At 40.0% G+C, this 230,686-nt stretch carries 207 protein-coding genes, 5 tRNA genes and 4 pseudogenes (2 of these 216 running past the window's edge); 97 read left to right on the top strand and 119 right to left on the bottom strand.

Features of this window, described 5'->3' with window-relative positions; all coding sequences use genetic code 11:
• The 6 genes from rodA to MST16_RS06940 all read right to left on the bottom strand — a co-directional run.
• Window positions 1-298 carry the start of a rod shape-determining protein RodA gene (rodA, locus tag MST16_RS06965; protein WP_111884954.1) on the bottom strand. 839 nt of this gene lie to the left of the window's left edge, so 298 of the gene's 1,137 nt are visible here — the first part of the coding sequence; it begins with the start codon at window positions 296-298; the stop codon falls past the left edge of the window.
• Window positions 299-383: 85 nt separating this feature from the next.
• Entirely contained in the window at window positions 384-1,109 is a 726-nt protein-coding gene (ispD, locus tag MST16_RS06960; protein ID WP_180011260.1) for a 2-C-methyl-D-erythritol 4-phosphate cytidylyltransferase, read from the bottom strand.
• The gene (locus tag MST16_RS06955) at window positions 1,072-1,464 is read right to left on the bottom strand and encodes a septum formation initiator family protein (protein ID WP_078188520.1); all 393 of its coding nucleotides are present in this window, start codon (window positions 1,462-1,464) and stop codon (window positions 1,072-1,074) included. Before MST16_RS06955 ends, ispD begins: the two co-directional genes overlap by 38 nt.
• A 16-nt stretch (window positions 1,465-1,480) precedes the next feature.
• On the bottom strand, window positions 1,481-2,770 hold the full coding sequence (gene eno, locus MST16_RS06950) for a phosphopyruvate hydratase (RefSeq protein WP_078188521.1): 1,290 nt from the start codon (window positions 2,768-2,770) through the stop codon (window positions 1,481-1,483).
• A 64-nt stretch (window positions 2,771-2,834) separates the two neighbouring features.
• Window positions 2,835-3,692 (bottom strand): 3-deoxy-8-phosphooctulonate synthase, encoded by an 858-nt coding sequence (kdsA, locus tag MST16_RS06945; RefSeq protein WP_168378626.1) that lies wholly within the window; start codon window positions 3,690-3,692, stop codon window positions 2,835-2,837.
• Window positions 3,693-3,723: 31 nt separating this feature from the next.
• On the bottom strand, window positions 3,724-5,364 hold the full coding sequence (locus MST16_RS06940) for a CTP synthase (RefSeq protein ID WP_180011262.1): 1,641 nt from the start codon (window positions 5,362-5,364) through the stop codon (window positions 3,724-3,726).
• A 229-nt stretch (window positions 5,365-5,593) separates the two neighbouring features.
• Between MST16_RS06940 and MST16_RS06935 the strand changes: the two genes are divergently transcribed.
• On the top strand, window positions 5,594-6,007 hold the full coding sequence (locus MST16_RS06935; protein ID WP_180011264.1) for an internalin: 414 nt from the start codon (window positions 5,594-5,596) through the stop codon (window positions 6,005-6,007).
• Between the two features lie 100 nt (window positions 6,008-6,107).
• Here the strand turns inward: MST16_RS06935 and MST16_RS06930 are convergent, their stop codons facing one another.
• Window positions 6,108-6,998, bottom strand: coding sequence for a LysR family transcriptional regulator (locus tag MST16_RS06930; protein ID WP_180011298.1), 891 nt, complete (start codon window positions 6,996-6,998; stop codon window positions 6,108-6,110).
• Window positions 6,999-7,108: 110 nt separating this feature from the next.
• Between MST16_RS06930 and dkgB the strand changes: the two genes are divergently transcribed.
• Together dkgB and MST16_RS06920 are read left to right on the top strand one after the other, a co-directional pair.
• Complete coding sequence (gene dkgB, locus MST16_RS06925) at window positions 7,109-7,915, top strand: 2,5-didehydrogluconate reductase DkgB (protein ID WP_218945807.1); 807 nt, start codon at window positions 7,109-7,111, stop codon at window positions 7,913-7,915.
• Window position 7,916: 1 nt separating this feature from the next.
• Window positions 7,917-9,092 (top strand): MFS transporter, encoded by a 1,176-nt coding sequence (locus tag MST16_RS06920; protein WP_180011266.1) that lies wholly within the window; start codon window positions 7,917-7,919, stop codon window positions 9,090-9,092.
• Window positions 9,093-9,130: 38 nt separating this feature from the next.
• Here the strand turns inward: MST16_RS06920 and MST16_RS06915 are convergent, their stop codons facing one another.
• From MST16_RS06915 to MST16_RS06905, 3 genes are all read right to left on the bottom strand, one after another.
• The gene (locus MST16_RS06915; protein ID WP_180011268.1) at window positions 9,131-10,222 is read right to left on the bottom strand and encodes a YheT family hydrolase; all 1,092 of its coding nucleotides are present in this window, start codon (window positions 10,220-10,222) and stop codon (window positions 9,131-9,133) included.
• 203 nt (window positions 10,223-10,425) lie between these two features.
• On the bottom strand, window positions 10,426-10,830 hold the full coding sequence (locus tag MST16_RS06910; RefSeq protein ID WP_078193923.1) for a nuclear transport factor 2 family protein: 405 nt from the start codon (window positions 10,828-10,830) through the stop codon (window positions 10,426-10,428).
• A gap of 121 nt (window positions 10,831-10,951) precedes the next feature.
• Window positions 10,952-12,976: an NADPH-dependent 2,4-dienoyl-CoA reductase gene (locus MST16_RS06905; RefSeq protein WP_180011270.1), complete on the bottom strand. Its 2,025-nt coding sequence runs from the start codon at window positions 12,974-12,976 to the stop codon at window positions 10,952-10,954.
• 181 nt (window positions 12,977-13,157) lie between these two features.
• Here MST16_RS06905 and MST16_RS06900 point away from each other — a divergent pair, with 181 nt between their 5' ends.
• A complete protein-coding gene (locus MST16_RS06900; RefSeq protein WP_180011272.1) occupies window positions 13,158-13,697 on the top strand; it encodes a PadR family transcriptional regulator in 540 nt (179 codons plus the stop codon).
• 25 nt (window positions 13,698-13,722) lie between these two features.
• Window positions 13,723-14,631 (top strand): alpha/beta fold hydrolase, encoded by a 909-nt coding sequence (locus MST16_RS06895; RefSeq protein WP_180011274.1) that lies wholly within the window; start codon window positions 13,723-13,725, stop codon window positions 14,629-14,631.
• A gap of 134 nt (window positions 14,632-14,765) precedes the next feature.
• Here MST16_RS06895 and MST16_RS06890 read toward each other — a convergent pair whose 3' ends face one another.
• The gene (locus tag MST16_RS06890; RefSeq protein WP_078188530.1) at window positions 14,766-15,677 is read right to left on the bottom strand and encodes a LysR family transcriptional regulator; all 912 of its coding nucleotides are present in this window, start codon (window positions 15,675-15,677) and stop codon (window positions 14,766-14,768) included.
• A 279-nt stretch (window positions 15,678-15,956) separates the two neighbouring features.
• Between MST16_RS06890 and MST16_RS06885 the strand changes: the two genes are divergently transcribed.
• The gene (locus MST16_RS06885) at window positions 15,957-16,871 is read left to right on the top strand and encodes a LysR substrate-binding domain-containing protein (RefSeq protein WP_180011275.1); all 915 of its coding nucleotides are present in this window, start codon (window positions 15,957-15,959) and stop codon (window positions 16,869-16,871) included.
• Between the two features lie 320 nt (window positions 16,872-17,191).
• On the opposite strand, the gene map is transcribed toward MST16_RS06885, so the two are convergent.
• On the bottom strand, window positions 17,192-17,986 hold the full coding sequence (gene map, locus MST16_RS06880) for a type I methionyl aminopeptidase (RefSeq protein WP_180011277.1): 795 nt from the start codon (window positions 17,984-17,986) through the stop codon (window positions 17,192-17,194).
• A 349-nt stretch (window positions 17,987-18,335) separates the two neighbouring features.
• Here map and brnQ point away from each other — a divergent pair, with 349 nt between their 5' ends.
• Together brnQ and MST16_RS06870 are read left to right on the top strand one after the other, a co-directional pair.
• Window positions 18,336-19,628 carry a branched-chain amino acid transport system II carrier protein gene (gene brnQ, locus MST16_RS06875; protein ID WP_180011279.1) on the top strand — a complete coding sequence of 431 codons (1,293 nt, stop codon included), beginning with the start codon at window positions 18,336-18,338 and terminating at the stop codon, window positions 19,626-19,628.
• Between the two features lie 558 nt (window positions 19,629-20,186).
• Window positions 20,187-20,423 carry a hypothetical protein gene (locus tag MST16_RS06870; protein ID WP_078188534.1) on the top strand — a complete coding sequence of 79 codons (237 nt, stop codon included), beginning with the start codon at window positions 20,187-20,189 and terminating at the stop codon, window positions 20,421-20,423.
• 274 nt (window positions 20,424-20,697) lie between these two features.
• Here the strand turns inward: MST16_RS06870 and MST16_RS06865 are convergent, their stop codons facing one another.
• Window positions 20,698-21,159, bottom strand: a complete 462-nt coding sequence (locus MST16_RS06865; protein ID WP_180004966.1) for a hypothetical protein — start codon at window positions 21,157-21,159, stop codon at window positions 20,698-20,700.
• A 173-nt stretch (window positions 21,160-21,332) separates the two neighbouring features.
• Between MST16_RS06865 and MST16_RS06860 the strand changes: the two genes are divergently transcribed.
• Entirely contained in the window at window positions 21,333-22,193 is an 861-nt protein-coding gene (locus MST16_RS06860) for an alpha/beta fold hydrolase (protein ID WP_180011281.1), read from the top strand.
• A gap of 216 nt (window positions 22,194-22,409) precedes the next feature.
• The gene (locus tag MST16_RS06855) at window positions 22,410-22,895 is read left to right on the top strand and encodes an Lrp/AsnC family transcriptional regulator (RefSeq protein WP_078188537.1); all 486 of its coding nucleotides are present in this window, start codon (window positions 22,410-22,412) and stop codon (window positions 22,893-22,895) included.
• 85 nt (window positions 22,896-22,980) lie between these two features.
• Here the strand turns inward: MST16_RS06855 and MST16_RS06850 are convergent, their stop codons facing one another.
• From MST16_RS06850 to MST16_RS06805, 10 genes are all read right to left on the bottom strand, one after another.
• On the bottom strand, window positions 22,981-23,193 hold the full coding sequence (locus MST16_RS06850; RefSeq protein WP_180011282.1) for a hypothetical protein: 213 nt from the start codon (window positions 23,191-23,193) through the stop codon (window positions 22,981-22,983).
• Window positions 23,190-23,402, bottom strand: a complete 213-nt coding sequence (locus MST16_RS06845) for a DUF4177 domain-containing protein (RefSeq protein ID WP_078193931.1) — start codon at window positions 23,400-23,402, stop codon at window positions 23,190-23,192. The genes MST16_RS06850 and MST16_RS06845 overlap by 4 nt, the downstream gene beginning before the upstream one ends.
• 203 nt (window positions 23,403-23,605) lie before the next feature.
• Complete coding sequence (locus MST16_RS06840; RefSeq protein ID WP_180011284.1) at window positions 23,606-24,463, bottom strand: tetratricopeptide repeat protein; 858 nt, start codon at window positions 24,461-24,463, stop codon at window positions 23,606-23,608.
• 95 nt (window positions 24,464-24,558) lie between these two features.
• Window positions 24,559-25,782: a sodium/glutamate symporter gene (gltS, locus tag MST16_RS06835; RefSeq protein WP_180011287.1), complete on the bottom strand. Its 1,224-nt coding sequence runs from the start codon at window positions 25,780-25,782 to the stop codon at window positions 24,559-24,561.
• Between the two features lie 204 nt (window positions 25,783-25,986).
• On the bottom strand, window positions 25,987-26,202 hold the full coding sequence (locus MST16_RS06830; RefSeq protein WP_078193934.1) for a hypothetical protein: 216 nt from the start codon (window positions 26,200-26,202) through the stop codon (window positions 25,987-25,989).
• A 106-nt stretch (window positions 26,203-26,308) separates the two neighbouring features.
• Window positions 26,309-27,319 (bottom strand): DUF4034 domain-containing protein, encoded by a 1,011-nt coding sequence (locus MST16_RS06825; RefSeq protein WP_078193935.1) that lies wholly within the window; start codon window positions 27,317-27,319, stop codon window positions 26,309-26,311.
• Window positions 27,320-27,418: 99 nt separating this feature from the next.
• Window positions 27,419-30,058 carry a bifunctional aconitate hydratase 2/2-methylisocitrate dehydratase gene (locus tag MST16_RS06820; RefSeq protein ID WP_180011288.1) on the bottom strand — a complete coding sequence of 880 codons (2,640 nt, stop codon included), beginning with the start codon at window positions 30,056-30,058 and terminating at the stop codon, window positions 27,419-27,421.
• Between the two features lie 296 nt (window positions 30,059-30,354).
• Complete coding sequence (locus MST16_RS06815; RefSeq protein WP_078189189.1) at window positions 30,355-30,624, bottom strand: hypothetical protein; 270 nt, start codon at window positions 30,622-30,624, stop codon at window positions 30,355-30,357.
• Window positions 30,625-30,920: 296 nt separating this feature from the next.
• Window positions 30,921-31,280 (bottom strand): hypothetical protein, encoded by a 360-nt coding sequence (locus tag MST16_RS06810; RefSeq protein WP_078193938.1) that lies wholly within the window; start codon window positions 31,278-31,280, stop codon window positions 30,921-30,923.
• 112 nt (window positions 31,281-31,392) lie between these two features.
• On the bottom strand, window positions 31,393-31,827 hold the full coding sequence (locus tag MST16_RS06805; protein WP_180004959.1) for an I78 family peptidase inhibitor: 435 nt from the start codon (window positions 31,825-31,827) through the stop codon (window positions 31,393-31,395).
• Between the two features lie 299 nt (window positions 31,828-32,126).
• On the opposite strand from MST16_RS06805, the gene MST16_RS06800 reads away from it, so the two are divergent.
• The 6 genes from MST16_RS06800 (at window position 32,127) to xseB (ending at window position 36,565) form a co-directional block, all read left to right on the top strand.
• Window positions 32,127-32,774 carry a LexA family transcriptional regulator gene (locus tag MST16_RS06800; RefSeq protein ID WP_111884977.1) on the top strand — a complete coding sequence of 216 codons (648 nt, stop codon included), beginning with the start codon at window positions 32,127-32,129 and terminating at the stop codon, window positions 32,772-32,774.
• A gap of 15 nt (window positions 32,775-32,789) precedes the next feature.
• Window positions 32,790-34,085: a Y-family DNA polymerase gene (locus MST16_RS06795; RefSeq protein WP_180011290.1), complete on the top strand. Its 1,296-nt coding sequence runs from the start codon at window positions 32,790-32,792 to the stop codon at window positions 34,083-34,085.
• 136 nt (window positions 34,086-34,221) lie between these two features.
• The gene (gene xseA / locus MST16_RS06790; protein WP_180011292.1) at window positions 34,222-35,502 is read left to right on the top strand and encodes an exodeoxyribonuclease VII large subunit; all 1,281 of its coding nucleotides are present in this window, start codon (window positions 34,222-34,224) and stop codon (window positions 35,500-35,502) included.
• A 42-nt stretch (window positions 35,503-35,544) separates the two neighbouring features.
• Window positions 35,545-35,850 carry an IS630 transposase-related protein gene (locus MST16_RS06785; protein ID WP_180136461.1) on the top strand — a complete coding sequence of 102 codons (306 nt, stop codon included), beginning with the start codon at window positions 35,545-35,547 and terminating at the stop codon, window positions 35,848-35,850.
• Window positions 35,851-35,897: 47 nt separating this feature from the next.
• Window positions 35,898-36,383 (top strand): transposase, encoded by a 486-nt coding sequence (locus MST16_RS06780; RefSeq protein WP_227554803.1) that lies wholly within the window; start codon window positions 35,898-35,900, stop codon window positions 36,381-36,383.
• Window positions 36,371-36,565, top strand: a complete 195-nt coding sequence (gene xseB / locus MST16_RS06775) for an exodeoxyribonuclease VII small subunit (RefSeq protein WP_180010408.1) — start codon at window positions 36,371-36,373, stop codon at window positions 36,563-36,565. The genes MST16_RS06780 and xseB overlap by 13 nt, the downstream gene beginning before the upstream one ends.
• Window positions 36,566-36,636: 71 nt before the next feature.
• On the opposite strand, the gene MST16_RS06770 is transcribed toward xseB, so the two are convergent.
• Window positions 36,637-41,157: a translocation/assembly module TamB domain-containing protein gene (locus tag MST16_RS06770; protein WP_180010352.1), complete on the bottom strand. Its 4,521-nt coding sequence runs from the start codon at window positions 41,155-41,157 to the stop codon at window positions 36,637-36,639.
• A gap of 21 nt (window positions 41,158-41,178) precedes the next feature.
• A complete protein-coding gene (locus MST16_RS06765) occupies window positions 41,179-43,920 on the bottom strand; it encodes an autotransporter assembly complex family protein (RefSeq protein WP_180010353.1) in 2,742 nt (913 codons plus the stop codon).
• Window positions 43,921-44,097: 177 nt separating this feature from the next.
• Between MST16_RS06765 and MST16_RS06760 the strand changes: the two genes are divergently transcribed.
• Together MST16_RS06760 and coq7 are read left to right on the top strand one after the other, a co-directional pair.
• On the top strand, window positions 44,098-45,417 hold the full coding sequence (locus tag MST16_RS06760) for an MFS transporter (protein WP_180010354.1): 1,320 nt from the start codon (window positions 44,098-44,100) through the stop codon (window positions 45,415-45,417).
• A 3-nt stretch (window positions 45,418-45,420) separates the two neighbouring features.
• Window positions 45,421-46,056: a 2-polyprenyl-3-methyl-6-methoxy-1,4-benzoquinone monooxygenase gene (gene coq7 / locus MST16_RS06755; RefSeq protein ID WP_180004953.1), complete on the top strand. Its 636-nt coding sequence runs from the start codon at window positions 45,421-45,423 to the stop codon at window positions 46,054-46,056.
• A gap of 69 nt (window positions 46,057-46,125) precedes the next feature.
• On the opposite strand, the gene MST16_RS06750 is transcribed toward coq7, so the two are convergent.
• The 6 genes from MST16_RS06750 to MST16_RS06725 all read right to left on the bottom strand — a co-directional run bounded on the left by MST16_RS06750 (window position 46,126) and on the right by MST16_RS06725 (window position 50,580).
• Window positions 46,126-46,806: a hypothetical protein gene (locus tag MST16_RS06750; RefSeq protein ID WP_180010355.1), complete on the bottom strand. Its 681-nt coding sequence runs from the start codon at window positions 46,804-46,806 to the stop codon at window positions 46,126-46,128.
• Window positions 46,807-46,883: 77 nt separating this feature from the next.
• Window positions 46,884-47,462: a DedA family protein gene (locus tag MST16_RS06745; protein ID WP_257220684.1), complete on the bottom strand. Its 579-nt coding sequence runs from the start codon at window positions 47,460-47,462 to the stop codon at window positions 46,884-46,886.
• A 162-nt stretch (window positions 47,463-47,624) separates the two neighbouring features.
• On the bottom strand, window positions 47,625-48,074 hold the full coding sequence (locus MST16_RS06740; protein WP_111884984.1) for a 2-amino-4-hydroxy-6-hydroxymethyldihydropteridine diphosphokinase: 450 nt from the start codon (window positions 48,072-48,074) through the stop codon (window positions 47,625-47,627).
• Window positions 48,031-48,411, bottom strand: coding sequence for a dihydroneopterin aldolase (folB, locus tag MST16_RS06735; RefSeq protein WP_111884985.1), 381 nt, complete (start codon window positions 48,409-48,411; stop codon window positions 48,031-48,033). The genes MST16_RS06740 and folB overlap by 44 nt, the downstream gene beginning before the upstream one ends.
• A gap of 83 nt (window positions 48,412-48,494) precedes the next feature.
• Window positions 48,495-49,793, bottom strand: a complete 1,299-nt coding sequence (locus MST16_RS06730; protein ID WP_078193949.1) for an AarF/ABC1/UbiB kinase family protein — start codon at window positions 49,791-49,793, stop codon at window positions 48,495-48,497.
• A gap of 58 nt (window positions 49,794-49,851) precedes the next feature.
• On the bottom strand, window positions 49,852-50,580 hold the full coding sequence (locus tag MST16_RS06725) for a HesA/MoeB/ThiF family protein (RefSeq protein ID WP_180092079.1): 729 nt from the start codon (window positions 50,578-50,580) through the stop codon (window positions 49,852-49,854).
• Window positions 50,581-51,239: 659 nt separating this feature from the next.
• On the opposite strand from MST16_RS06725, the gene MST16_RS06720 reads away from it, so the two are divergent.
• Window positions 51,240-51,755, top strand: coding sequence for a pyridoxamine 5'-phosphate oxidase family protein (locus tag MST16_RS06720; protein ID WP_180010356.1), 516 nt, complete (start codon window positions 51,240-51,242; stop codon window positions 51,753-51,755).
• A gap of 162 nt (window positions 51,756-51,917) precedes the next feature.
• On the opposite strand, the gene MST16_RS06715 is transcribed toward MST16_RS06720, so the two are convergent.
• The 3 genes from MST16_RS06715 to MST16_RS06705 form a co-directional block, all read right to left on the bottom strand.
• Window positions 51,918-53,561, bottom strand: a complete 1,644-nt coding sequence (locus MST16_RS06715) for an AMP-binding protein (RefSeq protein WP_180010357.1) — start codon at window positions 53,559-53,561, stop codon at window positions 51,918-51,920.
• A gap of 310 nt (window positions 53,562-53,871) precedes the next feature.
• Window positions 53,872-55,008, bottom strand: coding sequence for an acyl-CoA dehydrogenase family protein (locus MST16_RS06710; RefSeq protein WP_180010358.1), 1,137 nt, complete (start codon window positions 55,006-55,008; stop codon window positions 53,872-53,874).
• A gap of 318 nt (window positions 55,009-55,326) precedes the next feature.
• Window positions 55,327-56,097 (bottom strand): 3-hydroxyacyl-CoA dehydrogenase, encoded by a 771-nt coding sequence (locus tag MST16_RS06705; protein WP_078188564.1) that lies wholly within the window; start codon window positions 56,095-56,097, stop codon window positions 55,327-55,329.
• Between the two features lie 141 nt (window positions 56,098-56,238).
• On the opposite strand from MST16_RS06705, the gene MST16_RS06700 reads away from it, so the two are divergent.
• Together MST16_RS06700 and MST16_RS06695 are read left to right on the top strand one after the other, a co-directional pair.
• Window positions 56,239-57,273 carry an AraC family transcriptional regulator gene (locus MST16_RS06700; protein ID WP_180010359.1) on the top strand — a complete coding sequence of 345 codons (1,035 nt, stop codon included), beginning with the start codon at window positions 56,239-56,241 and terminating at the stop codon, window positions 57,271-57,273.
• Window positions 57,274-57,473: 200 nt separating this feature from the next.
• The gene (locus tag MST16_RS06695; RefSeq protein WP_078188566.1) at window positions 57,474-57,827 is read left to right on the top strand and encodes a hypothetical protein; all 354 of its coding nucleotides are present in this window, start codon (window positions 57,474-57,476) and stop codon (window positions 57,825-57,827) included.
• A gap of 76 nt (window positions 57,828-57,903) precedes the next feature.
• Here the strand turns inward: MST16_RS06695 and prmC are convergent, their stop codons facing one another.
• Both prmC and prfA read right to left on the bottom strand, forming a co-directional pair.
• Window positions 57,904-58,722: a peptide chain release factor N(5)-glutamine methyltransferase gene (prmC, locus tag MST16_RS06690; RefSeq protein WP_180010360.1), complete on the bottom strand. Its 819-nt coding sequence runs from the start codon at window positions 58,720-58,722 to the stop codon at window positions 57,904-57,906.
• Window positions 58,722-59,810, bottom strand: a complete 1,089-nt coding sequence (prfA, locus tag MST16_RS06685) for a peptide chain release factor 1 (protein ID WP_078188570.1) — start codon at window positions 59,808-59,810, stop codon at window positions 58,722-58,724. Before prfA ends, prmC begins: the two co-directional genes overlap by 1 nt.
• A gap of 368 nt (window positions 59,811-60,178) precedes the next feature.
• On the opposite strand from prfA, the gene MST16_RS06680 reads away from it, so the two are divergent.
• From MST16_RS06680 to MST16_RS06660, 5 genes are all read left to right on the top strand, one after another.
• Window positions 60,179-60,607 carry a glycine zipper domain-containing protein gene (locus MST16_RS06680; RefSeq protein WP_078193959.1) on the top strand — a complete coding sequence of 143 codons (429 nt, stop codon included), beginning with the start codon at window positions 60,179-60,181 and terminating at the stop codon, window positions 60,605-60,607.
• A 287-nt stretch (window positions 60,608-60,894) separates the two neighbouring features.
• The gene (locus MST16_RS06675) at window positions 60,895-61,422 is read left to right on the top strand and encodes a hypothetical protein (protein WP_168377731.1); all 528 of its coding nucleotides are present in this window, start codon (window positions 60,895-60,897) and stop codon (window positions 61,420-61,422) included.
• A gap of 178 nt (window positions 61,423-61,600) precedes the next feature.
• The gene (locus MST16_RS06670; protein ID WP_180010361.1) at window positions 61,601-62,608 is read left to right on the top strand and encodes an LLM class flavin-dependent oxidoreductase; all 1,008 of its coding nucleotides are present in this window, start codon (window positions 61,601-61,603) and stop codon (window positions 62,606-62,608) included.
• Between the two features lie 233 nt (window positions 62,609-62,841).
• Window positions 62,842-63,318 (top strand): inner membrane protein YiaA, encoded by a 477-nt coding sequence (yiaA, locus tag MST16_RS06665; RefSeq protein ID WP_180010362.1) that lies wholly within the window; start codon window positions 62,842-62,844, stop codon window positions 63,316-63,318.
• 260 nt (window positions 63,319-63,578) lie between these two features.
• Window positions 63,579-64,151 carry a flavoprotein gene (locus tag MST16_RS06660; protein ID WP_180004943.1) on the top strand — a complete coding sequence of 191 codons (573 nt, stop codon included), beginning with the start codon at window positions 63,579-63,581 and terminating at the stop codon, window positions 64,149-64,151.
• Window positions 64,152-65,152: 1,001 nt separating this feature from the next.
• On the opposite strand, the gene MST16_RS06655 is transcribed toward MST16_RS06660, so the two are convergent.
• Window positions 65,153-65,989 (bottom strand): pyruvate, water dikinase regulatory protein, encoded by an 837-nt coding sequence (locus tag MST16_RS06655; RefSeq protein WP_168377735.1) that lies wholly within the window; start codon window positions 65,987-65,989, stop codon window positions 65,153-65,155.
• 153 nt (window positions 65,990-66,142) lie between these two features.
• On the opposite strand from MST16_RS06655, the gene ppsA reads away from it, so the two are divergent.
• The 12 genes from ppsA to alr all read left to right on the top strand — a co-directional run bounded on the left by ppsA (window position 66,143) and on the right by alr (window position 78,987).
• Window positions 66,143-68,521, top strand: a complete 2,379-nt coding sequence (gene ppsA / locus MST16_RS06650) for a phosphoenolpyruvate synthase (RefSeq protein ID WP_180010363.1) — start codon at window positions 66,143-66,145, stop codon at window positions 68,519-68,521.
• An 82-nt stretch (window positions 68,522-68,603) separates the two neighbouring features.
• A complete protein-coding gene (locus MST16_RS06645) occupies window positions 68,604-69,386 on the top strand; it encodes an RDD family protein (RefSeq protein ID WP_180010364.1) in 783 nt (260 codons plus the stop codon).
• 302 nt (window positions 69,387-69,688) lie between these two features.
• The gene (gene cyoA, locus MST16_RS06640) at window positions 69,689-70,756 is read left to right on the top strand and encodes a ubiquinol oxidase subunit II (RefSeq protein ID WP_078193967.1); all 1,068 of its coding nucleotides are present in this window, start codon (window positions 69,689-69,691) and stop codon (window positions 70,754-70,756) included.
• A gap of 3 nt (window positions 70,757-70,759) precedes the next feature.
• Entirely contained in the window at window positions 70,760-72,748 is a 1,989-nt protein-coding gene (cyoB, locus tag MST16_RS06635) for a cytochrome o ubiquinol oxidase subunit I (protein ID WP_078193968.1), read from the top strand.
• 4 nt (window positions 72,749-72,752) lie between these two features.
• A complete protein-coding gene (cyoC, locus tag MST16_RS06630; RefSeq protein WP_078188581.1) occupies window positions 72,753-73,373 on the top strand; it encodes a cytochrome o ubiquinol oxidase subunit III in 621 nt (206 codons plus the stop codon).
• Complete coding sequence (locus tag MST16_RS06625; protein ID WP_078188582.1) at window positions 73,373-73,699, top strand: cytochrome o ubiquinol oxidase subunit IV; 327 nt, start codon at window positions 73,373-73,375, stop codon at window positions 73,697-73,699. The genes cyoC and MST16_RS06625 overlap by 1 nt, the downstream gene beginning before the upstream one ends.
• A gap of 10 nt (window positions 73,700-73,709) precedes the next feature.
• Window positions 73,710-74,588, top strand: a complete 879-nt coding sequence (gene cyoE, locus MST16_RS06620; RefSeq protein WP_180010365.1) for a heme o synthase — start codon at window positions 73,710-73,712, stop codon at window positions 74,586-74,588.
• Window positions 74,589-75,107: 519 nt separating this feature from the next.
• Window positions 75,108-75,494 carry a 30S ribosomal protein S6 gene (gene rpsF / locus MST16_RS06615; protein WP_004696436.1) on the top strand — a complete coding sequence of 129 codons (387 nt, stop codon included), beginning with the start codon at window positions 75,108-75,110 and terminating at the stop codon, window positions 75,492-75,494.
• Between the two features lie 12 nt (window positions 75,495-75,506).
• Window positions 75,507-75,734: a 30S ribosomal protein S18 gene (gene rpsR / locus MST16_RS06610; RefSeq protein WP_004278792.1), complete on the top strand. Its 228-nt coding sequence runs from the start codon at window positions 75,507-75,509 to the stop codon at window positions 75,732-75,734.
• 9 nt (window positions 75,735-75,743) lie between these two features.
• Window positions 75,744-76,190 (top strand): 50S ribosomal protein L9, encoded by a 447-nt coding sequence (gene rplI, locus MST16_RS06605; protein ID WP_078188585.1) that lies wholly within the window; start codon window positions 75,744-75,746, stop codon window positions 76,188-76,190.
• A 238-nt stretch (window positions 76,191-76,428) separates the two neighbouring features.
• A complete protein-coding gene (dnaB, locus tag MST16_RS06600) occupies window positions 76,429-77,868 on the top strand; it encodes a replicative DNA helicase (RefSeq protein WP_078188586.1) in 1,440 nt (479 codons plus the stop codon).
• 48 nt (window positions 77,869-77,916) lie between these two features.
• Complete coding sequence (alr, locus tag MST16_RS06595; protein WP_180010366.1) at window positions 77,917-78,987, top strand: alanine racemase; 1,071 nt, start codon at window positions 77,917-77,919, stop codon at window positions 78,985-78,987.
• Between the two features lie 94 nt (window positions 78,988-79,081).
• Here the strand turns inward: alr and MST16_RS06590 are convergent, their stop codons facing one another.
• The 4 genes and pseudogenes from MST16_RS06590 to MST16_RS06575 form a co-directional block, all read right to left on the bottom strand.
• Window positions 79,082-79,816: a proteasome-type protease gene (locus MST16_RS06590; protein ID WP_180010367.1), complete on the bottom strand. Its 735-nt coding sequence runs from the start codon at window positions 79,814-79,816 to the stop codon at window positions 79,082-79,084.
• Between the two features lie 17 nt (window positions 79,817-79,833).
• The gene (locus MST16_RS06585) at window positions 79,834-80,613 is read right to left on the bottom strand and encodes a transglutaminase family protein (RefSeq protein ID WP_168377742.1); all 780 of its coding nucleotides are present in this window, start codon (window positions 80,611-80,613) and stop codon (window positions 79,834-79,836) included.
• Window positions 80,610-81,212: an alpha-E domain-containing protein gene (locus tag MST16_RS06580; protein ID WP_168377743.1), complete on the bottom strand. Its 603-nt coding sequence runs from the start codon at window positions 81,210-81,212 to the stop codon at window positions 80,610-80,612. The genes MST16_RS06585 and MST16_RS06580 overlap by 4 nt, the downstream gene beginning before the upstream one ends.
• A gap of 22 nt (window positions 81,213-81,234) precedes the next feature.
• Window positions 81,235-82,668, bottom strand: a pseudogene (locus tag MST16_RS06575) (circularly permuted type 2 ATP-grasp protein); the annotation flags it as partial.
• A gap of 374 nt (window positions 82,669-83,042) precedes the next feature.
• Here MST16_RS06575 and MST16_RS06570 point away from each other — a divergent pair.
• Together MST16_RS06570 and MST16_RS06565 are read left to right on the top strand one after the other, a co-directional pair.
• On the top strand, window positions 83,043-84,041 hold the full coding sequence (locus tag MST16_RS06570) for a YafY family protein (protein WP_168377745.1): 999 nt from the start codon (window positions 83,043-83,045) through the stop codon (window positions 84,039-84,041).
• Between the two features lie 838 nt (window positions 84,042-84,879).
• Entirely contained in the window at window positions 84,880-86,550 is a 1,671-nt protein-coding gene (locus tag MST16_RS06565) for an FMN-binding glutamate synthase family protein (RefSeq protein ID WP_078188593.1), read from the top strand.
• A gap of 451 nt (window positions 86,551-87,001) precedes the next feature.
• On the opposite strand, the gene MST16_RS06560 is transcribed toward MST16_RS06565, so the two are convergent.
• Genes MST16_RS06560 through MST16_RS06545 form a run of 4 tightly spaced genes read right to left on the bottom strand, consistent with a single transcriptional unit; the run spans window position 87,002 to window position 90,766 of the window.
• Window positions 87,002-88,045 carry an alpha/beta hydrolase gene (locus MST16_RS06560; protein WP_180010369.1) on the bottom strand — a complete coding sequence of 348 codons (1,044 nt, stop codon included), beginning with the start codon at window positions 88,043-88,045 and terminating at the stop codon, window positions 87,002-87,004.
• Window positions 88,045-89,184, bottom strand: a complete 1,140-nt coding sequence (locus MST16_RS06555; RefSeq protein ID WP_180010370.1) for a YdcF family protein — start codon at window positions 89,182-89,184, stop codon at window positions 88,045-88,047. The genes MST16_RS06560 and MST16_RS06555 overlap by 1 nt, the downstream gene beginning before the upstream one ends.
• A gap of 22 nt (window positions 89,185-89,206) precedes the next feature.
• Window positions 89,207-90,241: a UDP-N-acetylmuramate dehydrogenase gene (murB, locus tag MST16_RS06550; protein ID WP_180005226.1), complete on the bottom strand. Its 1,035-nt coding sequence runs from the start codon at window positions 90,239-90,241 to the stop codon at window positions 89,207-89,209.
• Between the two features lie 9 nt (window positions 90,242-90,250).
• Window positions 90,251-90,766, bottom strand: a complete 516-nt coding sequence (locus MST16_RS06545) for a low molecular weight protein-tyrosine-phosphatase (RefSeq protein ID WP_111884272.1) — start codon at window positions 90,764-90,766, stop codon at window positions 90,251-90,253.
• Window positions 90,767-90,884: 118 nt separating this feature from the next.
• Here MST16_RS06545 and MST16_RS06540 point away from each other — a divergent pair, with 118 nt between their 5' ends.
• Window positions 90,885-92,045, top strand: a complete 1,161-nt coding sequence (locus tag MST16_RS06540; RefSeq protein WP_180010371.1) for an iron-containing alcohol dehydrogenase — start codon at window positions 90,885-90,887, stop codon at window positions 92,043-92,045.
• 35 nt (window positions 92,046-92,080) lie between these two features.
• A complete protein-coding gene (locus MST16_RS06535) occupies window positions 92,081-92,512 on the top strand; it encodes a thioesterase family protein (protein ID WP_180010372.1) in 432 nt (143 codons plus the stop codon).
• Between the two features lie 21 nt (window positions 92,513-92,533).
• Here the strand turns inward: MST16_RS06535 and dnaX are convergent, their stop codons facing one another.
• From dnaX to MST16_RS06505, 6 genes are all read right to left on the bottom strand, one after another.
• Window positions 92,534-94,753: a DNA polymerase III subunit gamma/tau gene (gene dnaX / locus MST16_RS06530; RefSeq protein ID WP_180010373.1), complete on the bottom strand. Its 2,220-nt coding sequence runs from the start codon at window positions 94,751-94,753 to the stop codon at window positions 92,534-92,536.
• Between the two features lie 60 nt (window positions 94,754-94,813).
• Entirely contained in the window at window positions 94,814-95,545 is a 732-nt protein-coding gene (locus MST16_RS06525; protein ID WP_180010374.1) for a hypothetical protein, read from the bottom strand.
• Between the two features lie 79 nt (window positions 95,546-95,624).
• On the bottom strand, window positions 95,625-96,077 hold the full coding sequence (locus tag MST16_RS06520) for a copper resistance protein NlpE N-terminal domain-containing protein (protein WP_180010375.1): 453 nt from the start codon (window positions 96,075-96,077) through the stop codon (window positions 95,625-95,627).
• Between the two features lie 84 nt (window positions 96,078-96,161).
• Window positions 96,162-97,448, bottom strand: a complete 1,287-nt coding sequence (locus MST16_RS06515) for a serine hydrolase (protein WP_180010376.1) — start codon at window positions 97,446-97,448, stop codon at window positions 96,162-96,164.
• Window positions 97,449-97,523: 75 nt separating this feature from the next.
• Entirely contained in the window at window positions 97,524-98,378 is an 855-nt protein-coding gene (locus MST16_RS06510) for a MaoC/PaaZ C-terminal domain-containing protein (RefSeq protein ID WP_180010377.1), read from the bottom strand.
• A gap of 133 nt (window positions 98,379-98,511) precedes the next feature.
• Window positions 98,512-99,903: a 3-oxoacyl-ACP reductase gene (locus MST16_RS06505; RefSeq protein ID WP_180010378.1), complete on the bottom strand. Its 1,392-nt coding sequence runs from the start codon at window positions 99,901-99,903 to the stop codon at window positions 98,512-98,514.
• Between the two features lie 241 nt (window positions 99,904-100,144).
• Between MST16_RS06505 and MST16_RS06500 the strand changes: the two genes are divergently transcribed.
• Entirely contained in the window at window positions 100,145-101,665 is a 1,521-nt protein-coding gene (locus MST16_RS06500; RefSeq protein ID WP_180010379.1) for an acetyl-CoA C-acetyltransferase, read from the top strand.
• A gap of 68 nt (window positions 101,666-101,733) precedes the next feature.
• On the opposite strand, the pseudogene MST16_RS06495 reads toward MST16_RS06500, so the two are convergent.
• Together MST16_RS06495 and aceI are read right to left on the bottom strand one after the other, a co-directional pair.
• Window positions 101,734-102,836 (bottom strand): annotated as a pseudogene (locus tag MST16_RS06495) (OmpW family protein).
• A 204-nt stretch (window positions 102,837-103,040) separates the two neighbouring features.
• Complete coding sequence (aceI, locus tag MST16_RS06490) at window positions 103,041-103,466, bottom strand: chlorhexidine efflux PACE transporter AceI (RefSeq protein WP_180010380.1); 426 nt, start codon at window positions 103,464-103,466, stop codon at window positions 103,041-103,043.
• 116 nt (window positions 103,467-103,582) lie between these two features.
• On the opposite strand from aceI, the gene MST16_RS06485 reads away from it, so the two are divergent.
• The 4 genes from MST16_RS06485 (at window position 103,583) to MST16_RS06470 (ending at window position 107,700) form a co-directional block, all read left to right on the top strand.
• Window positions 103,583-104,473 (top strand): LysR family transcriptional regulator, encoded by an 891-nt coding sequence (locus MST16_RS06485; protein ID WP_180010381.1) that lies wholly within the window; start codon window positions 103,583-103,585, stop codon window positions 104,471-104,473.
• Between the two features lie 89 nt (window positions 104,474-104,562).
• Window positions 104,563-105,552 carry a transaldolase gene (gene tal / locus MST16_RS06480; RefSeq protein WP_078191801.1) on the top strand — a complete coding sequence of 330 codons (990 nt, stop codon included), beginning with the start codon at window positions 104,563-104,565 and terminating at the stop codon, window positions 105,550-105,552.
• A 73-nt stretch (window positions 105,553-105,625) separates the two neighbouring features.
• Window positions 105,626-106,276 carry a leucine efflux protein LeuE gene (gene leuE, locus MST16_RS06475; protein WP_180010382.1) on the top strand — a complete coding sequence of 217 codons (651 nt, stop codon included), beginning with the start codon at window positions 105,626-105,628 and terminating at the stop codon, window positions 106,274-106,276.
• A gap of 254 nt (window positions 106,277-106,530) precedes the next feature.
• A complete protein-coding gene (locus tag MST16_RS06470; protein ID WP_180010383.1) occupies window positions 106,531-107,700 on the top strand; it encodes a benzoate/H(+) symporter BenE family transporter in 1,170 nt (389 codons plus the stop codon).
• 346 nt (window positions 107,701-108,046) lie between these two features.
• On the opposite strand, the gene MST16_RS06465 is transcribed toward MST16_RS06470, so the two are convergent.
• The 3 genes from MST16_RS06465 to MST16_RS06455 all read right to left on the bottom strand — a co-directional run bounded on the left by MST16_RS06465 (window position 108,047) and on the right by MST16_RS06455 (window position 110,042).
• Window positions 108,047-108,607 carry a TetR/AcrR family transcriptional regulator gene (locus tag MST16_RS06465; protein WP_180010384.1) on the bottom strand — a complete coding sequence of 187 codons (561 nt, stop codon included), beginning with the start codon at window positions 108,605-108,607 and terminating at the stop codon, window positions 108,047-108,049.
• 1 nt (window position 108,608) lies between these two features.
• Entirely contained in the window at window positions 108,609-108,953 is a 345-nt protein-coding gene (locus MST16_RS06460) for an SMR family transporter (RefSeq protein WP_078188613.1), read from the bottom strand.
• Between the two features lie 81 nt (window positions 108,954-109,034).
• Entirely contained in the window at window positions 109,035-110,042 is a 1,008-nt protein-coding gene (locus MST16_RS06455) for an alpha/beta hydrolase (RefSeq protein WP_180010385.1), read from the bottom strand.
• A gap of 312 nt (window positions 110,043-110,354) precedes the next feature.
• On the opposite strand from MST16_RS06455, the gene MST16_RS06450 reads away from it, so the two are divergent.
• A complete protein-coding gene (locus tag MST16_RS06450; protein WP_078191806.1) occupies window positions 110,355-110,798 on the top strand; it encodes a universal stress protein in 444 nt (147 codons plus the stop codon).
• A gap of 141 nt (window positions 110,799-110,939) precedes the next feature.
• Window positions 110,940-111,386: a universal stress protein gene (locus tag MST16_RS06445; protein ID WP_078188616.1), complete on the top strand. Its 447-nt coding sequence runs from the start codon at window positions 110,940-110,942 to the stop codon at window positions 111,384-111,386.
• A gap of 49 nt (window positions 111,387-111,435) precedes the next feature.
• Here the strand turns inward: MST16_RS06445 and MST16_RS06440 are convergent, their stop codons facing one another.
• The 5 genes from MST16_RS06440 to MST16_RS06420 form a co-directional block, all read right to left on the bottom strand.
• Window positions 111,436-112,464 carry a DUF1311 domain-containing protein gene (locus MST16_RS06440; protein WP_180007886.1) on the bottom strand — a complete coding sequence of 343 codons (1,029 nt, stop codon included), beginning with the start codon at window positions 112,462-112,464 and terminating at the stop codon, window positions 111,436-111,438.
• A 121-nt stretch (window positions 112,465-112,585) separates the two neighbouring features.
• Complete coding sequence (locus MST16_RS06435) at window positions 112,586-114,061, bottom strand: OmpA family protein (RefSeq protein ID WP_180010386.1); 1,476 nt, start codon at window positions 114,059-114,061, stop codon at window positions 112,586-112,588.
• 222 nt (window positions 114,062-114,283) lie between these two features.
• Entirely contained in the window at window positions 114,284-115,519 is a 1,236-nt protein-coding gene (locus MST16_RS06430) for a dihydroorotase (RefSeq protein WP_180010387.1), read from the bottom strand.
• Window positions 115,520-115,528: 9 nt separating this feature from the next.
• On the bottom strand, window positions 115,529-116,545 hold the full coding sequence (locus tag MST16_RS06425; RefSeq protein ID WP_180010388.1) for an aspartate carbamoyltransferase catalytic subunit: 1,017 nt from the start codon (window positions 116,543-116,545) through the stop codon (window positions 115,529-115,531).
• 369 nt (window positions 116,546-116,914) lie between these two features.
• Entirely contained in the window at window positions 116,915-117,271 is a 357-nt protein-coding gene (locus MST16_RS06420; RefSeq protein WP_180010389.1) for a hypothetical protein, read from the bottom strand.
• A 221-nt stretch (window positions 117,272-117,492) separates the two neighbouring features.
• Here MST16_RS06420 and rlmKL point away from each other — a divergent pair, with 221 nt between their 5' ends.
• Window positions 117,493-119,697: a bifunctional 23S rRNA (guanine(2069)-N(7))-methyltransferase RlmK/23S rRNA (guanine(2445)-N(2))-methyltransferase RlmL gene (rlmKL, locus tag MST16_RS06415; RefSeq protein ID WP_180092078.1), complete on the top strand. Its 2,205-nt coding sequence runs from the start codon at window positions 117,493-117,495 to the stop codon at window positions 119,695-119,697.
• A 41-nt stretch (window positions 119,698-119,738) separates the two neighbouring features.
• Here rlmKL and MST16_RS06410 read toward each other — a convergent pair whose 3' ends face one another.
• The 8 genes from MST16_RS06410 to crp all read right to left on the bottom strand — a co-directional run bounded on the left by MST16_RS06410 (window position 119,739) and on the right by crp (window position 130,494).
• On the bottom strand, window positions 119,739-119,897 hold the full coding sequence (locus MST16_RS06410; RefSeq protein WP_162689727.1) for a hypothetical protein: 159 nt from the start codon (window positions 119,895-119,897) through the stop codon (window positions 119,739-119,741).
• A 497-nt stretch (window positions 119,898-120,394) separates the two neighbouring features.
• A complete protein-coding gene (locus tag MST16_RS06405) occupies window positions 120,395-121,696 on the bottom strand; it encodes a DUF945 family protein (protein WP_180010391.1) in 1,302 nt (433 codons plus the stop codon).
• 128 nt (window positions 121,697-121,824) lie between these two features.
• Window positions 121,825-122,991 (bottom strand): GNAT family N-acetyltransferase, encoded by a 1,167-nt coding sequence (locus MST16_RS06400; protein ID WP_180010392.1) that lies wholly within the window; start codon window positions 122,989-122,991, stop codon window positions 121,825-121,827.
• A gap of 1 nt (window position 122,992) precedes the next feature.
• A complete protein-coding gene (locus MST16_RS06395) occupies window positions 122,993-124,543 on the bottom strand; it encodes a GH3 auxin-responsive promoter family protein (RefSeq protein ID WP_180010393.1) in 1,551 nt (516 codons plus the stop codon).
• Window positions 124,543-125,379, bottom strand: coding sequence for a hypothetical protein (locus MST16_RS06390; protein ID WP_306669391.1), 837 nt, complete (start codon window positions 125,377-125,379; stop codon window positions 124,543-124,545). Before MST16_RS06390 ends, MST16_RS06395 begins: the two co-directional genes overlap by 1 nt.
• A 225-nt stretch (window positions 125,380-125,604) precedes the next feature.
• On the bottom strand, window positions 125,605-128,184 hold the full coding sequence (gene clpB / locus MST16_RS06385) for an ATP-dependent chaperone ClpB (RefSeq protein ID WP_180010394.1): 2,580 nt from the start codon (window positions 128,182-128,184) through the stop codon (window positions 125,605-125,607).
• Window positions 128,185-128,531: 347 nt separating this feature from the next.
• The gene (locus MST16_RS06380) at window positions 128,532-129,581 is read right to left on the bottom strand and encodes an NADP(H)-dependent aldo-keto reductase (protein ID WP_180010395.1); all 1,050 of its coding nucleotides are present in this window, start codon (window positions 129,579-129,581) and stop codon (window positions 128,532-128,534) included.
• Window positions 129,582-129,783: 202 nt separating this feature from the next.
• Window positions 129,784-130,494, bottom strand: coding sequence for a cAMP-activated global transcriptional regulator CRP (crp, locus tag MST16_RS06375; protein WP_180004890.1), 711 nt, complete (start codon window positions 130,492-130,494; stop codon window positions 129,784-129,786).
• A gap of 148 nt (window positions 130,495-130,642) precedes the next feature.
• On the opposite strand from crp, the gene MST16_RS06370 reads away from it, so the two are divergent.
• Both MST16_RS06370 and MST16_RS06365 read left to right on the top strand, forming a co-directional pair.
• A complete protein-coding gene (locus MST16_RS06370; RefSeq protein ID WP_078191820.1) occupies window positions 130,643-131,071 on the top strand; it encodes an OsmC family protein in 429 nt (142 codons plus the stop codon).
• A 403-nt stretch (window positions 131,072-131,474) separates the two neighbouring features.
• Entirely contained in the window at window positions 131,475-132,221 is a 747-nt protein-coding gene (locus MST16_RS06365; protein WP_180010396.1) for an IS5 family transposase, read from the top strand.
• 86 nt (window positions 132,222-132,307) lie between these two features.
• Here the strand turns inward: MST16_RS06365 and MST16_RS06360 are convergent.
• The 7 genes from MST16_RS06360 to efp form a co-directional block, all read right to left on the bottom strand.
• Window positions 132,308-132,384: transfer RNA gene (locus MST16_RS06360), tRNA-Val, on the bottom strand.
• Between the two features lie 32 nt (window positions 132,385-132,416).
• Window positions 132,417-134,429: a DUF3488 and transglutaminase-like domain-containing protein gene (locus tag MST16_RS06355; protein WP_180010397.1), complete on the bottom strand. Its 2,013-nt coding sequence runs from the start codon at window positions 134,427-134,429 to the stop codon at window positions 132,417-132,419.
• A gap of 3 nt (window positions 134,430-134,432) precedes the next feature.
• Window positions 134,433-135,338: a DUF58 domain-containing protein gene (locus MST16_RS06350; RefSeq protein WP_180010398.1), complete on the bottom strand. Its 906-nt coding sequence runs from the start codon at window positions 135,336-135,338 to the stop codon at window positions 134,433-134,435.
• A gap of 12 nt (window positions 135,339-135,350) precedes the next feature.
• Window positions 135,351-136,307: a MoxR family ATPase gene (locus tag MST16_RS06345; protein ID WP_180004888.1), complete on the bottom strand. Its 957-nt coding sequence runs from the start codon at window positions 136,305-136,307 to the stop codon at window positions 135,351-135,353.
• 230 nt (window positions 136,308-136,537) lie between these two features.
• Window positions 136,538-136,840 carry a YbdD/YjiX family protein gene (locus tag MST16_RS06340; protein WP_078190160.1) on the bottom strand — a complete coding sequence of 101 codons (303 nt, stop codon included), beginning with the start codon at window positions 136,838-136,840 and terminating at the stop codon, window positions 136,538-136,540.
• A gap of 13 nt (window positions 136,841-136,853) precedes the next feature.
• On the bottom strand, window positions 136,854-138,956 hold the full coding sequence (locus MST16_RS06335; RefSeq protein WP_078190161.1) for a carbon starvation CstA family protein: 2,103 nt from the start codon (window positions 138,954-138,956) through the stop codon (window positions 136,854-136,856).
• Between the two features lie 194 nt (window positions 138,957-139,150).
• Window positions 139,151-139,720, bottom strand: coding sequence for an elongation factor P (gene efp, locus MST16_RS06330; protein ID WP_067762759.1), 570 nt, complete (start codon window positions 139,718-139,720; stop codon window positions 139,151-139,153).
• A 388-nt stretch (window positions 139,721-140,108) separates the two neighbouring features.
• Between efp and epmB the strand changes: the two genes are divergently transcribed.
• The 3 genes from epmB to MST16_RS06315 are packed head-to-tail and all read left to right on the top strand — an operon-like array spanning window position 140,109 to window position 144,996.
• On the top strand, window positions 140,109-141,125 hold the full coding sequence (gene epmB / locus MST16_RS06325; RefSeq protein ID WP_180010399.1) for an EF-P beta-lysylation protein EpmB: 1,017 nt from the start codon (window positions 140,109-140,111) through the stop codon (window positions 141,123-141,125).
• A gap of 14 nt (window positions 141,126-141,139) precedes the next feature.
• Window positions 141,140-142,885, top strand: coding sequence for a GTPase (locus MST16_RS06320; RefSeq protein ID WP_180010400.1), 1,746 nt, complete (start codon window positions 141,140-141,142; stop codon window positions 142,883-142,885).
• Window positions 142,867-144,996 (top strand): EAL domain-containing protein, encoded by a 2,130-nt coding sequence (locus MST16_RS06315; RefSeq protein WP_180010401.1) that lies wholly within the window; start codon window positions 142,867-142,869, stop codon window positions 144,994-144,996. The genes MST16_RS06320 and MST16_RS06315 overlap by 19 nt, the downstream gene beginning before the upstream one ends.
• An 83-nt stretch (window positions 144,997-145,079) precedes the next feature.
• Here the strand turns inward: MST16_RS06315 and rpmE are convergent, their stop codons facing one another.
• The 5 genes from rpmE to MST16_RS06290 form a co-directional block, all read right to left on the bottom strand.
• A complete protein-coding gene (gene rpmE, locus MST16_RS06310) occupies window positions 145,080-145,304 on the bottom strand; it encodes a 50S ribosomal protein L31 (RefSeq protein ID WP_078190165.1) in 225 nt (74 codons plus the stop codon).
• A 217-nt stretch (window positions 145,305-145,521) separates the two neighbouring features.
• The gene (locus MST16_RS06305) at window positions 145,522-145,992 is read right to left on the bottom strand and encodes a hypothetical protein (RefSeq protein WP_180010402.1); all 471 of its coding nucleotides are present in this window, start codon (window positions 145,990-145,992) and stop codon (window positions 145,522-145,524) included.
• A gap of 57 nt (window positions 145,993-146,049) precedes the next feature.
• Entirely contained in the window at window positions 146,050-147,024 is a 975-nt protein-coding gene (locus MST16_RS06300) for a bile acid:sodium symporter family protein (RefSeq protein ID WP_078190167.1), read from the bottom strand.
• 221 nt (window positions 147,025-147,245) lie between these two features.
• Window positions 147,246-147,647 carry a lactoylglutathione lyase gene (gloA, locus tag MST16_RS06295; protein WP_078190168.1) on the bottom strand — a complete coding sequence of 134 codons (402 nt, stop codon included), beginning with the start codon at window positions 147,645-147,647 and terminating at the stop codon, window positions 147,246-147,248.
• Window positions 147,648-147,845: 198 nt separating this feature from the next.
• The gene (locus MST16_RS06290; RefSeq protein WP_180010403.1) at window positions 147,846-149,990 is read right to left on the bottom strand and encodes an MFS transporter; all 2,145 of its coding nucleotides are present in this window, start codon (window positions 149,988-149,990) and stop codon (window positions 147,846-147,848) included.
• Between the two features lie 205 nt (window positions 149,991-150,195).
• Here MST16_RS06290 and MST16_RS06285 point away from each other — a divergent pair, with 205 nt between their 5' ends.
• Window positions 150,196-152,844, top strand: coding sequence for a Lon protease family protein (locus MST16_RS06285; protein ID WP_373683929.1), 2,649 nt, complete (start codon window positions 150,196-150,198; stop codon window positions 152,842-152,844).
• Between the two features lie 183 nt (window positions 152,845-153,027).
• Here the strand turns inward: MST16_RS06285 and grxD are convergent, their stop codons facing one another.
• Entirely contained in the window at window positions 153,028-153,369 is a 342-nt protein-coding gene (gene grxD, locus MST16_RS06280) for a Grx4 family monothiol glutaredoxin (RefSeq protein ID WP_067762767.1), read from the bottom strand.
• Between the two features lie 198 nt (window positions 153,370-153,567).
• On the opposite strand from grxD, the gene MST16_RS06275 reads away from it, so the two are divergent.
• The gene (locus MST16_RS06275; protein WP_180010405.1) at window positions 153,568-154,779 is read left to right on the top strand and encodes an aspartate aminotransferase family protein; all 1,212 of its coding nucleotides are present in this window, start codon (window positions 153,568-153,570) and stop codon (window positions 154,777-154,779) included.
• Between the two features lie 67 nt (window positions 154,780-154,846).
• On the opposite strand, the gene MST16_RS06270 is transcribed toward MST16_RS06275, so the two are convergent.
• The 3 genes from MST16_RS06270 to surE all read right to left on the bottom strand — a co-directional run bounded on the left by MST16_RS06270 (window position 154,847) and on the right by surE (window position 157,587).
• On the bottom strand, window positions 154,847-155,776 hold the full coding sequence (locus tag MST16_RS06270; RefSeq protein WP_180004878.1) for a LysR family transcriptional regulator: 930 nt from the start codon (window positions 155,774-155,776) through the stop codon (window positions 154,847-154,849).
• A 92-nt stretch (window positions 155,777-155,868) separates the two neighbouring features.
• Window positions 155,869-156,699 (bottom strand): peptidoglycan DD-metalloendopeptidase family protein, encoded by an 831-nt coding sequence (locus MST16_RS06265; protein ID WP_180010411.1) that lies wholly within the window; start codon window positions 156,697-156,699, stop codon window positions 155,869-155,871.
• Between the two features lie 114 nt (window positions 156,700-156,813).
• On the bottom strand, window positions 156,814-157,587 hold the full coding sequence (surE, locus tag MST16_RS06260) for a 5'/3'-nucleotidase SurE (protein ID WP_078190173.1): 774 nt from the start codon (window positions 157,585-157,587) through the stop codon (window positions 156,814-156,816).
• A 116-nt stretch (window positions 157,588-157,703) separates the two neighbouring features.
• Here surE and MST16_RS06255 point away from each other — a divergent pair, with 116 nt between their 5' ends.
• The 7 genes from MST16_RS06255 (at window position 157,704) to MST16_RS06225 (ending at window position 162,154) form a co-directional block, all read left to right on the top strand.
• Window positions 157,704-158,078, top strand: a complete 375-nt coding sequence (locus MST16_RS06255) for an MCR_0457 family protein (RefSeq protein ID WP_168377836.1) — start codon at window positions 157,704-157,706, stop codon at window positions 158,076-158,078.
• A gap of 226 nt (window positions 158,079-158,304) precedes the next feature.
• Entirely contained in the window at window positions 158,305-158,691 is a 387-nt protein-coding gene (locus tag MST16_RS06250) for an MCR_0457 family protein (RefSeq protein ID WP_180010406.1), read from the top strand.
• Window positions 158,692-158,809: 118 nt separating this feature from the next.
• On the top strand, window positions 158,810-159,958 hold the full coding sequence (gene dacC / locus MST16_RS06245) for a D-alanyl-D-alanine carboxypeptidase PBP5/6 (protein ID WP_078191838.1): 1,149 nt from the start codon (window positions 158,810-158,812) through the stop codon (window positions 159,956-159,958).
• 103 nt (window positions 159,959-160,061) lie between these two features.
• The gene (locus MST16_RS06240) at window positions 160,062-160,604 is read left to right on the top strand and encodes a gamma carbonic anhydrase family protein (protein WP_180010407.1); all 543 of its coding nucleotides are present in this window, start codon (window positions 160,062-160,064) and stop codon (window positions 160,602-160,604) included.
• Between the two features lie 200 nt (window positions 160,605-160,804).
• Window positions 160,805-161,200: a transposase family protein gene (locus tag MST16_RS06235; protein WP_257245633.1), complete on the top strand. Its 396-nt coding sequence runs from the start codon at window positions 160,805-160,807 to the stop codon at window positions 161,198-161,200.
• Window positions 161,148-161,618 carry an IS5/IS1182 family transposase gene (locus MST16_RS06230; RefSeq protein WP_039254797.1) on the top strand — a complete coding sequence of 157 codons (471 nt, stop codon included), beginning with the start codon at window positions 161,148-161,150 and terminating at the stop codon, window positions 161,616-161,618. Before MST16_RS06235 ends, MST16_RS06230 begins: the two co-directional genes overlap by 53 nt.
• Window positions 161,615-162,154 carry a hypothetical protein gene (locus MST16_RS06225; protein ID WP_257245700.1) on the top strand — a complete coding sequence of 180 codons (540 nt, stop codon included), beginning with the start codon at window positions 161,615-161,617 and terminating at the stop codon, window positions 162,152-162,154. The genes MST16_RS06230 and MST16_RS06225 overlap by 4 nt, the downstream gene beginning before the upstream one ends.
• A 35-nt stretch (window positions 162,155-162,189) precedes the next feature.
• Here the strand turns inward: MST16_RS06225 and MST16_RS06220 are convergent, their stop codons facing one another.
• On the bottom strand, window positions 162,190-162,660 hold the full coding sequence (locus MST16_RS06220; protein WP_039254797.1) for an IS5/IS1182 family transposase: 471 nt from the start codon (window positions 162,658-162,660) through the stop codon (window positions 162,190-162,192).
• Window positions 162,608-163,003 (bottom strand): transposase family protein, encoded by a 396-nt coding sequence (locus MST16_RS06215; protein ID WP_071851480.1) that lies wholly within the window; start codon window positions 163,001-163,003, stop codon window positions 162,608-162,610. Before MST16_RS06215 ends, MST16_RS06220 begins: the two co-directional genes overlap by 53 nt.
• A 571-nt stretch (window positions 163,004-163,574) precedes the next feature.
• On the opposite strand from MST16_RS06215, the gene MST16_RS06210 reads away from it, so the two are divergent.
• From MST16_RS06210 to purB, 5 genes are all read left to right on the top strand, one after another.
• Window positions 163,575-164,740 (top strand): IS3 family transposase gene (locus tag MST16_RS06210; RefSeq protein WP_180006168.1). Its coding sequence is split into 2 segments (ribosomal slippage): window positions 163,575-163,833 and window positions 163,833-164,740, totalling 1,167 coding nucleotides; the frame shifts between segments, so codons are not numbered across the junction.
• Between the two features lie 315 nt (window positions 164,741-165,055).
• The gene (locus MST16_RS06205) at window positions 165,056-165,541 is read left to right on the top strand and encodes an NUDIX hydrolase (RefSeq protein ID WP_180010414.1); all 486 of its coding nucleotides are present in this window, start codon (window positions 165,056-165,058) and stop codon (window positions 165,539-165,541) included.
• 4 nt (window positions 165,542-165,545) lie between these two features.
• Window positions 165,546-166,682 carry a tRNA 2-thiouridine(34) synthase MnmA gene (gene mnmA, locus MST16_RS06200; RefSeq protein WP_168379207.1) on the top strand — a complete coding sequence of 379 codons (1,137 nt, stop codon included), beginning with the start codon at window positions 165,546-165,548 and terminating at the stop codon, window positions 166,680-166,682.
• A gap of 12 nt (window positions 166,683-166,694) precedes the next feature.
• The gene (hflD, locus tag MST16_RS06195) at window positions 166,695-167,426 is read left to right on the top strand and encodes a high frequency lysogenization protein HflD (RefSeq protein WP_078190181.1); all 732 of its coding nucleotides are present in this window, start codon (window positions 166,695-166,697) and stop codon (window positions 167,424-167,426) included.
• A gap of 56 nt (window positions 167,427-167,482) precedes the next feature.
• Entirely contained in the window at window positions 167,483-168,871 is a 1,389-nt protein-coding gene (gene purB, locus MST16_RS06190; protein WP_180010415.1) for an adenylosuccinate lyase, read from the top strand.
• Window positions 168,872-169,164: 293 nt separating this feature from the next.
• On the opposite strand, the gene MST16_RS06185 is transcribed toward purB, so the two are convergent.
• Window positions 169,165-169,824, bottom strand: coding sequence for an IS1595 family transposase (locus MST16_RS06185; protein WP_180010416.1), 660 nt, complete (start codon window positions 169,822-169,824; stop codon window positions 169,165-169,167).
• Window positions 169,825-170,230: 406 nt separating this feature from the next.
• Here MST16_RS06185 and MST16_RS06180 point away from each other — a divergent pair, with 406 nt between their 5' ends.
• Window positions 170,231-170,896: a DUF2238 domain-containing protein gene (locus MST16_RS06180; RefSeq protein WP_180004911.1), complete on the top strand. Its 666-nt coding sequence runs from the start codon at window positions 170,231-170,233 to the stop codon at window positions 170,894-170,896.
• Window positions 170,897-171,260: 364 nt separating this feature from the next.
• Here the strand turns inward: MST16_RS06180 and MST16_RS06175 are convergent, their stop codons facing one another.
• From MST16_RS06175 to MST16_RS06150, 6 genes are all read right to left on the bottom strand, one after another.
• Window positions 171,261-171,686: a hypothetical protein gene (locus MST16_RS06175; RefSeq protein ID WP_257222996.1), complete on the bottom strand. Its 426-nt coding sequence runs from the start codon at window positions 171,684-171,686 to the stop codon at window positions 171,261-171,263.
• A gap of 105 nt (window positions 171,687-171,791) precedes the next feature.
• Entirely contained in the window at window positions 171,792-172,754 is a 963-nt protein-coding gene (sohB, locus tag MST16_RS06170) for a protease SohB (RefSeq protein WP_078190186.1), read from the bottom strand.
• Window positions 172,755-172,945: 191 nt separating this feature from the next.
• Complete coding sequence (pstB, locus tag MST16_RS06165) at window positions 172,946-173,869, bottom strand: phosphate ABC transporter ATP-binding protein PstB (protein ID WP_218946147.1); 924 nt, start codon at window positions 173,867-173,869, stop codon at window positions 172,946-172,948.
• A gap of 13 nt (window positions 173,870-173,882) precedes the next feature.
• A complete protein-coding gene (gene pstA, locus MST16_RS06160; protein WP_180010417.1) occupies window positions 173,883-175,274 on the bottom strand; it encodes a phosphate ABC transporter permease PstA in 1,392 nt (463 codons plus the stop codon).
• Window positions 175,271-176,650: a phosphate ABC transporter permease subunit PstC gene (gene pstC / locus MST16_RS06155; RefSeq protein WP_180010418.1), complete on the bottom strand. Its 1,380-nt coding sequence runs from the start codon at window positions 176,648-176,650 to the stop codon at window positions 175,271-175,273. The genes pstA and pstC overlap by 4 nt, the downstream gene beginning before the upstream one ends.
• A 98-nt stretch (window positions 176,651-176,748) precedes the next feature.
• A complete protein-coding gene (locus MST16_RS06150) occupies window positions 176,749-177,777 on the bottom strand; it encodes a substrate-binding domain-containing protein (protein ID WP_180009604.1) in 1,029 nt (342 codons plus the stop codon).
• Between the two features lie 408 nt (window positions 177,778-178,185).
• Here MST16_RS06150 and MST16_RS06145 point away from each other — a divergent pair, with 408 nt between their 5' ends.
• Complete coding sequence (locus tag MST16_RS06145; protein WP_180010419.1) at window positions 178,186-179,238, top strand: Rieske 2Fe-2S domain-containing protein; 1,053 nt, start codon at window positions 178,186-178,188, stop codon at window positions 179,236-179,238.
• Window positions 179,239-179,600: 362 nt separating this feature from the next.
• Here MST16_RS06145 and MST16_RS06140 read toward each other — a convergent pair whose 3' ends face one another.
• Window positions 179,601-181,133 (bottom strand): aspartate aminotransferase family protein, encoded by a 1,533-nt coding sequence (locus MST16_RS06140; protein WP_180007695.1) that lies wholly within the window; start codon window positions 181,131-181,133, stop codon window positions 179,601-179,603.
• 2 nt (window positions 181,134-181,135) lie between these two features.
• A complete protein-coding gene (locus MST16_RS06135; protein ID WP_180004919.1) occupies window positions 181,136-182,509 on the bottom strand; it encodes a diaminobutyrate--2-oxoglutarate transaminase in 1,374 nt (457 codons plus the stop codon).
• A gap of 492 nt (window positions 182,510-183,001) precedes the next feature.
• On the opposite strand from MST16_RS06135, the gene MST16_RS06130 reads away from it, so the two are divergent.
• From MST16_RS06130 to arsH, 6 genes and pseudogenes are all read left to right on the top strand, one after another.
• Complete coding sequence (locus MST16_RS06130) at window positions 183,002-183,703, top strand: SIMPL domain-containing protein (protein ID WP_180004920.1); 702 nt, start codon at window positions 183,002-183,004, stop codon at window positions 183,701-183,703.
• A 75-nt stretch (window positions 183,704-183,778) separates the two neighbouring features.
• Window positions 183,779-183,871, top strand: a pseudogene (locus MST16_RS17510) (hypothetical protein); the annotation flags it as partial.
• A 113-nt stretch (window positions 183,872-183,984) separates the two neighbouring features.
• On the top strand, window positions 183,985-184,314 hold the full coding sequence (locus tag MST16_RS06125; protein WP_168379193.1) for a metalloregulator ArsR/SmtB family transcription factor: 330 nt from the start codon (window positions 183,985-183,987) through the stop codon (window positions 184,312-184,314).
• Window positions 184,311-184,784: an arsenate reductase ArsC gene (locus MST16_RS06120; RefSeq protein ID WP_180010420.1), complete on the top strand. Its 474-nt coding sequence runs from the start codon at window positions 184,311-184,313 to the stop codon at window positions 184,782-184,784. The genes MST16_RS06125 and MST16_RS06120 overlap by 4 nt, the downstream gene beginning before the upstream one ends.
• Window positions 184,784-185,824 (top strand): ACR3 family arsenite efflux transporter, encoded by a 1,041-nt coding sequence (gene arsB, locus MST16_RS06115; RefSeq protein ID WP_180010421.1) that lies wholly within the window; start codon window positions 184,784-184,786, stop codon window positions 185,822-185,824. The genes MST16_RS06120 and arsB overlap by 1 nt, the downstream gene beginning before the upstream one ends.
• A gap of 1 nt (window position 185,825) precedes the next feature.
• On the top strand, window positions 185,826-186,530 hold the full coding sequence (gene arsH, locus MST16_RS06110; RefSeq protein WP_180010422.1) for an arsenical resistance protein ArsH: 705 nt from the start codon (window positions 185,826-185,828) through the stop codon (window positions 186,528-186,530).
• A 57-nt stretch (window positions 186,531-186,587) separates the two neighbouring features.
• On the opposite strand, the gene MST16_RS06105 is transcribed toward arsH, so the two are convergent.
• The 9 genes from MST16_RS06105 to uvrB form a co-directional block, all read right to left on the bottom strand.
• Entirely contained in the window at window positions 186,588-187,106 is a 519-nt protein-coding gene (locus MST16_RS06105; RefSeq protein WP_180010423.1) for a GNAT family N-acetyltransferase, read from the bottom strand.
• Between the two features lie 96 nt (window positions 187,107-187,202).
• The gene (proB, locus tag MST16_RS06100; protein WP_078190202.1) at window positions 187,203-188,336 is read right to left on the bottom strand and encodes a glutamate 5-kinase; all 1,134 of its coding nucleotides are present in this window, start codon (window positions 188,334-188,336) and stop codon (window positions 187,203-187,205) included.
• 40 nt (window positions 188,337-188,376) lie between these two features.
• The gene (cgtA, locus tag MST16_RS06095) at window positions 188,377-189,591 is read right to left on the bottom strand and encodes an Obg family GTPase CgtA (protein ID WP_078190204.1); all 1,215 of its coding nucleotides are present in this window, start codon (window positions 189,589-189,591) and stop codon (window positions 188,377-188,379) included.
• Window positions 189,592-189,804: 213 nt separating this feature from the next.
• The gene (locus tag MST16_RS06090; protein ID WP_180010424.1) at window positions 189,805-190,179 is read right to left on the bottom strand and encodes a helix-turn-helix domain-containing protein; all 375 of its coding nucleotides are present in this window, start codon (window positions 190,177-190,179) and stop codon (window positions 189,805-189,807) included.
• A 207-nt stretch (window positions 190,180-190,386) separates the two neighbouring features.
• Window positions 190,387-191,844, bottom strand: coding sequence for a glyceraldehyde-3-phosphate dehydrogenase (locus MST16_RS06085; protein ID WP_168379186.1), 1,458 nt, complete (start codon window positions 191,842-191,844; stop codon window positions 190,387-190,389).
• Window positions 191,845-192,555: 711 nt separating this feature from the next.
• Window positions 192,556-194,235: a hypothetical protein gene (locus MST16_RS06080; RefSeq protein ID WP_180010425.1), complete on the bottom strand. Its 1,680-nt coding sequence runs from the start codon at window positions 194,233-194,235 to the stop codon at window positions 192,556-192,558.
• Between the two features lie 218 nt (window positions 194,236-194,453).
• Complete coding sequence (gene rarD, locus MST16_RS06075) at window positions 194,454-195,386, bottom strand: EamA family transporter RarD (RefSeq protein WP_078191878.1); 933 nt, start codon at window positions 195,384-195,386, stop codon at window positions 194,454-194,456.
• 127 nt (window positions 195,387-195,513) lie between these two features.
• Entirely contained in the window at window positions 195,514-196,110 is a 597-nt protein-coding gene (locus tag MST16_RS06070; protein ID WP_180010426.1) for a lipocalin family protein, read from the bottom strand.
• A gap of 155 nt (window positions 196,111-196,265) precedes the next feature.
• A complete protein-coding gene (gene uvrB, locus MST16_RS06065; protein ID WP_168379183.1) occupies window positions 196,266-198,287 on the bottom strand; it encodes an excinuclease ABC subunit UvrB in 2,022 nt (673 codons plus the stop codon).
• A 300-nt stretch (window positions 198,288-198,587) separates the two neighbouring features.
• On the opposite strand from uvrB, the gene MST16_RS06060 reads away from it, so the two are divergent.
• Both MST16_RS06060 and MST16_RS06055 read left to right on the top strand, forming a co-directional pair.
• The gene (locus MST16_RS06060) at window positions 198,588-199,376 is read left to right on the top strand and encodes a hypothetical protein (RefSeq protein ID WP_180004931.1); all 789 of its coding nucleotides are present in this window, start codon (window positions 198,588-198,590) and stop codon (window positions 199,374-199,376) included.
• Between the two features lie 199 nt (window positions 199,377-199,575).
• Complete coding sequence (locus MST16_RS06055) at window positions 199,576-201,033, top strand: sensor domain-containing diguanylate cyclase (RefSeq protein WP_180010478.1); 1,458 nt, start codon at window positions 199,576-199,578, stop codon at window positions 201,031-201,033.
• A 60-nt stretch (window positions 201,034-201,093) separates the two neighbouring features.
• Here the strand turns inward: MST16_RS06055 and MST16_RS06050 are convergent, their stop codons facing one another.
• Entirely contained in the window at window positions 201,094-201,273 is a 180-nt protein-coding gene (locus MST16_RS06050; protein WP_078190224.1) for a hypothetical protein, read from the bottom strand.
• Between the two features lie 444 nt (window positions 201,274-201,717).
• Between MST16_RS06050 and MST16_RS06045 the strand changes: the two genes are divergently transcribed.
• The 4 genes from MST16_RS06045 to MST16_RS06030 all read left to right on the top strand — a co-directional run bounded on the left by MST16_RS06045 (window position 201,718) and on the right by MST16_RS06030 (window position 205,453).
• Window positions 201,718-202,782, top strand: coding sequence for an OmpW family protein (locus MST16_RS06045; protein ID WP_180010427.1), 1,065 nt, complete (start codon window positions 201,718-201,720; stop codon window positions 202,780-202,782).
• 154 nt (window positions 202,783-202,936) lie between these two features.
• Window positions 202,937-204,148 carry an MFS transporter gene (locus tag MST16_RS06040; RefSeq protein ID WP_218946149.1) on the top strand — a complete coding sequence of 404 codons (1,212 nt, stop codon included), beginning with the start codon at window positions 202,937-202,939 and terminating at the stop codon, window positions 204,146-204,148.
• Window positions 204,141-204,275, top strand: a complete 135-nt coding sequence (locus MST16_RS06035) for a hypothetical protein (protein ID WP_257220694.1) — start codon at window positions 204,141-204,143, stop codon at window positions 204,273-204,275. Before MST16_RS06040 ends, MST16_RS06035 begins: the two co-directional genes overlap by 8 nt.
• Before the next feature lie 221 nt (window positions 204,276-204,496).
• A complete protein-coding gene (locus MST16_RS06030) occupies window positions 204,497-205,453 on the top strand; it encodes a TauD/TfdA family dioxygenase (RefSeq protein WP_180010428.1) in 957 nt (318 codons plus the stop codon).
• Window positions 205,454-205,560: 107 nt separating this feature from the next.
• On the opposite strand, the gene MST16_RS06025 is transcribed toward MST16_RS06030, so the two are convergent.
• Complete coding sequence (locus MST16_RS06025; protein WP_257245699.1) at window positions 205,561-206,226, bottom strand: LysR substrate-binding domain-containing protein; 666 nt, start codon at window positions 206,224-206,226, stop codon at window positions 205,561-205,563.
• Window positions 206,186-206,473: a LysR family transcriptional regulator gene (locus MST16_RS06020; protein ID WP_257224599.1), complete on the bottom strand. Its 288-nt coding sequence runs from the start codon at window positions 206,471-206,473 to the stop codon at window positions 206,186-206,188. The genes MST16_RS06025 and MST16_RS06020 overlap by 41 nt, the downstream gene beginning before the upstream one ends.
• Window positions 206,474-206,575: 102 nt before the next feature.
• On the opposite strand from MST16_RS06020, the gene MST16_RS06015 reads away from it, so the two are divergent.
• Window positions 206,576-207,427 (top strand): pirin family protein, encoded by an 852-nt coding sequence (locus MST16_RS06015; protein WP_180010429.1) that lies wholly within the window; start codon window positions 206,576-206,578, stop codon window positions 207,425-207,427.
• A 95-nt stretch (window positions 207,428-207,522) separates the two neighbouring features.
• On the opposite strand, the gene MST16_RS06010 is transcribed toward MST16_RS06015, so the two are convergent.
• Entirely contained in the window at window positions 207,523-208,506 is a 984-nt protein-coding gene (locus tag MST16_RS06010) for an alpha/beta hydrolase (protein WP_257224603.1), read from the bottom strand.
• Window positions 208,507-208,841: 335 nt separating this feature from the next.
• Here MST16_RS06010 and chrA point away from each other — a divergent pair, with 335 nt between their 5' ends.
• On the top strand, window positions 208,842-210,080 hold the full coding sequence (gene chrA / locus MST16_RS06005) for a chromate efflux transporter (protein ID WP_180010431.1): 1,239 nt from the start codon (window positions 208,842-208,844) through the stop codon (window positions 210,078-210,080).
• Window positions 210,081-210,114: 34 nt separating this feature from the next.
• Here the strand turns inward: chrA and MST16_RS06000 are convergent, their stop codons facing one another.
• Together MST16_RS06000 and sthA are read right to left on the bottom strand one after the other, a co-directional pair.
• On the bottom strand, window positions 210,115-211,227 hold the full coding sequence (locus MST16_RS06000; protein ID WP_180010432.1) for an AAA family ATPase: 1,113 nt from the start codon (window positions 211,225-211,227) through the stop codon (window positions 210,115-210,117).
• A 142-nt stretch (window positions 211,228-211,369) separates the two neighbouring features.
• The gene (gene sthA, locus MST16_RS05995; protein WP_078190237.1) at window positions 211,370-212,785 is read right to left on the bottom strand and encodes a Si-specific NAD(P)(+) transhydrogenase; all 1,416 of its coding nucleotides are present in this window, start codon (window positions 212,783-212,785) and stop codon (window positions 211,370-211,372) included.
• A 206-nt stretch (window positions 212,786-212,991) separates the two neighbouring features.
• Here sthA and lipA point away from each other — a divergent pair, with 206 nt between their 5' ends.
• From lipA to MST16_RS05980, 3 genes are all read left to right on the top strand, one after another.
• The gene (gene lipA, locus MST16_RS05990; RefSeq protein WP_180010433.1) at window positions 212,992-214,005 is read left to right on the top strand and encodes a lipoyl synthase; all 1,014 of its coding nucleotides are present in this window, start codon (window positions 212,992-212,994) and stop codon (window positions 214,003-214,005) included.
• Between the two features lie 421 nt (window positions 214,006-214,426).
• Window positions 214,427-216,940: an acyl-CoA dehydrogenase gene (locus MST16_RS05985; RefSeq protein WP_180010434.1), complete on the top strand. Its 2,514-nt coding sequence runs from the start codon at window positions 214,427-214,429 to the stop codon at window positions 216,938-216,940.
• Window positions 216,941-217,099: 159 nt separating this feature from the next.
• Entirely contained in the window at window positions 217,100-217,486 is a 387-nt protein-coding gene (locus tag MST16_RS05980) for a carboxymuconolactone decarboxylase family protein (protein WP_180010435.1), read from the top strand.
• Window positions 217,487-217,590: 104 nt separating this feature from the next.
• Here MST16_RS05980 and MST16_RS05975 read toward each other — a convergent pair whose 3' ends face one another.
• The gene (locus tag MST16_RS05975; protein ID WP_078190243.1) at window positions 217,591-217,848 is read right to left on the bottom strand and encodes a hypothetical protein; all 258 of its coding nucleotides are present in this window, start codon (window positions 217,846-217,848) and stop codon (window positions 217,591-217,593) included.
• A 185-nt stretch (window positions 217,849-218,033) separates the two neighbouring features.
• Entirely contained in the window at window positions 218,034-219,212 is a 1,179-nt protein-coding gene (locus MST16_RS05970; protein ID WP_180010436.1) for a S1C family serine protease, read from the bottom strand.
• Window positions 219,213-219,381: 169 nt separating this feature from the next.
• On the opposite strand from MST16_RS05970, the gene MST16_RS05965 reads away from it, so the two are divergent.
• The 7 genes from MST16_RS05965 (at window position 219,382) to MST16_RS05935 (ending at window position 223,020) form a co-directional block, all read left to right on the top strand.
• Window positions 219,382-220,140 carry a Nif3-like dinuclear metal center hexameric protein gene (locus tag MST16_RS05965; protein ID WP_180010437.1) on the top strand — a complete coding sequence of 253 codons (759 nt, stop codon included), beginning with the start codon at window positions 219,382-219,384 and terminating at the stop codon, window positions 220,138-220,140.
• 156 nt (window positions 220,141-220,296) lie between these two features.
• Complete coding sequence (locus tag MST16_RS05960; protein ID WP_078192384.1) at window positions 220,297-220,923, top strand: superoxide dismutase; 627 nt, start codon at window positions 220,297-220,299, stop codon at window positions 220,921-220,923.
• An 810-nt stretch (window positions 220,924-221,733) separates the two neighbouring features.
• Window positions 221,734-221,809, top strand: a tRNA-Asn gene (locus MST16_RS05955).
• Between the two features lie 5 nt (window positions 221,810-221,814).
• Window positions 221,815-221,890 (top strand) — tRNA-Asn (locus tag MST16_RS05950).
• Between the two features lie 216 nt (window positions 221,891-222,106).
• Window positions 222,107-222,182: transfer RNA gene (locus MST16_RS05945), tRNA-Asn, on the top strand.
• 257 nt (window positions 222,183-222,439) lie between these two features.
• Window positions 222,440-222,515, top strand: a tRNA-Asn gene (locus MST16_RS05940).
• A gap of 22 nt (window positions 222,516-222,537) precedes the next feature.
• Complete coding sequence (locus tag MST16_RS05935) at window positions 222,538-223,020, top strand: DUF2726 domain-containing protein (protein ID WP_218946150.1); 483 nt, start codon at window positions 222,538-222,540, stop codon at window positions 223,018-223,020.
• Between the two features lie 75 nt (window positions 223,021-223,095).
• On the opposite strand, the gene MST16_RS05930 is transcribed toward MST16_RS05935, so the two are convergent.
• The 4 genes from MST16_RS05930 to MST16_RS05915 all read right to left on the bottom strand — a co-directional run bounded on the left by MST16_RS05930 (window position 223,096) and on the right by MST16_RS05915 (window position 226,512).
• Window positions 223,096-223,356 carry a hypothetical protein gene (locus MST16_RS05930; RefSeq protein WP_180010439.1) on the bottom strand — a complete coding sequence of 87 codons (261 nt, stop codon included), beginning with the start codon at window positions 223,354-223,356 and terminating at the stop codon, window positions 223,096-223,098.
• 183 nt (window positions 223,357-223,539) lie between these two features.
• Window positions 223,540-225,000, bottom strand: a complete 1,461-nt coding sequence (locus MST16_RS05925) for a S9 family peptidase (protein WP_180010440.1) — start codon at window positions 224,998-225,000, stop codon at window positions 223,540-223,542.
• A 122-nt stretch (window positions 225,001-225,122) separates the two neighbouring features.
• Window positions 225,123-226,004 carry a 4-hydroxybenzoate octaprenyltransferase gene (gene ubiA, locus MST16_RS05920; RefSeq protein ID WP_180010441.1) on the bottom strand — a complete coding sequence of 294 codons (882 nt, stop codon included), beginning with the start codon at window positions 226,002-226,004 and terminating at the stop codon, window positions 225,123-225,125.
• Between the two features lie 22 nt (window positions 226,005-226,026).
• Window positions 226,027-226,512 carry a chorismate lyase gene (locus MST16_RS05915; protein WP_111884531.1) on the bottom strand — a complete coding sequence of 162 codons (486 nt, stop codon included), beginning with the start codon at window positions 226,510-226,512 and terminating at the stop codon, window positions 226,027-226,029.
• A gap of 202 nt (window positions 226,513-226,714) precedes the next feature.
• Here MST16_RS05915 and MST16_RS05910 point away from each other — a divergent pair.
• Window positions 226,715-227,629, top strand: a pseudogene (locus MST16_RS05910) (polysaccharide deacetylase family protein).
• Between the two features lie 84 nt (window positions 227,630-227,713).
• Here MST16_RS05910 and MST16_RS05905 read toward each other — a convergent pair.
• Together MST16_RS05905 and glnA are read right to left on the bottom strand one after the other, a co-directional pair.
• The gene (locus tag MST16_RS05905) at window positions 227,714-227,992 is read right to left on the bottom strand and encodes a hypothetical protein (protein ID WP_111884533.1); all 279 of its coding nucleotides are present in this window, start codon (window positions 227,990-227,992) and stop codon (window positions 227,714-227,716) included.
• A 96-nt stretch (window positions 227,993-228,088) separates the two neighbouring features.
• Window positions 228,089-229,504: a type I glutamate--ammonia ligase gene (glnA, locus tag MST16_RS05900; RefSeq protein WP_171319222.1), complete on the bottom strand. Its 1,416-nt coding sequence runs from the start codon at window positions 229,502-229,504 to the stop codon at window positions 228,089-228,091.
• An 888-nt stretch (window positions 229,505-230,392) separates the two neighbouring features.
• Here glnA and MST16_RS05895 point away from each other — a divergent pair.
• Window positions 230,393-230,686, top strand: the 5' portion of a protein-coding gene (locus MST16_RS05895) for an aminodeoxychorismate/anthranilate synthase component II (RefSeq protein ID WP_078190263.1). It continues 291 nt past the right edge of the window; only the first 294 of its 585 coding nucleotides appear in the window; it begins with the start codon at window positions 230,393-230,395; the stop codon falls past the right edge of the window.

Genomic DNA, 230,686 nt, shown 5'->3' with positions numbered 1-230,686 from the left:
ATATACCGATGGCGTATAAGTACGGACTCATAGATTGGTAAACTTTGGGTGGAATTTGCGCGCAGATCAGCATCACAATAAAGCCCACACCAAAACTTGTGGCTTGGCGTAGTACCATTCCCGAATCTTCCGCGGTCGCACTATAGACAACCATCAGCCCCAATATTGCATTGAGTACCAAGAAGCAAAGTAACCACGGGTCTAAATGAAGTTTAGCCCATCGAGAAGAATCGTGTTTTATACTGCGGCCATCACGTAATGACTGACGTAAAAAACGATACTGTTGAGAAGGGATCATTGCGAAACAGATCTAAAAAGGATGCGGGAATTATAGATTAAAGCGACAGTAAAAATCACTGTCCCTTAAATATTCCTTGAAATAATCATCTATTCACTTGAGACGCTAAAATTAAACGTGCCAATTCCAAGTCATCTGGATAGGTAATTTTAATATTGTCCGAACGACCCTGCACGACATTGACATGCTCACCGACAAATTCTAAGGCACTTGCTTCATCTGTGATGGTCGCACCAGCGGCAAGCGCTTGTTCAATGGCATTTTTAAGCACACCCAATTTGGCAATTTGTGGCGTCTGCGCTTGCCATAAAGTTGAACGATCTACCGTTGTTGATATAAGTGGTGCCGTTTCAACACGTTTTAAGGTATCGCGTACAGGGATGGCGAGAATCGCACTTTGCTCAGAATCGACTGCCGATTGAACTAAATTTTCTAAACTCGACTGCGAGACACATGGTCTTGCTGCATCATGAACAAATACCCAATCATCATCATTGGCAATCCTAGATAGATATTGCAATGCATTGAGTACAGAATGCACACGCTCTGCACCGCCTAAACAAAAATGTGCCTTCTCTTGATTAGTGAGTGCCAATGTCTGAGCAACATTATCTTGCTCACCTATAGCCAACACATAGCCCGTCAACGGCAATTGGTTGAGACGTGCAACTGTGTGTTCAAGCACAGTTAGACCCGCAATGTTTTGATATTGTTTTAGTTCAGTTTTAGAAAATCGACTTCCTGAACCAGCAGCAGGAATAATAGCCCACAATTTAAGGTTCTGGTGGAAGTTCGGCTGGTTCTGACTCATTGGTACGTAGGTCTACTTTTGCGTTTGGATCAATATAAATTGGTTTGTACTGAGTACTGATCGTACTCATCTGCACGAAAGTCTCATGCGGTTTAATTAAACCTAAATCTAGACGAGCATGCTCTTCAATAGCTTCAACGCCATTTTTTAAATCGTATACTTCAGCTGCAAGTACGCGATTTCGTTCTTTTAATTCGTCATTGAGTTCGACTTGTTGTTGTATTTTCTGACTCAGTTGTTGATGTTGATGGTAACCACCTTCACCGAACCAGTATAAATATTGAAACCCTGCGATCAAAAAGATCGCAAGGCCCAACAATGCTTTACTCGCTTTGGAGTCAAATACATTTAACATAGATAGCATGATCTGCTTAGTTCAAACCTTTGAACTCAGCTTTACCGCGATATGCAGCATTAGTCAATTCTTCAATACGAAGTAATTGGTTATATTTCGCTACACGGTCAGAACGGCAAAGTGAACCAGTTTTGATTTGACCCGCTGCTGTACCCACTGCAAGATCCGCAATAGTTGAATCTTCAGTTTCACCAGAACGGTGTGAAATTACTGTAGTGTAACCATTTGCTTTCGCAAGGTAGATTGCATCTAGAGTTTCAGTCAATGTACCGATTTGGTTGTACTTGATCAGAATAGAGTTACCCACTTTTTCGTTGATACCACGTTGAAGAATCTTAGGATTCGTAACGAATAGGTCATCACCAACCAATTGGATTTTGTCGCCAAGGATTGAAGTAAGGTAAGACCAACCTTCCCAATCAGACTCGTCTAAACCATCTTCAATTGAGATGATTGGGTATTGTTTTGCAAAACCAGCAAGGTAGTCAGCAAATTGGTTGCTTGTGAATGCTTTATTGCCTTCACCTGCAAGGATGTATTGACCATCTTTGTAGAATTCTGAAGATGCACAGTCAAGCGCAAGCATAATGTCAGAACCCGCTTTGTAGCCAGTTTTTTCAATTGCTTCAAGAATTACTGTAATTGCTTCTTCGTTAGAACGAAGGTTCGGTGCAAAACCACCTTCATCACCAACTGCAGTATTTAAACCTTGTTTCTTTAAAACTGATTTTAAAGAGTGGAAAATTTCAGCACCAGCGCGTAAAGCTTCAGAGAATGAAGTAAAGCCAACTGGCTCAATCATAAATTCTTGAATGTCTACGTTGTTGTCTGCATGTGAACCACCATTTAGGATGTTCATCATTGGAACAGGCATAGTCAAAATGCTGTTATTACGAAGGTCTGCGATGTATTGGAAAAGTGGAATTTTCTTTTCATCAGCAGCAGCGCGTGCAGCAGCTAGCGATACCGCTAAAGTTGCGTTAGCACCTAATTTTTCTTTGTTTTCAGTACCGTCAAGCGCGATCATTGTGTTATCAATGTCTTTTTGTTCGAATACTGATTTACCCAACAATGCATCACGAATTACTGTGTTAACGTTGTTAACCGCAGTTTTAACGCCTTTACCTAAGTAACGAGCTTTGTCGCCGTCACGAAGTTCTAAAGCTTCACGAGAACCAGTTGAAGCACCAGATGGTGCACATGCACGGCCTACAACGCCAGAGGCTAAGATTACGTCTGCTTCGATGGTAGGGTTACCACGAGAGTCCAAAATTTCACGTGCACGAATGTCAACGATTTGGCTCATGAACAATTCCTCAGTTGATTAATAAAAATGATGCGTCAAAAGTGACGCATCAATGTGTATCGAATTAGTGTGTATCTAACTTTGCGAAACCTTTGACCAAGGTATCGAGTTCTTTTAACTGTGCCAAGAAAGGCTCCAACTGTGACATGCGTAGCGCACATGGACCATCACATTTGGCATTTTCTGGATCTGGATGAGCTTCTAAGAACAAACCTGCTAAACCAGTCGCCATACCTGCACGTGCCAATGTCGTGATTTGTGCACGACGACCACCTGCAGAATCCGCACGACCACCCGGCGTTTGAAGCGCATGTGTCACATCAAAGAACACAGGGACATTCATTTCTTTCATGATGTCAAAGCCCAACATGTCTACAACTAAATTGTTGTAACCAAATGCTGAACCACGTTCACAAAGAATCAGTTTGTCATTTCCTGCTTCCAAACACTTATGCAAAATATGACGCATTTCGTGTGGTGCGAGGAACTGTGCTTTTTTAATGTTGATGATGGCATCAGTTTTCGCCATCGCTTCAACAAGGTCTGTCTGACGGCTTAAAAATGCAGGAAGCTGGATAATATCCGCAACTTCAGCAACAGGCGCAGCTTGATATGGTTCATGTACGTCAGTAATAATCGGCACATTAAAGTGTTTTTTAATGTCAGCTAACCACTCGATTCCTTTTTCCAGGCCTGGGCCACGGAAAGAGTTCAAGCTTGAACGATTGGCTTTATCAAAACTTGCTTTAAACACATAAGGAATATCCAAGCGTTTGCAGATATCCACATAGGTTTCAGCAATTTCAAAAGCAAGGTCTTTTGACTCAAGTACGTTCATGCCGCCGAATAGTACAAATGGCAAATGATTTGCCATTTGTATATCGCCTAAACGTACAATTTCCTTTGGTTTTAATTGTGACATTTAAACTCTTCCTGGTTTAGTCAAAAACACATTATTTCGCTTTTTGGTACTGCTTTTTAGCAGCATCAATAAAGCCTGCGAATAATGGGTGTCCATCACGTGGTGAACTTGTAAATTCCGGATGGAATTGTACAGCAATAAACCAAGGATGTTCAGGAACTTCAACAGTTTCAACAAGACGCTGTACTGGAGAATAACCTGAAATCTTCATGCCTTTTTCTTCAAGCACTGGGATATAACGGTTGTTCATTTCATAACGGTGACGATGACGTTCAATGATCTCTTCAGAACCGTAAACTTGTGCAGTTTTTGTTCCCGCAACCAATTCAGATTTTTGAGCACCCAGACGCATTGTACCGCCTAAGTCAGAATCTGCATTACGTTGTTGGACTTCGCCACGCTCATCTAACCATTCAGTGATTAGACCAATCAATGGTGATTTAGTAGAACGGTTAAATTCAGTTGAAGTTGCATCGCTAATACCCGCAACGTTGCGCGCATATTCGATCACAGCCAACTGCATACCTAAACAGATACCAAGGAATGGCACACCGTTTTCACGTGCAAAACGAATCGCTTTCATTTTGCCTTCTGTACCACGTTCACCGAAACCACCCGGAACTAAGATTGCATCTGCGTCTTTTAATACGTCGTTAACATCTTGGGTTTCAAGCTCTTCAGCATTGACGTAGTCGATTTGAACTTTCACACGGTTTTGAATACCCGCATGTAAAAGTGCTTCGTTTACAGATTTGTATGCATCTGGAAGTTCAACGTATTTACCAACCATCGCTACACGAACTGTGTATTCAGGGTTCAGTAATGCATCTACAACGTTATCCCAGTCTGTAAGATCAGCTTCTGGAAGATCGTTATAACCAAAACGTTCACAGATTAAATCATCAACGTTTTGTTCATAGAAAGTACGTGGAATTTGGTAAATTGAACGCGCATCTTTACACACCACAACTGCACGAGCTTCAACATTCGTAAATAACGCGATTTTACGTGTAGTGTCAGCATCAACATCATGCTCTGTACGGCAGATCAGGATGTCTGGTTGAATACCAATCGACAAAAGCTCTTTTACAGAGTGTTGAGTTGGTTTAGTTTTTAATTCAGCAGCTGACTTAATATATGGGAGTAAAGTTAAGTGCATTAACATTGTGCGCTTATGACCTAGTTCGACCATAAGTTGACGTACAGATTCCATGAATGGGAGAGATTCAATGTCACCTACTGTACCGCCGATCTCAACGATCGCAACGTCATAGCCTTCACCTGCGCGAAGAACACGTTCTTTAATATTGTCAGTAATATGTGGAATAACTTGAACTGTACCACCGAGGTAGTCACCACGACGTTCTTTATTCAAGACATCTTGGTACACTCGTCCTGAAGTAAAGTTGTTCAGTTTGGTCATTTTCGCACGACGCAAGAAACGTTCGTAATAACCCAAGTCTAAGTCAGTTTCAGCACCATCCTCTGTGACAAAAACTTCACCGTGTTGGAATGGACTCATAGTCCCTGGATCGACATTAATGTATGGATCCATTTTTACCATGGTTACTTTTAAACCACGGGCTTCTAAAAGCGCAGCCACTGATGCAGCTGAAATACCTTTACCTAGTGATGATACAACACCACCAGTAACGAAAATAAAATGGGTCATTAAGTTTCTCGTACAATGGAGCCTAAATTGGCCTACAATGTTGTGCGATTTTACTTTACTCTGTACCAAGAAAGCAAAGTCATTCCGCATCAATTCATAGAACAATTAACAATTGGCTATTGTAACAGCAATTATCATAAAAATTTAGAGTAAGTTCTTATCATTTCTATATTCTTATTTGCTGTTATAATGCATTTATCCAATCCACACTTTTTTGTTTTGTGTAATTATGAATAAGAAACTTTTAATCTGCGGTGCAATCGCAACAGGTCTACTTCTTACAGCATGTGTAAAAAAAGAAGCACCAAAAGAAGAAGAACAGGAACAGGTTGAAGTTGTAGCATCTGAACCAACAGCATCTGTACCTACACAATTAGAACCAGTTGAAGAACAACCATTTGTTGAAGAACCAACTCAGCAGCAAGTTGAAGTGATTCGTGAAGAAACACCGAATACAACAACTGAAATTCGTCGTGAACCTACCACACCTGCAGAAGCTCCTGCTCCAAAAGCAGAAGCACCTAAAGCGGCAGAAAAACCTGCACAAGTTGCTCAACCTAAACAAAACTCAGGTTCTGCACAATCTGAAGATGATGCTGTCGCTGCTGCAATTGCCGCTGCAACTCCAGCTTTAGACAACTAATTGTTTATTCTCTAAACAATTCAATAAAAAGCCCAGTTTTGACTGGGCTTTTTATTGCTTGTACATAAATATATATCTGTAGCAAATGACTTAATTTTGCTCACAATCGCTCTTGTAGTTTTTCAGCTAAATACTCAATAAATAAACGAACACGTTTGGGTAAATGCTCTTGTTGATAATATACGGCATGAATCAGCTGTTCATGCGGTTCGATTTGATCATCTAAAAGTTGTACCAAGCGCCCTTCCGCAATATCTTTTTCTAACATAAAAATCGAAAGACAGGCGATACCCATGCCATGAATTGCAAGCTCGCGTATCGTTTCACCGTTTGATGCCTTAATGTTTGGTCGAATCGTTAGTGGTTTTCCACCGACTTGGATCGGCCACGTATTCATGTGTGTAATTTGACTAAAACCAAGCAAAGCATGTGCTGAAAGCTCTTCCGCATTTTTCGGATGCCCATGCTGCTGAAGATAGTCAGGACTCGCCACCAAACACAATCGACTCTTATATATAAATTTTGCATGTAAACTTGAGTCGTTTAATTTTCCAAAGCGAATCGCGACATCCGCTTTATGCTCTAATAAGTCAATCACTTGATCATGATTCACCAATTCAATCTGTATATGCGGATAACGTGCATTAAATTCAGGAATTAAAGGCACAATGACATGCAGTATAAAAGAAATTGCAGAATCGACTCGTACAAGACCAGAAGTGTCGGCATCTAATTTCAGCAGAGAATCTTCCGCTTCGCTCAAATCATTCAATATCCGCCGTGTTTTTGCTAAAAACAATTGCCCCTCTTGCGTGAGCTTAATTTTGCGGGTAGTTCGTTCCAACAAGGTTACATTTAATTTAGATTCCAGACGCTGTAATGCGCGGCTGACACCAGATGCTGTTTGATCTAATCTTTCTGCTGCTTTGATAATAGAGCCACTATCTACAATAACAGTAAAAGCCTGCAGCTCCTCAATGGTCGATTTCATTGCATATTCGAATTCGTGATTTTTAATCAATAATATATTCCAAACTCATGCATTTTTCTTCAATAAAATTAGCAGCACAATAGCATCAACTCAAAAAAAGAGAATTCCTGATGATTGTTCCTCAATTTGGTGTCGGCACCTTCCGTTTGACAGGTGACACTGTCATTCATTCTGTTAAAACTGCCTTAGAAGTTGGATATCGTGCTGTAGACACCGCACAAATCTACGGTAATGAAGCAGAAGTAGGCCAAGCAATCGATGAAAGTCAGGTCAATCGAGCTGATATTTTCTTAACCACGAAAATTTGGACTGAAAATTATGCTGCCGACAAACTGATACCCAGTCTAAAAGACAGCTTAATTAAATTAAGGACAGATGCAGTTAACCTCACACTTATTCATTGGCCTGCACCTGCACTTGGAGTCAATATTCCAGAATTAATGGGACATTTACTTGAGGCAAAAAAACAAGGTTTGACTGAATATATTGGTGTATCTAATTTTAATATTGAGCTTACTCAACAAGCTATTGACAGTATAGGTGCTGAGCAGATTGCAACCAATCAAATTGAACTGAGTCCTTATCTTCAAAATGAACGACTTGCGACTTACTTAAAACAGCAAAATATTGATGTCACCTCTTATATGACCTTGGCTTATGGCAAAGTGCTAAATGACCCAATACTTTCTGATATTGCAGCACAACACCAAGCTTCAGTTGCACAAGTGACACTCGCTTGGGCGCTGCAAAAGGGTTATGCCGTAATTCCATCGTCAACCCAACGTGAACATTTAACCAGTAACTTAAAAGCTCAAGACATTCATTTAACATCAGAACAGATGCAGGCCATTGCCACACTAGACAGAAATGCACGTGAAGTGAACCCACCTGAACTTGCTCCAGTGTGGGATATTTAATATGAAATTCAATTTTCCATTAATTGCATTAGCCGTAGGTGCTTTTGCAATTGGCACAACAGAATTTTCACCGATGGGTTTTTTGCCTGAAATCGCAGCAGATTTATCGGTTTCCATTCCTCAAGCGGGCTTACTGATTAGTGCCTATGCCGTTGGCGTCATGATTGGTGCCCCATTAATGACCTTATGGTTAGCACGTTTTCCTAAACGTACTGCCCTTATTTTACTAATGGCAATCTTTACCATCGGTAATATTTTGGCAACGATTGCACCCAATTATCTCGGTTTAATGGCGGCACGTTTGGTGACTAGCTTAAATCATGGGGCATTTTTTGGCTTAGGTTCTGTCGTTGCAGCGAGTGTTGTGCCGAAAGATAAACAAGCCAGTGCCGTTGCTATGATGTTTATGGGCTTGACCATTGCCAATATTGGCGGCGTGCCACTCGCAACGTGGGTGGGGCAAAATATCGGTTGGCGTATGTCTTTTGCCGCTATTACCTTACTGGGCATCATCACCATGTTGGCATTATGGAAAGCACTACCTCATCAGCAACAGACCGAAAAACCTGATGTACGAGCAGAGTTAAAAGTATTAACACGCATGCCTGTTGTTTTAGCACTGCTCACCACGGTAATGAGTGCTGGAGCTATGTTCGCGCTCTATACCTATATCGCACCGAGCTTAAAAGTCTTTACCCATGCAAGCCCTGAGCTTATCACTTTCATGTTGGTCTTAATCGGGATCGGATTTTCAATTGGTAACCATTTCGGTGGTAAGTTTGCAGATCAGTCTCTAGATAAAACCTTGATTGGCTTTTTAGTCTTACTCATGCTGATGATGCTGTTATTTCCAATTTTAGCAACAACCACCATTGGCGCGGCGATTGCATTAATCATCTGGGGAGCAGCAGCCTTTGCCGTTGTACCACCTTTACAAATGCGTGTTATGACAGTCGCTCACGATGCACCAGGCCTCGCTTCTTCAGTGAATATTGGTGCATTTAATCTTGGAAATGCTTTGGGCGCTGTTGCAGGTGCCGCAGTGCTAAATCTCAACCTAAGCTATGCTGCAGTATCTTATACAGGAGCGACATTGAGTGCTATAGCGTTGATTTTAGTATTGATACAGATGAAGCTTAAACCTCAAACAACTGCATGTTGCGCACAAGCCGAGTAACACACACTTAAAATAGCCTATCCAAAGTAGGCTATTTTTTAGTTCGCATATAACTTTAAAAAATCTGCCATCAATTTGGTTGCCCATGAATGGGTTTCCACTAAACCTTCATAATAACCACAGTGACTGCCTTTTTTGGTGGTTACCACCACAACATTCGGCAAAGAACGGATTAATTCTTTATAGGGTTCAAAGTTTTGAATGTGGCAAACAGGGTCATCTTCGGCATTTAAAATCATCAATGGAATTTTAAGATTTTCAAATACATAAATTGGATTGGTAGATTTTGCATAACTTTCATAATCGGCAAAACCAGCCATTTGGAAATAAGCACGCTCAAACTGCGCCAAATTTTTACTTTTTAGTACTTCTATTAAAGATGGTGTTGTTGACCATGTTGCAGAATAGGGTTCTACAAATTTCTGAAAGAGCTTCTTGGTCATCATTTTACTGTAAAAAGGATGGACATTTTTAAAGCCAAGCTCGGTGTCATAGCCCGGACATAAAGCAAAAGCCGCTTTAAGTGGTGTTTCCTCACCTTGCTCGCCTAAATAGCGGACCAATAGCCCCGTTCCTGCAGATGAACCGACGCCATACAAACTCGATGCGGGAAATTTCTGCTGAATAAAGGCAATCTGTTCACGTAAGTCATCGGTTGAACCAAATAAATTTATTTTGGCAACTGGCATAGGCAAATTGGCATGACCGCGTCTTAAACACAGTGCAATGCGCCAACCTGTATATAGATGAAGATCCCGAACCACTTCTCGCATACTTTCAGGCGTTCCCGTAATCGTATGCATGAGCACCACAGTTGGCACATCCGCAGGTAAATCTAAGCCCAACCATGCAATGGCTGTAATCCCTCCATCAGCCATGGTCAGTTGCTCTATAGCGTCGTATTTAAGCTTCACTTGGCGCTTTTTAATGACATCAAAATACAGTAAATGTGCATGAGTATTCGACAGCCAAGGCGTAGGACGATATTTTTCATGTAGTTGCTTTAACTTCGGCAGCACATCTTTCATTTGCCCTTCAGGATGATAATAAAGCTGTGATAATTCTGCACCAATTGCATGATCTACAAAGTTTAAAAGAGCCTGACGCCCTTTATGCATCACATTATTCATTGACCTTACCTTCACCTCGCTTCGCACCACAGCAAATCATTTCAATCTTTTCACTTTGACTAACAATGCCCATTAAAAAAATGTATCTACAAAACCGTATCTCGCTAGCAATATTTGTTTGCTTAAGCCTCATAAGCAAAAAGCATGACAATATTCATCATGCTTTTTATCATTCTGTGATGAGCATTTAAAAATCAGCAGAGTTAAGGCTGATATTGCATAATGCGCTCACCCATTTTCGCCGCCAATGCTTCCAAGCCACTTTTTGGACGAAGCATGACTTCAAAATCAATCATCTGACCTTGTTCATTAAACTGAATCATGTCGATCCCTTTTAACTTTTTCTCGCCAACATTGGCAGAAAACTCAAGTACAACATTGAGGCCATCCTCACTATAAAACTCACGGTGGTAAGTAAAATTTTCAAAAATTTGAATCACATTGGTCAAAATAAAAGTTACTACAGGCTTACCTGGATATGGGTTAAACGCGACAGGTGAACGAAACACCACATCCTCTGCCAAGAGTTCATTTAAAATATTCATATCCCGTGTGTTAAGCATTTCGTGCCAACGTGCAACAGATTTTTTTGTTGTTTCAATAGTCATGTTTATGTCTTTTTTTTGATGAATCATTTCCCTTTCCTCAAACTCCTCTCCCAAATGGAGAGGAAGCACGACAACTGCATATTAAATTGAATGAAGTTGTCGTGGTTTAGTATGAGGCTGATTAAATCACCGCAGCCAAATCTGCACCTTGACGAATGGCACGTTTAGCATCTAACTCACCTGCTTCTTTCGCACCACCAATCAAATGCACATTTTTCCCATCTGCTTGTAGCTGTTCATACATCGCGGTATAGGATTCCTGACCTGCACAAATCACCACATGATCAACATCTAAAATACGTGATTGACCATCAACGGTAATATGCAAACCTTGATCATCAATTTTGTCGTAGCTTGCACCCGCAATCATTTTCACATCGCGGTGTTTCAAACCTGTACGGTGAATCCAACCCGTGGTTTTACCTAAGCCAGCACCAACCGATTTAGCCTTACGTTGCAATAAATACACTTCACGCGGCGATTCTTCGACGTCTGGATGTTTCAAGCCACCGACTTGCGCATAAGTGGTATCAATTCCCCATTCATCATAAAATTTCTCAGGATTGAGGCTACCGCTCTCACCTTCATGCGTTAAATATTCAGCCGTATCGAAACCAATACCGCCTGCACCAATGATCGCTACACGTTTGCCCACAGGTTGACGTTCACGTAAAACCTGTAAATAACTCAATACTTTTGGATGATCAATACCATCTATATCTAACTGACGCGGTGTTACACCCGTCGCCACCACGATGTCATCAAAATCAGACTGAGCTAATTCTTCATAGGTTGCCGTATGGTTCAGTACCAATTTAATCTGAGGCAATAGTTCTATTTTGCGTTTGAAATAGCGCAGCGTTTCATAAAACTCTTCTTTACCAGGAATCGTTTTCGCAATATTAAACTGCCCACCAATTTGGCTTGAAGCTTCAAAAACCGTTACGTTGTGACCACGTTCTGCTGCATAAGTTGCAAAGCTTAAACCCGCAGGTCCCGCACCAATCACAGCGATATTTTTCACTTGTGCAGATTCTTTAAATATCAGCTCAGTTTCATAGCAAGCTTGAGGGTTAACCAAACATGTTGCAATTTTCATTGAGAAAATATGATCTAGGCAGGCTTGGTTACAACCGATACAGGTATTAATTTCATCACTACGACCTTGTTCTGCTTTTTCCACAAAACGTGGGTCAGCCAGCATTGGACGTGCCATGGACACCATATCTGCATCACCCGAAGCAAGTACGTGCTCAGCCATTTCAGGAGTATTGATACGGTTTGAGGTGATTAAAGGAACATTCACAAGACCTTTTAATTTCTTGGTTACCCATGTAAATGCAGCACGTGGCACTTTGGTTGCAATGGTCGGAATACGTGCTTCGTGCCAGCCAATACCGGTATTGATAATAGTTGCACCGGCTTTTTCAATGGCTTTTGCAAGTTGCACAACTTCTTCAAAAGTCGACCCACCCTCAACCAAATCCAACATAGAAAGACGATAAATAATAATAAAATTTTCACCAACTAATTCACGCGTACGACGCACGATCTCAATTGGAAAACGAATACGGTTTTCATAACTGCCGCCCCATTCGTCATCACGGTGGTTGGTACGTGCAGCAATAAACTCATTAATTAAATAACCTTCTGACCCCATGACTTCTACACCGTCATAACCCGCTGTCTGTGCTAACTGAGCACATCGAGCAAAGTCATTGATCGTGCGTTCGACGTCTGCTGTGCTTAAAGCTTGTGGTTTTACTGGGTTAATTGGTGCTTGAATTGAAGAAGGTGCAACATTATTGGCCTGATACGAATAACGACCTGTATGCAAAATCTGCATCGCAATTTTACCGCCAGCATCATGTACCGCCTGCGTAATCACTTTATGCTTTTCTGCTTCTTCTAAAGAGTCTAATTTTGAACCACCAGCAAATGTCACACCATCATCATTGGGAGAAATACCACCGGTTACAATCAAACCTACACCGCCTTTCGCACGCTCTGCATAAAAAGCTGCCATGCGTTCATAGCCACCCGGTGCTTCTTCCAGACCGATATGCATAGAACCCATCAATACACGGTTCTTTAGCGTTGTAAAACCTAAATCTAGTGGTGCCAATAAATTTGGATAATTTGACATTTTTTCTCCTTAGCGTGCTGAAAAGCTGGCTATTTTTATCTTCGCTTGTATACGAGCTTTCTCTTTCCATCTACGCATACAAGATTTTTGCAACTTGTTGCACTAATTTATATGCGAGATTTGATTTTTATGCAACATGTTGCATAATAAAAAGTACAAAACTATTTTGACTGAGCCATATATGTCTTTAGCCCATGTTTTACTCACGAGCTTACTTGAGAAACCGAGTACAGGGATTGACCTTGCGCGCCGTTTTGACCGCTCTATGGGCTTTTTTTGGAATGCAACACATCAGCAAATCTACCGTGAACTCAGTGGTATGCAGCAAAAAGGCTGGATCAGCACCATTGAAGATGAGCACAGTACGACTCGTAAAAAAACCTACCAAGTTGAACAACTTGGAAGCATAGAGCTGGCAAATTGGATGGTTGAGCAAAGCCCTCCGGCTCAATTACGTGAAGAGTTGATGGTTCGTTTACGTGCAGAAGCTCAGCTGGGTACAAATGGCGTATTACCCGAATTAGAGCGCCATCTAGACATTCACAAAGAAAAACTAAAAGTGTACCAGTCTATTTTTGCAAAAGACTTTGCACATGCGCATGATGAAGACCGTACTTTGTACATTCATAAAATGATTTTACAGCTTGGGATAGATTTGGAAATCGGTTGGATCAAATGGCTCGAAACCATCATTCCACAGTTGCATAAATTTAATCGCTAAAACAAAAAAATAAATAGGAAGCCGCATGCCACACTATACAATGCCCGATCAGCAACAACTGTATGTTCGTGAATATGGTCAAGGAGAACCCATTCTGGTTTTATCGGGGCTGGGCATGCAAAGTTGGCAATGGCATCCTTTTCTATATCAACACCGAAAGCATTTTAAATTTATCATTCCAGACTGGCGTGGATTTGGCGGCTCTAAACTTTGTCAAATTCCAAATATGGACATCATTTCAAGCCATTGGCGAGATATTGACAGCTTAGTTTCCCAGCTCGGTTACGATAAAATCACGGTGATTGCCTACTCCATGGGGGCAACGACCACCATGCACGGTTTAAAATACGGTCAGTTTGCTGAAAAAATTAAACGTTATTTACACATCGATCAAACCCCTAAAATACGAGTAGATGCAGATTGGCAATATGGTTTATATGGCAAACGTCACACTGAGTTTTTAAGTATTTTAGAAGACATCTCGAAGGTACTTGCAATCAACCTCTCTGTGCCATTTGCACAGCAGATGAATAAACATGACCGTCAAGGTCTGGTCGACGCTTGGTTAAGGTTCATAGACTTACAAAATAGCAATCCTTATGCATTATCCGCTTTCCGTATTGCATACCAACAACCAACTTTACAGAAGCTGATGTTACCCTCACAAAGTGTGGCGTATTTATATTGGTATATTCAAAATTATTTGAACCATACTGAAGATTATCGTGAAGCCATTGCAGCACTCACCGCGCCAACAACTTTTTTCACAGGGGCAAAATCGATCCTCTATCCTGCCCAAGGTCAAAAAATTATTGCTGACAGCCTAGTCAATGCTGAGCAGATTATTTTTAAAAAATCGGGACACACTCCATTAATCAGTGAACCGGTCAAATTTAGCCGTGAAATCACCAAGTTTTTAAAACAAGCGATCTAATAAGACTGAATAAAAAAATAGGCTCATTACTTTTCAAGATTGAGCCTATGTTTTATGCAGAAAGGTGTTACTTAAACGTTTGCTTCAAAATTGAATTTCAAATTTAATGTTATTATTACTTTTTAAAATAAGCACTAGAAAACCCGACGATCGTATTCAATTGCTTCCAAATCATATACTTGGTAAACGCAGTCAAATAAAGGACGCGCCAATTCCCCTTCATCATCATTCCGCACAATCAAATAAATTTGGCTAATGGCAGCACTATCCGATAATTTCACATAATTCACATGCCTAAACTGCATAATTTGTACAGATTCAGGAACAATACAAATGCCTTCGCCTGCGGCAACCATGCCTAGTGATTGTTGCAAATCTGCTTGAGTATTAAAGCGTTTCGGCTCCATACCATATTCTAAAAACAACGACTTGATCAGCGTTGCATAACTTTGACCATCCGTTGCTGGATAGATAAAAATCTGCTCATCTTTGAGATTATTCAATGCAATCTGTTGTTGTGAAGATAAAGGATGGCTTGAATGCACCGCAACAATCAGAGGCTCTTCACGCAATAGCACACGTTTAACCGCCTGATCCGACACACGAACTCGGCTAAAACATGCATCAACCCGACCTTCTTTTAATGCCTGAATCTGATCGACTGCACTCAGTTCAATTAAATTTACATTTAAGTGTGGATATTGCTGACGGAACAAATAAACAATTCGAGGTAATAAACCACAGAGTAACGAACCGCCATAACCGATATTAATCGTGCGTTCAGTGGCACTGGCCCGCTGCGTAATGAGCTTAATTTCTTCTGCATTGGAAAGTAATTTCACAGCTTGCTGATAAAAGAAACGGCCAATGGTGGTGGTTCTTAAAGGACGGCTGCCACGCTCAAAAAGCTGCGCACCCAACTCTTCTTCTAAATTTTGAATTTGACGACTTAAAGGAGGTTGAGCAATAAATAGCTTTTCAGCAGCCTTCGTAAAACTCTGTTCTTCTACAACGGCGACAAAGTAACGTAAATGTCTTAATTCCATGACATTGTCCTTTAATGTCGAATTTCTTTCATAATGGTCTTTTATTTGAATATATCAGGACGACACTCAAATCACATCCTTCAAATTCGGTTATTTAAAAGATGTATACACCACATTTATTGTTTGGTCATGCTAATGTGAAACGATTACAAGGTTAACCCGACTTTAGTCTTGGCAATTTTGCTCAAACTTCTCACATGAAAAACTACAAAACGTGATTGACTTCATGAAACAATTCAAGTTAATTAGCAAAATCGTTGCAAATATGGAATAAGAACAGTGCTGAGTGATCTAGATGATTTTTATTGTTTTGCCCAAGTGGTCGAACATGGTGGTTTTAGTGCAGCAGAACGTGCAACAGATATTCCAAAATCAAAACTGAGTCGTCGGGTCTATAACTTAGAAGAACGTTTAGGTGTCCGCCTGATTCAACGTAGCTCACGACATTTTGCTGTGACAGATATTGGTATGAACATCTATCGTCATGCACAAGTCATGATGAATGCCGCTCAAGCCGCACACGATTTGGTTGATCATCTCAGTACACAGCCGCGCGGCTTAATTAAAGTCAGCTTACCTGTTTCCATCGCGCAAAATGAAATGACTAAAATTTTGCCTGAATTTTTAAAGCAATACCCAGAAATTAAAGTGCAAATGATGGTGACCAATCGCCGCGTAGATATCATTAATGAAGGCTTCGATCTTGCGCTGCGTGTACGTTCAAATCTAGACGATGACCCTAATTTAGTTATTCGTAAATTTGAAACGATTGAGCAGCACTTATTTGCCAGTCAGGCCTATCTGAATAAATTTGGTGAACTCAAACAGCCCGAAGATTTATCACAACATCAAATTTTAAGTATGGCGGATGAGCATCTCGATCAACATATTATTGTGACCGATGCACAGCATCATCAGAAAAAAATCAAAGTTAACCCAACGGTAATGGGCTCTGACCTATCGATGTTAGCTGCACTAGCCTGCCAAGATTGTGGCGTGGTGTTATTACCCGACAGTATTGTGTCCGATCATGTGAAATCAGGTGCTTTGGTTCATGTATTACCTGAATGGAAAGCTGCACATGGTATTTTCCATGCTGTATATCCATCTCGTCGTGGCTTATTACCGGCTGTACGTGTTTTCATTGATTATTTAGTTGAAAAACTCAGCCAACATGAACACGCTAAATTTTAGGCAAAAAAAAGCTTACCCATGTGATGGGTAAGCGAAAACTTAAAAACCAAGTAAAATCAGAAACTACAGCAGAATCTGTAATCATATTATATAAATAAAATACATCTTTATTAAATCGTTAATAGCTCTAACTGATTTTCAGAGTTATAAGCAAAACCTTATAAATTAAGCTATAGAGAAAACCTCTTAGTCTTAAAACCTATAACGCTCATACACACTACAACTTATTAGACTAAAGTCAAAAAATATACACTTGTACAATTTAATTTAACTTCAATCCTTTAGATACAGCAGATTCAGGATTAAATTCGCGATTTAGCTTAGATTGCAGGATATGCACCTGTACCTTCTGGCCATGGAGATAGCAACTCAAAACCACTATCGGTCACAACAACCATATGTTCCCACTGTGCCGATAAAGAACGGTCTGCAGTAATTACTGTCCAGCCATCTTTTAACTCTTTAGTTCGCGCTTTACCGCTGTTAATCATCGGCTCAATGGTAAAGACCATGCCTTTTTTTAGAATTACACCTTGACCCGGTTGACCATAGTGTAAAACGCTCGGTTGCTCATGATAAACCTTACCAATCCCATGACCACAGTATTCACGTACAATGCTGTAGCCTTCACGATGAGCAACTTGTTGAATGGCATAACCTACATCTCCCAATGTTGCTCCCGGTTTAACTGCATGAATCCCAGCAACCATGGCCTCGTAGGTAGTTTCGACTAACTTTTTAGCCGCAGGCGAAACCTCACCCACATAGTACATACGACTGGTATCACCAAAATAACCATCTTTAATGATGGCAACATCAATATTGATAATGTCGCCATCTTTCAATACGGTTTCTTTCGAAGGAATACCATGACAAACCACTTCATTCGGTGAAATACAGGTGGTTTTGGTATAGCCATAGTAGCCAACATTGGCAGGAATCACTTTAAGTGTGTTGATGATAAAATCATTGCAGATATCGTCCAAATATTCAGTCGTCACGCCCGGCTTGACATACTCCCCGATCATCTCTAAAACCTGAGCAGCTAAACGACCTGAAATGCGTAATTTTTCAATATCTTGCTCGGTTTTAATCGTGATTTTGGAAGCTTTCATCTGAATATCCTCAAATTTGAATACACCGAATTATAGACCTTTTAGATTTTTTTTGTTTTATTCAGCCAATATTTCTGCATTTATTCGGCTTATAGCATCCTATTTAGTGCTGAAAATTAGAACAATTGATTTATATCTGATAAATCTTAATCGCTAAACATATTTCTATAAAAAATTTATATACAATAAATTTCTTTTATTTATCATAAATATAAATAAAACATTATTTTATCTGTCAATATATTCATGATTCGTATTATAAAAACTATCTATACGATTTATAAATTTTGCTCCAAAAACGAGCTTAATTGCACTAAAATTGCCTTTTTTCACAGTTCATCTCCCCTTTATGACAAGTCTTCGTACACGGGATATTGTTGCCTTAGGTTTTATGACCTTTGCACTGTTTATTGGTGCAGGTAACATTATTTTCCCACCAATTGTCGCACAGCAAGCGGGTGAACATGTTTGGTTAGCTGCATTTGGTTTCTTAATCACCGCAGTTGGTCTACCTGTCATCACGATTATTGCTTTGTCGCGTGTTGAAGGTTCTATTCAAGTCTTAAGTTCACCTTTGGGTAAAGTAGCCAGCATTATCCTTACTGTCGCGTGTTACTTAGCTGTTGGACCTTTATTTGCAACACCTCGTACAGCTACCGTTTCTTATGAAATTGGTTTCTCTTCTTATTTTGGTAACAGCGCAAACAGTCTGCTGATTTATAGCGTGATTTATTTTGCATTAGTGACCATTGTTTCACTTTACCCAAATAAAATTTTAGATACCGTAGGTTATTTCCTTTCACCACTCAAGATTTTAGGCCTCGTTATACTGGGTATCTCTGCGTTCTTTATCCCTGCCGGTGTGATTCCACCTGCAATTGATAACTACGTAACTGCACCAGTTTCTGAAGGTGTAGTAAATGGTTATTTAACCATGGATACATTAGGCGCTTTAGTTTTTGGTATTGTGATCGTCAAAGCCATTACTTCACGCGGCGTAACGGATAGTAAGCTCGTCACCAAATATGCTGTCATTGCCAGTATTATTTCTGGTATTGGACTTACACTGGTATATATCAGCTTATTCAAACTCGGTATGGGCAGCCATGATATTGCTCCAAATGCAACAAATGGTGCAGTGATCCTGCATGCATATGTACAACATGCTTTTGGTGATATGGGCGCTTATTTCCTATCTGCAATGATTTTTGTTGCATGTATGGTTACCGCGATAGGCTTAACCTGCGCATGTGCTGAATATTTCTCAGAATTGACTAAAATTCCATACAAAGTTTTTGTGTTCATTTTAGTTGGTTTCTCACTACTGATTTCAAACTTAGGTTTAACCAAACTCATTGCAGTTTCAGTGCCTGTTTTAAGTGCGATTTATCCACCTGCGATTGTAGTTATCCTACTGAGCTTCTGCTCTAAATGGTTTATTTCACCATCAAGAGTTATTGCGCCTGTTACCGCATGTGCGTTTATTTTCGGTATTTTTGATGGTTTAAAAGTGGCTGGTTTCGAAGATGCACTTCCAAGCTTTATTGCCAATCTACCTCTTGCTCAACAAAATTTAGCATGGCTGATCCCTTCTGTGATTGTGCTGATTATTGCTGCTGTAATTGACAAAGTTAAAAAATAACCTTTTTTGACCTGTCTAAAATCGGAGTTTTACCCGAATGACGATTTTACCTGTGACCAATAATTGTCGAGTTTTACCCAAACTGACATTTATTTGTCCTACTACAGCGCAATAATCCTAAGTCATTGAACTTTTAAATAAAGTTTTATTTTCATGATGAGAAAAAAAGCCAGCCCTTTGGCTACAAAATATAATAATAGTTAAAATACAAATACTTTCTGCAAAATACACCGTACACAAACTCCATGATTAAGCTCGATTCAGACTGTAAGCTAGGCGGTTTCGTGTCATAAAGCCGATATACCCGTGTTGGTATATATATTGCTTATTCATACATAGATATTATGCATCGACCATTTTACTCACCAGTCAACACCTTTAGATTCATAATATTTAGTATATGAATAAAATGATTATTCTTATACGATGATCTAACATAGTTTTATGACAAAATAATGACATTTACTATTGAAATACTTCTAGTTTCGAAGTACAACAGTAGTTCAAACCTGACCAAAATCATGGGTTTTGGCTAAACAACAACAAGGAGGGGTGGAGATGTTATCAGTACATTTCAAAAAGCAATTCTTCATTAACGCTCTGAAGGCAAATAAGAACATGGTGACCTATACAAGCACCACTATTGCTCTCATGCTGACACTACTTATTCAAGGCTTAATACAAGGAAATTTAAGACCTGAATATTTTGCTTATGCGCTTATTGTCTCTGTAGCCTTTTATTTATGGGCAGTCATTGACCACAAATATCGAAAGCAAAAATCAACAGAATTTTAAGTTAGAAGATGGATGAGGCATCATCCATCTTGAAAAAAGAAAAGATGCCACCCCTACCTTCTCGATCATTCAATCCATTTTAAATAACAATAAAAATAATCCCTAAAATAACCAGAAAATCATCAGCCTTTTCTCATAAATTTTCAATTCTGCAGAACTTAAAATTTTGTTTATATAAATTCTTCTACCGAACAATCGCCTGCACTTTAAAAGCTTTTATCTCCTGATTAGCCTCCAATCTAATTGGTACTATTTATGATTGATACTACTTTGCTTAAAACCAAAATTTAACGATGACTCCAAAGAGCAATCCGAGTGTTGCAATTAACTCACCAATCACCAATCCAAGCATTGCCATACTCATCATCCATTTAGGCAAATGCCATTTGCCTAAGACGTGTGGCACTTTAAATTGATTGGTGGTATCGGCTAAATAGCCATGCAGTACATAACTTAAAATCGAAAAGCTAAAAAAGAACAGATTGATGATTACAAACAGTAAATTGAGTGTATGTGGAAGTGCTGAAAAATAGGCCAATACCGCCAAAATGAGTGTCGCTGGGGCGTATAACAAACTGCTCCGATGTGCGATATCTACATAATAATGCGCACGTGCCAGTTCTGACTGCCTTATTTGTGCATATTTCCACACACCTGTGAGCATACCTACCCATAAATAAATCCCACTAAAAACTATCGCAATTTTTACTGCACCCGAAAGTTGAAGCATGTCCATTTTAATTTACATCCATTATTCAATTACACTCATTATTTTTATCTGTATTTCTACTGCAATAGTACTTGCTTCAAACCTGTTATGACATGACTTTAGAGTCATACTCTTTTCAGGTTTCTTTTTGGAACTTGTGTAAATTAGAGTCATCGGAACACACCCATGAAGTTTGAATCATGTCATCATCTGAAAAACTCACGATTCATTGCCAAGACGGTTATTCACTGAGTGCGCGCTTTTATCCGCACCAGACAGAGCTCAAACAGGTTTTACCTGTGTTGATTTGTCCAGCCACAGGCATTACCAAGCAATTTTATAATAGTTATGCAACATGGTTGAGCCAACAAGGCTATGACGTTTTAGTTTTTGATTTTCGTGGTATTGGTGAGTCGCTACACAGCCCTTTAAAACAATCGACAGCAAGTATTGTGCAATGGGGGCAGCTTGATATCCCTGCGGCAATCGACGCTTTGATCAGTAAAACGCAAGCGCCTAAAGTCATATTACTCGGTCATAGCGCAGGCGGACAATTATTAGGTATCGTGCCAAATTATGACAAAGTTGCCAAAGTGGTAGCTGTTTCTGGCTCTACGGGGCATGTCAAAGATCTTAAAGGTCGTACCAAGCTTTTAGCCCCAGTGATGTTTAATGTGATCTTCCCGATTGCACGCTATACCATTGGCTATGGGCCGACCAATGCGATTGGCATGGGGGAAAATTTGCCAAAAGATGTAGCTCGTGAATGGGCTGAATTTTGTAGCAAACCTGGTTATGTCATCAATGCCTTAGGCAAAACTGTTCAGCATGATTTTCATCAAAAAGTGAGCTGCCCGATCACCGCCGTATGGAGCTCCGATGACGAAATTGCCACGGAAGCCAATGTCAAAGACTTGCTGCGCTTATACCCGAATGCTTCGACTCAAATGATTGAGTTAAAACCGAAAGAAACAGGTCATAAAGCCATCGGACATATGTTGATGTTTAAATCGTCACATCAAAACCTATGGCCGATCATTGAACAACAGTTACACGCTTAAGTTTTTGCCACTCAGTCAGTAATCCGGCTGAGTGGTCTTTTTATGGTCTGCACAAGATTTTCTACTTTTAGATTCAATCACACTACCTAACACCTTACATATTTTATTTTTCTATCTTTAAAATCTGCACTGAACGTCCAAGTGTGCTTATTTTCTTCAGCCGACCATTGCAAAAAATGATATAACTATTTTTTCTCAATTATATTCTATTTTGGCATGAGTGAAGCACGACACAACCTCGACAGAATTGATCGCTTAATATTATCCGCATTAAGAGAAGATGGACGACTCACCATAGCCCAGCTTTCTGAACGTGTTGGTCTCTCCTCTTCGCCATGTTGGACACGCTTAAAACGTCTAGAAAATTTAAAAATTATCGATGGTTATACAGCCAACATCAATCCAAAATCGATTGGGATCAATGAATTATTCTTTATTGAAATCACATTAGAACGTCACGATGATGAAATTTTAGATCAATTTAGTGAAACTTTAGCCAATATGCCAGAAGTGGTAGAGGCACATTTAGTCACTGGCGATTACGATTATTTAGTGAAAGTTGCGGTTAAAAATGCTGAACACTATGAGCGTTTTTTGCGTAAAAACTTATATTCTATGAAAGGTATACGCCATACACGCTCTATTTTTGCGCTACGACAATTAAAATCTGCCAGCAGTGCTGACCTTATGATGATTGAGTAATGAGCCAATATAGATTTAATCTATAAGATGACTTTAAAATTTAAGGGCAATTGAGTTCAGCACTCAATTGCCCTATTTATGTGTTCTAATCTATATAGCCATCTTTTTTCAATTTTTTATCTGTCAAATACTCACGTATGACCAATGTTGCAATAATAATGATGGCTTCTAAGATCACTACTGTGACGGTTAGTTTGGTAAATACTTCGATACTGAGCAACTCAAACCATAATTGAGCGATGGCTAATAAACCCCATAAAACTGAAATAATAAGTGCACTAAAGACACCGTATTTCATTTTTCTCTCTCCAAAACAACTACATAAGCTTCGCGCTTCCAAAAAAGCAGCATACGACGGATATCCTTTTCCATCGTAATCACCGCCCAACCTTGCTGTGCATTTTGATTTAAAAAATTAGTGAATTTAACAGGATCAACTTTTGAAGAGCCAAGCAGCAAAGATCCCAGCATACCTTCTTGATAGATAACAACTTTATATTCTTTCATCAATATAGTTCTTTATGGTTATAGTGAATTGAACAAATGTTCATGGCAAAGTATAGCGATCGCTTTTTCCTAAAACAACAAAGTTTTAACTGTCAATTTACTCAGCATTTTTTCAATTTTATGCTTTAATATACACAGTATGAGATGAGCCTTATATGAGTATCACGCGAGTGATACGACTAGCCCCTAACCATGGGGGCTTTTTAATGTTTTCTACTCAACTCACATTGTTGTGTTTCATTGTTCAATTCTGACAGAACGAGACTGTGAATTTCACATGTTTTCACAGGGTCCTGCTCATAAGCCGAATTAAACCATGCAACAGCTTTTTCAAAATCTCGCTGTACGCCTAGCCCACCTAAATAAAAACTTGCTACGCTAATTTTTCCGTTCAAATCATTTGCTTCCGCAGCCTTTAAAAACCACGGATAAGCCTTTTTATAATCAGGCTTTGCGTCAATACCTTGATAATAAATCATACCCAAACGGGACTGATATTGAGCCAAGCCTTGTTCAGCCAACAACATCGTTGGCTTTTCAGCAAGCTGCATATTTTGCTTCGTATAGTAATAATAGTCGGCCAATTGTTCGATATCTTCTTGCTTGCCTTTATTTGCAAATTCAATTAAAAGACTTTCCAATTTTTTCTCATTCCTTGGAATGAGTTCATATTTATTCATAATCAAAAGCATACGCTTTGAATCATCTAAGTTTCTTTCAGCACCGATCTCAAACCATTTTGCGGCTTCTACATAATCTACTTTTACTCCTACACCTTTGTAATACATCAATCCCAAATTTTGATTTGCAGAGCGGTGCCCTAAGGCAGAAGCACGCTTATACAGCGCTATGGCTTCAGGCAGATTAATCTCCACACCTTCTAGCCCCATATGTTTCAGTACAGCCAAATCATAAAGCGCCTGTTTATCGTTATTTTTTGCTTGAACGATGGTCTTTCGGACATCAATTTCGGCTGAAAAGGTTATAGAAAATGGAAATGCTGTTAATACAAATAGCATGAACAATTTGATGTAAGGCAAATGATATTTTAAAACTTTCATTGTTTATTATTCTTGATCAATAAGATGGTGAAAAATGAAATGCTAAAGCACTCTATCTAGATGCTTTAGCATTTTTTAAAGCTGTATATATAGTATTAACCAAAGAAGCCTATCGTTGCCTGAATGACCACAGCATTGACAATATCTACAAAGAATGCCCCTGTCAAAGGAATAATCAAAAAGGCTTTATGTGATGGCCCATAGGTATTGGTCACTGCCTGAATATTGGCAATCGCTGTCGGTGTTGCACCCAAATTTATACCACATTGCCCTGCACAAAGTACGGCTGCGTCATAGCTTTTTCCCATGATCTTAAAAGTTACAAAGTACAGATACAGTGCTAAAACGAGGGTTTGTACCAGTAAAATAATCACCAGCGGGCCTGCAAGATCTGCCAATAACCAGAGCTGCAATGACATCAGCGCCATGGATAAAAATAATGCCAAGGATGCGTTACCAAATACATCGATACAGCGATCAAACATTTCAATTTTAAAGCCAAGTTCAAGGGTGTTTCTTAAAAATACACCACACGCTAAAGCCCAAACGAAGGTAGGTAATTCAAACCACTGTCCACGAGCAAACTCTGTCATGAAATAAGCAAAGCTGATACAGATGGCAAACATCCCCATCGTTTTGACGGCATCATCTGCGGTAATTAAACGAGTTTTTTCAGGATATTCGAAAGGCGCCGTTTCAGATGCAGGCGGTGCTTCATTACGTCCTGTTGTCGGTACAAGTTCTTCTGCCAACTGAAAACGGCGGATGAGGAATTTCGCCACTGGCCCGCCCATCATGCCACCAATGACTAAGCCGAATGTTGCACTTGCCATACCGAGTACGACTGCGCCTTGTATACCATGATCTTGTTCAAAGACTGTGCCCCATGCACCTGCTGTACCGTGACCGCCAGTTAATGTGACTGAACCTGTAATTAAACCGATGAGCGGATCTAATCCTAAAATTTTGGCTAAACTGATACCAACGATGTTTTGCAGCATGACAAATACAATCACACAACCTAAAAACAGCACCAGCGCCTTTCCGCCTTCTTTGAGTTTTCCAAGACTTGCGCTCAAGCCTACCGATGTAAAGAACATCAGCATGAATATTTGCTGGATTTTGGCATCAAAATTTACGGTGATATTAAAGTTTTTAAATAATATAAATGTGATAATCGCAGCGACCAAACCGCCTGCTACAGGTTCAGGAATGTTGTATTTTTTCAGGATGGAAATTTTGTGTACGAAGAAATAACCGATAAATAAAACCAAAACCGCCACGACAATTGTCAAAAAAGCATCTAGCTCATAATTCATAATTTAATCTTAAGTGCTCAATTTTATTTATCTTTTTACATAATTATTTGATTTTTTCAGCTAGAAAAATGTAAATAAGTTATTTAGCCCCTTCTTCTACTACACATTTCTGAAGCCTAATAAATGAAATAAATAAAAATGCTCAGCGTATGTGATGTGCTGAGCATTTGCTGTTTATGACTGAAAAGCAGGAATTTTGAGAGATTATTTGATATCGAATACCCAGTTATGCGCCTCTTTATCACTGGTGGTTTCACAGACATAGTAATCTTGATCCCAAGCATCTTGGTTAAAGATTTCTTTTTTGTGGTAAGTCATCTGTTTGCCATTTTCGACACAGACAAAGCTTTCGCCTTGGTCTTTGACTTGGGTTCCGTTGAGGAAGCCACCAATACAGAGGAATCGGGATTGTTTGGGCACTGATCTATGCTACTGTAAAATAATATTAGTTGTGATTAAACGTTGTATTCTTAGAACTGTAAATAACATTTATAAATAAAAGCCTCCAATTAAGAGGCGATTATTTCTATTTTTGACAGTTATTCAAACTATTTTCTATATAGCTTTTTTCTAATTGTCCTTGTTTAAAGGATTTTAATAACCGTTCCAACCTCACTCTATTCCCAGGATAAGAGCAATACAATTTTTGCACATCATTTATTTTACTCAAAGAAGTAAGTTTACTTAAAGAATCTACGGCACCTTGCTCAACCCTAGCCCAATTTACATTTAGTTTTTTCAAATCATACTTATTGTTATGTACTGTATATAGAATATGATAATAATGAAAATCTTTTTCTGCAGGATTCATTTCCTGTATATCATTAATAATCATTTGAATAGCATCATAATTTTCTCCAAACCACTTTGGCTCAAAACTCTCCATAAATGTATTATAAATAACTCGCTGTTTTGGATATTTTACAATTCCATCTTGATAAGCTTTTAAGTAGTTTTCTTCAGCCCCCAGATCACGTAGGGTCATTAACAGTATGTAGTAATAAAAAGGATCTTTAGATGCAACATCATAATTTTCTAATAAAAAATTTAAATTTTTAATTGATTGATCACCAAAATATTGCATATTTTTTTTCGATACTTGTGAAGTATAACTTCCCCCTCTAATGCTCCAAGCATGTTTTCTAACCCAAAGCGTATAGTAAATATAACCTAATGGTGACTCTGGTTCAGCCTTAATCCATTTCTGTGCGATTGCTATATTTTCTTTATAATAATTTGGAGAAGTTACTCGATGTTTATTTACAATCCCAAGAAAAGAATCTAAATAACTAGTATGTTTAAACTTACCATCAAAATTATATTCTTCACTATTTAAAAGCTGTTGTGCTTTGTTTGAAATATCTTTGAACTTTTTCTCTCTAATCAAATTTTCCACTTCAGACTGAATGTCATATCCTGTGGGATATATACTTTCATCAACCAATTTTATGTTTGCTAACTTCGTATACGACACTTCTGCAAAAATTTGTGTAGAACAAAATGTTAATAATATAAAAGATAAATTCTTTAGTTTCATAAGGCCAATTTCTAAATTACAGTTTTATTATTAGTAAGATTCTATTAAATAAAGAAAATCCCACATGACGTGGGATTTTCTTATTAACTACTTAATCAATTAAGACAATTGAGCAGCAGCAATTTTCTTAGTATCAACGTCTTTAGCAGCGTCAGTATAGTCGCCCATTTTGTCGAAGCTTAAGTATTGGTAGATGTCTGCAGACATGCTATCAATTTGAGCTGCGTATTCTTGGTACTCAGCTGGAGTTGGTAATTTACCAAGTACAGCAGCAACAGAAGCAAGCTCAGCAGAAGCTAAGTAAACGTTTGCGCCTTGACCTAAACGGTTCGGGAAGTTACGAGTAGAAGTCGATACACAAGTAGTGTTCGGAGCTACACGTGCTTGGTTACCCATACATAATGAACAACCTGGCATTTCTGTACGAGCGCCAGCTTTACCATAGATGTTGTAGAAACCTTCTTCCATCAATTGACGTTCGTCCATACGAGTTGGAGGAGCCAACCATAGACGAGTAGATAAAGAACCACCAGGAACTTTGTCTAGAAGTTTACCAGCCGCACGGAAGTGACCAATGTTAGTCATACATGAACCAACGAATACTTCGTCAATTTTTGTACCAGCAACGTCAGAAAGCAATTTAGCGTCATCTGGGTCGTTCGGGCAGCAAAGAACTGGTTCAGTAATTGTAGAAAGGTCAATTTCATACACTTTAGTGTATTCAGCATCTGGATCTGCTTTGATTAGGCTTGGGTTCGCTAACCATTTCTCCATGTTTTCTACACGGCGCGCCATAGTACGAGCATCGCCATAACCTTCAGAAATCATCCATTTCAACATAGTAATGTTTGATTTAAGGTATTCAGCAACTTTCTCTTCAGAAAGCGTGATAGAACAACCAGCAGCAGAACGTTCAGCAGATGCGTCAGAAAGTTCGAACGCTTGCTCAACAGTAAGGTCAGTTTCCATTTCTGTAAGGTCGATCTCAAGGATACGGCCAGAGAAGATGTTTTTCTTACCTTTCTTCTCTACAGTTAAGTCACCTTCTTTAATTGCGTAGTAAGGAATCGCATGTACAAGGTCACGTAAAGTGATACCAGGCTGCATTTTACCTTTGAACTTCACAAGTACAGACTCAGGCATGTCAAGTGGCATAACACCAGTTGCTGCAGCGAAGGCTACAAGACCAGAACCCGCTGGGAAAGAAATACCAATTGGGAAACGAGTATGCGAGTCACCACCAGTACCTACTGTATCTGGAAGAAGCATACGGTTTAACCAAGAGTGGATAATACCGTCACCTGGACGTAAAGAAACACCACCACGGTTCATGATGAAGTCAGGAAGCGTGTGTTGCATTTGAACGTCAACTGGTTTTGGATACGCAGCTGTGTGACAGAAAGATTGCATTACTAAGTCTGCAGAGAAACCTAAGCAAGCTAAATCTTTTAATTCGTCACGTGTCATTGGACCTGTTGTATCTTGAGAACCAACAGTAGTCATCTTAGGTTCGCAGTAAGTACCTGGACGAACACCTTGACCTTCTGGAAGACCACAAGCGCGACCTACCATTTTTTGAGCTTGAGTGAAGCCTTTGCCTGTGTTTTCAGGTTGTACTGGAGTACGGAACAAAGTAGATGGTGCAAGACCTAAAGCTTCACGCGCTTTAGCTGTCAAACCACGACCAACGATCAAGTTAATACGACCGCCTGCACGTACTTCGTCTAGAAGCACTGGAGTTTTAAGTTCAGATTCAGCGATTTGTGCGCCGTCTTTGAACGCTGTTACTTTAGCAGCAGCATGGTCGATTTTAAGAGTGATTTCATCACCCATGTTCATATTAGAAACGTCGATTTCTACTGGTAAAGCACCCGCATCTTCCATTGTGTTAAAGAAGATTGGCGCAATTTTACCACCTAAGCAGTAGCCGCCATCTTTTTTGTTTGGAATGTGCGCGATTTCATCACCGAAGAACCAAAGTACAGAGTTAGTTGCAGACTTACGAGAAGAACCTGTACCAACAACGTCACCCACGTAAGCAACTTGGTTGCCTTTCGCGATAAGGTCTTTGATTTGGTTTAATGGACCAACTTCACCAGGAACTTCTGGGTTGATGCCATCACGTACGTTTTTCAACATTGCATTTGCGTGCAATGGAATGTCTGGACGACTCCATGCGTCTTGTGCAGGTGACAAGTCGTCAGTGTTGGTTTCGCCAGTAACTTTAAACACTGTAAGTTTGATTTCTTCAGGTACATCTTTACGGCTAGTGAACCATTCAGCGTCAGCCCAAGATTGCATAACTGCTTGTGCATTCGCATTGCCCGCTTTTGCTTTATCAGCAACGTCGTGGAACGCATCAAATACAAGAAGAGTTTTCTTAAGTGCGTCAGCAGCTAATTCAGCAAGCTCTGCATCATCAAGAAGTGCAACTAAAGGAGCAACGTTATAACCACCAAGCATAGTACCTAGTAGGTAAACCGCACGTTCTTTAGTTACTAGTGGAGAAGTCGCTTCGCCTTTTGCCAAAGCAGCTAAGAAAGCAGCTTTAACGTATGCAGCTTGGTCAACACCCGCTGGAACACGGTTTTCTAGTAAATCAACTAAAAATGCTTCTTCGCCAGCTGGTGGGTTTTTTAATAATTCAACTAATGCAGCTGTTTGAGCATCGTCAAGTGGCTTCGGTGGGACTCCGAGTGCGGCACGTTCTTCAACGTGTTGGCGGTAAGCTTCTAGCACGGTGTTATTCCTCTTTTTTAAAAAATTATTTACGCATTCCTGCTTTAAATAAAGCTACGCAAATAATATGGACTGCTAAATTTTACTAAAATTCCAGTTAAAAGTTAATGCACTACAAGTGTTTCTTCGTGATGCCCGTTATTTTATAAATAAATGATCCTCATATCGTTTATACATTAAGCAAAATCAATACTTAGAACACGCTTTTCTTGCGCATATTAACTTTTGACTAAAATTAACCATCAAAAAAAGGCAACTAAATGTTGCCTGTTTTTATCAGTATTGGATATTCCACCTTAGTGTACAGTGGTTGCAGTGATATATTGCTGAAGTTCTGCTCGATCGCCTGTAAATCTGAGGCACCATTCGTCCTGACATGTGGTTTGATGTTGATTACTTGCAAAGCTGATATCGACCAAATAGCGTTGAGAAAATTCATCTACTTTTTGGCGTAATGTGACTTTATCTCCAATGCTGAGCACGTAGTTCCCACCACCGATAATTGCTACGCCTTGTTCATCTTCTAGGAGTAGATCTGAGTGATGCATATAACCTATAACGTCCATATTCTGCTCCTCTACTGTTTTTTATTCTCCATTTCATTATTCATTAAAAAGATTTGCTTTTCTATATTTATGATTTAGCAAGTTGTCACAATTTGTATTTCGCTCTGCTTAGGCTATTTAAAAATCTTTAAGCATCTCATATTCAAAGTAACCCGAAGATAAATATGCATTCGCAAAATAAGCATGAACTCCATCATATGGCTAAACAACGGATAGTTGCCCCGTTGTAACTACTCACTGCTGAATAGAGCCTTTAGGTTTTGCTTTACGCGCTTTCTCGCATAAAAAACCGTTCCTTAGAACGGTTTATAATCTGGCATTTCGGTATGCGGTGTTGCGATACATTTTTCAGTAAACTCAGCACGAATTTTTTCACGTGCTTTTTCAACATCAGTATTAATCTCAGCTTGCGGCAAGGCATAAACTTCATCAATGATGTTCAGGATAAATCCTTTGGTGGTTTCATCCTCAATTTTGTTGGCATGCTCAACTGCTTTGTCTTTTTCAATTGCATTTTGACGATCTAACATAATCGTACGTGCAGCATTACCTACACTGCGGCAGTAACCCTGCCACTGCTCTTCAGGGGTTAATGGTTTTTTTTCAGCACAGCCGACCAAAGCCACCATAACGGATAAAGCAAATAACTTTTTCATGAACTTCTCCTTACGAGGGGCAATATAAAAGATCGTAATGGATTTGTCATTTAAATTAGTCGTAGCCGAACAAACAAAAAAAGCCCTTTCGGGCCTTTTTTATGCGTTTGAATTAACCACAAGTTGCTTGAATAATCTTTTTATTGATTGGATTTACAGTGACGGTGACGCGCTCTACACGATAATCCATTGTTACTGGCTGCCCAGGTTTTACTAAACGGACAATTTGAGCTTGGCTAATCGCCTTGATCTGATCTTCAGTCAATTTTGCTTGGCCAATCAGCGTCTTAGCCTTATCAGCTACACATTCAGTTTGGCTACTACGGAATAATGCCCACTCTTCAACCACTTGTCCGTTTGGCAGATGGCAATACCCGACCTGAGCATTTGCTTCATCACGAATTTCAAGTTTACCTTTTTGTTCTACACAATACTGGCTGGCTGGATTTGCCATACCAATTTTTTCTGGTGTCGTTTCAGTTTGCTGTGTTGTGCTACAACCCGCCATAAATGCTGTCAGTGCAGCTAAAATCCATATATTTTTCATCAAGTCTATTTCTGAATATAAAAATTTAACTTACCAAGTTTGTGCCAAATAAACGAGTTGTTTATTGAAATTTTTAGTTGTCATTCCACTTTCTGTAATTAGGCAGCAATGTGCCCTATGTTCAAAATACAGAACGTCATTTTCTTTGAACTGATGATGATTTTTGCAATATTTAAAACGACTAAACTTGTCGCAGCTTTGATTTTAAAGGTTTTATAAATTTGAAAAATGACCTGCTCAACGCGTATGCTAAAAAAAGTACTTTTCTTCAAACACGCCACGTTGCGTAGGAGCAAAATATGTCAAAAAAACTGCCGATTTATTTTTCGGACGAAGCTTGGTCGTCTTTGCAACAGCTCATGGGCGCAGATGGCAAACCCAGTCCCACCATCAATGCCCTGCTTGAAAGGCAATCTCAAGAACTATCTATGGATCCATTTTTGGATTCTTCGCTCAATGTTCAGCCTGTTCAGAAAAATACCCGTATTGAACTTCCCGTTGCCTTGGAACGTATTCCTGCTGGCCCAGCTTTCGCCAATAAAGATGTTTTTGAAAAAGCCTTAGACCTAAATGATTATTTGGTAATTAACCCGCTCGCTACATTTATTGCGCATGTCGATAGCGAGTCTTTACTCAACGCCGGCTTTGAAATTAATGATACTTTTTTAGTCGATCGTAGCTTAGAAGCCAAACATGGCGATATCGTGGTTGCACTGATTGATAATCGTGAAATCACCTTAAAGCGATTGATGATCACCGCAAAAATGTCAAAAGAAGAAATTGCCGACATTTTTGGTGATCCCAATAAAGTCTTACCCAAAATTTGGCTAAAAGCAGAAAATCCAGCCTATGCGCATATTATCCCTTCAGATAGCGAATCTATCGTTGTTCAGGGTGTTGTGACCTTTAATTTAAAGCAATTTTATAAGCGCTCATCACACACCTAAACACAAGAATTCACCATGAAAGCTGCAAATAAAATATTTGCGTTAGTTGACCTTAACAACTGCTACGTCAGTTGTGAGCGTGTCTTTAACCCAAAGCTCAATAATGTCCCTGTCGTCGTACTGTCCAATAACGATGGCTGTGTTGTATCTCGAAGTCAGGAAGCCAAAGACCTCGGGATTAAAATGGCTGTGCCGGTCTATCAAATTCAGGATTTAATCCAACAGCATCATGTTCAGGTGTTGTCGAGTAACTATGCTCTCTACACTGAAATGTCTAATCGATTTATGAATATTTTAGGCATGTATGTCGGCCCCGAAGACCGTGAAGTTTACTCGATCGATGAATGTTTTTTAGATTTCACTGCCTATCAAGAACTGTTTGATTTGAACCTATATGCCAAAGAAATACGAGATACGATCCTAAAATGGCTAGGTTTAACCTGCTGTGTCGGGATTGGTCGCTCTAAAACGGAAGCCAAAATGGCCAACCATTTTGCCAAAAAAAATGCTTATTTGAACGGTGTGTGCAATTTAGTTGAAATGGACCCTTGTTCCTCAGAACAACTCCTTGCGCAGACACCAGTCAATGAAGTTTGGGGCGTCGGTCGGAATCATACAAAAGCCCTGAATCAGCTTGGTATTCATTATGTTTTAGATCTAATCAATGCACAGCCTAAAGATATTCGAAAAAAATTTAGTGTGGTGATGGAAAAAACCGTCTTGGAACTGCAAGGTCTATCTTGTCTGTCTATTGAAGAAGAAGCGCCGAGCAAACAGCAAATTATCAGTAGTCGTTCCTATGGTCAGCCTGTCTACGAACTGGAAGATATTAAGGCCTCTATTCGTGTATATATCGCGCGAGCCGTCACACGTTTAAGAGCAGATCATTCTCTATGTCGTATGGTGGGAGTTTTTATTCAAACGAGTCGCTTTAATTCTGCTGAAAAATACGCACCTTATCTGGCCATTACACTGAATGAGTATACCGATGACTTAATTAGTATCACCCAAGCAGCAACGCGTGCCGCCGAAAAAATCTTTAGAGCCGGATTTAAATATAAAAAAGCCGGTGTAGTGTTATTAGAAATCATTCCAAAACAAAATTTTACGCCAGATTTGTTTTGCGATATGGCGTTAAGACAAAGCCGTTTGAAACTGTCCGACACCATCGACGGTATTCAAAAAAAATTTGGACATCATTTTGTCTCGATCGGCTTAGCACAGGACGATGCTGCAACATGGCGGATGAAAAAAAATCTGTGTTCCCCCGCTTACCTGAGTAATTGGAACGAACTGCTCCGTGTGAAATGAAACGTTTGATTGAAACGCTACGCTGTAGTGGCGTTGATAATGTCTGCTGTTTTAACCGAAATGATCATTTGCAATTGCTGAATATTTATTTAGTATTTAAATGAATATTCATTTTTATATTCTCCTATTTTAAATTATGTCTGATGTTCAATTAACGCTGAGCGAATATCTATCTGCGGTCAAAGAAGTCATTCAATTGGCTTTTGATGATGCCGTGTGGGTCAAAGCCGAGATTCGAAATTTAAACATCAAAGGTGGACATTACTATTTAGAATTGGCTGAAAAAGAACAAGAAAGTGATAGAGTCATTGCCAGTTGTAAGGCCACAATTTGGAAATTTACTGCAAATAAAGTTGTCGGAAAATTTGAACGTGAAAGCGGCATTGAGCTCAGTCGCGACTTAAATGTCTTGGTTAAAGTGCGTGCCAAATTTGACCCGCAGTACGGCTTTTCAGTCAATATCGAAGAAATTGATTCGAGTTTTACTTTGGGTGATCTGGCTCGATGTTATCAACAAATTTTAGAAAAACTCACCGGCGAAGGTCTGATTCATAAAAATCGAAACTTGCCTGCGCCATTTGATATTCAGCATGTCTTGGTTATCGCGCCTGAAAATGCGGCAGGCTTGGGTGACTTTAAAAAAGATGCAGATGCACTAGAACATGCTGGCGTGTGTGAATTTGTCTATCATGCTGCCACCTTTCAAGGAAATACCGCAGCACAAAGTATCCGAGATGCTTTAGCACTGGGTTTAAGACAATGGGCCAATGACTTTCAAACTGCGCCAGATTTGATCGTGATTATTCGTGGTGGCGGTGCTGTTAACGATCTTGCTTATCTGAATGATTATGATTTGGCTGTACTTCTATCTAAGCGTAGCGTGCCAATTTGGGTCGGTATCGGCCATGAAAAAGACCGTACGATCTTAGACGAAATTGCACATCGCTCTTTCGACACCCCGAGTAAAGTGATTGGGGGGATTCGTAATCATATTGTTGAGCGAACTCAGGAAGTTTTAGAGGCATTACAAAGCATTCAACTGCGCTCACAACATCAAATTGCCCTGTATCAAAATCAAAATGATCAGTTGCTACATGCCATTAAGACCTTGGCTCAGAGTCAAATCAATGACTCAACTCGGCTATTACAACAATACCAAGATAACACTGCTTATTTTGCTCAGTTACAACTTAAAACAGCTGCACAGAATATTGAAATACTCATGCGTGAGACTTTGCTGCAAAACCCTGCACATGTGCTCTCCAAAGGTTATGCCATCGTCCGGCAGCAAGGTCACGCCATTCGTGCAACGAAAAATCTTCAGCCTTCAACGCATTCACCGATTGAAATTGAAATGCAAGACGGTGTCATTACGGCTGACATTCAACATATACAGGTAAAAAATCATGACGACTGATACTCTATAGCCAAATCCTAAAAACTATAGAACAATAGAGATATGGGATATTCAAAAGATTTTAAAGACAAAGTCATAGAAATTATGATTCGAGATGAAATGTCTGTGCGAAAAGCAGCACAGCATTTTAACATCTGTATACAAACGATTCAGAACTGGAAAAAGTCCACTACAAACAAACCTATTCCTGGCCGTCCAGTTAAAATTAGCAGAGAGCAAATATTGAAGGATGTTGAACAATATCCTGATGATTATCAGTATGAGCGAGCTGAACGTTTAGGAGTAAGCACTCATGCGGTATTTAATGCATTACATGCCGCAGGAATATCGCGTAAAAAAAGACGTTAAAGCATCCTAAAGCAGATCAAAATCAACGTCAGCAATTTCAAAATCTCATAGAGTGTTTAGAAGGGAAATTGCCTCTGATTTACATAGATGAAAGTGGTTTTCAAAGTGAAAGTACCAGAACTCATAGTTATAGCCTTCAAGGAACACGTGCTGAAGGTGAATTTAACTGGCAGTTGAAGAATTGCAGTAATGCGATCGGTGCAATTATCGAAAATAGATTGTTGACAGTTGGTGTGTTTAATTGTTCTGTGAATACAGAAGTATTTGAATGTTGGATTGAACAGGATTTATTACCTAAGTTGAAAGAAAGCAGTGTTTTGATTATGGACAATGCGACCTTTCACAAAGGGAAAAGACTTCAGGAGTTGATACGTTGTGCAGGCCATTACATTGTGTGGCTTCCTAAATATAGTCCAGATTTAAATCCAATAGAAAATATGTGGTCACGAGTCAAGGCGATTCGAACTAAGTTTAGAGTTAAAGATATTGATAAATTATTTAAAGATTACTGTAATGATTTATTTGGTATTTAGCTATAAGTTTTAAAGAAGGCTATGAAGTTTTAAAACGTAATGCTGAATTACTCGAATCTCAGCAAGAACCCGACATTGATAATCTTATGAAAATCGTTGAAGAGTCGATGCAAGCCTATAAAGCCTGTAAGTCTCGTGTTGAAGCGGTACAACAGGCACTGAATGATACGTTTAAAGATTGATTTCTCAGCTCATCATTTGTATAAAATACGCAGCCTAAGCTGCGTTTTTTATACTCAAATTTTGACTTCTCTTAGAAGCGCCAATTATAGAACAAGTCGATTGCTCGTTCTAAAGACTGACTCGCTTCCAAGTACAAACGTTGATTCATTTGATAACGTAAGGTCAGTTTATTCACTGGAGTAAATACCCCGACACCATAACGAATGAATAAGTCAGGTGTGATATAACCCGTCACAGAAACCTGAGTATCATCTCCTGTTCCTTGAGCATCTAATGCCAAACCACTCAGACCAAATGTACGACCAATTTGATTGGTCAATGCACGTGTACCACCCAAGCCCATACTAATACCGGCTGCAGCAATCGTATTGTTCACATCTGAACGGAAACCTTCCGCCTGACTTAAACCTGAACTTCCTTCATTGATACGACCTGTAATTAAGGCATTTAAGGCTTCTTGTTCAGACAGACCTGCATCGTTATACACCTGAATTGCTGGACTTGATGCTGTACCCGTCACACGAACACCAACGGTACTGCCTTGAACGGCTTTATTGGCATCAATATCTAAAGTTGGGTTCGCCAATGGTCCATTAAAACGGGCAATCGCACGGTTCAAGTCCAGACTTTGACCATAAGCTTCGATTTTCACACGCTGAGAAACACCGATTGCACCATTGGCACGCATTGCTGTTTCTAAACCACGTTGTGTCAAATTCAAACGACCAATCAACGGAATTCGGCTATCAAAACCTTGGAAAATCACTTGATTACCAATATTCACCTGTACGTCAGCGCGAATATCCCAAGGACGTGCCGATTTTAAGATCTCAAGTTGGTTATCACCTTCATGTACCACACGTACATCTGAAGATACCCCAACCACTGTTGCAGACGATTCTGGCATCGAAATCAATGCATGCGGCACATCAATTTTACCTTTTAAGGTTAATTTCTTACTGAAAGGCAGCACATCTAAAGATAAATCAGGCGTTACAACAGCGGTGATCAATGGCGCTTGACGGACTAACATTTCATTACCCGTTAAATTCAACTGGATACGTGGATCATTTTTCCAGTCAATATTTCCGGTTAATTTGCCCACACCACGCCCACTGTTAAATGCACCATCAATCGTCGCATGGTTTTGACGTACAGCAGAATACAACTGAATATTGGTCAAGTTCACAGGCAATGAAATCATGCTAATCGAGCCATTTTTCACTCGAATCTCACCATCCATTAAAGGCTGTGACAATGTTCCGCTAATTTTTGCCGCATAAGACAACGTACCGCCCATTGAACGGACATCTTGTATAAATGGTTTTAAGATTTTCAATTGAACTTGGTTAAAGGCCACTTCACCACGGATCGGTTTATTGGCTTTATACGGATCAATAATAATATTGGCATAACCTGTACCAATATCTGGGGCTTTGGTATCGAGTCGAATTTGTAGCCCTTCAGCGACACTTTTCGCCATCAAGCCAACTTCATCATATTTTAAAGTGGATGCTAAATACTGTGGATCTTCAGCTGCTAAACCAAGTAAACCGTCACGAGTCACTAAACGTGCATCAATTTTAGGTTTTGCACCTTTCGCCCAAGACGCTTTTGCATAACCATTCACTTTACCCGTAATCGCCAGGCCTTCAGGCATAAATGCTGCAAAATCATTTAAGTCTAGGTTCTTTGTCACAAAGGATACATTGCCGCGGTTTTTATTCACACGAATCGGCTGATCAAAACATAATTCACTTTGCTGGCTCATCCAACAATGTGCGCCAACAAATAAGTCAGACTGTGCAGTGTTGTAAATAATCGATGCATTTTGACGCTGCACAAGACGGGTACGTAAGGAGTCAAAATCGCCTTTTTGAATCTGACCAAGCCAATTATTTTGTGCGTTAAAACCACCAGCTAACTGCACATAAAATTTTGATAATTTATTTTCAGCACTGACTTTTAATAAATGCGCATTACGTGTTCCTGCTAGTGAAATTTGACCTTTCACAATCTCACGGTTGTTACTGCGTAAATTATCCATCGTTGCCGTTAATAAACTTGGTGAAGTCGCAGAAGTTGGCAACTCGCCTTGCACCCGTATTTTTTTCACACTGAATAAATTATTAAAAGCAAAATCATCTATTGCGATATTGGCAGATGCTTGCAGTCGTGGTTGTGCTTGAACATTTAAGTAGCCATAAGCACGTCCACGTAGGCCTGCATAAATTTCATATAATGCCGGTGCATTAATTTTCAATTGTAAATTTTGTGCATTACCAGTGGCTTGAATTTGGTTATTGGCATAAGCCAACAGTAAATTATTCGCTTCAAACTGTTTTGGCATAAAACCAGATTGATTTGAATTAATCACCATCGCCAAGTTACCTTGACCACGGACAGGTTTGTTATTGATCATACCTGCCAAATTCAGACGTTCAATTTGAATACGTTTTAGCGTATCTGACCACACACCACTGGTTTTTAAATTTCCAGATAATTCACCCCGTACATTTGAGGCAAAGTAATGCGGCTTAAAATGCACCAGTGATGCATTGATATCCCAACCAATGGCTTTTTGTAGTAAAACTTGTCCATTGGCAGAAATTTTACCTGCCACGCCATCATGACGTAGCTCGGCTATTTTAATTAATTCAGGTGTACCCGATACTTTGAAAATCAAACTGCCTTTACTTGCGGCAACTTGGCTTGCATTGAGGCCACCATTATAATTCACAGCAAAAGCTTTAAAGCCTCCACCTTGTTTCTCATCATGGAAAGTCAGCGCAGCAGTAGATTTACCTGTTAAATGAACCGTTTCATTTTGCTGTGCTAGTCGGCCTAACAAATCAATATTATTCAGCTGAATAATCTGTTGATTTGGTTTTGCATAACCATTGGCTTTTAATGACCCTGTAATTTGATCGACAGGCGCAGCAGCTACGATGGTTTGCGGATTGAACTGCTGTGCTTGTACATTGGCTTGCCATTTCAGCATACGTTTTTGATCAGGCAATTCTACAACTGCATTACCTTTGAGCTGACCTTTGTCGGCCACATAACTAAAGGCAGGGACATTGAGATTGTTATTTTTCAGATTCAGTTTGGCTTGATATTGTCCAGCAGGCAGAGCACCTTTTTCATGTCTTGACACGGTGGTCGCCACGTTAATGTTCTGCTGACCTTCTGTAAGCGCCAATTGCACATTGCCCGAATCACTACTCAACCATCCAACATATGGCACTGCACGGTCTATATTTTTCCAAGACACATCCATCAGCATCGGCTGAGCTTTATTATTTTTGGCCGGCGCTTGATCGAGTTTTAAATTCCAAGTTTCATATTGGTCAAAATCCACCAACGCCGTCAGGTGCATGCCTTTTTCAAGGGTACCTTTGGACGCAATATTACTATTTAAACTCACAGGTAGAAAATCTTGAACCACCTGCGGGATCAGCTTATGTTTTGGATTAATTTTATCTAAACGACCGCTTACATCCCAAGTGACCTGATCTTTCCAACTCACCACGCCACCCAAGTTGACAGAGCCGCCCATCACTTGACCATTTAGGTTAGTAATATCAAGTTGGTTGACCAAGTCCGTACTCATGAGCGCGGTATATTTACCTTCAGGGATATTGGCACCGCTCAGGTCCGTGTCTAAATCTAAATTGAGACGCTGAATATCCCCTTTGAATTTTGCCAGCCCATTTTTAGCAAAGAGCTTTTGCTCAGTCAGTAAAGGTAAATGATAGTTTTTAAATTTAAGCGCACCAAACATCGGGACATGTGGACGCATTGGATGGACCACTGCCCATCCTGTTAAAAGATCAGGCGTATGAGTTGCCACACCGGCTTGAATCGTATCAAGAGATCCTTTAGCCACCACTTGAATATCATGAATTTTCAGGCTTTCACGTAATGAAGGTAAATTAACAATCCCCACAGCATTTAGCGGATACTTGCCTTCAAATTTCATATTCCCCGAGGCTTGGCGCACGGACAAATACCCCATATCCATACGGGTATCTTCAAATTTTAATTCCGTCCCTGACCAAAGCGCTTCATTTAATTCAATGTCATAAAAATCCACACCTGAACTATGGGTTTTAATCAACATATGATCTAAATCTGCATGATCGACACGAAGTACGAACGGCAAACGGATTTCACTAAATACAAAAGGTTTATCGCTAGGTGGGGTCTTGGTAATAATTTGCAGATTTTTAACATCTGCCTTATTTAAATGAATTTCTTTATTAATAATGGCGCGCCAACCGAGTGTAATATCGGCACGGTCAATTTTTACATCGACAGGTTTTAGCGTAACGAGGACATTTCGTAGAATAATGCCCCGCCACAGGTTACCACCTTCATATTCATAGTGAATGATTTGCTGACGTTCCAGAACACGGTCAAGTAAAAACTTACTACCTTTGTCTGTAGAGAACATGACCGCCAATGCAGCCACCAAAAAGATAAGCACGAACACGAAGGTCAAAATGACACTTCGAAGAATACGACGCTTCTTCGGCAGTTGCTCTACCGGCGTTTCGTTTTCTGGTTCTTGCTGTTCTTGTTCAGTCATAAAAAACACATCACCTAAAAATTATAATTGTGAACCAATAAAGAAATGTAAACGAATTGGTTTGCTGTCGTCAGAAAGTCCGGTAGCGACATCTAAACGAATTGGGCCAATTGGCGATGCCCAACGTATCCCCACACCTGCGCTATATGCAGTCGGTGTATTAAAGTCTTTATCGTACGCATTACCAAAGTCACTAAAGACCGCAGCACGCCAGCCTTCTTTAAATTGGTAGTTGTATTCTAATGAACCCGTTGCCAAGACTTGACCACCAATTTTATAGCCATTTTCTTCGGCCGCTAAACTCTTATAGTCAAAGCCGCGAATGGTTTGGTCACCACCGGTAAAGTAGCGTAAGTTATAAGGAACTTTATCAAAGTTCTCTGTCAGAATATAACCTAAATCACTGCGCCCAACGACTTGGTGATTATCATTTTCACCCAACGAATAAATAAAGCGCCAGCCCGCATTCAAGATCGCCATATCAGCATCTGAAAGTAAGCTTTCACTTCCGACTTCAACTTTATAGGTTTGCTTGATCCCTTTACTCGGATTCACACGTTTATCAGAGTCGGTTCGAGAAATTTCATAGCCAAACATCAAGGACTGTTGTTCATTGTTGGTATTCACCAAGAATGCATCTGGAATGTCATCACTAGGATTAAGTCCGTCATCAGTAATACGGTCCAAACGATAACGTAAACCAAAGGTATGCTGCCAACTACCACGGGGGTTTTTAATAATCCGGTCCACACCCGCTACAGCAGATTCAATGGAAAGATTAACACCTTGACCGACATCATCACGTTCTTCACGTTCATAACCACCGACTAAGCTGACATAGTCATTTAATGGGTGGTTATATGGAATGTTATAGCGTCCATCAATCGATTGACGGATTTTGGATACTTCCATGTTGGCGTCAAAAGAATGACCACGTTTATTCACGATGGCACGGCGATACTGGCCACGAACACGCGTGCCTGTATCAGTACCAAAACCTGCACCAATTTCTGCACTATTCAGCTTGTCTGCATTCAGTGTCACGATCACAGGGACTTTTTTATCTTCGCGTGCTTGCGCTTTTAAGCGATCTTGTTCTGCTTGTTTAGCATCTTGCGTATCTTGCAAACTGCGTAATTTAGAGGATTGCTCTGCATCATTCACCCCCGCAAATTGGTCTTCATCAACCACTTTTTGCGTGACTTCTTTATTCGACATCACTTCAGTTTTATCTTTCACCACTTGTGAACTTTCTGACAACTGATTTTGATCGACCAAGGTTTGAATATCCAGGGGCAGTTCAAGTGGCTTTTCAATCGGGTCTGGTCGAATCGCATCAACCAAGGTGTAGTTAAAATAGCGCGAGTTCGTCAGGTTATTGGCCAAACCATTCACACGCCAGAAAGTATAGTCAGCACCGTCTTTCCACGTCACCAAGCTTTCTAAAATATCGCGATCCAATGGAAACTCTGCATTCGGATCACTCATTCTAAATTCGACTTCGCCCAGCTTATAACGCTCGCCCGTTTCAAAGCGCAAATTGATATCGGCTGTATTTTGTGGTTGAGCCACTCTTACATCGTGCAAACGCCAGTACGAGTCGAAATAACCGTTATTAGTTGCTGCATCATTAATTCGGCCTTTCGTCGTTTCGTATTTACCATGATTAAGAATGTCACCTTCTTCCTGATCTGGTAATACACCAATCACCTGAAACTGAGCTTGGTTCGCCCCAGCCCCAGAAAATTCAACATTCTGTTTTTCAATTTGCACAGGCGTATTTGGTGTAACCAATACACGAACTTTGCTGTCAGACACTTTTTCAAATTTGAATTCAGATTGATAGAAACCCACGGCTTGCGCGGCTTGATTGGACAAGCTACGTAATTGAGGCAAAGCTGATGGAAAATCACTAAAGGATTCTTGAGTAAAACTTGAAAGCTTGCCTTTAATATTGGCTTTGAGATCTTCCAGTGCCGCACCGTAGGCTTTACTCGACGTTTGACTGGTATTATGTGCTGATGTAATTTCAACATCCGCACTAATTCGTGGCACTTTTGCCGTGTTCATCTGACGTGGCGGACGTACTTTATATAATAAGCGCTTGAAAATACCCGGCTCTGCATCATCCTCAACTGTTGGGTTATGCAGCTCTTGCAGAGTATTGGCATTTTCATTTCGTGTCGCGGTAATTTCATTATCCGAACGAATTTCACCCATGAGCTGATCAATATTGACTGGCGCTTGGTTAATTTCCGTTAACTCTTTTTGGGTAATGTCCGCAACAGCAACTTCTGTTTGCTGTGTTGCACGGTACTCCTGCGCTTGACGTTTGGCTTCTTCAGCAACTTGGAAGATTTCATTCGCCATGTTTTGATCAACAGGTGTCACGGGTAAGTTTTCTAAATCTTCAAACTCAATGGGTTTAAATTCTTGTAGTTGAGTTCCTGCTTGCTGCTGTTCTTGCAGCATTTTCATGCTACCAACAGATTCTTCTGGTTCATTTATATTTTCAATTTTTTCAATTGCTTCAGGCGTCGATAGCCCTTGCTTTACAGCCTCATCCTTGATTTCAGCAACAATCTCTGCTTTTGTATCGGTAGATGTTGGAACCGTTTCTGCGGGAGTTTGGGCGAAACTATGCTGAGCACACAAGGTCAAAAAGATGCTCATATATAGACTTTTATTGCTATGATGCTGTCGTATGCAGTGAGCCATACTGTGATGAAGCATTGTTTTTTTAAACTTGATTTTTGCAGGCATAGCAAACTCTAACAAATTTCATTATGTAATGGACTTAATCAACCAGATGTAGAGCTAAAGATCTTATATCTATTGGTTTTTCGCCATCTCCAAACTCAAAAACATATTACATGATTTTTTTAGAGATTTTACCAATCACTCACATTTCTTAATAAAACTTAATGTAGCAAGACGCTTATGAATAACAACGAACATCTGCTAGGTACACGCCGTTTCCTGCCTATGTTTTTGACCCAATTTTTTGGGGCGCTCAATGACAATGTCTATAAACAGGCTTTATTGTTGGTCATCACCTATGGATTAATCCAACAACAGGCATTACCCATCAGCACGCTAAACAATCTGGCTGCATTATTGTTTATTTTACCCTACTTTATTTTTTCAGCGACAGCGGGACAGATCGCAGATAAGTTTGAACGTTCACAACTTGTCCGTGGCATCAAAATTTTAGAAATTATCATCATGATCATCGGCAGTATTGGCTTTCTGACCGGTCATTTATGGTTATTATTGCTGGCTTTATTTTTGATGGGGATCCATTCGACATTTTTTGGTCCAATCAAATATGCGATTTTGCCTGAAATTTTAAAGCCCAATGAGCTGATGTCAGGCAATGCGCTCTTCCAATCTGCAACATCTATGGCGATTTTATTCGGGATGATTTTGGGCGGTGCAGTGATTGCTTCATCTCAAGGCAATTTAATGTGGATCAGCCTGACGGTAATGACCATCGCCATTTTAGGTTATATCACCAGTCGTTTTATTCTTAAGCAAAATGTCACAACACCTGATTTAAAAATCGATTGGAACTTTTTTCGTACCAGTTACCAAACGATGAAATATGCCAAAAGTTTGCCGCTAATTTTTACTATTTTATTGGGGAACTCGTGGTATTGGTTTTATGGTGCTACCTACCTCACTCAAATTCCACAAATGACCCAGCAAAACCTACATGCCTCTGAAAATGTCGTTAGCTTGCTATTGACTTTTTTCTCTGTCGGTGTAGGCGTGGGTTCATTACTTTGTCGTAAATTGGGCGGCACTCAAGTCAATATTAAGATGGTTCCCATCGGTGCTGTAGGTTTAACGGTATTTGCACTGTATTTAGCCTTTAGTTTGACCCTCGTCCCTACTCAAACTGGCCCACTTATTACCCTTTCAGAAGTTTTTCATCAAGGTTGGGGCTATTACCATGTCATGATTGCCGTGACTTTATTGGGCATTAGTGGCGGATTTTACATCGTTCCACTCTATGCAATGATGCAAGCTTACTCCCCACGCTCACATCGTGCGCGAGTCGTTGCCGCAAACAACATTTTAAATGCGGTATTTATGGTATCTTCTGCTATATTTTCAATTATCATTCTGAGTGTTTTAAAGATTGATATTAAAATACTTTTTTGTATAACCGCAGTGCTCAGTGCAATTTTTTGTATTTGGCTGCTATTACGCATCAAACCTTTGCTTCAAACTACGCAAGTCTCTCTGGAGGATTAATCCATGCGTCAATTTACAGGTGTCGACAAACTTATTCACTCATTTGATCAGGCCTTACGTAGTTTAGTTCCCGGAGCAACGGCTGCACATCGTGAAAATCCGTCTGTTGCTGAAAAGACTCAACTTGCAGTCAGTGAAGCACGTCATGTGGCGGGTCTAATGCGTGTCAACCATAGTGGTGAAGTTTGTGCCCAAGCGCTTTATCATGGCCAAGCACTCACCGCTAAACTGCCAAATGTCCGCCGTGAAATGGAACACGCTGCGATTGAAGAACAAGATCATTTGGCTTGGTGTGAAGACCGCTTAAAAGAATTAGACAGCCATACTAGTCTGCTCAACCCTGTTTGGTACGGCCTTTCTTTTGGGATGGGTGCATTGGCAGGTATTGCCGGTGATAAATACAGCTTAGGTTTTGTCGCTGAAACTGAGCGCCAAGTGAGCCTGCATTTAGAAGATCACATCCGCCAACTTCCTGAACAAGACGAACGTTCACGTAAAATTTTAGTGCAAATGAATGAAGATGAGCTGCATCACCGTGATACAGCACTCAATGCAGGTGGTGTAGACCTTCCTGTTCCAGTTCGTATTGCCATGACTGGTATTTCAAAGCTGATGACCAAAACCAGTTATTACATTTAATGCTTTTCTAATGATTGTCGCTAAGTTCTATAAATAGTGAAAAAAAAGCCTGCAATGATGCAGGCTTTTTTATGAGAAATCTTTTGACTTTAATACAATAATTCCTTCGCCATCAAAACAGTTTATAGGCTGCCATCGACTTGGTGTAAACCAATCAAAATTCAAACTATAACGTTGTGCAGTGGACGGATAACCTGCTCCACCTAACTCAAGCAGCCATCCTGCCGGACAAATTTCCTTTTGGTTATTCATCATAACGGTTTGATCATGTGCCAACTCAAGCAATAAATGACGATGCAGCTCAAATGCAATAACATCAAATCCAGCTATTTGAATCGGCTGTGGAAAACGAGCCGATGTCAAACCTTGACGAATATCAGTCATCTGTTCCAGAGTATAATCGGTTTCAAATGATCGGTTAATCCACGTGCCTTCAGGCAGTACAACCTCTCCAAAGTTTAAAGGTTCCTGCAACTGTATATGAATTTTCTTTTGATGCTGCAACTCTGCATAGTCAGAAATAAGATCTGAAATCACGAACAATCCAAGCGTTACTGCAACAAATAAAGGGAAAAACAATACGCCAGATAAGCCAATTTTAAGTGCCGCATTTACTTTATATGGTCGATTTTTTTGCTTTTTATACCAATTATTCCAACTCAACCAAATCGCAATGACAATAAATAGCACCAAAATCGCAAAGCAAATAATAAGGAAACCTCCCGCACCCGCACCATAACCTAAGCCCATATTGCTCTCACTAAATATCCCTTTAAATCTTTTAATTATGTTTTGACGACTTTATCAGATCAAACACTTGCACTTTATCAATGTTGATGATGCTTACGCCACCACTTCAACACCGTATAGAGCACACGGAAGAATACGATACATAAAATAACGGCAATAACGATGTAAATATCTTGATGATAAGGCAGCATTTTCGCCCAAAATAGATGTAAATAATGACTGATTTGGAAGCCAATCGTTGCGACTAACATCGCCCAAATAAAACAGGCAACTAGATTAATCAGCACATATTTCCAAACAGGATAAGCACGCACACCGACTGCAATAGGTAAAATAGTTCTAAAACCCCAAGCAAAGCGCATAAATAAAATGGTCAAAATAGGATAACGTTCAATAAACTGGCTCGCACGATCGAATTTTTGTGCAAATTCTGCATTCGACTGGATAAGTTTTTGCCCATAGCGAGCGCCCATTTGATAATAAAACTGATCGCCAATAAAACTGCCCAACATCGCCACTGCAATCAACATTGGAAAATGAAGTATGTGTTGATGGACGGCATAGGCGCCAATCATCAGCACTGTTTCTCCCTCAAACAATGTGCCAATAAAAATCGCAATATAGCCATAATGCTGAATCAGATCAGTCCAGTTCATATCATTATTTTGAAGCTAAAAAAGATAATGTAATCCTGCGACAGCCTATACGCTAGCGCATACCATGACAGGATTTGAATATTTTTGTTATTGTTTATCTAGCATAGTTAGGTCAGTTTGAAATACCACTCATGTGCATTGAAAACATTGCGTTTCATTCGCTCAATCCACTAAAACTTTTTGACAACTCACCATAGGAAATTGATGTGCTGGATGTTCAAACATCTCATTTTTCCAAATATCGAACATTGGAATTTTAACATCGAGTGCTAATGGCAGTTTTTTCGGATTAAATTGCATGTGCGCTAAGCCTTCGCCCCACGCGATCAGATCTAGATCCAAAGCGATATTATGAGACGGACGAACACGACCTGAGTCTGCTTCCATTTTTTTCAGTAAGGTGCTGATTTCATCTACAGATAAACTGCTTTTCACCAAACAAGCTGCATTCCAATAATCCGCCCCAATGCCATCACGACAAGGAATCACATAAATTTTGGAAAATTCAGCATGACCCAAAGCCTGAATTTGACGTAAAGCCAGTTGAAAATGCGGTTTGGGATTGAAATTACTCGCCAGAGCTAGGGCGAAAATCGTTTCGGTGGCGTTCAAGACGAATTCCTACAGAATTGGCTTGCGCGATAATGGCAGGCTTCCGGATGGTAATCATAATAGATTCAATACTGTCATAGGTAGCGAAAAGTGCATCAATCACCAGTTTTGCTGCATGTTCGATCAATTTAGGTTGAGCAGTTTGAATGACTTTGGCTGATATTTCGCAAATTTCAGCATAATTCAAGGTATCTTCAAGCTCATCTGACTGAGCCGCCTGCGCTAAACTGGTTTGAATATTGAGGTCGAGCATCAAAGGCTGAATAATTTGACGCTCCCAATTGAAACAGCCGACTACAGTTTCAACTTTCAAACCTTCAATGATAATTGCGTCCATTCTTACACTCAAAATAAAATCTTAAACATCGATAAAATCCTCCTGTTTAAGCAAGAGGATTTTATTTATATCTTGCGGCTAAATTATTGCTTCAACAATAAATTAGGATCCATAGTCTGCACCATCTGAATACGCTGGTCTGCATAAATATCGGTATATGGCGCAAGGATGCGCATAAAGCGATCGAAGTACAACATTTGTTTGAATAATAAAGCGAAGTCACGTGGGAAGCGAATACCATGACGCTCTCCGACTTGTACCATATCCATCATGATGTCATTCAAATCGGCAGGATTCGAGGTTAATAACTCTTGCGGATCGGCCAAAAGCACACCGCTAAATAAGCGCTCTAAGTCGGCAGCTAAGACTTGTGTGTCAATTTTGACAGCCGTCATGCCCATTTTCAGCATATTTTCAGCCATCAAGTTGTAGTCAGTTTTTTGTAGGGCATCCATAAACGCAATACATGCTGTCCACACTTCAGGTTTCAACTGGCCCACGATACCAAAATCGATGAAGCCTACTCGACCATCTTCTAGCAGCATCAGGTTGCCTGCATGTAAGTCTGCATGGAAACTGTTACATAACATCAAGCTGCCAAACCATGTATTCATCGCTGTCACCAAAACTTGCGATGGATCTTTAGCGACTTTCTTGACCACGTCAAAATCGGTCAATGGCACGCCGTATAAACGTTCCATGGTTAAGACACGACGTGTTGAATATTGGTGATAAACCTTTGGTGCTGTTGCGGCTTTGTTTTGAGTTACGTTCAGATAATTCACAAAGTCGTCAAGATTTTGAGCTTCTTCAATAAAGTCCACCTCACGTACCATGCGAACTTTAATTTCTTCAACGATATCTGCAAGTGAAGCAAATTTGACTTTGGGTACAGCTTTTTCGACCAGTTTAGTAGCCCAATGTAAGACGTTTAAATCTGTATAGAGAATCGTCTCGACACCCGGTTTTTGCACCTTAATAACAACATTTTCACCACTGACCAATTTAGCGGCATGCACCTGTGCAATCGATGCAGAAGCTAAAGGCTTTTCATCAATTGAAGCAAATATTTCATCTAAATTACGCCCAGCAAATTCTGAAGCCAATACCTGCTGCACATAACTAAACGGCAATGAAGGTGTCTGATCTAAACAGCCTTGGAACTCTTCGACATATTCACGTGGAAATAAAGAAGGTGTACTGGCAATAAATTGACCCAATTTAATATAGGTTGAACCCAGTGATTCAAAAGTTTCACGCATGAGTTTTGCGTTACTTGGTTTTTCAGTTGCATATTTAAAACCGGCTTTAGCCGCGACCACTGCTGTTTCACCCATTCGGGCAACCGAGCGAATTCCATCTAACCAGATATTGTTTTTCATAATGTCTTAGAAAAAAATAATTAACGTGAGTGTAGCAAAAAAATAAGGGCTTGCTGCTTTATCTTGCCTGACAGATTGGACAATCGGGATCTTTTTCAAAAGCGAGAATTTTTTGTTTCATTGACCGACCATCCCACAACAAAAGCTTTTGTTTCAGTGCTGTCGTCCCCAAACCCAAATAGAGCAAGGCATGATGTGCTTGCAAACTTGCCATAACATTTGGTGTAGTTGCAAGTACACCCGAGTCTGCACAGCGTAAACTTTCACTGGTATGATGTTCTTTTGGAAATAAACATTCATAACAGGCAGCATCGGCTTCAACCATAAATAACTGCCCTTGAAAGCCAATTGCAGAAGCACTAATCAGCGCCACATTATTTTCTACGCAGCTCACATTGACCAAATAACGCGTGCTGAAATTATCACAACCATCGAGAACCAAATCTTGCTGTGAAATCAATGTCTTTGCGTTGCTTTCATCTAATTTTGTGGTATAGCTTTGCACTCGGATATACGGGTTAATTACTTTTAAGCGTTTAGCCAAAATTTCTGATTTATAAAAACCTACGTCATTTTTGGTATACGCGATTTGTCGTTGCAAATTACTGATTTCAATTCGATCTGCATCGATTAAAGTAATTTGTCCGACGCCTGCACGTGCCAATAATTCGGCTGTGGTACACCCAATTCCACCACACCCTACGATGAGTACATTGGCAAGTTTTAGCTTCTCTTGTGCATCGATGTCCCATCCATCAAGCAATATTTGACGGCTGTATAAATGCATTTCATCATCACTTAATTCAAATTCAGAAGTTGATTCATTCGATTTAAACGTAGACAAAGTATTCCTTATTAAAATTCGTCAAGCATGAAAAATGGGCGAGTTTATATCGCACGCAAAAGATAAAAACACCGATATCCATCAAATGTTGTTCGAGTACAAACCCGAAACAGTGTAAAAACACCCTGCTATTTGAGCAAGACAATATACAGCTTAAAGTTAAAATAAATGCTCTGTAGACATGGTATTTTTCTTAGTTAGCGTATCTTCAATTACACTATTTAAAATACAGTATCTCAGACACCTTAGTATGTAGAAACATCATAGAGGTATAGCGTATACATGTTTTAAAAATAATAAATAAAAAATATAGTATATTTTTAAACATATTTAGTTGCACTAGAGCTGCTTACATTAGGTTCATTTTAATGATTCTTTTCTACCTTAGCCTCAAAAAATAAAACTTAATTCAAGACATTTTAAGCGTTTATGTATGCAAAGAGATTTAATCCGTAGGTATATGTATGAATTCAGTGAGAATTAAATTGCTGACACAATATGTTAGATAAACTTATGAGCTAACACACATTATTCAAATACTTTGTGCTCAGTCATATTTACCCCTTTACCCCAAAGTGATTACTTAAAAGTGGAGAATAAAAATGTCACAAGAATACGTTGAACAAGATCAGCGACAAAAATTATGGAAACTCATTAAAGACGTGCGTTTCACCATGATTAGCCATGTCACTGACAAGCAAGAAATTCATTCTCAACCTATGACCATGCTTAATTCTGATAAGATGAATGAGCATGAAAATATCTATTTTCTTATGAAAGAAAACAATGACCTTGTAGAGGCAGTCAATGCAGGTCGTAATCATCTTGGATTAGCATTCGCTAAACCTTCAGACGATATTTATGTATCAATTAGTGCTCATGGAGAAATCAGTACAGATGCGGCCCTAATCGATAAATTATGGAATCCTTGGGCTGAAAACTGGTTCGATGGCAAGACTGATCCTACTGTTCGCGTTTTGATAGCTAATCCTATTAGTGCAGAATTCTGGAATGTCAAAGACAATAAAGTCACCCATTTATTCAAAGTTTTGAAGGGCAATTTAACGGGTAAAACTCAAGAACTTGATACTGAACATAATACCCTGAACTTAAAATAAATGATTTTATAGATTTGAATGAATGCTTTAATTTTAGGTTAATTTGGATTGTCCCATAGTTAGTCAAGTGCATATATGATCTCGAATGAATGGTTTTACCAGCTCAAACATCAATTTAAAAAAGGCTGCATCAAGCAGCCTTTTTTGCGTATATAAATTGACTCAACTGACCTTTTGAATTAATTGCGCTTTGGCCACTTCTTGTTGCTTCAACAAGTTACGTTGGATTTTTCCACTCGATGTTTTAGGCAACCCATCCACAAATTCAATTTCTTTTGGATAAGCATGCTTGGATAAACGAGATCGTACATAGGCTTGTAGTTTATCCATGAGTTCTGAACTTGCTTGATATTGTGGTTTCAATACCACAAAAGCTTTAACCAATTCAGTTCGCTCAGGATCAGGCTTACCAACAACTGCCGACTCTAAAACCTCTTCACATTCTAATAATGTGCTTTCCACATCGAAAGGCCCAACACGATAGCCTGACGTTGTAATGACATCGTCTGCACGACCTACAAAATCAATGCCGCCTTCTTCGTTTAAACGAACGGTATCACCGGTTAAATAGTAGTTCCCGACAAAGGCTTTACGGTTATTGCCACCATAGCCTGTGAACCACATGAGTGGAGATTGCGACCAGTCTAATGCCAATGTTCCAATGCCACCACGTTCAATTTCTTGATAGTCTTTATTAAGCACCGCGAAACGATGGCCCGGTATAGCAAAACCGGCTGAACCCACTTTTTTGTAGTGTTCTAAAGCATGATGATTTGCAATCACCATGCCGAGTTCCGTTTGTCCATATTGGTCATAAATATTGACGTTTAAGTCGTGATTAAACCATTGAATCACTTCAGGCGTTAGCGGCTCACCTGCGCTACTCACAACCCGTAAATGTGATTTTATGGATGCGTCAAATTTTTCTTTGAAGCCAAAGAACATACGAAAAGCCGTTGGAGAACCGGTCAAATTACTGACTTTATATTTTTTGATGACTTGAAGTGCATGATCAACACTAAAAGCCCGTTCATCCATAATAATGCTGTGTCCTAAACTTAATGGCCCTGCAATTCCATAGTACAAACCATAAGCCCAACCCGGATCTGCCAAATTCCAAAATGAATCTTCTTCACGCAAATCAACTGCATGTGTCATATACCCTTTAAATGCCAACAACGCTTTGTGTGGCACAGGGACAGACTTGGCTAAACCGGTCGTCCCTGAGGTAAACATCATTAAAAATTCATCATCAAATGAACGCGGTACTGAGTTAAATGTGGTGTCATGAAGTTGCAGCTCTGACCAAAAGTCAGGATCTGTCTGAATTGCTTGATCGGCATGTACAGTTAAAATATGCGGTAAATCAATATGATTGAGTTTTGAGCGTTGCTCGGTGTTGGTTACAATCAGCTTTGTTCCCGCTGTTTGCACCCGATGTTCAATCGCTTTGGACTCAAATGCCGTAAACAAAGGCTGATAAATTGCCCCTATACGCCATGTTGCCAATACGGTGATCAACAACTCTGCTGTGCGAGGTAAAAGACCTGCAATGCAATCACCTGCTTTCAGTCCAATGCGTTGATAATAATTTGCCAATTGTGCAGATGCTAAATCTAATTGCTCAAAAGTCCATTGCTCAGATTCACCATTTTTACCTTCCCAGATCAGTGCAGTTCGATTTTGCCCAACATAGCGCCCACAACATTCATCATAAGCATTGATTGATTTTGGCGTACCGACCAATTGTTCTGTAACCATCTTTTCAAAATTAAAATCACGATATGCTTGTTCTAGTGTCTTCATGACGACAATTCCTATCCTGTTCTCTATGATTCAAAGTGCAATACTTTGAGGTTTATTAATCTTGTTGTTGTACCGCTGCGTAACCGTGACGAATCCTTTGCCACATCCGCTTTTACTGCTTTTCTATACACCGATTGCAATGTCGGTTTTTTAGTTTTGAAACTTATACTCTTCGACAATCTATTCGTAAATTACCTATTCTTAGACTGTCTATACCTAGATAACCATGTTTGGATGTGCCCTGCAATTTCCATAACCATCAACGCCATTGCAGGGTTTGAACATCGACTAAAGTCTATTTTTTAACCTTTCACCCTTTGGTGACTTCACGTGCAATCACCAGCCGCTGAATGTCCGATGCACCTTCATAGATTTGACTGACACGCACATCACGATAAATTCGTTCTACTGGGAAATCAGATACATAACCATAGCCCCCATGGATCTGAATCGCATCTGAACACACCCGTTCAGCCATCGTCGATGCAAAAAGTTTCGCCATCGAGGCTTCTTTTAAACATGGAAAACCTGCATCTTTTAACGTCGCTGCATGGAAAATCAATTGGCGAGCCGCCTCAATTTGGGTAGCCATATCCGCGAGGCGAAATGCCACGGCCTGATGCTGTACAATCTCTACGCCGAATGCCTTGCGTTCATTGGCATATTCAACGGCTGCATCTAATGCCGCACGGGCCATACCCACAGACTGTGCTGCAATACCAATTCGACCTGACTCTAAGTTCGATAAGGCAATTTTATAGCCTTCACCCTCTTGACCTAAAAGACTGTCTGTAGGAATACGACAGTCATCTAAAACAATCGTTGCTGTATCGGAACAATGCTGACCCATTTTGTCTTCTAAACGCGTTACGATATAACCCGGCGCATCCGTTGGTACTAAAAAGCACGAAATCCCTTTTTTACCTGCAGACTTATCCGTTACCGCAAAAACCAAGGCTACTTGGGCATGTTTTCCTGTGGTAATAAATTGCTTGGTGCCATTTAACACCCACTCGTCACCATCACGCTCCGCTTTACATTCCAACGCACTCGCATCTGAACCCACTTGTGGTTCTGTTAAGCAAAAACATCCCAACCATTCGCCTGTGGCTAATTTTTTTAAGTATTTTTCTTTTTGTGCTTCTGTACCATAACGCTGCGTGATGCCACATGGCAGTGAGTTTTGTACGCTAACAATTGTGGAAATCGCACCATCGCCAGCAGCAATTTCTTCTAAGGCAACAACCAAAGACACATAGTCTAAACCTGCACCACCCCATTCATCCGAAACCGTCATGCCTAAAGCACCTAGCTCACCAAGTTCCTTTAGCTCTTGTGCAGGAAATGCTGCCGTTTTGTCACGCTCTGCTGCCGTTGGTTTCAGTTTTTCTTGCGAATAGCTTCGCATCATGTCCTGAACCATTTTTTGTTCATCATTTAAAATCATGAGACTTCCTTTTCTAAATCTTTTATAGCGCGTATAGCTTTAAATTTTGGATAACTGCGGAATTAAAAATACTTTGGCTGTATAAAGCAAAGTTGGATACACGACGACGTCATTTGCAACTGTCTGAGGCAGGACGCCATTAATCTCTAATGTTTGTGTAATCTGTAAATCAATAAATACTTGATGACGAGTTTTACAAATGACTATGGTTTTGGTTACTTTTGCCGAAACAAAAGTAACGAGATGAGCTACTGTCAACGAAGTTATTCTCGATCAGACTCCGTCGTAGAAGCCAGAATAAGCAGTTTTAATAAATAACTATTTAGGCTGCATACGAATCGCGCCATCAAGACGAATCACTTCGCCATTGAGATAGGCATTTTCAAAAATATGCGTCACTAATTTTGCAAACTCTTGTGGTTTTGCTAAACGTGGTGGGAAAGGCACCATTTGCCCCAAAGCATCTTGTACATTTTGTGCTAAGCCTTTGAGCATCGGCGTTTCCATAATACCCGGAGCAATGGTCATCACACGGATTGATTCACGTGCAAGCTCACGTGCAAGAGGTAATGTCATTGCAACCACTGCCCCTTTAGATGCTGCATAAGCCGACTGACCAATTTGACCATCGAAAGCCGCAACCGACGCCGTATTCACAATCACGCCACGCTCTTCTTCACCCGCTTTTAATTCATATTTAGCAATCAGTTGTGCCGCATAGCGCAGCATATTGAATGTGCCTGAAACATTAATATTTAATACTTTTTGGAACATCGCCAAATCATGTAATCCGTCACGACCTAAAACTTTTGCAGAGGGTGCGATACCTGCGCAGTTCACTAAGCCATTAAGTTGACCAAATTCCGCTTCAACTTGTGCAAAGAAAGCGCCGACCGCTTGTTCATCGGTAACATCCAATTGAACAAATTTGGCATGATCACCCAGTTGACGTTGCATCGCTTCGCCATGCTCATGATTCATATCCACAATAATCACTTTTGCACCCAGGCCAATCAGATGTGTTGCTGTCGCAGCGCCTAGTCCTGATGCACCACCTGTCACAACAAAAACTTTTCCTTTAATGTCCATAGCATTTCCCTATTTACGATGTCTTGTTTTAAATTCGACTTAAGATGCAGAGTAAACAGAGAATTTATTCAGTACAATTTCCAAATGTTGCATCTTTTCTGATGTATTTGGACAATTCTGAACAAGGACCTATCTGCACAAATGCCGAAGCATGGACTCGAATACAGTAAAGGGACGATTTCTATCGACTTGGTGCATGAAGCATTACACGATGCGCAACAAAAGCACTTTGATATTTCTGCTATTTTACAAAAGGCGGGTATTCCCTCTGAGTTACTGCTATCGCGTAAAACCAGAGTTTCTGTTTCTCAATATGCGGCTTTATGGACTCATCTTGCAGATGTGATGGATGATGAATTTTTTGGCATGGATCGGCATGCCATGCGACGTGGTAGTTTTAAACTACTTTCGAAAATGGTCATGCACAACAGCACCTTGGGGGATGCACTTAAGCAAATCCTACAATTTTTAAATCTGGTTTTAGATGACTTGCATAGTGATTTAACCATTGAAGATCACTTTGCTTATATCGTGATCTATGACCAACAAGCGCTTAAACGCATGTTCAGCTATGCAACATATTTGATGCTCATCCACACGCTACTGTGCTGGCTAAGTGGACAACGGATTTTATTAAACCAAATCCAATTTAAATGTGATGCACCTATTGATGATCACGACTACAAAGTTCGCTTCTGTGAAAATATTCATTACCAAGCCAGTCAAAACTACATACAGCTCGATGCCAGTTATTTAAGTCTACCAATCAAGCAAAACACACGTTCGTGGTATCAATTCTTACAACAAACACCTGAAAACCTTTTGGTACGCTTTAAAAACCCGTATGCGCTCAGCAGCCAAATTCGTAAACAACTGTTAGACGTTCCTCCTGCTGAATGGTTAGAGTTTTATGAGTTGGCGGTCAAAATGAATATGTCGGAAGCCACGATGCATCGCCGTCTTAAAAGTGAAGGTGTGAGTTATCAACAACTCAAAAATGATATCCGACGAGATACCGCCATCGATTTTTTAACCCATACCGATAAAAGCTTACAAGATATCAGTGAAGAACTAAATTTTCATGATCCGAGTGCTTTTCATCGGGCTTTTAAAAAATGGACAGGTGTCAGTCCTGGTGCATATCGACAAAATAATGCGCCTGAATTCAAGGCCTAAAATTTGATATTCGCTATTTATAAATTGAATATTCATCTAATTAATAGAAAATCAATAACTTAAAAATATTCAATAAATAGACTGACCATTCATCCTTGAACGATTGCTACTTTAGTCTAATTAGGTTATTTTTCACTCAATTTAAAGCACTTTGCTTATTTATTTTCCAATTCTCCTGCATCTCCTTGAAAGGCTTTCCTATGCTTAAGATGATTGATGTTCTTGAACAACAACTTGTTCAAAACTTTTCAGATTCTCTTTTCACTCAGATTGACGCAATTGATGAACTGTTTCATGAACAGCTTAAAACTGTCGCAGATATCGATTTGCAAAATTTGATCTCACAATTTTTTAGCACTGAAAATGCAGTTGAAGTTGCTCATGCACTGGATATCCAAGCGGATGACATTGAAGCAATTCAAGCAGGTGCAAATCTAAAAGATGAAAATTTAGTGAATGCAACTGCAAAAATTATTGCTTACTGTCTTGCAGTAGAAACAGCAGCTTTAGAACAAGTTGAAGTTTTCGATAGCTTACAAGACTACCCAATGTAAGTATTGATCGAATATCAAAAACAAAAAAATAAAGCGCATTCAATGCGCTTTATTTTTGACTATCTCTAATACCAAATCAATGTTGCCACTGACCTAAACTGACACGGTCATTACCACCATAATCTTTTACAGTCCGAACATTTCGATATCCAGCCTGTAAGAACAAATGTCTGACTGCTTCCCCTTGGTCATAACCATGTTCGAGCACCACCCAACCATTCACGGTTAAATGTTTTTTGGCTTGAAGAATGATTTGTTCAAGATCTGCAAGTCCATGATTGTCTGCAACCAAAGCACGTTCAGGCTCTGTCGCCAAATCCTTCATGTGTACATCATCAACATCGATATACGGCGGATTTGACACAATTACATCAAAGAAAGCACGTCCAAAAGGTTTCAACCAAGAACCTAAGACAAACTGCACATGTTCAAGATCATGCTTTTTGGCATTAAACTCAGCAACTTCCAAGGTAGGTTCGTAAATATCCGAAGCTACAATTGACCACTCTGGACGCTCACTGGCTAATGACAAGGCTACAGCGCCAGTTCCTGTTCCTAAATCCACCACACGAGCATCTTCAGGAAGTTCTAAACGGAGTACAGTTTCAACGAGCACTTCGGTATCAGGACGTGGCACCAAAGTGTCTTTAGTCACTTTTAAATCTAGCGTCCAAAATGGCTGAGAACCTGTGACATAAGCCAAAGGCTCACCCGCAGCAATACGAGCAAGACTTTCAACATAGAGTTGTTCTTGCTCAGCTGTTAATTCTTGATCCTTTTTCAGGATTAAATCAAAAGAATCAATCTTGGTGATGTGCTCTAACAACCACGCATTTTCCTGACGTTCATAACTTTCAGGTTCACCACGATAGGCCAAAGCCTGTGCAATATTCATCAGCCACCATTCTGCTGTGCTAATAATGCCAACTGATCGGCTTGATATTCACGATGCAAACTATCTAGCAATTCAGTCAAATCACCTTCCATCACAGCATCTAACTTATACAGTGTTAGGTTAATACGATGATCAGTCATACGACCTTGTGGATAGTTATAGGTACGAATACGCTCAGAACGGTCACCAGAACCCACCAGGTCACGACGCATTTCAGATGTCGCTGCATCTGCTGCTGCGCGTTTGGCATTTTCTAAACGAGAAACCAATAGCGCCATCGCTTTGGCTTTGTTTTTATGTTGTGAACGTTCATCCTGACATTCTACAACTGTACCCGTTGGTATATGGGTAATACGCACAGCAGAGTCAGTTTTGTTAATGTGCTGACCACCCGCACCAGATGCACGATAGGTATCAATCCGTAGTTCTGAAGGATTAATTTCAACACTAGTGTCTACATCAATTTCCGGCAAAATCGCAACAGTACATGCCGAAGTATGAACACGACCTTGTGACTCTGTTGCAGGAACACGCTGTACACGATGTGCACCACTTTCAAATTTCAAACGACCATATACGCCTTCACCATTGATGAGGCAAATCACTTCTTTATAACCGCCGTGTTCGCCGTCATTTTCAGACAACACTTCAATACGCCAACCTTGTGATTCAGCATATTTACTGTACATGCGATACAAGTCACCCGAGAAAATTGCAGCTTCGTCACCACCTGTTCCGGCACGGATTTCTAAATAAGCAGAGTTCGCATCATTCGGATCTTTTGGAATCATCAGAATGTTTAAGTCTGCTTCAAGCTGACCAATCAAAGCTTTATTTTCTTTAATTTCTTCAACAGCCATCTCTTTAAAATCTGGATCCGTCATCATTACTTCAGCAGTCTCAATATCTTCTTCTGCTTGACGGTATTTTTTCCAAACTTCAGTGATTTCAGATAAATCACTATGCTCACGTGACAACTGACGGAAACGTTTATTGTCTGAAATGACTTCTACATCTGCGAGTAATGCATTTAATTCTTCGTGACGGTCAGAGAGCTGATCTAATCGTAAACGTAACGATTCTTTCATTTTTCAAAAAATCTCAATACACAGGCTCTACCGCTAAACTTTCACGGATATGCCAAAATTCAAAATAATGGGGCTAGTGTACCGATAATGGGTCTGAAATGACATATATATTGTTTTTTGGCCTATCAATGACCCTAAATATCAAAGTGTGAACTTCATCACTCCTACCTTTCTCCATAAAGTCGTACAGATTTTCAGCATTCGACCTTTTTTTTCACAATATTAATAAAACTTATACAAACTAGACACTCAAATCACCAAATAAAGAGAAAGCTCTCCATATTTATAGCGAATAGTTTTGTTACATTTACTGCCATCGAAATGATTATCAAAAAGTCCTCGCGTTTATGAAGGACATGGAGTGAACTATGAAACTGAATACTCTTTTAATGACAGCCACTCTAGCAACTGCTTCTATGTTCACTGTGTCTGCAAATGCAGATAGTACAACACGCGTTGCTGCAGCTAGTGCATTAGGTAGTGTTGCAGGTACTGCAATTGGTAAAAACATGGGCGGTAATACCGGCGCTACAATTGGTGCTGCTCTTGGTGGTGCTGGTGGTGCTGCGGTAGCAAGTAATAAACGTAACCGTACAGAATCTGCAATCGGTGGTGCTTTAGGTGGCGGTACAGGTTATACCGTTGGTAAAAGCATGGGCGGTACAAACGGTGGTTACATTGGTTCTGCACTAGGTGCTGCTGGTGGTGCTGCTCTAGGTAATAAAATCTCTAAAGATAAAGCTTACGACAAACACCAAGAACGTAAATACAAAAAACGTTACCGTCGTCGTCACTAATTCAAAATTAGTGAGTCCTTATTGAATAGTGAAAATAGCACCTTCGGGTGCTTTTTTTATGTATCGCCTTTTTTCAAATGATAAATACAACTTTATTTATTGCACCTCAAATATGTAGATTTGCCTTCTCTCCAACCATGTCATCAATCATGTAGAAATAAAGTGCAAAATTTACATTGCAGCAACGGAATACGTATTTTATTTCACATCACGCTCCAAATATTCGCTATGTGTTTTCATATATTGATATCAACAGATAAACATCATGCTTCGTAAGGAGTTTAAAAATGAAAATTAATAAAATTCTATTCAGTGCAGCAATTGCCGCTTCAGCACTTACTATGACTGCAACACATGCAGGTAATAGCACCAATACTGCATTAACATCTGCTTTAGGTGGTGTTGTTGGTGCAGCAATCGGTAACCAAGTTGGCGGCCAAACTGGCGCAATGATTGGTTCAGCAATTGGTGGCGGTGCAGGTGCAGCAGCATCGGCAAACAAACGTGACCGTAATGGTGCCATCATCGGTGGTGCACTTGGTGGCGCAGGTGGTTATACCGTAGGTAAAAACATGGGCGGCACAAACGGTGGTTATATCGGTGCTGCACTTGGTTCAGCTGGTGGTTCTGCACTAGGTAAAAAAGTGTCTGAAGACCGTCGCTATGATGACCGTTATAATGGTCGTTATGATGATCGCTATGACCGTCGTTATAACAACCGTGGCTATCGTACCAATAATTATAGCTACAACGACCGAGGCTACCGTGGAGACAATGGTCGTCACTTAGGTTGGTACAAAAACGGTAAACGTTAATCGATATATTTCAATGGAAAAAAATCAGCACCTTCGGGTGCTTTTTTTGTATAAAAAAAAGTTTAGATATATCTAAAGTTGTCTTTTTACACCGTCCCACGACCATATCGAGTTTATTCGATATACATTCAGCTTTTTATATCGTATTATTTCGATATAAAGATCTCTGAGAGAAAACATGCGTACTCTAGCCGATACAAAATTTTCAATACTTGAACTCGCACCTGTTCGAAATGATAAAACCATCGAATTTTCACTCAAACATGCACTCCAGTTAGCACAGAAAGCAGAACAACTTGGCTATGACCGTCTATGGTTAGCCGAACACCACAATATGGACGGCATCGCAAGTTCTGCAACTGCGGTTTTACTTGGTTATCTCTTAGCAAATACACAATCTATCAAGCTCGGTTCAGGCGGGATTATGTTGCCCAACCATGCGCCTTTAGTTGTCGCTGAACAATTTGGCACACTTGAAACGTTATATCCTGGCCGCATTGAACTCGGCTTAGGTCGGGCACCAGGTACCGACCAAACCACCATGCGCGCTTTACGCCGTGGCCGTCAGGAAACCGAAGATCAATTTCCACAAGATGTCCTTGAGATATTGCAATACTTTAAAGCACCTGAGCCACAGCAGCGCATCATTGCTACACCGGGACAAAATACACATGTTCCTGTATGGCTTTTAGGTTCAAGTCTGTTCAGTGCACAACTCGCTGCACGTTTAGGTTTACCCTATTCTTTTGCTTCACATTTCGCACCACGCATGCTTGGACAAGCAATTCAGCTCTATCGTGAAAATTTCCAAGCATCCGAATATTTAGATCAACCTTATGTGTCTATGGGCGTACCAACGGTTGTCGCCGAAACAAATGAAGAAGCAGAATATCTGGCAACGAGTGCTTATCAACGCGTTTTAGGTTTAATGCGTGGTCAAAGTTTAAAACTCAAAGCTCCAGTCGACAGTATGCAAGGCTTATGGTCTGCTACAGAGAAGATGTCTGTTGATAATTTCTACGCTATGGGACAAGTCGGTTCAAATGCAACCGTTCGAGCAGGTTTAGAAAACCTACTCACCAAATATGACGTTGATGAATTTATTTTCACCTGCGACATTTACGATACCGATAAGCGCATTGAAAACTTCGAACGTTTAATGCAAATCAAAAATGATCTGGCTTAAGACTCTCAACTTAATGATCTAATCCAAGCGTTTAATCCGTCTAAAGGTAGAATTGTGACTACATTTTTTGTGGCTCTTTAGACGGATAGCAGTCAACAGATAATATGGTTTCGGCTAACAACGACCAAACCTGTACTTAAAAACCATCATTGCCTCAAAGAAATAATTGCTTTACTCATTTTCATTCCTGTATAAATATTAAACACAAGCAAAACAATGAGAAAAATAAGCAGATGAGCCAATATATTAATAAACCCACACCCGCATTTATCGCAGCAAGTTGGTGTGCCCTCATTTTAGGCGCTGTAGTGTTTTGCATAGGTTTATTCAATGCAAATATGATGCTGAATGAAAAAGGCTTTTATCTCATTTTATTGCTCTATGGATTATTTTCATCGGTTTCATTACAAAAAATCATTCGTGACCGTTTAGAAGGAATGCATGTCACTGCAATTTACTTTGGACTGTGCTGGGCATCCGTCATTATTTGCCTCGTACTTCTTGCCATTGGCCTATGGAATGCTGAACTAGCATTAAGTGAAAAAGGTTTTTACATGATGGCTTACTTAATGAGTTTGTTTGGCGCAGTTGCAGTACAAAAGAATATTCGTGATATGGACTATTTACGTACCCATACCGACCAACCCGAACTTAAGCATTCAACCCCGAGTCAGCTTGACTATAGCTCACAAGATGATGAACCACTTTAAAACTCACAAAATTTATAGATCTCAAAAGCCGTTCATGCAGGTCGCTCATTATTTCGACCTGCTTGAGCGAAAGATGAACTTCAACGCATAAAAAAATCAGTTCACTCCTAGAAATCTATAAATGACAAGGGCCAAGCAAATCAATTCTAGACAAATTGCATGACTCATCAGACTGAAAAAACGCTTTACCCCAACTGGCCCATCACAGAATATATTCCTATCTAAGACTCAACTAAAAAAACAAAAGATAAGGAATAAATATGGCCAACAAGCAGGATGCAACCCACCATATTTTTAATAATCATCTAGAAGATTTTGAACACTTTCGTGGAACGATCATCAGTTCAGAACAGATCAAAGATTATGATTTTAAGAATCAAAAAATCGCAATTATTGGGATAGATCAGCATGTGGTCTCTGAACTACATCATCTATGTCAGGTTGCAGATAACATCATGGTCTATCAAATCAAACCGCAATTTGTCTTACCACGCACCGAACGTCTACTGAATAAATTAATCCAGCACCCACTGATTGCAAAAAATCGACGTTTATTTAGCAATCGTATTAAGAGTATTTTGGCGATTCGCTTTTTAGAAGATCAAGTGCCGAACCATTGGTTAAGACATTTACTCAGTCCAAATACCGCAATTCAGAACAAAACCTTCCTAAAATCGGATCATTATTATGCAGCATTACAGCAGCCCAACTGCATCTTAAACACTTGGCCTATTGCAAAAATTCAGAGTAATTCAATCACGGCTTTAGATGAGCATACGTTTGAGTGTGATGTCATTGTGCGCAGCGAATCTAACCAGCCTAAAGAAAAGTAATTACATTGCAATTATTTTCACATGACAATTACTAGAATTTATCCGATTGATCAAAACTCACAACACCAATAGCCATCTCTGGTGGCTTTTGCTAGATCCCCTACGTTATTGAATACTTCTATTCGGTAAGGCTAAGGATTCTTAAAAATCCATAAATGAAAATAGCTTTAATCGTGCTACATGCTTTTTCAGCGCTCAGACTTAAATCATGCCTCCGACCTGCATCATCAGCTACAGTTCATTTATAGAAGTGCGATTTTTGAATAGTTATGATCAATTCTTCATGAAAATTTTATTTCAAACCAATAAATTTTCAGTCTCTTAATTTTGTCTTACACAACTCTTTTAATGACTAATTATAAGTAGGAAAATTTATACCGATGCTCATATTCAGCCGACATTTACTTATGTTCTAATCTATATTCAATAAGAAAATAACTGCTAAAAATCCAATTTTAATATCACTTCATATCTGCTTTTAAAGCCTAAATAGTCTCAATTCGAGCATTCCCCACCCACATCAATTAAATAAATGATGCCATTTCTTGAGATTTAACACCTAAAAGCGACTGTTTGATTATTTTTTATTCTATTTTCTGCCTATTTTTTTAGCATTTAAATCAGTATTTTTTAAAATTATGATCAAATATTAAACTATATGTGCTAAATCTAGTATATACACTACTCTTATCAAGTAGATTATTCAGGCTTAATTCATAGATAAAAACACAGCAATACACGGATTATTTTAAAAGATTGAAGCTGTCAATTAGGCCATATTTTATAAATTTTCAGCCAAAAAAATTCATCAAATTGGTACACATTTGAATACAGAATTTGCTTAAATTTTAAGTCTAAATGTTGAGAAAAATTTTCATCAATATTTTAAATATTTATCATTCATTAAAAGTATGACAAGTCAAAAATTAATACTATTTTTATATAATTTATACAGTAATTTATTATCATTAAAAGAGCCACCAAAGTGGCTCAATTTACACTTAACCAATGCGACGCTTCAGTCCGGTCATTTGTAAAACACGTGTTGAAATTTCTTCAATCGACATTTCTGACACGTTTAAGTATTTGATTCCTTCAGAAATATAAATACCTTCAATCGCACGTAGTTCCATTTGGCACTGACTAAAACTTGCATAACGACTATTGGCCTTACGCTCTGAACGAATTGCTACAAGGCGCTCTGCATCAATCATCAAGCCAAATAACTTATGTTTATGCTCACGTAAAACTGCAGGTAAACGGTTGTCATCCAAGTCTTCTTCTGTCAACGGATAGTTCGCTACACGAATACCAAATTGCAAAGAGAGATAGATGGAAGTCGGTGTTTTACCCGAACGTGACACGCCGATTAAAATCAAATCAGCTTTATCATAATGACGAGTACGTGCCCCATCATCGTTATCTAAAGCAAAATGCACCGCATCAATACGTGCTTTATAAGACTCAGAATCTGTTACTGCATGGGTTTGACCGACTAAAGTTGTAGGAGCTGTACCCAACTCGTCCGACAATTTACTAATAAGCCCCTCAAAAACATCAAGATTTACTGCATCTGCCGTATTAATAATGTCACGTACATACGGGTCAACAAGGGTGTCAAACACCAAAGGCTTTTGACCGTCTTGCTGCGCTCTAAGATTGATCTCTGCAACCACATTTGTAGCTGCTTCTTCAGAGGTAATATAAGGAATAATATGAATGTCAAAATCTACATGAGGGAACTGGGCTAACAGTGAATGACCAAGCGTTTCTGCGGTAATCGCTGTCCCATCCGAAACAAAGAAAACACTACGCTGAATCTGTTTACCTTCTGACATTAAAATTCTCCTCCAAAATTTGTCTTAGTGCTATATAATCATTATAGTAAACCATCTTACATGACTGTCACTTAGTAAATTTAGAATGCTAAGTAATTTGTTATAATTTCATGCCAAGATAGTGATTAATACTGCAAAAGTGGAGTAACAACTTTGGAAGCGCGCGTAATTGGTCTAGAAAAATTAGGGAAACACGACGTAGAACTCGTGGGTGGTAAAAACTCATCATTAGGTGAAATGATCAGCCATCTAGCAAATGCTGGTGTATCTGTTCCTGGTGGTTTTGCTACTACAGCTCAAGCATATCGTGAATTCCTCGAGCAAAGTGGCCTAAACGCTAAAATTAACGCTGAACTTGCTGCACTCAATGTTGACGATGTAAATGCACTTGCTGAAACTGGTGCAAAAATCCGTCAATGGATTGTAGACACTCCGCTTACAGCTGAACTTGAAACAGAAATTCGTGAGGCTTTCACAGCTCTTTCAAACGGCAACCCTGATATCGCGGTTGCCGTTCGCTCATCTGCAACAGCAGAAGACTTACCAGATGCTTCATTTGCTGGCCAACAAGAAACTTTCTTGAACATCCGTGGTATCGACAACGTCCTTATTGCGATTAAAGAAGTATTTGCTTCACTTTATAACGACCGCGCAATTTCTTACCGTGTACACCAAAACTTCGCACATGACGTCGTTGCGTTATCTGCAGGTGTTCAACGCATGGTTCGCTCTGAAACAGGCGCAGCTGGTGTAATGTTTACACTAGATACAGAATCTGGTTTCCGTGACGCAGTTTTCATCACAGCATCTTATGGCTTGGGTGAAATGGTTGTACAAGGTGCAGTTAACCCTGACGAATTCTATGTATCTAAACCACTTCTAAATGCAGGCAAACACGCTGTATTACGTCGTAACCTTGGTTCTAAACACCAAAAAATGATTTATGGTGAAGAAGGCGCTGCTGGTAAATCAGTGGTTGTTGTAGACGTTGAAAAAGCAGATCGTCAACAATTCGCTTTAAATGACCACGAACTTCAAGAACTTGCAAAACAAGCATTGATCATTGAAAACCATTACGGTTCTGCAATGGACATCGAATGGGCGAAAGATGGTGATGACGGTCAAATCTATATCGTTCAAGCACGTCCTGAAACTGTGAAAAGTCGCCAAAGCGTAGGTACAATGGAGCGCTACCTTTTAAAACAAAAAGGTACAGTGATTTGTGAAGGCCGTTCAATCGGTCAACGTATCGGTTCTGGTCGTGTACGTATTGTGACTTCAATCAAAGAAATGGACAAAGTGCAAGACGGCGACGTACTTGTATCTGACATGACTGACCCAGACTGGGAACCAGTAATGAAACGTGCTGCTGCGATTGTCACTAACCGTGGTGGTCGTACTTGTCACGCTGCAATTATTGCACGTGAACTTGGTGTCCCTGCAATCGTAGGTTGTGGTAATGCAACTGAAGTATTAACTGATGGTCAAGAAGTGACTGTTTCTTGTGCTGAAGGTGACACAGGCTTTATTTACGAAGGTGCTTTGGACTTTGAAATCCAACGCAACTCTATCGAATCTATGCCTAAACTTCCGTTCAAAATCATGATGAACGTAGGTAACCCTGACCGCGCATTTGACTTTGCTCAAATTCCTAACGAAGGTGTTGGTCTTGCTCGTCTTGAGTTCATCATCAACCGTATGATCGGTGTACATCCTAAAGCATTGCTTAACATTGACAGCCTACCACGTGAAACTCGTGCTGCTGTAATGTCACGTACTGCGGGTTATGCATCTCCTATCGAATTCTATGTTGAAAAACTAGTTGAAGGCATTTCTACACTTGCTGCAGCGTTTGCTGACAAACCAGTGATTGTTCGTATGTCTGACTTTAAGTCAAACGAATATGCAAACTTAATCGGTGGTAAGTTATACGAACCTGAAGAAGAAAACCCAATGCTTGGCTTCCGTGGTGCAAGCCGTTATGTGTCTGACAACTTCCGTGACTGCTTCGAACTTGAATGCCGCGCACTGAAAAAAGCACGTGACGAAATGGGCTTAACCAACATTCAAATCATGATTCCTTTCGTACGTACTGTTGCTGAAGCGAAACGTGTTATTGAATTGTTAGCGCTTAACGGTCTTAAACGTGGTGAAAATGGTCTTAAAGTGATCATGATGTGTGAACTTCCAACTAACGCTTTGTTGGCTGAACAGTTCCTTGAACACTTCGACGGTTTCTCTATCGGTTCTAACGACTTAACTCAGTTAACACTCGGTCTAGACCGTGACTCTGGTATCGTTTCTCACCTATTTGATGAACGTGATCCAGCCGTTAAAGCACTTCTTTCTATGGCAATCCATGCTTGTCGTAAAGCTGGCAAATACGTAGGTATTTGTGGTCAAGGCCCTTCAGATCACCCTGACCTAGCTAAATGGTTAATGGAACAAGGCATTGAGTCTGTTTCGCTTAACCCAGACTCAGTATTAGACACTTGGTTCTTCCTTTCTGAAGAAAAAGCTCAACAAGCTTAATAAACTGTGTTAAAAAAAGACCCACATGTGGGTCTTTTTTTTTATTTATACTTTTACAGACGTTTTTTGAGATTTTAGTTTTATGCAGATTTACTTGGCACGAAATAACCAACAAGCTGGTCCCTACACCTTAGAACAACTTAACCAAATGCTCGCGAGCCAACAAGTGTTACTCACGGACTTGGTTTGGCACCAAGGTATGACCGAATGGAAAGCTTTGGGTGAACTCACTCAAGGTCAGTTGGTTTATATGCCTGCAGGATATACTGCACCAACAGCATTCGAATCAAATCAAACTGCAACTACACCATCAAATACCTACGCACAGTCTCAAGCGGTAAAAGAGCAAACTAGCCTAGCAAGTATTCCTAAACGTGTCCTGGCTAAAATCGTCGATTTACTCCTTTGGATACCGGCAACTTTTATCTTAACGGCATTTTTTAATCCAAGTGAAAAGACACAATTTGCCAATCTAAATGAACAGTTTATGCAAGCTGTGATGACCCCAAATGCTGACCCCAATGTTTTACAAGCACTACAAACACAAATGGTTGAAATGTTTCCCAACCAAGCTTGGATTGCAATGTTTGCGTATCTCTTCATTATGCTTTTCATTCAAGCATATTTGATTGCTAAATCAGGTCAAAGCATTGGTAAAAAAATCACCAAGATTAAAATTGTAGATGCCGAAACCAGTCAACCTGTAAACCTCATGCGTGGCTTCACTTTACGCAGTGTTTTATTTATTTTCCTGAACTTTTTATCGATGCCTTTAAGCGCAATCATTGATTCCGTTTTTATTTTCGGCAAAAAGCGTCAAACCTTGCATGACAAATTGGCAAAAACCAAGGTAATAAACCAATAATTTTCACTTTTATTCAGGGATGATTTTCTCATCCCTTTTTTGTGCATTATATTGAAATTAAAATAAAATTTAGATAAAAAAAATACAATCCCGACTAGCAAAATAGGGTTTTAATACAGTCATTTAAAGCATCTTTATGTATAGCTTAGTTTGCCGATATCAGGCATAATGCCCTACAACGTAGCGGTGTCACATGATTGTGACTGTTTTTTCATGTCTGAAAAAATCACAATCATGCGACACTTTATTCGCTATCCCAAATTTTAAATTTAGGGAATGGGACTCTTCACCGAGGTTGTAAAATGAGACAAACAATTTTAGCTGTATTGTCTTTATCTGCGATCGCTGCACTCTTAACTGGGTGTGGTGGTGATATGGTACTTCTAAACTCAAAAGGTCCAGTTGCTGAAGGTCAGTCAAACCTCATGCTTACTGCGATCTACCTAATGTTGTTGGTAGTTATTCCATCAGCACTTATGGCTCTTTGGTTTGGTTGGAAATATCGCGCGTCAAATAAAGATGCAGACTATGCACCTACTTGGGCACACTCGACTGCAATTGAAGTTGTAGTTTGGGGTATTCCCGTAATTATTATCGCTATTTTAGCTTGGTTAACTTGGTGGGGTTCCCACAAGTATGACCCTTACCGTCCACTCGAGTCAGATAAAGCTCCTTTAACTGTTCAAGTTATTGCTGAACAATTTAAATGGATCTTCATCTACCCTGAACAAGGCATCGCGACTGTAAACGAGATCCGCTTCCCTGAGAAAACTCCTGTAAGCCTTCGTTTAACATCTAACTTCACAATGAACTCATTTTTCATTCCGGCGTTAGGTGGTCAGATTTATGCTATGGCAGGTATGCAAACTCACTTGAACTTATTAGCTGATGAAACTAGTCCTGCTGAAGGCTTCCGTGGTTTCTCTTCTAACTATTCAGGTTATGGCTTCTCACAAATGCGCTTCCGTGCACATGCTGTGACTGATGCTCAGTTTGCTGAATGGGTTTCTGCTGTTAAAGCTGGTAATGGTTCTTCAGTTAATCCTGAAGCGGTTCAAAAAACTGTTTTAGACCAAGCTGAATTTGCAACCTTACGTGACGGCAACCGTTCTAAACACCAGATCGAAGTTTTAGTTGCCAAAGCAACTACTCCTGAAGAGAAGGCTCTAGCTGAAGCAATGAAGCCTTACCCTACTAAGCCACACCCAGTGACTTACTATTCTTCAGTTGAACCTAAATTGTTCGAATCAGTGATTAACAAATACATGAGCAACTACCACGGTGCTGATCATACAGCTACTGTTGGACACGAAGCTGCTGCTTCTGAAGCTCATGCAGGCGTTGAACATGCGACTGTTGCAGGGGAATAAGACATGAGCTTATTAGGTAAGTTAGGACCAGATGCAATTCCACACGACCCAATCGTGTTGGTTACTGTTGCAATGATGATCCTTGGCGGTATCGCAATTGTTGCTGGTATCACCTACTTTAAAAAATGGGGCTACTTGTGGAACGAATGGTTCACATCTGTAGACCATAAAAAAATTGGTATCATGTATATCCTCGTGTCAATTGTCATGCTTGTGCGTGGTTTTGCCGATGCGATTATGATGCGTCTTCAACTGTTCCTTGCAAAAGGTGGCGGTGAAGGTTACTTACACCCAGAACACTATGACCAGATCTTTACTGCCCATGGCGTAATCATGATCTTCTTCGTAGCAATGGGTCTAGTTGTTGGTTTAATGAACGTTGCTGTACCACTTCAAATTGGCGCACGTGACGTAGCATTCCCATTATTAAACTCTCTTAGCTTCTGGTTATTCGCCGGCGCTGCGGGCTTAATGATGGCTTCTCTTGCAATTGGTGAATTCGCTGCAACAGGTTGGATGGCTTACCCTCCACTTTCTGGCATCGAATACTCTCCAGGTGTAGGTGTAGACTACTATATCTGGGCACTTCAGGTTTCTGGTCTAGGTACGCTTCTTACTGGTGTTAACTTCTTCGTTACCATCATCAAAATGCGTGCGCCTGGCATGAAACTTATGGACATGCCTATTTTCACTTGGACTGCATTAGTTACTGTAGTGCTTATCGTTGCAACATTCCCAGTTTTGACTGCGACTATTGCAATGCTTTCACTTGACCGTTACTTCGGCTTCCATTTCTTTACAAATGACATGGGTGGTAGCCCAATGTTGTATGTAAACTTGATTTGGACTTGGGGTCACCCGGAAGTTTACATCTTGGTATTACCAGCTTTTGGTATTTACTCAGAAGTTACTGCTGTGTTCTCACGCAAAGCGTTGTTCGGCTACAAATCTATGGTGTACGCAACTGTAGCAATTGGTGTTCTTTCACTAGTTGTATGGGTTCACCACTTCTTTACAATGGGTGCTGGTGCCAACGTTAACGCGTTCTTCGGTATCATGACCATGATCATTGCGATCCCTACTGGTGTGAAAATCTTCTCTTGGTTATTCACCATGTACAAGGGCCGCATCACCTATACAACTCCAATGCTTTGGACACTTGGCTTCCTTGTGACTTTCGGTATTGGTGGTTTAACAGGCGTATTAATGGCAGTTCCACCAGCGGACTTCTTAGTACACAACTCTTTATTCCTTATCGCTCACTTCCATAACGTAATTATTGGTGGTGTAGTGTTCGCGATGTTCGCGGGTATCATTTTCTACTGGCCAAAAATGTTTGGTTGGAAATTGAATGAAACTTGGGGTAAAGCAGCGTTCTGGTTCTGGTTCTTCGGTTTCTACTTTGCATTCATGCCACTTTATATCCTTGGTTTCATGGGTATGACTCGTCGTTTGAATACATATGACAACCCTGAATGGGATCCGTACTTAGCGATCGCTTTATTTGGTTCTGTATTGGTTGCTATCGGTATCTTCTGTTTTGTTATGCAAATCGTTGTTGGTTTCCTTCAACGCAAAGACAACATGGACGTTACTGGCGATATCTGGGATGGTCGTACTCTTGAGTGGGCTACTTCATCTCCTTCACCATTCTATAACTTTGCTTATCTTCCAAAGATCAATGGTATTGATACTTTCTGGACTGACAAAGAAAATGGTGTAGCTTACGCTAAGCCAACTACATACGAAGACATCCATATGCCTACAAACCGTGCGGCAGGTTTCGTAATTGCAATGTTTATTACAGTTATGGGCTTCGCATTAATCTGGCATATCTGGTGGTTAGTCGTTGTAACTTTCATTGCTTCAATTATCAGCTTCATCGTTTCTTCTTTCACTAAGAAAGTTGACTACTATGTTCCAGCTGCAGAAGTTGAACGTATTGAAAATGAACGCTACGCGCTTCTTGAAAAACATTTGAAGAAGGACTAAGACAATGGCTGAAGTACTTCATCACGACAACCACGGACATGACGAACATCATCATCACGATGATACTGACATCACTGTCTTTGGTTTCTGGACTTACTTGATGAGTGACTTGGTTCTTTTCGGGACACTCTTCATCGCGTTCGCTGTATTAAGTAGCCACGTTCCAGTGGGTACGCCAAGTGCACAAGAGCTGTTTGGTGAATCTTTAGGTTTCGTTTTAACTGAAACTTTCGCCCTTCTTATCTCTTCTGTAACTTTTGGTTTTGCTGTTCTTGCAGCATACAAGAAAAATGTTGGTCAAGTTTTAACTTGGTTAGCAGTTACTTGGGTATTTGGTGCAGCCTTCATTGGCATGGAACTTTATGAGTTCAATCATTTAGTTCATGCTGGTCATGGCCCAAGCACAAGTGCGTTCTTATCTGCGTTCTTTACTTTAGTTGGTACGCACGGTATTCACGTAACTTCTGGTTTGGTATGGATGCTTGTGTTGATGTTCCAAATCAAGAAATATGGTTTGACACTTCCAAACACTCGTCGTCTTGCTTGCCTAAGCTTGTTCTGGCACTTCCTTGACATCGTTTGGATCTGCGTATTCAGCGTTGTTTACTTGATGGGAGTTATCTAATGAGTCACGATCATAACTCTGCTGGTGCAGCTCACGGTAACGTTAAACAATATACAATCGGTTTTATCCTTTCTGTTCTACTTACCGTAATTCCATTCGGTATGGTAATGGCAGGTGGTTTTAGCCGTGGTCTATTGGTTGCCGTAATCGCGATTACTGCGGTTGCTCAGGTTCTTATTCAGTTAGTTTACTTCCTGCATATGAACTCTTCTTCAGAGCAACGCTGGAACGTGATTGCATTTGTTTATACAATCCTCACAATTGCTATCCTTTTAGTAGGTTCTGTGTGGATTATGAACTACCTTCACTTCAACATGATGATCTAAACTGGTCGTCATGCTGAAAAAGTATTTATTCCTGACTAAACCAGGAATTCTCTTTGGTAACTTTGTTACCGCTTTGGGTGGCTACTTTGTAGCTGCCCAAGGTTCTGTAGATTTCCTTCTGTTGCTTCTTACCCTCTTAGGCACCCTCTTTGTGGTCGCTTCTGGATGTGTAATCAATAACGTTATTGATCAAGACATCGACTCAAAAATGCAACGCACACAAAATCGTGCGATGGTAAAAAAATCAATCTCGATTCCTGTTGCTTTAGTTTTTGCTTTAGTTTTAGGTGTATTTGGTTTTAGCATTTTATGGTTCTGGGTAAATGCTTACGCTTTTCTTTTTGCTGTTATTGGTTTTGTCGTATACGTTGGTTTTTACAGCTTATGGACAAAACGAACAACAATTCATCAAACCATTATCGGCAGTCTTTCTGGCGCAGCGCCACCTGTAATCGGGTATACGGCTGTTGCAAACCAGTTTGATTTAGGTGCATTACTGATTTTTATTGGTTATGCATTTTGGCAAATGCCTCATTCTTGGGGAATTGCAGTTTACCGATTTGATGACTACAAAAATGCAGGAATTCCAATTTTACCTGTAGCACGTTCAATTCACCGTACCAAAGTTGAGTCTTTGGTTTATGTGTTTTTGTTCTGCATGACCATGAATGGTTTATTCTTTTTTGGTTATGCAAATTGGATTTATATGATTGTCCTGAATGCCTTAAGTCTTTATTGGATTTATCTGACCATTCAAGGATTCAAAGCTGAAGATGATCAAGTTTGGGCAAAACAATATTTCATGTTTTCGGTCAAATTGATCACAGTGATTAGTTTAATTTTTTGTTTTACTTCCACTGCCCCTCTAAAGCCAATTGTATTTTTTTAAAAAAGATAGAGTTTTACTCTATCTTTTTTTATTTCTAGGCATCTTCAATGCAAAGCAAAAATTTAAATCGAAATACTACTATACACACTAAAACTGTTTTAACGCTGATTCTCCCAATATCTACCCATGTACAATAGATTTCAGACAAGTACAAAAATATTTCATATTTGTATTAGGATTCAAATCGATATCTACAATCAAATATGACAAAAGATCTTTAATTTAAATCAAATTTATATCATTACAACGTCTATATGATCGTAACTCATCAAATACAAGATAAGCTCCCCGCAATTAAAAACATATCTCCTATTTTACAATCTGCATCCGATTCTAGTTGTGTCCTAAAGATAGTCATTAAACCACAAAATAATTAAGCCTTTTTAGGTGTATGCCTTGTATTTCAAACCTAAACGCTCTAAAATTCACGCTTCGCAAACTTTGCGACACAACTTTAGTTGTGACTCCTTGCTTCAATCAATTAATGATTGGGGCTGCCTAAACCGTAAGGAGCTGACAATGCGTCACTACGAAATCGTACTATTGGTACATCCAGACCAAAGCGATCAAGTTGTGGGTATGGTAGAACGTTACCTAACTCACATCAAAGAAGCTGAAGGTCAAATCCACCGTCTTGAAGACTGGGGCCGTCGTCAATTGGCTTACCCAATCAACAAGATCCACAAAGCTCACTACATTCTTATGAATGTTGAGTGTGGTCAAACTACTCTTGATGAGCTAGAAGAATTGTTCCGTTATAACGATGCAATCATTCGTAGCCTTATCATCCGTCGTGAAAACGCTATCACTGAAGAGTCACTATTGGCTAAGAGTGCTGAAGAAAAACGTGCGCGTAAAGCTCAACGTGAAGAAGCACAACAAGCTCAAGACTCTGCTGAAGCATAAGGAGAACATAACATGGCACGTTTTTACCGTCGTCGCAAGTTCTGCCGCTTTACAGCTGAGAACGTTACGTACATCGACTACAAAGATATCGACACTTTAAAACAGTACATCACTGAAAACGGCAAGATTGTTCCTAGCCGTATTACAGGTACTAAAGCTCGTTACCAACGTCAATTAGCGCTTGCTATCAAACAAGCTCGCTACTTGTCTTTGATCCCTTACACTGACAATCATAAGTGAGGTTGAGCTGTGGATATTATCTTATTACAACGCATTAAAAACCTTGGTAAATTAGGCGATAAAGTTTCAGTTAAAGCTGGTTACGGCCGTAACTTCCTTATCCCTCAAGGTAAAGCAGTTGCTGCTACTGAAGCTAACACTGCTGCATTTGAAGCTCGTCGTGCTGAACTTGAGAAACAAGAAGCTGAAGTATTAGCTGCTGCTCAAGCACGTGCTGACCAATTGAACGAAGTTAACATCGTGATCACTGCTAAAGCTGGTGACGAAGGTAAACTATTCGGTTCTATCGGTACTCGTGACATCGCTGACGCGTTAACTAATGCTGGTCTTGTTGTAGACCGCGCAGAAGTTCGTTTACCAAATGGTGCGCTTCGCAACACTGGTGAATTCAACATCGCAATCCAATTGCATCATGATGTTGTTGCAGAAGTTCTCGTTACTATCGTAGCTGAGTAATTTCTTGCAAAGAAAAGAGCATGCTTACGCATGCTCTTTTTTTATCTGTAAAAAATAGTGCTCCAACTTTTTTATATTTTTAACTCTTCATTCAATTCAATGTATGACGAATTAATCGGAAATACTTGTTCGCATTTCTGTAGAAAACGCCTATCATTTCAGTTCAATGAAGAGTTGAAAAAACTGTAATTAGCACCCATTTCCATCACATTAAATGGTTTCAGCATCAGGGATTTTTATGTCACAGGCGAATGCCAGCAAGCCAAACTCTACGCCAACAGCAAAAACCACAGAACAAAGTTCGTTGAAAGAGTTTCGTACCCCACCCCATAACCTAGCGATTGAACAAGCTGTGCTTGCCGCACTGATGACCGTTGCAGAATCTTTTGAGCAAGTGGGTGATGTACTGACTGAAGCTGATTTTTATGCGACCCGTCATAAATATATTTTCCGTGCAATCGATCAACTGTCAAAAGATAGCTCACCTTATGATGCGGTCTTAGTCAATGACTGGCTGATTAAACAAAACTTGCTCGATGCTGCTGGTGGCGAAGAATATCTGATGCAACTCATGTCAGATTCACCTTCAAGTTTCTATAACCTTGAAACGTATGCTGCAAAAATTAAAGAGTTTTCCACTTTACGCAGCATGATTAAAGTCAGCTCAGAAATTTTACAAAATGCCTATGACACCAAAGGTCGTACGGTCAGTGAAATTTTAGATCTAGCAGAAACCAATATTTTCTCTATTGCCGAGCAACACAACAACAACGCCAAAGCACAAGGCCCTAAAGCTATTAACTCTGTCGTTGCTAGTGTTTTTGATAAATTGAATGAACTTTCACAAACTGAAGGCAGTATCACGGGTTTAACCACTGGATTTGTAGAACTTGATAATAAAACCTCAGGTATGCAAGCAGGCGATTTAATTATTGTAGCGGCCCGTCCATCGATGGGTAAAACTACTTTTGCCATGAACTTGGTTGAAAGCGTGCTGTTTAATAACAACCTGCCCGCTCTGGTTTATTCCATGGAGATGCCTGCAGACTCAATTGCCATGCGTTTGATATCCTCATTCGGTCGTGTACACCAAGGGCATTTACGTGCAGGTAAAATGGATGCTGATGAATGGTCGAAAGTAACCAGTACCATTGTGCATCTCCAAGAAAAGAATTTGTATATCGATGACTCGTCTGCACTACCTCCAACGGAAGTACGTGCCCGCGCGCGCCGAATTGCCAAAATGCACGGCGGTAAACTTGGCTGCATTATGGTCGATTACTTGCAGCTTATGAAAGTACCCGGTATGGGCGATAACCGTGTTGGCGAGATCTCGGAAATTTCCCGAAGCTTAAAAGCACTGGCTAAAGAAATGCACTGCCCAGTAATTGCACTGTCACAGTTGAACCGATCACTGGAAAACCGTCCTAATAAACGCCCAGTGATGTCCGACTTACGTGAATCAGGTGCAATCGAGCAGGATGCCGATTTGATCATGTTTATTTACCGCGACGAGGTTTATAACAAAGAGTCTAAAGAAGCAGGTACTGCAGAAATTATTATTGGTAAACAGCGTAACGGTCCAATTGGTACTGTGCGTCTTGCCTTCGAAGGTCAATACACCAAATTTAGTAACCTCTCCCCTGAGTTTTATGCTCAGTATGATGATGAAGAGTAAAGACTCTTTATCATCCATTAATTCATCGACCCTGTAGGAGTATTTAGGGTGCGCCAAGCTACAGTTTATATTGATCAACAAGCACTTCAATATAATTTAAACCGTGTCAAACAACTTGCCCCAACCGCTAAAATTGTAAGCATGGTGAAAGCCAATGCTTATGGACATGGAGTTAAAGACTGCTTAGCAGCCTTAAAAGACAGTGATGCCTTCGGTGTTGCCTGTCTGGAAGAAGCGCTGGAAATTCGTGAACTCGGCTACCAGCAACCCATTACGCTGATCGAAGGCATTTTCTCTGCAGATGAAATGCAGGTTGTGATCGATCAGAATATTGAAGTCATTGTGCATCATCAGCCACAACTGGATTGGTTACTGGCAAATAAAGAAGCCTATATTGCGAAAGGCTTAAAAGTTTGGGTAAAACTCAACAGCGGTATGAACCGTCTTGGTTTTAAAATTGATGTGATTAAAGATGTGATCAATCAACTAAAAGCAGAAGGTTTTACCTGCGTGCTGGCGATGCACTTTGCCAATGCTGATGCGGAACATCCACTCAATGAACAGCAAATCCAGCAGTTCCTTGAAGTGAAAAATGACTGCGCACCTTTAATGGGTTCTTGCTGTAATTCAGCTGCGATCTATAAATATCCAGAATTGCATTTTGACTTTGTGCGTCCAGGTATCATGCTTTACGGCGCGACTCCATTTGCAGACAAAACTGTACATGATCTGGATCTAAAACCAGTGATGACTTTCACAGCTGAAGTCATTGCACTAAACAACATCAAAGCGGGTGAACATGTCGGCTATGGTTCTACTTTCACTGCTGATCAAGATATGACTTTAGCCATTGTTTCTATCGGTTATGGTGATGGTTATCCACGTGCTTTCCCGAAACAGAACTATGTAGCGATTAATGGTCAGCAAACCCGTGTGATTGGCCGTGTGGCAATGGACATGATTGCCATTGATGCAACTGGTCTCAATCTGGAATTAGGTACTGAAGTCGAACTATGGGGCAAATCCCGTCTGGTTGATGATGTAGCTGAAGCCAATGGTACGATTGGTTATGAATTATTATGCCGTATGAGCGCACGCCCTGTACGTAAATTAGCTTAATTAGCCAAATCAAAAAGCCCAGATCAAATCTGGGCTTTTTTTATCTCGCTTTTTTTATTCGCTTTTTAAATTGATCTATTCGTTGATCAAATCGTTATTGAAAATAGTCAGCTGTTGGTTTTGCCAATTCTATTAAGCCCTGACGTAATGCCTCTGACCAGCCTTTACTGATCATGGTGAAGTATGGGTCCTCTTCATAAATGCGCTTACCATTTGGTATTTCTAAACTGTCCTTTTTATAAACCAAAGCATCTAAAGGCATACCTACAGATACATTTGAGCGTATCGTTGAATCAAAAGAAATTAAGCTACAACGCATTGCTTCATCGAGTGGCATATCGTAACGCAAAGTTCGGTCGAGTATCGGCTTGCCATATTTGCTTTCGCCAATTTGAAAATATGGGGTATCAGGTGTTGCACAAATAAAGTTGCCTTGTGGATAGATGTTATATAACTGCATATCCGCACTGCCAATTTGACCGCCTACCAATAAACTACAGTAATAATTACTTTGTTCTAAAGTATCTGATGTGACATCTGAGATGACTTTTTTTAAGGTATGCCCGACCAATTCAGCCACTTCGAACATCGTATTTACACTATATAAATTCGGCTCTTGTTTGACCTCTAGCTGATTTTGTAAATGCCCAATGACCGCTTGTGTTGTGGCTAAATTTCCAGAGGTTTGGATGGTAATAAATCGCTCACCCACAATACCAAAGGAATAAAGTTTGCGAAAAACTGAAATATGGTCAACACCTGCATTTGTCCGTGTATCACTGATAAATACCATGCCATCTTTTAACCGTAATGCACAACAATAGGTCATTTTTATCCCTCAAATGATTAACAACTCAGCACTTGTACAATTGAGCTCATAGACTCAATACCACCTTTATCACGAACGCCTCGAACTGGAGCTACATCCCAGTAGTCCCGCCCAATCGCAACATAAATATGTGATTGTGGTGTAAATAGCTGATTACTGACATCAAAACAATACCATTTATTTTCGATATAGACTTCTACCCAAGCGTGACTGGCAAGGTGGCTACTATTCGGCACAAATAAATACCCAGAAATATAACGTGCAGGAATACCCAAATAGCGACACATTGCGATCATGACATGGCTATGATCCTGACATACCCCTTGCTTATGATGAAAAGCATCAATCGCTGAAGTATGTACCGATGTTTGATTCGATACATAGGGAATATGCGCCAATATCGCTTCAGCCAAACGAATCAGATTGGCACGATTGATACGAGGGACATAGCAATCGGCAAAACTTTTCATGTGAATATCGTACTGCGTACTCGGCGTTGGCTGTAAAAACAATTTCGGGTTTAAATCATCCGCATTTGAATCATTTGAACTCAAATTCATCTCTACGATGCCCTGCGCCATAATGGTCATTTGCAGATAAGGTTCGCGCTGCGTTGTGGTCAACCACACATTACCAAAAGTATCCAATTGCATATCACGCTGCCCCGGCACACTCACATCCCAATTTTGCACCTGTTGGTGTGCATTGGTGGACGGGGTCATTTTGATATATTGAATGCTTCTGTTTACCACATCAGTGTAAACATAATGGGTCTGATGGTTGATCATGAGCCTCATACAGCCACCTCAAACATATTTTGGATATGATCACTGAAATGGTAGAAGTTTTGGCTATTCGGCTGCTGTTTAAGTGCCAACCATGCCTCTTGCACGCTTTCCCATCCAAACTGAACCAAAGCCATGACAATATGTTCAATCTTCGCTAGGGTGTGTTGAATGTCCTGCTGCATGCGTAACTGGCGATCAAGCTGCTCTATGGCTTGTCCTAAACTAAAAAATAAAAATACATCTTCAGATTCGGACTCTAAAACATCTTGGCAATCTGTTACCACGTCACAGATATAACCTGGGTTATCACTCGCATTACGAATTAAACGGCTGAGTTCTGCATAACTTTTTGCTGAAAGTACACCCCTTAAGTCCTGAATATTACTTTGCGCATATTGAAATTGGCTGGAAAATGACGCCGGCTGCTCCGCATTTAAAACTAACTCATTCATTGAGTCGGCATCAAATGCTGGCAAACAAAAAGCATGTGCATAGTTCAATGCCGTATCAACATCTTGAAAAGGGAAAATACTGCATAAATATTGAGTACGTGCTAAATAACGCCCCAACCAAAAAATATGTTCTGCATTACTGTTTAATAAAATCATGTTTTGCTCCTTCACTGGAGTGCTATGAGCGTAAATCATCTACTACCCACGTATCTTTAATGCCGCCGCCTTGAGAAGAATTCACTACCAATGAACCTGCTTGCATCGCGACACGAGTTAAGCCACCCGGCACAATTTCAGTTCGATATGGAGAGCTCAGTACAAATGGACGCAAATCGATATGGCGTTCCGAAACACCGGCCTCACTTAGGGTTGGGCTGACAGATAAATTTAAAGTCGGCTGTGCAATATATAAATGTGGTGCTGCGGCCACCTTATCTTTAAAGCTATTTAATTCTTGTAAAGAGGCTTGTGGACCGATCAGCATGCCGTATCCACCTGAACCCTGTGCTTCTTTGACCACCAATTTTTCGATATTCGACAGCACATAATCCAATTCGTTCTGCTCACGACATTGATAGGTCGGCACATTTTTCAGGATCGCTTGTTCGCCTAAATAGAAATGAATCATTTTATCCACATATGGATAAATCGATTTATCATCTGCTACGCCTGTTCCCGGTGTATTTGCAATGACCACATTATGTTGCATATACGCTGACATGAGCCCTGCTACGCCCAAAGTACTGTAAGGTTTGAAACATAATGGATCGAGAAAAGCATCATCCACACGACGATAAATTACATCAACCTGTTGTCGGCCTTTAATGGTTTTCACATAAACCTTATCGTTTTCTACATAAAGGTCACGCGATGTCACTAAGGGTACATCCATCTCCCTTGCCAAAAAAGCATGTTCATAATAAGCACTGTTAAAACGCCCTGGGGTTAAAACCACGATAAACGGGTTATCGACGTAGGCATTTTCTGCAAGAATTTCACGTAAAAGCTGCGGATACTGCTCAATCCCCATGATGTTGCTTTGCTGGCAAAGTTCAGGCATCAGTTTTTGACTGATCTTACGGCTTTCTAGCATATACGACACACCAGACGGTGTTCTAAGATTATCCTCAAGGACGTAAAATTCGCCTGATTGATCTCGGATGATATCAATGCCACTGATTTGGCTATAAATTTTACCTTTTAGCCCATGCATATACATTTGTGGCAAATAGGCTTCATGGGTTAAGACTTGCAGTTCAGGAATAATTCCTGCTTTTAAAATATCTTGTTGATGATAGACATCATGTAAAAACAGATTGAGTGCTTTCACGCGCTGTGCGCAGCCTAGAGATAAATTATTCCATTCCTTTCGTGCAATCACACGCGGAATAAGATCATAAGGTATGGTGCGTTCAATGCCCTCATCTTCGCCATACACTGTAAAAGTAATGCCTTCATAGAGAAAATGTTGTTTTGCAACCTGATTTAGTTGCTTCAATTCATCAAGCGTATGCTGTGATAACCACTGCTCTATCCGTTGGCATGATTCTTTAGCTACCGTTTTGCTGTCGCGCATTTCATTAAAAAAATCCGAATTGAATTGATTAAACAGCGCATATCCTCGAGCAAGTGGTAAAGTTTTTAATGTAGAGACAGAAGTATTAACCAACTTTGCCTCATAACCCTCAATTCCATTTGAAGTTGTATTACGATTTTCTTTCAGCATAGCAACTCCATGTTTTTGTCATGTTTTGTAAATCAGATAAAGCAATATATATGCCATCAATACATATGCTGCTTCTCTTTGATTATTTACGCATCATTTTTGCAAAGTGGTACAGCATGTAACTGCTCAAGTTGTGTCAAATTGCGTTATTAAAATCATCTTAGTTTTTTTAGATGAAGACTTGCTTAACGCAGGAAGATTTCTTATTGTGTCCCACAGCATCATTTTATTCATTTAAGTCCAAGTTCAAGCACTAGATTATGTCTTCACAAGAAAAAGAAACGTCGAACAGCCTCTATCGTCAGTGGCAAATTCTTTCACGACTGTCCACAGGTAAGTGGATGGGTACCCGTGAATTACAAGAAATACTGAACCGTGAAGGCATTGATATCAGCCTACGCACCATTCAGCGTGACTTAAATCAAATTTCTCTACGTTTCCCAATTGAGAGCAGTAAAACAACGCCGCAAGGCTGGCGTTGGCGTTCTGATGCACCGATTCAAAGCCTGCCTCATATGACCAGCTCACAAGCGGTCACCTTTATGATGGTTGAGGAACATCTAAAGCATTTGCTTCCGCCAAGCTTAATTGAAGAAATGAATCCTTGGTTTGACCTCGCACGTCGAAGTCTGTCGTCGCAAAATAATGTCCGTCAGTGGATTAACCGCGTGCGGATCGTGCCAGCTACTCAGCCATTGATTCCTCCTGTGGTTGAAAAAGTCGCACAGCAATCGATTTATGAAGGCTTACTACAAGACAAACAACTGGAATGTCTATATCAAGGTCGTGGACAACAAAGCGAAGAAAAGACCTATATTTTAAATCCACTGGCGTTGGTCCAAAAAGGTGCAATTATTTATTTGGTGTGCACACGTCATGACAAAACAGACATCCAAACCTTTGCTTTACATCGTTTTAAATCAGCTACAGTCTTAAATTCACGTGCATTACACCCTGTCGATTTTGATATTGATGCCTATATTGACTCTGGAGCGCTTGGCTTCCGTGTGGACTTCAATAAGCCGACTGAAATGATTCAGCTCAAATTAACCATGTCGGAATCAGAAGCAGTTTATTTTGAAGAAAGTCAGCTAAGTAAAGATCAAGTGATTCAAAAAACCGAAGATGGCTGGGTTGAAGTTAGTGCAACAGTACCTTTTACCTCTCAATTAACATGGTGGCTGCGTAGTTTTGGTAAAAAGATTCAAAAAATTGAACCTGAAGAAGTCGCTATTGTTGTACAACAACGCAATGATTAAACCGATCTAAGGTTTTCTGCTACCTTAAATACTAACTAATGTTACGCACATAAAAGTAATTTCGCATTTTAAAAATGATTTTTAAGTCTATTCGACGGAGTCTTACATCTAGGGTTTAAATAAAGGAATTAGCCTTCGGCTGGAGGTACTTTTGTTTCGGCAAAAGTACCCAAAACCATTGTCATCCGCAAAACTCGTTCACTAACGTCTACTTATTCAAAGTATCGCAAAAACATTTTTAAATAAATGTAGTCCTGTCTCAAACACTTGCGGATGACCTTACCGCGTATCATTCTTTTATTTGAGGTGACAACTTCTAACGCATAATGAATATCTAGTACATTATTTATGCTTAGATTTTCCCTTAAAATATCAACACATAAAAAAGTCCCAACGCTGGGACTGGATAATTTCTTAGAATATTTTTGTAATTTTAGTCGTTTAGGTCAAAGGAACTACAGCATAAGTATCTGCTGAATACCTTATGCCGTAGCGCTAATTTCTCATGGCTATAATCAATTACTGACATAGGCAGGCTAGGTCGGCATTATTATAACGAATAGATTTCATAGTCATATTCAGCACCTCGTGTTTAGAAAGTAAAATCACTTTAACCTCCATTTTGTACACTGTGAAATAACAAGAACCGCGCTACTTTTCATAAATTTTCTTAAAGAACATTTCTGCTTTTCTTATCTGATTTGGCTTTAAATGAAAATTTAAAAATTCTTATGTACTATTTTTATAAAGCTACACTGAATCAACAAATTAACGCTTGAGCATTGTGCATAAACTCGGCAAATTATGAGCAAATGAGCAGAATAAGATTTTTCAAAATATGGCCAGTCCAGCGCAAACTATTCGCCACAAGCTACTGAATACTTTTTTTTCTCGGCATTCCATTTGGTTTGCTTGTATTTTTATCTTCCTACTCATTTCGAGTTTTCATTTAGGTTATTCCCCTCGTTATATTCAATATTTTATTCCACAAACCTTATTGAATAGTATCTGGGTCATTACTGGGCTTTTGAGTTTATTGGGTTTGTATGACGTCATACAAAACAAACATTCGATCTTAAAAAATTACCCCATCATGGGGCACTTTCGTTTTCTATTTGAAGAATTTCGACCTGAAATTCGCCAATATTTTATTGAATCTGATCAAGATGCACTGCCCTTTTCTCGTATGCAACGTAGCTTGGTCTATCAACGTGCAAAAAACCAAAATGCAGATAAACCATTTGGTTCAATTGTTGATGTTTACCAAAATGATTACCGCTTTATCAATCACTCCTTATCACCTTGCATTCCTGCCATTCCTGAAACATTTCGTATTAACATCGGCAATGAGCAATGTAAACAACCGTATAGCGCATCGATATTAAACATCTCTGCGATGAGCTTTGGTAGCTTAAGTGCTAATGCCATTCGTGCCTTGAACTTAGGCGCAAAAATGGGTAATTTCTACCATGACACTGGTGAAGGCAGTATTAGTCCGTATCATTTGGAAAATGGTGGCGATATTGTTTGGGAACTCGGTAGTGGTTATTTCGGTTGCCGTACGATTGATGGTCAATTCGACCCTGTACGTTTTGCTGAACAAGCCAAGCACCCTCAAGTCAAAATGATTGAGATCAAATTATCTCAAGGTGCAAAACCAGGCCATGGCGGTATTTTACCTAAAGACAAAATTTCCGAAGAGATTGCTCAAATCCGTGGTGTCAGCCGTGAACATGACTGTATCTCTCCATCTAGCCATCCTGCCTTTAGCACCCCTATTGAAATGATGCAATTTATTCAGCAATTGCGTGAACTGTCAGAAGGCAAACCTGTGGGTTTTAAACTATGTATCGGGCAACCATGGCAATTTATGAGTATCGTAAAAGCCATGTTACATACAGGGATTACACCCGATTTTATCGTAGTGGATGGTTCTGAAGGTGGGACTGGCGCTGCGCCGATTGAATTGATCGATAATATGGGTACGCCACTGCGTGAAGGCCTACTCTTTGTTAATAACACCCTGATTGGTGCAGGCTTACGTTCAAAAATTAAAGTCGGTGCCAGTGGTAAAATTATTAGTGCTTTTGATATTGCCAGTACCATGGCAATTGGCGCAGATTGGGTGAACTCAGCTCGTGGCTTTATGTTTGCAGTTGGGTGTATTCAAGCTCAAAGCTGTCATACCAACCAATGTCCAGTTGGCGTTGCGACACAAGACAAAGACCGTCAAAAAGCCATCCATGTGCCGACCAAAGCAGAACGTGTTTTTAATTTCCACAAAAATACCTTGCATGGCTTATCTGAACTTATTGCCTCAGCAGGTTTACAACATCCATCCGATATCCGTGCGCACCATCTAGCGCAGCGGATTAATAACCGTGAAATTAAAAACTATGCACAGCTACATTTTTGGTTAAAAGATGGGGAGTTACTCAGCTGTGAAAATAAAGATGAGGAAAACTTCTATTTCCGTATGTGGAATATGGCTCATCTAGAAAAGTTCTGATTCCTCCACCCAAAAAAAAGAGGCGACTACGCCTCTTTTTTTTCGTCTAGATCCATCACACTGATTAAGGTAAGCTGTGCTCAATCGTCAATTAGTAACTGATGTTACGCGCGTAAAAGTAAATACGCATTTTTAAAATAATTTTTAAGCCTATTCGACGGAGTCTTACATCTAGGGCTTAAATAACGGGATTAGCCTTCGGCTGGAGGTACTCTTACGAAACGTTGTTTCTCATTTGGTAAAATGAGAAGCGTGCTTCGCAAGGAAACCATATTGCGGTGCAATGCACCTCACCAACAAAACTCGTTCACTAGCGTCAAATTATTCAAAGTATTGCAAAAACATTTTTGATTAGGAGTAGTCCAGTCTCAAACACTTGCGGATGACCTTCCCGCGTATCGTACTTTTATTTGAATCAAATTACGCTCCTGATGTTAGTGCGTAACATCAGTTAGTAATAAGACTTACTATTCGATTGAGCATGCAAGAATGCAGGGATCAAACCTGTTAATGCAGCACGAATATCGGCACGTTCATTAATCAGCTGATGCGAACCTTCTTCAAGCATGAGAAGCGTCTGTAAACGAAATTTACGACGTATAAACTCAATGTTATAACGCCAATCTACAGTTTGATCCTGTGCGCCTTGCGCTAACCACACTGGAATACGGCACGCTGGGCGTTCTTCCATCTCCTGCATCCATTTTGACATGGCCAAAATCCAATCCATCCCCATCATTCGAGGTTGTAGTGGATCTTTTAAGCGGACAAAACGTAAAAACTCAGGGTTATGATTATTCCGTCTAAAATGACGTGGCACTTCACGTTTAATACGACGAATAATGCCTAATCCAACCGAGTTATGCCACCATGCCGTTTTTGCAGGACGAATCAGCGGAGATAATAATAAAACCCGTTCGACATAAGGGTTTTTGCGATGTTCAGCAAAATCTAACAGATGATGCAGCCAAATCGCTCCACCCGTGCTCTGCCCAATCCCTAACCATGGGGTTGGTAGTTGAGCCGCATGTTTCACATAACGATATACTGCTTCCAAAACTTGTTGGTAATGATCAAAGTTTTGAATACTGGCTGGCGATCCATTACTTAGACCATGCCCCGGTAAATCATAGGTTAAAACACTAAAACCTTGATCTAAGAGTTCACGAATAATCGGCTGATATATTCCACTATGCTCTAAATAACCATGCAATAAAAATACAGTGCCTTTAATGACATCCGTTTCAGTTTTCAGTTTCGGTTGAAATACTTGTACATGTAATTTGAACAAAGGCATTTCTACATAGCCTTGCCAATGTTCACATTTCAAGGCATCTAAACCATAAAGTCGTCGATATGACTGTATTTCAACACTAGGCTCAAACGGTCGATTTAAATTCAGCGGTTCTAATACTTGTGGGGTTAATTCTCGACTTGGAACTGGAAGATCTAATTGTTTAAGAATCGAAGGATTAAGAAATGGGATATCTGACATTATGGGACCTCCCGACAGTCACTTGAGCCAAACCAAACGTCACGTAAGGTGGCTAATAATTCATAATTAGCACGACGACTATGGTCATAATTTTTTTCACTTGGTCGCCATGTGGTTAGTGTCGTTGGCATAGGTGCCACAACAGGAATGGTTTCGATACCATTTAATGCAAATAAACGACGTGTTCGAGGCATATGATATTGGTCAGTGATTAAAATAACCGTCGGTGCCCCACCTTTTTTCTGTAAAAGCAACGAACTAAAACGCGAATTTTCGCAAGTATTCATACTGCGGTCTTCAAGCAATTTCGCATCGACATCATATTGCTTCAACCATGCTTGCATATACGGTGCTTCTACACCACTCAGTACAATCGGTAACTTATTGGCTCGTTCAACATCGAGTGTTTTTTCCAGTCGAAGTCGTGTGTAGTCATTCACTACGATATCTTTATCATTTTTATCTAAGGTTAAACCACCACCTAACACCACGATCGCATACGGCTCTGCGGTTGGCTGCTTCAGGGTTTTATCTTTCATTTTGGCAAGATCAAGATATGTTTCATCATCGATCGGTTCCGCTTCTGAAGCCGCTTGCTCAATTTCATGGGTTTTTAAGAACTCGGTATATTGAGTCATCAGTCCTTTATTTTCCGCACTATTGAGTTCGAGCAGCTCTTTCATTTTTTGAGCAGGATTTTCCGCCATTGCTTCAGAGGATGCCGCCTCGGATGCAGAAGGATTCAGCAAAGGAACTTTCGGTATGTCCTTTTGATTATCACTTATTTCTTTTTCATGTTCTTCTTCAATGAGCTGCTGTAAAGCCTTATAACGCGCTTGTATAAGGGTCAAGTCTTGAGGCTCATCGGACTGTATGGTTTGCTCCATGAGTTGTAAATACGCTTGGCGTGCAATCCATAAATCTGAGCCCGGCTCATAGTTATCATCATCACTCAAAGCACCGAGTTTTTGACTTTGCGCTGCGAGCTGATTGACTTCTACAGGAACGAAATAATTTAAACTTTTAACAATTAATTTAGAATAAAACGGCGTATAGATAAAAATCATCAGACAGCCCAAAAGTACAAATAGCACTGCGGCAATTTGTACTAAGCGAACCATCCAATGTGTTTTATGCATAAATCTAAAACCTATGTTTTTATTAATCTGCGTGAGATCGAATCAAGCCATTTGTATCAAATAATACAGGCTCTGGATGTAGTTCAATATTAAATTTTTCAAAAACATCATGTTGTACAGCTTTGTAAGTTGTACGCACATCTTGCAGCGTGGCGTCTTGGTAATTGACCAATACCAAAGCTTGCTTATGAAACATTCCCACTGAACCCACAGATTTCCCTTTCCAACCCGCTTGGTCAATCAACCAGCCCGCTGCCAGTTTTACCGCATTATTCGGTTGTGGGTAATGGGGTAAATTTGGAAATTGCAGCGCAATTTGGTCAAAGGCTTGCTGGCTAATCACAGGATTTTTAAAGAAACTTCCGACATTTGGAAATTCTTTGGGATCTGGAAGTTTAGTTTGGCGGATATGAATGACTTGCTGTTGTAGGTTTTCTGCACTTAAGTCTTCGCTTACAGCCTGCTTTAAATCACCATAATTTAATTTTAAATCGGCGTGTTTTAAAAGTTTAAAAGTGACATGCGTAATAATAAAACGCTCTGGCTCATCTTTAAAAATACTATGGCGATATGAAAAATGACAATCGGCAGCGCTAATACTACTTTGCTGTTTTTTTACACGATCATAGACCTGTACAGATTCAATAAATTCACCCGCTTCAACACCATAAGCCCCGATATTTTGGACAGGTGAAGCCCCTACTAAACCGGGTATCAATGCTAGATTTTGTAAGCCATAAAACTGGTGTGCCGTCGTCCAAAGTACAAAGTCATGCCACACTTGCCCTGCACCCACTTTTAAAGTTTGGGTTGCGGCATCGTCTTGTACATATTCAATACCTTGAATATCCATATGCATCACTAAAGCATGTATTTGCTCAGGCAACAGCATATTACTGCCTCCTGAAAGTACCAATACATTTAATTGCTCAGCTTTGGCAAAGTCGAGCGCTGCTTGAATATCTTCTACCGATTGAACGCGTACATAATGCGATGCAACAGCATCGAGGCTTAATGTATTAAATGGCTTAAGCTGAACCTGTGTTTGAATTTGCATTCTTAAACCTTAATTTTTTTGCTGTGCTTGTAACTGAGTTTTTAAATAATTGACCCAAGCCTGACTGCTAGATTCGCATTGATCTAATACATGTTCAAACCCTGCATCACCACCATAGTACGGATCTGGTACTTCTTGTTGTGGATATTGGTGATCATGTTGACTCATCAAAGACACTTGTGCACGTAGTTGACCGAATTGTTGCTGCGCCTTTTGCATGAGGTTTTGAATATTGTCTAAATTTTCGTAGTCCATGGCCAAAATCAAATCAAATTCAATAAAATCATGAACCGTTAACTGACGTGCGCGTAATGCAGATAAGTTATAGCCTCGTAATTTTGCATGCTGTTGGCTACGAAGATCAGGCGCTTTGCCCGGATGATAATTGCTCGTACCCGCAGAGTCGACGTGAATATTGAGTTGCGCTTCATCACAAAAATGTCTGAGAACCACTTCAGCCGTAGGTGAACGGCAAATATTTCCTAAACAAACACACAACACCTTATATGGCGTGCTGGATGACATAACAACCTCAAGACTACTTTTATTTCAAGCGTCTTATGTTAAGTTATTTATAGGATGAATCCTATATCAACACTCAAGAATAATGTTTATTTGGATATAAAAAATTAGGGATAAGCCAATGAGTCAATTTCAGTTTCAAACCGTCAGCAATATTATTTCAGGCTTAGGCTCTATTTCCCAACTGAGAGAGGTCCTAGGCGACTTTCAAGCCAAGCGTGTTATGCTTGTGACCGACCCCGGTATGTTGCAACAACAATTACATTTACCCATTTTGGATATTTTAGAAAGTATCCATCAAGATTATGTGATTTATTCCAGTATTCAAGCTGACCCTGCAGAACATATAGTTTTGGATGCAGTTCAATTTGCCAAAAATGAAAAAGTAGATTTGATTATTGGTTTTGGCGGTGGCAGTTCAATGGATGTGGCTAAAATTATTGCGATCTTGGCTCATCCTAAGCAAACACAGCAGATCAGTGATTTATATGGTGTTGGTAATGCAAAACGACCACGCTTACCGCTCATTTTGATCCCGACAACAGCAGGGACCGGCTCTGAAGTCACACCAATCTCTATCGTCACTACAGGTGAAACCACCAAAACTGGTATCGTCTCCCCTGTACTGTATGCCGATGTCTGTATCCTCGATGCGAACTTTACTTTAAATCTTCCCGCACATATTACCGCAGCGACAGGTATCGATGCCATGGTGCATGCCATTGAAGCCTATACGTCAAAAATTAAAAAAAATCCGTATGCGGATATGCTCGCCAAACAAGCTTTGCGTTTACTCAATAAAAACTTAGCACTGGTTTTACAAGATGGACATAACCTCGAAGCGCGTCAGCACATGCTAGTTGGTTCAATGCTTGCAGGTCAGGCCTTTGCTAATGCACCAGTTGCAGCGGTGCATGCACTCGCCTATCCACTCGGTGGACACTTTCATCTCTCGCATGGTCATACCAATGCACTGGTTCTCGCTGAAGTGTTAAAGTTTAATGCACCTCAGGCCAAGCAGCATTATGCAGAACTTATGAGTTGGCTAGACCCATACAGTACGGGCTGTACCGATGGTTTATGTGATTTATTTATTGATCATATGCAAAATCATTTAGATCAGAGCGGTTTGGTGCTTAAACTCAGTCAACTGAATGTGCCTGAAAATATGCTCGATCGTTTAGCAGAAGATGCGCTATTACAAACGCGACTATTACAAAATAATCCGCGAGAACTGCAGTTTGAAGACGCTCGCCAGATTTACCAATCGATCTATGCCTAAAGTTCACTCATTTTGAAATAAAGAAAATACCAACGATGAAACCTGAAACTAAACGCCGCCAAAACTATCGATTTTTATTTCCAATCCAAACACGTTGGGCAGACAACGATATGTATGGTCATGTCAATAATGTCACCTATTACAGCTATTTTGATACTGCTGCAAATGCACTCTTGATTCAACATGCCGGTTTTGATTTGCGAAAAACCCCGATCATTGGTTTAGTGGTCGATTCAGCCTGCAGCTTTTTACAAGAGCTGTCCTATCCAGAAATCATTGAAGTTGGGGTTGCGATTGAAAAAATTGGTAATTCTTCACTGCGCTATGACTTGGCTATTTTTAAACAAGGACAAAATGAGGCTGCAGCCCAAGGACATTTCGTACATGTGTTTGTCGACCGCCAAACACGAAAAAGCACCTCGATACCCGATGATATGCGAGATGCTTTAACTCAATTTTTACTTTAATTTTTATATCTAGCTTAAAACTTATTTGAGCTGGATATTTTGCAACTCACCATCAAAGCTTTTGAGTAAGTCTTTCACAACAGGCTCTGCATGTAATAACTCATTTGCACGTGCAAAGGCCTTTTCCTTGCGGACATGTTGTAAAGCATACGGTGTGGTTTCTTCGACATCTTCAAAGTTGATATGGAAACGACATTTTGACCATTGCGCATGAATGGCTTGTTCCAATACATGCTGCAATTGAGTCACTAAAGCTTCGTATCGCTTTGGAATATGGAAAGTCGATTCACCGTCAATCGTACCGCGCATGATGCCATGCTGAGCCAACTCTTGTACCGCAGGTGAAAGTTGACTATTTCGGAACCAATACTCCCACTTTTCGACCGTCCACTCACCTTCAAGGGTTTGAGGCTGTAAAGTCAAAATATCTTGTGGCATCAAGGTAGAAGATGAACCCGTTTGAACAGCATCCGAAGAAACAGAACTTTGCGTAACTTGTGCTGATGCTAGATCAAAACCATTGTCGCCTTGAGCACCCGAAACTGATTCATTCACCACATGTTGTGGTTCAATGGCATTTATCAAATGTGGCTGAGCTGTTTCAGGCTCTACACTTTTTGACTCTAAAGCTGTTGGTTCTAAAGGTGCAATATCTTCAAAATTTATAGCGCTCACATCAACTTCTTCAGTTTCAGTACTCGGCGTCGGATCTAAATCAAATAATGTATCTTCTGCCACGGCATCCATAACAAGCGTGTCATTTTGCTGTGTCGATACAGACTCAACCGGTGCAACCTCTTGCGTATCTAGAGCGCCATTTGCTGTAGATGCTGTAGAAGTTTGGCTTATTGCGTCTTCTTCAGGATCATCTAAAAAATCATCAGATGAAGGTTCATCAACTGCAGGTGCAGAAGCATAGCCATCATCGTCATCATAATGTGAATCATCAAAATCATCGAAAGCTGGCGATGTGTCTACAGCGGGTACAGCTTCAGGCTGTTCAACAGTGGCAACCTGCGCAGCAGACTCAACAACGGTATTGGGTTGCTGCAAAGACTGTGTTTGAGTCGGCTGAACTGTTTCGGCCTGATTTTGAGCAAGCTGTGGCTGTGCGGCTGACTCTTGCTGTACGGCAGAGACCAACATTTCGTTTGGCTGTAATGGTCGGAATGCTAATAGACGCAGCACACACATCTCAAAACCTTGCTCTTGCGTGACTGCCAACTGCAAGTCTGCCCGACCTTTGCATGCGACTTGATAATACAACTGCAAATCTTGAGCTGAAATCAACTGCGACAATTGCATAATTTTTTGATTGATCTCAGCGCTATATTTCAACGCTAAGTCTGGCAAGTATTGTAATAATGCCAGTTCATGTAACGTTGAAATCAACTGATCTAATACCAGCGAAACATCCAGCGCTTGTTGACGGAATTGCATGAGTAAAGCACTCACGCGTTCACGCTGATTTTGATGAATGGCTAAAATCAAATCATAAATGATCGTACGGTCAATTAGGCCCAACATGTCTTTAACATCTTGGTGCTGAATTGAACCCTGTCCATAGGCAATTGCTTGATCAGTTAGTGACAATGCATCACGCAGTGAACCTTGAGCCGATTCAGCAATTTGCCAAATCGCATCTTGCTCCGCTTGAATTTGTTCTTTTTGTAAGATATCTGTCAAATGCGATGTGATTTCATCCACCGCTAAAGGACGCAAAGTAAATTGCAAGCAACGTGAAATTACAGTAATCGGTAATTTTTGTGGATCTGTAGTTGCAAATAAGAATTTCACATGCTCTGGCGGTTCTTCTAGAGTCTTTAATAACGCGTTAAATGAATGCGTAGAGAGCATATGCACTTCATCGATCAGATAAACCTTGAAGCGACCTTGGGTTGGTGCATAAGGAACGTTGTCGAGAAGTTCTCGGGTATCTTCAACTTTGGTCCGTGATGCCGCATCGATTTCAATTAAATCAATAAAACGACCTTCATTTACTGCTTTACACGTTGGGCAGACTTCACAAGGCGTTGAGGTTACACCTGTTTCACAGTTCAGACATTTTGCCAAAATACGGGCAATGGTGGTTTTACCCACGCCACGAGTACCTGTAAATAAATACGCATGATGTAACCGACCACGTTCTAAGGCACTGGTAAGTGCGCGTGACACATGGTTTTGCCCCACGAGTTCAATGAAATTTCGTGGACGGTATTTTCGTGCAAGTACTTGATACATGTATGCTCCTTTTTACAGGTGTAAGCATACTGTTTTTTTGTCTAAGAGTGAATGAAGTTCTTAGTCAGTGGAACTAATTCGATCAATATCTTCGAATTTAACGACTTTAATATTTGATTTATTTTCTGAATCATTAAACAAGATTACATTACCTTGAAAACTGTCCAGAACATACCATTTATTTACGTCTTTGATTTTCAATGTAGCTACAGGCGACTTCTTTATATCATTTAATTTTAACTGTGCAGAAAAACAGGTAGCAAATATGGCAAGAATGGTTAACACCAAAAATTTAAGTGGTTTATCTCTGCGCACTTCATCATCGGTAAAAATATTGAGAGTTATACCAATTAGAACAGCACCCCATAGCATTGAAGTTTGACCAATAAAGTTATTTACATAGAGCGTAATTAGCCCACTAACACATACAATAATGACAAATATAGCTTGTAGCAGCTTATGCTTTTTTAAAAACTGTTCGATTTTTTCTTTCAGCTCTGCTTCCGTAATATGATTAGAAACTAAAATTTTCTTTTTAGGCTTACTTTTGCAATATTGTTTAAATAAAAATTTATAGAAATCTAATAGAACACCAACTACGGCTATGACTGAACAACTTAAGACTAATACCTTAATAATTTCAAAAATATAAAATGATGGAGATAAAACAGACATTATCCATATAGCATCTAAAGAGTAATAGAAAAATGCATTCGAAATAACAGAAATTGTGAGGGCTGCTATGGATAAAATTCCAAATAACTCCGTAATTGATAATTCTTTTTTTATCATTATTTATAAAAATTAGACTATAAAGTGGTTTTTTATCATGACTGACAAACTACGTAAAGAAAGAACGATTTAATTATAATTAAGTCTCTGCCCGCTTAAGCAAAAAATCACTCTGCATTTGATAGCGTTTCGCCGTCTGGTCTTCCCGAATTTCTAGCAATTGCTGATCCAAATCAACATACAAAAGATTACGCGTTTGCACATTCATAAGTTCTAGCTGCTGCTTTGATTCATCTTTAAAACGAATTACACCTTTTAGCACTTCTACTTCGTTATGACCACTTAGACTTTCACGAGTGAGTGTATAGGTTTGGTCTTCATGTAGCTCTATAGCCACAGCCATGCCAGGACAATCTTCACAACGAGAAAGACAGCCCATACACGGCGTGGTACCTTTAAAATCACCGACCCATGCAGCTTGCTGTTTTTCGGCAGTAATCGCTTCTATCTCTTTTGCTTTCGTTTGAGTTGAATCCTGACAACCCAACATTGCCGACGTTGCTACTAAGGGAATCAAAACAACTTTTTTCATAGGGATATCACAGCAATCTAAAACTGCGTGGGAAAATAGCATATTTTTCACATTTCCCCAATTTCTGTTCTATCCCGAAGTATCTTAAAGCCAGCCCTTACGTCCTTTAAGTGCTTTGTCTGCACAGCGAAGCGTTTCTTGAGTTAAGCCCCATAAGCGATAATCGCCGGTGATTGAACCCGTCGCAAAGTTATGTGTATATGCAAAACTTAAATAACGCTGCGGATCGCACCAGGCCCCAGAACCATTAAAACCAATATGTCCAAAACCTTGACTAGATTTGCCTAAAGTTAAAATTCGATGATATCCCAAACGCCAATTCATCGGTAAAGGCATAATACGATCACGTTTTTTATATTGAATTTTACTTAAAGATTCAAAAACTTGTGGCGTGATTAAGGTCTGTCCCTGCCACTGCCCTTGGTTAGCCAGCATTGCATAGATTTTCGCTAAACTATTGGCACTAAATACACCAGTAGCCGCAGGTATAATGGCTTGTAAACCATCATCACTAAAAAATGAAAACTTGCGCATTCCTTTAGGAATCATACCATCTTGAAAGTCTTGCAAATTTTGTCCAGAAAGTTGCAGAAGCTGATCAAAGATTGACGGTTTTCGTGTCTCTGTCTTTTTTTTCGTTGTCTGCGCTTGGGTATTTTCTTGTGCAGATGTATCTACAGCACGTTCTACTTGTTTCTTTTTCGGAATCAAGCGAGCAACCTCACTAAGTTGATGCTCTGGTACGCCAAAAAATGCATGATCCAATGCCAAAGGCTCAACCAAATAGTGTTGCATCAATTCAGCAAGCGGTCGACCTGTGGCCTTTTCAAGTATACCACCCACTTGCCAACCGAAGGTTAAAGGTTGATATGCCGCATCAGTCGTCGGCTCAAAACGTGGCTTAGCTTGTTCGATGACATTAAGCATATGTGGCCAATCTGCCATTTCAGATGCCGTTTCAATGATATTACGGATATCGTATAAACCACTTTGGTGACTCAGCATGTGCCTTAATGTGATATCCGACTTGCCATTTTGAGCAAACTCCGGCCAATATGCTGCAACGGGAGTATCGTAATCAAGAAAGCCTTCGCTCACTAAAATATGTGCAAGCGTTGCAAGTACACCTTTACCCGTGGAATAACAGACCGAGGGTGTATTGGCCTGCCAAGCTTCTTCGGCTGACTTTTTACCAGTCCAAATATCTACGACTTTTTGACCTTTAAAATATACCACTAAGGCTGCTCCGCCTAAGTGGCTTCGAGCATCCTGCATCCGGCTAAATTGCGCCGCCAAATCTTGAAACGCCTCGTCGACTGTACCTTGATAATTATTCTTCTGTGCAAATAGATATTCTTTGAGCGCCTGCATCATCATTCCTTTGAATATGAATCGCTTGAGATTAAAACAAAAAAGCCTAAACCGATATCGATTTAGGCTTAAGTCTTAAAGTGCCTTCACATTTCCCGCGACATGCGGTTTTTTGTTCTTACTATTTCGAATGGCAAACTCTGTATCTTTACCCGTTTGTGCAGTAAGGAACTCAACTTGAGAAGGCAAATACATTGGTAATTTAAACCATACATCTGCTTCATAGGCATCTGGCAAAGTTAAGCTCGACAAAGCTTTGGCTTTACTCCACATACCATGTGCAATGGCTTGTTTAAAACCAAACGCTTTTGCTGTTACAGCATGAATATGAATTAAGTTAAAGTCACCAGAAGTCAACGCATAACGGCGACCGGTATTTTCAGAAACATTCCATTCAGCTTGAACTTGCAACTCTGCTGGCTTTGTTTCGGTAGATTTTGCCGCAGCTTTGTTCTCTGTTTTTTGACGTGCTAAATACGTGGTTAATGATTCTACAACCACTTCATCGCCCACTTTTGCAGTGGTAATAAAGTCAAATTGCACGCCTTTATCATGTGGCTGTAATTCACCAAATTTGCATGACAATGACAGTGTTTCATTCACACCGACTTTGCGATATTGCTTCACTTGGTTACGAATATGTACCAAACCTAAGATCGCAAAAGGAAAAGCTTCCGTGGTCATCATATGCATTTGCAAACTTTGAGAAAGCACAGCCAAATAAATCGCTGGGATATAACCATTGTTTTTAAAGCCACACACTTCGTTATAGGCTTTTAAATGCTTTTGATCAACCTTAAATGAATCCACCACATATTCAACTTGCGGCAGCACTTTTTCAGCTTTAGGCTTTTTAAAAATCAAGCCTTGAATCACTTTTGGATAGGCTAAATAAGGTTTTGGAAGTTGACTAAAATGGCGAGTATTCATACTAAACCTTTGGAAGTTTTATCTTTATAAAGTTCCCTTCCTTTTAAAGAAGGATATTTTAAATCCCCCTCATCCCCCTTTGATAAAGGGGGACTTCTCCTCTCTTTTTCAAAGGGAGGTCGGGAGGGATTAATTAAGCCCCTAACAAGCTTTGACCACACACACGTACCACATTACCGTTCAAGCCTGTCGACGCAGTTGAAGCAAACATCGCAATCGTTTCTGCAACATCTACAGGTAAACCGCCTTGACTCATCGAGTTCATGCGACGACCTGCTTCACGGATTGCAAATGGAATCGCAGCAGTCATTTGCGTTTCAATGAAGCCTGGAGCAACCGCATTAATGGTTACACCATTTTTCAATAATGGAGCAGTAAATTTAACCACACCAATTACACCTGCTTTAGAAGCAGCATAGTTGGTTTGACCTAAGTTACCTGCAATACCTGAAATAGAAGATACGCAAACAATACGACCATTTGTATTGAAGCCATCATTTTCAAGAAGGTAATCATTTACACGCTCAATCGCAGACAAGTTAATGTTAATCACCAAATCCCAAAGCTCAGGCTTCATATTGGCCAAAGTTTTGTCACGGGTAATCCCTGCATTGTGCACGATGATATCCAAACCACCTTGAGCAGCTGCAGCCGCTTTGATTTTTTCACCGGCATCGTTTGCAGTAATATCAATCGCGAGCGTAGAACCGCCAATTTCACCTGCAACACGGTCAAGATCTGCTTGCTGCTGTGGAACGTCTAAACAAATCACATGCGCGCCATCACGTGACAATACATGTGCGATTGCTTCACCAATACCACGGCTTGCACCTGTTACAACAGCTGTTTTGCCTGCAAGCGGCTTATTCCAATCAACATCCACAACATCTGCTTTAGATACACGAATCACCTGACCCGATACATAAGCTGAACGTGGTGAAATTACAAAACGTAATGCAGATTCTAAGTTTGCTTCAGCACCTTCGTCCACATAGACTAACTGTGCAGCAATCCCTTTCTTAAACTCTTTACCGACTGATTTTACAAAACCTTCTAATGCACGTTGTGCAATGGCTTGTTTCACAGTTTTCGCAGTTTCTGGTGTTGTACCAACAACGACAACGCGACCAGACGCCTGAATTTGACGCGCGATTGGGTTAAAAAATGCATATAAGACATGCAGTTGTTCTGAGTTTTGAATACCTGAAGCATCAAATACCACAACTTTAAACTTAGACTCTTTATCGCCTTCGTTAAATGCGCTTAAGTTCAGACCTGATTTTGCCGCAGCTTGTTGTAATTCAGCATTATTACCTGCATAGCTATTAGCATGAATATTTGCCAAGACTTGTGCAATTGCACCAGACAATGTTGAAGCAGGCGCTGCACCGAATAAAACCGCACCTTTAACTACAGGTGTTGCAGACTCAAAACGCTCTAAAAAAGTCGGTGATGGTAAACCTAAATTTTTGATGACAAATTTACCAATAGGAGATTTTGCAAATGTTTGGTATTGATCAGTCATGTTTATTATCTCTCATACAGATTAATTTTTGATGGATCTGAAGATATCCCTTTAACTTCAAGATGATGTCAGATACTTATATTTCAATAGTTCCATCAGTTTCCATGGAATCATACTTGAGTTAAACCGCAGATGGCTTGACCTGAATGCTTTAGCGAATGTCATTTTAGTCAATTTACCCCTTTGGTGAATATGCTAATGTAGCCGTCAAGAAGATCATCAACATGCTTGGAAAAGCCTTATGAGCAAAACAACTCAAGAAAATCCAGCAGTCGAAAGTCCGACTACGGAAACTGTGTCAAATACATCAAAGAGTACGCCACGTACCGCTAAAAGTATGGGCACAGCAACCAAGTCTACAAGTGATGCCGCTAAAACGAGCCTTCCTCGTCGTGCATCTACACGTACTAAGACACCCGCTTCAACCCCTAAAACAGCTTCAAAATCAACAACTCAAACGTCTGTTCAACAGGATAATACCATGAGTCAAAACACAGTTCGCCGCGTTGCTATTATCGGTGGTAATCGTATTCCTTTCGCTCGTTCTAACGGCGCTTACTTCACTGCATCGAACAGCGATATGTTCACAGCTGCATTAAATGGTCTTGTTGAACGCTTCAACCTTCAAGGTCAACGCCTTGGTGAAGTTGTTGCTGGCGCTGTGTTAAAACATAGTCGTGACTTTAACATGACCCGTGAGTGTGTACTCAATACTGAACTTGCTCCTGAAACACCTGCTTACGATATTCAACAAGCATGTGGTACGGGTTTACAAGCTGCTTTCTTAGTTGCTAATAAAATTGCTTTGGGTCAAATCGAAGTGGGTGTTGCTGGTGGTGTAGATACAACCTCTGATGCACCGATCGCTTTTGGTGATGGTTTACGTAAAGCTTTACTTGAGTTGAACATTGCTAAAACGGGTAAAGACCGCCTAAAAGCATTAACTAAAATTAATGTTAAAGATTTGATGGATGCACCGAAGAACGGTGAACCACGTACAGGTCTTTCTATGGGTGACCATCAAGCAATTACGACACTTGAATGGGGTATCTCTCGTGAAGCGCAAGATGAACTTGCTGCATCTTCACATCAAAAAATGGCAGCAGCATATGATGAAGGTTTCTTCGATGACCTCATTACGCCATTCCTTGGTTTAGAGCGTGACAATAACTTACGTGCAGACTCATCAGTAGAAAAACTAGCGAAGTTAAAACCAGCATTTGGTAAAGGCGATGCGCGTACGATGACTGCGGGTAACTCGACTCCACTGACTGATGGTGCGTCATGTGTCCTTCTTGCGTCAGAAGAATGGGCAAAAGCAAACGGTCACGAAGTTCTTGCTTATTTAACTTTCCAAGAAACTGCGGCGGTTGACTTTGTAGAGAAGAAAGAAGGCTTGTTGATGGCGCCTGCGTATGCAGTGCCTCGTATGCTTGAACGTGCAGGCATTACACTACAAGACTTCGATTACTATGAAATTCATGAAGCGTTTGCATCTCAAGTATTGTCTACACTGAAAGCATGGGAAGATCCTAAATTCTGTAAAGAACGTTTAGGCTTAGATGCACCATTGGGTTCAATTGATCGTTCTAAATTGAACGTGAAAGGCTCATCACTTGCTGCAGGTCACCCATTTGCTGCAACTGGCGGTCGTATTATCGCAACTGCTGCAAAACTATTGAACCAAAAAGGTTCAGGCCGTGTACTTGTATCGATCTGTGCTGCGGGTGGTCAAGGCGTAACAGCAATTATTGAAAAATAATCCTTTATGTTTTAAAGCAAAAAACCGCTCTTGAGAGCGGTTTTTTTATTCTTTGATTCCGTAAATTTTTAGAAACGATAACCAACACCTAAATAAGTAATCAGCGGATCAATATCGATCTTGGTCGTTGCATGAATTAATTGTTCACCCGTCGTTTGGTTAATCACATCAATCTTGGTTTTGTTATTTAACTTCGCATAAGACACCGAAGCAACTGTAAACCAACTTGGGGTGAAGTCATAGGTAAATCCGAGTGTGACAATTGGAGCAATCGCATCATCCGCATCGACATCGACCACCATTTTTCCAGATGATTCTTTACCATCGAGTGCTGCACCTGCATTATTATCTTTAATGTTTTGAATCATATGCCCTGCAGCAATTAAGTCAGATTCAATGCCCCTTTATTGAGTTCAATATCATTAAAATAAGCATACATGATCCCTGCGCCCACATAAGGTCTAAACTTATTTACACCCGACTGACCAAATTGGTACTGTGCCTGAAATACCGGCGTCCAAGCTCTCGCACTCGCCGCTTTACCATAAGATGATAAATCCGTAATGGGTACTGCGTAATCTAGTGGCAAACCATCAGGGAATAATAAACCGCCTAGACCACCTGGCTCTGCTAGACCAGATAATGGCGCGGTAATCATACCCTTACCTTTAATATCTACCTCAGGTGGGATGCCGCCAATCACTTGCAAAGAAACATTATCATTAATATGGTAGTTAAATGTTAAACCTAATGTATCAACATCTTCTGCTTCAAGCCCCGTACCTTCAGCTGACCAATTATCTAGTCCATTGATCGTTGCGATCCCTGCAATCTCTGACTTGATATTGCCATCTTTATCTTTAATTAATCCTCCCAAAGGGCCATTCACAAGGTCGGTTAAAGTGTCCTTAAGATTCGCAGAATTACTCCCTTCATTATAAATTGCATTCGGATCAATCGCTTTTAGAAAACCTTCAGTACTAATTGTGCCTACTTCAGCCTGTGTGCCATTTGCTACCGCAGTATTAATATTAAATGGATTTGCCTTTCCTTGCGGCATCACATGCATCCAACCCGCAGATACAGAAAAACGTTTAAAGTTACCATCTGCAAATGTAAATTGTGTAAGCCCAAGTAAAACAACAGGTGTGACAATTTTTATCAATTTCATATGCTAACTCCTTGTCTTGCATATTTTTTTAATCAACTTATAAAAACATTCTTTGTTCTTATATTTAAAAGTTATGTAATTAGTATAATTTTCTATAGTTATATTATGTTTTTATATATTGTTATTTGTAAACTTATGCCCTATTTTAATGCAAAAAAGGCCTGTACTTATCAATACAGGCCAATGTGATTTTCTTGTTGAAATTTAACGATATTGTGGTTGGTAACCCAAGTGCGCCTCGATCTGGTCATAGCACCATTGGAAAATAAATGTGTAGACTAAAATACATATGGTCATACTAAAATCGAGCAAAATTGCCTGCCATAAGGTCATATTCATGGCATAAGCCACCATTGGGATGGTTGCAAGCATTAAGCCGCCCTCAAATCCAATCGCATGTAGAACACGTACACCAAAGGTTCTTTTTAACTTTCTTTTTGCTTCAAATTTTTCAAAATAATGATTAAAAATCATGTTCCAAATCACAGAAGTGACCGCCATCGCAATACCTAGCGTACCTGTCACCTCCATCGGAACTTTAAAAATAAAACTTAACGCAATAGCAATGATCACCAATAGGATGATCTCATAGCTTAGCGCATGAATAATCCTTCTCTTGGAAATCGTCATTTTGAAACACTCTATTATTTGTAAAAAACTTATTTTATTTTTATATTATTGATTAATCGAGTCAGGTTCTTTCAATATTATTGAAAGGTTGTATTCCTTTATTTTTCTATATGCACATGAATATTAATCAAGAACAACTACTGATTTTTAAAACAGTCATGGAAACAGGATCATTTTCCGCAGCTGCCAGACAACTCGGCAAAGTGCCTTCAGCGGTCAGCATGTCCATTGCCAATTTCGAAATTGATCTCAACCTTAAACTGTTTGAGCGCGTTGGTCGTGAGCCTGTGCCCACCGCTCAAGCGCTTAACCTGTATGAAAAAACTGAACAATTATTGATAGAAATCAATCAGTGGAAACAGCATGCAATTGCACTGAGTCATGGTTTAGAGTCTTCACTGAATATCGTGGTGGTATCAGAACTGCTTCATACTCAGTGGACCGACTATATCTCTTTGCTAGAAACTCATTTTCCATCTTTGCAAATCAATATTTTTTCTGCGCCTCAAGAAGATGCCCAAAAGATGCTATTACAAGGTCAAGCGCAGCTTGCTCTAATGTTTGAACGTGAACAGCTTGAGAGCTATGAACAATTTGTCGAATTGAAGCGTGAAGCATTGGTTCCTGTTGCTGCGACAAAACATGCCCTGTCGAAATTTAAGCAAGTCAGTTTTGAGCAAATTTTGCAAAGTCGACAAATCGTGGTCGCGAGTCGTGATAAAAGCATCAAACCAGAATTGTTATTTTCCAAACACAGTTGGCGTACAGATAACCACCACTCTGCCTGTTCGATGATTATTCAAGGGCTGGGTTGGGGTGTGCTTCCATTAGAGATGTTTAATGAAAATCCGACGCTCAAAGATCAACTCAAAATCTTAAGCTTTCAAGATTTCACACCCAAATTTGAATATTTCGTCGACTTGGTCTGGAACCGTGAAAAACCACTCGGCTCGGCTGCTCATTTTTTGATTAATCACATCCGAAATTCACGAAAAACTACGATTTAGACCGCCTAATTGGGCGGTTTTTGGTTGGGTTCTAAACAGATTGTGTTATAAAAGTATGTACACCAAGAACATTAAGAACTAGATTTCAAATGACTCAAAATGCGTTAAACCAATTAAAAAGCCTAACAACGATTGTTGCTGACAGCAGTGATTTAGCTGCGATTAATACATTCCGTCCATTGGATGCGACTACAAATCCATCTTTAATTACAGCAGCGGCAAATCAACCTGAAAATAAAGAACTGATTGAAAGTGCTTTTGAACAAGCGCGTAAAGAAGGTTATCAAAATGATGAGCTGGTTGAGCGCACCATCGATATTCTTACGGTCAAATTTGGTGTAGAAATTTTAAAATTGATCGAAGGACGTGTATCTACAGAAGTCGATGCAGCCTTGTCTTATGATACTGATGCCACCATTGCAAAAGCTAAAGAGTTACTGGCTTTATATGCACAGTATGGTATCGATCAAAACCGCATCTTAATTAAAATTGCCTCAACGTGGGAAGGCATTCAAGCCGCTAAAGCCCTTGAAGCTGAAGGCATTCACTGTAATCTGACGCTTTTGTTTGGTTTGCATCAAGCTCAAGCCTGTGCAGATGCTCAAGTCACGCTGATTTCGCCATTTGTCGGCCGTATTTTAGATTGGTACAAAAAAGCTGAAAATGTGGATAGCTACCCGATTGAGAAAGATCCAGGCGTGTTATCAGTGAAGCAAATTTACCACTACTACAAACAACATGACATCAAAACTGAAATTATGGGTGCTAGCTTCCGTAGTATTGATCAAGTGCTTGGCTTAGCAGGTTGTGATTTATTGACAGTTTCACCAAATTTATTGGCAGAACTGGAAAAAGATCAGCGTACCGTTGAAGTGCAACTGTCTAATCATCATGCGCATGCACACTGTCAACACGATGTACAAGTGCTCGACAAGCAAACTTTCAAAGCTGAAGTTGAAAAAGACTTAATGTCTTTCCAACTATTACAAGGCGGTATTGATGGTTTTATTAAAGCCCGTGAGCAATTAAGTAGCTTACTGCGTCAAACTTTTGGCTTAGATGCTGAAATAAAAGCTTAAATTAGAAATTTTCAGTTTCATTTAGAACCGAAGTTGTATACTACAGCTTCGGTTTTTTATTTGAGTGTCTTCAGTGTTTGGAATCACAGACTTAACGACCTTTATTATTGGTACGATATTAATTGTGATTTTACCCGGGCCAAATTCACTTTATGTCATGTCTGTTGCTTCTCGCTATGGCATTAAGGTCGGCTATTTAGGCGCTTTTGGCGTTTATACTGGCGATTTGATCTTAATCTTACTCACCGCTCTCGGTGCTGCATCCTTACTTCATGCCTTTCCTTGGTTATTCTTATTATTAAAAATTGTCGGTGCGCTGTATTTAAGTTATTTAGGTATCAAACTTTTCAAGGCTGCCTACCAAACATGGAATGCCGTTCAAATGCCAGAACAACTCGACACCAAGCAACTGAGTTTGAATGAATTGAAACCGTTTAAGACTGCATTAACCATCAGTATTTTAAACCCTAAAGCCATTCTTTTTTACTTATCGTTCTTTGTGCAATTCGTCGATCCTGCATATCCATATCCAGCGATTACATTCACCGCACTCGCGATCGTGCTGCAAATTATCAGTATGAGCTATTTAACGATTTTGATCTTTTCGGGTGCAAAACTGGCCACCTATTTTAGCCATCGTTATAAATTTACGGCATGCTGCGTGACAGCGGTTGGTCTTCTATTTTGTGGATTCGGTCTAAAGCTTGCGACATCTACCATGTAACTGACATGGGCAAAGTAGTACTGTTTTTTCTTAGGAAATTCCATATCCCTTTAAAGTTTTGAATGGATAAAACATCCTCAATGTGGGTTGTCGATTCGTTCTATTAAAGTGCTGTTTGTTAAAGTGTCGTTTGTGAATAAATAAAGTATTTCCATAATATCTCGATGAGCACTTTTACTGTACAGGACTTGAGCGTATCATCCTGAAAAATGTCATCTTAAACCTGCGCCAACAATAGTTATAGCTCGATCATTATGCAAAAACTACTCCAAGACTTTTCCATTCCAGCTGCTTTTGCAGGTTTTATTACGTTCTTAGTCGGGATCAGCGTCTCGGCTGTTTTGGTGATCCAATCTGCACAACTGCTCGGTGCCAACACCGCAGAAATAACCTCTTGGTTTTGGGCTCTAGGTTTGGGTATCGGCTTATGCGGGCTGATTCTGTCTTGGAAATTTAAATATCCCGTTGCGACTTCATGGTCCACTGCAGGACTGGCACTGATTTTAGCGACTGCAAATGGTTACAGCATGAATGCCGCTCTAGGCGCATTCTTGGTCTGTGGCTTATTGACAGCAGTACTCGGATTTTTAGGCATTTTTGAAAAAATACTGCGTTATATCCCGCAAAGTCTAACCAGTGCAATGTTAGCAGGCGTACTCCTAAAATTTGGCATTGAGTTATTTGTCAGTTTACAAAATGAATGGGCATTCGTTCTTGGTTTACTGGCGGCTTATGTCCTCAGTAAACGATTATTACCGCGTTATAGCATTGTCATCACAGTGATTATTGGCATCATGCTTTGTCCATTATTACTTGGCTTTCAATTACCGGCGCTTAATTTAGAACTCGCACAGCCGGTTTGGGTTACACCTGAATTTTCGATCTCAGCAATACTGGGTTTGGCGTTACCACTCTTTGTAATCAATATGGCCTCTCAGTATTTACCGGGTTTAGCTATGATTAAAAGTTATGGTTATCAACCCCACGTTAATCAACTAATTGGTTGGACTGGGACAGCCCAAACGCTACTCGCGCCATTTGGATGTTTTAGTGTCAATATTGCTGCGATTAGTGCGGCCATCAGTTTAGATGACCAAGCCCACCCCGATGAGAAAAAACGTTATATCGCAGGTATGACCTGTGGCTTTTTTTATATTTTGATGGGCCTGTTTGCAGCCACTTTGGTGAGTTTCTTAACCGCTTTTCCACTGGTGTTTATTACCGCTTTAGCAGGGATTGCCCTACTTGGCACCATTGGACACAACATCGTCATTGCTTTCCAAGAAGCTAGCGAACGTGAAGCCGCTCTACTCACCTTCTTGTTTAGTGCATCGGGCGTACAGTTTTTTGGTATTGGCTCTGCATTTTGGGGTTTGGTCTTTGGTTTAGTCGTGCATGCTATTTTCAAATATAAAAGAAATTAAGTCCTCAGTTAAATAATTTGCTTCAAATAAAAGAATGATACACGGTAACGTCATCCGCAAGTGTTTGAGATAGGACTACTTCTAATCAAAAATATTTTTGCGATATTTTGAATAATTAGACACTAGTGAACGAGTTTTGCGGTGGGGAGCAATGCTCCGCAAGATGGTTTCCTTACGAAGCGCGCTTCTCATTTTGCCGAATGAGAAACAACGTTTCGTAAGAGTACCTCCAGCCGAAGGCTAATCCATCTATTCAATCCCTAGATGTAAGACTCCGTCGAATAGACTTAAAAATCATTTTAAAAATGCGTAATTACTTTTACGTTTATAACATCAGTTATTTAATCTATTTCGCTCGATACGTTCGGGCGATCAGTTCTTGTTTTAATAATTGGGTTTCACTTTCGTCTTCCACTTCTGTAAAAGCGGTGAGCCAAATACCATCAGCTGCATAACGAACAATTTTGAGTTTTATATCCGAATCGGTCTGATGATGTCGTTCTAAACGTGAGTTCATCCATTCGATCCAATATTCATTAAAAGTTTTATCGGTCAGCATGGTCATCGAAATCGCGGACCATGACTGTTGCAAACCCATGATTTGTTTTTCTAAGGTAATTTCAATATAGGCACGGGTAAAACGACCGTATGGCTCAGAGTCTTCCTCAATTAAACGATCAACGACCTCGTCTAATTGAGCCAAAAGCATCACAATCATGGACTCTAAGAGCTTTTGCTTATTTGAAAAATGATGAAATACACCACCTTTTGTAACCCCAACTAAATCCGCAACGGCTTGAATCGACACCCCATTAACACCTTTATCAGCAGCAAGACGGATTGCATGCTGCAAAATACTTTGGCGTATCAGTTGAGGCTCTTTCTTACGCTGATGCGGATTATCCATATTAGTGTCCAGCTGAAGTTGAAAACAGGTTGATCACGACCACACCTGAAACAATCAGGCCTATCCCTAACATGGCTGGGAGGTCTAAACTTTGACGAAAGATAAAGTAGCCAATTAGTGCAGTTAAAACAATACCAACACCTGCCCAAATGGCATAAGCAATACCAAGTGGTATGACTTTAATCACCTGAGACAATAAATAAAATGCCAAACAGAATAAAACTGCGACAGCCAATGAAGGCGCAAGTTTGGTAAAGCCTTCTGACTTCACCAAAAATGTCGAACCAATTACTTCTGAGATAATCGCTAATGACAGTAAGCCATAGGCCAATGTTACCGAATTCATTAATCATTCCAAAACAAACATACCAACTGGTAGGTATGTTATTAAGTTAAAGATTATTCTGCAAGCCTTTTAAGTCTGTTTTTAATTTTTGACGGTCTGTGTGTGTTGTTGCAAAAATTCTAAAGTACGATCAAAGGTCTGCTGACTGGCCTTTTTACTCATCATAAATTGATATTCATGTACCAAAAATTCTTTCGAATCTGGATAAAATACCGCTGTCACAGGTACATTATTTGCCTTCAATTTTTCTACAAAAGGCTCAGATTGAGTTTTGGTTAAAAAATCTTTATTACCACCGCTGATAAATACTGGTGGATAATTTGAATTAATATTTGAGGCCGTTGAAATACGCGTTAAAAACTCGGCATCATCTTTTTTGTCTCCGGTATAGGCCTGAACCAAGTTATAGACGCCCCACTCGATCAGTCCAATCTCGTTGGGTGCAGTATTTACAAAGCTGTTTAAATCATAAATACCACAATGTAAAATCAGCCCTTTAAGCTGTGAAGGCTTTAATACAGGCTGAATCTTTGACGCTTGCGCAAAATCTGGATTCGTAACCAAGGCGGCATAATGACTGGCCATATTTGCACCTGCAGAATCCCCTGCCAAATACATATTTTGCGAATCAATGCCATATTGTGCCGCATGTAGATTTAAAAACCTCAATGCTGCATCAATTTGGTTGAGCTGTGTGGGATAAATGGCTTCAGGTGCAAACTGATATTGAACCGAAACCACATTATAGCCTTGGGCTGCGAGCCGTTTAAAATATCCACCTGCATGCTCTTTTGAACCTGAGACCCAACCGCCACCGTGGATCCAAACAATCGTTGGTCTGGGTGCAATCGCCATACTTGTTTCAGGTTGATAGATATCCAAGTTTAAATTTAGATTTTGTAGATATTGAATATTTGACTGCACAATAACATTGTCAGGTGCATGTAAGTTGATAAAGGTCTTTTGAACTTGTGTCGATAAGTTAAAAGCACCTGCAATCACTCTGGTACTGCTTTGCGTGTTTTGACAACCAGACAAATGCAACACTGAACAAATACTGAGTACAACCAACCCTACTTTATATGACATTTCTAACTATCCAATCGCATCAATTCTGTTATAAATCTTAGATTTAAAATCTGTATATAGTTTAGGCTTATTTTTATAAAGTTCATATTGATCTTTTAGGCTCAAAATCCGAGAAAATTAGTCGATTTTATTTTAATATTTTTTGAGCAAAGTCCGAGTTTTTCGCTCAGATTTATTTGACGACTTATCGACATTAATTTATGTAATTTTATGAATTTACAATATTTTTTAGATTAATAAATTGAACCATTCACGACAATGTGTTATCAATAATCTATAGGGTTTAAAAGCAAAATTACAGGAGATTGTTCCATGTCATATCAAAACATTTTAGTACCTGTCGATGGTTCAGAAATCTCGTTTTCTGCAGTTAAAAAAGCTGCAATTATTGCCAAGGCGTTTAACAGCCAACTCACTTTAATCAGCCTTGTTGCTGAAGACCCATTTACCGATGCAGACTTCTATTATTCTTCATCAATCATGAAAGAATATTTCGTACAAGCTTACGCAAATGCAGAATCTGCATTAAAAGAAGCTGTGCAAATTACAACTGAAGTGGGTGTAGAAGCACAAAGTAAGATTATTAAAGGCCAAGTTTCTGCTGAAGGTGTAGTAGAAGCAGCCAATGAAGTGAAAGCCGATTTGATCGTGATGGGTTCACATGGTCGCAAAGGATTTAAGAAAATGCTACTCGGTAGTTTCGCACAAGATGTACTCAGCAATACTGAATTACCCGTGTTGGTTGTAAAAGCTTAAGATGACTAAGCCCACATGATGTGGGCTTTTTTGTATTCAGCACACCCTTCACCAAAAAGCTTACTCTTTTGTCTAATTCATACAATATCGTGAATAGCGCAAGATTAGATTGATAACATTTAAAATATTAAGGAAGCAGATATGAGTCAATATCAACAAATTTTAGTCCCTGTGGATGAATCTCCAATTTCATATTCTGCTGTTGAACATGCCCTCAGCTTGGCTAAAAGTCAAAATGCACAAGTGACCATTGTCAGCGTTGTTGCTGTTGATCCATTTGTTGGTGTCGATTTCTATGCTGTTGCACCCGCAATCACTGAATATTTTATGCAAGCTGAAAAAAGTGCTCAGCTGCGTTTAGAAGATATCAAACAAACCTTTGTACGTGATGGTATCGAAGTTAAAACCCGTTTGATTCATGGTGTATCGCCAACCGAAGGGATTTTACAAGTGGCTGATGAAATCTCTGCAGACTTAATCATCATGGGTTCGCATGGACGCACAGGTTTAAAAAAAGCCATGCTGGGCAGCGTAGCACAAAATATTTTAACGCAGTGCCCAATTCCTGTTTTGATCATCAAGCAATAAACTAAGATTCAAAAAAAAGCCCTTCATTGAGGGCTTTTCTTCTTTTAGATCAATTAAAAACGTTATTTAAATACACAATTCGTTCTGTAGTTTTCTGATTAAAACATTTGGTATATTGCAACTCTTGATTTTGCGTATTCATCGCATCATCCCAGTATTGCGAATGCTTTTGATAAGTCTCTTTTTCACTTTCATTTAATGAATAAACACTTTTTTGTGCAAGCACTTTACAGTCGATATCACGCTTTTCAAACCAGTCTGCTTGATCTTGCTGTAACTGCGCCTTTTGTTCATCACTAAAACGATCCCAAGTCTGATTGAGACGATCCACCACTTTGGCATTATCCTGATCTAGCTCTTTTTTTCGAATATCCATTGCCTTTTGTGCAAGGCTCATTTGTTGAGATTGACTCTCCATCCCTTGCTGATAGGATTCTTCGTTTCGCTTATTTTGAGCACTATATGCCGCATATAGCACCGCATGACGTGTCACTGTTACAACGCTATCAATTACGTCATTTTGACTTGGGACACTTAAACTTAAACCATCTTTGTCCGTTTTAGTGATGCTATAGCTAAAGTTCCCTTTAAGCTGATCATTGTCCATGCTTAAGCCTGACTCACCATCTTCGAGTGAATCATTCAAAGTATAATTACCACGTTCTTCACAGCCTTCATCACATGGTCGTTCAGCAAAGGCGTTTTCAGCACGCTTTTGTAATCCTTTCGGGAAAACCACCAACAATTGACTGCTACATTCCAATGTTTTGGCTTTATTAGGGTCTTCAGTTAAAGTCGTGACATTTTGAATGTTAAATTTTAGATTTTTTACAATCAGATCCATGAGTTGCTGATCGGCTTCATAATCTGACTGACGTATTTCTTTGTTTAATTCTTTGAGATATTCTTTTTTTAAATGATCTTGCAATTGGTCAATATTGGCTTGTGCAGTACAACTCCAATCTTCCAAAGCAGGCGCTTCCGTTTTGGCTTCTGTATCTTTTTTATTTTTAAAATTATCACAGCCGGATATTAATGCCGCAGACAACATGAGGCTCGTGATGACTATTTTTTTCATTGTATAAGTACCATTATGATTTTATTCTTCGGGCGTATTTTACTCAAAATTACAGCGCTTTGACGAGAAAAATCCCCGCATGTGCAGGGATTTTTTATATATCATCTCATTTAGTACGGTTTTAATTGGCCTTTTCAGTCACGCCTTCATTGGTAACATCTCGTACTTTGCCATTCTCGGTATTTAAAACTTCAAACTCAATACGTCGGTTTTTGAATTGACCTTCTTTGGTGCTGTTTTCTGCTACCGGTTTTTCTTGACCATAACCCACCGCTTGAAGCTGTGCAGGATCAACGCCTTTCGACACCAAATAATCCACCACAGCTTGTGCACGCTCTTGCGATAAAGCTTTATTCGCTTCCGCATTACCCACAGCGTCGGTATGACCTTGTACAGTCAGATGTACCTGTGTTGCGCGCTGCATTAACGCTGCCGCTTGATCCAAAATCGATTTATTCACGTCAGGAATATCAGATGAACCTGTCGCAAAATTAATAATTTGTAAGTTCAGCGCAGTCGCAACATCTAGAGCACGAACTTGTTCAGGGTTAATACTCGCTAATGCTTTTTGTGCATCAGTAATACTGTTATCTACTGCAGTTTGTTCGCTCACGCCTTCTTGAATCAATACCGTCATATTTTTTGCTAAAGGCTTAATTTGATTGGCAAGGCTTTGAGCATCCGCAGGATTTTGCGACAAAATCGATAACTGATTTTCTGTCCAGGTTAAAGTGGTATTTGGCACACCTTTAAGTTTTTGCAGAACCGTTGGAATGGTATCTTGATCAATAAATTGAGTATGGTAACTGGCATCAGATGAAGCACCACAACCCGTATTAAAGTTAAAGATCTGTTTGACTTGTTGCTGCAAAATTTCAAGATAATTTGAATCACCAGTTTGAATTTGACAGTTGGTTAACTGCCCATCTGTACCGGTGCTAAATTGCATATGCGCTGGCTGAGATGCCGCAGGCTGTGCAACCGTTGTTGCAGAGGTGGTTGGTTCTTCTTTATTAGTACAAGACTTAAACCAAAATGCGATCAGACCCAATAATATAAGCAGCGCAATAATTGGCAATAACCAATTCGAGCGTTTTTCCTCAACGATAACAGGTGTTGGTTCAACAACAGGTGCTTGGTGTAATGTACGGCCAGCTGCAGTGTTGACCCCTAAACCTGCGAGTAAAGGTACTGCCCATTGTGGTAGTGCCGCCAAAATGCTATCTGCATGATTATCAAGTAAATGCGTGATTGCGACGGGATCAGATGAACCCGCTTCATTTTCAAGTGCCCCTAAAGTTGGAGCTATAGAGTGGTTTAAGGTTTGCTCTATTTCTGACGTTGGGGCCGTACCGCCACCGAGATGTTGCAAAAATTGTTCTTTTAATGTGGGATTTGCTGAAAATATATCACTAATACGAGGGTTTAACTGTTTTTGAAAGGCATCAATAAATTCAGGTTTGGATCGAAAAATATTTAACAGGAATGGAATAAACTGGCTAATGGCTGAATTTTTTTCAGTTAAGTGTTGTGTATCACCGTCCAGCACAATCGAGGAGACGTGCTGCTTAATCAGCGCTAATAAATCTATACTCATATTTGTACTCCATGCAGTTGTCATTATTTTCATGTGTACTTCAGTTTATATGCTTATTTTTTGATCAAATGTAATAATTTGTTCGGACTTGTCAACGCTTTAATTTCTTCTTTTATTTTCAATCTATTAATTTCAATCTTCACTAAAAAAGCCAGCCGAAGCTGACTTTTAGATATCAAATTAAAATGCTAGGACTCAACATTTTCCATGTTGAGCTTCAGCTTAAACGGCATAAAAAGCTTGAAGCACTTTACCTTTAACGGTGTGCTGAATTAATGGTGTGTTCTTACCATTTGACACAATCGTGTCTTTATTGATGGTCCATTCAAGCTCTGGGTCGACTAGTACCCAACCCGCTTCATCCGCCCAACGTTGTTGCATATTGGCTACTTTAGCAGGTGCGAGTGTAACTTTCTCAACCCATTCCAGTGGGCTTAATAGGCCTTCTTGAATCAGTTGAATACCAAAAGGTACATAGGTATCAAATGCGGTAAAACCGGGCTGTGTTTCAGCAAAAGGCGCCATTTTCGCAGAGCTGCTCAGTGGCTCATGATGTGTACAGATCGCGTCAATCACACCGTCTTTTATCGCTTGGCGGAGCAAGTCTTTATCTTGCTCAGAACGTAGCGGCGGACGCACATGTGCAAGTGAATTAAAGCCGTCAATCAACTGATCAGTTAAATGCAATTGGTGCATGGCTACATCGCAAGTCACCGGTAAGCCTTTCGCTTTAGCATGTTTAATCAATTCAACAGATGCGCCTGATGACAACAGACCAAAATGCGCACGCACTTTAGTGGCTTCAATCATCAGTAAATATTTTGCAATGGCTACGGTTTCCGCTAATGCAGGGATCATCGGTAAACCTTGACGAGATGCGACAAAGCCTTCATGCACACAGCCATCTTTGGCAATCTGCGGTTCTTCGGCATAGAACACAACGGTCATGTTCAGACCCGCAGCATATTCCAAGGTACGAATCACCACATCATCGTCCATAAATGGCGCATTAGCATTCGATACCGCAGTACAGCCACCTTTTTTCAAACCCGCCATATTCGCAGGCTGCTTGCCTAACAAGCCTTGAGTTTGCGCGCCAATCACCTGCAGATAAATGCCACCATCAATCATGGCTTTTTCCACCAGGCCATGAATCAATGCGCCATTGTCCTGCACAATCGGTTTTGAGTCAGGCGGGGTAAACACATGCAAAATACCATTCGCACGTGCAGCCTTACCTTCTGACTTTAAAGTGCCATGCTGCTGCTGACCCGGCTCACGCAAACGCGCACAGAGATCAACCATACTTGGCATCAGCCATTTGCCTTGACCATCAATGGTTTCAGCGGCATTGCTTTCGGCAACCAATCGGCCATTTTCAATATAAACCGTCTGTACGCTGTCAGTTTGATTGATTGGATCTAAGACACGTACATTTTCAACTTTAACAATACTCATGACTATCCCTTAAACCGCAATCGCTTCAATTAAACCTTTTTCTTGCAGCTGACCTTGCATCGCCAAAGCCAGTACCGCCATACGCACCGCAATACCGTTGGTCACCTGATGTAAAATCACGGACTGAGCACCATCGGCAATACTCGAGTCAATTTCAACACCGCGGTTCATTGGTCCCGGATGCATCACGATGCAGTCAGGTTTTGCCAAAGCCAAGCGTTCTTTATTCAAACCGTACATTTTGTAGAATTCAGCTTGAGATGACAGCGCAGGAGAATCAATACGTTCATTTTGAATACGTAAAGTAATAATCACGTCGCAGTCTTGAATGCCGTCTTCCATATTGTTGAACAAACGAATGCCTTCGCCATAATCATCAAAACCGTAAGGCAGCAAAGTATTTGGCGCAATGACACGAATATCTTTACAGCCCAATGTTTGCAATGCAGCGACATCTGAACGGGCAACACGCGAATGCTTAATATCGCCAATAATGGCAATGGAAATGTCTTCAAAATTCTTTTTGGTTTCACGGCGAATCGTCAACATATCCAACATGGCTTGCGTTGGATGCGCATGACGGCCATCGCCTGCATTGATGATTGCCACATGCGGACAAACATCTTTGGCAATAAAATGCGGCGCGCCTGACGATGAATGACGAACCACAAAAATGTCGGTCGCCATCGCCTCTAAATTCCACAAGGTATCACGCAGTGTCTCGCCTTTTGATGTACTTGAACGTGCAATATCAATGTTCAATACGTTTGCAGACAGGCGTTTTGCTGCCGCTTCAAAAGTGGTACGGGTACGTGTTGAATTTTCAAAAAACAGGTTCATCACCGTACGACCTTCTAAAAGGTTGTTGGTAATCAGCTGATTTTGGTCATTAAAAAAGGACTGTGCAGTGTCCAATATTTTTGTGAGAGTTTCTTTAGAAAGGCCTTCGATGGTGAGGAAATGTTTTAAGTTACCATCTTGGTTGAGTTGAATCTGGCTCGGTGTATGCAATGCCGCCAAGTGCATGAGAGATTCCTTATCGTTAAGTTAACGCATTATACAGAGAATCTTGGCAAATGGCAGTTGAAGTTTTCAACGTTCAATGCAAACGCATGATGTTATTCAAAATGAATTTTCAAATTCCTATCTATCATTTCAATTAGATAAATTAAACGGTTTAAATTAAACTTCACCTTTCCCCTTTCAAAAAGCCTTCAAACAGGACTTCTATCTGTCCTTATTTTTGATTGAATTGAATACTTTCAAACAGATAAAGTTCAGCTATGAACAACCGCCTTCTGCACAGTTCAACAGCTCTTGAAACATGGAAAGATGGTTGATACTTCAGGCGGTGTGCAGCAGGAAATTTATGCTGCTGCTCACAGCGGGATTGAATTAACGCAATGCGCCAATATAACGATGTGCAACCTGTGCTTTATAGATATCTTCCGCAGTCGGTTCGCTCATTAAAATTTCTGCTGTTTCAGATTGAACTGAGCTAACTATTGGTTCTTCTTGTGCTGAAACTGCAGCTTCATGCAAATTCAACTCGCTGTAAAGCCGCGCAACCAAACGAGATAATTCAGGATCGGCCGTTTCCAAAGCCAAGTTAGAAACAAAGCGTGCGTATTCGACATTCTCAACCACATATAATGCGTCAATAACCCGACCTGACACACGACGTAAGCGCGCATAGATTAAAGTGGCGATTGAAAATGCGTTTGATTGACTATTGATTGCCAGCCCTGTCATAAATACCCCTAATGATATCAATATTATAAAGATCGAATTTTGATCAGGGTTATAGCAATTTTTGTACCATTAAGTGATATTTCTCACAATGTACGCAGAATAAATTTGGTAAAGTCATTCAAATCTACCGATATTTCTCCCGTTTCAGCGCAATATCGTCCGCCCAAATCCACGAAAATACGTTAAAATATGCGATTGCTTTTTTGCCTTTGGAAATTTACATGAATTCGAAACCGCGTCTTTCTACATATTGGGTTACCTGTGCAGATGGACTGGAAACCTTACTCCGCGAGGAAATTGAAGGTTTAGGTGTTCAAAATATTGAACAGTTCCCGGGTCGTCTTGTATTCAAAGGCACACTTGAAGATGCATACCGTATTTGCATGTGGTCACGTTTGGCTTCTCGTGTACTCACTCCAATTCATACACATGAATTAGAGTTCACGCATGATGCACGTGATGTAGCGGAAGAGCTCTATGAAGGTGCAATAAACTTTGACTGGTCACTTATTTTTGCACCACAAAGTACATTTGCCGTTCGTTTACACATCGAACGTGACATTAAAGTCAATTCTCAGTTCGCAACTTTACGTGTCAAAGATGGTGTGGTCGATTCCTTTATGGAAGCTGTGGGCAAACGTCCTAGCATTGACATTAAGCAACCTGAAATTACGTTGTATGTATTAGCTGGCAAAACTGAACATACTTATTGCTTAGATTTATCAGGTGACTCTCTGCATAAACGCGGCTACCGTCGCTACATGACAGATGCACCGATTAAAGAAAACTTAGCGGCTGCTATCTTACAGAAAGCAAAACTTAAACAACATCAACCCGATATTATCTTGGACCCAATGTGTGGTTCAGGGACCTTTATCATTGAATCTTTAATGATTTTGACTGACCGCGCACCAGGCCTTGTTCGTCGTTTTGGTTTTAATGGTTGGAATGGTCATGACCATGAACTTTGGATGTCAATTAAAGGCGAAGCGGCTGAGCGTCATAAAGCTGCACTTGAAAATCCTCTCCCACAATTCTATGCATTTGATGCAGACTGGGAAGCGGTAAAAGCGACCAAACAAAATATTATTGCTGCAGGTTTCGAATCTGTACTTGATCAAATTAAAATTGAAGAACGTACACTTGCAGACTGGACAGAATTCCAAGCAACAGGTAAGAAAAGCTTTGTTGTCACTAATCCTCCATACGGCGAGCGTTTAGGTGATAAAGCCTCTAACCGCGCACTGTATTTAGGTCTATCGGCATTATTACAAAAGAACTTCCCAAATCAGCCTGCTGCGATTATTGCAGCACAAGTTGAACAGGCCGATGTCCTTGCCTTTAATGATCCGCAAATTTTGCGTTTGATGAATGGTAAGCTCCCAATTTACGTCCGTTTTGGTACAGTCAAACCTGCAGCAGTTCAAAAGCCTTTCCTCGAGCATTGGAAACCTCAACAATTTGAAAAAATTGAAGGTGCAGAAGACTTTACTAACCGTCTGCAAAAAAACATGCAGAATCTTAAAAAATGGGCAGTTAAAGAAAATATTTTCTGCTTACGTTTATATGATGCCGATTTACCAGACTTTAATGTCGCAGTAGATTTGTATGGTGATCGTTTACACGTACAAGAATACGCACCACCGAAAAAAATTGACCCTGAGAAAGCCAAAAAACGCTTTAACTTAGCACTGCAAGCGATTCGTGCAGTGACAGGCTTAGGTCGTGATGCGATTTTCATTAAAACACGTGCCCGCCAAGAAGGTAAAAATCAGTACACCAAACAAAGTACTGCGTCTAAACGTTTTATCGTTCAAGAAGGCAAAGCAAAGATTTTGGTGAACCTAACAGACTACCTCGATACAGGTTTGTTCCTTGACCATCGTCAAATGCGTCTACGGATTGCCAAAGAAGCCAAAGGTAAACACTTCCTGAACTTATATAGCTATACCTCTACAGCGAGCTTACATGCAGCGCTTGGCGGTGCAGCAAGTACGACCAGTGTCGATTTGTCAAATACCTACCTAAACTGGTCTAAAGAGAACTTTGTACTGAATGGTTTGACAGTAGATCATGCAGATGAACAACATCAGTTCTTCTCTAGCGACTGTTTTGAATGGTTGAAAGAAGGTCACGAGCAATATGACCTGATCTTTATTGACCCACCAACATTCTCTAACTCTAAAAAGTTCTATGGTACGTTTGATGTCCAACGCGACCATATGTCTTTGCTTAAACGTGCCATGAACCGTTTAACCACTGACGGAACGCTTTACTTCTCAAACAACTACCGTGGTTTTGAGATGGACGATGTGATCATGGCAATGTTTGACGTTGAAGAAATCAGCAATGAAACCATTGGCCTAGACTTTAAACGTAATACCAAAATTCACCGTGCATGGAAAATCACTCATCCACAAATCTAAGGTTTGACTTTAGAAATTCCTGATCTATGAAATGAAGCACGTCAGTGCTTCATTTCAACCACGACTCCATCTGGATACGTTACTCGAATATTTTCATGTCGCTCTTGCAGCACAATACGGTTAATCGGTGCAACTTCAGGAGATTGTATTAACCCGACCTGATCCGCTGCCCTTTTCTTTTGAAGCAAATAATCACTCATGGTTGAGCCTTCAAGCTGGGTCTCCTGAATGATCTTATTATTACGATTAGATTTATGATTTGAATTGTTCTGCTGCTCTTCTTTGGGTTTAGCTGCTTCACTCTCAATAATATCTAAGGTTTCTTCACTAAACTTTTTTTCCCTTGCGTTTCATTCGACAAACGTTGATCTGAAATTGAAGTACCCGCAAAAACTGTAGACTGAACAGCGATTAGAAAAATGCTACTAATAAGACTGTGTTTTACCCAAGAACATTTAGGCATGGATGAATGAACAAGTTTCCGTCTAAAAAAATAATCGTGTGACATGGTGTCTTTCCTATTGTTGTTTTCATTGGCTAGTTGCCCATTGACGCTAGCAACTTTTCAACTGTTCAACAATGGCTAGGCCGCTGTGTTCCGATAAACTGAAAATCATAATTCTGTAGCCAAAAATACAAAACCGCCAATCTATGACGGTTTTATATTTTTTAAACTTAACTACTCACTACTGGTTGCTTATTTCTTTTGTATGGCTTGACCAAAAAGCTTTTGACCGAACTTATATTGCATACTCATGACCATGTTATTGCCATCGCGCTTGCCTTGCCCTGATGTTTCAAAACCTGCAAACATGGCTTCAGCTTCCTGTCCAGACAAACTTTTGCCCTGTAATTGTAAAAAGTTATTCATGATTGCAGTCATCATATTTTTATCAAAACTTAAGTCTGCTTGAAAATCCAGTAAGCTCGGTACCATTTTAATAAAAGACTCCATTGAAGCATGGTGTCCCGGCATGACTTTCCCCACGACATTTGCAGAGGCTTTACCTCCACCAATACTGATCGAGTTATCTTTAGACTCAAAATCAAAACCTTGACTTGCGATTGCTAAGAAAGCTTGAGTCATTTCTTCACTTGATTCACCCACTGCATCGCATGAATTTTCCACCTGATGCAAAAGTTCACTAAATGCACGGACTTTATCCAGATTGACTTTATGCAATGCCAAATTTAGTGCGAAATCTTTGGTGACCGGTGAACCTGGGAAATCCATCTCATCAGCTTTTAAGTAGCCTTCAAAGTCCACATCATGTTTATTTAGTTCGGTCTCCCAACGCAGTTGCATACCACGCATGCCGCCTGAGAACTTTTGATCTAAACGTTTGATAGAACCCGCTTGAATTTCAACAAAACCATTTTCAAGATTTTTCTGATTTAGACCTTGATTGGTCTTCATCGAAAAATTTTGCACCATGGTTTGCATTGGACCTTCACTCAACCTAACCACAGGTAAATGGATTGAAAGCTCAGATACCTTAGTGACTTGCCCCGGTAAACTACTGATCCGAATTTGCAATTGGCTTGCATCAGCTTGTACTGTTGCACCTTGTGCAGTCGTTTTAAATGCAGGAATCTGTAAATCTGTTTTACTTTGACCAATCCAATTGACCAACGTTTTTGCCGTTAAGTCCGTGCCAAAAAGCTTGGCATATTCGGACGTACTTTGTTGTTGAACAATCTTAAAATTCGAGTTGATATTATAGCCTTTCAACCCACGTTGAATCTGATCTGTACCCTTCAACACGATCACTTCTTTCGGTTTACACGGGTCTGTTTTCAGGGTTAATACCCAATCGACTGTTCCACCCATCAAGCCCATTTGATAATTGCTGTACTTTACATCAACATCTTGTACAGCTGCGGACCAATTATTCTGTGTATAAAATTGGGCAAGAGATTTATCTGCATATAAATTCCCTCCCACCACTGCTGCTGAAAGCACCGCTAAACTGCCAATTCCCCACATCAACTTCGACATGTCTTTCTCATTCTGATTATTCTTTGCGCAGTATACTGAAGAACTCAGTTACATAAGTACACAATTAGAATGATTTTAAATGATTGATTTGGCAGTTTTAATTGATTTTTTGATCGTTATCACTTCCTCTATATACGCCCAACTTCAAAATAACTAATACGTTTACGATCAAAAGCAGCGTATGGATTGGCTTTAAAACTATGAAAATAGTGCTTGGCTTTTAACACATGTGAGGTCGTATTTTTCATCCACTCAATACGTGGGTCCTTCTCTGCCAAAGTAATACAATAGGTTTCTTTACCACGTTGCTTTGTCTGCTGTTTTGCATGAAAAATCAAACTTGCAAATACGTCCAGATGTTCAGGATGACATAGCGGACTATGCAACATTAAATAATCAAAGGTTCCATGAATTTTTGGCAGTGATAAAACACCACGCACACTGGCATAGGCATTATAAAACGGCTTCATCAACTTTAATGAACGCGAATAGTCGATTACGCGGGTTTGTTTAAAACTCTTTTGATTCCATAATCCATAGAGTCCAACCAACTGATTGTGCTGATCATAAATCAAATAAAAATCGTCCAGATTTAAGCCTGCCCAAAATGGATTTTGACCATCAACCAACGCATTAAAATCATAGCTAGGTAAAAAATTATAATGGTCTTTCATTTTTAAAATGAAATCATTTGCTTCATCTACACGTTCAGCAGTCAGCGTTTTAAATTGATATTGATTGAAAGCTTTTGGTTTCACTGCTTGTGAAACAGTAAAGGTTCGGATTTCGTCATAAAAATATGGCAACGGAAAACCTGATCTTTCATGATGTAAAATACTAGCTGCGACAATATTGGCGTTTAAAACTACACTTTCAAAAATCGTATCTTGGGGGATTTCATCATGGACATAGTCCATTAATAAGCGCATGACTTTAGCACCACGATACGCTGGATTCATTCTTAAATCGGCGACATAACGCATCAGGTCAGGCTGACCATTGATATAACAATAACGCCATCCCAAATTCATCATCGCAATTACAATAGTTGGATCATCCACAGGGACAACCACTTTTAAATCTGGTCGATTATACTGTGCATGGCTAGCAGCCAAATAACTCGGGTGACGTTCATAAGATAAGGTAATGCCATTACTTGGCACAGTCTCAGCACTAATTTTCATTAGTTGCTCATCATCTTCTACATTCGCATTTCGAACCGCAAACTTAGTCTCGTTCTTTGAATGATATAGCACCGTTTCGTCGAACGGTGCATCTAACACATCGATATCCATCTCAATACTCAATTATTTTTGTTTTCATTTTCTTAAGCGGTTCAGGCTTAATATTCCCTTCAATCATGCCATTGTTCATGGCTAATGTTTTGTAGTAGTCCCATGCATCTTGTACATGAACTACTTCAGGTTCATCCAACTGCCCTAGATCGCGTGCCAATTCATAATGAAAATTATGTTTAAGCAAACGGTCTAGTGCTTGAGCGGATGGTTGTTTGTCTACATTGCCTTCACTGAGTAAAATATAGTGCGGTTTTTTAACCGAACATTGTTCGATACCCAAGATACTAATCGGCAAATAATCCGCTTGTTTAAACTCTGCAAGAACTTTAACTGCAGCATTGTGGTCGAGCTTTTCTCCGACCAGATCAACCGTCATTTTGCGACCTAAAAAATTGAAACATGGCACTTGCTGATAAAAGTCGGTGACTTCTAATTCATCATCAATCACATAACGAATTAATCCTGAACCTGTCGTGATCACAGGACTAACAATATCGCCTACTTTCAGTTGCCACGATGGCACCACTTTTTGGCTGTCTTGCAAAATAAATTCATAAAAATGTGACTGATAACTTAAGGTAAAACGCTCTGCAAATGGAATCGTCACCACGCCTTCAGTTGCCCATAAACCTTTACCTTCAAATGCCACACCTGCAATTCGTTGCTGGAGTTGTATTGCCCACTGCTCTGCGCTCGCAGTATCCCAACTCGAAACCAGACTGAGTTTAGGCCACAGTTTTTTCCACGCAGTTGCTTGGGTCAAATCCAAGTCTTGTAAGCGATAGCATTGTTGACAAGATTTAGGAACTTGCAGAAAACTCAAACCCTCACGTTGCCATTGTCCAGTTTTTAAGACCTGCACAATTTCAGCTTGATGTTCATGAATGATATCCAACAATTGCAAAGCAAATGTAGGACTCCATACCGAAATCATGCCTAAATGCTTATCTGCAACGAGATACACCGCGGTTGCAAACATGGCATCTTCGGCTGAATTCGCCATCGCAATTTCAGTCGGTACCGATTGGGTAATTTTACTCAGCACTCGCTTCGACAGATTAAGCAGCGCACTGTCATCATTCAAATTACTATTTTCTAAAAGCTTTCGCTGGCTTTCAGGCAACCATGAAACCGACCAATAATGTGTTGAATTTTTCAGTTGTGGATGAGTGCGATATAAATTGGTGAGCCACAACCCAATAGCTTCATCCAATTCATCTAAAAAAGCCTGAGTATAGGGAATGAATTTAATTGCTTCACTCGACCCACTGGTCGGTTGAAACCGTACAATTTTTTCAGGCCCCAAACTATTTTTGCCACTTTGTCTGGATTGTTCAATTTGGCTTTTCCAATTGCTATAACGAGAAAGCGGATACTTTTTGGCAAATTGCTCATAGCTTAAATTTTGCGAAATGTGCTGCTTTAAAAAATGGCTTAATTTTTTACGTTGCACATTTTCTAGCTGATTTGCCTGCTGTGTATAGCGTTGAAACGCTTTGCGGCAGGCAATATTCAAAACTTGATGTGCAGTGGTGAGAAGCAATCCCATTAGGCCACCTTCGAGTCAGAACCTGTCGCAATATGTAATGTACGTGACTTATAACGTAACTTGCTATCATGTTTGCTCACACTGGTGGTCTTGGTTAAGAATCGATTCACATAACGGTATAAATCGCTCCAGCGTAATTCACCAATGCACGGAAGTTCTGTTCCATCGACCCAAGTTGGGTTCTTATCTTCAAAGAAAGCTATCTTGGTATTATTTTCGCGCATTTCATGGGTGATGGGCGCAACATCTGCTTTGAGTGGTTGATAGTCTTCGCCAAAATTCAGCAGACCCGTTTCGTGGTTATAATATTCTGAGAAGTATTCTTTACAGTACGATTCAACAAAGTCTTTGAGATGAGCATTTTTCTCACCATAGTGTGGATAGTAGCTGTAGTAGTTATTGGCTAAGAGCAGATAAGTTTTAAAGCCTTTAGAGATTAAAATCCAATATATAGGTGTTCTTGGATGACGAAATTTAAAACTAATAATATAACGGAACATTGCTCTAGTTAATGCACGATTTCCCCAATACTCTTTCTCAATAATGGTATCTCCACTGAAAAAAGCATGTCGGGCTTTACCATCAACAACAAAGTCACGTTCCATAACCGTCGAAAATCCGACAATTTGATTATTTTTCGGTTCAATAATAAAAAAAACACCGGTTTTTTCTAAGAAGTCGCGTTCAAAAATTTCATAACGGGTATTGGCATAATACTTTTGATAAATACCATACATGCGTTTGAGTTCTTGAACAGTGATGTCACCAGTATGTTTATATAAACTATAAGGTTCTTTTTTGATCTGCCTAAGCAGTTTAAATTCCATCATAATCATAATTTCCTGTTGCCATTCATTCTTGATGAACGCGCGATATTGTTTTTGTTTTACAGAACACAGTCATCTCGTTGGATGCGTGCGGACGTCATATTAGTGGGTGAAAATGATGAAATGCAATCAACTTTACGTATTTAAACGAAAATCACGAAAAGCGTAAAATAAAAAAACCCGGCCTAAACCGGGTTTCTGTTTTTACAACTGAACGTGGCTAATTTGTACCTTTTAATTGAGTTTCATCTTGTCAAAACTTAGGTGATCTCCTTCCGCTTGAACAACAATCGTATCGCCCGGTTGGAACGCGCCTGACAAGATTTTCTGTGCCAGTGTATTTTCAACTTGTTGTTGGATGGCACGTTTTAGAGGACGTGCACCATATACAGGGTCAAAACCAGCATCGATAAGTAACTCAAAGGCACTATCTTCAACTGCCAAACTCATGTCTTTGTCAGCCAAACGTGAACGTAAACGATCCAACTGAATATCTGCAATGCCACGAATTTGCGCTTTTTGTAAAGAATGGAAAACCACCAGCTCATCAATACGGTTCACAAATTCAGGACGGAAATGTTCAGATACAGCAGCCATGACCACAGCACGAACTTCGTCTTTCGACGGGTTTTCACCTAATTCACGAACATCGGTTGAACCTAAGTTCGAGGTCATCACGATTACGGTGTTTTTGAAATCAATCACACGACCTTGCGAGTCAGTTAATCGACCATCATCTAACACTTGAAGCAAGATGTTAAAGACGTCTGGATGGGCTTTTTCAACCTCATCAAACAACACCACACTATAAGGTTTACGACGTACAGCCTCAGTTAATACACCGCCTTCTTCATAGCCCACATAGCCCGGAGGAGCACCCACTAAACGGCTCACCGAATGCTTTTCCATAAACTCTGACATGTCGATACGAATAATCGCATCATCACTGTCAAATAAGAAGTTACCTAGAGCTTTGGTTAACTCAGTTTTACCTACACCTGTTGGCCCAAGGAATAAGAATGAACCACTTGGGCGGTTTGGATCGGATAATCCTGCACGAGAACGACGCACCGCATTTGATACTGCTACGACCGCTTCATCTTGACCGACTACACGGTTATGTAAGAACTCTTCCATGTGTAAGAGTTTTTCACGTTCACCTTGTAGCATTTTTGCAACAGGAATACCTGTAGCTGCACTTACCACTTCAGCGATTTCATTTTCAGTGACTTTGGTACGAATCAGTTTCGGCTCTTCATTCACCTCCGCAATTTCTTCTTCATTCAAGCGTTTTTGCAACTCAGGAATGACTCCATATTGCAAACGGCTCGCTTCTGCTAAATCACCTTCACGTTGTGCTTTTTCAAAGGCAGTACGTGCTTTATCTAACTCAATTTGAGCTTGATTCGTTCCGTCAACCAGACGTTTTTCCGCAATCCACACTTCTTCCAAATCGCTATATTCTTTTTGAACTTCAGCAATTTGTTTATCCAAATGCTCAACTTCAGCCTTCGACACCGAATCCGCATCTTTTTTTACGGCTTCAAGTTGCATTTTTAACTGAATTAAACGGCGGTCTAAACGGTCAAGTGGCTCAGGTTTTGAGTCAATTTCCATTTTGATTCGTGATGCTGCTTCATCAATCAAATCAATGGCTTTATCTGGCAACTGACGGTCTGTGATGTAACGGTGCGACATTTTTGCCGCAGCAATAATTGCAGAGTCTAAAATTTGCACACCATGATGGGTTGCATATTTGTCTTTTAGACCACGTAAAATCGCAATGGTGTCTTCCACGCTCGGTTCATCAACAATCACTTTTTGGAAACGGCGTTCTAATGCCGCATCCTTTTCGATATATTGACGGTACTCATCTAAGGTGGTTGCACCTACACAGCGAAGTTCGCCACGTGCCAACGCAGGTTTAAGCATATTCCCTGCATCCATTGCACCATCACCTTTACCTGCGCCAACAAGCGTATGTAATTCGTCAATGAAGAGAATGATCTCGCCATCATATTTGGCCAAATCTTTTAGAACTGCTTTAAGACGTTCTTCAAATTCACCACGGTATTTTGCACCTGCAAGCAATGAACCAAGGTCGAGTGAAAGTACACGTTTACCTTTCAGACTTTCAGGAACTTCGCCATTGACGATACGCTGTGCTAAGCCCTCAACGATTGCAGTTTTACCCACACCCGGCTCACCAATCAATACCGGGTTGTTTTTACTACGACGCGATAAAACTTGAATGGTACGACGAATCTCTTCGTCACGACCAATAACTGGATCTAACTTACCTTCTAATGCACGTGCATTGAGGTCTAAGGTATATTTGTTGAGTGAATCACGTTGATCTTCGTGGTTATTACTCATGACTTGTTCACCGCCTCGTATTTGTTCAATTGCACTACGTAATTTATCTGTCGTTACGCCTACACTATTTAATAAGGTTTTGGTTTTACCCGTTTCAGCTAAACCGAGAATCACCCAATCTGTAGAAAGAAACTCATCTCCAGCTTTTTGCGCAAAACTATCGGCTAAATTTAGCGCTTTGACTGCTTCAGGATTTAGGTTGATGTCCCCTGTCGGCGTCGCAATGGTGGCGGTATCCTGTAGGGCTTGCTGAAGTTTGGTTTTTAACTCAGGAAGATTAGCACCTGCCTGTTGTAACAAGCTTTGGTTCGAAGGCTCTTCAAGCAATGTCGAAAGAATATGGATTCCTTCAATGGCTGTATGGTCTTTCCCCATTGCTAAAGATTGGGCATCGGATAATGCTTGCTGCAAACGGTTTGTAAATTTTTCGAATCGCATTCTTGTTATTCCTCACAACAAATTCTGTACTTGAAGCATATATGGGAGTCATATTTAAAATTTCAAATACATTTTTTAAATATTTTTCAATGAGTTAATTTTAAGATAAAGATAAATCTCAATTATAATATTGGTATAAATAGAATACTTTTCAAGTCATTTATTGAAGAATTTAGTACTTTATTATATTGTTTAAATACATATGTATTTTTAGGCAATTTTCTTGTCAACTCAACTGACTTTCTGACAATAAAATTCAATGATTTTCCATTTGCTTAAATAATACAAATGTCAAAAAAGCCCACATTTACATGCAGGCTTTTGCTTAATCCACTAAAAAGTTCAGCTTAAGGTGCAGGATTTGGCTGTTGGCGATGAATAGCTTCAATCCCTTTTAAAATGTCTTCTGATAAATTCACCTCAAAAGCATCAATATTTTCTTTCAACTGATCTAGATTTGTCGCACCAATAATTGTACTGGTGACAAAAAATTGCTGCTTAATAAATGCTAGTGCTAACTGTGTCAACGTTAAACCATGCTGTTCAGCCAATTGTGCATATTGTTCTGTTGCCCATTCACTCTCCGCATTTGAATAGCGGCTGAAGCGTGAAAATAGTGTCACTCGAGCATTGGCAGGACGTGCACCATGACGGAATTTACCTGTTAGATAACCAAATGCTAAAGGTGAATATGCCAATAAGCCCACGCCTTCGTAATGTGCAATTTCAGATAAACCGATTTCATAAGTACGATTCAACAAACTATATGGATTTTGCACACTGACAATTTTTTCTAAACCATGCTTTTCTGCAAGTTGTAGGAATTTTAACGTTCCCCATGGCGTTTCATTAGATAGTCCAATTGAGCGAATTCGACCTTTTTTAACCTCATGACTTAAAGCAACTAATGTTTCTTCTAAATTGGTAATAGTTTGCGTACTGTTTGCTTCGGCATTGCCATAACCCAATTTACCGAAAAAGTTGGTTGGACGTTGCGGCCAATGCAACTGGTATAAGTCAAGATAATCTGTTTGTAAGCGCTGAAGAGAATGATCCAGTGCAGACTCAATTTCCGAAGCAATAAATTTAGTTTGCCCGTCACGAATATGACTACCGCCTTGTGACGGTCCTGCAATTTTTGAAGCTAAGATTATTTTATCGCGGCCACCGCGAGCTGCAATCCAGTTACCTATAATAGTTTCAGTCAAACCTTGGGTTTCAGGTTTCGGCGGGACAGGATACATTTCTGCAGTATCCCAAAAGTTAAGACCACGCTCTAAAGCATAATCCAGTTGCTCGAAAGCTTCTGCTTGGGTGTTTTGTTCACCAAACGTCATAGTGCCTAAACAAATTTCTGGAACTAAAATTCCGCTATGTGCCAATGGTTTAAATTGCATGCCGAAAATTCCCTCTTTATTTTAAATATCAATATATAAGTCACGAAGTAGCTTACCTAAGATATCGGCTTTGTTTAAATCATAATTTTCTGTTTATTTGTCAAAAAATGTGAGAAAAGCTTGTTCAGATATAATAGTGAGAAATGAATAGACATAAAAAAAGCAAACCCCTGAGTTTGCTTTTTTTTATTTAGAAGAATGATTATTCTTCGTCGTCAAATTCGTCAGAAGCCAATTGACTTTTATCTTCAAGCGATGCATCAAAAATTAGAATCGCTTTACCATCAGTTTCAATCATGCCTTGCTCTTCAAGTGTTTTTAGAACACGACCAACCATTTCACGGGAACAACCCACGATACGACCAATCTCTTGACGAGTAATACGAATCTGACGACCATTCGGCAAAATCATTGCTTCAGGTTGTGAAGATAAATCAATTAAGCAACGTGCAATTCGACCTGACACGTCAATAAACGCAAGGTCAGTTACTTTACGCGTCGTATTTTTAAGACGGCGTACAAGCTGTGCAAATACCGCATAACTTAAGTCTGGGTATTGTTTACTTAATTCATGAAAGTTTTCATAGGTAATCTCAGCAATTTCACATACATCTCGCGTACGCACTTCTGCAGTACGCTGTGCATTTGCTTCGAATAGACCCATTTCCCCAAAAAAGTCACCCGCATTTAAGTACGCAACCACAATTTCACGCTCATCATCTTCGCGTAAAATGATAGATACTGAACCCTTAAGAATTAAATACAAAGATTTAGATTCTGAGCCCGCATCAATGATTGTTGTACGTTTTGGGTAACGATTAATATATGCACGTTTTAATAATGCCTTCACCGACTCAGGTAACTGCCCCGGAGATAGCGCATCTGTGCTAAGTTGTGAAAAGTTTGAAGTCATGCTAACAGTTTCCGAATATGGATAATTTATAGATCGCACAAGACCTAAAGTGAACTTGTCACACGTAAGAGTTGAAATTCCTTATCAACTCAATTTATGTTAGTGTACAGGTACTGCGTAAATTTATAGCTTTTTTTAGGGACTTGCAATGCAAACTAGTGTTCATTGGCTAGAGAATGTTGCTTTTGAAGCAAAAACTCAAAGTGGTCACACTGTTATGATGGATGGATCACAAGAATATGGCGGTGAAAACCGTGGTCCGCGCCCAATGGAACTGATTTTAACAGGACTTGGTGGTTGTGCATCTTTCGATATTGTGACGATTTTAAAGAAAGCACGCCAAGACATTACCGATGTTCGTTGTGAATTAAATGCAGAACGTGCCGACACTATTCCTGCTGTATTCACTAAAATTCATTTGCACTTTGTAGTCACTGGTCATGGCGTGAAGGAAAAGCAAGTTGCAAAAGCGGTTGAACTTTCTGCTGAAAAATACTGTTCTGCTAGTAAAATGCTGATGGATGGTGGTGTAGAAATTACCCATGACTTCGAAATTTTAGAAACTGAAGATGCATAATTTATTTGTTCAATTAAGAGCCTCATAGAATGCGGCTTTTTTGTTTCAAATAATCCGCTATAGCATACATTGTATAAAGCACTGCTATATAGTCATAAACGCAGAAATATGAGCCAAAGAAGTTTGGCTTAATCACTTAAACAATCAATATCCAAATTGATGTATTTGCACATAGATGCATTTACACCCAATTCCATCTCATGATGATTTTACGACTCAATCCATATGAATCTATTCAAGCCAAATACGATTGAAAACGATTGCGAAGAACACCTTACATATAAGTAGATTTGATTTAACTATAGTCTTAATAACACTTTAATTAGGGTGTGTTGACACTTTTAGCTTAAAAAAATAGCGAAGTAGTAAAATCAAATCGCCAAACCCAATTTTACTATTCGCTATGCCTCGTACCATGCTGACAGATCAACACTGGCAAAAGTTGAAAGTTATTCTGCGTAATTTATCCATTCACCACAACTCAAATTTACGCAATTTTATTGAAGCTATTCTCTATAGAATTAGAACAGGCTGTCCGTGGCGAGATATTCCTTCTTGTTTTGGTCATTCAAACTCTATTTTCAAACGTTTTAATCGTTGGTCAAGCAGCGGTAAGTTACTTAGATTATTCAAATTACTAGCCTCATGCCCCGATATGGAGTGGATTTTTATTGATGGCTCTCATGTACGTGCTCATCAACATTCTGCCGGCATATCGAATCAATCTATTTCTAAAAGTGTAGGAGGAAACTCCTCAAAAATACATTTGATTGTTGATGCACATGGCAATCCTATTGATTTCATGATTACCGATGGAACCACACATGATGTTAAAGTTGCACCTGATTTAATATCAACATTAGATTTAAAAGAGACAAAAGTGGTATGCGCAGATAAAGGCTATGATTCAGAATCACTGCGTGAACAGATCAGGAAAACAAGGACTAAAGCGAATATACCAAGGAAAACGAATAGCCAATCGAACAATGACCATATGGACTGGTATTTATATAAAATCAGGCATTTAGTTGAAAATATGTTTTGCAGATTAAAGGAATTTAGAGGAATAGCTACTCGATATGACAAGCTCAAAAGGAATTATCAAAGTTCTGTTGCTTTAGCCTGTATATTTTTATGGCTACCTTTATAGGGTTAATTATGAACAGTAAATGTCAACAGACCCTAATAATTTCAGATAAAAAAAAGCAGAATCATTTTGATTCTGCTTTTTGAATTTGGTAGGTTTAACCAGATTCGAACTGGTGACCTCTACGATGTCAACGTAGCGCTCTAACCAACTGAGCTATAAACCTAGAATGCGTAGAATCATATTCATTTTTATTTTTTATGACAAGCCCTTTTCTGAGTTTTTTAAACTTTGCGTACAAGTTTTAAGCAAAGCCTTAAAATATTGAATATCATGAGAACTTAGCGCGGTACCTACATAAATTTCCTGCTCAAATAACGTAATAACTTGTTCAAATGCCGCCCTTTCCTGTTCAGGTATATTTTCAGCCAAACGTTGTAACCAATGCCTAAAACTTTCTGAAGCCACTTTTTGCTGGCTCAAGGGTAAATTCTTTGCGAAATTGGTAATTTCTCTTTCAAGAGGGCTTAAACTTTTTCTTTTTTCCCACAAAATCCATATAAAATATAATGCTACAATGCCACCAATACTCAAAATAAGAATTAAAACACCTGCATAAGCAGAATTTGTACCGAGCTTTTTAAACCATTGTTGTTGTGATTCTGCATTGTAACCCACCACTTTGCTCTGCCATTGGTAACTCGCATAATCACTCCATACACGGACTTTTTTCAACATCGAAAATTGTTGATAGGCCCAAGTCGACTGCTGTCTCCCAAAAATTGTCCGATCTTGTTCCATATAATCCTGCATCCCACCATCGATACGCTGAGGTGCGATCATGGCTGTAGGATCAATTCGACGCCAATGTTGATTGACATAAACCTCTGTCCACGCATGTGCATCGAGCTGACGAACCTCCCAACTTTTTCCATCTGGTGCTAATTGACCACCTTGATATCCCACAACAATACGCGATGGAACACCCACATAGCGCATCAACATTGCAAAACTCGATGCAAAATGTTCGCAAAACCCCTTTCTTGATCCAAATAAAAAATCATCTATCCGATTTTGCCCCAATACACCTGGGCTTAAGGTATATGCAAAGCGATTTTGTTTATACCATTGCAAAACTTCGGCAATATAACGCTCAGGATTTTGACGACTTCGCTGCCATAAAGTTTGGGCCAATTGTTGTGATTGAACATCCAAGTTTTCAACATAGCGAGTGTTTAATTTTTCAAGTAAAGCTACATTTTTTATTTGAGGAGGTTCTGCACTTCCTAACCATTTCAGTTGAATCGGCTCTGTACGTGCTGTTAATCGGTAGGGTGTAATTCGACCATCTTGACCTAATGCAAAACGTGCTTCATTGGGAACGGATTGCTCCAACGACATAATCCACATCACACTTGGGTCGGCAGCCAAATATTGATAATTCAATGTCCGCTTGGGTTTTAAATCAGCTGGATTCAGCTGTATAACGTTCTGGTTAAAAAAATGACTAGTCCATTTAGAACCATCATATTCATCTAATGCCATCGCCCGCCAATACAGCTCTGTACGTGTTGGCAAGGCTTGAATATCACCAATTATACGAAAAGCCAAACTACTCGACTGTGATAACTCAGCAATATCGCCCGGAGACATGTTGTCACTGATTCCCGTTGTGGCTTTATTTTCAGGAATAGGAATATGCCATAGCGGCGGCAGGCGTGGAAAAAAGAGAAACAGCAAGATAAAGAATGGAACAGCTAAGGCAATAAATTTACCCACATGCCCAATATCTTGTTTAATCGCCTGTATTTCACCGCCTGAGTTTTGGCTAAAACCAACGGTCTGTAAACGATATAATCCAATAAAGCAGCTCAACAACGCCAATAAAATAACCAATGCCATGGCAAAAGACTGGCTAAACAAAAAGCTACTGGCAATCACAAACATCGCAAAGTTAAATAAAATAATTACATCACGACGTGTTTTTGTTTCTAAAGATTTAGCAAATAAAAATGTACTGAGTACTGCAACCCCTGCATCAACACCAATAAAGGTTTTATGGCTTATATAAATGCTAAATAATGCTGTCAATGTCAGCACATAGGTTAAAATTTTAGAAAATGGTTTTTTAGTTGCGCGGGTATTGTGTAATAAAATAAGCCAAATGACTAAAAATACTAATGATGTCACCACTGGTATATAAAGCATTTGCGCAATGAGCAACAAAGCTAAAGTGAGTAGTATGGAGCGGCGTATGGTATTTTCAATCATAAATCAAGCCTGCGCCAATAACCGTTTAGCTTCGGAAAAATGCAGTGCTCCAGTGCCTGATGCTAACTCAGCATTAGGTAAATACAGTGCATATTGATCGTGATTTTGCTCAGCCTGCTCGACCAAACCCATCATAAGACTAAGTTTTTCTTCATGACTTTGAGCTGGCATATAGTGATAATGAATCTCCAATTTCTTTAGATCTTCATATTGTTCAAAGACTTTCACATATAAGCCTTGTCCTCGTGCTGCTTGTTTCCAAGACACCGCATGAAGTGAATCCCCCGTCTGAAAACTCCGTAATTCGCGAAATTCATCAAGATCAGGTTCAAAATTTTGCTGTTGTTGCTTATTTTCAACGGAATGCAAACTGGCTTGAGGTGCAACCCACGCGGGGTGTTGTGCATACAAATACGTCCAGGCCCGAACCAAACCAAAAGGATAAACACTATAAATTTGTATTGGCGGAATCTGAAAAACACCGCGTTGGCTGGTTGTAAAATTTAATTGAAAGCATTGCTGTTGCGTATTGAACAGTAATTTATGTAGCTGATTTTCTGTTTTAATCCACAAATATCGCGCCTGTTCAACCTCTTGTTTAAAATAAATTTCGACCGAAAGTAATTCCCCAGCTTGCGGGATATCAACAACATTTATTTGAATCTGCAACGCATGAAGCTGTTTAAAAGTAATATAGAAACTAATACACAATACGGCGCTAATTAAAAAGCAAAATCCTAAAATCAAGTTATTGGCATAATTCACACCTGCAATAAAGGTGATGAAAATTAACACCAAATACAAGTAGCCTTGCTGATAGATAAAGATCAATACATCTTTTTGAGTCAGCTGCTTGTGCTGATCGATTTTAAATCGACGTTCAATCCATTGCTGCCACATTGAAGCCAAGGTTCAACTCCTTTATTGGATCGAAACTTGTTCTAAAAGCTTAAAGGCTTCAAGATCTGACAACCCAATTCGATGAGATACCACAGCTGTAAAAACGGCTTGTACATCGTCAGGATTCACATAATTTCGCTGCTCAATCAGCGCATAGGCTTGCGCAGCTTTCTTTAAGGCTAAAACACCACGAGTAGAAAGACCATGTCTCCCCTTACGTGTCTCAGCAGCAAGATCCAAAATGTAATCCATTAAACGATCACTCAGATGTATCTGCTCGACAAACCCTTGTAGTTGTAAAATTTCTGCTTCATTAAAGATATGTGCTAATGCCGCAATCAGATCATGGCGTGAAGTTTGTTGGAGCAATAATTTCTCTGCCTGACGCGATGGATAACCTAAAGACAAACGCATTAAAAACCGGTCCAACTGGGACTCAGGTAAGGCATAAGTACCACTTTGAAATAAAGGGTTTTGTGTCGCAATCACCCAAAATGGTTGAGGCAAAGCATATCGCACACCGTCGACCGTCACATAGCCCTCTTCCATCGCTTCCAATAAAGCACTTTGGGTCTTTGGACTACAACGGTTGATTTCATCTGCCAATAAAATTTGGGTAAAAATCGGCCCAGATTTAAACTCAAAATGATGTTCTTTTTGATTAAACATATTTACCCCAATCACATCGCTGGCCAGCATGTCATTGGTAAATTGAATCCGTTGAAACTTTAATCCCGCCAAATGTGACAAGGCGCTAGATAATGTCGTTTTTCCTAAACCAGGTAAGTCTTCAAATAGCACATGCCCGCCTGCCAATAGACAAGCTAAAGCCAATTTGGTTTGCTGATTTTTATCCAAAATAATTTGGTTAATTTGTTCGAGGAATGTATTTATTTTCGGGTAAAAAGGCGCAAGGCTCTGCTCACTTAAAAGCGTTGATGTATTATTTTGTTGGCTTTTCTCTGATCCCCAAAACACCTTTTATTCCCCAATAAAAAAGTTAAATGAATGACTAACATACAGGGTTTTATTTAAAAATACAGTGTTTATCTCCAAGTCATACCCAGTTCAATACTTTAAATACATACGCTTGATATTTATTGGGTATACAAAAGCGTTGTCATCGCTTCGACTGATCACAATTCAGCAATAAAAAAGCGTCCCGAAGAACGCTTTTTTTTATTGGATTTTTAGCACAAGTCAAAGCATTAGCAAGGACACTTCTTCATGTCACCACCAGCTGATGGATAACGTGCATCTACACAGTGACGATAAAATGTTTTTGCATCCATCGCTTCCAAATCAGGATGATGTTTTGCCATATGTTCCAAATAGTTTTGGTAATCTGGCACCCCCACCATCAAGCGGAAACTTTGCTGTAAACGTTGCCACAACGTCGCTATACGTGACCAATTTTTCGGGTTCAGAATTAAATCCTTCTGCGACATAATGGTCATTTTAATGATTTTATAAATCACCGTTTTTCCACTTTTTGCAAACTTCAGGTTCATTCATATTCCCCTATTAATGTGCTGAATTTGACGGATTAATTTCAGCTGGGTCACGGTAAATCGCTTCTGCTTCATTCACCGATGGATTTGGATTTGCCAAGGCACGACGCACCACACCAATCGCTGCAAATAACATCACAAATGCCACGATCATAAAGAATGCACAAAGACCAGCATTGATTTGATTCGACAATGCAACCGTATGCATTTCAGCCATGGTTTTTGCAGGTGCCAACAATTCATTTTTCGCAATTGCTGCGTTAAAACGATCTGCCTGAGCCAAGAAACCAATCTTTGGATTTTCGTGGAAAATCTTCTGCCAACCAGCGGTCATAGAAGTGATAAACAAGAATACTGTTGGGATAATCGTCACCCAAACATACTTTTGTTTTTTCATCTTGAATAAAATCACTGTACCCAAGATCAATGCCATCGCAGCAAGAATTTGGTTACCAATACCAAATAGCGGCCATAAGCTATTAATACCACCAAGTGGGTCAACCACACCTTGGTAAACGAAGAAGCCCCAACCTGCGACAGCCACCGCTGTACCCAACAGATTTCCGAAGAAATTATGAGAGTTTTTAACCGCAGGAACCACGATACCCACTGTATCTTGCACCATGAAACGACATGCGCGAGTACCTGCATCCACAGCTGTTAAAATGAAAAGTGCTTCAAATAAAATCGCGAAGTGATACCAGAACGCCATCATTGAACGGTTATTGAAAATTTCCGTAATAATGTGAGCCATACCAATCGCAAATGTTGGCGCACCACCTGTACGAGACAGAATCGAATTTTCACCCACTTCTTGTGCAAGTAAGGTCAATGCTTCAGGTGTTACCACGAAGCCTAATGTACGAACTGCTTCTGCAGCGGACTCAACCGTTGTACCAATCACAGCTGCTGGCGCATTAATCGCAAAATACACACCAGGCTCAAGAATCGTTGCACAGACCAAAGCCATAATCGCAACAAAAGACTCCATCAACATGCCGCCATAACCGATCATGCGAATATCTTTTTCATTATTCACAAGCTTCGGTGTCGTTCCTGAAGAAACGAGCGCATGGAAACCTGAAATCGCACCACAGGCAATGGTAATAAACAAGAATGGGAACATTGAGCCTGCAAATACAGGACCCGTACCATCAATAAAATGCGTTACCGCTGGCATTTTCATTTCAGGTAAAGCAAACATGATCCCGATTGCCAAACCTGCAATAACACCAATTTTCAAGAAAGTAGATAGGTAATCACGTGGTGCAAGCAGTAACCAAACGGGTAATACTGATGCCACGAAACCATAACCAATCAACCACCAAGTTAGTTCAGTACCTGAAAGTGTAAAGAATGGACCCCAGTATGGGTGCTGTGCAATGTCACCACCATAGATAATCCCTGCCATCATCAGTACAAAACCAATGATCGACACTTCTGCAATTTTACCCGGACGGATAAATCGCATGTAGATACCCATGAAAATCGCAATCGGTACAGTGGCCGCGATACTGAAAACACCCCACGGACTGTTGGTCAACGCTTTTACAACAACCAAAGCAAGTACCGCAAGAATGATGATCATCACGCCAAGTGCACCAAGCATCACGATGATTCCGGCAAAAGAACCTAGTTCTTGTTTTGCCATTTCACCGAGTGAACGACCATCACGACGCGTTGAGATGAACAAGACTAAAAAGTCTTGAACCGCACCGGCAAGAACAACACCCACCAAGAGCCAAATAGTTCCCGGCAAATAACCCATTTGCGCAGCAAGGATCGGTCCGACTAATGGGCCTGCACCTGCAATCGCAGCAAAGTGGTGACCAAATAGAACGCTTTTATTGGTCGGTACATAATCCAAGCCGTCAGCTAAGCGATGGGCAGGCGTTAAACGTCGCTCATTCAGTTCAAAGACTTTATTGGCAATAAATAAACTATAAAAACGATATGCAATGCTATACACACAGATTGCTGCAAGGATCAGCCAAACTGCATTGACATGCTCGCCTCGACTGAGTGCTAGTATGCCGAATGAAACGGCACCTAGAATGGCTACAAACAGCCAGATAATCTTTGAAGCCATTCCTGACTTCGGTTGAATGGTTTCCATCTCAATCCCTCATAAATGTTGAAATAAATCAGCTTGATTTTTCTTGTTCGAGGTACTGCTGTTTCTTCCCTTGAAACTCTACTCCTGTTATGGGCTTTTTCATCTAATACTTTGGAATAAAAATTTAAACCAATAGGTATAAAAAAAGGGATGAATCACTTCATCCCTTTCGATAATAGTCTATTTTTAAACCATTATGCACGTTCTAAATAGTCACCAGTACGAGTGTCTACACGAACGCTTTCTTCTTGCTGTACGAATAATGGAACACGTACAACTGCACCAGTTTCAAGCTTAGCCGGTTTACCGCCACCGCCTGAAGTATCACCACGTACACCTGGATCAGTTTCAACGATTTTTAATACAACGAAGTTGGGCGCGCTCACAGTTAAAGGAACACCGTTCCAAAGCATGATTGTGCAAAGTTCATTTGAGTCATCTTTCAACCATTTAGCCGCGTCACCCATAGCAACTTTATCAGCAGCGATTTGTTCGAAAGATTCTGGATCCATGAAGTTCCACATTTCACCGTCGTTATACAAGTAGTTCATTTCAACTTCTTGGATGTCAGCAGCTTCTAGTGAATCACCAGATTTGAAAGTTTTTTCTAAAACTTTACCAGTTTTAAGGTTACGTAATTTTACGCGGTTAAAAGCTTGGCCTTTACCTGGTTTTACGTATTCGTTTTCCATGATTGAACATGGGTTACCGTCAAGCATGACCTTAAGGCCTGACTTGAAATCATTCGTAGAATAATAGGCCATGACTGGCTCACTCCAAACTTACTAACTTTAATCTATAGATGCTATGGGCTGTAACATGTCATTTAGCAAGTACTGACTGTAACATTGGCTGCCACATGCACATTAATGTGATATTGCGTATTCTAAATGACCAATGCACCATGTCGCAACGAAAAAATCCCCATTAAAGGGGTCAAGCTGCTTAACTTACACTCAGACATTAAAGAACTTTGTTTATACAATGCCCACAAACAGGTAAAATTGCTGTTTACTGAAACTTAATAAATGTTTCGTAGGCTTCATCCGTTGTGAGCTTTATCGGAATTATTTCAGCTTACACTTAAAAGTTCGACGCATTAATTTCAGCAATATTCCCTACTCACCTTTCTGCATTTTTTAAACAATCGGCATGATAAACTATTTATTTCAAGAGCAAAACTGGCAAACCCAATTGAGTGATTTGATTACAAATCCTCAAGAATTACTCGATGTATTAGAACTTTCGCATGATCAGTTATTATCTGGTGCTCAGTTCGCAGCAGATGAGTTTCGCCTACGTGTGCCGCGCGCTTTTGTCGAAAAAATGCAAAAAGGTAATCCGCTTGATCCGCTTTTACTCCAAGTCCTACCGCATCATTTGGAACTTGAAGAACACGCCGGTTTTGTCACCGACCCTTTAGGTGAAGAGCAGGCTAACCAACAGCCAGGGGTATTACATAAGTACAAGTCTCGTTTTTTACTGACTTTAACCGGTGCCTGCGCGGTCCATTGCCGTTATTGTTTCCGCCGGCATTTTCCCTACCAAGAAAACCTGCCTAAAAATGACGATTGGGCAAACATTAAACAATATATTGAACAACAACCCGATATTAATGAAGTGATTTTAAGTGGTGGAGACCCGCTCACACTATCAAATCGTAAACTTCAAGTGTGGATTGAACGTTTATCGACTTTGCCACAAATTAAATTTTTGAGAATTCATTCACGAGTTCCTATCGTAATCCCCAACCGTGTCGATGAAGAGCTGGTTTCTAATTTAAAAAACAGTAGGCTACGCATTATTCTAGTGGTACACTCAAATCATCCATCAGAGCTAGATGACTTCACGTGCAGCCAGCTTCAACAGCTTGTCAAACAAGGAATCACCGTGCTGAACCAAGCAGTCTTATTAAAAGGGGTTAATGATTCTGCAGAAGTGTTGGTCGATTTAAGTTACCGCTTATTCGACGCAGGTGTAATGCCATATTATTTGCATGTTCTGGATAAAGTAAAAGGTGCTCATCATTTTGATACACCAGCTCAGGATATTGATTTAATTTATAAAAAAGTTTTAGAGAACCTACCTGGTTATTTGGTTCCTAAACTTGTACGGGAAATAGCGGGCGAAAAAAACAAGACACCGCTTTTTGGGGCTTCAACTTTTTGAGTTAAATAATAAAGATGACCACGCATACTTCAGATACGTTTTACAATCCGACTGAATTAAAGCTGGATAAATTAAGCTTTTGTCCGACCAATGCTAAAGGTCTGCAAGAGTGGTTAAACGGTATTTCAATTTTACAATTGGGTACCTCATCTAAAGCTTTATTCAATGCCTTACTTGAAATCTCCGAGCTGAAATGCCAAGAGATGTTACGTTTTGATTTGGTTCAAATTTTACATCCGACTATGGAAAGTGTGCTCACAAGCTTAGAAAAACACTTTACCAATCAAAGCCTCATTACCACGGATCGTAATGACCAAATCATTGAATTGGCGATGCTTTTACGCAGTCACTTTGCCAAAATCTATATTGATATTGCCAAACGATGTAATCAGCAGCTTAATCAACAAAAGTTTTCGATTTTTTCATTCGGCCATAAAAAAAGCTTACAAACCGCTCGAATTGCATCAATCTACTATGCGTTGCAACAACTGACACTGTTGTTGTATCAACAACATATGTTGTATGCCACACCGACTGCAGGTCAATGGATTGCGGCACATCAACTGATTGAATGTGCCATTGAACACAATTTCTATCAAAGTAATGTCAATCAGTTACTGGGTACTCAACATCAAATTGCAAATATTGCCCAAGCTTATGCACAATTGATCTTATTAGATATTTTCAATAATCATCAGATCCGCCCTGCTGAAATCCAAGGCTTGTATTTATGTAGCTTTGACTGGGTAAAATTGGTTCAAATCCTACCGAAAGAAACCACGCTTTCACGCTATATTGTAGACACGAAAAAAGATCATCCACCGATTTATAACTCTAAACAAGATCGGTCGTATCAAGCCAATGTGTACATTTCAACGCAAAACTTGCTCGATCATTTGACCGAAACGCAAACTAAGAATGCCAATTTCCTTTCTAAAAATGAAAAGCTATTCTTAACCCCTGCGCTGTATTTCCATATTCATAATATTTTGACCAACAACACTGAACGTCGTCATGAACGTTATGAATATTCTGCGCAAATCAATATTTGCTTTAGCTTAATGGTGGCGCATTTCTATCTCTCTAAAGGTAAAAACTTCCATGAAACTTTAGATTTAGAAGGCAACTATCAATTCCACAATGAAGCGTCTTTTGTCAATTCGCATGATTCAAATATGCCAACGGGCATGACCAATGCGAAAGCGCTAGATCGTGAAGCGAAACAAATTCATACCGCCGACGTTTTAGATATTAGTGTGAATGGTTATCGCATTAAATGGACTGGGCCTACCCCAGCCAATTTAAAAACCGGCGAATTTATTTTGATCCAAGAAAATGCTCAAAGCCAATGGCGTGGCGGTGTTGTTCGTTGGATCAAACAATCGACTGAAAAAAGTTTGGAATTGGGTCTCGAAGTACTGGCTCAAGATTTGTATCCATGTTCAGCCCATATTCGTACCGACCGCAATACAACAAATCATCAACCTGCTTTATTGGTTCAGACCACACAACTAGATCAGGTGTCTACGACCTTAATTTTACCTGGGGCAAATCTCTTCCGAGAGAAACAAACGGTCCACCTTCGCTTAGGCAAAGAAGACATCAAAGTCTACCTCACCAAAGCGCAGTTGGTGACGCAAAGCTTTATTCGCTTTGAATATGAATTATTGAATGAAGAGCAAGAAAATGTCGTTAAAGACTATATTGCGAAACAGAGCAATGAGATCAAAAATAACGACTTATGGGAAGCATTAAAGTGAGAAATCCATTACTATCCAAAAAACTAAAACGTACGGAAACTCGATTACTCATTATTGATGATAATCAAATACGTTTTAACCAGATACGTGATTTATTGACAGACAGCGAACATCAAGTTCATGCCATATTACTTGATGATTTACAAAATTTCGAAAAACAGCTGAATCTCAATTGGGACTTGATCATTTTTGGACGTGCTTATGATTTAAAATATGAACAAGCTTTAAGTTTAGTTCAACTATCGAGCCAACCGAATTTACCGATTATTTTACTTAAACCCGAAGACTATCAAGCAGAACAATATGCAAGTTTAGTCAAAAAAGGGATTTATGACATTGTCGATATTGCTGAACCTGAGAGTTTCTATTTTGGTTTAATCCGTGCTTTATCCTTTAGTCGCCTACAACAATCGCAGCAACATTTAATGGAAGAGCTCGAAACAGCTCAAATCCAAACCCAGTCTTTAGTTGAAGATAGTCGTAAAGCGGTTGCCGTGATTCAAGAAGGCATTCATATTCAAGCCAATGCTGAATATCTCACTTTGTTTGGTCTAAAAAATGAAGATGATGTAATTGGTCTGCCTTTACTCGATCTATTACAACCTACTGACCTCAACGACTTTAAACAACGCTTTAAAAAAATCAGCCAAGGGCAGCTCGATTTAGGACGTTTTGATCTTGATTCGCAAAATAGCGCTGTGGCTGGGCAAAACCCACTAAAACTCGAATTTATTGCTGCGGCTGAAGAAGATGCTTTACAGCTCGCAATTGAAATTGGCAGTCAAAGCAACAATGCTGTAAGCACCGCGCCAGTTGAAGCCAGCCCACAAAAACCAAAAGCTTTTCAACAACTCAACCGTACCATCGGCCAACAACCTGCCAATGTAAATGCATTAGTGCTATTTACGTTGGCTTCTTGCTCAGATGCGATTTTTCAAAAAGATTGGAATACTTATAAAAGCTATTTCACCAATATTAAAGACTTCTTGAAAGATCAAACACATGCTCCATTATTTAGTTTAGACAATGGTGCAATGGTTGCCTTATTCCAAGCGGATAATCAGCTCAAACTTGAGTCTAAATTAATTGGTCTTAACACCCTGAGCAAACCTCAATTACTCAGTGTAAATAATGAAACTTATCCATTAAATTTACGCATGGGATACAGTGTTTTAGACAGCGATATTCGTGATGAAGCACATTTTGAAACCTTTGTTGCAAAAGCCTTTAATACTGCGCTACCTACCAACCAACAAGCGCCTGAAATCGATTTAACGATTCCATTAGAAATTGATATTCCAAGTTTGGATTTTGGTACACCAGAAGCGCAAATTGCACCGATTGTCGTTAGTGATGAAGCTCCTGTTATTAAGGCCCTTCGTAACTGCTTAGAACGCGGTGAAATTCATCTGAAATATCAACAACTGTATGATAAAGAAGATTCTCATCTTTATACTTATGAAGTAACCAGCGGCTTTATTTTTGAAAATAAATGGAAAGATATCGCCCAACTGCGTGAGTTAGCTGAAGACTCGGAGCTTTCCATTAAATTGGATCGTTGGATCTTGGTTGAATCGTGTAAACAGCTACACAACTTCATCACTCAGTTCCCTGAAGCTAAATTAATCGTTAACCTGAACAAAGAAGTGCTATATAACGACCGCACCTTCCCTGAGTTTATTTCGAAACTAATTACGATTATTCGTAGTAAATTGAAAAATCCACTGATTTTACAATTTGCCGAAGAAGACATTCAGCTCAATATCGATGCCGCTCAAAAAGCATTTGTAGAACTTCGTAAAAATGGTGCCGAACTGGCTTTACGCAATTTTGGTCATTCGATGTTTAGTGAATCATTATTACGCCAAATGGATGTTCACTGCTTAACATTAGATTCAAGTTTGACCAAAATGCTTGCAAACGATAAGTCGTGCCAAGAGCTGCAAGAAAAAATTACCACTTATCATGAAATCAAAACTGTTGAAATCATGCTACGTGAATTAAATGACATGACACTGTTTGCCAATGCTTGGAATGTCGAAGCTCGCTTTATTCAAGGCGATTATTTCCAGAAGAAACTCGACCATCTCATCGATGTTCAGGACCAATAAGGTTCTGAACATTGCCGATTTAAGGTTTATCTTTTTTATCGGCACAAAAAAACGGGCATAAAGCCCGTTTTTCGTTTTGGATATTAACGTTTGATAGAACGTGACATACCAGCAAAACGTTGCTTGAATTTGTCGATACGACCGCCAGTGTCAACGCTTTTCTGTTTACCAGTGTAGAATGGGTGGCAAGCAGAACATACGTCTAGGTAAATAGTTTCTTTACCAAGAGCTGAACGAGTTTCAATTACGTTACCGCATGAACATGTAGCAACTAAAGTTTCATATTTTGGGTGAATATCGGCGCGCATCGTCGATTACTCCTAAGATTTAAGAAGGTTTAGCTGTCATCGCAATTGATCACTCTTGTATCGCTACAAGGAAGGCTTAAAAAAGCAGACCAACACCATAACAGACCATTCTTTTGGCCCACCGAGACGGATACCGTCAGAGCTAAGCACAACAAGTTGGGGCAAATTATAGCTGATTTTTTAATGTTAATAAATAGATATTCAAGGCTGAATCGCTCTACTCTTTAGGTTGAGCTTGCTCTAAATATTTCTGATATTGTAATTCGACTGTACGCTGAAATTGGGCTTGATCAAAATGGTTTAATCTTTCAATAAATGCAGGACAAAACGTCGTAGCATTTACTGACTGTAATGATCTGCTCATACCCTCTAAAATACTTTGAAGCTGCTGTTTAAATTGTGCATCGACTGACAGATCAACATCTTTTGCCTTTAATGGCTCTACACCCTTAAAACGGACAGCCTGAACCGCAGCAATTAATTTAAGCTTTGCAGTTTGATAAGCCTGATCTAATTCCGTATTCATCTGTGGTTGTCGATCACGACAAAAATCCAACATGGGCTGCAGGCTGATGAGCGGCATTTTTTCAATGACATCACGGTTACTATTTACGGATAAATCCTCTTGGGCATGAACGACTGTGTTCAAACCCAAGAATAAAATGAAGAAGCCTTGTTTAATTTTCATGATTTTTTTCTTTTCATCTATATTAAGGTATTTTAAATGGACGTACTCATCTCGCCCTTATTCTTGCCCACGGCTTTGTTTTGCCCAAAGGTTGGCAATCACACCACAGACCATCAACTGAATTTGGTGAAAGATCATAATCGGTAAAACTATCATCCCCATCGGCTGCCCAATAAATAAAATTTGTGCCATGGGCACGCCACTCGCCAAGGTTTTTTTAGAGCCACAAAAGAAAATCGTCTTTTGATCAGCTCGGCTGAAGCCCAACCAACGTGGCACATATAACGCCAATAACATAATAATCGTTAACAGGACTGAGCACGCCACAATCAATAGGAATAAGGTCATACCACTCACTTGATGCCATAGCCCTGCCACCACTGCACTACTGAATGCACCATAAACCACCATCAAAATTGAGCCCTGATCAAATACCTTCACGATTTTTGGCATTTTCTTCATATAAGGAAACACCCAAGGACGGAGGAGCTGCCCTAAAATGAAGGGAATCAGCAATAACAGGGTAATTTGGATAATAGATGCCGTCGGATCGTAGTTATGTTGTGACTGACCGAGAATAAAATAGGCCACCATCACTGGGGTAATAAACATCCCAATAATATTTGAAAATGATGCACTACAGACTGCGCCAGCAACATTACCCTGTGCTACCGAAGTAAATGCAATAGAAGACTGTACTGTCGAAGGTAAAAAGCACATAAACAAAAAGCCCCAATACAACTCTTGCCCTAACATCGGCACGAGGATTGGTTTCGCCATTAAACCCAATAATGGAAATAATGCAAAGGTAAAAGCAAAAACTAAAGCATGTAACTTCCAATGCATAATGCCTTCAACCACAGCCTCACGAGACAACTTTGCACCATGGAGAAAAAATAAAATGGCAATTGCAGCCGTTGTAATATAGCCAAAGATTTCTGCAGCTTGCCCACTAACAGGCAAAAACGTCGCAAGTATGACCATTACAAAAAGTAGAATGGTAAAACGATCCAAAGCCAACATTTTCAGCATAACAACATCCTGTACAAATTTTCCTTTAAACGCATCGACAAAAAAATGCCCAATAAGCTAAATTTACCATTGAGTAAATTTCATCTTACTGGGCCATGTAAATAAAGCCAGCTTTTCTCCGATATATTCATTATTTTAAACGTTGATAGTGAGCTCAACTCAAAAATATTTATAATAAGAATATTCAGAATTACATATGACTTTAAATGAATAATTGCAGATTAATTATTTCGTGCATTTGAGTCTTGTTGGATCAATTCAATTTTATAGCCATCTGGATCTTCAACAAAGGCAATGACGGTCACACCACCTTTCATTGGCCCTGCTTCGCGTACCACGTTTCCGCCACGTGCTTTAATTTCTTCACAAGCCTTGTAGGCGTCATCTACAGCAATAGCGATATGGCCATAAGCATTACCCAATTCATAACTATCTGTATCCCAGTTATGCGTTAACTCGAGTACGGTATGATTTTCTTCATCACCATAGCCCACAAATGCCAAAGTAAAACGACCTTCTTCATAATCACGCTTACGAAGCAAAGTCATACCGAGTACTTCAGTATAGAACGCCAATGAACGTTCTAAATTGCCTACACGTAACATGGTATGCAGCATGCGCATAATCGAGTTTCCTAAATCTATCATTATGTTTGAATACTATAGGGATTTAACATGCAAAGTTCAATTTAAGTCTAGAGCACATATACCGCCTTATTTCAAATATCCTTGTCCAAAACCGTAGACCTGCTTAGGCTATTTAACAGCTTAGAATAAAAAAGCCCACTCAAACTGAATAGGCTTTTTTTAAGTTAAATTGAATTATGAATTGGATTTTTGTTCATGTTCTCTCAATAGTTTGGCGACCCAAACCACTAAAATTAAAATCGGAATACCAATTAAAGTCGTCATCAAGAAAAAGTTTGGATAACCGATATTGGTCACAATCGTACCTGAGTAACCGCCTAAAATTTTAGGGGTTAAAGTCATTAATGAACTAAAGATGGCATATTGAACCGCTGTGAAAGAAACACTGGTCAAGCTCGATAAAAATGCAATAAATGCCGCGCCTGCAAGACCTGACGCCAAGTTATCGACAATGATCGCGAAATATAGCCACAGCGAACTATAAGGCTTAATGACCTTACCTTTGATGTCCACATTTTGTTCAGCACTAGCCAAATTAATCGGTTGAATATCAACACCAAGCACACCCGCCATATTGGCCGCTGTATTCACTTGATATGCTAAATCGACACTCTTTTTCACTACATCATTTTCTAGGAGTTGAGCCGTTAAAGTTTTTTGCTTTGCTGTTTCGAGCACTTGCCCTGGAATTGCCGCACTAAAAACACCGGTTTTATCAAGCTTCGCGTCGAATGGTTTAGCATCCAGAATAATTTGAATTTTTTGATTTTCTTTTAACTCGCCAGCCAAGTATTGTCCACGTACCACGATACTATTTGCAGTCTCTTGAGCTGAAATCGTGTTATCTGAAGTCACTGGCAGCAACATCATTGCTGAGTTTGAAAAAGCATTATTCAGATACGGCAAACTCACCTGTACTGGATGCTGACTCTTCGACTGATAATCCGCACTGACCTTAATATTTTGATCTGCAGCCAAGACTGCTTTTGGAATTTGAACTGACCAAGCACCCGTGTCATCCGGTGTCGCTGTATATTGCTGCCCTGCTACATTGACAGTGACATCACTCAATGGCTGACCTGATTTGACCAGACCGATAAAAATCAAGTTTGTTGAACTTGCTAGAATCGCACCGACAAACATCAATTTCATAATGTTCATGCGCTGCGCTAGCAAACCGCCAAGAAAGCCACCAACCAAGCTAAATATCACACCATAGACTTTTACAGCTTCAGCAATCTGCTCTTTGGTGAAGTTTAAATCTTGATAAAACACATTGGAAATGACGCCAGCGATAATATCGGAAATACGGTAAAAACCAATGAGTAACAACAGCACTAAAGCCAGTTTTAAACCATAGCGCTTAAAGAAATCAGCAACTGGATTGACCCAAGTTTCAAATGCCATCTGCTTATTTACAGCACCTGATTTCACCAAAACTGAACCGATACCAAAAGCGATAACAGCTGAACCAATAAAGCGCACAGCCTCTAAACAGAACAATGCAAATGAGTCTGAAATTTGCCACTGCTCTTTCAAGCTTTCAACTGCCACACCTGAATAGATATAACTCAAGACAAAGGCAACCACCGCAGCAAAGAATACAGCAACTAAACGATAATAGTCGGTCCGTTTATAATGCTTTTGTACACGGTCAACCTGCGGCTCACGTATCGATAAAGTTGTGATAATACCGATAGCCATCACAGCAGCCATTGCAAGGTAAGTATATTTCCAAGCTTCATAAATATAGTTACCTTTGGCCGTGCCTAAATATGCAGCCAAAAATAACGCCCCTGCACCTGCCACGATCATGCCGATACGATAACCTGCATTATAGGTCGAAGCTAAAACGGTCTGCATTTCAGTTTCAGCCAACTCAATACGATAAGCATCAATCACAATGTCTTGCGTTGCGGCAGAAAAACCTAGTAATACGGCTCCAGCAGCCATTTGGTAAATATAGCTTTGTCCTAAAGCTGGGTCTGAAAATGCCATGATACAAATTGCACAGATAATGAGAACTTGAGCGATCAACAACCATGCACGGCGCCGTCCGAGTTGTTTGGTTAAAAATGGCACAGGTAACTCATCAATTAATGGCGCCCAAACAAACTTAAACGAATAGCCAAGCGCTGCCCAACTAAAAAAAGTCACTGCACTTTTATCAATTCCTGCTTCACCTAACCAAAGCGATAAACTGGAAAAGATCAGTAAAATTGGGATACCGGCCGAAAAGCCAAGAAAAAGCATAATCAGCGCACGTCGGTCTAAAAATGCAGTAAAAGCAGATTTCCATCCTGAAGCTTGTGTTGTCATGACTCAGTTATTTTTGTCAAAATCGAATGTTGCTATTCAAGCGCTTAATGACAACGGTTTCAACAACATTTATGAAATCATTGTTTTATTTTATCGATATTTCGCATGCTGTTGCTTGATCTTTGGCATTAAACCTGTATACCTTAATTACATATCTCTATTCTTTAGTTTTTTGGATTCAACAGTGACCCAGCGACTTGAACAAATTCACTCTTCTTTATCAACCACCATTAATGAAACCAACACAAAAAACTTAGCAGAAACAGTAACGACACTAAAGAGTGCTTTTGATCAACCCGAAATACAGAATACTTTAACTAAAACCCAGTTGCAGCCGCTTCAGCTGACGCATACGCCTGAGCTTAAAAAAATACCGACGTCTACCAAGCGGATCAAACCACTTAATGACTTTTTAGGACAAGATCGTGCCCGAGCTTCGGTCGAGGCTGGCATTGCATTACCCTATTCAGGCTATAACATTTTTGCTGTAGGTACCGCAGGCTTAGGTAAGCGCACCATGATTAAGCGCTTATTACAACAACACGCTAAAAATATGCCAACGCCTTCAGACTGGGTCTATGTCAATAATTTTAAATTTCCGCGCGAACCGATTGCGCTAAAACTTCCTTCTGGTCAAGCGACAAAGTTCCAAGCGTTATTACATCAAAGTTGGCAAACCATATTAAAACAGCTTGAACGTCGCTTCACCGCAGAAACCTATCACAATCGTATTGAAATGATTCGCCAACATGCTGGTGATGAACAACATCTTGCTTTAGTTGAATTAACCCGAGAAGGTGAAGAGCTCGATCTTAAACTGATTTCTCAGGATGATGACCATTGTTTCGTTCCCGTGCATTTGGTCGATAACAAATACCAAGAAATGTCCAAAGAAGACATCAATGCACTAAGCAGTAAACAACGAGCTGAAATTGCGTCAAACGTCCGTTATATGGATAAAAAACTTGAACGCCTTGGTCTACATCTTGGTGATCTTGAAGATGACGCACGCGATAAAGTTCAGGTTTTAAACCGTGAAATTGCTAAACAAGTTGTAATGCCGCGTATTGATCTAATTCAAAATAAATTCAGCATGGTTGAAGGCTTGGAAGATTATCTGAAGCAATATGCAGATGACATCATTCAAAATGTTGAGTTTGTGCTTGAGCAAGAAGAAGATGACTTTACACCCGGCCAATTTAACCGCGTGCCATCTCGCTACCAAGCAAACATCATCGCCACACATAAACCAAATGCTGGTGCGCCAGTTATTTTTGAAGATTTCCCTACCCATTACAATTTGTTAGGTCATGTCGAACAACTGACTCAAAACGGCACCATCACCACAGACTTTACGTTAATCCGTCCCGGTGCATTACATAAGGCCAATGGTGGTTTCCTCATCTTGGAAGCGGAACAACTTTTAGAGCAGCCTTATGCATGGCAAGGTCTAAAACGTGCATTAAAGTCAGGACATTTAAAGCTGTCGTCACTTGAGCATATGCTTACGCTGACTGGCAGTATTTCGATTGAGCCAGAAGCTATTGATTTAAATATCAAAGTGATCCTGCTTGCTGAACCTGATATTTATTACGATATTTTAGAACTCGAACCAGAACTGGGCAGTGTCTTTAAAATTCGTGCCGATTTTACCGATACATTACAACGTAATGACATTAATGAGCAGGCATATATGCAGCTGATTGCTGACTATGTGCAAACAGACAAACTTCTGCCGTTTGACCGTACAGCACTTGCTGCACTGTTAACTGATTCAAGTCGTCAAGCTGAAGATCAAAGCTCTTTGTCATTACATGCCCTCACCTTAGGTGATTTGATTCGTGAAGCACATCATCATGCAGCACTTGCTGGCGATAAAATGGTGACAGAAACACATATCAACACCGCTCTTGATCATCGTAAATACCGTCTAGGCTACTTACGTGAATTATATTGGCAAGATCTTACTCGCGGTACACAGTTAATCGAAACCAAAGGTCATCGATTCGGGCAGATCAACGCCCTCTCTGTGATTCAATATGCTGATGTTGAATTTGGTTTACCGTCACGTTTAACGGCTTCGGTTTATCAAGGTGGCGGCGATATTTTAGATATCGAGCGTAGTGTAGAACTCGGTGGTTCTTTACATGCCAAAGGCGTCCTGCTGATGTCGAGTTTCTTAAAGGCACACTTTGGTCGTGAACAAATTTTACATTTTTCTGCTGCCCTTGCCTTTGAGCAAAGCTATGGCCAAGTAGATGGCGACAGCGCAACTGTTGCAGAGCTTTCAGCTCTTATTTCCGCTATTAGCCAATTACCGATCGATCAATCTTGGGCAATCACTGGCTCCATGAACCAATTGGGTCAAGTTCAACCGATTGGGGGTGTAAATGCCAAGATTGAAGGCTTCTATGATGCATGTAAATTACAAGGGTTAACAGGCAAGCAAGGTGTGATTATTCCACGCCAAAATATGCAGCACTTAATGTTACGCAAAGATGTGATTGAAGCTGTGCAACAAGGTCAATTCCATATTCACGCCATAGATACCATTGACCAAGCATTAGAAATTTTGATGGCGCGTCCAGTAGGCACTCTTGATAAAAAAGGTCGTTATAGCAAAGGCTCAATCTACGCTGCTGTCATGGAGCAACTTGAATACTGGCAAGCGATTGAAGATGGTGCTGAGTTTGAGGAAGAAGAGCCAAAGAAAAAGAAAAAAAAGAAGAAGTCAAAAAAGAATAAAGATAAAAAGGCAAAGAAGTCTGAAGCTCAAGACAGTACTGCTAAAAATGGGACTGCTGAAAACGAGCAACGTGTTGAAGAAAGTCCGACTGAAGACAATCCGTCATAAATCTTCGATGAGTTTATTCATTTGTTGATTTTTCCACCACCCTTTGTGCTTTAAATGCGTATGGGGATGGTGGAAAAACGCATAAACCACGACTTTTTTGATAAATAAGTCATAAAAAAAGCGCCTTAAAGGCGCTATTTTTTATCTGTATCCAATGATTAAAATCATCAAATACATATCCAATTAAGCTTCAGGAGCTGGGCTATATTGTTCAACTAAAGGTTGTAATTCACCTTTTTGGAACATATCAAGCATAATGTCGCTACCACCGATCAACTCACCATTGATCCATAATTGTGGGAAAGTCGGCCAGTTTGCAATTTGTGGAAGAGTTGCGCGAATATCTTGATTTTCAAGAATATTTACATAAGCAAACGGACGACCAATTTGACTGAGCGCTTCTACTGCACGCGCAGAGAAACCACACTGTGGAAACTGTGGAGTGCCTTTCATGTAAAGTAGAACTGCGTGTTTAGCAATTTGGTCACGAATTAACGCTTCTGTATCGCGTGCTTGTTCAGTCATTGATATATCCTCAATAAATCTGCTTCGCATTATACCCAAAACTGAGTAAAACAATATGACTAAAGCAATATTTCACGTTTTATTTACATTTCAGCTTTTCAAGTGAGTCATATTTTGCTTATATAGACCTCTTGATGCTCATATATATATGGCGTCTCCTCTATATTATTTCAATCACCTGACAAATTAGAGTTAGTCATGAATAACATTACCCTTGCCCCAGTACAAACTGATCAACCATCGCACTTGATGCCAGTCTTTGGCCGCCAACCGATCAGCTTTGTCCGAGGTCAAGGTGCTCACCTGTATACCGCAGATGGCACAGAATACTTAGACGCACTGACAGGGATAGCTGTTTGTGGTTTAGGTCACTCACATCCTGCAATTACAGCTGCAATTGCTGAACAGGCAGCGACCCTTATTCATACCAGTAACTTATTTGAAGTGCCTTGGCAAACGGCTGCTGCGCAAAAATTAGCTGAAGTTGCGGGTATGGAAGAAGTTTTCTTCTCAAATAGTGGTGCAGAATCAAATGAAGGTGCAATCAAAATTGCACGTAAATTTGGTCATATGCAAGGTGTTGCAAGCCCTAAAATTATTGTTGCTGATCATTCATTCCATGGTCGTACCATGGCAACCTTATCTGCAACAGGTAACAAAAAAGTTCAGGAAGGTTTTGGCCCACTGGTTGAAGGTTTCATTCGTGTGCCTTTCGGTGATATTGAAGCAATTGAAGAAGCTGCAATTCACCACCCTGACATCGTAGCGATTTTGGTTGAGCCGATCCAAGGTGAAGGTGGTGTAAATACTGCACCTCAGGGTTTTAGCTACCTAGAAGAAATTCGTCAAATCTGTAATCAGCACAACTGGTTAATGATGCTTGATGAAGTGCAAACAGGTAATGGTCGTACAGGTAAATACTTTGCGTATCAACACACTAATATTGTTCCTGATGTGCTAACTACAGCTAAAGGTCTGGGTAATGGCTTCCCTATCGGCGCAGTTATGACTCAAGGTCGTGGTGTTGGCGTTTTAACAGCGGGTAACCACGGTTCAACTTATAGCGGTACAGCATTAGGTTCACGTGTGGTTTATACCGTGATTGATACCATTCAAAAAGAAAACCTTGTTGAAAATGCTGCAAATATGGGTGCGTATCTTGTTGAGCAATTCACAGAGCAACTTTCAGAGCAAAACGTGACTGTTCGTGGTTTTGGTTTGATGGTCGGTATTGAATTACCAAAAGCATGTGGCGAACTTGTGAATATTGCTCGTGATGAGCATCACTTGATTATTAACGTAACAGCAGGCTCAGTGATTCGTTTATTGCCTACGCTGAATATCAATAAAGAACAAGCGGATATCTTGATTGAACGCATTGTTAAAATGGTGAAAAACTTTCTAGCGTAATTTGTGCCGAAAGTAAAAAAGCCGCTGATTGCGGCTTTTTTTATATCTTTTTAAACCTTTTTTGTTTTTATGAGGCTTCTTGGTATACACGTCCGCCTGGTAATTGACTGAAATACAATTTTAATGCATCTAGGCAACGATGAATTTTAGTAGGCTGTTGATCACGTTTAGACATCACCGCATATAGAGTAAATGATGGTAAACGCCATTCTGGTAAAACTTCAACAAGAGAACCGTTTAATAAGTCTTTTTGCGTATCTAGATATAATATTCTTGCAATGCCATGTCCTTGTTGACACATTGCTTTTGCAGCAAATACATTATTTGTTGTAAATCGGGAGTGCACATCCAATGCAACCTGCTCTTTCGTCACTGCATTTTCAAATGCAAAATGCTGAAAGTTTTTAACCAAATTTATTTGAACCATATCATGATTTTGTAAATCTTCTGGTCGTGTAATTAAACTGGTTTGGTTGATATAGCTTGGTGCTGCAACGAGAACTTGTTCAACATGTGCCAATGGCACCACATGAAACTGTTGATCATCAATTTTTGAACTCATGCGTAGCGCAATATCAATGCGGCCATCAATTAAGTCGATATATTGATTATCTGCTTCTAGATGAACGGATAAACCGCGATGTGCCGACATCCAATGTGACAATGCAGGAATCACATGATTCGCACAAATTTCTGGTGTCGATGCAATACGTAATTCACCGACTAAGTCGTCACGAAGTTCATTGATACGAATTTTGCCGCGCTCTGCGGCAGATAGCATCTCTTGGCAACTATGAAAAAAAGCTTGTCCAGCTTCTGTCAAACTTAACTTACGTGTTGAACGATGTAAAAGAATGACTTCCATATCCTGCTCTAGTGAGCGGATTTGCTGACTCACGGCACTCGTGGTAATACCTAACTCACGAGCAGCACCGCTAAACGAATTTTTTTCCACAACGCAAGCAAAGACACCCATTGCTCGAAGTTGATCTAACATAAATTTCCCTCATAAACTTATGAGAAGCTTCATCTTTCGATAAAAGCAACTCATTGTATTATACGGGGATATTTTGCTTTTGCATTATATATTTAATTATTTGGTAAAACTGCAGTTGGATTGATTGGTTTACCATCTAAACGCACTTGGAACTCAAGCATCGTGCGGTTGGTACCTGATGAACCCATCTCACCAATTTGCTGCCCTGCTTTCACAGTATCGCCACTTTTGACATTCATTTTACTGTTATGTGCATATGCGGTGATATAGCCATTAATATGCTTGACCAAAATTAAATTGCCGTACTCTTTAAGACCATCGGCGGCATAGACCACTTGACCATCAGCTGCTGCAAAAATAGGATCACCTGTATTACCTGCGTAACGTGTTCCTTTCACATTTGATGCTAAATTATAGCCTTGTAATACCGTAGGACGCGATACTGGACTCACCCAACGTAAACTTGAAGAACTGACCACAGGCGTTGGAACTGTAGTTCGCGTCACTGTCGATGGAGTGGTTGAAGCTTGAGTCACGGGCGCTGTTTGCGTTGGCATTGCAATCGTTTGGCGTTGAATTGGTGCCGCTTGAGTCATGGCTTGTGTAGACGTCGTACGACGAGAGCCACTATTTTTAAGGCGAATGGATTGTCCAACATAGATGCGATAAGGCTGGGCAATATCGTTCATTTCTGCGATGCTGACATAGCTCAAGCCATAGCGAGCTGCAATGCCACTTAAAGTATCTCCCGAACGAACTGTATAATAATCCGGAGCAGTCGCATAACGGGTCGCATTATTAATTTGTGGTTTTGACGCACAGCCAGTCATGACCAAAGTTGTAACCACAGCAGCAGATAAAACAAGGGTCTTAAATAATGCTGCAGGAGCGGTAATAACGCGATATTGTGACACCAGGGACATCATCTTCCTCACTAATAATTCAAATATAGTCATTATGAATGGGCTAAGATTAGCAAAAATCCACTCTAAAAAAGTTGCGGCATAACCATTTTCACAAAGTTATAACATTAATACTTAAGATTTAGATAACTCTGAGTGCAAGTTATTCAAAATCTCATAGTTTGTAGCATCCATTTGTATAGGCGTTACACTGACATAACCATTTGCAACTGCAAAGAAGTCTGATTCGATATGCGTTAAGCCTTTTTTAGGCTCTGCCACAGCCTCACCTGCCAAGCCAATCCAATAGACTTGACGACCACGCGGGTCTACATGACTGGTAATCGGTTTGGACTGTAAACGTCGCCCTTGATAGGTCACTTTAGTGCCTTGAAGTTCAGCGACATCTGGAATATTGATATTAAAAATATGTCGTGCAGGTAGCGCAGGTAAGCCATTGGCAATAAAGTCATGCACCCATTGTGCAGCTACGGCATAATCTTCAGGGTTGTTATAACTACGCACATTCGGCCCAGCCAAAGACACGGCTAGCGCAGGTTGTTTCATTAGACGACCTTCAAATGCGGCACCGACCGTCCCTGAATACAGCACATCATCACCCAGATTTGCGCCACTATTGATTCCACTCACCACCAAATCAAATTCAAAATCGAACAGACCATTCATTGATAAATACACACAGTCCGCAGGTGTGCCATTTACCGCCCACATATTTGGTGCAATTTCGACAGGTCGTAATGGTCGATCTAAAGTCAGTGCACTTGAAAAACCACTGCGTTCACTTTCAGGTGCAACAATCACCACACGACCGAGAGGACGCAATGCATGTGCTAAAGCTTGGATACCGGGAGCAAAAACGCCATCATCATTGGCAATTAATATATTCACAACTAAATTTCCATTACTAAAAAATTAAAAATGACTCGCAAGAACATTTTATTGAAATATATGAATAATTATATATATTTACATTTCAACATCCAGCATTAATGTGTGTGTACAAAATGAATAAAACCGTAGCACTTCGTGGTTTATTGGGCTTTGCTCTAGCAGCTTGCATGACTCAAACTGTGGTCGCAGACAATGACTTCACTCAAGAAGAAGCCAATACCATCGTAAAAGAAGATATTGCATCTGCACAAGTCATGTTAGAAGTATGCCCTGCGATTATTGGTCAAAATGCAAAATTTGATGCCAACATTCAAGCACTCACTAAAACATATCTTGCTGATTATTCTGATAAATCAATGACTTTAGAAAAACTACAGTCTGACAGCGAATATAAATCAGTTCTTGAAGAAGCACGTCAAGCTGCTAAAGAAACTGATAAAGCTGAACAAAAATCAGTTTGTGATGACGTTTTAAATTATGAAGGTTAATTGATCATTCAGATTTGGACGCCCTCTCAATAGGTTAGTCCTAATTGCATCAAACCTGCCAAAAAAGGATGACGCTTATAGCCTCATCCTTTTTTCTTTCACAATGTATTGATTTCTAAACAGCTTCAATACAATTTTCTACTGATCTCTACCCAAAATATGATTAAGCTTGGCTAATAAATTTTAGCTATTTGATATCTTTTAGGTTATTTAACAGGTTATTTAAATGAAAAACTTTTTTGTAAAATCTCTTTGTGCCCTTAGCCTTTCTGCTTTTGCGTTCACCACCATGTCTGCACATGCCGCAGATGAAAAAATTGAAGTGACTCCTACACCTCAAGTGACCAGTCAAGAACTTGCAGCTATTTATGTACTTTCTGAAGTTTGTCCAAAACTGGTGAATGACAAAGATCAGCCGAAGTTTGAAGCGGGTTATGCAAAATTAGCCAAAGAATATATGCCGAATGAAAAGAACCCTGTAAATGCCTTACAACAGCTCAGCAAACAAAAAAGTTTTAAAGAAGCTTTAAAAGAAGCGCAGTCTGATGCGAAGAAAGCTGGTGACAAAAAAAATGGTATGATTTGCAAAGAATTGACTGCTTACAGCAAATAATACCAATTGGTTACAATACTTTTAAAATAAGCGCTTGCACCCCATAGCAGTCCGCCTAGCTTTGTCCTAAAATGCTAGGCTCTTTGTGCTTATACCTAAGTTATTGGAACCACCCAGAATGACCCGAAAAACCGCCCTTGCCGCATTACTACTTGCACCTAGTTTTTCATTCGCGGCAACTGTCCTTTCTGCACCACCTGAATTAAATAATAAATCTTATGTGCTGATGGACTATGAGACAGGGCAAATCCTTGCTTCTAAAAATGAAAACGAAAAATTAGCTCCTGCTTCAATGACAAAAATGATGACCAGTTACATCATTGAGCAAAAGTTATTAAGCGGTGAACTAACTGAAAATGAAAAAGTACGTATGAATGAGTCGGCTTGGTGTCGCGGCAGCAGCACTGAGTCATGTATGTACGTTCCGCTCAACGGTACTGCAACTGCATTAGAAATGTTACGTGGCATTATCATTCAGTCGGGTAACGATGCTTCTAAAGCTATGGCAGAACATATTGCTGGCAATGAAGGCACCTTTGCCCACATGATGAACCAAGAAGCGAAACGTATTGGCATGGTGAATACTCAATTCATCAATGCGACAGGTATGCCAGCTGAAGGTCATTTCTCGACTGCCAAAGATATGGCGACTCTTGCGCAACATATCATTCATGACAGTTCAAAATACTATCCGATCTACTCTGAAAAAGAATTTACGTTCAATGGCATTAAGCAAGGCAACCGTAATGCCCTGCTTTATACTGACCCAAGTGTAGATGGTTTAAAAACTGGTCATACTGAAGAAGCTGGCTACTGCTTAACGACTTCAGCTAAACGTGGTCCTTTACGTTTAATTTCAGTGATCTTTGGTGCGCCAAGCATGAACGAACGTGCATCTCAAACACGTGAAATTTTAGCTTGGGGTTATGCAAACTTTGAAACTGTAAAAGTTCAACCTGCTAAACAAGTGCTTGCAAAAGCAAAAGTTTGGTACGGTAAAGACAATGAAGTTCAAGTAGGTCTAGCTGAAAACTTTAACGTGACGATGCCTAAAGGCGAAGCGAACGCCATTAAAACTCAATTGGTTGTTCAACCTAAATTGACTGCTCCTTTAAAACAAGGTCAAGTGGTTGGTAAATACGTTGCAACGCTTAATGGCAAAGTCATTGCTGAAAAACCACTTGTAGCTCTACAAAATGTCGAAGAAGCTGGTTTCTTTGCAAAAATGATTGATCACATCAAACAATTCTTTAGTAACTTATTCTAAATTTGATGAAAACTCGATATTAAGACTAAAGTGAAAGCATCTAGATTTCGGTCTAGGTGCTTTTTTATTTTATACTGCCTAAAAACCTGTAGATGACTTTCCTATGAGCCAAAACATTCGCCCTTATTTAGACACTGTTCCACGTATTGCTGACTCTTGCTATATCGATGAAATGTCAGTGGTGATTGGCGATGTTGTATTGGCTGAAAATGTCTCTGTTTGGCCATTTGCTGTGATTCGTGGTGATGTAAACCATATTCGTATTGGTAAAAACTCTAATGTGCAAGATCACTCAATGTTGCATGTGAGTCATAAAAAAGCCGATAAACCTGAGGGTTCTCCACTGATTATTGGTGAAGATGTGACGATTGGTCATCACGTGAAATTACACGGTTGTACCATTGGTAATCGTGTTTTAGTCGGTATAGGTACGATTATTTTAGATGATGTACTTGTTGAAGATGATGTGATGATTGGTGCTGGTTCACTTGTTCCACCAAATAAGGTTTTGGAAAGTGGTTATTTATATGTGGGCAGTCCAGTCAAAAAAGTCCGCCCACTAACCGATAAAGAAAAAGCATTTTTACCGTATTCAGCGCAGAATTATGTGAAGGTGTCGAATAATTATCTTGATCAAAATAAATAATATACGCATTCGTTTTTAGTTTTAACAGTTCCAGCTTATGTCTCAATGCTTCATTGACAGACAAATTCAAATACAGAGTAACTCTTTAATGTTGATTAAACCTTATACTTTATTAGATCTCTTTCATAAATCAAAAAACGATCTTATTTTTGGTTAATATTTGCACTCCGGATTTCTTAGCATTCGTGCATAATCTGCGGATGAAATACATCGATTCAAACAAGCTTTCTGATCCTCAGTTCAAGCGATACACAGGCATCTCATGGTCAACTTTCTATTTGATGGTTGAGCAATTGAAGAAACATGTCCCTGCCAAAGGCAGACCGCCCAAGTTAAGCCTGGAAGACCAGGTTCTGCTCTGTCTAAGCTATTGGCGGGAATACCGAACCTTATTTCACGTTGCGACGAGCTACGGGGTTTCAGAGCCCACAGCCTCAAGAATTGTCCATCATGTTGAAGACTGCCTGATTCGGTCCAATCTCTTTAATTTACCCAAAGATTTACCCGAGGGCGAAGGCATCGATTGGAATGTTGTGATCGTGGATGCCACAGAAATTCCAATCCAAAGGCCTAAAAAAACAGAAGAAAAGCTATAGCGGCAAGAAAAAGACCCACACTTTCAAAGTACAGGCCATCATTCATTATCAAACTCAAAAAATCCTGAGTTTATGTACGAGTCGTGGTGCCGTACATGATTTCGAACTCTTCAAACGTAACTTGAATCAGATTCCTGCAGGTGCATTTATCCTTGCGGATAAGGGTTATCAGGGAATTTATACAGTGTATCCAAATAGCTTGTTGCCATTAAAAGCAAAGAAGCGCTGTAAACTGGATTCCGAACTAAAAATCTATAATCAGGAAATCAATAAAAGAAGAATTGGAATTGAGCATGTATTTGGCAGTTTGAAAACCTTCAAAATTCTTGCTGAGCGATATCGCAATCGAGGCAAAAGACTAGCATTAAGATTCAATCTAATTGCTGGAATTTATAACTTAGAGCTGAGTGAAAAATGACTTATGAAAGAAATCTATTAATTACTAGAATATTTTTTGCAGGCGTAATTTTAACCTCTAACACTGCTTTTGCGAATTCAACGCAGTGTAAAGATGATTATGAAAAAATCATTGCCAAAGAAATTAAAGATATCGGCACAGCCTTGAATAAGGGTAATTATGCATTAATCACCGAAAAAACAGATTCATCTATTATCAATTATGCAGGTGGTAAAGATAAATATAATGCCATATTAGAACTTGCTGCAAACTCCTTTAAACAAAATAAAATATATGTCTCTCAAGTTGACACTCATCCTCCAAAACAAAGTTATATCATTGGTAGAAATGAGTTTTGTGCCATACCCAAACAAGTCACGATTTCTATGAATGGCCGAAAAATGACAGGTGATCTTTCCTTCATGCTTGCAGTACGTCCAATTGAAAGTAAGGAGTGGAAATACATTGATGGTGCGGGTCTGCAAAAGAATCCTGATATGATTTACACACTATTCCCAGATTTTCCTCGAGATAGTAAAATTCCCTTCATTGAATAAAAATTAAATATTTAACATTAGATTTCTTTCATAAGTCATTTTTCACTCAGCTCCAAGTTATAAATTCCAGCAATTAGATTGAATCTTAATGCTAGTCTTTTGCCTCGATTGCGATATCGCTCAGCAAGAATTTTGAAGGTTTTCAAACTGCCAAATACATGCTCAATTCCAATTCTTCTTTTATTGATTTCCTGATTATAGATTTTTAGTTCGGAATCCAGTTTACAGCGCTTCTTTGCTTTTAATGGCAACAAGCTATTTGGATACACTGTATAAATTCCCTGATAACCCTTATCCGCAAGGATAAATGCACCTGCAGGAATCTGATTCAAGTTACGTTTGAAGAGTTCGAAATCATGTACGGCACCACGACTCGTACATAAACTCAGGATTTTTTGAGTTTGATAATGAATGATGGCCTGTACTTTGAAAGTGTGGGTCTTTTTCTTGCCGCTATAGCTTTTCTTCTGTTTTTTTAGGCCTTTGGATTGGAATTTCTGTGGCATCCACGATCACAACATTCCAATCGATGCCTTCGCCCTCGGGTAAATCTTTGGGTAAATTAAAGAGATTGGACCGAATCAGGCAGTCTTCAACATGACGGACAATTCTTGAGGCTGTGGGCTCTGAAACCCCGTAGCTCGTCGCAACGTGAAATAAGGTTCGGTATTCCCGCCAATAGCTTAGACAGAGCAGAACCTGGTCTTCCAGGCTTAACTTGGGCGGTCTGCCTTTGGCAGGGACATGTTTCTTCAATTGCTCAACCATCAAATAGAAAGTTGACCATGAGATGCCTGTGTATCGCTTGAACTGAGGATCAGAAAGCTTGTTTGAATCGATGTATTTCATCCGCAGATTATGCACGAATGCTAAGAAATCCGGAGTGCAAATATTAACCAAAAATAAGATCGTTTTTTGATTTATGAAAGAGATCTATTACTACTTTATTAAGCAAGTAGTTTTGAAAAGCAGTAATGTTAAATCTCTAACAACTCGGTTAGTACTGAGCTAAAACTATAATTTCACTAACTAATAAAACAATACACTTTTATTTATTTAACAATTTTTCTTACTATAAACAAAAGAAAATATAACTGTATCACTCATATCATATGTAATTGACTCTACAGAATAATCCCAACCAAATGTTTCTAATAAAGATTTGCAAATAACATTCTTTACAGAATCTGATTTTGCATATTCTTCTAACAAATATATTTTATCTTTTGGAAATGTATAATTATCCATCTGATATATTAATTTAATAGTTGCACCATCTCTGTATATATCTTTCCAAACTGTATATGCATTATTTTTCTTTGGCAGCGTTTGTTTAACGTCGAGAATTGCATCATGATGTGTGCTTAAAAAACAGGAGGGTTTAACTTGGTAAACTATACATACTCATTAGGAGTTTACCATGAGCAAGAAACAGAAGACTTACACCGCAGAATTTAAAGCTGAAGCCATAAAAGCCATTGAAGAGAACCAAGGTAATGTATCGGAATCCGCTAGACAACTTGGCATTTCAATGCAAACCCTTTCGAACTGGAATAACAAAGCAAAGGCTGGAACTTTAGCAGGCACAAAACAGTATTCGCCCGATCTAAACGCCTTACTCGAAGAAAATAAGAAGCTTAAACAACAGCTCAAAACAGCTGAAATGGAACGTGAATTTTTAAAAAAGGCAGCAGCGTACTTTGCCAAAGAAAGTCAGTGAGGTACGCCTATATGAAATCGCAAAGCCACTTATTTCCGATTATTTTAATGGCTCGATTACTTCGTGTATCCGTTTCTCGCTTTTATGATTGGCTAAAGCGAGGCATGAGTAAAAGATCAATTCAGCGAAATCAGCAGACAATTTTGGTCAAAATAGCCCATGAAGAAACCAAACAAAGCTATGGCTATGTTCGATTAACCAAGCATTTACAAGCGCAAGGTATCAAAATAAGTACGTATGCTGTGCGCCAAATAAAAAAATCAAATCAGTTGTATTGTAAGCGCCATAAGCGTTTCAAAAGAACCACGAACAGTGATCACAACCGTTCTATTTATGACAATTTACTCAAGCAACAGTTTTCAATGACGAAGCCTAATCTTGCGTGGTCGAGTGACATTACCTACATTTGGACGGCTGAGGGCTGGTTGTACTTGGCAGCTGTCAAAGATCTTTACACGAAACAGGTTGTTGGCTATAGCTTAAATGAGCGCATGACAGCCAAGCTTGTTTGTGATGCATTGAATATGGCTATTCGCAATCAGAAACCTGCTAAAGATCTCATTGTACATTCAGATAGAGGCAGCCAATATTGCAGTAATGAATATCGAAACTTACTTGAGAAATTTGATTTTCAGGGTTCAATGAGCAAAAAAGGCGACTGCTTTGATAATGCACCGATAGAGAGTTTCTGGGGCATACTCAAAAATGAACTAGTCCATCATCGCAACTACAAAACAAGGGAAGAAGCCAAAGCGGATATTACAAAATATATAGAGTTATTTTATAATCAGGGAAGAATTCAAAAAGGCTTGGATTTTAAGACACCAAATCAAATGGCAGAAGACTTTTATCGGTTAGCTGCCTAGAATCTCCCAAGTGAAAGTCTCCTGCTAATTCAGCACACATCATCATCTACAAGCAACAAATTTTCATCAGCACCGCTTTTTGCAGTACAACTAACCATTAACATAACAAATATAAATAAACTTAGTATTTTCATCTAATTCTCAAAATAATTTTCAGTGTGAAGATATGTACAATGGATTTATCTTACAAGATTCCTCCACGTTCTTCTTACTTCAATATTGAAACGCATCTCAAGGAAATTAAGAAAAAAATCAATCATAGCCACCGCTCCCTAAATTTTGTAGAATAGCGTTTTTACCCCATGGTGCTTTTCTATGACCGCTTGGACTGCTCATGTCACTGTTGCTACAGTCGTTGAAAAAGACGGAAAATTCCTATTTGTTGAAGAACATACAGAAGGTGTGACCCATACTGTATTTAATCAACCTGCAGGTCATGTTGAAGCTGGCGAAACCATTATTGAAGCCGCCATTCGAGAAACCATGGAAGAAACAGGTCATGATGTAGAAATCACGAACCTCCTAGGCATGTATACTTATACTCCTCCGATGTTCCCTGATCGTACTTATTTCCGTTTCTGTTTCTTAGCTAAGGACATTCAGTACCATTCCGATGCACAGTTAGACACAGGTATTGTCGGTGCAGTATGGATGACGCTTGATGAACTCATTGAGTCTGCCCGTGCGCGCAGTCCATTAGTGATTAAAGCAGTGCAAGATGCTCTTTCAGGTCAAAAATTTCCTTTATCGCTCATTTACGAGCACCAAAATTCTCCCTTAATTTCAAATTTGGATGCTTAATCCTATGCAACAACGTGTCATCGTCGGTATGTCTGGTGGTGTAGATTCTTCTGTATCTGCAGCACTTTTACTTCAACAAGGTTATCAAGTTGAAGGTCTTTTCATGAAAAACTGGGAAGAAGATGACGGCACGGAATACTGTACGGCAATGGAAGATCTTGCCGATGCTCAAGCCGTTTGTGACAAAATTGGTATCAAACTTCATACCGCAAACTTTGCGATGGAATATTGGGACCGTGTCTTTGAGCATTTCTTAGAAGAATATGCCGCAGGTCGTACACCAAACCCAGATATTCTCTGCAACAAAGAAATTAAATTCCGCGCATTTCTAGACCATGCTGTCAACTTAGGTGCTGACTTTATTGCGACAGGCCACTATTGCCGCCGTGGTGAAACGCTAAAAAATTCACGTGGTGAAGAGTATGCACCTCTACTGCGTGGTCTAGACAACAACAAAGACCAAACCTATTTCCTACATGCAGTGCATGGTCGTGAAATTAACAAAACTTTGTTCCCTGTGGGTGAAATTGAAAAACCACAAGTGCGTAAAATCGCTGAAGAATTAGGTCTAATCACCGCGAAGAAAAAAGATTCAACAGGAATTTGCTTTATTGGCGAACGTCGATTTAATGACTTCTTAAAGCAATATTTACCTGCTCAACCCGGAAAAATCGTCCTAGACACGGGTAAAGAGGTTGGTGAACATCACGGCTTAATGTACTATACGCTCGGCCAACGTGGTGGCATCGGTCTTGGTGGTCTAAAAGGTGCTGAAGAAGGCGCTTGGTTTGTACTGCATAAAGATATCGAAGGTAATCGCCTAGTCGTTGGTCAAGGTCATGAACATCCACTCATGCAAAGCACCATTTTATGGTCTGAAGCGATTGATTGGGTGGCTGGTGAACAAGAGATTCCTGAATCAGGCTTCCGCTGCACAGCGAAAACTCGCTATCGTCAGCCTGACCAAGACTGTACAATATTTAAAGACCCTACAGCGCCAAATGGTGTGCGTGTCGAATTCGATGAGCCACAACGTGCTGTTACACCGGGTCAAAGTGTGGTGTTCTACACCGGTGAAGTTTGTTTAGGGGGTGGTGTGATTCATCATACCAATGCGCCTAAACCGGATTTTATTGAATAAGGATTGTTTCGGATGACAGAGTTACCGTTTCAACAGCCTCAGACTCTGAATACTCGCCAAAATCGTGCATTGGCGTTAGCTGCTGTTTTTCAAGCGACACAGCTGACCCACATGACTGCATTGACTGGGCAACAGAGTATCGGGGAAAGCGGTAACTTTTATTTTGAACATCTCATTAAAGCCAGTTTAAATATCCGTCCTAAGTCGAATCAGTCTAGTCAGACGCTTGATTTTTTTAGTGGCTTGGCGGATATTTCGCTGGGATTAAAAACCTTAGAAAGTAGCATTACTCAACCCTTCAATACATCTCCCAAATCTAGACTTCCTAAACTTGCCAATACTAAGCTACCCATGACGTATGCGATGGCGTTATTGCAGTTAGAAAAGAAAGTCTATAGCAATCCTAAATTTGTCGAAATCATCGAACAATCCCAACAAAAAATTCTAAGACAGCTTTCCTTTTTTGATAATAATTATTTACATCCAAGTATCATTGCCAATTTAGCGCAAACCTATATTGAAACTGCTGGCCAAATTAATCCACGTATTATGGTTCGTGGTAATGCCGAAGCATTTAAAGACACCTCTCATACCAATCGCATTCGCGCCACCTTATTTACCGGCTTACAAATGGCACATTTATGGCGTCAGCTCGGTGGTAGCTCATGGGGTATGATTTTCAGTAAGCGCAAGCTACTACAAGATATTCAAGATCTTGCCCGTTTACAGTATCAGGTGGTTTAACTGATGCAGTACAGGCTTTTTGTTTTACGTTTAATTCCAAAATTAAAGGAATCGCTATGAACGCTTTAACCGCACTTTCTCCATTAGATGGACGTTACGCAAGCAAATGTGATGCTCTACGTCCCTTCCTCTCTGAGTTTGGTTTAATCCATGCTCGTGTGACTGTTGAAGTGCGTTGGTTACAAGCGCTTGCAAACCGTCCTGAAATCACTGAAGTTCCAGCGTTCAGTGCTGAAACTAACGCTGCACTTGATGCAATTGTTGCGAACTTCTCTGAAGACAATGCAAACCGCATTAAAGAAATTGAACGTACAACTAACCATGACGTAAAAGCAGTTGAGTACTTCTTAAAAGAGCAAATCGCGCATATTGATGAGCTTAAAAATGCTGGCGAATTCATTCACTTTGCATGTACATCTGAAGACATCAACAACTTGTCTCATGCTTTAATGCTTAAAAATGGCCGTGAAGTTTTAGTTGCAGCAATGCAGCAAATCATCGATTCAATCGTTGCTTTGGCTGAACAACACGCTGAACAACCAATGTTGTCTCGTACACATGGTCAAACTGCAAGCCCAACAACTTTGGGTAAAGAAATGGCGAACGTGGCTTACCGCCTTGCACGTCAAATCAAACAATTCAAACAAGTTGAATTACTTGGTAAAATCAATGGTGCTGTAGGTAACTACAACGCGCACTACTCTGCTTACCCTGAAATTAACTGGCCTGCTCATTCACAAGCATTTGTTGAATCATTAGGTTTAGAATTCAACCCGTACACCACTCAAATCGAACCACATGACTACATGGCGGAACTTTTTGATGCGCTACGTCGTTTCAACACCATCTTGATCGACTTTAACCGTGACGTTTGGGGCTACATCTCACTTGGTTTCTTCAAACAACGTTTGAAAGAAGGTGAAGTTGGTTCTTCAACTATGCCGCATAAAGTAAACCCAATTGACTTCGAAAACTCTGAAGGTAACTTGGGTATTGCAAATGCAGTACTTGCGCATTTAGGCGAAAAACTTCCTGTATCTCGCTGGCAGCGTGACTTAACTGACTCAACTGTTCTTCGTAACATGGGCGTTGGTTTTGCACAAAGTTTGATCGCATTTGAAGCTTGCTCTAAAGGTATTGGTAAACTTGAATTGAATGCTCAACGTATTCTAGAAGACCTTGACCATGCGCAAGAAGTACTTGCTGAACCGATTCAAACTGTTATGCGTCGTTATGCAGTTGAAAAACCATACGAAAAACTTAAAGCCCTAACTCGTGGTCAAGCAATGACTCGTGACATGATGGTTGATTTCGTAAATGGTAATGAGCTTGAAGCTGTTCCTGCTGCTGACCGTGCGCGTCTTGCGACAATGACACCTGCAACTTATACAGGTAATGCATCAACTCAAGCGGCAAACATTAAAGATCTTATTTCTAAAATCTAATTTTAGATAGATCAAAAAACGAGGCTTCATGCCTCGTTTTTTATTTCCACCTATATACTCCTTCTCACTTTGGCATGAGGAACGTGCGCCGCACGGAGATGAGACTATCCATCTCTCCCTTGCGAACTCAGAATATATTCTGCGGATTCTCATCTCCTATAAGGAGAGTGAAAATTTAGAAGTAAATTTTATTCCGCAGGGCAATATTTCGCCCAATCATCTTTCATTCGTTGTAATTCACAGCCTGTTAAAACATCTGAGTAATAAATATAAGGGGCTGTACTAGATAAGATTTAAATTCCAGTCCAAACTCGCAAAGTTTTTAACTGTTGACTTGGACTGCCATAATTAAATCTAAACTCACATTCCTTTAGAAACAAGCGAAAAGATTCTTTAGGAATACCATTATATTTTCTCAATATTCTTTTCGCTTGATTCCAAAAAATTCTCAATTCCATTGATATGATTTTTCCCATTTGCGAAATGAGTTGAATGGTTAACTCTATGGTGGCAAAAACCTGCAACATCCAAAGCATTGTAGCTACCCATTGATCTGTATAAACAATGCTATCTGGTGTGATTTTCTTAGAAATTACAGGCATTAAAGTACCAGACTTAGTATCAGGAACAACAACAGTATAAACTTTACCATTTCGCTTCAATAGACCAAATACGATAACTTTGTCAGCAGCTCCACGTCCTCGTTTCCCTTTACGGGTTCCGCCGAAATAGCTTTCATCTAATTCAATCTCACCATCGAATATTTCAAAGGCTTCAACTTCTAAATGATAAGAAATAATTTTACGAATCTTAGTAAAGAAAAGTGCTGCTGAATTATGATGAATTTTTAATAAATCAGCAGCAGCTCTTGCAGTCACTCCTAGCACGAAAAACTCTAGTAGTTTTAATTGAGTTTTCTTATTTAATTTACAGTTAGTTAGCTTCATTTTCATCGATTAACATAGTGCTAATCTAGTACAGCCCCAAATATAAATATGGCATCAGGATACTGAATTTCATGGCGAAACATCATGCCGCGCAAAGACACTGAGAGCTCTTCTGGAAAATCATCTGTTAAATAAAGTTATTCAAACTCATAGTTAAAATAACAATTTTGAGTCGCAATAAATGCCTCAACAACGGTTATAGTCATTTCCAAATATATAAACTTCGATATACATCTGAGTTTAATACAATCTTTTTGAAAATACTTATCCCTAGTAGCTAGCTGATGACATTTGAAAAAATAATGCACAAATTCTAACGCCGGCGAACTAACACCTTTCATCGCATTATGGCTATACTTGCCGCGAATTATAAACATTGCACACCGATAAAAAATTTGAGCTTTGCCTTTTCATGATTGATTTCAAATTAAAACTTAAGCACATCTTAGCTTTTGCGTTATTAACTCTTGCTATTGCGATCGCCAGTATCCAACCTTTAGAAATGGAAGCGTATATACTCCATCAAATTGGCACAGCGTTTATGCTGATCGTGCTGCTCGTTTTCCTCTATAAAATAGGGCTAAGTTTCGCAACTGTTTGCCTGTATCTTGGCTTTTTACTGATTCATGTCATCGGTGCCCATTATTTATATTCTTATGTGCCTTATTCTGAATGGACACAAGCTCTCTTCGGTTTCAACCTTGACCAAAGCATGGGATGGTCTCGGAATATGTATGATCGGCTTGTACACCTTGCCTATGGATTGCTGCTCTATCCGTTCTTTTATCGCATATTTCAAATCTGGCTACCACAATTAAAAGCCGGAACACTCTTTTTATTGGTCGTACAATTCGTCATGGCGACCAGTTTATTTTATGAATGGATCGAATGGCTGATTGCCATTGGCTTATCACCAGAAGAAGCTGAAAATTATAATGGGCAACAAGGTGATATTTGGGATGCGCATAAAGATATGCTGCTCGCAACACTTGGTGCGATGATCACTGGTGGTATTTGTTTAATGACATCAAATTTGTTGAATAACGCTAAACAAAAGCCTGAATATTTTTTATCTTAAATACTGATGTTACGCACCTAGAAGTAATTTCTCATTTTAAAAATGATTTTTAAGTCTATTCGACGGAGTCTTACATCTAGGAATTGAATAACGGGATTAGCCTTCGGCTGGAGGTACTTTTACGAAACGATGTTTCTCATTCGGCAAAATGAGAAGCGAAGCTTCGCAAGGAAACCATCTTGCGGAGCAATACTCCTCACCGCAAAACTCGTTCGCTCGCGTCTACGTATTCAAAGTATCGCAAAAAAATTTTTGATTAGAAGCAGCCCTGTCTCAAACACTTGCGGATGACGTTACCGCGTATCGTTGTTTTATTTGAATCAAATTGCACTTCTGGTGTTACTGCGTAACATCAGTTAAATATTTAAGCAGTCCATTGAGTTAAGATTGAATCTGTCATATGCGGGTTCAATTTTCGGTCATAATATTCAAAACAAACGTTTGCGCCCGCTGGCTGTTTTTGCAGCTCATTTGCTATACGTAAATGCCGTGTATATTTTGCATGATTCACTAAAATTTCAACCCGTTCAAAAGGTTGTCTTTTATTTTTATTGCCACTGCTCATATAACGCTGATAACTCACAATAGTGCCGCATGCTTTGGAGCGGACATCTGTCTGTAGTGATGAATAATAAAAATAGCCTGCCAACAGCGTTGCTGCTGGGCAAAACAGCGCAGCATACTGTTTCAGCACAGATGTTTGCGTACTGTGAAAATGCAGCAGATAAATCCAAGGCCAAACCATTAGGCAAATGACACCACCTAAAATAAACAGAAAATTAGACATCATTATCATCAATATCTATGAACGCAACGCAATCTATCACAGCAGCATCATTTAGCATAAAAAAAAGCCCACCAAGGTGGGCTTTAAATACTTCATAACAAAACAATTTTAGAGTTTTGGATCACGCAACTGCACGAGACTCGAATTTGCTTTACTCAATGACTCCATCACTTTAGACATGACTGCAGGAACCAATGAGTCCGCAATTTGTGCTGCTTGTAAGCCCAACTTCTCACCAAGTGTTGGCTTTTTGCGGGTTTCAATCATATATACATCATGTTGTGGCATAAGACTTAACAGATATTCATCTGACGTTTGCAATTTATCGACTAGATTAAGATCAATGGCATCTTGCCCATACCAATGCTCACCTGTTGCAACTTTATCGACATTAAGCTGAGGACGATATTTTTCAACAAAGTGTTTAAATAAGTTATGGGTTTGCTGTAACTCTTCTTCAAATTTGGCTTTACCTTCAGCCGTGTTTTCACCAAACATCGTTACGGTACGTTTAAACTGACCCGCAGTATACAGTTCAAAATCGATATGCTTTTCTTTCAATAAACGGTTAAAGTTCGGCACTTGTGCAACCACACCAATCGAACCCACCACAGCAAATGGTGCTGAAACGATTTCATTTGCAATGCAAGCCATCATATAGCCACCGCTTGCAGCAACTTTATCCACACAAATGGTTAAGTTAAATCCAGCATCACGTAAACGTACCAATTGTGCAGCAGCTAGACCATAGCCATGCACCATCCCGCCTGGACTTTCTAAACGTAAAACCACACGGTCGCGCCCAGCTTTTGCTGTCGCTAAAATCAGGGTAATTTCTTCACGTAGACTTGTTACCGCAGATGCAGCGGTATCACCATTAAAATCGATTACATAAATTTTTTGGTTATTCTTTTTACGTGCGCGCGCTTCTTTTGATAATTGTTGGCTTAGTTGCAGCAGCTCAAGTTTAGATGCAGTCGTTTGCGCAATTTTTTTTCGTTGTTCATTAATACGTGCATTTAAGTGACTTACACGAATTTCCGCAGGTAACTTGGGATTATGAAATAGCATAAAATTGAAACTCATTTAATTCATATTTATGTCGTATAACATGTGGGCTGCATCACAAAAATTCAATCTATTTTTTGAAAATAATTCTCATTGAGCCAAATTGAGTATTTTATTTCTACTAAGCTTTTTCTACCTAATCATAAAGTCCATAAAAAAAAGAGCCTTTCGGCTCTATTTTTAAACCGATTAGATTAACCAAAACGCCCGGTAATATACGCTTCAGTCAACTGATGATCCGGTTGAGTAAAGACTTTTTCAGTGGAATTCACTTCAATCAAATCACCCAAATGGAAATATGCGGTACGGTCAGATACACGTGCTGCTTGTTGCATCGAGTGCGTCACAATCGCAATGGTATATTGCGCTGAAAGTTCAGTGATGAGTTCTTCTACTTTTGCAGTTGCAATCGGATCCAGTGCTGAACAGGGTTCATCCATCAAAATCACTTCAGGACTGACTGCAATGGTTCGCGCAATACAAAGACGTTGCTGCTGACCACCTGAAAGCCCCGTACCCGGTTGGCTCAAACGGTCTTTCACTTCATCCCAAAGCCCTGCTTTACGTAGGCTATTTTCAACAATTTCTTCCATATCGTATTTGTCACGTGCCAATCCATGCAGTTTAGGACCATAAGCGACATTGTCAAAAATTGACTTTGGAAATGGGTTCGGCTTTTGGAAAACCATACCCACTTGGGCACGCAGTAACACCACATCGAGACTTGGATCATAGATATCTTGATTATCCATGAGCACTTGTCCTGTCACACGACAAGAATCAATCGTGTCATTCATACGGTTGAGCGTACGCAGGAAAGTTGACTTACCACAACCAGACGGTCCAATAAAGGCGATCACTTCATTTTCATAAATGTTCAGATCAATGCCTTTGATCGCTTCAGATTCGCCATAGTACACATGCACATCATTGGTACTGATTTTCACATTGCTCGATTTCGCATCTTTTTTCGCGCTAGATTGCGTATCGAATTGTGACACAAACGCAGTATTGGTTTGTTTTTGGCTGCCCTGAGCAGAGGTAAATTGTGTTTGTTCTGGATTCACGGACTTATCCTGATCTAAGGAATTCTTTTCAGTTGTAACGACGCTATTCATATAATGCCCTCAATTACCAGCGTACTTCAAATTTCTTACGTAACCAGATCGCTAAACTGTTTAAGCCGATCATGAGAGCAAGAAGTACAATGATTGCTGCTGCGGTACGCCCTTCAAAGAAGTTACGTAGTTCGTTACCTTGCCAAAGGAAAATTTGTACAGGTAATGCAGTGGATTGATCTAAAGGAGTGGCTGGTACACTTGCCACAAAGGCACTCATACCAATCAATAATAATGGAGCAGTTTCACCTAGGGCTTGTGCAACACCAATAATGGCACCGGTTAAAATACCCGGTAATGCCAGTGGCAAGACATGGTGAAATACAGTTTGTAAACGTGATGCACCCAAACCTAAAGCGGCTTGACGAATCGATGGCGGGACAGCTTTTAGTGATGCACGTGTGGTAATAATGACCGTTGGTAGTGTCATCAAACTTAAGACCAAACCACCAACCACAGGTGCCGAAAGCGGCATGTGCATCCAACCAATAAAGATCGCAGCACCAAGTAAACCAAAGACAATCGAAGGAACCGCTGCTAGGTTGTTAATGTTGACTTCGACAACATCCGTAATCCAGTTTTTAGGTGCAAATTCTTCTAAGTAAATTGCGGATGCTACACCGATTGGAATCGAAATAATGATCACGATCAGCATCATGAAGAGTGAACCCATAAACGCCCCTGCTAAACCGGAAGTTGCAGGTGAGCTACGAGAGTCTGGATTTTTAAATATTTCAGTATTAAATGAGTTAGTAATCACACCGTCAGCTTTGAGTTTATCTGCGAGTTGGCGTACTTCTGGGCTCAATTGCTGCTGTTCATCAGGCAAGCTACGGTCAATATTACCCGCTAACCAGACATCGACATTGGCATCTGCAAGGATTTTAAAATCTTGTTTTTGACCGATCAATGACGGATCTGCCATAACCATGTCACGTAAGCGATATGCTTCTGAACTGGTATATAAACTGTTGAGATCATCACGTTGAGAGGCAATCGCTGGATCTTTTGCAATGATCCCATTTACGATCAGCGCATCCCAATCCACCATGCCCATTTCAGTTTGCCAAGCAATAAAACGCTCTTGGAACTGTGCAGGAGATTCACCTTCTTTTTGAACCGGTTTCGCTCCTACATTGACGATACTTGGATCAAAAAACACAGGCACCGTCATCGAGCTTTGCCAGAATGCTGGTAAGCCTTTGGCTAAAATACTGCCAAACAATAGCACGACGAACAATAAGCCAGTCACTACTGCACTAAAGCCCAAGACACGGAAGGTATTTTCTTTACGGTGTCTTTTCGCCAATGAGTTTTCAATGATTTTCTTACGTTTTTCACGAAGCTCTGCGGCTGCGTACGGATCAAAAGTTTGATCCATATTTGATATATTCGTCGTACTCATTCGTATTGCTCACGGTATTTACGCACAATGTACAGTGCAACAATATTCAGACCTAAAGTAATCACAAACAGTGTTAAACCAAGTGCAAAAGCAACCAATGCTTGAGGACTCGCAAAGTCTGTATCACCTGTTAATTGGTTTACGATGGTAATGGTGACTGTAGATACCGCTTCGAGTGGGTTGATATGCAGTAAAGGACTGTTCCCTGCTGCAAGCACCACAATCATGGTTTCACCAATTGCACGAGATGCAGCCAATAAGAATGCACCGATGATGCCCGGCAATGCTGCTGGAATCACCACTTGGCGAATGGTTTCTGATTTTGTAGCACCCAAACCAAGTGAACCATCACGAAGCGCGCGAGGAACTTGAGTAATGATGTCGTCAGATAATGATGAAACGAATGGGATAATCATAATCCCCATCACAAAGCCTGCTGTTAAAGCACTGGTTGCATTAATATCGAGTCCAATATACGCGCCGAGCTGTTTTGCAAAAGGTCCAATAATCATTAAGGCAAATACACCGTAAACAATCGTTGGAATACCTGCGAGAACTTCAATGGCCGGTTTTGCCCAAGCACGGAAACTTGGCTTGGCATATTCAGCTAAGTAAATAGCAATCATCAAACCAACAGGAACAGCAACCAATAGCGCAATACCACTCACCATGAGCGTACCCCACAATAAAGGTAATAAGCCGTAGCTGCCTTCTGCACTTCCCGAAGTACTAAAACCTGGGTTCCATTCAGTACCAAAGAAGAAATCGAGTGGATTAACAAAACTAAAGAAGCGCATTGCTTCACTAAACATCGACATTACGATGCCGACAGTGGTCAAAATCGCCACGCCTGAACATAGTGCCAATGCCACATTTAAAACTTTTTCAACTTGGTTTCGTGCACGATATTTTTCTGCGATGCGGCGTTTAGCCATGACTAAACCAATCAATGCCGCACAAATCACAACGGCCAATTTTGCATATGAGCCGATGTTTTCAATTTTCTTTAACTGTTCTGCTGCTGCAAGTTCATATGCAGCTGGCGTATCACTTACCCCAAAACCAGAAGCAATCGCTTGAACGCGGTCAACCATTACGCTCGTGCTTGCAGGATCTAAACTTAAACGAATATTTTCAGGGACATTATTTAAAATAACGTGTTGAAAAATACTCGGTTCAACCAAGTTCCAAACAATCAAGATTAAAAAAGCGGGAATCCCACACCATAAAGCGACCAAAACACCATAATAGCCCGGTCGTGAATGCAACATTGCTGAGTTATTGCCTTTACCTGCAAGTTTGCGACTTTTAGTCAGTCCAACTTGATAAGCGATTGCAATAATTGCGAGCAACACACCAATAAGTAGCAGATTCATGTAATCTCCACTGTTTTTTCAAAAGCCCTTCTTGAAAAAACTGTTTCTTTGCAAAAAGCCAATGGCAGGTCGACCCTGCCATTGGCTATTTCCATACTTTATTTAACAGCCTTACCCGCTTTGAAGTTTGCAAGTACCGCAGCACGTTCTTTGTCAGACATTGAAATTAAGCCTGCTTTTTCTAGCTTAGAACCTTTACCTGATACTTTTTTACTTAGGAAGAATTCTGTGAACTCTTTTAAGCCTTTAATTGATTTTAAGTGCTCACCCTTTACATAGAAGAACAATGGACGAGATACTGGGTATGAACCATTCAGAATTGTTTTCTCAGATGGCGCTACATTATTCACTGTTGCTACACGTAACTTGTCACGGTTTTGGTCATAGAAACCTAGACCGAATACACCTACAGCGTTAGGTGAAGTTTTTAAGCGTGCCAATGTCTCTGTATAGTCGCCTGCGATTTCAATCACACGACCATCTTTACGGAATGTTGAACATGCTTTTTTCTGAGCATCTTTATCTAATTTTGCGAAAGCTTCATAAGTTTCACAGCCAGCATCGACCATTTTTTCTTGGAACACTTCACGTGTACCATGGTTTGATGCAGGAATAACTAAAGTGATTGCTTCGTTTGGTAAAGTTGGGTCGATTTGATTCCAACGTGTGTATGGGTTTGCAACCAATTTACCTTTTGAAGGTAATTCAGCAGCAAGTGCAGCAAATACGTGCTGTGGGCGAAGTTTGAATGCCGCTTTTTTCGCATTTGAAGCAAATACGATACCGTCATATCCAACTTTAATTTCTAAGATTTGGTTAACGCCTGCTTTTTTACATGCAGCCAATTCAGTACCTTTAATTTTACGAGATGCGTTTGCAACATCAATTGTGTTATCACCAACGCCATTACAGAATTGTTTCAAACCACCTGAAGTACCACCAGAACCTACAACAGGTGCTTTAAATTGTGGGAATGTATTACCAAACTCTTCTGCAACAATACTTGCATAAGGCAGTACAGTTGAAGAACCAGCAATTTGGATCGTGTCACGAGCTGCATTTGCAGTTGTAGCGACTGTTGCCCCAGTAGTGAGTACCATAGCAAGTGCGATATGATTTAAGCGCATTCTCATCTCTCTTTATTGATGCATTTATTGGAGTACGCCACTTTCTAATAAAGTCTTGTACTTTTTCGATATACGCATTTTGATTTTAGAGTATGACAGTTAGGTTACATCTTTATGACGCTTTTATGATAATTGATGATTGCACATTGATTTAAATATAATTCTTTATTTTTCAACATGTAATGAAATTTATCAAAGTATTGGTCTTATTTATTTCTACTTTGATATTCGTAAGAATTCATGTCCTTGTCATATTTTGTCTTATTTTCTTTTTTCAAATTCCCCTCTTTTTCTGAATGATGCAGATTTGCATGTTCTATTTTTTATTTCCTCGTATTCCAATAATTGAAATTTCATTACATTTTTAGTTCGCTCAATATGCAAGTTTACATAAAAACAGAGCCTAAAATGACCAGTAAAGCCATTGCGACATTTAATCCGGACTTGCCTGTGCATATGACTTTTGAAGAACATGACTGGCACTTACTTGCAGAATTTTGGTATCCCATTGCACTCGCTCGAGACATTACAGAACAGCCTTATGGCACCATGCTTTTAGATATGCCGCTCGTCATTTATAAAATGGGAGAAGAACTGATTGTCGCTAAAGATGCCTGCCCTCACCGCGGCGTCCCACTCAGCTTAGGTAAAAATGATGGTCTAGGGATAGTCTGCCGCTATCATGGCTTACGCTTTGGTGAACACGGTCATTGCAACCGCATCCCTGCACATCCTGAGCACAAAATTTCACCTCGCTTTAACTTACGTACTTATGCCGCTGTTGAGCGTTATGGACTGATATGGTGTTCGCTCACTGCCACTAAAGATGCTGCGCCAAACATTCCAGTCATGCCATATTGGGATGAAGCCGAGTTTCAGCAATTGGTGTGCCCAACGGTCGATTTTCAATGTTTTGCAGGCCGTCAGCTTGAAGGCTTTATTGATGTCGCGCATTTTGCTTGGGTACATCCTGATACCTTTGGCGACCCTGAAAATGTAGAAGTGCCTGACTATAAAACCACGGAAACAGCAACTGGCTTTAATGCAGACTATTGGAGCAGTGTTGGGCGCTACCCAATTGGATTAGAACAACGAGGACAAGATGGCTTTGAATGGCTACGGCATTTTGAGATTCATCTACCCTTTACTGCAACGCTCACCATACATTTTCCAAACGACAGCAAGCAAGTGATTATGAATGCGGCATCCCCCATGACTGCCCGCTCCACCCGTCTATTTGCTCCCATTTGCCGCAATTATGACAAAGACTTACCTGTCGAAGATGCTTATGACTTTAACCTGAAAATATTTGAAGAAGACCGTTTAGTCTCTGAATCGCAAAAGCCTGAATATTTACCCTTAGATTTAAGCATCGAAGCGCATTTCCCTGCGGACCGCAGTTCGAGTATGTACCGCAAACTGCTGCGTAAGAAAGGTTTTAGTCCATTATTTGCGGCATAACATCAATATCGTATTGCATTCACCTCACCCTAACCCTCTCCTACAAGGAGAGGGAAACTCCTTTACAAGCCTTCTATTGGTTATAAATATTAAGTGGTATCTCATTCATCAAATGATAAACATCAATGAATATCGCGACTGGCGACAGGGATGTCACTATAAGGTAATGGTCACATGGATGTACCTTTTCCCTGAGAAGGATTTTAGTTACTTTGATCCGTCAAAGTAAAAATCTGCCTACACAGTAAACTATCATCACTCAATGAAAAATTGTGGCCATGTAATAAATTAAGCGCCTTTTCATTTAAAACAAAAAAAAGGAGCTCAAATGAGCTCCTTCTTCTACAACTACAAAATGACAATTAGTCAATTGCAGGTGTATATGTACCGTCAGCGATTGGGCCTTTGATACGGTCAGCTTCTGCAAGCACCAGAGCAAGCAAATTCTTCACGTTGTCTAAAGTCGCTACTGGGCTTAAAGTCGTCATTTTCAAAGATTGAACCTGACCTACTTTAGTTACACCAATATTCGCTTCACCACGTGCAAACAATTCGTCTGCTACGTTTTGGTTCAATGTATCTAACAATTCAGCTGGGTAGCCTGCTGGCACTACACGGAACAATACCGATGCAAATTGCGGATCAACCAGCATTTCTAGACCGTCAGTTGCATTGATATAATCTGCAACATCACGTGTTAGACCTACACCATGGTCGATCATCGAACCATAAAGCTCTTCACCTAGCGCTTCAACCGTCATCCACAATTTCAACGCGTCAAAACGGCGAGTTGTTTGTAGTGACTTAGACACCAAGTTAGGAACCCCATGCTCTTCATCATAAGCAGAGTTTAAGTACTCAGCTTCATAATGCATGAAACGATAGTTCGCTTCATCTTTCAGCAAGAACGCACCACATGAAATCGTTTGGAAGTAATGCTTATGGAAATCAAGCGTTACCGAGTCAGACAGTTCAATACCGTCTAACATATCACGGTAATCATTCGATAAAATTAAAGCACCACCCCATGCTGCGTCGATATGCATCCACGCGCCATATTTGTTGGTGATTGCACGAACTTCTTTCAATGGGTCAATTGCGCCTGCATCGGTTGTACCCGCAGTTGCAACTACACATGCGACGATTTTACCTTCAGCTTGAAGGTGCGCCATGGTTTTCTCAAGTGCATCCATGTCCATGCGTGCATTTGCATCTACAGGAACAGTCACTACAGATTGGAAGCCCATACCCATCATGGCCATGTTCTTTTGCACAGAGAAGTGTGCGTTTTCAGAACAGATCACTTTGACGTTACGCATTGCTTCCGCAGGTACGCCGTCACGCTGAACAGACCACGGTCTACCGTTTTCGTCTTTCCAGTTTTTAGCAATACATGCATCACGTGCAAGCAAAACACCCATTAAGTTAGACTGCGTACCGCCAGAGGTGAATACACCTGCTTGACCTGCACCATAGCCAACTTTTTGGCGAAGCCAGTCAATTAACTGAACTTCCATCAATGAACCTGCAGGGCTTTGATCCCATGAGTCCATAGATTGGTTTGTCGCGTTAATTAACACTTCCGCAATTTGGCTAGTGACCATTGTTGGACAGTGTAAATGCGCGAGTGAATGAGGATGATGCACCTTTAAACTTTTGTTTAAGAACAGCTCAACCATACGGTCTAGTGATTTTTGTACACCCATACCTTCTTTAGAAGGATTGAATGCAATTGCACTACGAAGCTCTTTAATACTACCGCCGGTGTACATTTTGTCATTTTGCAACCATGCAGAAACGGCTTTTACCGCTTCGCCCATTGCTGACTGGTAGTCAGCAATGGATTGTGCATCATTGCAGAATAACGCTTTACGATGTTCTGCAAAATCAACCATTATTACGCGCCTCGAGTTGCAACAAGTGCTTCAGCAAGTGCTTTCTTGAAGCGAACGATCACCTCAATACATTCAGCTTGATTGATGATCAATGGGCAAAGTAAACGAATGACTGTACCGTTACGACCACCTTTTTCTAACAACAATTTGTTGTTGAAACATGCTGCTTGAATTGCTGCTGCCAATTGAGAATCACCTGGTAAAGAACCCATGTGATCTGCTTTTTGACGCTCATCAACAATTTCAACACCAATCATCAAGCCACGACCACGTACATTACCGATACATGGGAATTCTACAGCTAATTTTTTCAATTCAGCTTGTAAGAAATCACCACGTTCTTGTGCGTTTTGCGCAAGATTTTGCTCTTTGATGGTTTTTATTGTTGCAAGACCAGTACCCATAGCAAGTTGGTTACCACGGAATGTACCCGTGTGACCCGCTGGTTGCCATGCGTCAAACTTACGTTTAATACCCAATACTGCAAGTGGTAAGCTACCACCAACTGCTTTAGACATTACAACGACGTCTGGCTCAATACCTGCATGTTCAAAGGCAAACATTTTACCTGAACGTGCAAAGCCCGCTTGTACTTCATCAAGAATCAACACGATGTTGTGCTTTTCAGTCACTTCTCGGATTTTCTTTAACCATTTTACAGGTGCAGTCACCACACCGCCTTCACCTTGGATTGCTTCCAAGATTACAGCTGCAGGTTTTGTTACACCGCTTTCTACGTCTTCAATGAAGTTTTCGAAATAATACGTTAATGCGTCTACACCCGCTTCACCACCAATGCCTAATGGGCAACGGTATTCATGCGGATACGGCATAAATTGAACACCCGGCATTAAGCCGTTCACAGCATTTTTAGCAGACAAGTTACCTGTCATTGCTAAAGAACCGTGAGTCATACCATGGTAACCACCTGAGAAGCTGATTACTGAACTACGACCAGTGTAAGTTTTTGCTAATTTAATTGCTGCTTCTGTACCATCTGCACCAGACGGGCCACAGAACTGTAGACAATACTCTTCTTTACCACCAGGTAATTGCTCAAGTAGTGCTTCAGTAAAAGCATCTTTTAAAGGCGTTGTTAAATCCAAAGTATGCAATGGGAGGCCACTTGCAAGTGTATCTTGGATACTTTGAATTACCGCAGGATGATTATGGCCTAATGCCAATGTTCCTGCCCCAGCTAAACAATCGAGGTACTCTGTACCTTCAACATCGGTAACCCAACAACCTAAAGCTTTTGCTATCGCAAGTGGAAGTTTACGCGGATAGCTACGAACATTGGATTCCATCTGGCTTTGGCGAGTCAAATAGTATTCGTTAGTAGAATTAGTGGCAGGGTTTACAGAAGAAACGCTCATATCGAATTACCATCTCTGATATGGGTTGAAAGAAATAAGTCGGGTGACTTGCGGTCCTTTGACTCGGTGCTTTATGAGTTTCTAGTTAGTTTTAAGAGCTCTTTGTGTAATGGCTAACTAGACGGCGGATGATACAGACTTTTTCAATAAAATAAATCACTTTTATGATCAAATAAAAAGATAATTGAGAGAAAAAACAGATCTATGCCATGGATAACCTGAATTATCATCTTACAGTGTGACAAAACAAAGAAAACCTTTTTATTTTATGCTTTTTTACAATTTATGAATGATTATTGTAATCTTCAAACATTTACGCAATTAAGTATTGATTATTTGAAGCAATATTCATCAAGCAATGCATTTATTTTTCTTGAAAGATTTACAATCCCACCACAGATTTTCCTTTAATCCATCACAATCCCCTTTTAAGATTTTAAGATAAGAGCATAAGCTAAATTAGTCATTCTGAAAGAAGAATAGGTCATAACAATGCGTAAAATTATCTTATCTACTGTTTTATTAGCATCCGGTCTAGGTTTGGCAGCAGCAACTCAAGCAGCCGACCCACTCAATTACAACATCGTGAACATTCAGGCGGATGCTACTCGCCAAGTGTCGAACGACCAAATGTATGCCGTTTTATATATTGAAAAATCAAATAAACAACCGGCTGAACTTGCTACCCAAATCAACCAATTGATGACCCAAGCGGTGAACACAGCCCGTAAATACCCTGCGGTAAAAATCGAAACGGGATCTCAAAGCACCTACCCGATTTATGACAATGACAGTCGTAAATTGAAAGAATGGCGTGGTCGTGCCGAAGTGCGTTTAGAAAGTACAAATTTTAAAGCAGCTAGCCAGTTGGTAAGCGAGTTACAACAAAATTTCCAAACTCAGTCCATCAGCTTTAGTGTGTCAGATGCACAGCGTAAAAAAGTTGAAAATGAACTGATGGTTGAAGTATCCAAAAACTTTCAACAACGTGCCCAAGCGCTCGCTCAGGCATGGAATAAATCAGGCTACAACTTGGTTAATATTAATTTAAATACCAGCAATTATGGTGGTCAGCCAGTTCCGCGTATGGCGATGATGAAAGCTGCGGCAGCTGATGCTATTCCTGAGCAAGAAATGGCAGGTGGCGAATCTAAAATCACGGTAAATGCCAACGGTACCATCCAGTTTAAATAATTAAGTATATTTCAAGAAACCGTGCTTTAGCGCGGTTTTTTTGACTATAAATTCCATCTAATCTTTATTTAAACCAAACAGTATTTCACCCGTTCATCAGATGCAACAGGTGGTAAATATATTGGTCAGCCACGTACTTTCTTTTTACAAACTTCATTCGACTTTTAAACTGATCTAAATATAAAAATCCCACCAAGTGTGGGATTTTTATTGAACAATACATATGGACATCCATATATTCATATGTAAAGATATATGAAAATCCATATATACAGATAAACATGGAACAGACTGAATTTTTCAAATTACTTGCAGATGAGACTCGTCTGAACATCATCATGCTGTTGGCATGTAAAGGTGAACTCTGCGTCTGCGAACTCACTGAGTCCCTTGAATTAAGCCAACCTAAAATTTCGCGTCATTTGGCATTACTGCGTTCATCAGGTGTGCTGAGTGATCAACGTAAAGGTCAATGGGTCTATTACTCCATTCACCCTGCACTGCCTACTTGGTGCACACAAATACTCGATGTCATGCGTCACCAAGAACGATTTAAAGACCTAGATTTAAATTCCCCAAAAAACACGACAACATTGTGTGAAACGCTATGAATTTTTTATTTCTATGTACTGGCAATAGCTGCCGCAGCATTTTATCCGAAGTACTTTTTAACCAGCGTGCCCCTGAAGGTTTCCGTGCCTATAGCGCAGGAAGTAAACCTTCAGGACAAGTCCACCCGTTTACCTTGAAAACCCTACAAAACATTAATCTACCGACTGAGGGTTTGTCGAGTAAATCCATCGCAGCATGTGAACAATACCAACCCGATGTGGTAATTACCGTCTGTGGTTCTGCCGCTCAAGAAGCTTGCCCAATTTACTTAGGTTCTGCCATCAAAGCCCACTGGGGCTTAGAAGATCCTTCCCATTTAGAGCTTGCAGATGACATCAAACTTGCAGCTTTTCTTGATACCGTGGCGCATATTAACCGCCGTTTAGATGCTTTATTTACGCTCGATATTACGCAATTAAGTCGCGAAGAACTCAACCAAGAAATCCAAAAAATTTCAGAGATCCAATAATGGCTGCTGCAAAACTGTCATTTCTAGACCGCAATCTAACGCTATGGATTTTTATCGCAATGGGGCTAGGCATTGCGATTGGCGTGTATATTCCTAGTGCTTCAAGAGCTTTAAATCAACTCAATATTGGTGATGTCAATATTGCGATTGCCATTGGTTTAATCCTGATGATGTATCCACCTTTGGCGAAAGTGGATTACAAAGCGCTGCCTGAAGTGTTTAAAGACAAACGCACCCTATACCTTTCACTGCTTCAAAATTGGTTAATCGCACCTTGCCTGATGTTTATTTTGGCTATCGTGTTTTTACAACACTACCCTGAATACATGACCGGTTTGATTCTGATTGGTTTAGCACGTTGTATTGCAATGGTTCTGGTTTGGAATGATCTCGCTTGTGGGGATAACCAATACGTTGCGGCTTTAGTGGCATTTAACAGTATTTTCCAAATTGCATTTTTTAGTACCTACGCATGGTTCTTTTTGAGTTTTTTACCGCCATATTTTGGTATCGAAGCACAAGTAATCCAAGTCAGCTTTTGGACCATCACACATGCAGTATTGGTGTATCTAGGTATTCCCTTCCTGCTCGGTTTCCTGACGCGTGCCATATTGGTAAAACAAAAAGGTCTGGATTGGTATAAAAATCAATTTATACCCAAAATCAGCCCCATCAGTTTAATCGCATTACTCTTTACCATTGTGGTGATGTTTAGCCTCAAAGGTGCAGATGTCGTGAGCCTTCCGATGGATGTACTGCGTATTGCCATTCCCCTCACAATCTACTTTGTGGTGATGTTTTTCATTAGCTTTTTGATGAGCAAATGGATGGGCAATAACTACGCCAAAACCACTGCGATATCCTTTACCGCAGCAGGTAATAATTTTGAACTTGCCCTCGCTGTTGCCATCGCCACCTTTGGCATTGCATCTCCGATTGCATTTACCACGATTATTGGCCCATTGGTTGAAGTCCCTGTGCTGATTGCATTAGTGAGTGTATCGCTATGGTTAAAACGCAAATGGTATAACGAGAACTAAAATGAAGCTCCCCAATATTCAACTAGATTTACTTGAGACACCGCGTTTTGAGCAAGTTCAAGCTAAAGCACTTGAACATCCGCCACGCATCCTGCTGCTATATGGCTCCAACCGTGAACGCTCATTTAGCCGCCTAACGGTATTGGAGGCGGGTCGAATCCTTGAACATTTTGGTGCGGAAGTCAAAATCTTTCATCCTAAAGGTCTTCCACTACCGGAAGATGCTGAAACATCCCATCCCAAAGTTCAGGAATTACATGAATTACTTGCATGGTCTGAAGGCATGGTTTGGTGTTCGCCAGAACGACATGGTGCGATGAGCTCTATATTGAAAGCACAAATTGATTGGATTCCTTTAGCTGCAGGTGCCATTCGTGCTACTCAAGGTAAAACGCTGGCGTTAATGCAAGTCAGTGGTGGTTCGCAATCTTTTAATGCTGTTAACCAAATGCGCATCCTTGGGCGTTGGATGCGGATGATCACGATTCCAAATCAATCTTCCGTTGCGAAAGCATTTTTAGAGTTTGATGAAAATGATCGCATGAAACCTTCCTTCTATTACACTCGCATTGTCGATGTGATGGAGGAATTATATAAATTTACCCTACTCACACGTGGTCAATCTGCCTACCTCACAGATCGCTATTCTGAACGAGTTGAAAGTGCGGAAGAACTCTCTAAACGAGTTAATCAAAAGAATCTTTAATGAAAAACTCCTGCATCTGTGCAGGAGTTTTGGTCTAAAATATCCATCCGTTTCAACTTAAACTAATAATTTATAAAATAATGTCGTTGAATCTATTGTACCTGTATGGCTCAATGCAAATTGCGGGATGATCCCAGCTTTTATAAAGTTAAATTTTTCATATAGCTTTTCAGAGACATCGCCTGTACGCGTATCAAGTACAAGTAATTTCAAGTTCAAGTGTTTTGCTTTATCTTCTGCAAGTGTTAATAGTTGGTGAGCAATGCCTTGCTCACGTACCTTTGGATGCACCATAAGTTTTTCAATCTCAGCACGATGCAGTGCATTGGCTTTGGTGGCACGAACCAATTGTACTGTGCCCACAATTTCACCGCTTTGTAGCGCCGCCCACAAAAAGGTTTTATGCTTTTGAATATCCTTTGTCACAGCAGACCAATATTCATCATAGTGTGACTTAGATTCTTTAGCTAAAAAACCCAGTGAAGCACCATCTTGCACACATTGTGCCAATAATTCACACAGTTGAGCCTGCTCATCTTTTAGATCTTGAATGTTTAAATATTGAATTTCGCTCATCTTCTTTTCCTCTTATTTCTATTTCTATTTTTATCGTTATATTCAAATGGCATGCCATAAAAAATCCCGCTCGGAAGCAGGATTTTGATTTTCAATTTAGTAAATCGACATATGATTGCGATGGATCATTTCAAGTGATCGGGCTTCTCCTAAAACTTGATGAACTTTATCTGAGGCCAAACCTTTGACGATTTCTGCCGAACGTGAACTGAAGTTTACACGACCGACGGCAACACGATGACCTTGTGTATCGACACATTCCACCACATCACCACGTTCGAAATGCCCTTCAACCGCTTTCACACCGACAGGTAATAAACTGCGGTGATTATCACGAATGGCTTTGACTGCGCCATCATCAATTACTAAACGACCCGCTGTTTGTAAATGTGCAGCTAACCATTGTTGATGGGCTGTCACACGATCATTGTCCGTAATGAATAAGGTACCGAGTAATTCACCTGCCATCACACGTGAAAGCACATTATCGCTATCACCGCTCGCAATGACTGTTGGACAACCGGACTTGGCTGCCAAACGTGCCGCACGAACTTTGGTCAACATACCACCACGACCGAATTTACCGCCGCCACCAGCCATATCGAATAATGATTCATCCATTGCACGTACTGTATGGAACAGTTTTGCATCTGGATTGGAACGAGGGTCTGAGTCGAACATACCTTCTTGGTCAGTTAAAATCACCAATAAGTCTGCATGTACCTGACCCGCCACCATAGCTGCCAAAGTATCGTTATCACCAAAGCGAATTTCATCGGTAGAGACCGTGTCATTTTCATTAATGACAGGAATCACGCGCCAATCAATCAAATGCTGCAAGGCATCACAAGAGTTTAAATAACGACGACGGTCAGCCAAATCGTCATGGGTTAATAAAACTTGAGCTGTACGAATAGAACGTTGTTCTAAAACGCTTGACCAAGTATGTATTAAACCCATTTGTCCAATGGCTGCGCAAGCCTGAAGACTGGGTAGATCTGTGGGTCGGTTGTCCAGATTCATTCGAACCATACCTTCAGCCACAGCACCGGAAGACACAAGAATGATCTCGTGCCCTGCATTGTGTAGTTCTGCAATTTGTCCCGCCCAATGCGAGATTGCATCCAGATCTAACCCTTTTCCGTTTGCTGTGAGTAGTGATGATCCGATTTTAACAACGATACGTTTACAACCCTTGAGCTGACGTTGCCCATCTACCACTTCTATCATCTTGTCCTCAGACTTGTTTGCTTTGACACTTATTCAGCAATTAACGTACGTAGTACGATTCTGCCTCATCATCACCGTCTTCAAATTCATCATCAAAGTCTTCACCTTGACCTGCCAGACGTTGTTGACGACGCATTTCACGATATGCTTCTTTCGCAGCAAGCGTTTGCTCACGTGTTTCAGCTTCAAGCTGATCACGGAACGCTTTAACTTCTGCTGCATATTCAGGATCTTCAGTTTCTCGTTCGCGCTGTTCTTCAATTTGATCCATCAGGTAGTACACAACGTCTTTAGTACCTTCAAACGTTAAACCTGAAGTTTTGAATACAGGGCCTTTCCACTGCAACTCTTCGAGAATGTGATCACACCATTCATCACGCGTTTCAGCCGCCAATTGGTCTACTTTATTGAGTACCAATACAACAGGTAATTTTGAAAGTGTTGGGGAGAATTTTTTCAACTCTTCCAAAATTGCTTTTGCATTATACGCAGGGTCAGAACCATCAATCGGTTGAACATCTACGATGTGCAATAAAATACGTGTACGCGCCAAGTGTTTCAGGAATCGAATACCTAGACCTGCACCTTCTGCAGCCCCTTCGATTAGACCCGGAATATCCGCCATTACAAATGAACGGTGACTATCGGCATCAACCACACCTAGGTTTGGCACCATAGTGGTAAATGGATAATCTGCAACTTTTGGTTTCGCTGCTGAAACTGCACGGATAAAGGTTGATTTACCCGCATTTGGCATACCCAACAAACCAACGTCTGCGAGTACTTTTAATTCAAGACGAATTTCACGATATTCGCCTTTTGAGCCGTGTGTACATTTACGTGGAGAACGGTTGGTTGAAGATTTGAAGTGAGTATTACCCAAACCACCTTCACCACCTGCTGCCACTAACACACGCTGACCGTCAGCCACTAAGTCGCCGATGATATCGCCAGATTCTGTATCTACAATTGTTGTGCCCACTGGAACGAGCAATACGGTATCTTCACCGCCACGGCCTGAGCAGTTCGCTCCACGACCATTTTTAGCACGTTCTGCACGGAATTTACGTGTATAACGATAATCTACTAGGGTACTTGTGTCGTTGTCGGCTTGAACGTATACGTTACCGCCACGACCACCATCACCACCATCTGGACCACCAAATGGTACGAATTTTTCACGGCGAAAACTGGCTACGCCATTGCCACCGTCGCCAGCCTCTACGGTAATGACTGCTTCATCAACAAAGCGCATATTTGCCAATCCTCTAAAAACTTTAAAACCGCTTATTCTGCCATATTTTAAAGAATTTCTCGAACAATATTATTCAGCAATACTATAAATTTCATTCATCTTGGTGCTGATGCAATTTTTAGGAAAATCCGCACCTCGCTCGAAAATCTTTAGCTCATCATAAAAATACCTTTGATAAATGGCAAACGAATTTCACTCCCCATTTCCCAAAAGCTATTTACGTGCATTTGCCTTGGCTTCAATAATTTCAGGCAAGGTTCGTTCAACCCAACCAATCAGATACATTAACTTTTCTGCAGCCTGTGAGCCCATTAAAGTCAGTTGATATTCAACTTTGGGTGGCACGACTGGATAGACTGTCCTTAAGATAAAACCATCTTGCTCGAGCATTTTCAGCGTTTGAGCCAGCATCTTTTCGCTCACCCCTTCGATCCGCTGCTTAAGTTCACTAAAACGGTGTACCCCTTCAGTCAAACAACGCAAAACTAATACTGACCATTTATTGGTGAGATGTTCCAATATTTCACGGGATGAGCATTCATTAGATAGCACCTGTCCCAACAATGGACTGATTGCATACTTGGTCATTGAAGAGTTCCTTTCTTGATCACGGTTTTTAGTTATTACTTACTATTTTTAATGTACTTACCATTTGTAAGCTAACAGATTCATATGAGCGTATCAAGGTGAATTTTCCATCAATTAATGTATATGATTTTATTAAGCTGATTGGCCAACTTTATTTTCCACAATAAAAAAGAGCCTCAAATGAGGCTCTTTTTTAGCTTTCACAAATTATGCATTCGTTTCAGCAGGAATTTTTGGATAGCTTACGCCACCCATTTGTTCCGCAATACGCAATACTTGGCAGCTATAACCTACTTCGTTATCGTACCAAACATAAGCAGTTAAACGGTTACCAGAAGTGATTGTCGCTTGAGCGTCAAATACACCTGCGGTACGTGAACCGATAAAGTCAGACGATACAACTTCAGTTGAGTTTGTATAACCGATTTGACCTTGAAGGTTAGAGTTGATTGAAATTTGGCGAATGTATTCATTCACTTCTTCACGATCAACATCTTGACCTAAAGTAAGGTTCAAAATTGCAAGAGATACGTTTGGAGTAGGTACACGTACTGAGTTACCAGTCAATTTACCTTGAAGCGCAGGAAGTGCTTTAGCAACAGCTTTAGCAGCGCCTGTTTCAGTAATAACCATGTTCAATGTTGCAGCACGGCCACGACGGTCAGCTTTATGGTAGTTGTCGATTAAGTTCTGGTCGTTCGTGAACGAGTGAACTGTTTCAACGTGACCATTGATCACTGTGTACTTGTCGTTTAACACTTTAAGTGTTGGTGTGATCGCGTTTGTTGTACAGCTTGCAGCAGAGATGATTGTATCTTCATCAAGGATGTCAGCTTGGTTCACACCGTATACAACGTTCTTCATGTCACCTTTACCAGGTGCAGTTAGAATTACACGTGCAGCGCCAGCGCATTTAAGGTGCTGTGCAAGACCTTCAGAATCACGCCATTTACCTGTGTTATCGATTACAAGTGCATTGTTAATACCGTAAGCAGTGTAATCAACTTCAGATGGGTTAGACGCATAGATCACTTTGATGAAGTTACCGTTAGCAATGATTGCTTCGTTTTCTTCATCAACAGAAATTGTACCTGCGAATGGACCATGAATAGAGTCACGACGTAACAAAGACGCACGTTTTTCTAAGTCACCGTCAGATGATTTACGAACAACGATTGCTTTAAGGTTAAGACCACGGCCTAAACCAGATTGGCTGATCATCAAACGTGCAAGGATACGACCGATACGACCGAAACCGTAAAGTACAACATCACGGTTTTCAACGTTAGTTGCATTGCCTTCAAGTGATTTCACAGCGTCAGCAACAAATGCGTCAACATCACCACCTTTTTCTTTGAACTCAACAGCAAGTTTGCCAAGATCAATTTCAGCAGTACCGATGTTTTCGATTTTCGCTAAAGCTTCAAGAATTGGGAAAGTGTTCACAACTGAAAGTTCAACGTCAAGTACGCGAGTACGACGATGCGCTTTAAGAATTTGGATAACCGAACGGTTAATTAAAGAACGACCGTATACTGTAGCTACGATGTTTTTTTCACGATATAACTGACCCACTAGGGCAATCATACGTTCCGCGATTTCTTCACGGTTTTTCCAGCGACCTTGGTGCTCTGCATGTAGGGCAACGATAGTGTCTTTGCTCACAGATACGTCCTCTAATTAATTGTAAATCTAAGCATAAATTTCAAAACCCCACAATTGTAATGGAAAACTGAAAATTAATGAATCTAAAAGCAGATTTCGACAAGGTTATTTTGTTATATATTCACTATCAATTTTCAAAATAATCATGATTAGTATTATGATTTTATAGCCGAAAGTTGAAAAACCGGCTTTTTCGCAGATTTTTGTCACAAAATTTCAAATGTAGTTTTATCAACCAGATCTCAGCACATTTAGCTCAAAGATGAACGAATATTTATATTTTTCAAATTGTGCTGTTTTTTTATTTTGCTCAATTTATAGTATTTTTACTGATGTTAAGCTCGTAATAATAATTTCACATTTTTAAATGATTTTTAAAACTATTCGACGGAGTCTTACATCTGAGGTTTGAATCAAGGGTTTAGCCTTCAGCTGGAGGTACTCTTACGAAACGTTGTTTCTCATTTGGCAAAATGAGAAGCATGCTTCGTAAGGAAACAATCTTGCGGAGCAATGCTCCTCACCGCAAAACTCGTTCACTACCGTCAATTTATTCAAAGTATCGCAAAAACATTTTTTATTAGAAGTAACCTTATCTCAGACAATTGCGGATGACATTACCGCGTATCGTTCTTTTATTTGAATCAAATTACGCCTCTAATGTTACTGCCTAACATTAGTTTTAAAGTCAGATCAATATTTAAAATTCTGTTAATTTTTCAGATTCTCAGCAAACTTTTCCAGATTAAAATCAAAGAAATTTGCACTCAGCTCTAATATTTTCGGAAGTGCATTTAAACTATTCTCTCCAGCACTAATCGCAAAATATCTCTGATCACTAAAAGATCGCACGTTTAAGGCATTTTCACATGGCTCAAAATCGAGATTGACGAGCTGTGACGCATGTTCCTTCAGCAACATTAAAACCTGCATATAAGTTTGTCGTTTTTTTTGCTGCTGCGCTTTTAAAGCATCGGCTTCAAGGCTTTCATAATCCCCTGTTTTCGTCATGCGTTTGGAAAATCCAACATGCGCGCCATGGGTACCCATATTTTCTACAGTTGCTTCTGTAGCAAAGATCTTCTGTTGATCATCGACCGACTGCAAGAGCGCCTTCAGCGCCGTATGAATTTGCTGTGACTGATGATGATGAAACTCCCACTCATCTTCGTTTTGAACATTAAAAATGTGCGTACACCGTTTCAACAACAGTACTTGCCAAGCCTGTAGTTGAAGTCGCAGTCGTTTCAACTCCAAACTTGCCTCAAACTTAGGGCAACTACTCAAGACATTTAGACTCGTGATGAGCTTTTGAGATATTTGCATGCAATGAAAAAAGACAAAATCATGCTGTATCTGCTCACTTAGTTGAAATTGAACAGTCTGATGTAATGGCTTCAAAATCAATTCATTGAACTGCTGCTCAAAAGCAGGTAAAACCGTCGCCAATTGTTGAGTGGCATCCTCTACATGCAGCATCAAAAGTAGATGCTTATCTACCCGTATATGGAGTTGCTGCATTAAATTTTGTAGATCTAAATGTATAAAACCTGCAATGGATGCTAGCTTTGACACTTGAATTTTTAATTGTTCTATTTGCTGATTCTCTAAAGCAGTAGTTAAATCTATGGCCACCCCATCAAAAACGTCGTCTGCTAAAGCGTCATTGTGCTTTGTCGATAAAAACCGTGTAGCGGAATACTGCGTCGTCCAATCTAAATCAGGCGACAAAATATAAATAAACTCAGATGTTTGTACGATTTGTAAATATCTCGTTTTTTGTTCACGCTTTAAATAGTATTTAAAAATCGGATGTTGCCAAATCTCAGACGATTTCGGGATAGTGGCATCAAAAAATTGCCCCAACATATGTGACTTTAAGAAAATTTCGATCAAGAAAATTTTGACTTGCTGGGCAGTGAGTTCACGTGCATCACTCGGCGCAATCAAATCCATTTCACGGATGATTTGTGCAGCATTTAAAATGAAATGCCGATGTAATACGTTTTTTTCATGCTGTAATTCAAAATCTTCTTCGGCATCTATTTTATTGATATAGGCTAGGTTTTCTTCTAATTTTTGCGCAACTTGAATACTCATTGTCAATGTTCGAAGTTCTTCGAGCTGTGTTGCCAAATACTGTGCATGCTCACGCATGACATCATATTTTAGTACTTTCATCAGCATGCCCAAATTCATCGGTACATCTCTTTGATACGACTGTGATGAAGACTCCCAACGAATACCTTTTTGCGATAACACCTGCTGTATCTGTGCTAAATTGGATTGATCAAGATCAGTGCATACTTCAGATACAATACTCCGCCAATGCTGATCCAACACAGGCTCTAGCTGTAAAAGTTTAGCGCTTTGATGAAATGGGACAACCACTGAGTGCTTCCTGTATCTTGGTTCTTTAATCGATCTTTTATCGATTTCAGTTTATTTTTATCTAAAATAAATATTTTTGTACACCATCATTCAATGCTGTTCTTCCTAAACAATAAATTGAATCATGGCGTGTTTTAGTTTTCTAAGTTTAAGATTTTCTTAAAAAACAGCAAGTGTTAATTGTGAACTGATCAATTTACCGTACCAATATTTTCAGTCTAAGAATCGATTCGATCATTTAACGCTTTTACATTTTTTGCTAGCGCACGTTCATTTTGCTTTTGTTTAAACAGATGCAAAACACCTTCTATCACCAATAACAATACCGCACCCCAAATTGGAATATAGGTCAGCCATTCTTCGGCTTCTACTCGCTCCCCCAATGCGATGGATGCAAAAGCTAACAACACGGGTTCTAAATAACTCAACAAACCAAAAATCACAAATGGCAAATAACGACTCGCCAACATATAGCTACCTAAGCCAAGCGCACTCAGAAAACCCAGTCCTAAAACCGCCAAAATCAGATACGGGAATAACGACATCAGCGCTAAACTATCGCTATGAATAAATCCTAAATAAAAGGCTACAGGCAAAATTAAGCAAAGATCCCACCAAAAACCACCCAAATGATCGGTTTTAAAGGTACGACGTAAAAAGAAATAAATCGGATAAGCCACAGCGACATAGACAGTTTCCCACGCGATACTGCCAATACGCCAAATTTCGTGACCGACCCCTAAAATTGCCAATGCCACGGCAGCCATCTGCCATTTAGACAGCTTTTCTTTATACAGTACACATCCAACCAGAACCATCACTAAGGGTAATAGAAAATACCCTAAAGATACTTCTAGCCCTCGGCCATTAATTGGCCCCCACAAAAACAACCAAAGCTGTGTAGTACATAAAAATGAACTAATGATTAACCAAATGAGAAAGATCGGTTGCTTGACCACACGCCAAAAAATTTCACTGACTTTGTTTAAATCTTTCATCCACCACATAAATAAGGTTAAAAATGGCAAGGTCGCCAACATGCGCCATGCAAAAGTTTGCTCGCTATCTAGAGGTTTTAAAAAGATGGTAAAGAAATACAAAATACCGAAAGTGACCGATGCCAATACAGACAATGCAACGCCTTTATACATCTTTCACTCCAGTCAAAATGACTACATAATCTTGATATTTTGCTTGATCAATCAAGCTTCTCACCTGGACATTCTAGCAAATAAAAAACCATGCACAGGCATGGTTTTTTAGCATTTGTTCAATTATTTAGGTTTTAGGTTTCACTGTCTGCTTGGTATGAATAATATCTGATAAATCATAACCAACAGATTGCGCATAATTTAAATATTCCTGAATCACTTCCTGATCTGGATGAGCCGAACGAGAAAGAACCCACATATATTTACGACGTGGCTCACCCACCAAAACTGTTTGATAATCTTCATCGGCTTTGAGTACCCAATAATCACCACGCCCTACAGGCAACCAACGAATGGCTTCTGGTAAGAAACTAACTTTTAATTTCGAGTTAAACGGTGCATTTTGTACAAATGCCTCGCCTATTGATTGCTTCTTGGTACCATCTTTAGATACACAGCGATTATTTACATTAATGTTGCCATTTTCATTTAGCGTGTAAACCGCAGTCACATCACGGTCACAGCTTTTTTGAAAAACCATAGGCTTACGAGCTACTTCATACCACATACCTAAATAACGATCGAGCTCGACTTTTTCCACAGTCTGTAACGGTTTCGTCTGTGCATAGGCCATTGTGGCTGCACCCAAACCAATTAACACTGCTGCACCAAGTGCAATTTTTGCGAGTTTAAAACCAGCTTTCGGAAGATTCGTTGTTGTCATTTTTATGCCTCATTTCGATGCAAAATATTCGATGAAAATTAAGTAATTCTTTCTCTCGTGTTTTTACTCTAGCGGAAAAAATTGCTCTAAAAATCATTTTCTTGTCTGAATTATGTATGTCATTCAAACAATATTCCGCATCTTGTCTAACAAAATTATGAAATCATCTGTGCTTTTAAACGCAAGATTTCATCGCGTAATCGAGCGGCTTGTTCAAACTGTAAATCTTTCGATGCCTTCAGCATTTCTTTTTCCAGCTTGTTCATATGTTTTGCCAGAAGTTTTGGATCCGACATCAAATGACGTTCATCTGCAGTTAATGCCTTGGCCTGATCTGAAATTTTTGCATCGATTTCATCATCTGTCAGCACTTCACCAGTATCAATATCATTAACGTTTTGACGTACAGCACTACGTGGTGTAATGCCATGTTCAAGATTAAAGGCGATTTGTAAATTACGACGCCGATCCGTTTCATCAATGGCTTTTTGCATGGAGTCGGTCATACGATCTGCATATAAAATCGCTTTACCGTTTAAGTTACGCGCTGCACGACCAATGGTTTGAATCAAAGAACGCTCAGAACGTAAAAACCCCTCTTTGTCAGCATCTAAGATGGCGACTAAAGACACCTCTGGCATATCTAAGCCTTCACGCAGCAAGTTAATCCCAACAATTGCATCGTATACACCTGAACGCAATTCATGAATAATTTTAGTTCGTTCAACAGTGTCAATATCAGAATGTAAATAAGCGACCTTAATACCATATTCTTTCAAATATGAAGTTAAATCTTCTGCCATACGTTTGGTTAATGTCGTAACCAATACACGCTCATTTAAGTTTTTACGATTATTAATTTCTGACAATACATCATCCACTTGCGTTAACACTGGACGAATTTCAATTTCAGGGTCGACCAAACCTGTGGGTCGAACCACTTGCTCAACGACTTGTTCAGACTTTTCCATTTCATAATGTGCAGGCGTTGCACTGACATAAATGGTCGAAGGAATAATCCGCTCCCATTCTTCAAATTTCATTGGCCGGTTATCGAGCGCACTTGGTAAACGAAAACCGTAATTGACCAAATTTTCTTTACGTGAACGGTCACCTTTATACATAGCCCCAATTTGCGGAACGGTAACGTGCGATTCATCAATGATTAATAAAGCATCATCAGGTACATAATCAAACAAAGTCGGAGGTGCTTCACCTGAGGGACGACCTGACAAATGCCGTGAGTAGTTTTCAATACCATTGGTATAGCCAAGCTGCTGCATCATCTCTAAGTCATAACGTGTTCGCTGTTCGATACGCTGTGCTTCGAGTAATTTATCATTGGCGCGGAAAAAGCCGAGTCGTTCAGTTAATTCTTCTCGAATAGTCCCAATTGCACGCTGCAAGTTATCTTTAGGCGTCACGTAATGGCTCTTTGGATAAATCGTAATACGTGGCACTTTACGGACTAGCTTGCCCGTCAATGGGTCAAACCATCGAACTGAATCAACTTCATCATCAAACAACTCAATTCGAATGGCATTTTGATCCGATTCTGCAGGGAAAATATCAATAATTTCACCACGGATACGGTATGTGCCACGTAGGAATTCGAGTTCATTTCGGGTGTATTGCATTTCCACCAAACGACGAATGATGTCATCACGGCTGATACGGTCACCTTCCACGATATGCAAAAGCATACTCATATAGGCATTCGGGTCACCTAGACCATAAATGGCTGAAACTGACGCTACAATAATTGCATCACGACGTTCTAATAATGCTCGGGTTGCCGAAAGACGCATTTGGTCAATGTGATCATTAATCGATGAGTCTTTTTCAATAAAGGTATCTGAAGATGGCACATAGGCTTCGGGCTGATAATAGTCATAATAACTGACGAAATATTCCACAGCATTATGCGGAAAGAAGGCTTTAAACTCACCATAAAGCTGCGCAGCCAAAGTTTTGTTATGCGCCATAATAATCGTTGGACGTTGCGTGCGAGCTATCACATTTGCCATGGTATAGGTTTTACCCGAACCTGTTACCCCTAAGAGCAACTGGTCATGCATTCCTTTCTCAATCCCCTTAACCAATTTCTCAATCGCTTGAGGTTGATCACCTGCGGGCTGATATTGTGTTACCAGTTCAAAAGGCTGTTCCTGCATCACACTCTTCTTCAACAGTTTTTATAGGGCTTTATTATGAGGGCAAAGTTGCACAAAACAACGCTAAATTTATGTAAAAAGCCAAAGTCTCTTACAGACAGAAGTAATCTTTATTTAGTATGAGTTTCTAGATTTTTTCGTCAACTTCAAAATTATAAATCACCTGATTGAGCCAATTTTTTTCAAAGAAACTCTTTAGGCTAAAAAACTCATAGGTAAAGCGTTCATTTAACCCAGATTGATACTTGACCTAGCTAAATTTCACCTGCAACATGAACAAAAGGACGCCACAGATCAAACTTTATGACTTACCAATATCATGACGAAAGTATTGTTAAAAACTTAGCTGAAGATACCATTTTTGTTTTTGGCAGCAATATGGCAGGTCAACATACTGGCGGTGCAGCGCGTACTGCCCTAGAGCATTTTGGTGCAATGAATGGTATTGGTCGTGGATGGGCTGGTCAAAGTTTTGCTATTCCAACAATGAATGAGCATTTACAACAAATGCCATTGTCTCAGATTCAACATTATGTTGATGATTTTAAAATCTATACCAAGAATCATCCGAAGACCAAATATTTCATTACTTCGATTGGCTGTGGTGTCGCTGGCTATAAAGTTGAAGAAATTGCTCCCATGTTTAAGGGGATTTCCAGAAATGTTATTTTTCCAATTTCATTCCGTCCTTTCGTTGAAAAAGCTTTACCTAAACTTACTTCGAAACTTCTACATACAATTTTTCAAGACTCGGTAATTTTTGCACCTTCGGCAGATGAATTGGTTGATGTTCTGGCCTTAACAGATAATGAAAAAAGTCTTGCGAAAATTGTGCTGAATACCCAAATGTACCCGACAGATAGCAATGGTCGTGACCGTATTTTTGAAATTGAAGATATTTTGCATGCCCTGAATGGGAAAATATTTGAGTTTCAAAGTAATTCTGAAGGCCCGATGATGTTTGGCGGCGTCATTTTAGCCCTACTTGAACTGTACAATATCAATGAAAAAGATTTCATCGATGTTTGGAAAGCTGAACGTGAAATCGCTGCACCAAAGCCTGAAAATAAAGCCCGTAAAGCCAGCCGCTAAAGGCTCTTTTCACCACATTTGAAACACCCAAAAAGCCAATGTCCATATTGGCTTTTTTTCTACGGTTGATTAATGGTTTTTAGCGACTTAAGTCACATTAAAAATAAAGTTTATTTTACATATCACATTATTTTAATATCATTTTTTTTCATCTTATACTACATGCTGTAATTATCATGAAGAATGACGAGCACATAAAATAGACATGCTAGATTCTCCTTTTTTTGAGCTATCCCCCATTGCCATGTGGCTTGAAGATTACAGTGAAGTCAAAAAACAATTTGATCTCTGGCGTCAGCAAGGTGTGCAGGATCTCTCCACTTTTCTTCAACAAGATGAATCACGTATTCTGCAATGTGCGAGAAAAATAAAACTCTTACAGGTCAACACAAAAACGTTGGAACTTTATCAAGCACGTGACTTTGAACATTTATGTCAAAACCCTGATTTAGTTTTTCAGGCGGAGATGTGTCAAACACATATTAGAGAATTGGTTGCATTGTGGAATGGTGAAACGCATTTTTCCCATTCTGCTGTGAACTATACGCTCCTTGGACAACGCCTAGACATTCAACTCAAAGGCATTGTGCTACCGAGTCATGAGCAGGATTTATCTGCCGTCTTAATTACGACTGAAGATATCACCTCTTATACTGAAGCTTGCCGTTTACAAGAACAAAGTCGTCATTTGGCAGAAGCACGCTTTCATTATTCTCCGACCTCACTTTGGGTCGAAGATTTTAGCCGGATTAAAATCAAATTAGATCAGCTACGCGCTTTAGAAATCGAAGACTTTGTCACTTTTTTGGATGTTCATCCCGATTTTGTACAAGAGTGCATTAAAGAAATACTGATCGTTGACGTCAATCAAGCCACGCTTGATTTATTTGGTGCTCCAAACAAAGAAATATTGCTCAAAAATGTACATAAAGTGTTTGCCAAAGAAATGCTGCAAACCTTTAAAGAACAGTTGATTGAACTTTGGAATGGCAATCTACATCATCAACGTGAAGCCGTAAATTATGCACTTGATGGCAGTATCCGCCACGTCTTGCTGCAATTTACCGTATTTCCCGATTATCTCGATGACTGGAGCACCGTGCAGGTTGCGCTGACTGATATTACCGCACGTAAAAAGGCTGAAAATTATCTTGAATATTTAGGTAAGCATGACGTTCTGACCAAACTCTATAACCGTTCATTTTATATCGCAGAACTCAATCGTCTCGAACGCAATCAATTGCGTCCTGTTTCTTGTATTTTTATTGATTTAAATGGACTAAAAGAACTCAATGACAGTATTGGGCACGATGCTGGTGACAGTATCCTCAGACGTCTGGGCAACATTTTAAACCAGCTTATTCAGCATACGCCCTATTCTGCTTCGCGCATTGGCGGTGATGAATTTGTCATTCTATTACCGGGTGCAGATGATGCAGCACTGCAAAACTGCTTACAAAGTTTGAATGAGTTGTTATTGGTCGATAACCAATTTTATTCTAATCAACCGATGAGTATATCGATTGGCTGTGCCACCAATACTTTGAATGAGCGAATGGAAGATATGCTTAAACGTGCTGATCTTGACATATATCGTCAGAAGAAAAAGTATTATCTCAATAAAGACCGTAGAATTCAGTCTGAAATACGCAATTAACATCAATCATTTGCAATAAAAAAGCCATGGTTTGAACCATGGCTTTTTTATTTAAATCTTTTAACGCTTACCCATCGAACGACGTGTACCGCGTGGTGGCATCCAAGTACGGTCAGCATAACGCTGAGGTTTAGGACGCATATCTTCAAAGATTTCATCCGAAGCATTATCTTCAGCTTTTTTAATCGGAAAAGGCAAATTAACTAAAGCCTTTTTCTTGGGAGGGTTTTGCGTACTCATACGAATAACTCAATTGAATCTGGCGCTATTGTACAAAAAAAATGGTTTTGGTGTAAAAGGCTTTGAGTGATTAGCCTCGATTGACATATAAAGACTCCATAATTAGCTATGAATTTTTATATCTATAGAGGACAACAGCACAAAAAACTGCTTTAAATATGGTCGTTTTAAACTAATTTATTGACCCAATTCAACCAATACACTGTCACTTACGTCAATAAATATTGAATATTTACAAATAGATAGAACCATTTCTAAATTTCAAAAAAGTTAGATTTTTTTACACAAATACCTAATTAAAGCCTTCAAATAATACAAATCATCAAAAATGTTACAGGACTATTACGTTTATTCTTGTTTTCTATAACATTTTTTACGCACTAATTTTGAATAATGAGCACTTAGAAAAATTATTATCAATTTACGGACATGGAGTCCTTTCAAATGAAAAAAAGTGTATTGTGCATTGCTGCTTCAATGGCTGCCCTACCTATGCTCAGTCATGCAGACTCACCATATTTTAGTTTAAAAGATGGCGATGGCTTCAAACGTTTTTCTGTCTCTGTTGGTGCTTTACATGTTATGCCTCAGGGTAAGGCACAACCATTTAACGTCAAAACAGCCGCTTATGAAGGTATTCAATCTGATGTTGGACAAATTTCAACTCAAGCGGTCATAGACAATCGAGTAGAGAACTCTAGTGGATTAGCTAATTGGCTCGTAAATTTAATTAATGGACTCAATCCAGATAGTAGTCTTCCTAGCTTTATGAGTGGTTCAGCACAAATCTATGGTTTAGAATCTTGGGATAACCCTGGTACAGGTCTTGAAGCCGACGACGTAACCACACTTGGGATTATGACCAATTATTTCTTTACCGATAACATTTCCTTTGAAATGAAAGCTGGAGTTCCTCCAAAAGTTGACCTACAAGGTAAAGGTAAAATTTATGCTCCATTTAGTGCTGTTGCTAAACCAATTGTAGGTACCATAAATTTAGACAATGATATTTTTATTACTAATTTAGAAGCACATGGTGCTGCAGCTTCGGCACGTGCTTGGACGCCTGCATTTGAGTTCCAATACCATTTCGGAAAAACTGGTGTTAACAAATTCCGTCCATATGTCGGATTGGGTCTTATGTATGCTTATTTCAATGAACTTGAAATTAATCCACAAACCGAAAAAGACCTCATCGCAGCTGGTCACATGATTTATAATATTCTTGATAATAAAGCTGGGGCTGCACTAGATGGTAGTCCCAATCCAAATGCAAAACCCAAAGTGGAACTAGATGCAACTGATGCCTTTGCACCTGTTGTTACTGCTGGGTTTACCTATGACTTTAATGATAAATGGTTTGCTGTAGGCTCAGTTTCTTATGCTCATCTAAAAAATGAAACAACCATTACTGTTTCAGATCCGACTTATGGGAAATTAATTGAATCTAAAGCAGACATCGAGGTTAATCCTATCCTAGTCTATGCTGGTGTCGGTATGCGCTTCTAATCCATATCTCACCTACGAGTAAATAAAAAAACGGCGTCAGCCGTTTTTTTATGGAAATATAACTAATTTTTATCTTTCAATAAATTTTAATTTTATCGCCTCACCTGTTTGAATCGACTAACATAACAACGATTTATAAATAACTGGAATAATGATGTCAGAGAGCCAATTTTCAAAGCCTTTGATCTATATGCTCATCGGTGCTGCAATTATTTTGGCACTTTCACTTGGTGTTCGTCATGCCTTTGGTCTGTATTTAGTACCAATGAGTGAACAATACCATTGGGGACATAATGTTTTTAGTTTAGCTATTGCCATGCAAAATTTAATTTGGGGTGCAGTACAACCCTTTACTGGTGCACTTGCTGATAAATATGGCAGTCGCATTGTGGTTGCGACAGGTGGTTTACTCTATGTCGTTGGCTTACTGTTGATGGCTGTCAGTTCGACTGGATTCATGTTGAATATCAGTGCAGGATTAATTTTAGGTTTGGCTTTATCAGCCACATCATTTCCCATTTTACTCTCTGCTATTGGTCGCGCTGCTGCACCTGAAAAACGTAGTCTTGCTATGGGTATTGCCAGTGCTGCAGGGTCATTTGGTCAGTTTATTATGCTGCCATCGACCTTATTACTTCTTCAAAGCATCGGATGGTCAGCAGCACTTATCGTCAGTGCAATACTCATTGCCTTGATTATGCCACTCGCATTGATGCTTAAAGCCCCTATCTATCAATCCGCCCAAGCTAGCACACACAGACCAAATACTTTAACTTTTAAACAAATTTTGGTCATTGCAAAAAATCACAAACCTTTTTGGTTTTTAGCACTTGGCTTCTTTGTTTGTGGCTTCCAAGTGGTGTTTATTGGCATCCATCTTCCGGGATATTTAATCGATCATGGCTTTAATGCCACTACAGGCACTATTTTCCTAGCGCTCGTTGGACTGTTTAATATTGTCGGCACCTACACAGCAGGTTGGCTCGGTGGCAAATATTCCAAACCAAAGCTGTTAATGGGACTGTATGGTTTACGTGGCATTGCCATTATTGCCTTTCTTTTGCTGCCTTTAAGCACATGGACAATCTATGCATTTGGCGTCATTATGGGTCTACTATGGCTTTCTACCGTACCGCTCACCAACGGTATTGTAGCCAATATGTTTGGCGTTAAATATCTCAGTATGCTAAGTGGTATCGTATTCTTTACTCATCAAGTCGGTTCATTTTTTGGTGGTTGGTTGGGTGGTGTGAACCACGATATAACCGGTAACTATAATGCCATTTGGATTTTTTCGATTGTCCTGAGTATTTTTGGAGTATTGGTACATTTCATGGTTAATGAGGAAAGTGTCATTCATGACTAATTCAACACTGTGGTTCCGGCTCAGTATTGGCATCAGTATTCTGGCCTTGTTGGCATTGTCCATCGGCTTATGGAGCCAAACGCCTGAATTATTCGAATACTTTAACCAAGCGTTTTGTGCACATTAAAGACGTATTGAAGCAATAATTCCAATTCAAACTGCTGTTTTATCAACACTACAACAGCAGTTTTTTAGCTATTTTCTACACGATTCAATAAAAGCTGCATTTTCAGCATATTAGTATTAATCATACGTTTTTTCATAAACTTAGCTTATTTTTTAATTTTCCATCCTGCGCTTTCTTCCATAGATTAAGTCTCAATAAAGAACAATTTGAGAACTTATGAAATGACCGCATTAACTCAACTTTCACAAGCCATCCATGATGCTCCGCGTTGGCATCAAGCAGAACATTTTCAAGATGGCAATGAAATTCGTATTGAAACGCAACATGACCAAGCTTTAGGGGCTGTGGTTTATGGTTTAGATGCGCGTAAAGCCCAGTCTGGTGAAACCATCTACCGTTTAAAACAAGCGCTGGCAGAACACCTAATTTTAATTTTCAAACATCAAAGTCTAGATGATTTACAGTATCTCGCATTTGCAAGTTACTTCGGTTCAATCTTCCGTCCCGGTGCAGATATTCCTGTGCTAGCGTCACAAGATGATACCGGTACACCACCAGACGTCGTACCTGTTTCAAATGCAGTCGGCAAAGGTGACTATACTGGACATGGTGAATTGGCTGCGCATGCAGACCATCAGTGGACTCCGCTGCCATCTTTTGGTTCATTACTCTATGCCATTGAACTGCCACAAGACGGTGGACAAACCTCATGGTATAACACCATTAAAGCCTATGAAGCTTTAGATGAAGCGACACAAAAACATTTAGACCAACTTCAACTCATTACATACAACCCATTTGTCCGTGCCAAAAATAATAAAGGCACAACGGGATATGGCGCTACACCGCTTTACCGTTTCAAAGACCAACCGATTGTTGGACATGCCTATCCACATCCGCTTGTACGTACCCATCCAGAAAGTGGCCGTAAAGGTCTGTGGTTAAATGAACGATCTGAAGTGGAATTGGTTCACTACGATGATCAGTCAGGCAGTGAATTGATTGCATCCTTACGTGAACATTTATTGAAACCTGAGTTTCGATATGAACATCAATGGGAAGAAGGTGACATTGTATTTTGGGATAACCAAGCCACTTTACACTCACGCCGCCCTTTCCCTTCAGACCAACGCCGCTTATTAAAGCGAATTAGCCTAGCAGGAGGACGACCATACTAATGTTGAACTTCATGTCAACAATAAAAAATAAATAACCCTGTAAAATCCGTATTTGAGCAATAACCCCAAATAATTAAAATGTTAAAACAATAAAAACCCTGCTCAAATTACGGATGATCTATATCTAAGGCCTTAAAACCTGAAATTAAATGATCTAACATCGCACGCACACCCGGCAGCATGCCTTGTCGTGTCGCGTAGGCAACATGGATGACCCCTTGCGGCAATTGCCATTCAGGAAACAGTTCAATTAACTCACCACTTTTTAAAGCATCACGTACAAACACTTTTGGCAAAGAAGCGATTCCCACGCCAGAAATTACAGCAAAAATCATCGCACTAAAACTGTCGGTTCTTAGGCGTGGATGAAATTCAATTTGTTGGGTTTCACTTTTTTCACGATGTCGGAAATCCCAAAAATGTTTAGGCCGATCAAAACCAATACACGGAAAATTTTGAATCTCAGCCAATTGCTGTGGTATTTCACGCTCGAAGAAAAGTTGTGGCGATGCCACCAAGACATGATCCCAAGCATCTAAATCTCGAACGATCAAATCACTATCCAATAAAGGCATATTACGCACACGAATGGCTAAATCTACGCCTTCCTCAATGACATCAACCCGATGATTGGTCGCCATCAGATGCACACTGACCTCAGGATATTGCTGCATAAAATCGGTGACCATTTTTGCAACAGGCATTTCCACCAAAGCCACAGGACAAGAGATTTTAATCTGGCCACAGAGTTGGTCGTTCAACGTACTGAGCACAAAGTTTTTCCGTTTCGCTGACTTCCTCTAAAATTTTTAAGCAATGTAAATAGAACTGTTGTCCTATTTCAGTCACAGTAAATTTTCGCGTATTCCGCTGAATCAGACGTACACCCAAACGGGTCTCTAATTCTGTAATACGGCGTGATAGTTTAGATTTTGTAATACCCAATGCTTCACTGGCTTTGGTATAACCTTGGTATTTCACCACTTGCACGAAGTAGTAATAGTCATTTAAATTTTGCATGATTGTTTCATTTTTAGAATAATCTGTTGAGTTTTTCGCCCTGTCATTCCCTCACTATACCTCAATAATAGATCTCAGAAGCAATATATTGAGGGCTGAATTATGAATTCAATCAAACGTGTTTATCATAGTGATCGTAGCACTTGGGTGGGCGATGGCTTCCCAACAAACTCTATGCTCCCTATGCAAGAAATGGGCAATCAAACCAGTCCATTCCTCGTTATGGGCTATACCGGCCAATATCATTTCTCTCCAAGTCATCATCAACGTGGTGTTGGGTCACATCCACACCGTGGCTTTGAAACAGTGACCATTGTTTATGAAGGTGAGTTGGAGCATTTTGACTCTAAAGGAAATCACGGCAGTATTGCCAAAGACGAAGTGCAATGGATGACCGCGGGTCGAGGCATTATGCATGAAGAACACCATTCTAAAGATTTTGCCAAAACTGGCGGAAATTTAGACATGGTACAACTTTGGGTCAATTTACCTAGTCATGCCAAAATGACTGAACCTCGCTACCAAGAACTGACTACAGCCAATATTGCTGAAGTTAAACTTGCACAAAATGCAGGCGTGGTACGCGTCATTGCTGGCCAATTTGAAGACACAATGGGTGCAGCTGAAACCTTTAGCCCAATGAATGTCTTGGATGTGCGCTTGAATGCAAATGTTGAACAGGAATTTTCATTCAACCCACAGTGGAATAACATGATTTTTGTATTAAGTGGCGCGATCGAAATCGAAGGTCAACGCTTTGATGCGAAACAGACTTTATATGTCAGTGACCAAGTATCGTCCTTGAAACTTAAATCTTTTGAAGCAACCAAACTGCTTATTTTAAGTGGCGAAGCTTTAAATGAACCTATTGCGGCACATGGACCATTCGTCATGAATACTGAAGATGAAATACGTCAGGCATTTTATGATTTTCAACATGGTCATTTTGCTTAAATATTTCCACGATAAAGTCCCAATAAAAAAACCGCCTTCTGGCGGTTTTTTTTATATCTATTTTGGTATGAATTACGCATCATGCTTTCAACAGATTATTGCGTGACTTTTTGATAAAACGCATCGATTGTATTGACCATTTGCTCAAGTCCCGGCCGTTCCAAAGGATAATGTCCTGCATTTTTCAACAGCACGACATCGACTGGAACTTGGTGAATCCGTGCTAAAAATGGCTGACTTAAAGCCAAAGACGTCCAGCGGTCTTGTTCAGGCTGCGTCAGTAAAATTGGGCAGACATCAAACTGCTCCGGTGGCGTGTCATTTTTATAATATAAATACGAATCTAAAAATTTAACCGATACACTATTCCCTGCGGATGTTTTATCTTTTAAAAAGACCTGCAATGCTGCGTCATTATTCACCAAACGATGCATTTTACTTACCCAACGCATCGGCATTGGCAATGCTGATAATGGTGTATGTGCCGTCACATGAGCCATTGGACTGCCCACGCGGCTCATAAATTTATTCAAAGAGACTTGATCACGCACGGTTTTATTTGAAGTATCTAGAAAGGTCATACCGACGATACCTTTCACCTGTTTATTTTTTGCTGCCACGTGATAGGTCAACATACCACCTGCACTAAGCCCATACAAAACGATAGGACGATGATCTTTTTGTAGCTCGGCTTCAATGAGGTCATTGCCTGCTTGAACCCAGTCATCATAACGAATTTTTGAGCCCTTTTTGACTTGGGTGAGGCCATAACCGGGCATATCAATAGCGATAGTTTCATAGCCACTCTGTGCCAAAGGCTGACCCAAAATCATCGACATTTGTCGACCATTTGTTCCCACACCATGAAACAGAATCACCTTCACTTTTGCCTGTGGATTTCGATAGGTATCTAAGTGAACAGTATGACCCTGCCAATTCCACCACTCTTCTTTAGGGCGCTGCGTTTCATCTAAATAGTATTCTTTGGGGAGATAGGGCTGAATGTCCTGCCAACTGTTTTGATCTGCATAACTTGCTAATGGTTGTGTAGCAGGTAGCTGATCATCTGCAAATGCCATGATTGAAAGTAACGATGCAATGCCACTCATCAACCACTTCAATAAAGCGCTCAAAATTTCTGATAAGGTGTCTGATTTTGGAGAAGTCATTTTTAGACAATTTTTTATGTGTATGTGCTGATGCTAATCAGCGGCGGAAACCGACGCCATGTGCATGTGGGACAGCACTATGTCACTTCGTCCAATTATCTTTTTCCCTGCTAAGCACTTCAAAATATTTTTGAAGCAGGACTTACATACTCCTGCAATAATCAGCCTTTAAGATCTTTTAACTTTCATAATTTTATCCTTTAGAAATTCATAACCTTACTTTTGATTTTAAATATTGGTAACGCATGAGCCAGTCCACACCACAACAAAACCTCGTCATCTTTCTCACCTTTTTAAGATTAGGGTGTATTGCATTTGGTGGACCTGCGGCACATTTGGTGTTGTTTTTTCAATATTTTGTGAAACAAGAAAAATGGATAACGGAGCATGAATATGCGCATTTGCTTGCCTTGGCTCAAGTCCTTCCAGGCCCAACAAGTAGCCAGCTCGGCATGGCAATTGGATTTCAACTCAACCGCTATCAAGGTGCTTGTTTTGCATGGTTAGGCTTTACTTTACCTTCAGCCCTGCTGATGTGTGCCGCGGCCACTTTAAGTATAAAACTCAGTAATCAACTCTCAACTTTATTCTTTCATGTTATTCAGTTGATTGTACTAGCCGTTGTTGCATGGGCATTTTGGCAAATGATGCGAAGCTTTTGTAAAACAAAACTGCAGTATTTGATCATGCTCTTGGCTGCATTTTTTATTTATTTCTTTCAATTTTCTCTAAATCAAGTTTTGGTAATTTTATGCGCTGCAATTATCGGTTTAGTTTTATCGTCAAATCAATTACGCAGCCAAAAGCCAAATATCACCGAAACAGTTCCACCCAAACATGACAGTTTTAGCCAAAATGCACATGAAAATACTCGCACCTCTTGGCTATGGCTTCTCGCCTTTATCAGCCCTTTTTTCGTTCTGCCATTCTTCGATATACAACATAGCAAGGTATTGGCTTTCAGCTTAGAAAGCTTCTACCGCACAGCATCCCTCGTCTTTGGTGGTGGACATATTATTTTGCCATTTTTACATCAGGACTTTGTCTCTACAGGACTGATCAGTAATGAAAATTTTGACTTAGGCTATGCTTTTGCACAACTCATGCCGGGGCCCTTGTTTAGTTTCGCCACCTATCTCGGCACACTTTTACCCATGACTGATGTGCTACTCTTAAATGCTGTACTCGCGACTGTGGCGATATTTTTACCATCATTTTTATTATTGTTTGGCTTATTACCGTTTTGGAATAAGTTGATGAAATACCCGATGCTTTTTGGCACCTTAAAAATAATCAATGCAGCTGTCGTCGGTCTATTACTGTATCTACTATTTCAAATGAGCCAGAAATACATCATTCAATGGACGGACTTTATATTTGTTGCCGTCGTTATTGCTTTACTTCGCAGCAAGCTGCCAGTCTGGTTTAGCTTAATAAGTAGTTTTATCGGCTATTATGCTTTTTTAACTTTTCTACCTTTTTAAACTTAAGCAAAAAAACTATAGCTAAAGGAATAATCTAATCCTCATCGATTAAGCTTGCGCCCTTGACCACGGTCTTCCCCTCGACTTGATCTAGTTGATAATGCTGCACATCACTATACTGTTTGATCATTTCAACCAGTTCATTGGAATGTGTGGTCAACCAAAGCTGCGTATAGCGGCTTGCTTCGGCAATCAGCATCGCCAAGGCAGGTAATAAATCGGGATGTAAGCTATTTTCAGGCTCATTCAGTGCCATAAAATTTGGGGGTCTTGGACTCAATAAAGCCACAGCTAAACACAAAAACCGTAAAGTCCCATCTGAAAATTCGGCACTTTCCAAAGGTCTTAAGATCCCTTGCTTTTGCATCATCATTTGAAAGCGCCCACCCATTTCCTGCACATAAAATTGGGTCTGCGGAAAGGCTTTTTCTAGTACTTCAAACAAGGTTTCACTGTTGCCACGCTCACGTAAAGTTTCAAAAGCCGCAGCTAAATTTGTACCATCATGCGCTAAAACTGGCGAACGAATGCCCACCTGTGGGACACGGATCGGTGAATTTCCACTGACAGAAAACTCATGATAAAAGCGCCAGTTTTTCATGGTCTCACGCACTTGTGAAACTTCGGGGTATAAATGTGGATCGGACAATTGTCCAAACACCGACTCTTCAGGTGTTAAAGACATCGGATAAGCAATCCGTTCTTCATCAACATTTTTAAGAAATGCCGCTTGGTTGGTTCTCTCTAACAACTCGCTCATTTTTCGACGTTGATAACCGCTTAACCAAATTCCTTCTACTTTGACCAAAGGATCGAGTGCAAACAAGGTGATGAGCGGTTCAGGAAAACCAATTTCAAGTTGATATTCATAATGCTCCATCTCCACTGCAAGCTTCATGCGCTTAGGGTCTTTCGATCGATCACCCGCACGGTGACCACCTGCCCACATGATTTTTTGAATCCCGCCCTCATTTGCAATAGCTTGGGATAATTGGCCATTTGCAGCTTCATGCAGGAGACGTACAGCTTTATATAGATTGGATTTACCACAACCATTCGGACCACTGACAATATTCAGACGCGACAAGGTCAGACTCATATGATGAATAGATCGAAAACCTTGAATAGTCACTGAACGGATCGTCATGGGTTACCTAAAATGAGTCGGAAATGCTGATGATAATGAGTTTATTGACTGTATATTTTGTATGCACTTTATTCTACCAATAAAAAACCCGCAAGCCGAAACTCACGGGTTTTTTATTGCACATTCTAAGTTCAATTCAACCTTAGAATAAGCGGTTCATACCATTCAATGTTGCAACACGGTACGCTTCCGCCATAGTCGGATAGTTAAATGTGGTTTCTACGAAATATTTAATCGTATTGTTCGGGCTATTCATCACGGCCTGACCAATGTGGATAATTTCCGCAGCATTATTACCGAAGCAATGAACACCTAAAATTTCTAAAGTATCACGATGGAACAAGATTTTAAGCTCACCCACGGTGTCGCCCGTAATTTGCGCACGTGCCAAATGACGGAAAGATGCCTGACCCACTTCATACGGAATTTTTTCTTCTGTTAACTGTTGTTCAGTTTTACCAATCGAAGAAATTTCAGGAATGGTATAAATACCCGTAGGAATATCCGTTACAGGTGCAATTCCTTCTTCACCGCTCATGTTAGAACCGGCACAACGACCTTGGTCATATGCAGCAGATGCAAGTGAAGGCCAACCGATTACATCACCCGCAGCAAAGATATTCTCTACTTCAGTTTGATATTGATCATTCACAGTTAATTGACCACGGCTGTTTGGTTTGATACCTACATTTTCTAGGCCTAAACCATCGGTATTACCAGAACGGCCGTTACACCACAAAATCGCATCCGCTTTAATTTTCTTACCACTTTGCAAGTGAAGAACCACGTGATCATCATGTGTTTCAAGATGATCAATCTGCTCGTTGTGGCGAATCAGTACACCCTGCTCACGTAAACGATATGACAATGCATCTGAGATTTCATCGTCTAAATAGCTGAGTAATTTGTGCTGTGTATTGATCAAGTCTACTTTATGGTCTAAACCAATAAAGATAGACGCATATTCACAACCAATCACACCTGCACCATAAATGATGATTTTTTGGATTGAATAATCCAGATCCAAAATTTTGTCTGAATCAAATACGCGAGGATGATTAAAGTCTAAAGCAGCAGGACGGTAAGGACGTGAACCTGTCGCAATCACTAATTGCTGGAATACTAAAGTTTCCGTCATACCTTCATTGCTAAAAATCAAAACAGTGTTTTGATCTTGGATATACGCACGGCCGTGGAAAATATCAATTTTATTACGGTCATAAAAACGTGAATGCGTTTCAACTTGTTGTTGAATCACTTTATGCGCATTACGTAACACCTGTTTCATCGTGAACTGTTTCCATTCACCGACTTTTTGGAACATAGGGTCACGTTGGTAACGTAAAATGCTTGAAACGGTCTGACGTAATGCTTTACTTGGAATTGTTCCTACATGGGTACAGTTACCACCAAGCTGTTCACGCATATCTACAATTGCAACTCGCTTACCTGATTTAGCAAGTTTCATTGCAGCGCCTTCACCCGCAGGGCCAGAACCCAGAACTACCGCATCGTATTTCACGAAAGTTCCACTAACGACCTCTTTCTTACGTGGCATTCAACGCTCCTTTACAAATATTCTTTAATCTAGGCTGTATTATGACGTATATCCTAACTTTTTTGGATATTTAGCTCACATATATTATGTGATAACCACATTTATTATATGAATATCGTTTTCCCCCTATTTAAGCTCAAGTCCGCTATAATGATCGAGCTAATTTTTTGAATATCTCCTCGTCAAAAACAGTGGAAAAGTTGAATATGTCTGAGAACCGTAAACCTGTACAGGGTGTAAAACTTCGTGGCGCAGAAAAAGTCGCTCGCATACCTGTGAAGGTCGTGCCAACGGTTGAAACGCCTCGTAAGCCTGACTGGATTCGGGTCAAAATGGCTGCCCCTGATGAAGTTCAACGTATTAAAACAACTTTACGCGCACAAAAATTACATACCGTGTGTGAAGAAGCGGCTTGCCCGAACTTACCTGAATGTTTCGGTGGCGGTACTGCAACCTTTATGATTATGGGCGATATCTGTACTCGTCGTTGCCCATTCTGCGACGTTGCGCATGGTCGTCCCAATGCTCTTGACCCAGATGAACCACGTCACATGGCAGAAACCATTGCCAATCTAGGTTTGAAATATGCCGTAATTACGTCGGTCGACCGTGATGACCTAGTTGATGGCGGCGCACAGCACTTTGTTGACTGTATTAAAGAAGCTCGAAACTTGAGCCCAAAAACACTTTTGGAAATTCTAGTTCCTGACTTCCGTGGTCGTATGGATGTTGCCCTTCGTATCATGACGGAGTGCCCTCCTGATGTGTTTAACCACAACATTGAAACTGTGCCACGTTTGTATAAAGCAATGCGTCCAGGTTCTGACTACCAACACTCTCTAAACTTATTAAAAATGTTTAAAGAATACTGCCCAGATGTACCAACTAAATGTGGTTTGATGGTCGGTATTGGTGAAACTGAAGAAGAAGTGATCGCGTTATTAGACGACTTAAAAGCACATGATGTTGACTATGTCACCATTGGTCAGTACTTACAGCCCTCTAAAGAACATGCCCCTATTGACCGTTTTGTAAGCCCAGAAGAATTTGAGCGTTACACTGCACATGGCCAAAAGCTTGGTTTCAAAAACATTTGGGCTGCACCAATGGTCCGTTCAAGTTACTTTGCTGACCGTCAATACTATGGTGAGCCAGTGCCTGCGGTACGTCGTAAAACTGATCCTGCAAAGAAAATTGCAGTTCAAGCGATTGAAGCCTAATTACACTAAGATTTAAAACATCGCAAATTAAAAGCCCTCATTGATTGAGGGCTTTTTTTGTGGCTTTCACACTAAGCCCAATTCGTTTCCCAATATAAGATCTTTCGAAAATTGTGTGTTCCTTAAACAGTATCCAATATTCATCCAATATATCGAATTATCCAAGTTTACGTAATGTGACATTTCTTTGCCCGATAGGGATTGTGTTGTGATCATTTATTAATCAATCTATTGATAACACTTTATTTGCGCTTTCATTATATTCGCGCAATTGTCCAATCATACTCACCAGCCGAGTGATGCCATTTTGACAGTCTCATGCACTTTAAAATCAGAAAGACAAAAGATGAGATCATTTTAAACGCATGTAGGCTGTTTTAAACGCATAACGCTCTGGCCCTTGTCACTGGAGCCATAACAAATGCTATTTATACTCAGTGCCGTACTCTTTATTTTTGCTCTTTGGGCCGTTTTTTTCTTTGAACTTTCACGAGCTGTAGGCGCAATAACACTGATATTCGTTTCAATTGCACTCGCCTTTTTAAGCCCATGGTCATTAATACTTGGCATCCCTCTAATTGCTTTAAGTTTAATCGTGCTGATTGACCCACTGAGACTCAATCTGCTCACCAAACCTGCCTATAAATCCTTAGCAAATGCGATGCCGAGTATGAGTACTACGGAACGTGAAGCATTGGATGCAGGAACCAGTTGGTGGGAAAAAGAGCTATTTATGGGCGCGCCTGATTGGAAAAAATTTGAGGCTTATCCCTATCCTCAGCTCAGTGCTGAAGAACAATCTTTCATTGATAATGAAGTTGAGCAACTTTGTAGCATGCTCAACGAGTGGGATATTCACCATAAACATAAAGACCTCCCACCAGAAGCTTGGCAATTCATTAAAGATAATGGTTTCTTAGGACTGGTGATTCCAAAATCGTATGGAGGACGTGAATTTAGTTCATTTGCACAAAGCCGTGTCATGAGCAAGATTGCATCCCGCTCACTGACTGCCGCAGTCAGTTGTATGGTGCCCAACTCGCTTGGACCAGGGGAATTGCTTCTACACTATGGTACTGAAGCACAAAAAGACCGATACCTCCCTGGCCTTGCCAAAGGTGAAGAAATTCCATGTTTTGGACTCACCAGCCCTGAAGCCGGTTCAGATGCAGGCGCTATTCCAGATACAGGTGTCGTCTGTTATGGCACCTTTGAGGGACAACAAGTGCTCGGCTTAAACATGAATTTCTCTAAACGCTGGATTACCCTTGCACCGATTGCCACTGTCATTGGTCTGGCATTTAAATTATACGATCCAGATGGATTATTGGGAGATAGAAATAAAACTGAATATGGCATCACTTGTGCACTGCTACCGGCGAGTCATGAGGGTGTCATTACAGGTCCACGTCATAATCCAGGCTCTCCGTTTATGAATGGTACAGTTGAAGGCAAAGATGTCTTTATTCCCTTAGACTGGATCATTGGAGGGATTGAAAATGCCGGCAAAGGCTGGCGTATGCTAATGGAATGTTTAGCGGTCGGTCGTGGTATTTCACTCCCTGCATTGTCAACGGCAGCTGGAGAAATGGCATATTTAAATGTCGGTGCATTTGCCAAAGTTCGTCAGCAGTTTAAAATTCCTGTAGGTAATTTTGAAGGTGTACAAGAAGCTTCGAGTGATATCGCATCAGATGCTTATATGCTTGAAGCATTTCGCTATTTGGTGACTTGTGGTTTAAACCAAGGCGGCAAACCTGCTGTAATGACTGCAATGGCCAAATACTATGCCACTGAAACCATGCGTAAAGTAGTCAATCATGGCATGGACATCGTCGGTGGACGTGCCGTGCAAATGGGACCTCGTAATTTTTTAGCTTTGAATTATCAGGCCATTCCTGTGTCAATTACTGTCGAAGGTGCCAATATTCTAAGTCGCTCTCTGATGATTTTTGGACAAGGCTCAATGCGGTGCCATCCATATTTATTTGAAGAGCTACAATTACTTCAAGCCGAAGATAAAAACGCTGCACTCAATACATTCAATGAAATGCTCTTTAAGCACTTAGGCTATACATTTAACCGAACTGCACGCGCCTTTGCTTATGCGTTCACAGGTGGCCCATCCGACTCACCAGCTTCAGCAGATGAATTTAGCCGCCCCTACTATAAAAAAATTAATCGATTCAGTGCCGATTTCGCGCTGACTGCAGATATGTGTCTTGGCCTATTAGCCGGTGATATTAAACGTAAAGAAATGCTTTCGGGCCGACTTGCAGACATTCACTCTTATTTATTTATAGCAACGGCTATTCTTAAATATTATGAACAAGGTCAAAGAAGTGAAGCTGAACAATTACATGCGCAACTTGCATTAGATAAAGCTTTGTACAATGTTGAAGAAGCTTTCCATGGTTTATTTGATAACTTCCCAATGCGGCTGGCAGCAAGCGTAGTAAAAATCATCTGCTTTCCGTTTGGACGAGTTGTTGCCAAACCGACAGACCGTTTAAAACGTGAAGTTGCCACTCAAATGATGCTAGACAATACTTTCCGCCAAGAACTGAAAAAGCACGTGTATTACAGCACTGCAGCAGATGAAGTTTCTGGTCGTATGGAAAATGCCTTTTTACAATTGTTGAAAATTGAACCGCTGTGGAACCAATTTAAAAAAGCTGAATCTAAAGGCCAATTTAAAGGTTTAACTTTTGAAGCACATATAGTCGATGCAATTGCACAAAAATTCATTACAGCCTCTGAAGCTGAACAGCTCAGCACTTACAACATTCAACGCTATGACAGCATGCTCACAGATGTATTTGACATGCAGCTCATCCACGAACTTGAGCTATCCAATCCACATTTAACCGTTTCACCAGAAGTGAAAAAGCAACAACACACCGATGATGAACCAGAAGCATTTCTGCGATATTAATCAGCTTCTGCATCGCTTTTAAACTTAATTTTACTCAAAATAAAAGCCATTCCACTGTTAAACAATGGGATGGCTTTTTTATACGACCATCAGCCAATGGTATCGCAGAGTCAAAGGTATAGGCTGTACTGCAAAATTACATCACAGAGGGTTTGCTGCATGTCAAAACAAGATTATGAAAATGGCTTAAAAGTTCGTACTGAAGTTATGGGTGAGAGTTTCGTCAAACGTGCGCAAGACAATACCGTGCCATTTACTCAACCTTTGCAAGATTGGATTAATGAGCATGCATGGGGTTCAACTTGGCAGCGTGAAGGCGTTTTACCCCGTAAATATCGCTCACTGATTACCATTGCATTTTTAACTGCACAAAAAAGTCCAACAGAACTCAAGGGTCATGTCCGAGGTGCTTTAAATAATGGGGCGACTGTAGAAGAAATTCAGGAAGTGTTACTTCATAGTTTGCCATATTGTGGCGCACCGGCGACTCAAGAAGCCTTTCGTGCGGCACTTGAAGTCATTAATGACTATCAAAAATCTGAATAAGTCGCTACGTTATAAAACAGCTTTAGAAAACTGCGATTATCGTGGTTTTCTAAAGGGTTTCATCTTGTTTTTAACTTACGACCTTAAATATAGTGAATCCCGAATCAAATCCAGTACACATTAAAATTATAAAAGAATTCATTCACTTCAAATCGAACTTGATATCCCAATTCTGTAAGCTCAGCAGATAGACTTCGAATCTCTTCTAAAGCTAAATGCTTGGGTAAAACCGTAAATACGGCGGTATTCCCCTGTTTGGCATTTTCTTCAATCAGCAAAGCCAAACGTGCCTTATATAAGGCGATATCTAAATTGGCTTGACTGGATAAAACTTTGGCATGTTCTGCGGGTAAAAAGCTCATATTCTTATACGCTTATCTGATTATTATTGCTTATAAATTAAGCCAAATTCAGCAAAGCGTGCAATGCATTTTTGTAATTGATATTTCAATTACAAAGCGTATTGTTTGACTCAAACGATGCGCTTCAAAGCGATCTACAAAAAAGGCACTCAAAAAAAATCCCTCATGAAGAGGGATTTTCTATGCTAGCGGGGTAATGGAATATATTGCGAGTCACTGTTTTGAGTTTGCGGTTTACGCTCTCCCACTTGTACTGGCAAAGTCATCGCCTTTCCGTCTCGCTCAATCTCAATTTGCATAGTGCTCAATGGCGCTTGTTGTGCAACGTAATTGATTAAATGTGAGGTCGAGGTAATCAGCTCATTATTCACTTTCATGATTTTATCACCACGTTTTAAACCTGCTTGTGCTGCAGGTCCATTACGAATGACATCTGCGACAATCACACCATTCACACGTGGATCTAAAATATTTTCTTGTTTAATTGGAAGTAAACTAATACCTAACCAACCACGAACCACTCGCCCATCTTTTAAAATAGCGTTCAATACTTGTTGACATACTTTTGCAGGAATGGCAAAACCAATCCCCAAAGAGCCACCTGACTGCGAGAAGATCGCGGTATTTACACCAATTAAGTTCCCTGCAACATCAATTAAAGCACCACCAGAGTTGCCGGGGTTGATCGCAGCATCTGTTTGAATAAAGTCTTCGTAAGTGTTGATTCCCAAATCTGAACGACCTGTAGCTGAGATAATCCCTTGCGTAACCGTCTGACCCACGCCAAAAGGGTTACCAATCGCTAGGACGACATCACCGACTTCATTGCCACTTAGCTTAAATGGCAAAACCGGTAATTGACTCATTTCAATCTTAATCACAGCTAGGTCTGTATCTGGGTCTGTACCCACAACTTTCGCTTCAGCACGACGACCATCATGTAAAGCCACAACGATCTGATCGGCCTGTGCGATCACGTGGTTATTCGTCAAAATATAGCCATCTGGACGAACAATCACACCTGAACCTAAACTATTTTCGTTTTGATTGGTTTGATCTGGAAGTTGATTACCAAAAAACTCACGGTAAACCGGATCATTTAATAAAGGATGATCCAATTGTTTCACTTTTTGCGTAGTGAAAATATTGACAACCGCTGGAGCAGCAACTTTTACCGCAGCACTATACGAAACTACACCGCCTGTACGCGACGTATCAATGAGGGGCTCAACCTTTTCTGCAGGCATTTTAACCCCATCTGGGGCAATGGGTGCTTTAGGTTTTTGAACCTGTTGCCATGTAAAGAAACCGATGATCACAAGTATTAATAATACCCAAGGTAACCATGTAAAGGTCCGACGCACGTCTATATCCTCTAAATTTTATAATTCATTGATGGCTAAATAATTTATATCGTATTGTAATGTAATCTTTTCAACAAAATTAAAAATAAATACAGAGATTTGTGATTCTTTAGTTACAATTTAAACAATCGTAAATTTTGATTCGTCTCTTTGAGATTTTGGACAGTATATGGCTCAGTTAAGTGAAATTATTCAGTGGTGTGACAGCACACTCAAAGCACATGAATTTAAGGACTATGCTCCCAACGGCTTGCAAATTGAAGGCTCAGCAGAAGTGCATAAAATTTTATGTGCAGTTACCGCATCACAAACAGCGATTGAAGCCGCGATAGCAGAAAAAGCTGATTTGCTATTGGTACACCATGGTTATTTTTGGAAAGGTGAAGCTTACCCAATCACAGGTATGCGCGGCAAACGCATCAAAAGCCTGATCAAAAACGATATTTCACTCGTTGGTTATCACTTACCTTTAGATAGTCACCCTACTTTAGGTAATAATGCAGCGATAGCAGATTTGCTCGAATTAGAAAATATTGAAGCTTTAGATCCTACTGAACGCAATCCTATTGGCAATGTTGGTTATTTAAAACAAGCCATGACTCCAGCGGCGTTTAAAGAGTTCGTTTCTGAAAGATTAGGATTTGATGCCATTCACCTGGCGGCAGATAAACCCTCTATTCAAAAAATTGGTTTTTGTACGGGCGGCGCACAGGACTTTATTGGCAAGGCGGCTGCATTAGATTGTGATGCGTACATTTCAGGTGAAGTGAGTGAACGCACTTTTTATGAGGCTGAAGAATTAAATGTGCATTATTATGCCTGCGGACATCATGCAACTGAAAGATATGGTGTACAACGACTCGCAAAAGCTATTTCAGAACAGTTCAATATTGAGTATAGTTATTTCGAATTAAACAACCCGATTTAATTTAAATCGTCCTGGTCTTTGGCTCAGTCCTTATACGTATATTTTCAGGCTTTATTCTGTATTGTTATTTATAAGCAATGCGCATTTTACTGCAAGAATCTATTACAATAACGGCACTTAATGTCAAAACCCAGCAAAATGCAAGGAATTGAAAACATGACAACGATTACTTTACCAGCGTTACCTTACGGTTACGAAGATCTTGCTCCTCATATCAGCAAAGAAACTTTAGAATACCATCACGACAAACACCACAATACTTATGTGGTTAACCTAAACAAAGCAATTGAAGGTACTGACCTTGCTGGCAAAACTTTAGAAGAAATCATCACTGCTGTTAAAGGCGATGCTTCTAAAGCTGGTATCTTCAACAATGCAGCTCAAGTATGGAACCACACATTCTACTGGAACTGTATGGCTAAAAACGGTGGCGGTAAAGCTACTGGCGCTTTAGCAGCTAAAATCGACGAAGCTTTCGGTTCTTACGAAAAATTCGCTGAAGAATTTGCAAATGCTGCTGCAACTCAGTTCGGTTCAGGTTGGGCTTGGTTAGTTGCTGACGAAGTAAACGGTAACCTTTCTATCCTTAAAACTTCAAATGCTGACACTCCACTTGCTCACGGTAAAGTTGCAGTGTTGACTATCGACGTTTGGGAACATGCTTACTACATCGATTTCCGTAACGCTCGTCCTAAATACATCTCTACTTTCTTAGAAAGCCTAGTGAACTGGGACTATGCAAACGCTAAATATGCAGGTCAAGCTGCTGGCGTTGAAAAATAAGTTTTAAAACTTATTTTAAAGTAAAAAAATCACCCTTTTAGGGTGATTTTTTATGCTTTAAATATCATACTGCCACAACAAACAATATTACACAAAAGAATGAATCAAGAGCCATTACTAATCATAAAAGCAAAATATACCAAAATATTAGTGATGTTTATCTTTATCACTATAATCCAGTATGTGAGTTACTCTTATGTTCAAGAATCTATTAAATATAGCTTTAATTCAGCACTAATACTGACTGGATTATCAATTATGGAATTCGTCTTAATTTTACTTATCATCAAAAATGGACTGCCACAAATTAGATTTTTCGAAAGTCATTGTATAATTCAACTTTATATAATGAAAATTCAGTTTAACTATGATCAAATAGAAAGCATATCCATTAACAACACAAAAAGTCACTACAAACTATTACCTGTCGGTAATGAATATTTATTAAGGATTGTATTCAAACACAATCAAAATCTTTTTAATCTACTCCAAAACACCATTAAACCTGTTATGTCTTTTTCTAAATTTCATTTAGATACCTTCGCAAACCATCAAATTTTAGAAATATATTTATTATTCCAAATTATAATTCCTTTAGATCAAGAGAAACGTATAACTACGCTTAAAAATTTAAATCTACAAAATTTGACGATAAAGCAAATCAGCAACCTAGATGATATAAAAAACTTCAAAAATAACCGCTATTTAAGAAAAAATTTCTAGACTTGAACAATAAAAAAACATTCAAATAGTCATTTCATCAAATCTGCTTGACCACTTTAAAATTCATCCCTAAAATGCGCATCAGATTCTCCAATAGCTCAGTCGGTAGAGCGACGGACTGTTAATCCGCAGGTCCCTGGTTCGAGCCCAGGTTGGAGAGCCATCTATTCTTCCATAGCTCAGTCGGTAGAGCGACGGACTGTTAATCCGCAGGTCCCTGGTTCGAGCCCAGGTGGAAGAGCCAGATTCTAAAAAGCCCACTCATTGCGAAGTGGGTTTTTTATCGCCAACTATTTAACAAAGCATACCTACTTTTTTGTTTTTGCTTTCCTAAAAGTATCCGTATATGTACCAAGTTGTCGGATTCGGCTATTTTTAAAACACTTAATTTGAATTTTCTGTATTTTATTTAAATCAGGCTTGACCACCCTGCCATACATCTTTAGAATCCGTTTCAGATTCTCCAATAGCTCAGTCGGTAGAGCGACGGACTGTTAATCCGCAGGTCCCTGGTTCGAGCCCAGGTTGGAGAGCCAAATTCTAAAAGCCCACGCATTATGTCGTGGGCTTTTTTTATGCTCTGACTTTTGTTTTAAGATAAGTATAACTTGCTCGATGACCTAAGCTATTCACTTAGCTCTCCGACCACATTAGAAAGAATAGTCAGAGCTTAAGTTTTAAAAACGCTTTATATTAAAGGTGTTTATATTTAATACATTCAGCCTAAATTTCCTTATTTTTTTGCAATTCTGACTTGACCTCACTGCATTTGCCCCATAGAATTCATGCAGATTCTCCAATAGCTCAGTCGGTAGAGCGACGGACTGTTAATCCGCAGGTCCCTGGTTCGAGCCCAGGTTGGAGAGCCAAATTCTAAAAAGCCCACGCATCATGACGTGGGCTTTTTTCATATATGTAGTTTATTCCGTGCCAGATCTCAGTCAGTTCATATTTTTTATTATTGGTTGCTTGGCAACTTTTGCCCTTGTCTACTTAGTCTTTCCCAGACTGTTTAGAAGCAGACAAAAGTATTTCCCACGTCGTGTAATCACTGCCTTTGAAAGTAAGATGTTTCATCGTTTAAATGAAGCATTTCCGAACTACTACATTTTAGCCCAAGTGGCTTTTAGTGCACTGATCACCACTCAAAATTACAAAATCAGAAATAGATTTAATCGAAAAGTCACTGATTTTGTCATACTTGACCAAACTTATAATGTGCTTGTGATTATCGAACTAGATGACCCCAGTCATATAGGCAAAGAGCAAGAAGATGCTGAACGTGATGCAATGCTTGAAGAAGCTGGCTACCGTGTAATCCGCTACACCAGTATTCCAACAGTTCACACGCTCAGGCATGATGTAAATAAATAGTTGTAAAATACGTAAATCAAAATCAAACATTGAGTGAATGCGCATTGCATTCACATCCACAATGTAAGCTGAATTTTATTGAGCATTTGACTCTTGAACAGCCAGCACTTCTGATACTGCTTGGTCAGCCTCAGCAGCCAAAGCCGCATCTTGAGCTTCTTTTGCTTTAATACGCTCAATCATTTCAGCTTGTTGTTGCTTATACTTTTCTTGGTTTTTAGCATCACTATTGACTGCAAGAAAAGCCATACTGACCAAAAATATAGGAATCAATAGCCCAAGTGCCATCAAAATGATCATCTTTTTGGTATTGGGGTTTGGCTTAACTTCAGACATAACTATTCTTTCATTTACATAAATAATTCGACGCCCAATATAGCAAAAAACAAATTTCGCTCAAGTCTTCATAACATTCTTTGCTCGAACTAACTATGCCCCTTATTTTCAAGGATTGAATGATTAACAGTCCAATATTCAATAAAAAAAGGAGACATGCTCCTTTTTTTATTATTTAAAAACTTAGCTTGAAGCAGCTATACCCGTACAATGTGGACTTTGGCTCGCATCTTTTTGCTCATTGGTTAAATCAATACCTGTACCTGCAGACATTTTAGCTTGAATAAATTCGACCGCTTGCGCATTTCTACAGATAATCGCCTGTGTATGACTTGCATTTGGCACAACGTCTAATTGATAACCTTCAGCATAATTTGCCTCTGGGAAATACTTCGTCGCTTGCGTTTTCATATTTGCAAATAGCGCTTGCGTAACCACAGGAATAACTGCCTGATCATTTGCACCTTGAATAATATAAACAGGGGCTTTAATCACTTTAGCTGCAGTTATATTTGTCGCTGGCTGATTATCATTTAAAAATTTCTGAACAACAGGATCGGTATCGATTTTATTCAAATCAATTCCGTACTGTGAAACCGTATGCGTTGGATCTTTTAAGAATTCAATCACAGCTGCTTTAAACTGTTCTTGCAAACCATTTGCGCCATTTGGATCGGCATAACTTAAACATGCACCGTCATCTCCTGTACGTCCATAGGCTTTTTCTGCAATAACACCAGCATCAGCAGTAAAAATATTTTTTAAATCATAATTTGGCTCATAGGCTTTAATACCCGAACTGGTCAATGCAGCATATGCCAAAAGCTCAGCATAGCCATCTGCAATTTGATCAATTAACGCCTGTGCTTGAACTTCCGAAAGCTGCCCCATACTAAGTGCATAACGCACTTGTGCCAACTGTTCATCCAATCTATTCAATCCATGGGCTTTAGGTTGACCATTTGCATCTACATTTAGTTTTGGATCTAAGTAAATCTTAATAATCGTGCCTAAACTCGACGCAGGTGCGGCTGCTACTGCACCTTTATAGTTAGTATCGGTATTCGCAAATTCCGCCGTCCCTAAGGATGCATGACCACCTTGCGATTGACCAATCGACATCCACTGACCATTGAGTTGCTTACCATAATGTTCTTTTGCCGCTTTAACTGCAGCAAGCGCCGAATTTGCCGCACTCGATAAATTAAGGTATGGATGAACCCCCTTGGTTCCTAAACCCTCATAGTCTGGTGCCACAATTACATAACCTGCCGCCATAAGCGTGTTAGCTAGAATTTTAAAGCGTGGATGAATTACATTTTTACTTGGCGCACACTCATCTCCTGCTCCAACTGTTCCATGCTCCCACACCACAACGCGATACCCATCTTTAGGTTGTGTAGCTTTTGGAAATAATACCAAGGCTGTTGCAGTCGCTGCTTTCCCCTGTACATTTGTCATGTTATAGGTCATGACTTTAATGGACGATGTATTGTCTACTGTATTGAAAGCATAATTTGCTTCAGACACAAATGTTGATTTTTGATTCGAAGATGATGAGTCATTATCATCGTCATTACACGCGGTTAAAGACAGCATAGAAACTGCAACTGTCAAAGCTAATGCTATTTTTGAACGTTTCATAAAATATCCTTTTTAATCATTATTCTTTAAACATGAAACTACATGCCTTTTTATTAATGCATAAAAAAAAGCACCCGAATAGGATGCTTTAGTTCATTTTAAAAAGTTTCAGATCAATGACATTAAAGAGCCAATGCCATAAAAATTCCAATAAAAATCATAAACCCTACCCAACGGTTATGGCGAAACGCCCAAAAACATAACTGCGGATCACGGCCTTTGGTTTTAGTCCATTGGTAAATAAAATCGGCAGCCACAGCCAACATTGCAACTAAACCAAATGGCATCAAGAGATCTTCTAAATACAACGCAGAACCAATCAGTACAATGCTTAGCGCCTGTAATAAAGAAATGATTTCAATATCATATTTACCAAATAAAATCGCAGTTGATTTCACGCCAATTTTCAAGTCATATTCACGGTCAGTAATGGCATATTGTGTGTCATATGCAACGGTCCACGCCAAATTACCCAAATACAATAACCAACAAGTTAAATCAGGTGTTTGCCCCACAGCGGTATAAGCCATAGGAATCGACCATGAAAATGCCGCGCCTAAAAATACTTGTGGCAGATGCGTGTAGCGTTTCATAAAGGGATAAATGAACGCTAAAAACAATGCACCAAAGGACCAATAAAAAGTTTCTATCGGTAAAAAGAACAACATACATGCGCTAGCAAGCACCAAAATCAAGAACACATATATGGCTTCTTTAGCACTAATCACTCCAGTGGCTAAAGGACGATGTTTGGTTCTTTCCACAGCACCATCGACTTTACGGTCAGCAAAGTCATTAATCGCACAACCTGCTGCACGCATAAATATCGTGCCTAAAATCATGGGAATCAAAATACTGAATTGCGGTGTTCCTTGATTGGCAATCCACAGTGCCCACATGGTTGGCCAAAAAACCAGTTCCGTGCCAATTGGCTTATCGAAGCGACATAAATAGTAATAAGCTTCTAAACGCTGCTGCCAAGTAATTTGTTGCACCACGGCCATGACTGTCCTTCATCTGGTAATGTTATTTCTGCAAATATTGTTCAAAACTCGCTAAAAAAGTTTCCTGAACAATAAATTTACAACCATGCCAAGTATAACAGCTCTGACGTGTCCAACCATCGTCTAGCCACAGTACACGCCGCTCACACTTCGGATTGGTACGCTGAAATAAAAAATGTCCGATCGGTTTTTTACCAATATGCTGAAAAATCCGCGCACGTCCTTGTATGCTAAGGATTGGAAATATACTTTTTGCCTTGACCCACGGCTCAGCTTCACAGCCATATAAATAACTTTCACGTACCCAAGCTGTGTGCTGTATTGGCATTTGTAGCCACCGTGCATCTTGAAGCGTCATACGTTGAAATTGCTCAATACTCGGCTCAACTTTAAATACACCTTGGGCAAAATCTGTTAATTGTTGGGTTAATGAACCCGAAGCATACAACCATGTTCTTAATTCAGGAGACATTCTTTTATCCCGCATTTCGCATGCTTGACGCTGCATATTTCATTTCCCTTTAACCATTTGCTGAGTATAGCGAATCATTAGTGTAACCAACTCAACATCGTTTTTCATGACCAATAGCTTGTTTTCAGTAAAATGAGCAAAACCAAAACAGCTTAAGCACTTCATTACATATGCAATCAACACAAACCTCACATACACAGTATGATGTCGTGGATAACCACTAAATTACACAAGCATAATGTTTCCATTTTACCCGCTACATGTTTTTATTTTTTTCGTTTTACTTTGTGCCAATATCACGGTTCAAGCAAAATCTATTGCCCTCAGTTTTGATGATGGATTAAATCCAGCGTTTAACGCACAAGCGGAACAAATCAATGCTCAAATTTTAAAGCATCTGCATGATCAGCAAATCAAAACTATAGTTTTTCCGAGCCTGATTAAAATTGGTGATTATCAAGGCAAGTAACTGATTCAAGCGTGGGGACAATCCGGCCATCTGATTGGCAATCACAGTGCATTGCACCAAAACCTGAATAAACAAAGTGTCACTGTACACGATTATCTACACAGCATTGAACAGGCGGATACCGTGCTAAAAACGTTGCCGAATTACACACGTATTTACCGCTATCCATTTTTAAAAGAAGGTAATAGCGCTGAAAAACGTGATGCTGTCTATCTATGGCTAGCACAGCATAAATACCGCATTGGCGGAGTCAGTATAGATGCCAGTGACTGGTTTTATAACCAAAAATATCTCGACTATGCCAAACAGCAAGATCAGGACAAATTAGACCCCCTAAAACAAGCGTATATTGCTCACCTGCTTCACCGAGCAGATTATTATGACCAACTTGCCCAGCTCACCATAAATCGTTCACCACAGCATGTTTTACTTTTACATGTGAATGCTATTAATGCCGCATTTTTAAAAGATCTCCTTACCGCCTTTCAGCAACATGGCTGGACTTTTATTTCAGCAGCAGACGCCCTACAAGACCCACTATATTCACAGCGCAGCCAAAACATCCCTGCGGGAGAGAGTGTGATTTGGTCCATTGCCAAAACCAAAGGATTCGAAAACTTACGCTACCCTGCCGAAGATGCGCCATATGAAATCGATAATTTAAAACAGCATGATTTGCAATGATGGTTGGTGAATTGCTAGACATTCAATAAAAATGACCTGCTGTGTTTCAGGTCATTTTTTAAGTTCAATTTTTTTAGTGTTGAATTAAAAGTTATCTGTCTTGGCAATGGCTTCAAACTTGCCTTGCGGCGTTTTTATTAAAACCAACCCTTCGGTCGTAATATAAAAACTTTCAGGGTATTCAAACTCCAATGCCAGCTCTGGGTTTTTCAGCTCGACAAATTGAGCCTGCTTATAACCTTCAACTGTCCGTCCCACTTCCAAATAAGTCACTTCTGAGAAGTTGAGTTTAAATCCCTTTGCCTGATCCGCTGGATCAATCCAAGGGAAAAAACCGGTATGTTTTTTACGTGGTTTTGCCATGTTTAGATATTCATTCAACTCTTTGCTTTATCTTAACCCATCCCATAAAAAAACCCGCACAAGGCGGGTCTTTTTACAGTGAAATTCTGTACAGAATTACAAGCTGTAGTACATGTCGAATTCAACTGGGTGAGTAGTCGTGTTAAGACGACGAACTTCTTCAGTTTTAAGTTCGATGTAGGCATCAAGCATTTCTTTAGTGAACACGCCACCTTTAAGAAGGTAATCATGGTCAGCTGCAAGAGCTTCAAGCGCCATATCTAAGCTATGAGCCACTGTAGGGATTTTAGCTTCTTCTTCAGGAGGAAGGTCGTACAAGTTCTTGTCAGCAGCTTCACCTGGGTGGATCTTGTTTTGAATACCGTCAAGACCAGCCATAAGAAGTGCAGCGAAACCTAAATACGGGTTCATCATTGGATCTGGGAAACGTGCTTCGATACGTTTGCCTTTAGGGCTAGAAACATAAGGAATACGGATAGAAGCTGAACGGTTACGTGCTGAGTAAGCAAGCATAATCGGTGCTTCAAAATGTGGAACTAAACGTTTGTACGAGTTAGTCGAAGGGTTTGTGATTGCGTTCAATGAACGAGCATGTTTGATCACACCACCAATGAAGTATAACGCCATTTCTGAAAGACCAGCGTATTCATCACCAGCAAACAAGTTCTTGCCGTCTTTAGAGATCGACATGTGAACGTGCATACCAGAACCGTTATCGCCAACCATTGGTTTAGGCATAAACGTAGCAGTTTTAGCATATTGGTGAGCAACGTTCCAAACAGCATATTTGAACTGTTGTACTTCGTCCGCTTTACGAACCATAGTGTTGAAGCTTACACCGATTTCAAGCTGGCAAGATGCAACTTCGTGGTGATGTACTTCTACACGACCTGGGCCCATGATGTCTTCAATTTTTGCACACATATCTGCACGCATATCTTGTGAAGAATCTACAGGAGGAACTGGGAAGTAACCACCTTTCACACGTGGACGGTGACCAGAGTTACCCGCTTCGTAATCTTTACCAGTAGACCAAGCAGCTTCTTCAGCGATTAATGTGTGACGCGCGCCAGACATATCGATGTCCCATTTTACTTCGTCAAAAACGAAGAATTCTGGTTCTGGACCAAAGAAAGCTGTATCACCGATACCAGTTGATTTTAGGTATTCTTCCGCACGGCGAGCAATAGAGCGTGGGTCACGTTCATAACCTTGACCAGTTGAAGGTTCGATAACATCACAAGTCACAACAACTGTAGCTTCTGCAAAGAACGGGTCGATAAAACAAGTTTCTGCATCTGGACGTAAGATCATGTCAGATGCTTCAATGCCTTTCCAACCAGCAATTGAAGAACCATCAAACATTTTGCCATCTTCAAACGTATCTTCGTCGATTGAATCTGCTGGGTAAGTTACGTGTTGTTCTTTACCCTTAGTATCAGTAAAGCGAAAATCGACCCATTTTGCGCCACTTTCTTGGATGAGTTGAAGGACCTTGTTCGCCATGCTCATTTTGCTCCGATGATTTTTTTGTGCACACTGAAGTGCGTGTTAGTAGTTGGTAGTTATTAAGCAATTACCGTACCAACTTTTAAAAGCTAAGCTAAAATACTGAATTCCTTATCAGAATAGAAGATTTTAGCTCCTTGCTTTTCGACTATTATACTGTGTGTAACAGTAAATGCACCATATTCAGCCACTCTTCATCACTTTTGTTTAAAAACTTCTCGCAGGTGTATCAAAATAGTGCAACTTGGTTTTGCACCAGTATGCACCAAAATGATTAATCGCTTTCAACGATAAAATTATTAGGATTTTATTCAAGCTTTAAGGTCGAATTTAAATACGATAGAAACTAATGGTTTAGCTAGTTCTAGATGGAAAAATACCAGCGTAATCACTATATTCATGATCGATATTTAGGTTTTTTGAGCCCTTAAAGCACTCTTTTTTTGAAGTAGATTTAACCATTTTGTTTTAATTTTGATCAATCTACCTTTGCATTAATTGTGCTCCATTTTGGTGATTTTGCTTCAAAACGGTTCATATTTTTCCAGCTAGAGCCTGAATTGCAATTTTTAACGACAGTAAGCAGATCTTTTTAAAATATCAATTGAACACATTTTAAACACTTAAATTCAGCCTATTGCTTTGTTCAACTTAAATCCTAAATTTATAAGTCGATAATTTGCTGAAATGATTTCAGTTGCGATGAACTTTGGCGAAATTGTTCAGCAGAAATTGAATAATATTTGCTATGATTGGCTGCATTCTAAATATTTCACTATTTTTCTATTTAAAATATCCACACGATATTTGGGTCAATATACAACTATTTAGAATCATTTCGGACTATTCAAAGCACATTTAAGTGCATAAATTTCAAAGGTTAATACGCTCATGCTTTTGATGATCGACAATTATGACTCTTTTACCTACAACATCGTCCAATATTTTGGCGAGTTAAATCAGGAAGTAAAAGTTGTACGTAACGATGCCGTGACATTGGAAGATATCGAGCGATGGCAACCGAAGTATTTAGTCATTGGTCCTGGCCCTTGTTCGCCAAGTGAAGCAGGTATTTCAATTCCTGCGATTCAACACTTTGCGGGAAAAATTCCTTTACTCGGTGTGTGTTTAGGCCACCAAGCCATAGGACAAGCTTTTGGCGGCGATATTATTCGCGCTAAAAAA

The sequence above is a fragment of the Acinetobacter sp. YH16040_T genome, from assembly GCF_024605785.1.
In the GTDB taxonomy this organism is placed as follows: domain Bacteria; phylum Pseudomonadota; class Gammaproteobacteria; order Pseudomonadales; family Moraxellaceae; genus Acinetobacter; species Acinetobacter amyesii.
This window is presented reverse-complemented; position numbering and strand designations above follow the sequence as displayed.

Bases quoted from the DNA above. Each gene is read 5' to 3' on its own strand.
- prfA (WP_078188570.1), bottom strand. From the start codon at position 59,810: ATGAAAGAATCGTTACGTTTACGATTAGATCAGCTCTCTGACCGTCAC.
- arsH (WP_180010422.1), top strand. From the start codon at position 185,826: ATGAAGCTCCCCAATATTCAACTAGATTTACTTGAGACACCGCGTTTT.
- kdsA (WP_168378626.1), bottom strand. From the start codon at position 3,692: ATGTCACAATTAAAACCAAAGGAAATTGTACGTTTAGGCGATATACAA.
- arsB (WP_180010421.1), top strand. From the start codon at position 184,784: ATGGCTGCTGCAAAACTGTCATTTCTAGACCGCAATCTAACGCTATGG.
- cgtA (WP_078190204.1), bottom strand. From the start codon at position 189,591: ATGCGCTTTGTTGATGAAGCAGTCATTACCGTAGAGGCTGGCGACGGT.
- ispD (WP_180011260.1), bottom strand. From the start codon at position 1,109: ATGAGTCAGAACCAGCCGAACTTCCACCAGAACCTTAAATTGTGGGCT.
- MST16_RS06535 (WP_180010372.1), top strand. From the start codon at position 92,081: ATGAAACCTGAAACTAAACGCCGCCAAAACTATCGATTTTTATTTCCA.
- MST16_RS06725 (WP_180092079.1), bottom strand. From the start codon at position 50,580: ATGCATTTATACAGCCGTCAAATATTGCTTGATGGATGGGACATCGAT.
- prmC (WP_180010360.1), bottom strand. From the start codon at position 58,722: ATGAATATTGCACAGGCTTTGGCCTATCGTGGTGAACCTGAAAGTTAT.
- aceI (WP_180010380.1), bottom strand. From the start codon at position 103,466: ATGACGATTTCCAAGAGAAGGATTATTCATGCGCTAAGCTATGAGATC.
- MST16_RS06275 (WP_180010405.1), top strand. From the start codon at position 153,568: ATGAATAACATTACCCTTGCCCCAGTACAAACTGATCAACCATCGCAC.
- MST16_RS06305 (WP_180010402.1), bottom strand. From the start codon at position 145,992: ATGAAAATTAAACAAGGCTTCTTCATTTTATTCTTGGGTTTGAACACA.
- MST16_RS06785 (WP_180136461.1), top strand. From the start codon at position 35,545: ATGGGATATTCAAAAGATTTTAAAGACAAAGTCATAGAAATTATGATT.
- MST16_RS06230 (WP_039254797.1), top strand. From the start codon at position 161,148: ATGCCACAGAAATTCCAATCCAAAGGCCTAAAAAAACAGAAGAAAAGC.
- MST16_RS06380 (WP_180010395.1), bottom strand. From the start codon at position 129,581: ATGCAATTTAAACCATTGGCACATAGCGGAATTTTAGTTCCAGAAATT.
- MST16_RS06890 (WP_078188530.1), bottom strand. From the start codon at position 15,677: ATGGAATTAAGACATTTACGTTACTTTGTCGCCGTTGTAGAAGAACAG.
- MST16_RS06105 (WP_180010423.1), bottom strand. From the start codon at position 187,106: ATGAGCGAAATTCAATATTTAAACATTCAAGATCTAAAAGATGAGCAG.
- dkgB (WP_218945807.1), top strand. From the start codon at position 7,109: ATGATTGTTCCTCAATTTGGTGTCGGCACCTTCCGTTTGACAGGTGAC.
- rlmKL (WP_180092078.1), top strand. From the start codon at position 117,493: ATGAATTCGAAACCGCGTCTTTCTACATATTGGGTTACCTGTGCAGAT.
- MST16_RS06150 (WP_180009604.1), bottom strand. From the start codon at position 177,777: ATGCGCTTAAATCATATCGCACTTGCTATGGTACTCACTACTGGGGCA.
- sohB (WP_078190186.1), bottom strand. From the start codon at position 172,754: ATGCTATTTCATAATCCCAAGTTACCTGCGGAAATTCGTGTAAGTCAC.
- MST16_RS06840 (WP_180011284.1), bottom strand. From the start codon at position 24,463: ATGAAAGTTTTAAAATATCATTTGCCTTACATCAAATTGTTCATGCTA.
- cyoB (WP_078193968.1), top strand. From the start codon at position 70,760: ATGAGCTTATTAGGTAAGTTAGGACCAGATGCAATTCCACACGACCCA.
- MST16_RS06940 (WP_180011262.1), bottom strand. From the start codon at position 5,364: ATGACCCATTTTATTTTCGTTACTGGTGGTGTTGTATCATCACTAGGT.
- glnA (WP_171319222.1), bottom strand. From the start codon at position 229,504: ATGAGCATGGCGAACAAGGTCCTTCAACTCATCCAAGAAAGTGGCGCA.
- MST16_RS06560 (WP_180010369.1), bottom strand. From the start codon at position 88,045: ATGTCAGATATCCCATTTCTTAATCCTTCGATTCTTAAACAATTAGAT.
- gltS (WP_180011287.1), bottom strand. From the start codon at position 25,782: ATGAATTATGAGCTAGATGCTTTTTTGACAATTGTCGTGGCGGTTTTG.
- MST16_RS06695 (WP_078188566.1), top strand. From the start codon at position 57,474: ATGCTTAAGATGATTGATGTTCTTGAACAACAACTTGTTCAAAACTTT.
- clpB (WP_180010394.1), bottom strand. From the start codon at position 128,184: ATGCGATTCGAAAAATTTACAAACCGTTTGCAGCAAGCATTATCCGAT.
- MST16_RS06720 (WP_180010356.1), top strand. From the start codon at position 51,240: ATGTCACAAGAATACGTTGAACAAGATCAGCGACAAAAATTATGGAAA.
- tal (WP_078191801.1), top strand. From the start codon at position 104,563: ATGACTCAAAATGCGTTAAACCAATTAAAAAGCCTAACAACGATTGTT.
- purB (WP_180010415.1), top strand. From the start codon at position 167,483: ATGAACGCTTTAACCGCACTTTCTCCATTAGATGGACGTTACGCAAGC.
- gloA (WP_078190168.1), bottom strand. From the start codon at position 147,647: ATGCGCATGCTGCATACCATGTTACGTGTAGGCAATTTAGAACGTTCA.
- rpsR (WP_004278792.1), top strand. From the start codon at position 75,507: ATGGCACGTTTTTACCGTCGTCGCAAGTTCTGCCGCTTTACAGCTGAG.
- MST16_RS06125 (WP_168379193.1), top strand. From the start codon at position 183,985: ATGGAACAGACTGAATTTTTCAAATTACTTGCAGATGAGACTCGTCTG.
- MST16_RS06365 (WP_180010396.1), top strand. From the start codon at position 131,475: ATGCCTCGTACCATGCTGACAGATCAACACTGGCAAAAGTTGAAAGTT.
- MST16_RS06120 (WP_180010420.1), top strand. From the start codon at position 184,311: ATGAATTTTTTATTTCTATGTACTGGCAATAGCTGCCGCAGCATTTTA.
- MST16_RS06030 (WP_180010428.1), top strand. From the start codon at position 204,497: ATGACCGCATTAACTCAACTTTCACAAGCCATCCATGATGCTCCGCGT.
- MST16_RS06750 (WP_180010355.1), bottom strand. From the start codon at position 46,806: ATGGGCTTAGGTTATGGTGCGGGTGCGGGAGGTTTCCTTATTATTTGC.
- MST16_RS06645 (WP_180010364.1), top strand. From the start codon at position 68,604: ATGCAGATTTACTTGGCACGAAATAACCAACAAGCTGGTCCCTACACC.
- MST16_RS06680 (WP_078193959.1), top strand. From the start codon at position 60,179: ATGAAACTGAATACTCTTTTAATGACAGCCACTCTAGCAACTGCTTCT.
- MST16_RS06270 (WP_180004878.1), bottom strand. From the start codon at position 155,776: ATGTTAGATCAACTTCGAGCAATGGGTGTCTTTGCTTGCGTTGTGGAA.
- MST16_RS06445 (WP_078188616.1), top strand. From the start codon at position 110,940: ATGAGTCAATATCAACAAATTTTAGTCCCTGTGGATGAATCTCCAATT.
- pstB (WP_218946147.1), bottom strand. From the start codon at position 173,869: ATGAATAGCGTCGTTACAACTGAAAAGAATTCCTTAGATCAGGATAAG.
- MST16_RS06015 (WP_180010429.1), top strand. From the start codon at position 206,576: ATGAATTCAATCAAACGTGTTTATCATAGTGATCGTAGCACTTGGGTG.
- MST16_RS06800 (WP_111884977.1), top strand. From the start codon at position 32,127: ATGTCAAAAAAACTGCCGATTTATTTTTCGGACGAAGCTTGGTCGTCT.
- MST16_RS06520 (WP_180010375.1), bottom strand. From the start codon at position 96,077: ATGAAAAAAGTTGTTTTGATTCCCTTAGTAGCAACGTCGGCAATGTTG.
- eno (WP_078188521.1), bottom strand. From the start codon at position 2,770: ATGAGCCAAATCGTTGACATTCGTGCACGTGAAATTTTGGACTCTCGT.
- MST16_RS06730 (WP_078193949.1), bottom strand. From the start codon at position 49,793: ATGAAAAACAATATCTGGTTAGATGGAATTCGCTCGGTTGCCCGAATG.
- MST16_RS06905 (WP_180011270.1), bottom strand. From the start codon at position 12,976: ATGTCAAATTATCCAAATTTATTGGCACCACTAGATTTAGGTTTTACA.
- MST16_RS06955 (WP_078188520.1), bottom strand. From the start codon at position 1,464: ATGTTAAATGTATTTGACTCCAAAGCGAGTAAAGCATTGTTGGGCCTT.
- MST16_RS06585 (WP_168377742.1), bottom strand. From the start codon at position 80,613: ATGAGGCTCATGATCAACCATCAGACCCATTATGTTTACACTGATGTG.
- MST16_RS06175 (WP_257222996.1), bottom strand. From the start codon at position 171,686: ATGATGTCTAATTTTCTGTTTATTTTAGGTGGTGTCATTTGCCTAATG.
- hflD (WP_078190181.1), top strand. From the start codon at position 166,695: ATGACAGAGTTACCGTTTCAACAGCCTCAGACTCTGAATACTCGCCAA.
- MST16_RS06205 (WP_180010414.1), top strand. From the start codon at position 165,056: ATGACCGCTTGGACTGCTCATGTCACTGTTGCTACAGTCGTTGAAAAA.
- MST16_RS06805 (WP_180004959.1), bottom strand. From the start codon at position 31,827: ATGAAAAATATATGGATTTTAGCTGCACTGACAGCATTTATGGCGGGT.
- epmB (WP_180010399.1), top strand. From the start codon at position 140,109: ATGATAAACTATTTATTTCAAGAGCAAAACTGGCAAACCCAATTGAGT.
- MST16_RS06035 (WP_257220694.1), top strand. From the start codon at position 204,141: ATGACTAATTCAACACTGTGGTTCCGGCTCAGTATTGGCATCAGTATT.
- rpmE (WP_078190165.1), bottom strand. From the start codon at position 145,304: ATGCGCGCCGATATTCACCCAAAATATGAAACTTTAGTTGCTACATGT.
- MST16_RS06660 (WP_180004943.1), top strand. From the start codon at position 63,579: ATGGCCAACAAGCAGGATGCAACCCACCATATTTTTAATAATCATCTA.
- MST16_RS06825 (WP_078193935.1), bottom strand. From the start codon at position 27,319: ATGAAACTAAAGAATTTATCTTTTATATTATTAACATTTTGTTCTACA.
- dnaB (WP_078188586.1), top strand. From the start codon at position 76,429: ATGTCACAGGCGAATGCCAGCAAGCCAAACTCTACGCCAACAGCAAAA.
- MST16_RS05935 (WP_218946150.1), top strand. From the start codon at position 222,538: ATGACGTGGGCTTTTTTCATATATGTAGTTTATTCCGTGCCAGATCTC.
- MST16_RS06860 (WP_180011281.1), top strand. From the start codon at position 21,333: ATGTCATCATCTGAAAAACTCACGATTCATTGCCAAGACGGTTATTCA.
- MST16_RS06795 (WP_180011290.1), top strand. From the start codon at position 32,790: ATGAAAGCTGCAAATAAAATATTTGCGTTAGTTGACCTTAACAACTGC.
- MST16_RS06910 (WP_078193923.1), bottom strand. From the start codon at position 10,830: ATGACTATTGAAACAACAAAAAAATCTGTTGCACGTTGGCACGAAATG.
- MST16_RS05960 (WP_078192384.1), top strand. From the start codon at position 220,297: ATGACAACGATTACTTTACCAGCGTTACCTTACGGTTACGAAGATCTT.
- dnaX (WP_180010373.1), bottom strand. From the start codon at position 94,753: ATGTATCAAGTACTTGCACGAAAATACCGTCCACGAAATTTCATTGAA.
- grxD (WP_067762767.1), bottom strand. From the start codon at position 153,369: ATGACTGAACAAGCACGCGATACAGAAGCGTTAATTCGTGACCAAATT.
- MST16_RS06410 (WP_162689727.1), bottom strand. From the start codon at position 119,897: ATGAGTGATTATTTGCTTCAAAAGAAAAGGGCAGCGGATCAGGTCGGG.
- sthA (WP_078190237.1), bottom strand. From the start codon at position 212,785: ATGCCACGTAAGAAAGAGGTCGTTAGTGGAACTTTCGTGAAATACGAT.
- MST16_RS06815 (WP_078189189.1), bottom strand. From the start codon at position 30,624: ATGGACGTTATAGGTTATATGCATCACTCAGATCTACTCCTAGAAGAT.
- MST16_RS06215 (WP_071851480.1), bottom strand. From the start codon at position 163,003: ATGAAATACATCGATTCAAACAAGCTTTCTGATCCTCAGTTCAAGCGA.
- MST16_RS06430 (WP_180010387.1), bottom strand. From the start codon at position 115,519: ATGAGTATTGTTAAAGTTGAAAATGTACGTGTCTTAGATCCAATCAAT.
- MST16_RS06435 (WP_180010386.1), bottom strand. From the start codon at position 114,061: ATGAGTATAGATTTATTAGCGCTGATTAAGCAGCACGTCTCCTCGATT.
- MST16_RS06810 (WP_078193938.1), bottom strand. From the start codon at position 31,280: ATGAAAAAGTTATTTGCTTTATCCGTTATGGTGGCTTTGGTCGGCTGT.
- MST16_RS06505 (WP_180010378.1), bottom strand. From the start codon at position 99,903: ATGACTGATCAATACCAAACATTTGCAAAATCTCCTATTGGTAAATTT.
- MST16_RS06715 (WP_180010357.1), bottom strand. From the start codon at position 53,561: ATGAAGACACTAGAACAAGCATATCGTGATTTTAATTTTGAAAAGATG.
- yiaA (WP_180010362.1), top strand. From the start codon at position 62,842: ATGAGCCAATATATTAATAAACCCACACCCGCATTTATCGCAGCAAGT.
- map (WP_180011277.1), bottom strand. From the start codon at position 17,986: ATGAAAGCTTCCAAAATCACGATTAAAACCGAGCAAGATATTGAAAAA.
- crp (WP_180004890.1), bottom strand. From the start codon at position 130,494: ATGACTTCAAACTTTTCACAACTTAGCACAGATGCGCTATCTCCGGGG.
- MST16_RS06625 (WP_078188582.1), top strand. From the start codon at position 73,373: ATGAGTCACGATCATAACTCTGCTGGTGCAGCTCACGGTAACGTTAAA.
- MST16_RS06670 (WP_180010361.1), top strand. From the start codon at position 61,601: ATGCGTACTCTAGCCGATACAAAATTTTCAATACTTGAACTCGCACCT.
- ubiA (WP_180010441.1), bottom strand. From the start codon at position 226,004: ATGGCCGTGGTGCAACAAATTACTTGGCAGCAGCGTTTAGAAGCTTAT.
- proB (WP_078190202.1), bottom strand. From the start codon at position 188,336: ATGATAGAAGTGGTAGATGGGCAACGTCAGCTCAAGGGTTGTAAACGT.
- MST16_RS06220 (WP_039254797.1), bottom strand. From the start codon at position 162,660: ATGCCACAGAAATTCCAATCCAAAGGCCTAAAAAAACAGAAGAAAAGC.
- MST16_RS06235 (WP_257245633.1), top strand. From the start codon at position 160,805: ATGAAATACATCGATTCAAACAAGCTTTCTGATCCTCAGTTCAAGCGA.
- MST16_RS06900 (WP_180011272.1), top strand. From the start codon at position 13,158: ATGTCTTTAGCCCATGTTTTACTCACGAGCTTACTTGAGAAACCGAGT.
- MST16_RS06455 (WP_180010385.1), bottom strand. From the start codon at position 110,042: ATGTCATATAAAGTAGGGTTGGTTGTACTCAGTATTTGTTCAGTGTTG.
- MST16_RS06850 (WP_180011282.1), bottom strand. From the start codon at position 23,193: ATGAAATACGGTGTCTTTAGTGCACTTATTATTTCAGTTTTATGGGGT.
- MST16_RS06555 (WP_180010370.1), bottom strand. From the start codon at position 89,184: ATGCATAAAACACATTGGATGGTTCGCTTAGTACAAATTGCCGCAGTG.
- MST16_RS06675 (WP_168377731.1), top strand. From the start codon at position 60,895: ATGAAAATTAATAAAATTCTATTCAGTGCAGCAATTGCCGCTTCAGCA.
- MST16_RS06000 (WP_180010432.1), bottom strand. From the start codon at position 211,227: ATGACGATCCGTTCAGTGACTATTCAAGGTTTTCGATCTATTCATCAT.
- MST16_RS06265 (WP_180010411.1), bottom strand. From the start codon at position 156,699: ATGTCCCTGGTGTCACAATATCGCGTTATTACCGCTCCTGCAGCATTA.
- MST16_RS05965 (WP_180010437.1), top strand. From the start codon at position 219,382: ATGGCTCAGTTAAGTGAAATTATTCAGTGGTGTGACAGCACACTCAAA.
- murB (WP_180005226.1), bottom strand. From the start codon at position 90,241: ATGCAAATTCAAACACAGGTTCAGCTTAAGCCATTTAATACATTAAGC.
- MST16_RS06440 (WP_180007886.1), bottom strand. From the start codon at position 112,464: ATGAAAAAAATAGTCATCACGAGCCTCATGTTGTCTGCGGCATTAATA.
- MST16_RS06865 (WP_180004966.1), bottom strand. From the start codon at position 21,159: ATGGACATGCTTCAACTTTCGGGTGCAGTAAAAATTGCGATAGTTTTT.
- brnQ (WP_180011279.1), top strand. From the start codon at position 18,336: ATGACAAGTCTTCGTACACGGGATATTGTTGCCTTAGGTTTTATGACC.
- MST16_RS06300 (WP_078190167.1), bottom strand. From the start codon at position 147,024: ATGCTGAAAATGTTGGCTTTGGATCGTTTTACCATTCTACTTTTTGTA.
- MST16_RS06510 (WP_180010377.1), bottom strand. From the start codon at position 98,378: ATGAATACTCGCCATTTTAGTCAACTTCCAAAACCTTATTTAGCCTAT.
- MST16_RS06500 (WP_180010379.1), top strand. From the start codon at position 100,145: ATGAGCAAAACAACTCAAGAAAATCCAGCAGTCGAAAGTCCGACTACG.
- MST16_RS06335 (WP_078190161.1), bottom strand. From the start codon at position 138,956: ATGGAAACCATTCAACCGAAGTCAGGAATGGCTTCAAAGATTATCTGG.
- MST16_RS06140 (WP_180007695.1), bottom strand. From the start codon at position 181,133: ATGGTTGATTTTGCAGAACATCGTAAAGCGTTATTCTGCAATGATGCA.
- MST16_RS06515 (WP_180010376.1), bottom strand. From the start codon at position 97,448: ATGCAGGCGCTCAAAGAATATCTATTTGCACAGAAGAATAATTATCAA.
- MST16_RS06470 (WP_180010383.1), top strand. From the start codon at position 106,531: ATGCAAAAACTACTCCAAGACTTTTCCATTCCAGCTGCTTTTGCAGGT.
- MST16_RS06870 (WP_078188534.1), top strand. From the start codon at position 20,187: ATGTTATCAGTACATTTCAAAAAGCAATTCTTCATTAACGCTCTGAAG.
- MST16_RS06485 (WP_180010381.1), top strand. From the start codon at position 103,583: ATGAATATTAATCAAGAACAACTACTGATTTTTAAAACAGTCATGGAA.
- MST16_RS06420 (WP_180010389.1), bottom strand. From the start codon at position 117,271: ATGACAGGGCTGGCAATCAATAGTCAATCAAACGCATTTTCAATCGCC.
- MST16_RS06855 (WP_078188537.1), top strand. From the start codon at position 22,410: ATGAGTGAAGCACGACACAACCTCGACAGAATTGATCGCTTAATATTA.
- MST16_RS06060 (WP_180004931.1), top strand. From the start codon at position 198,588: ATGACTTACCAATATCATGACGAAAGTATTGTTAAAAACTTAGCTGAA.
- MST16_RS06930 (WP_180011298.1), bottom strand. From the start codon at position 6,998: ATGAAATCGACCATTGAGGAGCTGCAGGCTTTTACTGTTATTGTAGAT.
- MST16_RS06770 (WP_180010352.1), bottom strand. From the start codon at position 41,157: ATGACTGAACAAGAACAGCAAGAACCAGAAAACGAAACGCCGGTAGAG.
- MST16_RS06565 (WP_078188593.1), top strand. From the start codon at position 84,880: ATGGCCAGTCCAGCGCAAACTATTCGCCACAAGCTACTGAATACTTTT.
- MST16_RS06290 (WP_180010403.1), bottom strand. From the start codon at position 149,990: ATGACAACACAAGCTTCAGGATGGAAATCTGCTTTTACTGCATTTTTA.
- mnmA (WP_168379207.1), top strand. From the start codon at position 165,546: ATGCAACAACGTGTCATCGTCGGTATGTCTGGTGGTGTAGATTCTTCT.
- MST16_RS06040 (WP_218946149.1), top strand. From the start codon at position 202,937: ATGTCAGAGAGCCAATTTTCAAAGCCTTTGATCTATATGCTCATCGGT.
- MST16_RS06185 (WP_180010416.1), bottom strand. From the start codon at position 169,824: ATGAAAATGAAGCTAACTAACTGTAAATTAAATAAGAAAACTCAATTA.
- MST16_RS05905 (WP_111884533.1), bottom strand. From the start codon at position 227,992: ATGGCAAAACCACGTAAAAAACATACCGGTTTTTTCCCTTGGATTGAT.
- MST16_RS06570 (WP_168377745.1), top strand. From the start codon at position 83,043: ATGTCTTCACAAGAAAAAGAAACGTCGAACAGCCTCTATCGTCAGTGG.
- MST16_RS06545 (WP_111884272.1), bottom strand. From the start codon at position 90,766: ATGTCATCCAGCACGCCATATAAGGTGTTGTGTGTTTGTTTAGGAAAT.
- MST16_RS05915 (WP_111884531.1), bottom strand. From the start codon at position 226,512: ATGCAGCGTCAAGCATGCGAAATGCGGGATAAAAGAATGTCTCCTGAA.
- efp (WP_067762759.1), bottom strand. From the start codon at position 139,720: ATGGCCTATTATTCTACGAATGATTTCAAGTCAGGCCTTAAGGTCATG.
- cyoE (WP_180010365.1), top strand. From the start codon at position 73,710: ATGCTGAAAAAGTATTTATTCCTGACTAAACCAGGAATTCTCTTTGGT.
- MST16_RS06710 (WP_180010358.1), bottom strand. From the start codon at position 55,008: ATGATTTTAAATGATGAACAAAAAATGGTTCAGGACATGATGCGAAGC.
- MST16_RS05930 (WP_180010439.1), bottom strand. From the start codon at position 223,356: ATGTCTGAAGTTAAGCCAAACCCCAATACCAAAAAGATGATCATTTTG.
- MST16_RS05925 (WP_180010440.1), bottom strand. From the start codon at position 225,000: ATGAAACGTTCAAAAATAGCATTAGCTTTGACAGTTGCAGTTTCTATG.
- MST16_RS06895 (WP_180011274.1), top strand. From the start codon at position 13,723: ATGCCACACTATACAATGCCCGATCAGCAACAACTGTATGTTCGTGAA.
- MST16_RS06225 (WP_257245700.1), top strand. From the start codon at position 161,615: ATGACTTATGAAAGAAATCTATTAATTACTAGAATATTTTTTGCAGGC.
- MST16_RS06465 (WP_180010384.1), bottom strand. From the start codon at position 108,607: ATGGATAATCCGCATCAGCGTAAGAAAGAGCCTCAACTGATACGCCAA.
- MST16_RS06580 (WP_168377743.1), bottom strand. From the start codon at position 81,212: ATGATTTTATTAAACAGTAATGCAGAACATATTTTTTGGTTGGGGCGT.
- chrA (WP_180010431.1), top strand. From the start codon at position 208,842: ATGAGCCAGTCCACACCACAACAAAACCTCGTCATCTTTCTCACCTTT.
- MST16_RS05980 (WP_180010435.1), top strand. From the start codon at position 217,100: ATGTCAAAACAAGATTATGAAAATGGCTTAAAAGTTCGTACTGAAGTT.
- MST16_RS05985 (WP_180010434.1), top strand. From the start codon at position 214,427: ATGCTATTTATACTCAGTGCCGTACTCTTTATTTTTGCTCTTTGGGCC.
- MST16_RS06370 (WP_078191820.1), top strand. From the start codon at position 130,643: ATGCAAACTAGTGTTCATTGGCTAGAGAATGTTGCTTTTGAAGCAAAA.
- MST16_RS06400 (WP_180010392.1), bottom strand. From the start codon at position 122,991: ATGGATATCGATGTGTTAGATGCACCGTTCGACGAAACGGTGCTATAT.
- MST16_RS06130 (WP_180004920.1), top strand. From the start codon at position 183,002: ATGCGTAAAATTATCTTATCTACTGTTTTATTAGCATCCGGTCTAGGT.
- MST16_RS06845 (WP_078193931.1), bottom strand. From the start codon at position 23,402: ATGAAAGAATATAAAGTTGTTATCTATCAAGAAGGTATGCTGGGATCT.
- cyoA (WP_078193967.1), top strand. From the start codon at position 69,689: ATGAGACAAACAATTTTAGCTGTATTGTCTTTATCTGCGATCGCTGCA.
- MST16_RS06390 (WP_306669391.1), bottom strand. From the start codon at position 125,379: ATGATTATGATGGAATTTAAACTGCTTAGGCAGATCAAAAAAGAACCT.
- MST16_RS06240 (WP_180010407.1), top strand. From the start codon at position 160,062: ATGAGCCAAAACATTCGCCCTTATTTAGACACTGTTCCACGTATTGCT.
- MST16_RS06355 (WP_180010397.1), bottom strand. From the start codon at position 134,429: ATGATTGAAAATACCATACGCCGCTCCATACTACTCACTTTAGCTTTG.
- MST16_RS06255 (WP_168377836.1), top strand. From the start codon at position 157,704: ATGAATAAAACCGTAGCACTTCGTGGTTTATTGGGCTTTGCTCTAGCA.
- MST16_RS06315 (WP_180010401.1), top strand. From the start codon at position 142,867: ATGGGAAGCATTAAAGTGAGAAATCCATTACTATCCAAAAAACTAAAA.
- MST16_RS06020 (WP_257224599.1), bottom strand. From the start codon at position 206,473: ATGCAAAATTTAAATGACTATTACTACTTCGTGCAAGTGGTGAAATAC.
- MST16_RS06525 (WP_180010374.1), bottom strand. From the start codon at position 95,545: ATGATAAAAAAAGAATTATCAATTACGGAGTTATTTGGAATTTTATCC.
- MST16_RS06135 (WP_180004919.1), bottom strand. From the start codon at position 182,509: ATGAGCGTTTCTTCTGTAAACCCTGCCACTAATTCTACTAACGAATAC.
- xseA (WP_180011292.1), top strand. From the start codon at position 34,222: ATGTCTGATGTTCAATTAACGCTGAGCGAATATCTATCTGCGGTCAAA.
- MST16_RS06090 (WP_180010424.1), bottom strand. From the start codon at position 190,179: ATGACCAAGTATGCAATCAGTCCATTGTTGGGACAGGTGCTATCTAAT.
- cyoC (WP_078188581.1), top strand. From the start codon at position 72,753: ATGGCTGAAGTACTTCATCACGACAACCACGGACATGACGAACATCAT.
- MST16_RS06450 (WP_078191806.1), top strand. From the start codon at position 110,355: ATGTCATATCAAAACATTTTAGTACCTGTCGATGGTTCAGAAATCTCG.
- MST16_RS06705 (WP_078188564.1), bottom strand. From the start codon at position 56,097: ATGGACATTAAAGGAAAAGTTTTTGTTGTGACAGGTGGTGCATCAGGA.
- folB (WP_111884985.1), bottom strand. From the start codon at position 48,411: ATGGACGCAATTATCATTGAAGGTTTGAAAGTTGAAACTGTAGTCGGC.
- MST16_RS06340 (WP_078190160.1), bottom strand. From the start codon at position 136,840: ATGAACCTGAAGTTTGCAAAAAGTGGAAAAACGGTGATTTATAAAATC.
- MST16_RS06700 (WP_180010359.1), top strand. From the start codon at position 56,239: ATGCCGAAGCATGGACTCGAATACAGTAAAGGGACGATTTCTATCGAC.
- rpsF (WP_004696436.1), top strand. From the start codon at position 75,108: ATGCGTCACTACGAAATCGTACTATTGGTACATCCAGACCAAAGCGAT.
- MST16_RS06395 (WP_180010393.1), bottom strand. From the start codon at position 124,543: ATGGGATTGCTTCTCACCACTGCACATCAAGTTTTGAATATTGCCTGC.
- MST16_RS06655 (WP_168377735.1), bottom strand. From the start codon at position 65,989: ATGTCAGAAGGTAAACAGATTCAGCGTAGTGTTTTCTTTGTTTCGGAT.
- MST16_RS06010 (WP_257224603.1), bottom strand. From the start codon at position 208,506: ATGGCATTTGCAGATGATCAGCTACCTGCTACACAACCATTAGCAAGT.
- MST16_RS06405 (WP_180010391.1), bottom strand. From the start codon at position 121,696: ATGTCGAAGTTGATGTGGGGAATTGGCAGTTTAGCGGTGCTTTCAGCA.
- MST16_RS06425 (WP_180010388.1), bottom strand. From the start codon at position 116,545: ATGCACTTGGCGGCATTGCATACACCGAGCCAGATTCAACTCAACCAA.
- pstA (WP_180010417.1), bottom strand. From the start codon at position 175,274: ATGAGTACGACGAATATATCAAATATGGATCAAACTTTTGATCCGTAC.
- coq7 (WP_180004953.1), top strand. From the start codon at position 45,421: ATGCGTCAATTTACAGGTGTCGACAAACTTATTCACTCATTTGATCAG.
- MST16_RS06250 (WP_180010406.1), top strand. From the start codon at position 158,305: ATGAAAAACTTTTTTGTAAAATCTCTTTGTGCCCTTAGCCTTTCTGCT.
- MST16_RS06320 (WP_180010400.1), top strand. From the start codon at position 141,140: ATGACCACGCATACTTCAGATACGTTTTACAATCCGACTGAATTAAAG.
- MST16_RS06070 (WP_180010426.1), bottom strand. From the start codon at position 196,110: ATGACAACAACGAATCTTCCGAAAGCTGGTTTTAAACTCGCAAAAATT.
- MST16_RS06920 (WP_180011266.1), top strand. From the start codon at position 7,917: ATGAAATTCAATTTTCCATTAATTGCATTAGCCGTAGGTGCTTTTGCA.
- MST16_RS06760 (WP_180010354.1), top strand. From the start codon at position 44,098: ATGAATAACAACGAACATCTGCTAGGTACACGCCGTTTCCTGCCTATG.
- MST16_RS06045 (WP_180010427.1), top strand. From the start codon at position 201,718: ATGAAAAAAAGTGTATTGTGCATTGCTGCTTCAATGGCTGCCCTACCT.
- MST16_RS06180 (WP_180004911.1), top strand. From the start codon at position 170,231: ATGATTGATTTCAAATTAAAACTTAAGCACATCTTAGCTTTTGCGTTA.
- MST16_RS06050 (WP_078190224.1), bottom strand. From the start codon at position 201,273: ATGAGTACGCAAAACCCTCCCAAGAAAAAGGCTTTAGTTAATTTGCCT.
- MST16_RS06590 (WP_180010367.1), bottom strand. From the start codon at position 79,816: ATGACCTATTGTTGTGCATTACGGTTAAAAGATGGCATGGTATTTATC.
- rarD (WP_078191878.1), bottom strand. From the start codon at position 195,386: ATGTATAAAGGCGTTGCATTGTCTGTATTGGCATCGGTCACTTTCGGT.
- pstC (WP_180010418.1), bottom strand. From the start codon at position 176,650: ATGAATCTGCTACTTATTGGTGTGTTGCTCGCAATTATTGCAATCGCT.
- dacC (WP_078191838.1), top strand. From the start codon at position 158,810: ATGACCCGAAAAACCGCCCTTGCCGCATTACTACTTGCACCTAGTTTT.
- MST16_RS06745 (WP_257220684.1), bottom strand. From the start codon at position 47,462: ATGAACTGGACTGATCTGATTCAGCATTATGGCTATATTGCGATTTTT.
- MST16_RS06765 (WP_180010353.1), bottom strand. From the start codon at position 43,920: ATGCCTGCAAAAATCAAGTTTAAAAAAACAATGCTTCATCACAGTATG.
- MST16_RS06145 (WP_180010419.1), top strand. From the start codon at position 178,186: ATGACCAGTAAAGCCATTGCGACATTTAATCCGGACTTGCCTGTGCAT.
- MST16_RS06460 (WP_078188613.1), bottom strand. From the start codon at position 108,953: ATGAATTCGGTAACATTGGCCTATGGCTTACTGTCATTAGCGATTATC.
- lipA (WP_180010433.1), top strand. From the start codon at position 212,992: ATGTCTGAGAACCGTAAACCTGTACAGGGTGTAAAACTTCGTGGCGCA.
- MST16_RS06915 (WP_180011268.1), bottom strand. From the start codon at position 10,222: ATGAATAATGTGATGCATAAAGGGCGTCAGGCTCTTTTAAACTTTGTA.
- MST16_RS05975 (WP_078190243.1), bottom strand. From the start codon at position 217,848: ATGAGCTTTTTACCCGCAGAACATGCCAAAGTTTTATCCAGTCAAGCC.
- MST16_RS06935 (WP_180011264.1), top strand. From the start codon at position 5,594: ATGAATAAGAAACTTTTAATCTGCGGTGCAATCGCAACAGGTCTACTT.
- MST16_RS06540 (WP_180010371.1), top strand. From the start codon at position 90,885: ATGAGTCAATTTCAGTTTCAAACCGTCAGCAATATTATTTCAGGCTTA.